This window comes from Natrinema hispanicum (genome assembly GCF_004217335.1).
Taxonomy (GTDB): Archaea; Halobacteriota; Halobacteria; order Halobacteriales; family Natrialbaceae; genus Natrinema; species Natrinema hispanicum.
The window spans coordinates 1-228,586 of the sequence record NZ_SHMP01000007.1 but is presented as its reverse complement, the minus strand read 5'-3'; the positions used below and the strand labels follow the sequence as shown (position 1 = coordinate 228,586).

General features: G+C 54.6%; 220 protein-coding genes and 24 pseudogenes (1 of these 244 cut by a window edge). 97 read left to right on the top strand and 147 right to left on the bottom strand.

What is annotated here, in order from left to right:
- The 8 genes from BDK88_RS17675 to BDK88_RS17640 all read right to left on the bottom strand — a co-directional run.
- A protein-coding gene (locus BDK88_RS17675) for a transposase (protein WP_242611701.1) crosses the window boundary here: on the bottom strand, positions 1-746 show its start. The gene continues 1,027 nt to the left of window position 1, outside the view; the window shows 746 of its 1,773 coding nt (coding positions 1-746); it begins with the start codon at positions 744-746; its stop codon lies off the left edge, out of view.
- A 391-nt stretch (positions 747-1,137) separates the two neighbouring features.
- Positions 1,138-1,773, bottom strand: a complete 636-nt coding sequence (locus tag BDK88_RS17670; RefSeq protein WP_130501513.1) for an IS6 family transposase — start codon at positions 1,771-1,773, stop codon at positions 1,138-1,140.
- Between the two features lie 641 nt (positions 1,774-2,414).
- Complete coding sequence (locus tag BDK88_RS17665) at positions 2,415-2,888, bottom strand: pyridoxamine 5'-phosphate oxidase family protein (protein ID WP_130501512.1); 474 nt, start codon at positions 2,886-2,888, stop codon at positions 2,415-2,417.
- 167 nt (positions 2,889-3,055) lie between these two features.
- Entirely contained in the window at positions 3,056-3,253 is a 198-nt protein-coding gene (locus BDK88_RS17660) for a hypothetical protein (RefSeq protein WP_130501511.1), read from the bottom strand.
- Positions 3,254-3,389: 136 nt separating this feature from the next.
- Positions 3,390-3,590, bottom strand: a complete 201-nt coding sequence (locus BDK88_RS17655) for a hypothetical protein (protein ID WP_008015488.1) — start codon at positions 3,588-3,590, stop codon at positions 3,390-3,392.
- Positions 3,591-3,726: 136 nt separating this feature from the next.
- A complete protein-coding gene (locus tag BDK88_RS17650) occupies positions 3,727-4,050 on the bottom strand; it encodes a hypothetical protein (protein WP_008015489.1) in 324 nt (107 codons plus the stop codon).
- Positions 4,050-5,051, bottom strand: a complete 1,002-nt coding sequence (locus tag BDK88_RS17645; protein WP_130501510.1) for a cytochrome d ubiquinol oxidase subunit II — start codon at positions 5,049-5,051, stop codon at positions 4,050-4,052. The genes BDK88_RS17650 and BDK88_RS17645 overlap by 1 nt, the downstream gene beginning before the upstream one ends.
- A complete protein-coding gene (locus BDK88_RS17640; protein ID WP_130501560.1) occupies positions 5,044-6,468 on the bottom strand; it encodes a cytochrome ubiquinol oxidase subunit I in 1,425 nt (474 codons plus the stop codon). Before BDK88_RS17640 ends, BDK88_RS17645 begins: the two co-directional genes overlap by 8 nt.
- 1,953 nt (positions 6,469-8,421) lie before the next feature.
- Between BDK88_RS17640 and BDK88_RS17635 the strand changes: the two genes are divergently transcribed.
- Positions 8,422-9,195 carry a GIDE domain-containing protein gene (locus BDK88_RS17635; protein WP_130501509.1) on the top strand — a complete coding sequence of 258 codons (774 nt, stop codon included), beginning with the start codon at positions 8,422-8,424 and terminating at the stop codon, positions 9,193-9,195.
- Here BDK88_RS17635 and BDK88_RS22555 read toward each other — a convergent pair.
- The 3 genes from BDK88_RS22555 to BDK88_RS17620 all read right to left on the bottom strand — a co-directional run bounded on the left by BDK88_RS22555 (position 9,143) and on the right by BDK88_RS17620 (position 11,250).
- The gene (locus tag BDK88_RS22555; RefSeq protein ID WP_449406709.1) at positions 9,143-9,286 is read right to left on the bottom strand and encodes a DUF7558 family protein; all 144 of its coding nucleotides are present in this window, start codon (positions 9,284-9,286) and stop codon (positions 9,143-9,145) included. The two genes, BDK88_RS17635 and BDK88_RS22555, sit on opposite strands and share 53 nt — an antisense overlap.
- Before the next feature lie 198 nt (positions 9,287-9,484).
- Positions 9,485-10,519 carry a hypothetical protein gene (locus BDK88_RS17630; RefSeq protein WP_130501559.1) on the bottom strand — a complete coding sequence of 345 codons (1,035 nt, stop codon included), beginning with the start codon at positions 10,517-10,519 and terminating at the stop codon, positions 9,485-9,487.
- Between the two features lie 410 nt (positions 10,520-10,929).
- On the bottom strand, positions 10,930-11,250 hold the full coding sequence (locus tag BDK88_RS17620) for a helix-turn-helix transcriptional regulator (RefSeq protein WP_130501508.1): 321 nt from the start codon (positions 11,248-11,250) through the stop codon (positions 10,930-10,932).
- Positions 11,251-11,493: 243 nt separating this feature from the next.
- On the opposite strand from BDK88_RS17620, the gene BDK88_RS21345 reads away from it, so the two are divergent.
- Positions 11,494-11,670, top strand: coding sequence for a hypothetical protein (locus tag BDK88_RS21345; protein ID WP_165396992.1), 177 nt, complete (start codon positions 11,494-11,496; stop codon positions 11,668-11,670).
- A gap of 23 nt (positions 11,671-11,693) precedes the next feature.
- On the opposite strand, the gene BDK88_RS17615 is transcribed toward BDK88_RS21345, so the two are convergent.
- Positions 11,694-11,891 carry a hypothetical protein gene (locus tag BDK88_RS17615; RefSeq protein ID WP_130501507.1) on the bottom strand — a complete coding sequence of 66 codons (198 nt, stop codon included), beginning with the start codon at positions 11,889-11,891 and terminating at the stop codon, positions 11,694-11,696.
- Here BDK88_RS17615 and BDK88_RS17610 point away from each other — a divergent pair.
- Together BDK88_RS17610 and BDK88_RS22145 are read left to right on the top strand one after the other, a co-directional pair.
- On the top strand, positions 11,890-12,111 hold the full coding sequence (locus BDK88_RS17610; protein ID WP_130501506.1) for a hypothetical protein: 222 nt from the start codon (positions 11,890-11,892) through the stop codon (positions 12,109-12,111). The genes BDK88_RS17615 and BDK88_RS17610 overlap by 2 nt on opposite strands.
- A gap of 520 nt (positions 12,112-12,631) precedes the next feature.
- Entirely contained in the window at positions 12,632-12,817 is a 186-nt protein-coding gene (locus tag BDK88_RS22145; protein ID WP_277613487.1) for a helix-hairpin-helix domain-containing protein, read from the top strand.
- Between the two features lie 53 nt (positions 12,818-12,870).
- Here BDK88_RS22145 and BDK88_RS17600 read toward each other — a convergent pair whose 3' ends face one another.
- Both BDK88_RS17600 and BDK88_RS17595 read right to left on the bottom strand, forming a co-directional pair.
- Positions 12,871-13,221: a type II toxin-antitoxin system PemK/MazF family toxin gene (locus BDK88_RS17600; RefSeq protein WP_130501505.1), complete on the bottom strand. Its 351-nt coding sequence runs from the start codon at positions 13,219-13,221 to the stop codon at positions 12,871-12,873.
- Entirely contained in the window at positions 13,218-13,589 is a 372-nt protein-coding gene (locus BDK88_RS17595; RefSeq protein ID WP_130501504.1) for a MarR family transcriptional regulator, read from the bottom strand. Before BDK88_RS17595 ends, BDK88_RS17600 begins: the two co-directional genes overlap by 4 nt.
- Before the next feature lie 445 nt (positions 13,590-14,034).
- Here BDK88_RS17595 and BDK88_RS17590 point away from each other — a divergent pair, with 445 nt between their 5' ends.
- Together BDK88_RS17590 and BDK88_RS17585 are read left to right on the top strand one after the other, a co-directional pair.
- Positions 14,035-15,225, top strand: coding sequence for an ISH3 family transposase (locus BDK88_RS17590; protein WP_130501460.1), 1,191 nt, complete (start codon positions 14,035-14,037; stop codon positions 15,223-15,225).
- Between the two features lie 216 nt (positions 15,226-15,441).
- Complete coding sequence (locus BDK88_RS17585; RefSeq protein ID WP_130501503.1) at positions 15,442-15,696, top strand: hypothetical protein; 255 nt, start codon at positions 15,442-15,444, stop codon at positions 15,694-15,696.
- A 1,339-nt stretch (positions 15,697-17,035) separates the two neighbouring features.
- On the opposite strand, the gene BDK88_RS17580 is transcribed toward BDK88_RS17585, so the two are convergent.
- A complete protein-coding gene (locus BDK88_RS17580; protein WP_008015449.1) occupies positions 17,036-17,800 on the bottom strand; it encodes a SprT-like domain-containing protein in 765 nt (254 codons plus the stop codon).
- 237 nt (positions 17,801-18,037) lie between these two features.
- Between BDK88_RS17580 and BDK88_RS17575 the strand changes: the two genes are divergently transcribed.
- Positions 18,038-19,189, top strand: coding sequence for a homing endonuclease associated repeat-containing protein (locus tag BDK88_RS17575; RefSeq protein ID WP_130501502.1), 1,152 nt, complete (start codon positions 18,038-18,040; stop codon positions 19,187-19,189).
- 2 nt (positions 19,190-19,191) lie between these two features.
- Here the strand turns inward: BDK88_RS17575 and BDK88_RS17570 are convergent, their stop codons facing one another.
- The 6 genes from BDK88_RS17570 to BDK88_RS17545 all read right to left on the bottom strand — a co-directional run bounded on the left by BDK88_RS17570 (position 19,192) and on the right by BDK88_RS17545 (position 26,177).
- Positions 19,192-20,022 carry a hypothetical protein gene (locus tag BDK88_RS17570; RefSeq protein WP_130501501.1) on the bottom strand — a complete coding sequence of 277 codons (831 nt, stop codon included), beginning with the start codon at positions 20,020-20,022 and terminating at the stop codon, positions 19,192-19,194.
- Positions 20,015-21,829, bottom strand: a complete 1,815-nt coding sequence (locus BDK88_RS17565) for an SWIM zinc finger family protein (protein ID WP_242611699.1) — start codon at positions 21,827-21,829, stop codon at positions 20,015-20,017. Before BDK88_RS17565 ends, BDK88_RS17570 begins: the two co-directional genes overlap by 8 nt.
- Positions 21,830-22,322: 493 nt before the next feature.
- Positions 22,323-23,177, bottom strand: a complete 855-nt coding sequence (locus BDK88_RS17560) for a transcription initiation factor IIB (RefSeq protein WP_130501500.1) — start codon at positions 23,175-23,177, stop codon at positions 22,323-22,325.
- A gap of 102 nt (positions 23,178-23,279) precedes the next feature.
- The gene (locus tag BDK88_RS17555) at positions 23,280-24,104 is read right to left on the bottom strand and encodes a polyprenyl synthetase family protein (RefSeq protein ID WP_130501499.1); all 825 of its coding nucleotides are present in this window, start codon (positions 24,102-24,104) and stop codon (positions 23,280-23,282) included.
- Positions 24,097-25,578: an MATE family efflux transporter gene (locus BDK88_RS17550; protein ID WP_130501498.1), complete on the bottom strand. Its 1,482-nt coding sequence runs from the start codon at positions 25,576-25,578 to the stop codon at positions 24,097-24,099. The genes BDK88_RS17555 and BDK88_RS17550 overlap by 8 nt, the downstream gene beginning before the upstream one ends.
- A complete protein-coding gene (locus BDK88_RS17545; RefSeq protein WP_130501497.1) occupies positions 25,578-26,177 on the bottom strand; it encodes a TetR/AcrR family transcriptional regulator in 600 nt (199 codons plus the stop codon). The genes BDK88_RS17550 and BDK88_RS17545 overlap by 1 nt, the downstream gene beginning before the upstream one ends.
- A gap of 177 nt (positions 26,178-26,354) precedes the next feature.
- On the opposite strand from BDK88_RS17545, the gene BDK88_RS17540 reads away from it, so the two are divergent.
- On the top strand, positions 26,355-26,954 hold the full coding sequence (locus BDK88_RS17540) for a TetR/AcrR family transcriptional regulator (protein WP_092935448.1): 600 nt from the start codon (positions 26,355-26,357) through the stop codon (positions 26,952-26,954).
- A gap of 29 nt (positions 26,955-26,983) precedes the next feature.
- Here BDK88_RS17540 and BDK88_RS17535 read toward each other — a convergent pair whose 3' ends face one another.
- Both BDK88_RS17535 and BDK88_RS17530 read right to left on the bottom strand, forming a co-directional pair.
- Complete coding sequence (locus BDK88_RS17535; RefSeq protein WP_092935446.1) at positions 26,984-27,412, bottom strand: DUF7575 domain-containing protein; 429 nt, start codon at positions 27,410-27,412, stop codon at positions 26,984-26,986.
- Between the two features lie 60 nt (positions 27,413-27,472).
- Positions 27,473-28,660: an MFS transporter gene (locus BDK88_RS17530; RefSeq protein WP_130501496.1), complete on the bottom strand. Its 1,188-nt coding sequence runs from the start codon at positions 28,658-28,660 to the stop codon at positions 27,473-27,475.
- Positions 28,661-28,948: 288 nt separating this feature from the next.
- Here BDK88_RS17530 and BDK88_RS17525 point away from each other — a divergent pair, with 288 nt between their 5' ends.
- The gene (locus tag BDK88_RS17525; RefSeq protein WP_130501396.1) at positions 28,949-29,971 is read left to right on the top strand and encodes an LLM class flavin-dependent oxidoreductase; all 1,023 of its coding nucleotides are present in this window, start codon (positions 28,949-28,951) and stop codon (positions 29,969-29,971) included.
- A 211-nt stretch (positions 29,972-30,182) separates the two neighbouring features.
- Here the strand turns inward: BDK88_RS17525 and BDK88_RS17520 are convergent, their stop codons facing one another.
- Positions 30,183-31,157 (bottom strand): deoxyhypusine synthase, encoded by a 975-nt coding sequence (locus tag BDK88_RS17520; RefSeq protein ID WP_130501495.1) that lies wholly within the window; start codon positions 31,155-31,157, stop codon positions 30,183-30,185.
- A gap of 270 nt (positions 31,158-31,427) precedes the next feature.
- Between BDK88_RS17520 and BDK88_RS17515 the strand changes: the two are divergent.
- From BDK88_RS17515 to BDK88_RS17505, 3 pseudogenes are all read left to right on the top strand, one after another.
- A pseudogene (locus BDK88_RS17515) lies at positions 31,428-31,574 on the top strand (helix-turn-helix transcriptional regulator); the annotation flags it as partial.
- A 575-nt stretch (positions 31,575-32,149) separates the two neighbouring features.
- Positions 32,150-33,629: pseudogene (gene tnpC, locus BDK88_RS17510) on the top strand (IS66 family transposase).
- Positions 33,629-33,850 (top strand): annotated as a pseudogene (locus BDK88_RS17505) (helix-turn-helix transcriptional regulator); the annotation flags it as partial. The pseudogenes tnpC (BDK88_RS17510) and BDK88_RS17505, both read left to right, overlap by 1 nt.
- Positions 33,851-34,229: 379 nt before the next feature.
- On the opposite strand, the gene BDK88_RS17500 reads toward BDK88_RS17505, so the two are convergent.
- Positions 34,230-34,724, bottom strand: a complete 495-nt coding sequence (locus BDK88_RS17500; RefSeq protein ID WP_092935436.1) for a hypothetical protein — start codon at positions 34,722-34,724, stop codon at positions 34,230-34,232.
- Positions 34,721-35,584 carry a ParA family protein gene (locus tag BDK88_RS17495; RefSeq protein ID WP_092935434.1) on the bottom strand — a complete coding sequence of 288 codons (864 nt, stop codon included), beginning with the start codon at positions 35,582-35,584 and terminating at the stop codon, positions 34,721-34,723. The genes BDK88_RS17500 and BDK88_RS17495 overlap by 4 nt, the downstream gene beginning before the upstream one ends.
- A gap of 165 nt (positions 35,585-35,749) precedes the next feature.
- On the opposite strand from BDK88_RS17495, the gene BDK88_RS17490 reads away from it, so the two are divergent.
- The 7 genes from BDK88_RS17490 (at position 35,750) to BDK88_RS17455 (ending at position 46,102) form a co-directional block, all read left to right on the top strand.
- Positions 35,750-36,193, top strand: a complete 444-nt coding sequence (locus tag BDK88_RS17490) for a MaoC family dehydratase (RefSeq protein WP_092935432.1) — start codon at positions 35,750-35,752, stop codon at positions 36,191-36,193.
- Positions 36,194-37,966: 1,773 nt separating this feature from the next.
- Positions 37,967-39,439 carry a Cdc6/Cdc18 family protein gene (locus BDK88_RS17485; RefSeq protein ID WP_130501394.1) on the top strand — a complete coding sequence of 491 codons (1,473 nt, stop codon included), beginning with the start codon at positions 37,967-37,969 and terminating at the stop codon, positions 39,437-39,439.
- 399 nt (positions 39,440-39,838) lie between these two features.
- A complete protein-coding gene (locus BDK88_RS17480; protein ID WP_130501494.1) occupies positions 39,839-41,098 on the top strand; it encodes an RNA-guided endonuclease InsQ/TnpB family protein in 1,260 nt (419 codons plus the stop codon).
- A 370-nt stretch (positions 41,099-41,468) separates the two neighbouring features.
- Entirely contained in the window at positions 41,469-42,740 is a 1,272-nt protein-coding gene (locus BDK88_RS17470) for an RNA-guided endonuclease InsQ/TnpB family protein (protein WP_130501492.1), read from the top strand.
- 111 nt (positions 42,741-42,851) lie between these two features.
- On the top strand, positions 42,852-43,208 hold the full coding sequence (locus BDK88_RS17465; protein ID WP_049912044.1) for a calcium-binding protein: 357 nt from the start codon (positions 42,852-42,854) through the stop codon (positions 43,206-43,208).
- A gap of 163 nt (positions 43,209-43,371) precedes the next feature.
- Positions 43,372-44,784, top strand: a complete 1,413-nt coding sequence (locus tag BDK88_RS17460) for a DEAD/DEAH box helicase family protein (protein WP_130501491.1) — start codon at positions 43,372-43,374, stop codon at positions 44,782-44,784.
- Complete coding sequence (locus BDK88_RS17455; protein ID WP_130501490.1) at positions 44,771-46,102, top strand: DUF790 family protein; 1,332 nt, start codon at positions 44,771-44,773, stop codon at positions 46,100-46,102. Before BDK88_RS17460 ends, BDK88_RS17455 begins: the two co-directional genes overlap by 14 nt.
- Positions 46,103-46,169: 67 nt before the next feature.
- On the opposite strand, the gene BDK88_RS17450 is transcribed toward BDK88_RS17455, so the two are convergent.
- From BDK88_RS17450 to BDK88_RS17440, 4 genes are all read right to left on the bottom strand, one after another.
- Complete coding sequence (locus BDK88_RS17450; protein WP_130501489.1) at positions 46,170-47,411, bottom strand: orc1/cdc6 family replication initiation protein; 1,242 nt, start codon at positions 47,409-47,411, stop codon at positions 46,170-46,172.
- Between the two features lie 1,096 nt (positions 47,412-48,507).
- Positions 48,508-48,708 (bottom strand): hypothetical protein, encoded by a 201-nt coding sequence (locus tag BDK88_RS17445; protein WP_130501488.1) that lies wholly within the window; start codon positions 48,706-48,708, stop codon positions 48,508-48,510.
- A complete protein-coding gene (locus tag BDK88_RS21340; RefSeq protein WP_165396991.1) occupies positions 48,708-48,872 on the bottom strand; it encodes a hypothetical protein in 165 nt (54 codons plus the stop codon). Before BDK88_RS21340 ends, BDK88_RS17445 begins: the two co-directional genes overlap by 1 nt.
- Positions 48,873-49,030: 158 nt before the next feature.
- Complete coding sequence (locus BDK88_RS17440; RefSeq protein ID WP_130501487.1) at positions 49,031-49,591, bottom strand: SWIM zinc finger family protein; 561 nt, start codon at positions 49,589-49,591, stop codon at positions 49,031-49,033.
- A gap of 449 nt (positions 49,592-50,040) precedes the next feature.
- Between BDK88_RS17440 and BDK88_RS17435 the strand changes: the two genes are divergently transcribed.
- Positions 50,041-50,370, top strand: a complete 330-nt coding sequence (locus BDK88_RS17435; RefSeq protein ID WP_130501486.1) for a hypothetical protein — start codon at positions 50,041-50,043, stop codon at positions 50,368-50,370.
- A 422-nt stretch (positions 50,371-50,792) separates the two neighbouring features.
- Positions 50,793-51,818 carry a hypothetical protein gene (locus tag BDK88_RS17430; RefSeq protein ID WP_130501485.1) on the top strand — a complete coding sequence of 342 codons (1,026 nt, stop codon included), beginning with the start codon at positions 50,793-50,795 and terminating at the stop codon, positions 51,816-51,818.
- Between the two features lie 509 nt (positions 51,819-52,327).
- Here BDK88_RS17430 and BDK88_RS17425 read toward each other — a convergent pair.
- The gene (locus BDK88_RS17425; protein WP_130501484.1) at positions 52,328-53,500 is read right to left on the bottom strand and encodes an ISH3 family transposase; all 1,173 of its coding nucleotides are present in this window, start codon (positions 53,498-53,500) and stop codon (positions 52,328-52,330) included.
- Positions 53,501-53,577: 77 nt separating this feature from the next.
- Here BDK88_RS17425 and BDK88_RS22380 point away from each other — a divergent pair, with 77 nt between their 5' ends.
- On the top strand, positions 53,578-53,964 hold the full coding sequence (locus BDK88_RS22380) for an AN1-type zinc finger domain-containing protein (protein ID WP_130501556.1): 387 nt from the start codon (positions 53,578-53,580) through the stop codon (positions 53,962-53,964).
- Between the two features lie 92 nt (positions 53,965-54,056).
- Here BDK88_RS22380 and BDK88_RS17415 read toward each other — a convergent pair whose 3' ends face one another.
- From BDK88_RS17415 to BDK88_RS17405, 3 genes are all read right to left on the bottom strand, one after another.
- On the bottom strand, positions 54,057-54,827 hold the full coding sequence (locus BDK88_RS17415) for a hypothetical protein (RefSeq protein ID WP_130501483.1): 771 nt from the start codon (positions 54,825-54,827) through the stop codon (positions 54,057-54,059).
- A gap of 49 nt (positions 54,828-54,876) precedes the next feature.
- The gene (gene tnpC / locus BDK88_RS17410; protein WP_130501482.1) at positions 54,877-56,334 is read right to left on the bottom strand and encodes an IS66 family transposase; all 1,458 of its coding nucleotides are present in this window, start codon (positions 56,332-56,334) and stop codon (positions 54,877-54,879) included.
- Between the two features lie 568 nt (positions 56,335-56,902).
- Entirely contained in the window at positions 56,903-57,100 is a 198-nt protein-coding gene (locus tag BDK88_RS17405; protein WP_130501481.1) for a hypothetical protein, read from the bottom strand.
- 217 nt (positions 57,101-57,317) lie between these two features.
- Between BDK88_RS17405 and BDK88_RS17400 the strand changes: the two genes are divergently transcribed.
- From BDK88_RS17400 to BDK88_RS17380, 5 genes are all read left to right on the top strand, one after another.
- A complete protein-coding gene (locus BDK88_RS17400) occupies positions 57,318-57,623 on the top strand; it encodes a hypothetical protein (RefSeq protein WP_130501480.1) in 306 nt (101 codons plus the stop codon).
- The gene (locus BDK88_RS17395; RefSeq protein ID WP_130501479.1) at positions 57,620-58,252 is read left to right on the top strand and encodes a hypothetical protein; all 633 of its coding nucleotides are present in this window, start codon (positions 57,620-57,622) and stop codon (positions 58,250-58,252) included. The genes BDK88_RS17400 and BDK88_RS17395 overlap by 4 nt, the downstream gene beginning before the upstream one ends.
- A 258-nt stretch (positions 58,253-58,510) precedes the next feature.
- The gene (locus tag BDK88_RS17390; RefSeq protein WP_130501478.1) at positions 58,511-59,377 is read left to right on the top strand and encodes a hypothetical protein; all 867 of its coding nucleotides are present in this window, start codon (positions 58,511-58,513) and stop codon (positions 59,375-59,377) included.
- Positions 59,378-59,804: 427 nt separating this feature from the next.
- Positions 59,805-60,254 carry an HVO_A0114 family putative DNA-binding protein gene (locus BDK88_RS17385; RefSeq protein ID WP_242611698.1) on the top strand — a complete coding sequence of 150 codons (450 nt, stop codon included), beginning with the start codon at positions 59,805-59,807 and terminating at the stop codon, positions 60,252-60,254.
- Positions 60,255-60,349: 95 nt separating this feature from the next.
- Positions 60,350-61,441 (top strand): tetratricopeptide repeat protein, encoded by a 1,092-nt coding sequence (locus BDK88_RS17380; protein ID WP_130501477.1) that lies wholly within the window; start codon positions 60,350-60,352, stop codon positions 61,439-61,441.
- Positions 61,442-61,628: 187 nt separating this feature from the next.
- Here the strand turns inward: BDK88_RS17380 and BDK88_RS17375 are convergent, their stop codons facing one another.
- A complete protein-coding gene (locus BDK88_RS17375; RefSeq protein ID WP_092935087.1) occupies positions 61,629-62,471 on the bottom strand; it encodes a hypothetical protein in 843 nt (280 codons plus the stop codon).
- 422 nt (positions 62,472-62,893) lie between these two features.
- Between BDK88_RS17375 and BDK88_RS17370 the strand changes: the two genes are divergently transcribed.
- Positions 62,894-63,073 (top strand): hypothetical protein, encoded by a 180-nt coding sequence (locus tag BDK88_RS17370; RefSeq protein ID WP_130501476.1) that lies wholly within the window; start codon positions 62,894-62,896, stop codon positions 63,071-63,073.
- A 125-nt stretch (positions 63,074-63,198) separates the two neighbouring features.
- Here BDK88_RS17370 and BDK88_RS17365 read toward each other — a convergent pair whose 3' ends face one another.
- Positions 63,199-64,293: an IS630 family transposase gene (locus BDK88_RS17365; protein ID WP_130501475.1), complete on the bottom strand. Its 1,095-nt coding sequence runs from the start codon at positions 64,291-64,293 to the stop codon at positions 63,199-63,201.
- Positions 64,294-64,670: 377 nt separating this feature from the next.
- Between BDK88_RS17365 and BDK88_RS17360 the strand changes: the two genes are divergently transcribed.
- A complete protein-coding gene (locus BDK88_RS17360; RefSeq protein WP_130501474.1) occupies positions 64,671-64,943 on the top strand; it encodes a hypothetical protein in 273 nt (90 codons plus the stop codon).
- On the opposite strand, the pseudogene BDK88_RS17355 reads toward BDK88_RS17360, so the two are convergent.
- The 3 genes and pseudogenes from BDK88_RS17355 to BDK88_RS17345 form a co-directional block, all read right to left on the bottom strand.
- Positions 64,944-65,437 (bottom strand): annotated as a pseudogene (locus BDK88_RS17355) (hypothetical protein).
- Between the two features lie 6 nt (positions 65,438-65,443).
- Positions 65,444-65,746: a ribbon-helix-helix protein, CopG family gene (locus BDK88_RS17350; RefSeq protein WP_008015253.1), complete on the bottom strand. Its 303-nt coding sequence runs from the start codon at positions 65,744-65,746 to the stop codon at positions 65,444-65,446.
- Positions 65,747-65,820: 74 nt separating this feature from the next.
- Positions 65,821-67,526 (bottom strand): annotated as a pseudogene (locus BDK88_RS17345) (ATP-binding protein).
- 165 nt (positions 67,527-67,691) lie between these two features.
- Here BDK88_RS17345 and BDK88_RS17340 point away from each other — a divergent pair.
- Positions 67,692-67,919: a MarR family transcriptional regulator gene (locus BDK88_RS17340; protein ID WP_006182396.1), complete on the top strand. Its 228-nt coding sequence runs from the start codon at positions 67,692-67,694 to the stop codon at positions 67,917-67,919.
- 57 nt (positions 67,920-67,976) lie between these two features.
- On the opposite strand, the gene BDK88_RS17335 is transcribed toward BDK88_RS17340, so the two are convergent.
- Both BDK88_RS17335 and BDK88_RS22375 read right to left on the bottom strand, forming a co-directional pair.
- Complete coding sequence (locus BDK88_RS17335) at positions 67,977-68,201, bottom strand: HalOD1 output domain-containing protein (RefSeq protein WP_092936171.1); 225 nt, start codon at positions 68,199-68,201, stop codon at positions 67,977-67,979.
- A pseudogene (locus tag BDK88_RS22375) lies at positions 68,194-68,289 on the bottom strand (DUF955 domain-containing protein); the annotation flags it as partial. The gene BDK88_RS17335 and the pseudogene BDK88_RS22375, both read right to left, overlap by 8 nt.
- 349 nt (positions 68,290-68,638) lie before the next feature.
- Between BDK88_RS22375 and BDK88_RS17330 the strand changes: the two are divergent.
- Complete coding sequence (locus tag BDK88_RS17330) at positions 68,639-70,228, top strand: oleate hydratase (protein ID WP_092936169.1); 1,590 nt, start codon at positions 68,639-68,641, stop codon at positions 70,226-70,228.
- Between the two features lie 203 nt (positions 70,229-70,431).
- Here the strand turns inward: BDK88_RS17330 and BDK88_RS17325 are convergent, their stop codons facing one another.
- Positions 70,432-71,736 (bottom strand): RNA-guided endonuclease TnpB family protein, encoded by a 1,305-nt coding sequence (locus tag BDK88_RS17325; protein ID WP_130501473.1) that lies wholly within the window; start codon positions 71,734-71,736, stop codon positions 70,432-70,434.
- Positions 71,737-71,780: 44 nt separating this feature from the next.
- Here BDK88_RS17325 and tnpA point away from each other — a divergent pair, with 44 nt between their 5' ends.
- Complete coding sequence (tnpA, locus tag BDK88_RS17320; RefSeq protein ID WP_130501472.1) at positions 71,781-72,179, top strand: IS200/IS605 family transposase; 399 nt, start codon at positions 71,781-71,783, stop codon at positions 72,177-72,179.
- Between the two features lie 159 nt (positions 72,180-72,338).
- Here tnpA and BDK88_RS17315 read toward each other — a convergent pair whose 3' ends face one another.
- Both BDK88_RS17315 and BDK88_RS17310 read right to left on the bottom strand, forming a co-directional pair.
- Positions 72,339-73,667, bottom strand: coding sequence for a TIGR00341 family protein (locus tag BDK88_RS17315; protein WP_130501471.1), 1,329 nt, complete (start codon positions 73,665-73,667; stop codon positions 72,339-72,341).
- Between the two features lie 245 nt (positions 73,668-73,912).
- The gene (locus BDK88_RS17310; RefSeq protein ID WP_130501470.1) at positions 73,913-74,923 is read right to left on the bottom strand and encodes an NADP-dependent oxidoreductase; all 1,011 of its coding nucleotides are present in this window, start codon (positions 74,921-74,923) and stop codon (positions 73,913-73,915) included.
- Between the two features lie 463 nt (positions 74,924-75,386).
- Here BDK88_RS17310 and BDK88_RS17305 point away from each other — a divergent pair, with 463 nt between their 5' ends.
- The 4 genes from BDK88_RS17305 (at position 75,387) to BDK88_RS17285 (ending at position 82,026) form a co-directional block, all read left to right on the top strand.
- Positions 75,387-76,091 (top strand): type 1 glutamine amidotransferase domain-containing protein, encoded by a 705-nt coding sequence (locus BDK88_RS17305; RefSeq protein WP_130501469.1) that lies wholly within the window; start codon positions 75,387-75,389, stop codon positions 76,089-76,091.
- Between the two features lie 465 nt (positions 76,092-76,556).
- Positions 76,557-77,633, top strand: coding sequence for a 2,3-butanediol dehydrogenase (locus BDK88_RS17295; protein WP_083857106.1), 1,077 nt, complete (start codon positions 76,557-76,559; stop codon positions 77,631-77,633).
- 389 nt (positions 77,634-78,022) lie between these two features.
- Positions 78,023-78,583: a TATA-box-binding protein gene (locus tag BDK88_RS17290; RefSeq protein WP_006183532.1), complete on the top strand. Its 561-nt coding sequence runs from the start codon at positions 78,023-78,025 to the stop codon at positions 78,581-78,583.
- A gap of 956 nt (positions 78,584-79,539) precedes the next feature.
- The gene (locus BDK88_RS17285) at positions 79,540-82,026 is read left to right on the top strand and encodes an efflux RND transporter permease subunit (protein ID WP_130501468.1); all 2,487 of its coding nucleotides are present in this window, start codon (positions 79,540-79,542) and stop codon (positions 82,024-82,026) included.
- A 60-nt stretch (positions 82,027-82,086) separates the two neighbouring features.
- On the opposite strand, the gene BDK88_RS17280 is transcribed toward BDK88_RS17285, so the two are convergent.
- From BDK88_RS17280 to BDK88_RS17270, 3 genes are read right to left on the bottom strand one after another with little or no spacing between them, the layout of a single operon-like run.
- Complete coding sequence (locus tag BDK88_RS17280) at positions 82,087-82,326, bottom strand: DUF2177 family protein (RefSeq protein WP_130501467.1); 240 nt, start codon at positions 82,324-82,326, stop codon at positions 82,087-82,089.
- A complete protein-coding gene (locus tag BDK88_RS17275) occupies positions 82,323-83,876 on the bottom strand; it encodes a TrkH family potassium uptake protein (protein ID WP_242611695.1) in 1,554 nt (517 codons plus the stop codon). The genes BDK88_RS17280 and BDK88_RS17275 overlap by 4 nt, the downstream gene beginning before the upstream one ends.
- Entirely contained in the window at positions 83,873-84,556 is a 684-nt protein-coding gene (locus BDK88_RS17270) for a potassium channel family protein (RefSeq protein ID WP_092935372.1), read from the bottom strand. Before BDK88_RS17270 ends, BDK88_RS17275 begins: the two co-directional genes overlap by 4 nt.
- 219 nt (positions 84,557-84,775) lie before the next feature.
- Between BDK88_RS17270 and BDK88_RS17265 the strand changes: the two genes are divergently transcribed.
- The 3 genes from BDK88_RS17265 to BDK88_RS17255 are packed head-to-tail and all read left to right on the top strand — an operon-like array spanning position 84,776 to position 88,169.
- Positions 84,776-86,749, top strand: coding sequence for an OPT family oligopeptide transporter (locus BDK88_RS17265; protein WP_092935374.1), 1,974 nt, complete (start codon positions 84,776-84,778; stop codon positions 86,747-86,749).
- Positions 86,746-87,105, top strand: a complete 360-nt coding sequence (locus BDK88_RS17260) for a PqqD family protein (RefSeq protein ID WP_092935376.1) — start codon at positions 86,746-86,748, stop codon at positions 87,103-87,105. The genes BDK88_RS17265 and BDK88_RS17260 overlap by 4 nt, the downstream gene beginning before the upstream one ends.
- A 50-nt stretch (positions 87,106-87,155) precedes the next feature.
- The gene (locus tag BDK88_RS17255; protein WP_092935378.1) at positions 87,156-88,169 is read left to right on the top strand and encodes a glutamate cyclase domain-containing protein; all 1,014 of its coding nucleotides are present in this window, start codon (positions 87,156-87,158) and stop codon (positions 88,167-88,169) included.
- A 251-nt stretch (positions 88,170-88,420) separates the two neighbouring features.
- Here the strand turns inward: BDK88_RS17255 and BDK88_RS17250 are convergent, their stop codons facing one another.
- From BDK88_RS17250 to BDK88_RS17235, 4 genes are all read right to left on the bottom strand, one after another.
- On the bottom strand, positions 88,421-88,645 hold the full coding sequence (locus BDK88_RS17250; protein WP_092935380.1) for a HalOD1 output domain-containing protein: 225 nt from the start codon (positions 88,643-88,645) through the stop codon (positions 88,421-88,423).
- The gene (locus BDK88_RS17245) at positions 88,638-89,573 is read right to left on the bottom strand and encodes an ArdC-like ssDNA-binding domain-containing protein (RefSeq protein WP_092935382.1); all 936 of its coding nucleotides are present in this window, start codon (positions 89,571-89,573) and stop codon (positions 88,638-88,640) included. Before BDK88_RS17245 ends, BDK88_RS17250 begins: the two co-directional genes overlap by 8 nt.
- Before the next feature lie 187 nt (positions 89,574-89,760).
- On the bottom strand, positions 89,761-90,195 hold the full coding sequence (locus tag BDK88_RS17240; protein WP_092935384.1) for a PIN domain-containing protein: 435 nt from the start codon (positions 90,193-90,195) through the stop codon (positions 89,761-89,763).
- Positions 90,196-90,441, bottom strand: coding sequence for an AbrB/MazE/SpoVT family DNA-binding domain-containing protein (locus BDK88_RS17235; protein WP_092935386.1), 246 nt, complete (start codon positions 90,439-90,441; stop codon positions 90,196-90,198).
- Between the two features lie 104 nt (positions 90,442-90,545).
- Between BDK88_RS17235 and BDK88_RS17230 the strand changes: the two genes are divergently transcribed.
- A complete protein-coding gene (locus tag BDK88_RS17230; protein ID WP_130501466.1) occupies positions 90,546-91,370 on the top strand; it encodes an IS5 family transposase in 825 nt (274 codons plus the stop codon).
- Positions 91,371-91,459: 89 nt separating this feature from the next.
- Here BDK88_RS17230 and BDK88_RS21335 read toward each other — a convergent pair whose 3' ends face one another.
- The 3 genes from BDK88_RS21335 to BDK88_RS17220 all read right to left on the bottom strand — a co-directional run bounded on the left by BDK88_RS21335 (position 91,460) and on the right by BDK88_RS17220 (position 92,922).
- Complete coding sequence (locus BDK88_RS21335) at positions 91,460-91,612, bottom strand: hypothetical protein (RefSeq protein ID WP_165396990.1); 153 nt, start codon at positions 91,610-91,612, stop codon at positions 91,460-91,462.
- Between the two features lie 173 nt (positions 91,613-91,785).
- A complete protein-coding gene (locus tag BDK88_RS17225) occupies positions 91,786-92,178 on the bottom strand; it encodes a hypothetical protein (RefSeq protein WP_092935757.1) in 393 nt (130 codons plus the stop codon).
- 117 nt (positions 92,179-92,295) lie between these two features.
- Entirely contained in the window at positions 92,296-92,922 is a 627-nt protein-coding gene (locus BDK88_RS17220; protein WP_130501465.1) for a hypothetical protein, read from the bottom strand.
- Positions 92,923-93,254: 332 nt separating this feature from the next.
- On the opposite strand from BDK88_RS17220, the gene BDK88_RS22140 reads away from it, so the two are divergent.
- On the top strand, positions 93,255-93,383 hold the full coding sequence (locus BDK88_RS22140; protein WP_262488534.1) for a hypothetical protein: 129 nt from the start codon (positions 93,255-93,257) through the stop codon (positions 93,381-93,383).
- Between the two features lie 72 nt (positions 93,384-93,455).
- On the opposite strand, the gene BDK88_RS17215 is transcribed toward BDK88_RS22140, so the two are convergent.
- Together BDK88_RS17215 and BDK88_RS17210 are read right to left on the bottom strand one after the other, a co-directional pair.
- On the bottom strand, positions 93,456-94,850 hold the full coding sequence (locus tag BDK88_RS17215; protein WP_242611694.1) for a DUF6498-containing protein: 1,395 nt from the start codon (positions 94,848-94,850) through the stop codon (positions 93,456-93,458).
- 85 nt (positions 94,851-94,935) lie between these two features.
- Positions 94,936-95,379: a DUF4870 domain-containing protein gene (locus BDK88_RS17210; RefSeq protein WP_092935763.1), complete on the bottom strand. Its 444-nt coding sequence runs from the start codon at positions 95,377-95,379 to the stop codon at positions 94,936-94,938.
- A gap of 276 nt (positions 95,380-95,655) precedes the next feature.
- On the opposite strand from BDK88_RS17210, the gene BDK88_RS17205 reads away from it, so the two are divergent.
- Positions 95,656-96,627, top strand: coding sequence for a hypothetical protein (locus tag BDK88_RS17205; protein WP_092935765.1), 972 nt, complete (start codon positions 95,656-95,658; stop codon positions 96,625-96,627).
- A 91-nt stretch (positions 96,628-96,718) separates the two neighbouring features.
- Here the strand turns inward: BDK88_RS17205 and BDK88_RS17200 are convergent.
- Together BDK88_RS17200 and BDK88_RS17195 are read right to left on the bottom strand one after the other, a co-directional pair.
- A pseudogene (locus tag BDK88_RS17200) lies at positions 96,719-96,936 on the bottom strand (hypothetical protein).
- 73 nt (positions 96,937-97,009) lie between these two features.
- Positions 97,010-97,699 (bottom strand): TVP38/TMEM64 family protein, encoded by a 690-nt coding sequence (locus BDK88_RS17195; protein WP_092935767.1) that lies wholly within the window; start codon positions 97,697-97,699, stop codon positions 97,010-97,012.
- A gap of 706 nt (positions 97,700-98,405) precedes the next feature.
- Between BDK88_RS17195 and BDK88_RS17185 the strand changes: the two genes are divergently transcribed.
- Positions 98,406-99,161, top strand: coding sequence for a glucose 1-dehydrogenase (locus BDK88_RS17185; protein ID WP_130501464.1), 756 nt, complete (start codon positions 98,406-98,408; stop codon positions 99,159-99,161).
- 20 nt (positions 99,162-99,181) lie between these two features.
- Here the strand turns inward: BDK88_RS17185 and BDK88_RS17180 are convergent, their stop codons facing one another.
- The 8 genes and pseudogenes from BDK88_RS17180 to BDK88_RS17145 form a co-directional block, all read right to left on the bottom strand.
- The gene (locus BDK88_RS17180) at positions 99,182-99,931 is read right to left on the bottom strand and encodes an SDR family NAD(P)-dependent oxidoreductase (RefSeq protein ID WP_092935773.1); all 750 of its coding nucleotides are present in this window, start codon (positions 99,929-99,931) and stop codon (positions 99,182-99,184) included.
- A 310-nt stretch (positions 99,932-100,241) separates the two neighbouring features.
- A complete protein-coding gene (locus BDK88_RS17175; RefSeq protein WP_223174768.1) occupies positions 100,242-100,850 on the bottom strand; it encodes a TetR/AcrR family transcriptional regulator in 609 nt (202 codons plus the stop codon).
- A 40-nt stretch (positions 100,851-100,890) separates the two neighbouring features.
- On the bottom strand, positions 100,891-102,012 hold the full coding sequence (locus tag BDK88_RS17170; RefSeq protein ID WP_092935777.1) for an AI-2E family transporter: 1,122 nt from the start codon (positions 102,010-102,012) through the stop codon (positions 100,891-100,893).
- Between the two features lie 182 nt (positions 102,013-102,194).
- Positions 102,195-103,465, bottom strand: a pseudogene (locus tag BDK88_RS17165) (RNA-guided endonuclease InsQ/TnpB family protein).
- 277 nt (positions 103,466-103,742) lie between these two features.
- Positions 103,743-104,717, bottom strand: coding sequence for a hypothetical protein (locus BDK88_RS17160; RefSeq protein WP_165396989.1), 975 nt, complete (start codon positions 104,715-104,717; stop codon positions 103,743-103,745).
- Between the two features lie 71 nt (positions 104,718-104,788).
- Positions 104,789-105,439: an ArsR/SmtB family transcription factor gene (locus BDK88_RS17155; RefSeq protein ID WP_092935779.1), complete on the bottom strand. Its 651-nt coding sequence runs from the start codon at positions 105,437-105,439 to the stop codon at positions 104,789-104,791.
- Positions 105,440-105,801: 362 nt separating this feature from the next.
- Complete coding sequence (locus BDK88_RS17150) at positions 105,802-106,194, bottom strand: DoxX family membrane protein (protein WP_092935781.1); 393 nt, start codon at positions 106,192-106,194, stop codon at positions 105,802-105,804.
- Between the two features lie 166 nt (positions 106,195-106,360).
- Positions 106,361-106,588: a hypothetical protein gene (locus BDK88_RS17145; RefSeq protein WP_092935783.1), complete on the bottom strand. Its 228-nt coding sequence runs from the start codon at positions 106,586-106,588 to the stop codon at positions 106,361-106,363.
- Between the two features lie 135 nt (positions 106,589-106,723).
- Between BDK88_RS17145 and BDK88_RS21330 the strand changes: the two genes are divergently transcribed.
- Together BDK88_RS21330 and BDK88_RS17140 are read left to right on the top strand one after the other, a co-directional pair.
- Complete coding sequence (locus BDK88_RS21330) at positions 106,724-106,879, top strand: hypothetical protein (protein ID WP_165396988.1); 156 nt, start codon at positions 106,724-106,726, stop codon at positions 106,877-106,879.
- Positions 106,880-106,992: 113 nt separating this feature from the next.
- A complete protein-coding gene (locus BDK88_RS17140) occupies positions 106,993-107,283 on the top strand; it encodes a winged helix-turn-helix transcriptional regulator (protein ID WP_130501463.1) in 291 nt (96 codons plus the stop codon).
- Positions 107,284-107,352: 69 nt separating this feature from the next.
- On the opposite strand, the gene BDK88_RS17135 is transcribed toward BDK88_RS17140, so the two are convergent.
- From BDK88_RS17135 to BDK88_RS17100, 8 genes are all read right to left on the bottom strand, one after another.
- On the bottom strand, positions 107,353-107,718 hold the full coding sequence (locus BDK88_RS17135) for a DUF7568 family protein (protein WP_130501462.1): 366 nt from the start codon (positions 107,716-107,718) through the stop codon (positions 107,353-107,355).
- 6 nt (positions 107,719-107,724) lie between these two features.
- A complete protein-coding gene (locus BDK88_RS17130; protein ID WP_130501461.1) occupies positions 107,725-108,225 on the bottom strand; it encodes a hypothetical protein in 501 nt (166 codons plus the stop codon).
- Positions 108,226-108,820: 595 nt separating this feature from the next.
- Positions 108,821-110,011 carry an ISH3 family transposase gene (locus BDK88_RS17125; RefSeq protein ID WP_130501460.1) on the bottom strand — a complete coding sequence of 397 codons (1,191 nt, stop codon included), beginning with the start codon at positions 110,009-110,011 and terminating at the stop codon, positions 108,821-108,823.
- Positions 110,012-110,520: 509 nt separating this feature from the next.
- The gene (locus BDK88_RS21860) at positions 110,521-110,709 is read right to left on the bottom strand and encodes a hypothetical protein (protein WP_092935568.1); all 189 of its coding nucleotides are present in this window, start codon (positions 110,707-110,709) and stop codon (positions 110,521-110,523) included.
- Positions 110,710-110,829: 120 nt separating this feature from the next.
- Complete coding sequence (locus BDK88_RS17115) at positions 110,830-111,267, bottom strand: DUF5518 domain-containing protein (RefSeq protein ID WP_092935566.1); 438 nt, start codon at positions 111,265-111,267, stop codon at positions 110,830-110,832.
- 191 nt (positions 111,268-111,458) lie between these two features.
- Positions 111,459-112,349, bottom strand: a complete 891-nt coding sequence (locus BDK88_RS17110; RefSeq protein ID WP_092935564.1) for a biosurfactant protein 1 — start codon at positions 112,347-112,349, stop codon at positions 111,459-111,461.
- An 85-nt stretch (positions 112,350-112,434) separates the two neighbouring features.
- Positions 112,435-112,572, bottom strand: a complete 138-nt coding sequence (locus BDK88_RS22550) for a DUF7563 family protein (protein ID WP_449406692.1) — start codon at positions 112,570-112,572, stop codon at positions 112,435-112,437.
- 1,162 nt (positions 112,573-113,734) lie between these two features.
- Positions 113,735-114,628, bottom strand: a complete 894-nt coding sequence (locus tag BDK88_RS17100; RefSeq protein WP_130501459.1) for a replication factor A — start codon at positions 114,626-114,628, stop codon at positions 113,735-113,737.
- Between the two features lie 858 nt (positions 114,629-115,486).
- On the opposite strand from BDK88_RS17100, the gene BDK88_RS17090 reads away from it, so the two are divergent.
- Entirely contained in the window at positions 115,487-115,894 is a 408-nt protein-coding gene (locus BDK88_RS17090) for a hypothetical protein (protein WP_130501458.1), read from the top strand.
- Positions 115,895-116,334: 440 nt separating this feature from the next.
- On the opposite strand, the gene BDK88_RS17085 is transcribed toward BDK88_RS17090, so the two are convergent.
- The 4 genes from BDK88_RS17085 to BDK88_RS17070 form a co-directional block, all read right to left on the bottom strand.
- Entirely contained in the window at positions 116,335-116,607 is a 273-nt protein-coding gene (locus tag BDK88_RS17085; RefSeq protein ID WP_130501457.1) for a PadR family transcriptional regulator, read from the bottom strand.
- Between the two features lie 186 nt (positions 116,608-116,793).
- A complete protein-coding gene (locus tag BDK88_RS17080; RefSeq protein WP_130501456.1) occupies positions 116,794-117,087 on the bottom strand; it encodes a PadR family transcriptional regulator in 294 nt (97 codons plus the stop codon).
- A gap of 359 nt (positions 117,088-117,446) precedes the next feature.
- Positions 117,447-118,412 carry a transcription initiation factor IIB gene (locus BDK88_RS17075; RefSeq protein ID WP_130501455.1) on the bottom strand — a complete coding sequence of 322 codons (966 nt, stop codon included), beginning with the start codon at positions 118,410-118,412 and terminating at the stop codon, positions 117,447-117,449.
- Positions 118,413-118,595: 183 nt separating this feature from the next.
- On the bottom strand, positions 118,596-118,847 hold the full coding sequence (locus BDK88_RS17070) for a HalOD1 output domain-containing protein (protein ID WP_130501454.1): 252 nt from the start codon (positions 118,845-118,847) through the stop codon (positions 118,596-118,598).
- A 121-nt stretch (positions 118,848-118,968) separates the two neighbouring features.
- Here BDK88_RS17070 and BDK88_RS17065 point away from each other — a divergent pair, with 121 nt between their 5' ends.
- Positions 118,969-119,229: a hypothetical protein gene (locus BDK88_RS17065; protein ID WP_008015347.1), complete on the top strand. Its 261-nt coding sequence runs from the start codon at positions 118,969-118,971 to the stop codon at positions 119,227-119,229.
- A gap of 87 nt (positions 119,230-119,316) precedes the next feature.
- On the opposite strand, the gene BDK88_RS21325 is transcribed toward BDK88_RS17065, so the two are convergent.
- From BDK88_RS21325 to BDK88_RS16960, 22 genes and pseudogenes are all read right to left on the bottom strand, one after another.
- Entirely contained in the window at positions 119,317-119,457 is a 141-nt protein-coding gene (locus BDK88_RS21325) for a hypothetical protein (RefSeq protein ID WP_165396981.1), read from the bottom strand.
- A gap of 70 nt (positions 119,458-119,527) precedes the next feature.
- Positions 119,528-119,752 (bottom strand): hypothetical protein, encoded by a 225-nt coding sequence (locus BDK88_RS17060; protein WP_130501453.1) that lies wholly within the window; start codon positions 119,750-119,752, stop codon positions 119,528-119,530.
- 194 nt (positions 119,753-119,946) lie between these two features.
- Positions 119,947-120,216, bottom strand: coding sequence for a type VII toxin-antitoxin system HepT family RNase toxin (hepT, locus tag BDK88_RS21855; RefSeq protein ID WP_242611692.1), 270 nt, complete (start codon positions 120,214-120,216; stop codon positions 119,947-119,949).
- Between the two features lie 70 nt (positions 120,217-120,286).
- Positions 120,287-120,775 (bottom strand): type VII toxin-antitoxin system MntA family adenylyltransferase antitoxin, encoded by a 489-nt coding sequence (mntA, locus tag BDK88_RS17050; protein ID WP_130501452.1) that lies wholly within the window; start codon positions 120,773-120,775, stop codon positions 120,287-120,289.
- A gap of 61 nt (positions 120,776-120,836) precedes the next feature.
- Positions 120,837-120,974, bottom strand: a complete 138-nt coding sequence (locus BDK88_RS21320) for a hypothetical protein (RefSeq protein ID WP_165396987.1) — start codon at positions 120,972-120,974, stop codon at positions 120,837-120,839.
- 2 nt (positions 120,975-120,976) lie between these two features.
- Positions 120,977-121,531 (bottom strand): type II toxin-antitoxin system death-on-curing family toxin, encoded by a 555-nt coding sequence (locus BDK88_RS17045; RefSeq protein ID WP_130501551.1) that lies wholly within the window; start codon positions 121,529-121,531, stop codon positions 120,977-120,979.
- A gap of 128 nt (positions 121,532-121,659) precedes the next feature.
- The gene (locus BDK88_RS17040; protein ID WP_130501451.1) at positions 121,660-121,989 is read right to left on the bottom strand and encodes a DUF7558 family protein; all 330 of its coding nucleotides are present in this window, start codon (positions 121,987-121,989) and stop codon (positions 121,660-121,662) included.
- Entirely contained in the window at positions 121,989-122,279 is a 291-nt protein-coding gene (locus BDK88_RS17035; RefSeq protein ID WP_130501450.1) for a hypothetical protein, read from the bottom strand. Before BDK88_RS17035 ends, BDK88_RS17040 begins: the two co-directional genes overlap by 1 nt.
- Positions 122,280-122,436: 157 nt before the next feature.
- On the bottom strand, positions 122,437-122,901 hold the full coding sequence (locus BDK88_RS17030) for a hypothetical protein (protein WP_130501449.1): 465 nt from the start codon (positions 122,899-122,901) through the stop codon (positions 122,437-122,439).
- Between the two features lie 253 nt (positions 122,902-123,154).
- Positions 123,155-123,364 (bottom strand): hypothetical protein, encoded by a 210-nt coding sequence (locus BDK88_RS17025; RefSeq protein ID WP_130501448.1) that lies wholly within the window; start codon positions 123,362-123,364, stop codon positions 123,155-123,157.
- A gap of 273 nt (positions 123,365-123,637) precedes the next feature.
- Positions 123,638-123,916: a DUF3006 domain-containing protein gene (locus BDK88_RS17020; protein ID WP_092935834.1), complete on the bottom strand. Its 279-nt coding sequence runs from the start codon at positions 123,914-123,916 to the stop codon at positions 123,638-123,640.
- Positions 123,917-123,921: 5 nt separating this feature from the next.
- Positions 123,922-125,370 carry an MBL fold metallo-hydrolase gene (locus BDK88_RS22370; RefSeq protein ID WP_130501447.1) on the bottom strand — a complete coding sequence of 483 codons (1,449 nt, stop codon included), beginning with the start codon at positions 125,368-125,370 and terminating at the stop codon, positions 123,922-123,924.
- Between the two features lie 103 nt (positions 125,371-125,473).
- Positions 125,474-125,920: a hypothetical protein gene (locus BDK88_RS22365; RefSeq protein WP_130501446.1), complete on the bottom strand. Its 447-nt coding sequence runs from the start codon at positions 125,918-125,920 to the stop codon at positions 125,474-125,476.
- Positions 125,921-126,448 carry a winged helix-turn-helix domain-containing protein gene (locus BDK88_RS17005; RefSeq protein ID WP_092935828.1) on the bottom strand — a complete coding sequence of 176 codons (528 nt, stop codon included), beginning with the start codon at positions 126,446-126,448 and terminating at the stop codon, positions 125,921-125,923. It abuts the gene before it with no gap.
- A 1,053-nt stretch (positions 126,449-127,501) separates the two neighbouring features.
- Positions 127,502-127,774 carry a PadR family transcriptional regulator gene (locus tag BDK88_RS17000; RefSeq protein WP_092935822.1) on the bottom strand — a complete coding sequence of 91 codons (273 nt, stop codon included), beginning with the start codon at positions 127,772-127,774 and terminating at the stop codon, positions 127,502-127,504.
- Between the two features lie 187 nt (positions 127,775-127,961).
- Complete coding sequence (locus BDK88_RS16995; protein ID WP_092935820.1) at positions 127,962-128,255, bottom strand: PadR family transcriptional regulator; 294 nt, start codon at positions 128,253-128,255, stop codon at positions 127,962-127,964.
- A 177-nt stretch (positions 128,256-128,432) separates the two neighbouring features.
- Positions 128,433-129,209, bottom strand: a pseudogene (locus tag BDK88_RS16985) (RNA-guided endonuclease TnpB family protein); the annotation flags it as partial.
- Positions 129,210-129,247: 38 nt separating this feature from the next.
- Positions 129,248-129,949: a DUF7437 domain-containing protein gene (locus tag BDK88_RS16980; protein ID WP_130501445.1), complete on the bottom strand. Its 702-nt coding sequence runs from the start codon at positions 129,947-129,949 to the stop codon at positions 129,248-129,250.
- A gap of 219 nt (positions 129,950-130,168) precedes the next feature.
- The gene (locus tag BDK88_RS16975; protein ID WP_092935814.1) at positions 130,169-130,615 is read right to left on the bottom strand and encodes a hypothetical protein; all 447 of its coding nucleotides are present in this window, start codon (positions 130,613-130,615) and stop codon (positions 130,169-130,171) included.
- Positions 130,608-131,174 carry a DUF7342 family protein gene (locus BDK88_RS22360; RefSeq protein ID WP_130501444.1) on the bottom strand — a complete coding sequence of 189 codons (567 nt, stop codon included), beginning with the start codon at positions 131,172-131,174 and terminating at the stop codon, positions 130,608-130,610. Before BDK88_RS22360 ends, BDK88_RS16975 begins: the two co-directional genes overlap by 8 nt.
- 167 nt (positions 131,175-131,341) lie before the next feature.
- A complete protein-coding gene (locus BDK88_RS16965; RefSeq protein WP_130501443.1) occupies positions 131,342-131,671 on the bottom strand; it encodes a DUF7558 family protein in 330 nt (109 codons plus the stop codon).
- On the bottom strand, positions 131,671-131,961 hold the full coding sequence (locus tag BDK88_RS16960; RefSeq protein ID WP_130501442.1) for a hypothetical protein: 291 nt from the start codon (positions 131,959-131,961) through the stop codon (positions 131,671-131,673). Before BDK88_RS16960 ends, BDK88_RS16965 begins: the two co-directional genes overlap by 1 nt.
- 271 nt (positions 131,962-132,232) lie before the next feature.
- Between BDK88_RS16960 and BDK88_RS21315 the strand changes: the two genes are divergently transcribed.
- Positions 132,233-132,385: a hypothetical protein gene (locus BDK88_RS21315; protein ID WP_160162916.1), complete on the top strand. Its 153-nt coding sequence runs from the start codon at positions 132,233-132,235 to the stop codon at positions 132,383-132,385.
- 168 nt (positions 132,386-132,553) lie between these two features.
- On the opposite strand, the gene BDK88_RS16950 is transcribed toward BDK88_RS21315, so the two are convergent.
- The 4 genes from BDK88_RS16950 to BDK88_RS16935 form a co-directional block, all read right to left on the bottom strand.
- On the bottom strand, positions 132,554-133,108 hold the full coding sequence (locus BDK88_RS16950; protein WP_008015366.1) for a DUF7342 family protein: 555 nt from the start codon (positions 133,106-133,108) through the stop codon (positions 132,554-132,556).
- 374 nt (positions 133,109-133,482) lie between these two features.
- Positions 133,483-133,887, bottom strand: coding sequence for an HVO_A0114 family putative DNA-binding protein (locus tag BDK88_RS16945; protein ID WP_092933884.1), 405 nt, complete (start codon positions 133,885-133,887; stop codon positions 133,483-133,485).
- A 23-nt stretch (positions 133,888-133,910) separates the two neighbouring features.
- Positions 133,911-134,216, bottom strand: a complete 306-nt coding sequence (locus BDK88_RS16940) for a toxin-antitoxin system TumE family protein (RefSeq protein ID WP_092933780.1) — start codon at positions 134,214-134,216, stop codon at positions 133,911-133,913.
- Between the two features lie 163 nt (positions 134,217-134,379).
- Positions 134,380-134,808, bottom strand: coding sequence for a hypothetical protein (locus tag BDK88_RS16935; RefSeq protein ID WP_092933778.1), 429 nt, complete (start codon positions 134,806-134,808; stop codon positions 134,380-134,382).
- A 173-nt stretch (positions 134,809-134,981) separates the two neighbouring features.
- Here BDK88_RS16935 and BDK88_RS16930 point away from each other — a divergent pair, with 173 nt between their 5' ends.
- Entirely contained in the window at positions 134,982-135,389 is a 408-nt protein-coding gene (locus BDK88_RS16930) for a hypothetical protein (RefSeq protein ID WP_092933776.1), read from the top strand.
- A gap of 91 nt (positions 135,390-135,480) precedes the next feature.
- Here BDK88_RS16930 and BDK88_RS16925 read toward each other — a convergent pair.
- Positions 135,481-136,131 (bottom strand): annotated as a pseudogene (locus tag BDK88_RS16925) (phage NrS-1 polymerase family protein); the annotation flags it as partial.
- Positions 136,132-136,241: 110 nt separating this feature from the next.
- Here BDK88_RS16925 and BDK88_RS16920 point away from each other — a divergent pair.
- Positions 136,242-137,414, top strand: coding sequence for an ISH3 family transposase (locus tag BDK88_RS16920; RefSeq protein WP_130501549.1), 1,173 nt, complete (start codon positions 136,242-136,244; stop codon positions 137,412-137,414).
- Positions 137,415-137,613: 199 nt separating this feature from the next.
- On the opposite strand, the pseudogene BDK88_RS16915 reads toward BDK88_RS16920, so the two are convergent.
- From BDK88_RS16915 to BDK88_RS16895, 5 genes and pseudogenes are all read right to left on the bottom strand, one after another.
- A pseudogene (locus BDK88_RS16915) lies at positions 137,614-138,192 on the bottom strand (hypothetical protein); the annotation flags it as partial.
- A 367-nt stretch (positions 138,193-138,559) separates the two neighbouring features.
- Positions 138,560-141,553, bottom strand: coding sequence for a type IV secretory system conjugative DNA transfer family protein (locus BDK88_RS16910; RefSeq protein ID WP_242611689.1), 2,994 nt, complete (start codon positions 141,551-141,553; stop codon positions 138,560-138,562).
- Positions 141,554-141,627: 74 nt separating this feature from the next.
- Positions 141,628-142,851 carry an IS701 family transposase gene (locus tag BDK88_RS16905; protein WP_130500071.1) on the bottom strand — a complete coding sequence of 408 codons (1,224 nt, stop codon included), beginning with the start codon at positions 142,849-142,851 and terminating at the stop codon, positions 141,628-141,630.
- Positions 142,852-142,872: 21 nt separating this feature from the next.
- Positions 142,873-143,351, bottom strand: a pseudogene (locus BDK88_RS16900) (hypothetical protein); the annotation flags it as partial.
- 334 nt (positions 143,352-143,685) lie between these two features.
- A complete protein-coding gene (locus tag BDK88_RS16895; RefSeq protein ID WP_242611688.1) occupies positions 143,686-144,783 on the bottom strand; it encodes an ATP-binding protein in 1,098 nt (365 codons plus the stop codon).
- Between the two features lie 449 nt (positions 144,784-145,232).
- Here BDK88_RS16895 and BDK88_RS21310 point away from each other — a divergent pair, with 449 nt between their 5' ends.
- Positions 145,233-145,385, top strand: coding sequence for a hypothetical protein (locus BDK88_RS21310; RefSeq protein ID WP_165396986.1), 153 nt, complete (start codon positions 145,233-145,235; stop codon positions 145,383-145,385).
- 605 nt (positions 145,386-145,990) lie between these two features.
- Here the strand turns inward: BDK88_RS21310 and BDK88_RS16890 are convergent.
- A complete protein-coding gene (locus BDK88_RS16890) occupies positions 145,991-147,415 on the bottom strand; it encodes an IS4 family transposase (protein WP_092930581.1) in 1,425 nt (474 codons plus the stop codon).
- Positions 147,416-147,750: 335 nt separating this feature from the next.
- On the opposite strand from BDK88_RS16890, the gene BDK88_RS16885 reads away from it, so the two are divergent.
- The 3 genes from BDK88_RS16885 (at position 147,751) to BDK88_RS16875 (ending at position 149,623) form a co-directional block, all read left to right on the top strand.
- A complete protein-coding gene (locus BDK88_RS16885; protein ID WP_092935808.1) occupies positions 147,751-147,948 on the top strand; it encodes a hypothetical protein in 198 nt (65 codons plus the stop codon).
- Positions 147,949-148,139: 191 nt separating this feature from the next.
- The gene (locus BDK88_RS16880) at positions 148,140-148,964 is read left to right on the top strand and encodes an IS5 family transposase (RefSeq protein ID WP_130501439.1); all 825 of its coding nucleotides are present in this window, start codon (positions 148,140-148,142) and stop codon (positions 148,962-148,964) included.
- 389 nt (positions 148,965-149,353) lie between these two features.
- Positions 149,354-149,623 carry a HalOD1 output domain-containing protein gene (locus BDK88_RS16875; protein WP_165396985.1) on the top strand — a complete coding sequence of 90 codons (270 nt, stop codon included), beginning with the start codon at positions 149,354-149,356 and terminating at the stop codon, positions 149,621-149,623.
- A gap of 556 nt (positions 149,624-150,179) precedes the next feature.
- On the opposite strand, the gene BDK88_RS16870 is transcribed toward BDK88_RS16875, so the two are convergent.
- Positions 150,180-151,079 (bottom strand): coiled-coil domain-containing protein, encoded by a 900-nt coding sequence (locus BDK88_RS16870; protein WP_130501438.1) that lies wholly within the window; start codon positions 151,077-151,079, stop codon positions 150,180-150,182.
- Between the two features lie 509 nt (positions 151,080-151,588).
- Between BDK88_RS16870 and BDK88_RS16865 the strand changes: the two genes are divergently transcribed.
- Positions 151,589-152,143: a hypothetical protein gene (locus BDK88_RS16865; protein ID WP_092935802.1), complete on the top strand. Its 555-nt coding sequence runs from the start codon at positions 151,589-151,591 to the stop codon at positions 152,141-152,143.
- A gap of 54 nt (positions 152,144-152,197) precedes the next feature.
- On the opposite strand, the gene BDK88_RS16860 is transcribed toward BDK88_RS16865, so the two are convergent.
- Positions 152,198-153,169, bottom strand: coding sequence for a transcription initiation factor IIB (locus tag BDK88_RS16860; RefSeq protein WP_130501437.1), 972 nt, complete (start codon positions 153,167-153,169; stop codon positions 152,198-152,200).
- Between the two features lie 368 nt (positions 153,170-153,537).
- Between BDK88_RS16860 and BDK88_RS22355 the strand changes: the two are divergent.
- The 3 genes and pseudogenes from BDK88_RS22355 to BDK88_RS16845 form a co-directional block, all read left to right on the top strand.
- A pseudogene (locus tag BDK88_RS22355) lies at positions 153,538-153,819 on the top strand (hypothetical protein); the annotation flags it as partial.
- A gap of 425 nt (positions 153,820-154,244) precedes the next feature.
- Entirely contained in the window at positions 154,245-154,541 is a 297-nt protein-coding gene (locus BDK88_RS16850) for a toxin-antitoxin system TumE family protein (protein ID WP_130501436.1), read from the top strand.
- Positions 154,542-154,559: 18 nt separating this feature from the next.
- Entirely contained in the window at positions 154,560-154,952 is a 393-nt protein-coding gene (locus BDK88_RS16845; RefSeq protein WP_130501435.1) for an HVO_A0114 family putative DNA-binding protein, read from the top strand.
- A 188-nt stretch (positions 154,953-155,140) separates the two neighbouring features.
- On the opposite strand, the gene BDK88_RS22545 is transcribed toward BDK88_RS16845, so the two are convergent.
- Positions 155,141-155,518: a DUF7351 domain-containing protein gene (locus BDK88_RS22545; protein ID WP_449406708.1), complete on the bottom strand. Its 378-nt coding sequence runs from the start codon at positions 155,516-155,518 to the stop codon at positions 155,141-155,143.
- Positions 155,421-156,029 (bottom strand): DUF7351 domain-containing protein, encoded by a 609-nt coding sequence (locus BDK88_RS16840; RefSeq protein WP_207225311.1) that lies wholly within the window; start codon positions 156,027-156,029, stop codon positions 155,421-155,423. The genes BDK88_RS22545 and BDK88_RS16840 overlap by 98 nt, the downstream gene beginning before the upstream one ends.
- Before the next feature lie 451 nt (positions 156,030-156,480).
- Here BDK88_RS16840 and BDK88_RS16835 point away from each other — a divergent pair, with 451 nt between their 5' ends.
- From BDK88_RS16835 to BDK88_RS16820, 4 genes are all read left to right on the top strand, one after another.
- Positions 156,481-157,290, top strand: a complete 810-nt coding sequence (locus BDK88_RS16835; protein WP_092935794.1) for a DUF7847 domain-containing protein — start codon at positions 156,481-156,483, stop codon at positions 157,288-157,290.
- A 90-nt stretch (positions 157,291-157,380) separates the two neighbouring features.
- Complete coding sequence (locus tag BDK88_RS16830) at positions 157,381-157,833, top strand: ArsR/SmtB family transcription factor (RefSeq protein WP_092935792.1); 453 nt, start codon at positions 157,381-157,383, stop codon at positions 157,831-157,833.
- A 221-nt stretch (positions 157,834-158,054) separates the two neighbouring features.
- Positions 158,055-158,735, top strand: coding sequence for a hypothetical protein (locus tag BDK88_RS16825; protein ID WP_092935810.1), 681 nt, complete (start codon positions 158,055-158,057; stop codon positions 158,733-158,735).
- A gap of 397 nt (positions 158,736-159,132) precedes the next feature.
- On the top strand, positions 159,133-160,437 hold the full coding sequence (locus BDK88_RS16820; protein ID WP_130501434.1) for an IS4 family transposase: 1,305 nt from the start codon (positions 159,133-159,135) through the stop codon (positions 160,435-160,437).
- A gap of 47 nt (positions 160,438-160,484) precedes the next feature.
- Here the strand turns inward: BDK88_RS16820 and BDK88_RS16815 are convergent.
- Positions 160,485-160,838: pseudogene (locus BDK88_RS16815) on the bottom strand (ISH3 family transposase); the annotation flags it as partial.
- Between the two features lie 766 nt (positions 160,839-161,604).
- Between BDK88_RS16815 and BDK88_RS16810 the strand changes: the two are divergent.
- Positions 161,605-161,748 (top strand): annotated as a pseudogene (locus BDK88_RS16810) (IS5/IS1182 family transposase); the annotation flags it as partial.
- Between the two features lie 58 nt (positions 161,749-161,806).
- Complete coding sequence (locus BDK88_RS16805) at positions 161,807-162,799, top strand: transposase (RefSeq protein WP_092934805.1); 993 nt, start codon at positions 161,807-161,809, stop codon at positions 162,797-162,799.
- Between the two features lie 176 nt (positions 162,800-162,975).
- Here BDK88_RS16805 and csg read toward each other — a convergent pair whose 3' ends face one another.
- Positions 162,976-165,399 carry an HVO_2072 family ArtA-dependent S-layer glycoprotein gene (gene csg, locus BDK88_RS16800; RefSeq protein ID WP_130501433.1) on the bottom strand — a complete coding sequence of 808 codons (2,424 nt, stop codon included), beginning with the start codon at positions 165,397-165,399 and terminating at the stop codon, positions 162,976-162,978.
- Between the two features lie 1,105 nt (positions 165,400-166,504).
- On the bottom strand, positions 166,505-166,918 hold the full coding sequence (locus BDK88_RS16795; protein ID WP_130501432.1) for a DUF7344 domain-containing protein: 414 nt from the start codon (positions 166,916-166,918) through the stop codon (positions 166,505-166,507).
- 152 nt (positions 166,919-167,070) lie between these two features.
- Between BDK88_RS16795 and BDK88_RS16790 the strand changes: the two genes are divergently transcribed.
- A complete protein-coding gene (locus BDK88_RS16790) occupies positions 167,071-167,289 on the top strand; it encodes a hypothetical protein (protein ID WP_092935418.1) in 219 nt (72 codons plus the stop codon).
- 168 nt (positions 167,290-167,457) lie between these two features.
- Here the strand turns inward: BDK88_RS16790 and BDK88_RS16785 are convergent, their stop codons facing one another.
- From BDK88_RS16785 to BDK88_RS16750, 8 genes and pseudogenes are all read right to left on the bottom strand, one after another.
- Complete coding sequence (locus BDK88_RS16785; protein ID WP_165396984.1) at positions 167,458-169,461, bottom strand: hypothetical protein; 2,004 nt, start codon at positions 169,459-169,461, stop codon at positions 167,458-167,460.
- Between the two features lie 191 nt (positions 169,462-169,652).
- Positions 169,653-170,114, bottom strand: a complete 462-nt coding sequence (locus BDK88_RS16780; RefSeq protein WP_092935119.1) for an ABC transporter permease subunit — start codon at positions 170,112-170,114, stop codon at positions 169,653-169,655.
- A 115-nt stretch (positions 170,115-170,229) separates the two neighbouring features.
- Positions 170,230-170,361, bottom strand: a pseudogene (locus BDK88_RS22350) (phosphoenolpyruvate hydrolase family protein); the annotation flags it as partial.
- 731 nt (positions 170,362-171,092) lie between these two features.
- Positions 171,093-171,509 (bottom strand): annotated as a pseudogene (locus BDK88_RS16770) (outer membrane protein assembly factor BamB family protein); the annotation flags it as partial.
- 12 nt (positions 171,510-171,521) lie between these two features.
- A complete protein-coding gene (locus BDK88_RS16765; protein WP_130501430.1) occupies positions 171,522-171,728 on the bottom strand; it encodes a hypothetical protein in 207 nt (68 codons plus the stop codon).
- Positions 171,729-172,040: 312 nt separating this feature from the next.
- Entirely contained in the window at positions 172,041-172,346 is a 306-nt protein-coding gene (locus BDK88_RS16760) for a DUF7521 family protein (RefSeq protein ID WP_092935125.1), read from the bottom strand.
- Positions 172,343-172,669, bottom strand: coding sequence for a hypothetical protein (locus BDK88_RS16755; protein WP_092935127.1), 327 nt, complete (start codon positions 172,667-172,669; stop codon positions 172,343-172,345). Before BDK88_RS16755 ends, BDK88_RS16760 begins: the two co-directional genes overlap by 4 nt.
- A 1-nt stretch (position 172,670) precedes the next feature.
- A complete protein-coding gene (locus BDK88_RS16750) occupies positions 172,671-173,012 on the bottom strand; it encodes an ArsR/SmtB family transcription factor (protein ID WP_092935129.1) in 342 nt (113 codons plus the stop codon).
- A 313-nt stretch (positions 173,013-173,325) separates the two neighbouring features.
- On the opposite strand from BDK88_RS16750, the gene BDK88_RS16745 reads away from it, so the two are divergent.
- Both BDK88_RS16745 and BDK88_RS16740 read left to right on the top strand, forming a co-directional pair.
- Positions 173,326-174,075 (top strand): CPBP family intramembrane glutamic endopeptidase, encoded by a 750-nt coding sequence (locus tag BDK88_RS16745; RefSeq protein ID WP_207225310.1) that lies wholly within the window; start codon positions 173,326-173,328, stop codon positions 174,073-174,075.
- Between the two features lie 136 nt (positions 174,076-174,211).
- Positions 174,212-174,400, top strand: a pseudogene (locus tag BDK88_RS16740) (IS5/IS1182 family transposase); the annotation flags it as partial.
- Positions 174,401-174,752: 352 nt separating this feature from the next.
- Here BDK88_RS16740 and BDK88_RS16735 read toward each other — a convergent pair.
- Positions 174,753-176,375, bottom strand: a complete 1,623-nt coding sequence (locus BDK88_RS16735; protein WP_130501428.1) for a transposase — start codon at positions 176,373-176,375, stop codon at positions 174,753-174,755.
- Positions 176,376-176,433: 58 nt separating this feature from the next.
- Here BDK88_RS16735 and BDK88_RS16730 point away from each other — a divergent pair, with 58 nt between their 5' ends.
- From BDK88_RS16730 to gdhB, 10 genes and pseudogenes are all read left to right on the top strand, one after another.
- Positions 176,434-177,258 (top strand): IS5 family transposase, encoded by an 825-nt coding sequence (locus tag BDK88_RS16730; protein WP_130501427.1) that lies wholly within the window; start codon positions 176,434-176,436, stop codon positions 177,256-177,258.
- Positions 177,259-177,565: 307 nt separating this feature from the next.
- A pseudogene (locus tag BDK88_RS16725) lies at positions 177,566-178,378 on the top strand (transposase); the annotation flags it as partial.
- Between the two features lie 62 nt (positions 178,379-178,440).
- On the top strand, positions 178,441-179,547 hold the full coding sequence (locus BDK88_RS16720; protein WP_130501426.1) for an IS630 family transposase: 1,107 nt from the start codon (positions 178,441-178,443) through the stop codon (positions 179,545-179,547).
- 439 nt (positions 179,548-179,986) lie between these two features.
- The gene (locus BDK88_RS16715) at positions 179,987-181,156 is read left to right on the top strand and encodes a CARDB domain-containing protein (RefSeq protein ID WP_130501425.1); all 1,170 of its coding nucleotides are present in this window, start codon (positions 179,987-179,989) and stop codon (positions 181,154-181,156) included.
- 500 nt (positions 181,157-181,656) lie between these two features.
- Positions 181,657-182,235, top strand: a complete 579-nt coding sequence (locus BDK88_RS16710; protein ID WP_130501424.1) for a hypothetical protein — start codon at positions 181,657-181,659, stop codon at positions 182,233-182,235.
- A gap of 125 nt (positions 182,236-182,360) precedes the next feature.
- On the top strand, positions 182,361-183,056 hold the full coding sequence (locus BDK88_RS16705; RefSeq protein ID WP_207225309.1) for an IS630 family transposase: 696 nt from the start codon (positions 182,361-182,363) through the stop codon (positions 183,054-183,056).
- Between the two features lie 294 nt (positions 183,057-183,350).
- Positions 183,351-184,445 carry an IS630 family transposase gene (locus tag BDK88_RS16695; protein WP_130499519.1) on the top strand — a complete coding sequence of 365 codons (1,095 nt, stop codon included), beginning with the start codon at positions 183,351-183,353 and terminating at the stop codon, positions 184,443-184,445.
- Between the two features lie 7 nt (positions 184,446-184,452).
- Positions 184,453-184,806, top strand: a pseudogene (locus BDK88_RS16690) (transposase); the annotation flags it as partial.
- 248 nt (positions 184,807-185,054) lie between these two features.
- Positions 185,055-185,204, top strand: coding sequence for a rubrerythrin-like domain-containing protein (locus tag BDK88_RS16685; RefSeq protein ID WP_130501423.1), 150 nt, complete (start codon positions 185,055-185,057; stop codon positions 185,202-185,204).
- A gap of 24 nt (positions 185,205-185,228) precedes the next feature.
- Entirely contained in the window at positions 185,229-186,533 is a 1,305-nt protein-coding gene (gdhB, locus tag BDK88_RS16680; protein ID WP_130501422.1) for a glutamate dehydrogenase GdhB, read from the top strand.
- Between the two features lie 103 nt (positions 186,534-186,636).
- On the opposite strand, the pseudogene BDK88_RS16675 reads toward gdhB, so the two are convergent.
- Positions 186,637-186,729, bottom strand: a pseudogene (locus BDK88_RS16675) (IS5/IS1182 family transposase); the annotation flags it as partial.
- 446 nt (positions 186,730-187,175) lie between these two features.
- Between BDK88_RS16675 and BDK88_RS16670 the strand changes: the two are divergent.
- The 3 genes from BDK88_RS16670 (at position 187,176) to BDK88_RS16655 (ending at position 191,516) form a co-directional block, all read left to right on the top strand.
- Positions 187,176-188,348: a M20 family metallopeptidase gene (locus BDK88_RS16670; RefSeq protein WP_130501421.1), complete on the top strand. Its 1,173-nt coding sequence runs from the start codon at positions 187,176-187,178 to the stop codon at positions 188,346-188,348.
- Positions 188,349-188,696: 348 nt separating this feature from the next.
- On the top strand, positions 188,697-190,136 hold the full coding sequence (locus BDK88_RS16660) for a sodium:solute symporter family protein (protein ID WP_130501419.1): 1,440 nt from the start codon (positions 188,697-188,699) through the stop codon (positions 190,134-190,136).
- A gap of 141 nt (positions 190,137-190,277) precedes the next feature.
- Complete coding sequence (locus BDK88_RS16655; RefSeq protein ID WP_130501418.1) at positions 190,278-191,516, top strand: Zn-dependent hydrolase; 1,239 nt, start codon at positions 190,278-190,280, stop codon at positions 191,514-191,516.
- Positions 191,517-191,769: 253 nt separating this feature from the next.
- Here the strand turns inward: BDK88_RS16655 and BDK88_RS16650 are convergent, their stop codons facing one another.
- Both BDK88_RS16650 and BDK88_RS16645 read right to left on the bottom strand, forming a co-directional pair.
- Entirely contained in the window at positions 191,770-192,294 is a 525-nt protein-coding gene (locus tag BDK88_RS16650) for an Lrp/AsnC family transcriptional regulator (RefSeq protein ID WP_130501417.1), read from the bottom strand.
- Between the two features lie 104 nt (positions 192,295-192,398).
- Positions 192,399-193,739, bottom strand: coding sequence for an aminotransferase family protein (locus BDK88_RS16645; RefSeq protein WP_130501416.1), 1,341 nt, complete (start codon positions 193,737-193,739; stop codon positions 192,399-192,401).
- 172 nt (positions 193,740-193,911) lie between these two features.
- On the opposite strand from BDK88_RS16645, the gene BDK88_RS16640 reads away from it, so the two are divergent.
- From BDK88_RS16640 to BDK88_RS16630, 4 genes are all read left to right on the top strand, one after another.
- Positions 193,912-195,387, top strand: a complete 1,476-nt coding sequence (locus tag BDK88_RS16640) for a CoA-acylating methylmalonate-semialdehyde dehydrogenase (protein ID WP_130501415.1) — start codon at positions 193,912-193,914, stop codon at positions 195,385-195,387.
- Between the two features lie 290 nt (positions 195,388-195,677).
- A complete protein-coding gene (locus BDK88_RS21305; RefSeq protein WP_165396983.1) occupies positions 195,678-195,824 on the top strand; it encodes a hypothetical protein in 147 nt (48 codons plus the stop codon).
- A complete protein-coding gene (locus BDK88_RS16635; RefSeq protein WP_130501414.1) occupies positions 195,821-197,431 on the top strand; it encodes a sodium/proline symporter in 1,611 nt (536 codons plus the stop codon). The genes BDK88_RS21305 and BDK88_RS16635 overlap by 4 nt, the downstream gene beginning before the upstream one ends.
- A 2-nt stretch (positions 197,432-197,433) precedes the next feature.
- A complete protein-coding gene (locus tag BDK88_RS16630; RefSeq protein ID WP_130501413.1) occupies positions 197,434-197,952 on the top strand; it encodes a hypothetical protein in 519 nt (172 codons plus the stop codon).
- A 180-nt stretch (positions 197,953-198,132) separates the two neighbouring features.
- Here BDK88_RS16630 and BDK88_RS16625 read toward each other — a convergent pair whose 3' ends face one another.
- The gene (locus tag BDK88_RS16625; protein ID WP_130501412.1) at positions 198,133-199,287 is read right to left on the bottom strand and encodes a tyrosine-type recombinase/integrase; all 1,155 of its coding nucleotides are present in this window, start codon (positions 199,285-199,287) and stop codon (positions 198,133-198,135) included.
- A gap of 311 nt (positions 199,288-199,598) precedes the next feature.
- Positions 199,599-199,741, bottom strand: a pseudogene (locus BDK88_RS16620) (IS5/IS1182 family transposase); the annotation flags it as partial.
- Positions 199,742-199,790: 49 nt separating this feature from the next.
- Here BDK88_RS16620 and BDK88_RS16615 point away from each other — a divergent pair.
- Positions 199,791-200,258, top strand: a complete 468-nt coding sequence (locus BDK88_RS16615; RefSeq protein ID WP_130501411.1) for a hypothetical protein — start codon at positions 199,791-199,793, stop codon at positions 200,256-200,258.
- Positions 200,259-200,352: 94 nt separating this feature from the next.
- Positions 200,353-200,733 (top strand): hypothetical protein, encoded by a 381-nt coding sequence (locus tag BDK88_RS16610; protein WP_165396982.1) that lies wholly within the window; start codon positions 200,353-200,355, stop codon positions 200,731-200,733.
- 331 nt (positions 200,734-201,064) lie between these two features.
- On the opposite strand, the gene BDK88_RS16605 is transcribed toward BDK88_RS16610, so the two are convergent.
- On the bottom strand, positions 201,065-201,949 hold the full coding sequence (locus BDK88_RS16605; protein WP_130501409.1) for an IS1096 element passenger TnpR family protein: 885 nt from the start codon (positions 201,947-201,949) through the stop codon (positions 201,065-201,067).
- Between the two features lie 222 nt (positions 201,950-202,171).
- Between BDK88_RS16605 and BDK88_RS16600 the strand changes: the two genes are divergently transcribed.
- Complete coding sequence (locus BDK88_RS16600) at positions 202,172-202,531, top strand: hypothetical protein (protein WP_130501408.1); 360 nt, start codon at positions 202,172-202,174, stop codon at positions 202,529-202,531.
- 136 nt (positions 202,532-202,667) lie between these two features.
- Here the strand turns inward: BDK88_RS16600 and BDK88_RS16595 are convergent, their stop codons facing one another.
- The 5 genes from BDK88_RS16595 to BDK88_RS16575 all read right to left on the bottom strand — a co-directional run bounded on the left by BDK88_RS16595 (position 202,668) and on the right by BDK88_RS16575 (position 205,289).
- Positions 202,668-203,042: a UPF0175 family protein gene (locus BDK88_RS16595; protein WP_130501407.1), complete on the bottom strand. Its 375-nt coding sequence runs from the start codon at positions 203,040-203,042 to the stop codon at positions 202,668-202,670.
- 323 nt (positions 203,043-203,365) lie between these two features.
- Entirely contained in the window at positions 203,366-203,716 is a 351-nt protein-coding gene (locus tag BDK88_RS16590) for a type II toxin-antitoxin system PemK/MazF family toxin (protein ID WP_130501406.1), read from the bottom strand.
- Positions 203,713-204,084 (bottom strand): MarR family transcriptional regulator, encoded by a 372-nt coding sequence (locus BDK88_RS16585; RefSeq protein WP_130501405.1) that lies wholly within the window; start codon positions 204,082-204,084, stop codon positions 203,713-203,715. The genes BDK88_RS16590 and BDK88_RS16585 overlap by 4 nt, the downstream gene beginning before the upstream one ends.
- A gap of 229 nt (positions 204,085-204,313) precedes the next feature.
- Positions 204,314-204,577, bottom strand: a complete 264-nt coding sequence (locus tag BDK88_RS16580; RefSeq protein WP_130501404.1) for a hypothetical protein — start codon at positions 204,575-204,577, stop codon at positions 204,314-204,316.
- A 412-nt stretch (positions 204,578-204,989) separates the two neighbouring features.
- Positions 204,990-205,289 (bottom strand): hypothetical protein, encoded by a 300-nt coding sequence (locus BDK88_RS16575; protein WP_130501403.1) that lies wholly within the window; start codon positions 205,287-205,289, stop codon positions 204,990-204,992.
- A 581-nt stretch (positions 205,290-205,870) separates the two neighbouring features.
- On the opposite strand from BDK88_RS16575, the gene BDK88_RS16570 reads away from it, so the two are divergent.
- Both BDK88_RS16570 and BDK88_RS16565 read left to right on the top strand, forming a co-directional pair.
- Complete coding sequence (locus tag BDK88_RS16570; protein ID WP_242611687.1) at positions 205,871-206,425, top strand: hypothetical protein; 555 nt, start codon at positions 205,871-205,873, stop codon at positions 206,423-206,425.
- Between the two features lie 199 nt (positions 206,426-206,624).
- Positions 206,625-207,047, top strand: a complete 423-nt coding sequence (locus BDK88_RS16565) for a hypothetical protein (protein ID WP_165396980.1) — start codon at positions 206,625-206,627, stop codon at positions 207,045-207,047.
- A 259-nt stretch (positions 207,048-207,306) separates the two neighbouring features.
- Here BDK88_RS16565 and BDK88_RS16560 read toward each other — a convergent pair whose 3' ends face one another.
- Positions 207,307-209,043, bottom strand: coding sequence for a M48 family metallopeptidase (locus tag BDK88_RS16560; protein ID WP_130501400.1), 1,737 nt, complete (start codon positions 209,041-209,043; stop codon positions 207,307-207,309).
- A 655-nt stretch (positions 209,044-209,698) separates the two neighbouring features.
- Positions 209,699-211,510 carry a serine hydrolase domain-containing protein gene (locus BDK88_RS16555; protein ID WP_207225307.1) on the bottom strand — a complete coding sequence of 604 codons (1,812 nt, stop codon included), beginning with the start codon at positions 211,508-211,510 and terminating at the stop codon, positions 209,699-209,701.
- 309 nt (positions 211,511-211,819) lie between these two features.
- On the opposite strand from BDK88_RS16555, the pseudogene BDK88_RS16550 reads away from it, so the two are divergent.
- A pseudogene (locus BDK88_RS16550) lies at positions 211,820-211,936 on the top strand (helix-turn-helix transcriptional regulator); the annotation flags it as partial.
- A 521-nt stretch (positions 211,937-212,457) separates the two neighbouring features.
- On the opposite strand, the gene BDK88_RS16545 reads toward BDK88_RS16550, so the two are convergent.
- Positions 212,458-213,939: an MATE family efflux transporter gene (locus BDK88_RS16545; protein WP_092935452.1), complete on the bottom strand. Its 1,482-nt coding sequence runs from the start codon at positions 213,937-213,939 to the stop codon at positions 212,458-212,460.
- Positions 213,939-214,538 (bottom strand): TetR/AcrR family transcriptional regulator, encoded by a 600-nt coding sequence (locus BDK88_RS16540; RefSeq protein WP_130501399.1) that lies wholly within the window; start codon positions 214,536-214,538, stop codon positions 213,939-213,941. The genes BDK88_RS16545 and BDK88_RS16540 overlap by 1 nt, the downstream gene beginning before the upstream one ends.
- Positions 214,539-214,715: 177 nt before the next feature.
- Between BDK88_RS16540 and BDK88_RS16535 the strand changes: the two genes are divergently transcribed.
- Entirely contained in the window at positions 214,716-215,315 is a 600-nt protein-coding gene (locus tag BDK88_RS16535) for a TetR/AcrR family transcriptional regulator (protein ID WP_092935448.1), read from the top strand.
- A 29-nt stretch (positions 215,316-215,344) separates the two neighbouring features.
- Here BDK88_RS16535 and BDK88_RS16530 read toward each other — a convergent pair whose 3' ends face one another.
- Positions 215,345-215,773, bottom strand: coding sequence for a DUF7575 domain-containing protein (locus tag BDK88_RS16530; protein ID WP_130501398.1), 429 nt, complete (start codon positions 215,771-215,773; stop codon positions 215,345-215,347).
- Positions 215,774-215,833: 60 nt separating this feature from the next.
- Positions 215,834-217,021, bottom strand: a complete 1,188-nt coding sequence (locus BDK88_RS16525) for an MFS transporter (RefSeq protein ID WP_130501397.1) — start codon at positions 217,019-217,021, stop codon at positions 215,834-215,836.
- A 288-nt stretch (positions 217,022-217,309) separates the two neighbouring features.
- Here BDK88_RS16525 and BDK88_RS16520 point away from each other — a divergent pair, with 288 nt between their 5' ends.
- Positions 217,310-218,332, top strand: coding sequence for an LLM class flavin-dependent oxidoreductase (locus BDK88_RS16520; protein WP_130501396.1), 1,023 nt, complete (start codon positions 217,310-217,312; stop codon positions 218,330-218,332).
- Between the two features lie 211 nt (positions 218,333-218,543).
- Here BDK88_RS16520 and BDK88_RS16515 read toward each other — a convergent pair whose 3' ends face one another.
- Positions 218,544-219,518 carry a deoxyhypusine synthase gene (locus BDK88_RS16515; protein WP_130501395.1) on the bottom strand — a complete coding sequence of 325 codons (975 nt, stop codon included), beginning with the start codon at positions 219,516-219,518 and terminating at the stop codon, positions 218,544-218,546.
- A gap of 270 nt (positions 219,519-219,788) precedes the next feature.
- Between BDK88_RS16515 and BDK88_RS16510 the strand changes: the two genes are divergently transcribed.
- Positions 219,789-220,139, top strand: coding sequence for a helix-turn-helix transcriptional regulator (locus BDK88_RS16510; protein WP_092935438.1), 351 nt, complete (start codon positions 219,789-219,791; stop codon positions 220,137-220,139).
- A gap of 379 nt (positions 220,140-220,518) precedes the next feature.
- Here BDK88_RS16510 and BDK88_RS16505 read toward each other — a convergent pair whose 3' ends face one another.
- Both BDK88_RS16505 and BDK88_RS16500 read right to left on the bottom strand, forming a co-directional pair.
- Entirely contained in the window at positions 220,519-221,013 is a 495-nt protein-coding gene (locus BDK88_RS16505) for a hypothetical protein (RefSeq protein ID WP_092935436.1), read from the bottom strand.
- The gene (locus tag BDK88_RS16500; RefSeq protein WP_092935434.1) at positions 221,010-221,873 is read right to left on the bottom strand and encodes a ParA family protein; all 864 of its coding nucleotides are present in this window, start codon (positions 221,871-221,873) and stop codon (positions 221,010-221,012) included. Before BDK88_RS16500 ends, BDK88_RS16505 begins: the two co-directional genes overlap by 4 nt.
- 165 nt (positions 221,874-222,038) lie before the next feature.
- On the opposite strand from BDK88_RS16500, the gene BDK88_RS16495 reads away from it, so the two are divergent.
- From BDK88_RS16495 to BDK88_RS16480, 4 genes and pseudogenes are all read left to right on the top strand, one after another.
- On the top strand, positions 222,039-222,482 hold the full coding sequence (locus tag BDK88_RS16495) for a MaoC family dehydratase (RefSeq protein WP_092935432.1): 444 nt from the start codon (positions 222,039-222,041) through the stop codon (positions 222,480-222,482).
- 1,773 nt (positions 222,483-224,255) lie between these two features.
- Positions 224,256-225,728 carry a Cdc6/Cdc18 family protein gene (locus BDK88_RS16490; protein WP_130501394.1) on the top strand — a complete coding sequence of 491 codons (1,473 nt, stop codon included), beginning with the start codon at positions 224,256-224,258 and terminating at the stop codon, positions 225,726-225,728.
- 399 nt (positions 225,729-226,127) lie between these two features.
- Positions 226,128-227,048: pseudogene (locus BDK88_RS16485) on the top strand (RNA-guided endonuclease InsQ/TnpB family protein); the annotation flags it as partial.
- A gap of 52 nt (positions 227,049-227,100) precedes the next feature.
- Positions 227,101-228,525, top strand: a complete 1,425-nt coding sequence (locus tag BDK88_RS16480) for an IS4 family transposase (protein ID WP_092930581.1) — start codon at positions 227,101-227,103, stop codon at positions 228,523-228,525.
- The last annotated feature ends 61 nt before the right edge of the window (positions 228,526-228,586 follow it).

The following is a 228,586-nucleotide window of genomic DNA, read 5'->3' as shown; positions in this document are numbered from 1 at the left end:
TCGAGATCTGGGTCAGGATTGACGAAATCGCCGTAGGTTTCGGCACCGCCGTTAGCGGCGGTGCCTGTCAGCCCGAGACAGGCCTCCAGCATCAGGAGTTCCTCGTCGTCGTAAACCGGGTCATCAGGCCGGTCAAACTCGAAGGCAGGCAACACGACAGTTTGGAGTTCGTCGAGGAGATCACGTGTTTTCCTCCGAATGAGACGGTTGACTGTGCGCTTCGAGGAGCCTGTTGGCTCCTCCGAAGCGCTGTCTTCGTACGGTGTCCCGATCGGACTACCGCGTTCGGCGGCCAACGCTTGGATCTGACGAGTAGCGGTCTCGATCGTGGATTGGAGGTCCGCAAACCGATTAGTCTGTGCCCGAGAGATCGTGCTTCGTGAAGGTGTGTCGTCGGGATTAAAGCCAAGAGCATCCGCAAGTTGAGGGTCACTGTCGAGCGTCCGATGGAGCCAGCCATCGGACGCGTCTTCGAGTTCCTTCAGGAGAATCGCCCGGAGCATCGGTTCGAACGGTTTAGAGTCGTGCCAATGGGGAATGGGATCAGCACGGCAGTATTGGCTGACGTCGAGGTGAGTGACCAACTCGGCCGCAGAGGTCGTCTTGTCGACGACCTCGGCGGCTTGCTTGGTTAGGGGCAGCCACCCGCCCGAGAGTGGACCGATATCTTGTAGGCGCTCGTCAACTGATCGTTGAGTGCGGCTGTCATCAGCAGCCGCAACACGATCTGACCAGTTGTTTGTCACAGTGGGGGACGAATCGTCCCCCACCGGTCAGTTAATCGATGTTGAGATTCCGTGCACGGATTCTGTCATTCGTAGCTACAGCTGTCAAATCTGAATGGCAGGTTTACATGCCTAATCCACCGAAAACAGCCTCCTCAAGAACGAACAAATCGATTCTCGCTATTCAACCAGCCGACAGGCCACTTCACTCCGCTGCGAGAATACTTTTCTACGTCACGGCTGGTGAACGACCGCCAGTGGGGTGAAAGTAGGAATGGCTGTTAGGTGTGGGTGAAAGTGAAGGCGAAAGTGAAGACGGTCGGTTTGGAAGTCCCAGGTTGGCCGTTTCATCGGCCATACAAGATATCAACGCGCGGATTAATTAGTGTTTGGGAGTACCACACGGTAGTGTTCAGATAAGCTGATTCCATGCGAAGCTGAACGATCTGAGCCACTCGTCGGCGGTTTCTGCTTCGGCGTTGCTAAAACAGTTCGAGAAACAGATAGTTCTGCGTTTTATCTCTCGAAAGACACGCTCGACAGCGTTCCGATTTCCATGTTTCTCGTATCTGAAATCGAGGCCGTGGCGCTGACACGCATCTTGCAACGAGTGCGATCCATCGATGAGAAACACAGCGTCATCGATGTCGTGTTTCTCGGAGAGTTCAGTCAGAAACGAATGAGCGAGAACCTTCGTTGTCGTCGGTTCAAGCTTTGTATGGAGTAATTTGTTCGTCTCAGGGTCGACCGCAGCGTACAGCCAATACTGCTCATCATTAAGTCGGATCACCGTCTCGTCAACCGCGATGTGATCCGGACTTTGCCCCTCTTCGGGCTGTAGATCAGCCTTGTGAACCCAGTTATGAACGGTTGATCGAGCACGTGTGACACCGAATATCTCAAGAATAGATACAGTATTCGAAAGTGAGAGCCCAGCAAGATGGAGCTGAATACTCAGCTTCATCAGCAATCGCGGTGTCGCTTCTCGTTCGACAAAGTCTAAGTTGATCTCGTCTAAACAACCGTTGAGGCGAGCGTTTTCGGGCATAGAGCACTCGGAAAACGCTCCGCCTCACCTTTCAATCCTTATCTGAACACCGCCTACCACACCGAGTGAAACTACGTATCAGTTCTTCTGCATGTGATGGCCTCTGGAATCAACTACCCCAGTACATTGATTTGCTCGCTCGGATGGAAAGCGACCAGATCGACAGACCTCTATCATTTGGTGTCAGATTTATTTAGTTGCAACATCAACTTGTGGATGGGGATGTGGACCATTCGATTACAGCACCACCAACCGGTTAGACATTCCACACCCTCCACACCTTCAGATTAAAGTGTCAGAGGCTACTGTCTCTGAGCCCCACACGTTCTGCAGTGGCCATCATGTTTTTGTAGCTATGATAATCACGTTCCGACGAGGAGGCGTGGCCAAATCATCACCAGCTACTGTTCCGACGGTTCACTCAGTCACTGCCACCTCTTCCTCACACGCCACCAACAGTAGTACCGTGATCCCTACGCCGACTGACTGTCAATAGCCCCCGTTGTTCCGAACGACGGATCCAATTTTGAGAGAAGAAAGGGGAGACGCGATCGCCACTGTGATACCACTGAAACGAAGCGGCAGATTATGATTCCCAGTGACTACGGACTGTTGCTCTCAGCCGCTCCTATGAACGCCTGTCACTCAAGTCGGGACGCGCTCTCGTTGCTGTCGCCGTCTGTATTTGTGCGACCAGTGAGTATCTCAATATCGTATTCGTACCATTCCACCTCGCTATCACTATCTTCTCGGCGAGACACGGTTTCGATATTCGAAGCTTGGGTGAAGAAAATGGCCGCGGCCCAGTTCGCAACAGCATCATTTGACAGTGACTGTAGTGATCCCGTCGCAACGACACTCTGCCACGTACCATCAGAGCCGTACTCGTAGGCAGTCAATGTAACCGTCTCACTGGTCTCGAGGAACTGCTGTTTCTGACTTTCTGACTCGGTTACAAACTGAAGGATGCATCGCTCTGACTCGAGATCGTAGCCATACGAGACCGGGATTCCATAGCCATCGTTGTCTTTTGCGAGAGAAAGAACTCCATGGCCTTGACTAGCAAAGAATTTCTCAGCCATCCTCGAAGAGATCGCATCTCCAATATCGCCCATGTTGATTGTTTGATACTATTGTATTAACATTTCCGATTGACACTTATTGGCTGTCATAGACGGCATTCAGCGGATAGCCGGTCCGACTGATTTGCTCGGATGGGTCACGAAACGTATTGACGAGTTCAACAGCAACCCGATAAAGTCCGGATCCACACCAGAGCCAACTACATCTCATGCCACTTGCGATAGAAACCGATGCTGAACAGCAACAGGAGTACCCCGATTCCCAGATTTCGGAAGAGCGACCCGTAATCCCCGCTGAGATACACTTGTAATATGCCGACGCCGACGAGTATCGCGATGACGAGGATCGATAACACGAGCATCCACGTCGCATCGTCGACCGTATCAGTGCTATTCACGGCTGGATCCACCCCGTCAACGGTGACTGTAGGCGACAGCGGTTGCTCACGATGTCTCTCCTCGAGTCGTCCGCTGAGGTGGTGTGTCTAGTTGACATATGCAGAGTACCGAGGCCGGGGATAAGGAGCGTAGGCGTCAGTGCGTCGTCGCCTCGGGCGAGAGGCCGATTCCCGCCAGCAGGAGGCCGGCAGCGACAATCAACCCGAGGCCGAGTGCCGTGACAATATCGCCGAGTCTGAACATCCAGACGGCTGCAATGATGCTCGCGAGGACCATCGCGACGCCGCTTACGAACAGGGAACTGTTGTACGGCTTGTGTCCATTGTTCTGTGACATGGGTTGGCTCACATGTGGTACAACGGCCCAAACGCGCTAAAGTGGTAACCTGTTGGACAGTATTGTCCGCTCTAGAGGGCACTTCGCGGTTCGAGGTAATAATTGCGAACGGGAGTCTCGAGCCAGACATGGGTTGTTACGGTAGCTCTCCGGTCAGCTGTACCCAGCCCTTGATCAGTTGGTTCACGTTATAGAAGATGACGCCGACGGTGAGAAGCGACGTCGCGAGATAGATGAGAAAGCCAACCGGGCCACCGACCGTGGTCCCGAGGAGGCTGCCGGTAATGCCGACGGCGGTGAGTTCGAACCACGTAACCAGTATTCGCGAGCCGAGTTGCGGGGGTGACTGTTCACGATCGGATCGGCGGCGTTCAACACCGGTACCGGTGCGTTCCTCGTCACGAATCGAGTCGTTCTCGACGGTGCTCGTTCCGTTGCCGTCCGTCTTGTCACGCTTCATCAGTACGATTCCTCCACGTCGATCGGTCCACTGAACGCCGAGTACAGCACGCCGAAGTAGATGAAGATCAGTGGCAAGAGCAGCCCTGCACCGATCGACATGAGATTGAGCGGGACCGTCGAGACGATCGCTGCATCGACGGTCAAGCCAACTGCAGGGTCGATGGTCGGATACATCAGCCCGGCGACGATACTCACGAGACTGAACACGAGCCCGGCAGCAGCGACGAACGCCACGTAGTACCAATCACGGCTCGTCGCCACGGCGTACACGCCGGCGAGAACGAGCGTCAACACGACGAGTGCCACCACGAGCGGCGAGACGAGTGCCGACCGAAGATCCGGGACTCCGACGGCGATGTACGCAAGCGTCAGGACGACTAACACGAGATAGGCACCGAGAGCGCGATAGCCGTCCGCCTGGAGGTCGGCACGGAGCTCGCCCCGCATCTTCAGCCGGAGGAAGGCAACACCGTCAACGACAGTGAGCGCAACGACGGCCAGGCCAACGACGAGACTGGGAAGGGTAATGATGGTCGTCGCGCCGACCAACCAGTTGGCGGTGAACATGCCGAGGAAAAACGGCGCTGCGACGCTGCCGACGATGAACGCGCGGCCCCACCAGCGTTGCCAGTCCTCGTCGTGGCGCTGTTCGTACATCTCTGGGGCGAGTCCGCGGATGATGAGTGCGCCGAGGATCGCGAACATCAGCAGGTAATGACGGCTAAACAGGTTGCCGTAGACGACTGGGAACGACGCAAAGAGCGCACCACCGAAGACGACCAGCCACACCTCGTTGCCGTCCCAGAACGGACCGATCGCGGCCAGTAACTGCTCACGTTCGTGACTGTCTGCACGGGTCGCAAACAGTAATCCGACGCCGAAGTCGAACCCGTCGAGAAACAGGAACATCGCGAAGATGAAAAACACCAGTCCGAACCAGATATCCGCGAGCGGCAAGTCGAACAACGGACCGTTCGCGAGCCAGCCACCGTCAGTCATCAGCGCCCACCTCGTCCGTCGGCGTTTCCGGACGCTCAGTCACCGTGAGGTCAGCCGGTGCTGGCGGGCCGCTACGGACAATTCGGGAGATGACATAGAGATACAACACGAGCAACGCTAGATAGACGACGACGAAGCCGGTCAATGTCGCTGTCGCCTCTGCGCCGGTGAGGTCCGACGAAACGCCGGCGCTTGTCTTCATGACATCTTGAATGATCCACGGCTGGCGGCCGACTTCGGTGACGACCCAGCCGAGATGGACAGCGAGGATGCCAAGCGGTGTCGACGCCATCAGCGCCAGGTGCAGCAGGTCATCCTCGAGGAGTTGGCCACGAATCCAGCGGTAGCCGCCCCAGACGGCCAGGAGGATGAACCAGAACCCGAGGCCAACCATCGCCCGGAACGACCAGAAGACGAGGGCGACGGGTGGCTGTGGGCCTTCGAACTCCTCGAGGCCGCGGATCGTCGCCTGTGGATCGCCGCCGCTGGCGAGCCACGATGCGCCACCTGGGATCCCGATGCCGAAGATGTCCTTCGCCCGGGGATCGAGGAGATTCTCTATACTCGTCGGGAACGCAATGATGTACTCGGGGACGTACGATTCAGTCTCCCAGATGGCTTCCATCGCTGCGAATTTCTGTGGCTGCGTTTCGAACACGTGTCGTGCGTAGAGATCGCCGTGAAGAACCTGCAGCGGCGCGGTGATAATGAGGGCGATGAGCCCGAACTTGAGCGTCGTCTCCCAAAACTCGACGTTCTCGATCGGGTAGCCCCAGATGTGGTGGCGGAACACGAAGTACGCGCCCAGCCCCGCCAGAACGAGCGCCACGGATTCGACGGCGGCGTTTTGCATGTGGACGTACATCCAGAGGAATCGCGGGTTCAGATACGCAGCGAGGGGATCGACGAGCGTAACCACCTGCTGGCCGTTTTCAGAGACCAGTTCGTACCCGCGTGGCGTCTGCATCCAGGAGTTGGCAACCAGGATCCAAACCGCCGAGAGCCAGGTGCCGATACCGACTGCGACCGCCGAGATCATATAGAGGACGTTCCCGACGCGCTGGCGGCCGAAAACGAAGATGCCGAGGAACGTCGCCTCGAGCATGAACGCCATCATCCCCTCGAGGGCAAGCGGCCCGCCAAAGAGGTCGCCCGCGGCCGTCGAAAACACCGCGAAGTTCGTCCCGAACTCGAACTCGAGGACGATGCCCGTAACGGTGCCAACGACGAAACTGATGGCGAAGATCTTCGTCCAGAACCGCCGAAGCTGCTCGTAGATGGGCTTTCCGGTGCGGATATCCTTCCAAGTGAAATAGATGAGGAAGGGCGCGAGCCCCATACTCATCACGGGGAAGATGATGTGGACGATCGTCGTCACCGCAAACTGCAACCGGCTTGCAGCGACGGGCTCAAGCATGGCAGGAACGTGGGAGTAGCGGTTCTGACACGTCTTTTGTGTGGACATACCAGAAAGGGTGTTTTGATTTGTATATTTGTATCATCATTTCTAGGAATGGCGTTAGAACCGAATTTACTTATATGATTTGGCTGTCATACCTAAAACGGCGTTGAACCGAATTACCTGGGCAGAGTAGAGGCACAAACCTCGCACTTCAACACGCTATAGCGCGGAGCCTCCTTCCTCAACAAGCGTCGGAGACGCGAGCAAGGAGGAGAGGAAGCGCGTTCACACCACGGTTAATACACTCGGCAACGTACCCGGTTGATCAAGATATAACGAGATCTTGACTCCACGTCGAAACAATCAGAGGATGCGGCGGGAATTCGGATAACTGCCGCTTCGAGACCGCTCAAAGGCGTATCACAGCACTACACTCATCGATTGAGTTTGGCAGTCGCTAGATTCAGAGTTAGCCAACCCAGTCCGTCGGTCGGACAGCGACTGCACTCTAGGAAAGTGGTTTGTGAACCTTGAAAATACAGATTATGCCCATGATTACCGCAACCGTGAACATCCGAAATTGTTTCTGGTAACGCCAGGCCAGTTCTCTATCCTGTACTTCCCACGGACGTAGAACACATCTCGAGACGAGAGGGTTCCGGAGACAGCTGACGTCTTCAGACACATCTCCAACAGGGTCGCTCGTTTTGAACCGACGACGACCGATCGAGTGACATACAGATAAGTAACCATACCGGGCAAACTGCCGCATTCGTTCGAGATTTCAGTGTGCCATGGAGAGTGGAGCCCTTCTCAGGGGGTGTGAGTCACCTGGGGACACTCGTGTCCGAGGACGTCAGGTGTCCTCGGTGTTCAGTGATTCACCGGGAATGTCGACATCGTCCATAGCAGGATACGGCGTTCCGTGTACTCGAGGCCGTTCTTGGACTCCTAGATGCAGTTTCCCCTCGAGATTGGCATGCTCGCTCAGAAAATCGGCCTTCGCCTACTCAGTCACCGGTGTAAGGGAATGTCAGAACGGGCCAGCGTTTTGGAACCCCACACCGTAACCAGCAGCGCGACGGCCACGCATAGCTTGCGGGTAGTTGCCGAAAGCGGTTACGATGACAGGGCCTCCTCCGTTGCAAGTGATCGCTGGCCGAAGATTGATCCTATAGCACGGTGGCAGTCGATTGTTGCGTCCCACAACGTGACACCTGCCTCTTTGCATCGGCCCACCGCACTCCCCCTCTGTGGTGCCGTGATACTCACCACTTTTCGCGAGAGGGATGTTCCGGGGACCGAGTGCGAACAGCTCGTACAGTCTGGTTGTGCAAAGTGGTTGGAGTACACGCAGACACACCGGATTTCGACTGAATAATACGGCCAAAAAATTAATACTAATAGCGTATAGATATGTGACTGTCGCGTCACTATCGCGCGACGCCCCACCAAATCAAATTGGATGTCTCGGCACCAGCCCCCCATTGGTGCCGTACCTCCGTTTCTCGCAAGACACTCCACACACAGAGTGAAAACCAGTCGCGTAGTCGTCGGTCGGGCACCACTCCTCGTCGCAGCGATCGGCGGAGGTCAACAGACTGCCGCTCGAACACAGCAGGTCGATAAGCTTCCGTTTAGTCGCGTTGTCGATTATGCGCTGCAGTATCTCGTGTTTCTCGATGTCGAGTTCGGCTACCGGCACCCGCTGGAGTGTTCCAAGGGCGTCACAGACGTTTGCCAGCGACCGCTCGCGGATTTCGAGGTCCGACTGTGAGTCGGCATTGGTCTCAGCCAGAGCTTACGACCGCCAGATCGGTGCCGCCTTGGCGCATTCGAGTTGGGATTGCAGCGCGTTGGCTTCCGATTCGGCTTCAACGACAACTCGCTGGTCGATCGACCCACGAACGGCTTTTACTTCTCGAGAGGGCAGAATTTTAAAGTAGATATCAGGACTTATCGTTACTAATGGTCGACAACTTTGTCATTTCGCTCGGTAGTCTCGTGTTCGTGGTGATGGGGTTAATCACATTGAACAAAGGCCGTATGGAGCGGGCCGAAAGCACCCGGATGGAAGAAACCGAGACGACGGCGATCCGCGACCTGAAACCAGGGCCGGTCGAGATCAAGGGGACTGTACACGGGACCGACGACGCGACCCTCCAGCAGTCACCCATCAGCGGGACGGAGGCGGTAGCCACCCATGTCGAGGTCAAGGAGTTGCACTCAGACGGCAATGGTCCGGGCAACTGGCAGACCATCTTCGAGGACCAAACGGCCGAGCCCTTGTTCATCGACGACGGCACCGGCAAGGTACTGGTCGACCTCCCGGAAGACGGCGGGTTGAACCTCGAGCAGGCAGAATGGAAAGTCGAAGCCGGCGACGACCCGCCGGAAGAGATCCGCACGTACGTCGAGAACGAGCCCGAACTCGACCTCCCGGATGGCATCGATATCGGCCCATTGAGCACCGGTGAGCGCCGGCGCTATCTCGAGGGCACACTCGAACCGGGCGAGGACGTCTATCTACTTGGAACCGCTAGGGAGACCGAGGCGGGTTGGGACAATCGCGAGTACGTAATTGACGAACCGACGTCCGACGGTGACTTCATCCTCTCGGACAAGTCGGAGGCCACGCTGATAGAGGAGGGACGGAGTAGTGGTTTTGTCTTCCTAGCCGCTGGCGCGCTCATGATCGCGATTGGACTCGCTTCACTCGTCTCGCCATTCCTGTCGATCTAATTGTGGTTGGGACGCTCCCCCTGCCCCAGGTGTGTGCCTTGCCAGTCTCGGTGCCAGACAGATCGTCACAGAAAATACAGCCAATAAGCATCTGCTGTATTACTTGTCTGCCACGTCAGCGTCGCAGTCCTAAGCGAGCAGCGATTGCTCGAACTGTTCGTAGAGGACACTTGTGTCGTCGCGAGGAACGGAATCAGCTGTGAAAGAGGGCCGAAAGTCCGACCTGTCGGGCAGTCATCCAGTCTGAAAGCCCGTCGCGTTGGTAGGTGTCTCCACGCTGGGGACGAAATCAGTCCTTGGGAACTGGTTGAGCAAACCAGTACCCGTACCCGAACGGTACGATGCCGGTAGTGAAGCCGAGGAACACAGCCAGTATGCCGAAAATAGCCCCGACGACGCCGATTGCGGCGACAAACGCCCCGATCGCCACTAGAGCAGTCCCGATCGAGACGCCAACGAGTTGAAGCCATTGACGCCGAGCTGCAGCAACGCCGGCAACAGTCCCAGCCGCGACGACGAACGCACTCGTCGGACCGGTCACGAATCGGGTGAGTGAGCCGCTCTCAAAGAGGACAGTCCCGATGAGTGCGATCGAAATCGCGAGTGCAGGGATCGTGATCGCTCGTCGAACAGTCAGGGATCGGTCACAAATCGGTCCACGGAATCGGTATGCTAGAAGTCCAATCGCAACCGCGGTGTACCCGCGGCCGACTGGTGTGAGTACAAATCCGGCGAAGATTTTCCCAAGTTGAGCGAGAACTGCACCCTCGCTCTCCGGCGCGACGACGTAGTACTCCCCGTTTTGTTGGTACAGGCCGTATTCAACGGTCAATCCGGTCGCTGTTCCTTCCGCGATTGCTGTCGTGACTTCCGCCGGCGCGTCGTCGACCGGGCGAGCAACGGTTTCGAACACCGTGTCCGGGTCGGTCGGCTGCATTCGAATCGTCGCATTCGTCGTTTCGGATTGCGTCGAGACTGTCCACGTGTAGTAGCTCTCGTTGTACCAGATGTACGGCGACTCGATATCGTCGATGACGATGTCGAGCTCCGGGTCAAGACGACCGGTGTAGGAACCAGTCGCTGCAGCTCTCTGAATCGGTCGCTGGTGTTGTGTCGACGTGCCTGCGATTCGTTCGTCCAGATTGGTCACGTTACTCGCTGCTCGTGTGACTAGTTCGGGGTTCTCCCCGGGTTCGACGGCAGTCGCGGTATACGTAACACTTGCGCCGTCAACGGTGGCGTAAAAGGAGAAACTGAAACCCACACCAACGACGAGGAGCAGTAGTACTGCAACAGTACGGGCTGAGGGGAGGGAGCGGGGCATCTGTTCGATGTTTGTAAAGACCGTTTGACCGTTTGAAACAGTACCGGTGTCGCGCACTTCGATGCGGTCGGCGGCGTCGAACCCGCTGCTTTCTCTGTGTTTCGTCGAGCCGTCGAAGACGCTCACTAGAACAGCCTCGACGGCCGACCGAACCGACGCCAGCCCACCATCCGGAAACGTCTCGGACGTGGTCTGTATGCGCCGCTCGCTCACTCGAGTAACGTGCTCGACGACGACTATTGGCGTTCGACACCAGTGAGCGGATAAAACCCGTCGTGCCGAGTGACTATGCCGACTGGCCGCAAGGGAATCTTAACTCGAGGCAGCGGGCGGGGTCGAGAAGAGGTACTCAGTCAGCACAGTGGTATCCGTCTGTGGATTCAACAGACTGATCAGTTCGGCCATTATGCCTACACCTCCCGATCGACGTCGAACTGGTTGGCTTGCCATTCGAGACGGTCGGTAAGCAACTGTGTACCGCGTGTGGTCAGTTCGTAGCTGTTGGTTCGGCGGTCGATCGATCCTTTCTCGACAAGCCCCATCTCGACTAACGTATTAAGATTTGGGTACAGCCGTCCATGGTTGATTTCTTTGGCGTAGTACTCGGCGATCTCATCTTTGATTCCCAGCCCCTTTTCCGGGCCAACATCGGCGATTATGAACAGCAAATCACGCTGGAATGCAGTCAGTTCCGAGGCGTTCTGTGGCGCACTTCTATCAGTTGTTGCTATATTTCAGATTTTCGTCTATTCAGATATAAACCTCCTCCCAACAGGTGCTTTTCTCGTTTATGAAGACCGAAATACAGATCAACTACTCGTAGATCAGAAAGAAAAGCACCACCGATTATCGCCAATTCTCGAGGCCCAGTATTACGTCGGTCTCGATCGTCACCCACGAAGCGAGTTCGTCGCTATCTGTGTCGTGGGGGACAACTGCTAGTCGTCGGGTCGGTCGTCGTATGCGACCACGACGTGCTCGAGGCGTTCTTCGAGGCAAGCCCGTGGACAGTCGAATCCGACGGCGATTTTGAAGCGATCCCAGACGATAAGTTCGACGAGTACGTAGACCAGCACACGCGGTTCGGCGACTTCGAGGCGATGCAAAAGAAGGCACTCAAAGAGTGGACGGCAAACCAAACCGGATTGTAGAGACAGCAAATAAGCCTGATTTTCTACGCCGAACCCCCAGCGAACGACTCGAGCCCGACCTGATACTCGAGTTCGTCAGCTCGGCGACGCTCGTAGGCGGCCTTCGCTTCGGCTTCCACGTCGATCGCCAGGACATCGGCGTCCGATCCGTACTCGCGTTCGGCGGCGACCGCGACCGGCGCTGCCGGCACACGTCCGCGCTCGCTATGGAGGGATGGCATGACCAGCGCGCTCATGGGTCCCGAAGGTGTGATCGAAGCCGAGTGCGAGTGCGGATGGACCTACGACCGCTCGCTCGAGGCCGACGACGAGCTGACCGTCGACGACAATCGGGAGATCGCCGAACGTGTCGTGCGCTCACATCGCTACAAGTGCAACGCGACCGGCGAGGACTGGGGCGAGACGGAAGACGGCAGGTTGTCGATGCCGAGAAGTGAATAGCGACTAGCGATTTCCGACAGTATTTTCGCTCGAAGTTGCGAATCGACAGCCTGCGGCGTGCTCGAGGCCACGCCGTGTTTCTGCGTTCGGACAGGCGAAGTGATCTATCAGTGCGGCGCTAACCAGCGGTTACTCCGGCCATGGCCCTGATTAGACGGTACACCATCGCTGCCGGGCAAATTGGGCGCTCGAGGACAGTCGGCAGTCAGACCCCCGCCACGCTTATCCCGGGTCCAAGGCGTTCGACAATCGCCATGAAAGCACTCGCCTATGGAATTGTGATTGGGTTCGGCAGCGTAGTGGTGGAAATAGGCGTTCGAGCGCTCCGACAGTGGCTCGAGCGCCGTCGCGGTGGTTAACGGTGGTATGGTGGGTATCGACTGGTAGCGCGACCGGCCAGCAAGCCGGTTTTCTACAGGCTGAGTAGGGCGAGTGCCTCGGGGCTTGTCCCCGAGGTACTTCACCAACCTTCCCCGAGATCACACGTCGACAGAGGCCACTTTCCGAATATGCAGCCGTCTTGGAAGGCGTCAACAACGTCGGGCCGGCCACGTCGAAGGCGATTGCCCGCGAGTACGAGACACTCGAGGGGTTGCGTGCGAGCGACCGGGAGCGACTGGAAGGTGTCTACGGTGTTGGCCTATTGTGTATTAATTCGTCTATTATCGAGAAGTCGAGGCCCCGTTCAATTCTGGTCCATGAGTAGACTTACCTACAGCTGTTTCACCAAATCGCGACTCAAACAAACCATCGGAGAAGCTATTGTAGCTCTTCGACGAGCGCAGTCACTGCTTCGTCAACAAGATCACTGTCAAGGCAGCCCTGCCAGAAGTCGATGTCCTCGTGATCTATCGATTGGACGCCCCACGGGACGATCCGACTCTCATCCGGCATCCCACCACGAAGCCAACGCTCTTCAGGGATGTCGATGAGGCCGTCCATCCAGGATTTCGACGTCAACGTTAACGCGATATACTGGTCGCCGTGGAACGGACGGCCTTCGTGGTTCGAGAGGATCAGCCAGGGCCGAGCGTCTTCCTCGCCTTTGAATGGATCATCACCGTAGACGACGTCGCCCCGCTCGAAAATCGGTGTCTCTTCGTCGGTCACTGTTCGTCCTCGACGCTTGGGTGGGGTTCCTGCGGTGCGTGCTCGCGCCACGCTTCCTTGTCCTCTGGACCGAGTTGGTCGTTGAACAGAGCCGTTGCTCGTTCGTACCCGCTGTATCCGTCGAGACGCTCAGCGTCGTCAGTCACTGCCCAGTACGTCGCCTTGTGTTCGACCAGACCACGGTCTTTCAACCGTGAGAGCGCGGTGCTGACTGCGCCCTCGTCGACGCCGATCTGGGAGGCGATTTCGCGGGCCTTGAACGCCCGATCCTGGTTGGCGGCGAGAAATCCGAGGACTTGATCAGGCACGGAGAGTTCTTCGAGTTCGTCTTCACTCGTGTTCTCGAAGGTGTCTCGGTCGATGGACATCGTTGAATGGGGGTACGTCATCCGCTGTAAAGAGTGTTAGGAGTGAAAGCTACGAAAACAGAGAAGGAGAAATCACTATTGACCACGAAGCGGTTCGAGAAATCTATGCATTGAGACGGCTAGCTGGGGTCTTATAGAACGGGCGTCACACCTACTGTGCGGGCATCCTAATTCGATAAGTACAGGGAACGCACATATCGCGATGGACAGTGACCTTTCAGAAATTAGCCAGAAACGTAGTTCAGGACTTAGAGCGTGAGTTCAGCGATTGGTTTGTAGATCCATCAGACAGCTGCCGAAGCTATCACACAAGAAAGGTTTTGTCCATGCCCAGTACTATCGCTAGTTGTCCACTCTGGCTAAGCGGCCAGCTGGCTAACACGTAGTGATGAAGGAAGCGGGTGAATCAGAAATCTGATTCATCCGCTGTCCGGATCCGCACCTGATGAACCTTCCAAAACTCAAGCAGGTACTTACTGATCCAGACGAGTTCATTTCGAACCGGCAACTCAAGGCTCTTTCTCTGGAGCTCCTCCTGTTGATTCCGATGCCGGGAATCGAGGGCTCGCCCCTCGATCCCGGCGATATCATGGAAGTCGTTCTTCGAGCCGCCGCTGGGACAACCTCTGTCAACGGCGTCACGACCAATACAGAGGAAACGCCCAATAGAGAACCCGTCATGGATTGGCTCCACACGCTCCAAAAAGACCCGATTCTAGACGCCGTCAACGATATTCTCGCTACGCTGGCGATGACGGTTCTCGACCGCCACAGGTCGAGAACCGTCTGTATCGACTTCATGGACAACCCCTTCCACGGAAATCCCAGCAGTGACGGCGAGATCAGACGGATGTCTGCTCGGGACGGGACTACCCAGTGTCATCGCTACTGCACAGCGTTCGTGATTGCGCAGGGAAAGCCGCTGACACTCGCGGTTGAACCGGTTGCTGGCGAAGATAGCAAGGCCGACGCGGTCGAGCGCCTGCTCGCCCGCGTCGAGACGTATCCATTCGAGATCGACCGAATTCTCATGGATCGAGACGCCTACGTCGGGAAGCTGATTGGCGTCCTTCGAGAAAGTGCACCGCCAGTCTTCCCGGTCAAGACCGGGAAGGCGTCGATCCGAAAGAAGCTCTCCGTAACGGCGTCATACATGACCGAAGAGACGATTTGTGAGGGGAAAGAGCACGAACAGACGTTTCCGATGGCAGTGAACGTTACCTACCAGAACGGTGACCGTGGAAAGTCTGGCGTGAAGGCGACCGGATACGCGGCGTACGGTCTGGAAGACCGGACGCCGACGCAGGTTGCGACGATCTACAACAAGCGGTCACAGATCGAAAAGAGCTACGAGAAGTTCCGTGAAGCGCGTGCAGTGACGACAACACCGTCAACGACGATTCGCCTCTTCTACGTGGGTGTCGGGTTCTTGTTAGAGCAGTTGTGGCTGGTATTACAGTGGGCCGTGCTCGCCCGGCCACGCCGTGGCGGGCGAGCACTTCCCGTTGAGTTCACGTTCGGAGATGCGTTTCTCCACGGGGTCGTCCGGGAGTTAGACCGCGATCTGGGATGGAAAGAGAAGCATCGGACGAACGGTACCGGATTGCCACCTGGATGTGATCACGGACTCGGCTAAGCCGCCTCGCTTCTGACGAAGCGAGGTCGGCTACTAGCGTCCGCTATCTTTCTCGTCGTCAGAATCTCTGCCAAAGTGAGCGTAGTGAGACAGATTCTCAACTGTGTGCTGTCTCCTCGTCAGGTTACACACTGATTCTGCCTCACGTCTCGTCTATTTCCTCGGATCTGTCCGTGGCGTGATTGACGCAGTGGACAACTAGCGACTATTGAGAATATGAACCGAGAATTGCTCTATTACGTGTCGATGGGAGCTTTCGGTGTAGTTGTAATTCTTACTAGCCTCGGGAATATTTTGATCGATGGAATGCATCTTGGTTGTGTGCTTGCTGTGATCGGCGGAACCATCGTGGTGGCAGCAACTGCGGCACAATGGAAAAATGGCACTGAAATCAAGCCGGGATGGGCCATCTGGTTTGCTGCATTTGGTGCGGGATTATTCATCTTGGGGACGCTATTCGCCTATTTATGAGATTTATTTACTATCTCTGGTTGATCCTAATGTGATTTTTGAGCCCACTCCGCGGGATATGCACCCTGCATCTTGCATGACTTTCGGAAAGCGTGCGAGAATGGATAGGTATCTCAGTGGTCAGTTCGCACATCTACTGATCAACTGATTCAGCGCAATTTGATTGGAACAAACGAAGTCCATTTGCTGCTAACGGAAACAAATTCTCCCATTGTTCTGACAGAATCGGACTATCCACTTGTGAGCAGGGGTACGCGAGACTACTTATACTGTCGGACAGAACTACGTGAAGATCGGTCGCTCTACTGCGGCCGTCACCGGTGGAGACGGCCGCGAATTCGCGACCGACTTCGTATTGACTTCTGTCCGACAGTATTAGTCCTGCGAGTGATCGCCGTCAGATCTGTGCATTATTTCCTATCTTCGCAACACCACCCGTTCAATTTTTCTAGACATGAATCGCCCGAAAACAAACGTTAAACACGTTCTCACGGTCGAACAGAAAGAAAAATTGAATCGAGTTTCCCCGAGTCGACCTACTCGTCCGTCATCGCGGCCCCGAGTCGCTACTTCGAGATCGGGCTTCCCGTAGGGATCGTTACCGGCATCTATCTAAGCATCCCTCGATACGCCGGGAGGCGGCAACCGGATAGGAAGTCCGCCACGAGCGACTTGCGTCAGGACCTTTCGTCACTCCGACGCGGTCGTTCTTGAGGTTCACGAGTACCACCACGTCGTTAGAGTACCGGACACGCCGTGAGGGAATGCGCCTCAAGTCTGAGCGGCTCGCTGTCGCCGTCCTGATCGGTACGCAAGAGGTGTCGCGTGCGGTTGTGCTCGCGGACACTCCATAGACCGTCTCGAGTCGATCGCACAATCGATCGACAACAGAGAGGCTCTCAGCGAACGGTCCCAGCCCATGGTGGGAACGGTCCGTAAGCGAGGTGTGGGCGTCTGCGAACGCCCAGCCGATGTGAAGAGCGCCCTCTGAGAGCGAATCCTACGAAACCGAGTTGAGGGTCGACAGTGAGAAGCCATGAACCGTTCCGTCTGAGATGATGGTCGAGTTCAAACGCCGCTCTTCACCAAATCCGACGACACGAAATTTCAGCGAGCGGTTGGATCAGGTAGGCAGTGATCACACCATTTACCTGGCATCTCTGGATCCAAATCTGCACACCGATTACGGTTGTTCTCAATGGACAATGTCACGAGACTGCACTCCTCATGATGCCAGACCCCCTCTGAATCGCGGATGAACATACACTACTGTAAGACACGAAGAGTTAGTTAACACCTCTCAACATCCTCAATCGACGTCAACTGATCCGTCAACAGGCTAGAGGTCATTGGGTGTGATGATGTTCCCACTTTCATCACGCGTTTCGATTTCCAACGAGTCACAGTGTTCACAGATAGTGGCACCGTGGACAACCCGGCGGACGGTCTTGCACATCTGTCGGCGGCCGCCAATGAGACCACAGTTCTCGCAGTAGAACCGGTACCGAAGGTCGGCTTCATCGAATGAGGTGTCATCGCGCCATTCAGGAACCTCGTCAAGGACACCGCTGGGGCCTTCGACATGGAGTTGAGCGTCGCAAGTGCCACAAACTTGCGTTCCCTCGATCGCACGGGCCACGGCAGTACTCCAGCGGTGGCGACCGCCGATAAATCCACACCCATCCATGCAGTAGAAGCGATATTTGTAGTCCTCGGGTTGTTTCTCGTAGTGAGTGGTGCACCGCCCAGAGAGAGCTAACGGCTCCACCCATTGCTTGAACGATTCGCCATGACCGGTATCAACACCGGTAGTCTGCTGCTGGTAGGCGTGAACGAGTTCGTGGCGAATCGTCTCCTGTAGGGCTTCGAATCCCGCCCTGTCGTGGGTCTGTGCGGACAGACGAATTGTACAGTTGCCACGTCCGTCCGATGAACAGACCCCGTGCCGTCGCGTCATTCGTGTACTGGTCTCAAAGGTTACACGAGAGAGGTCAATGTGGTCTGGCGTCAATGGCCACTCAGTACCGAAAATAACCTCGTTCGCATACGCCCGTGCCCGCTGAGAAAGGGCGTGCGAATCTCCAAGCTTGCCCGCAGTCACCATACGTTCCATGTTCTGACGTGAGACAAAGAAGTCTCGATCTCTCAGTGGTTCGCAGCCGGTGTAGCACTGATGAGTCAATGTACTCGTCAAGATCGCCGTATTGTGGTGGGATTGGTCCGGGTTCTCGACAACATCAGGATCGCCGACACGCAGGTACTGACAAACTCAGAGATCTACCACACTGCCGAGTATGATAATTGAAACAGGTTTTTGGTATTTTAAACACATGACAGGCACATGGGCCGCACAGAACTCGTCCAGCATCTTCGAGAACTTGCGGAAGAGTTGGGGAGATCACCGACGACAGAAGACATGCACGAACATGGCCGATATTCCGCCCAGGCATATTATCACTATTTCGATGCATGGGACGAAACGCTCGAGGCAGCTGGTCTTGACGCCACAGCGACGACCCGTGCCAACGTAATCGAAGACTTGCAACGAATTCAGGACATCGTCGGAAACCCGTCTTCTTGGGCGGAGGCGATCCGGGAACACGGTCAATATCCACTCTCGCAAGTATACTCAAAGTTCGATGACCTCGAATCCGCGCTCGACGCAGCCGGGATCGAAAGGCAAGAGCCCGATACGATTAGCCAGGCGGACGTAATCAAGGAGATTAGCCGGCTGGCGACAGACGGAACGCCACCGACAGCCGATCAGATGGACGAAGAGGGTGCCTACTCGGCGCGAACCTGTCACGATCTGTTCGGATCGTGGAGCGATGCGCTACGTGCTGCGGGATACAAGCCACCAAGGACGGGTAACGAGTACACCAAGGCAGAACTGCTCGACGAACTCGAACGGCTTGCCAAGGAGTTCGGCCGATCACCGACAACCAGAGAGATGAGAGAGCATGGAAAGTACACAGCTTCGGTGTATTTCCGGCGGTTCGACTCGTGGAACGACGCGATACGTGCCGCGGGATACACGCCCGCTGCATCGAGCCCCGACGCATCCGAACAGCGCATTCCAGCCTCCGAACTGCTGGAGGAAATCGACAGGCTCGCAGATCAGGTCGGCGGACGGCCCACCGCCGAGCAGATGAACGAACACGGCCAGTATTCAGTGCACGCGTACGTCAATCGGTTCGACTCGTGGAACAACGCCATCAAGCGGGCTGGATTCTCCCCGTTTATTGGGACGTCGGAGGACCTCTTCTCCAGAGAAGAACTGATCACCGAACTACGGCGACTCGGTAATGTCGTCGACCGTCCGCCGACGGTCAGACAGATGACCGAACTCGGACGTTATTCACCGTCGCCATACAAACGGCGGTTCGGTTCGTGGGTTGAGGCACTCCGTGCAGCGGGATTCGAACCGACAACCCACCAGCTGCGCCGGTACGATCCCGACAGCGACGAGACGGCAGCAGACATGACACAGTAAGTTCACTGCCAGTTTTCTGGATCAGCAGCGATCGCGGCAAGGTCGGCTGCGTGCCGTTTCGCCTCATCAGGCAACAGCGACCTCGTCTGAACGTGTGTCCCAGCCGGATGGATGTCGGTCCCGACGTGTGATTTGTGATCCTGGTCAGTGTCGGCTTTTTCTTGTTGTTCGGCCTGGAGAGCCTCAATCTCTTCAATCGTTGCTGGGGAGAATCGATGGCCAGTTCCTCCAATATCGCAGATAACGTCGGCGTATTTCTTTTTTATCTTCACTTCGACATATGGACGCCCTTCTTCGGCAGCGCGCTGACGCGCCTGTTCGCGTTCCGATGAGTCGGTTCCGCTCGAAGAGTACGTACACCGGATCGAGTCGACTTCACTGTCCGGTGTTTCCTGCCGGAGATCTGTTTCCGGAGGTGTGCGTACCTCGATGCTGGGGCTGTTGTACTTCCTGGCACAGGCCGGACAGACCTTCTCATCGAGATCGTCATTGTACCACGTGGCACTGCTGGCCTTTCCACACCAAGCACAATCGTCGTTCGAGTCAATTGTCGTCCACGAGACGTTACGATACGGGACTCGTCGCTTCAGGAAGACGATAGCGTCGTACCGTCTGGATCGCATTTCCTCGATCGTGTCCTTGCAGTGGCTACACCACTTCGCGTCTGGATCGCCAGCATCGTTCGGGACACCGACAGTCCCCCACTCCGGATGTGTCAAGGCTAATTCGTCGAATGTTCTCGTTTCGATAATCTCTGTCGAGCCGAGATGATGACAGGCATGTCGGCCGAGCAGATGCCATCGGTCTGTCGGTGTCAACCCCATCTCAGCCATCCGAACTCACCTCGCTAGCGTCCGGAGAGCGAAACTCTTCTAGTAGGTCGTCCAGCATCGGTCGCAGCTTGTACTTCTGGTAGTGTTCATCACGCATTGTCTTAACGTACTCGCGCCACTCTTCGAGTTCGTCGGCTTCCCGGGCTGCTTCGCCCGCGTATCTAAGCCAGCGGACAGCCGTCTCGTAGCTGTCGTGTTTCCCCTGCTCGACGATCGGCTCAGCGTTCGATTTACACGTCCGGATTACCCATTGGGGACGATGCTCCGTGACCTCCTCGACGACAGGTTTGACCACGCGGGATCTGCCGGAGCGATCAGCAAGCTCGACGGCCTCGTCGTACAGGCCTTCCTCAAGGAACACGTCGGCTGCGTCTCCCGGCGCTGGAGTTTGCTCCCGGAGTGACTCCAGAAGTTCACTTCGAACGGACTCCCATTCATCGCCTGCAAGTTCTTCCACGGCCTGATACGTACTCGGCGATGGACTCTCTTCGAAGGCAACGATCGCAGCCCGGAGCGCGAGATCCTCCTCGCCTAGACTCGCGGCCCGGTCCCGGAGCCATTCTGCCAATCTGGCTTTCCGGAAGCCATCGACGGTCAGTCCATGTTCGGCAACGTCCAATGCAGCTATTGGGTTACCAGTCCCACGCAGTGTCTGTGCAATCTCCAGCAGCGACTGCGGCGTCGAGAGGTTCTCAGTCGCGCAGTCGACAGATGCCTGTATCTCCCCCTCTCGTGCCAGCATTTCGGTATAGTTCTGGGTCTTGCCTGCTGCCCTGGCCAGATTGAGATACTCATCAGTACGTCCCTGCCGTTCGAGAGCGAAGAGACGTACCGTGGTCAGACCGGCGACGAACTCCGGTTCGTCGACGTCGAGTTCCCCGTCAGTGAGAGAGCCGTCAAGGGCCCGCTGGAGCAGATCGTCGTCCCACCCTTCCCGTGCTGCGTCGGCGGCGACAGCAAGCGTCGGTCTACCGGTAAAGCGTCGTATCTCCTCGTCCCACTTGGTGAGGCGCTGTTCCCACTGTTCACGCTCACTCTCACTCAACTCGACCACGAGCATCGCTTCTGCGAATGTTTCACCCAATGTTCCCAGTGTCTCGTAGAGTTCGGTGACGTCGTACGGGAGCAGTCCAGACCAACGGTTGGTCGCGAGCACGTCCGAGACCGCCTCGAGAATCTCCACTGCTATCTCTCCATCGCCGGCGTCCAGTGCCTGCTGTGCCTGATCAATCAATTCGTCCAGCTCTGACGCCATCCGCTCCGCCTCTGCATAGGCATCTTTGTGTCCTCGCTGACCCGGCTTTGGCAGTGCGTGCTTCGCCCGCTTGCGGATAGAATCGATATTCACTGATACGGTGGTGTCAGAAGCAGCCGCGTCCGTGGGCGTGAGGCGGAGTTCAATCCACTCGGCAATCCCCGGGCGGTCCTCGGAGAGTTCGACGAGTAACTCCTCGAGACGTTCACGACTCGCCCCCTCAAGCAACTCCGAGACAGGTGAGCTGTCGGTGACACGCTCAGGGTCGCGGAGACATATCAGAAGAACCGCCACACGGTGTTTGCAGATACCGCCATGGTCGTACGGACAGGTACACCCTGTGCGCGCAACGCCAGCATCGTCGAACTCGATCGTGACCGTGTAAGGCTGGTACTGGCTCCCCTCGACATCGGCACGGACTGTCTCCCCACGGCGAACCATCTCACCGACTGCGCTGCGGTCGTAGTAGGCCTGGCCGCGGTCGTAAGAGCTGGACCTGGCAAGGTCTCTGATTGTTGCTTCTGTGATGGGTGGCCATCGCTCGTTACTCATGCTCTTGATGCGTGGATAGTATTTGTTCTTGGAAATGTGTCTTGTCGATCGCACTCGGCGATGGAACAACATCGCGTGACATCGTCACCGATCCCGATCGGGATACTGCAGCGGTGCCTCTCCCTGTTTCTCGATGACGACCGGATCGTCATCGGGCGTGCCCTCCCGGATCTCTTCAATTTTGATGTGGTGCTCCCAACCGTCACCGAGGTCAACAGCAGGACTCTGAACCTGTAGAGGGTCATACGCTCCCTTTGTACACCCTCATGTAGGAATTTACTTATCTGTTCTTCGCACCGCATCTCGCTCTTCACAGCAGATCGTAATCTCGCGTGACATCAAGAAGCGATAGCCCAGAATCCACGTCTCAGCGTTATGTGTGAGCGACCAGAGGATCAACGGGAGTGGCCATGATCGTGTTACGATCTATCGGGATGGGGTGTCTATGAGTATCTCTGCTGATCCCTATCTATACACAACCAATTACTGACATCTAAATTTGACTTCGGTCGGTATTACCTCTGCCAGTAGTGCTGGTATGATTGACCAAGTCCTCATAACGGGCTCGAATTGTTGATACACTTACTCCAGTCATAGACGCAAGCTCTGCTGCGTCAATTTCGATCTGATATTTGTTCGCCGCATACAACCATGCACCAGCCAGAATTCCCATATGCCGCTTGTTTTTTGCCCATTGTGCGGTCTGTGCGTGTTGGAGCAGGTCGTCAACGAATGAGACAGCTTCGGGCGGTGCTGTCGGAAAGTGAAGTTCAAAAAGACGACTCCCAATTGCTTCAAGCAGGTCATCACGCCTGTCTCGGAGTGTAGCTGTTGATACGTCAAACTGTTTGGCAATGTCGGCTTGAGAGAGGTCGGTGTCGGCAGCTGAATTGGCGATGTAGAGCGCTGCTGCCGCGTACGTATACGGAGACACTCCACTAGTAACCCCCTCCTCATCACCTAATTCGGCAACACGTTGCGCGCGAGTTTCGATGTCGGGAGAGAGAGTTAGGTCTCGACATACCTCTTCCAGGATTACCGCCGGATCATCATTCGGTATTCCGAGATCAAGCGCGTCTGCTACCCGCTGCATTTCGTTGAGGATGTCTGCTTTCGTAGCAGGGGAGATGTTGGCTATCTTGGTCACACGAACTGGAATCTCTCGCAAACGACAAGTAAGCAGGTAGCAGGCTGCAGCAGTATTGGCAGGAAAATAGATTTGTATTCCTTGTGACGTCAGTTCTGAAATGAGGAGTTCTCCGTACTGGCGAACGCTCTCATCCAAGTGGAGGCTCTGATCGATTGACGTTAGATACTCGAGGGCAACTTCTTGAGATTCCTTTGTCATATATGGAGTTCAGTAGACAACATAATATTTCTGTATTGTGTTGAGGACCGTTCAAATTCGATTCCTGAGTGTGCTGTTTGAATCAACCAGATGTCCAGTATGCTAATCGAATGTTTCATTATTCCCACCTGGGTTAGCTCTGTTCTCTTTTGACTCAGTGAATGATGTCAAACCTGTCACGTCAGTAGTCTTTGATAGTGCATCAAGAGCTCGGTCAGCGTCATCTTGCCGCCGTTGGGCGTGTATCCGGAGTTGTGACTCGTCCACCATTGGGAGGACAACCATCGCTTCCTTCGGATTTACTTCGAGAACGCGGTCAACCTGTCGGACGGTGCTGAGTCCGTATCCGAACCGCGCGAAGTGCCGGCGATGCAAGTCATCGACGCCAGCAAGCGTTGCTCCCAAAACGGCAGCGCCTTTACCGAGACTCCCTGCCGTCTCATCCAAAAACGTCGCTGGATCGTAACTCGCCGATTCGGCCGATGTGTAGACACGGGTAAATGCTTCTGTGATGGTTCCGAGAACCGTCGTCAGTACTTCGAAACAGTCACTGGACGGAACGTCGGGTATCGAGCGGAGTGAAGTGAATGCGGCCGTATACAGGTAGTCACCAGCGAGCAGCGCCGGTGCCGGTTCTAACGTGAGTGAGTGGATCCCTTTCCCGGAGAGCGTGACGAATAATCGATTCCGAAGGCGGACGTATCCGCGGAGTAATTCGACTCCTGTTGCAGCTGGTAACACGATTTCAGGATCTTGAGTGTCTGTCAGCGAGGCGTATGCGTGTCCCACCAATTGGCCGTACCATCTGTCGCGGGGTTCCTGTAGAACTTCACGAACAAGTGGGAGTCCGGCTTCTTCTGTGTCACTGAGCACTGACTCTAACTGACGGTCGATTTGTGACGAGGAGAGTGGCACTGGATCAGTCATTGCCTGCCACCTCGACACTTGTTTCATCAATATCGACTCTGGATTCGGTTAGATTACTTTCGCGCCACGTGCCACGTCGATACCATGCGTAGGCGATGGTTGCTCCTGCAATGTTCGAGATGGCGAACGACAGCCAGATACCACTTTCACCGAGCGGGCCCGCAGTGAGCCACGCGATCGGAAAGCGAACAACACCAAGCGTCAGCACCGAGATCGCCGCTGCAGTGAGCGTCTTTCCGGCACCACGGAAACTACCCGTGTACGCCCGCATAATGCCCATGAACCCGAACGTCAGCGCGACGTATCGGATGAACTCTGCACCGATATCGACCACCTGAGCGGCGTTCGCTTGGTCAGCACCGACGAACGCCGAGACGATAGGTTCTGGGAACAGGAAGGCGGCGATTCCTGCGACCGTAAGGACCCCAAAGAGTACTTTCGCGGCCAGCTCTGCCGCTTGTTCTGCTCGGTCTGGTTTATCAGCCCCTATATTCTGACCGGTCATCGTTTCCACGCCACGGGCGACGGCGAGAGCAGGGAGAAAGGCAACCGAGAAGACACGCGTCCCGATGCCGTACGCAGCCACGACTGTATCCGGGAACATCGCAACGATGACCAACAGCAGGTTCATCGAGACCGCTCGTCCAGTCCCTTCGATGGATGCCGGCAAGCCGATGCGAACGAGGCGGCGGAGATACGAGAGATCAGGGACCATATCATGGAGGTTAATTTGGACACCGCGGTCCCCGCGGAACATGATTGCTAGACCAACGACCAGTGCGAGTGCACGCGAGAACACGGTGGCGATAGCCGCGCCCTGAATGCCGAGTTCTGGAAAGGAGAGCGTGCCGACGAGCGGGGCGTTCTCGACAATTGTCCATCCAAAGATCAAGAACGGATCGATGATAATGTTGAGCACTACCGATCCGAACATGACGAGCATCGGTGTAATCGTGTCGCCGTATCCCCGCATGAGTGCGATGAATACAGCGAATCCGAACATAAACAACAGGCCGAGCGAGATGACTTCCATGTAGTTGGTCGCCAGCGGCAGCACATCCTGCGAGGCGCCCAGCAGGCCGAGGAAGGTGTCGACGCCGACATAGCCGACGCCGCCGAGGATGACTGCGGCGATAGCGGCGAACGTCACCGTCTGCGAGGCGGCGTACTCAGCTTCGCGTTCTTCGTCTGCACCGGTAAACTGTGCGACGAGGACGCTGCCGGCGACGGAGATTCCCATCCCGAGTGAGATGAGCAGGAAGACCATCGGGAACGCGAAGCTGATCGCTGCCAGGGCATCCGTGCTGTACTGGCCGAGCCAGAAGGTATCCGCGAGGTTGTAAGCGGTCTGGAAGAGGTTCGTCACGACGATCGGCATCGACAAGAAAAAGAGGGGCTTGCCGATGCTACCCGCGGTGAGATCGAACTCCTCAGGTCCCTTGAACAAAGATCGAATGCGACTTCGAACTCCCATTAATGGGTCGCCTCCGATAGCTCGTCTGCGAGAAAGTGTCTCTCAGCGTACTGTGTGATCGCCTCATAGGATCGCTCGGATGGTTGATCGATAGCTACACGCCGCGTATGTGCTCCCGTGATAGCCGTCATAAGGAACTCGGCAGCGACGGCTGGCTCAACCGTTTCATTGAACTCGCCTCTCTCAACACCAGCCGTGATGATCTCCCGCGCCCGTTCGAAGAGCAGATCATCGAAGCTGACGAGTCGCGTCTGGATCGCGTCGTTGTACGGCGCTTGCGCTGTCACTTCGAGTAGCGCGGTTTGGTACTCTTGGGCAGGCGCAGCTTCTTCGTCAGTGAGAGCCGTTTCGAGGAGCGTATAGAGTTGGTCACGCGGCGTGCCACCGTCGACTGCGGGAAGCTGCGCAGTGTATCGTTCGTACAGAAAGTCGAGAAACTCGAGGAAGAGGTTCTCTTTGCTGTCGTAGTAGTAGTGGATGGCTGCTTTACTCCGGTCTGCCTCGTCAGCGATATCTGTGAGAGTGAGATCGGCGTATCCGTGCTTGCAGAGTGCCCGAGACGTCGCCTCGAGAATTTCAGTAGCTGTATCATCGTCCATGTCGGGAAGCACATGTACTTACTAACCGATTAGTCAAAAGGGTTTGGAACACAACGCTCTCAAGAGAGGTCACCGGTTTTCATCCATGTAGACGTCTACATCGACACCCGTACGAAGCGATACTATCTGACGAGTGGGTCAAAACTATTATTTGCGGCCCACATCAGTACTCGTACGATGGCCGATACGCCGACAGAGGCCGACCCCGACCCACACGAAGAGATCATGCGCGCGACGTACCGCGCACTTCGTGAGCACGGATACGCCGATCTCACGATCAAGCGTATCGCCGATGAATACGGGAAGTCAACCGCTGCGATCCACTACCACTACGACACGAAGGACGATCTGCTGACAGCATTTTTGGATTTTATTCTCGATCAGTTCAAGGACACGGTTCACGAGGTCGAGACGACAGATCCCGAGCAGCGACTCGAGTTGCTACTCGACAAACTGCTCGTCGATCCCAGGGACCATCAAGACCTTCTCGTCGCTATACTAGAGATGCGGAGTCAAGTGCCGTACAACGACCAATTCCGCGAGCGGTTTCAGCAAAACGACGAGTACGTTCAGTACCTGCTCCGCACGGTGATCGACCAAGGGATCAAGACAGGCGTGTTCGACGATGTCGACACCGACCACGTGGCCCAGGCACTCATGATAATCGTCGATGGCGCGCGGACACGAGCGGTTGTGTTCGACGAAGAAGATTCGCTCGAGACAGCGAGACAAACCGCAGCAGAGTACGTGACCGCCGCTCTAGTCGCTGACGACTGAGTACCAGTCAGAAGTCCGTAGAATGATTGTTATCGACCGTCTCTTTCCTCAAGTCGCTCCTGATCGACGTCTTCGATCGGCTTCGTACACCACTGGCAGAACTCGAGGTCGGAATCGAGTTCCTTTCCGCAATGAGGACAGGAAGTTGACTCCGCTGCGGCAGGATCGACCGCGCTTGGAACACGCTGAGAGCGCGCCAGCAGGTACGCGTCCAGGGTGCTGAGGCCGATAACGAGGAACAGCGGTGCGACAACCAACGCCTCCTCGAGGCCACTGTTGCCGGTCACAAACGCGTCGAGCGCAGTCGGATCGACGAACAGTGCGGTCACGACGAACGAGGCAGCGAGCCATCCGAGCGCGCGACGCCACCGCCGAAGATAAAGGTGACCGAGCCCGGTAGCGAGCATCGCGAGTAGCATCGCGAGCCACGGTCGTTTCTGCGATGTGGACTGAGCCATGTCCCTAACTAATCGGTTAGTAAGTATAAGCCTTCTCCTGTCGGCATTCGCCAGTCATCTTTAATTGTCACCCACCCCATATGACAGTCTTGTGTCATAACCCGTGATCCGCCGAACGGGCTGAAACGCGAGCGCTGCAATCGCGACCTCTAGTCCACCAGCTACGAGAAATGCCGGTAGGTAGCCGTACAGCTCTGTAACGGTTCCACCGATGAGAAATCCGCTCAACATCCCGAGACTACCGAACACATTGAATCCGCCCATTGCTGCACCACGCTCCGTCGCCGGTACGATATCAGTGACAAGTGCCATTGTCGTTGGTGAGACAAGCGCCCCACAGACACCGACGAATACCATCAGAATTGCTGCGGCCACGTAAGTAGGCGAAAGTACGACGGCGATGATCGTCACTCCATATAGTAGTGATCCGACAACGACTGGCAGGAATCGCCCGATTCGATCCGAGAGCGATCCGACTGGATACTGTAACACTGCAAACGGAACGAAGAACAACGCAAGCGTGAACCCTGCTGTCGCAGCATCGATATCGAATGTGTCTCTGAAGTACGCAACACCGGTTAACGCAAAGAATCCCGCAGTCAAGCGATCAATGTATCCGAATGCGAACGGCACGAGTAAGGTCGGGTACGATCGGACTCGATCGACGACTGTATCGACAGGGAGCCCACCACCGGCACTCCCGTCGGGAATCGTCGCAGCGAGGGCAGCCGAACCACCGAGGAGTATTGCACCCCCGTATAGTGGCGCAAGCGGATCAACCGTGGTGAGTTGCCCACCAACGACCGAGCCGAGTGCCGCACCGAGTCCGATGGCCGTCCCTGCTGCACCCATGTTTCGGCCGTGTCCACCTGAGAGGTCCATTAGCATTGTGATCGACAGCGAGAACGCACCAATGGTAAACGCACCACCGACGACTCGCAATAGCAACACAACACCGAATCCGAGGCTAACATGCGGAGCGAGCGCAACCGCCAGGTAACTTACAGCACCGCCCGTCGCGCCCAGGACGACCAGCGGTGTTCGAGACCCGAGAGAATCACTGGCAACACCCCACAAAACGGCACACAAAACAAATGCGCCGAACTCAGCGACTAGAAACCACGTTCCGGCGAGAATGCTCTCACTGCCACCCAGTGCCGAGACCGTTTCATCAAGCCCCGGATAGAGAAACACCTGCGAGACGAGGACGCTCCAGACGACAAGCGAAAGTCGGGATCGGTCACTCATAGAGACGAGGCTATCTACGTGGACGCGGCCAGAGCATCTGTGTGCCCCATGTTTAATCGAGTATACCTGTTCGCTAGTGGCTCTTCGAACAGGATGAGGAGTGTCGCTGACATACAAGCTAATTACTCAGTTAGTGCAAAAGTCTTCTCATCGAGGTCGCAAGAGCGAGGTATAAGCGACTCATTCGGAAACTTCTGCCTAAAGAATCCCCACACCAGCTTCGATATTATCATCGAGAAAGATAAGCACTAACCAAACCGTTAACTCCTGCAATCCCTGAATCAAGGTATGGATCTCTCTGTTGTCGATTTGTCTCCCGTTCCGAACGACGGGACCGCGAGTGACGCATACGCAAACACCGTTGAGGCCGCTCAACAGGCTGAGAAGCTCGGATACTCTCGGTTCTGGGTAGCCGAACATCATGGCATGGCAGACACTATTGCTGGGACGACGCCCGAAGTGCTGCTCGGACACCTCGCCGCTGAAACAGAATCGATTCGACTCGGATCAGGAGCAGTGCTACTCAACCACTACAGCCCGTTCAAAGTCGCCGAACAGTTCGGCGTACTCAATTCACTCGCACCAGGTCGTATTGACGCGGGCCTTGGCCGGGCTAATGGGTCGCCTGCGGCAGATCAAGCTCTCGGAACAGACCGACACATCCAGAATCCCGATGAAGATCATGCAGAAAAGATTGAAGCCGTCATCAATCATCTCTATGACGACTACCCCGACGGACATCCCTATAGCGACCTGCAGATACCGTACTCGGACGAGGATATCCCCACGCCATGGGTGCTCGGGTCAAGTCCATCAAGCGCTGCGATCGCAGCTGAACTCGGGCTCCCATACTGCTTTGCGGCGTTCATTCGACCACAGTTCGTAACCCACTCGTTCGAGACGTACCGCGAACAGTTCCAGTCTTCGTCACTTGCCGGTAGTATCGACAAGCCACAAGGTATGATCGCTGTGAACGCAGTCTGTGCAGAGACCGATGAGGAGGCCGCACGGCTCCGAGCCGTGGCGGAGGCGTCATATCAGCGTATGCAACGCGGGGTTGTCGGCACGAGACCGTCTATTGAAGAGGCTATCGACGAACTCGGTGGAGTTCCAGAGCCAACGCCCGCAACACTCACTGTTGATGAATGGCCACGAGCGATTTCCGGGAGCCCAGAGACGATTTCATCACTTCTTGAACAACTCACGGAGCGTGTCGGCGTTGACGAGGTGATGATCCAACACATCCATGCAACCCACAACGATGCGCTCCGTTCGCACGAACTGATTGCTGAGGGCATCGGACTCACATAAATCGCCTCGGGGTCAAGCCCGGGGCATTCGCCTCGGCCGCTTGTAAACGACCCCGGATTGGGTGCCCCACGGTTTTCGTAATTCCCTCAGCCTATGCCAATAGCACTCCACGCAAAGAGATTTTTCGGGACGAGGATGGGCGGTTTACTGCACCCACCAACCCAGACAGGCTCACCGTCCGAACACTCGGTTAGGTTTTGCGAATCCGACATTAATTTTGAAACGCGCTAGCGACAAGTAGCGGGAAGACGAGAGTTGCTTCCGCCTCAATCTGTGTGTAATTCGTTCGTTCTTCCTTGATTTTACCCCAAGAGACGGCCTCATTTGGCGGCGCTCCCGATAGTGATCCGTCTCCTTCCATTCCTGTCGAAATATAGACCACATAGTCCGCACCCCCTCGGAAAAGGTTCGTCATTATCGCGTGATGCTTCGGTACGCCTCCACCGACTGCAATGAGCCCCGTTTTGTCGGCCAGTAATCCGTCTTCGATGAGTGAATCATAGTCGTCAAGGATCTCGATTCCGACATCCGAATCGTAACCTTGCCGGTAATAATAGAGGAAATTGCCCACCTCAGCGTCCGTCAGCGCCGGACAGTACACCGGCACATCGTTGTCCGCAGCTTGTTTCAACACTGAGTCTTCGTCGTCGAGCGTCTCGCCCAGTTCCCGTGCAAACTCTGTGGGCGTTCTGATCTTCTCCTCAGCGAAGAAGTCGTCAAAGAAGTCGTACAGATATTCCTCTAACCACACATATCGGTCGGACGGAACAAAGATATTCCCTAGCCGATTGATTCCTCGTTCCCGGAGTGCTTCCTCGTCTGCGTCCCATTCACCCATCTTGAACGGTTTCGCCGTCTTGATAACGTCCTCGGTCAGCGACCCAGACGTGGTAATGAGTACATCGACGTAGCCTTCTCGGACGAGATACGCGACGGTCTCACGTAGCCCCGATGAGATGATGTTTGAGGTGAACGTGAGATAGATCGTTGCGTCTTCGTCCTGCATACGCTCCGCGATATCGATGGCTTCTGCGAGTTGCGTCGCTTGGAAACCCGTCGTCGCGTATGCGTCGAGCATCTCGTGAAAATCGAACTCACCACGGAAGTCGTATCCACGAACGTCCGGCGTGTCGAGTTCCTCGTCACTCCCTGGGAGGACGTGATCGTGAGACTCGTCGTTATCCATATAGGTGATACGACCGCGACCAGTTTGAATAGCTCGAAATGATCGCTTTGTTCTTCAAAGCCAGTTCACCATATGCTTGGGAGGTATCAACAGCCTGAGCAGACTTCTATGACACCCCTTTCATCCAGCAAGACGGCGGCGGACTCGAGGACGACGGCACCGCGGTTGAATCGACAGTCGACGAAAGGCACTTTTTAACGGCTCGCCTTGTCTTGAATGTAGTATGGATGCACTCCTGCTTATAGCAGTACACATGGCGAGGTGGCCATCATGAGCAGTTCCACGGCCGAAGCCGAACTCAACGAGGACGAGCGAGCGGGTCTCAAGCTCATCCGCGAGTCCGGCGGCATCCACCAGAGCGATTTCTGGAAGGAACTGGAATTCTCCTCGCGCAAGGGCAGCCGGATCGTCGAATCTTGTAGTCATCAGAGAGCGAAACCCACCCACAATCAAAAGCCCAGTGATGGATTTTACAGAGACCCCTACGCAAGAGCGAAGGTATATATTAAAGGAACAGTATCATGACATATGAATCCGATAATACAGTTAAAATTACATTGGGCCATTATTGGATTGCTCATCGGAATCGGCGTTGCCTTCGTAACGAATATTCTCGTACTCGGAAACACGTGGCAAGAAGCAATTGTTATTTCTATTGGTCCAGGAATCGGCCTCGCAATCGTATTCTATGCATTACCACCGTTACAGTAACCACAGATGAATATGCATCCGAGCAAAATGAGTTCGATCGAACGAATCTCAGTCGCCGTGGTACGACGGTTATAGCGACAACCCGAACGATACAGAGTCACTGCCAGTGCTGGACGAGTATTGCAGTACCTGGTGTGAAGACGACATCCACGAATGCAGGGTTGCGAACGTTGAATTCGTTAAGTTCGTATAGCGCCCATAGCTCACGGGTATCTGTTTAGCGGAGCGGCCAAGGTGAAATCGTAGCTCTCAGGGAAGAGCAGGACGAACAGCCACTAATCGTGCTTTCCGGGCTTGACGGATCGCCGGGGTCGGAGAACCCGGCGATCCGTTCTGCGGGTCGGACGATTCATCGGCAGTGGAATCTCTCTCTTCTCGCTGAGAACGCGTTTCTGCGCCAGCAAAACGCTGAGCTGAACGAACGAATCGAGGGACTTGAAAAGCGTCTCAAGCGATACGAAAACGCTCACACACCGTCCAGCAAACAGGGCGGAGCCGGACACCAGTCACAGAACGACGAGTCTGAGCAAGATGACGAGGACGACTACGCTGGCGGCGACGCTAACGCCGCCAGCGACTCCTCGTCTGGACCTGGACGCAACCCCGGTCACAACGGAACCACCCAACCACCGCCCGACCCGGACCGGACTGTCCGGGTCGGGGAGGCGTACTGTCTCAATTGCGACCGTGTTCTCACTGATCCCGACGAGTATGTCTCTCGCGTCATCGTCGATATACCGCTGCCTGTCCCAACCGAAGTCACGAAATACGAACTCGGAAAGCAAGAATGCGCCTGTGGCAACGAGGTCGTCGCCGAACACCCTGACTGTCCGGAGACCGGGCGGTTTGGGCCACACCTGCTGGCCCAAACCGCTCTCCTCCGTTATCACGGGCGGCTCCCGCACCGCAAACAGGCCGAACTGTTCGACTGGCAGCTCGACCATCCGGTTTCACCAGCAACGATCTACAACATGACCGAGCGGGTCGCAGCCGGTCTGCGACCCGCGTATGAGGAAGTGAAAGACAGTTCGGGAAAGCGACGTCATCTACTGCGACGAAACCGGCTTTCCGGTCGATGGCGACCAACACTGGGCGTGGACGTTCGTAACTGACGAGGATGTTTTCTACACGATCGACGAGAGCCGCGGGTGTCAGGTGCTGGAAGACGTCCTCGGCGACGAACTCGCCGAGGACTCCACCCTGAGTTGCGATGGATGGACGGCGTATCCGAGCTATCACGGGAAGCTCCAGCGGTGCTGGGCGCACCTTCTCAGAGAAGCGAAGTACGTCGCCGAGCGCCACGAAGAAGCCGAACCGATCTCGGAGATACTGCACGACCTCCACGACGATCTAACCGCGTTCGATGAAGGGAATCCGCCCGCCTCCGCCCGCGAGCGGAGGCGGGCGCAGGCCTCGCTGTGTCTGGAAGAGTTGATCAGAGCGGACTACGAGGCCAAGGAAGTCACGCAGTTAGCCGAGAAGATCAGGAACGGGCTGGGCTGTTGGCTGACGTTCGTGACGGAGCCGGACGTGGACTCGACGAACAATCGCGCAGAGCGCGCTCTGCGCGAGCAGGTAGTGATGCGGAAGATCTTCGGTGGACTCCGGTCGGAAACCGGAGTCCGAATTCACGAGACGCTTTCGACGATGGTGGCGACGTGGGAGCGTCAGGGACTTGATCCGCCCGATCAGTTGAGATCAGTGCTGGGAGGAGAGCGACCGGAATCACGAGCAGAGGCATCTACGACCGAACTACGCTAAACAGATACGTCGAATCGCTCGTTGAAAAGGAACTGGTCGATCGAGAGGAAACCGTTTACAAGGGCCACAACACCTACTTCATCTCGCCGACCGCACGAGACCTCGATTTCAGACTGCTGATGGCCGGCGATATGCTCTCGCCGTTTGTCGGCGAGGAAGAGATTGATCCTAACAGCGACGCCTTCTCGCAATGGATCATGAACCTCGCGTACGAGGAGTAGTAGTCACGATCGCTGCTCGAAATCGAGGCATGTCCGTTTCTCTTTGTCCACGGTATCTTGGTAGACGAACAGTTGATGCACGCCCCATCACGGCCTTCTTTGACAGAGACCCTAACAGTGTTTTGGGTAATACTGATCAGTTTAACTGGCCAGTATTACTTCCCGATGGCGTCAGGTCTTCTTCCTCTCGAGGAATAGTTGCAAGTCCAGTCGATACTGCTGGCGTCCTCACATTCTGCCTTGCTGTAATCGGGATTGCCAACTTCGATACGCCACTTCTGACAAGGGGGATCCTCATCGGTGTTGCGACACGATGACGGTATGCTCAAGTCACATCACAGTCAGCTTTCGGATTGGCCGGTCTAAGGAAAAGAAAGCGTTAGAAGTCCATACCCCACTCGCGGAGAATATCCTCGGCGTCGTCTAAATTTTGCATCCCGGCGAGGTATATCGCTTCTCGAGCATCGAGCTTGTAGAGATCATCGTCAAATCGGTCCTCAAGATCACGGCGTGCCTGTTTCTCTTTATCCTCGGTATCCTGGTAGACGAACAGTTGGTGCACACCCCCATCACGGTCTTCTTTGACTGAGTCTCTAACAACTATTCGTGGTAAGTCTGATCGGTCAAACTGACTGGTATTACTTCCAGACTGCGCCGGGTTTTCTTCCAGATCGACCTGGTCAGTCTGTCCAGTATTACTGACTGTATCTTTTTGCCCACCAGCTTGGTCAGACTGATCAGTATTACCAGTGTTACTGACTACCTTTTCCTGTTCCTCTGACTGGCCAGTAGTACTGACTTCTTCTTCCTGTTCCTCTGGTTGGTCACTCTGCTCAGTCTCGTCAGCAAACGGGTTTTGGCCACCAGATTTCATGCTGTGACCTCTGTCGTCGCAAATTGATCGGCAATGAATTCGGCTAGCTCGTCAAACTTCTCGAGCGTCGGTTCTTCGTAATCGCGAAGATCGCGGTAGTCATCGTTCTCCGCGAGTTCGTAGATCGACACTTGGTTGTCCCACGCATCACCAAGCATCGATCCACGCTCGCCAATCGACACAGGGGCGATCGGTAGCGACTCCTCCTCGAGTGCATTGAGATATTTCTGGTTCACGTTCGTCCCCTTGACCTTGTTCGGGACGGCACCGAGAACACCGACGTCGATATCTCCGAGTTCAGTCTCGAGGCCGCTCACCACATCACGGAGGCCCTGAACACTCCGTTCGCCTTTCGGAGATGGTTCGAAGGGGATGAGAAGGTTCGACGTTGCGTAAACCGCGTTGTACAGGTGTTGTCCCTCAGACGCTGGTGGGTCAATGATGATAACGTCGTATTCCGATGGGACACCAGCGTCGACGAGGACCCGTCGGAGCTGCTTTTCCTTCTCAAACTCCCCCTCGAGACTCGTCTGGTCCTCGAGTTCCTTGGCCGTCGCGAGGAGATCAGCAAGGTTGCCGAGATTATTGTGGCTTGGAACGAGATCGACGCCTTCAGTCGACTGGATGAGGTCATGAAAATCGCCTCGTGGTCGGTCGACCATATGGAGCACGAGATTGTCAGCCTCGCTATCAGCTTTCAGATCATCGAGACCGAAGTGATTGGTTAGGCCGCCATCCTGCGGATCCATATCGATCCCGAGAACTTTCGTTCCTTGATTCGCGTGCGCACGCATGAGGTTAGCCGCAAGCGTCGTCTTTCCGACGCCACCCGCCTCGGACCAGACTGTATACGGAATCATACACGCTAAGCAGATGGTCTCCCCATATAAAAATACTAGCCAGACAAGACAGTATTGCTGGTCAGTAATACTGACCAGTGTTACTAGTCAGACTAATCAGCCGCTTCTGAATGCTGGCACTATTACGGAGAAGTTTTTATTGGGAAAGAGAACTGTACAGCGGAAATGGCAGATCTGTATTTCGAGGACCTGGAGAAAGGTCAACGACGAGAACTCGGTAGTTATACTGTCCCAGAGAATGAGATGATGGAGTTCGCACGACGGTATGATCCGCAGCCGATCCACGTTGACGAGGAGGCTGCTCGGGACTCCATCTTTGGTGGGGTAATCGCGAGCGGTTGGTACACTGCCAGCGTCTGCATGCGGCTCCTCGCAGACGAATTCCTCAATGAAGCTGCGAGTATGGGTGGGCTTGGCCTGGATGAGCTCCGGTGGCAGAACCCGGTTCGGGCGGGCGATACGCTTACTGTTTCGAACGAGATTCTCGAAACGCGTCCATCGGAGAGCCGCGATGATCGTGGCTATGTTCGGAATAAGACGGTCGCACACAATCAGGACGGCGAGGAGGTCCTTGTCTGGGTCGCGACCAATATCTTTGCTTCGAACTGATATCCTCCCACAGCTACTGCCGCTCTGGACTCCTTCTCTGGCCGAATCTGGCAGGGAAAGTGGTCAATCGAGTAAATGGAGAGTATTCGCCTATCCCCTTATCGGTTAAACAAAAGTCCACGCTGAATGCCACGCCCTTCAAGACGTAGCAGCTTACTTCCGTCATTTCCGTAGCCCCACCCTAGGTTTCTGTCGTATATCGTGTTTGCTCGATCAACTAGAACACGCACTCCAATACGTCCAGTGTCTCTAGAAGTGCGAGAACGTCCGAACAGTACACAACAACCATCATTGCGTCCAGTATCCTACGACCATCACGCCCGCTGTCTTGCGCCGATCTTCGAGTTCTCGAGATTGCCGTTACTTGAGCGCGTGGAATCTGACCGAAGTGATTGGTGAGAGTGCCATCTTGCGGATCCATCTCAATCGCAAGAATTCCGCCTTGATTCACGTGTGTAGAATATGTAGCCAGACAAGATAGTAATGCTAGTCAGTAATACTAGACAGTATTACCGAACATACTATCTAGTCAATTATCTTAAACACGTGCTGAAAGTTGGCTTATGACCGGAGAGAGTTCAGCCCTAACGCCACGAGCGTTGTCGGTGTAGTTCTAGCACTCAACTCGCGGTGGCTTTAATTCCGCAAAGAGTGCTTCACCATGTAGCGAGTCATCACGTCCTGGTTTACAAACACTCCCTCCACAGAGATCAACGCGATCGGCGATGTTTGCAGCCGTGTTGATGTCAGCTCGGACTCTGACACCCCGTGGATGTTTAACAAGTCCTCGAGCACGCGCAGTGATATGCGTCAAGTACTCTTACAGCTGGAATCCGCCAACCGGCATGTCACCCGTTCAGAAGATGAAATAGAACTTACAAACCCTCTCCCCCCTTTTTCGAGTTGTAAACTCAATACAGAGGGGGAGAGAAACCTCGAAGAATATCCTATGAAAGAGAGATTCTGCCGTATTCACCGGATAGCATTCCTAAGAGACCAATTTTCTCGTATACTCTTAATAATGCAAAGTTTTATGTGAAATGTTGTTCAACCAAATCCGTACTAGACTTAGATCCTATCTAAATGTATTAATTAGATATTCTAACCTTGGATCGTTTGTGTGTTCTTGAGATTAAGAATACTAGCAACTCAGGCACTCTAATCCTTCTATTTGCTAAATCAGATCCTTTTGCTCTACTTATCCCCTCCTCTCTCGAAACGACTTACAACTCGAAAAAGGGGGGAGTGGGTAGATTGATTGAGACAAATCCGTTGGCCAAGCACCGTTCTATCAATAAGATATCACTAGTATCAATCATGAATATCTCTTGCGTAAGTTGTTCTACCGACTCAATTACGGAGTTTACAACTCGAAAACGGGGGGTGTGATGTGACATCTATAATATAGATATTAGCTCATGTTATTCTGATTGTGTTTTACTCATGACTTCTTGATGAACTAATAGATTCGCCTATTACAACTCGAAAATGGGGTCGGTCAGAAGGCACACCGACCTTCTGACGGGATCTTACAACTCGAAAACGGGGTGGGTTTACGTTCGAAGTTCATGGCCAACTGTTTCGAGAGTACTTGTTTTGCCTTTTGATGAATACACGTCCCTTACAAATCGACAACGGAGGCGATAGATTTCGAAGACGGTCTTTGGCTAACTCTACAAATACGCCCTTATAGTCGGTAGTGGACCTGTTTCCGGCTGGTTACAACTCCACAATGGTCTACTTTTTTATACCCAGAGTCCGAGGGGAGGCATAATGGGACGAGAGAGACGTACAGAAGATTCGAATGATCATGCCGCTGAAAAGGCCCGTGAATCTCTCTCCACTGACCCCGAAAACTCTAGCTCAACGACTCAAACAACCTTCGAGGCCGACTCAGATACTACTGACCCGCCCCTAAGTGAAATGAACGATGAAAGCGGCGGTATCTCAATCCGAGAGCGACTTCAGACTGAGTCGTCCGGTGGTGTCTTCGCGAATAAAGATCTTGTTCGCTCAGACACCATCATTGACGAGGACCGTATTGTCGGTCGTGATGACCAGCTGGCTCGAGTCGTTGACAATCTTAAACCTGTCCTCCAGGACGAAGGCATCCCGGATATGCTTCTGAGTGGTCCCTCGGGAACAGGAAAATCGCTTATTATTCATGCAGTCTGTAAACAGATCGTCGAACTGTGTGAGTCCCAAGGAAAGGTGTTCGGTGTTCTTTCGATCAACTGCGAGGGTCCAAAGACCGCAGATCGTGCTGTATATCGGTTAGTCAAAGCCGCCGCTGATGATCTCGGTGTTGATCCCGGTGTTCCACAGACCGGCGTCTCAACCGATCAAAAACTCGAACGCCTGTACGAACTAATGCGAGAGCATTACGATGGAGTCATATTCATTCTCGATGAGATCGATCTGCTCGAGGGACCGTATCAGGAGGCAGAGTACAATTCTCTCATCTACCAGCTTTCACGGGCCCGAAAGCTCGCCGACTTTGATGGTCCGATCTCACTTACAACCATTACTAACTATGCAGATTTCATGAAGAATCTCAATAGTCGAGCTCAAAGCTCTTACAACCCCGATGATATCTTCTTTGACGACTATGATGCGACGCAACTGCGTAGCATCCTCAAATACCGTCGCGACGCGTTCAAGCCGGAGTCTCTTTCAGATGACGTCATTCCACTTGTTGCTGCGTTCGGTTCCCAAACGCATGGGGACGCACGGAAAGCAATTGACCTTCTCAGATGGGCTGGTGAACTAGCTGAACGGCGGGGGGCGGATACAGTCACTGAATCCGATGTTCGCAAGGCACAGGAGAAATACACTGAGAACCGAAAACTCCGCCACATTAGCGGGATTTCGACACAGAAGAAGCTCTCCACATATGCCGTGGCGGCTACTGCCCACTATACGAAAGAAAACTTGGAGTGGATTCCAGCTGGTCCCGCATTTAAGACGTATCAGTTTATCGCCGACACGATGGATGCAGAGAAATACAGCCGTGAAACCTTCGTGAATCACGTTACTGAACAGAGTACGTACGGTGTGTTAGACTTCGAGCGTCGAGGGAGGGGACGTGGCAGAGGAGTACACATGTACTTCTCTCTTTCCGAAGACCCGGAAACGATCATGGAGACGATCCGTGAAGACTCTCGATTCGCTGATTTAGCTCACGAAGACCCAACTATCAGCTCTGTTGTTCGAGAACGAATGAAGAAGTTTCGTTCCAATAGCTAATCTTGACTCTACAGATAAGCAAGGCAAGTGCCTCGGGGCTTGACCCTGAGGCGGTTCACAGTGATAGGCAACGTGCCTCTGGGTGTGGCCCCGAGGCGACCCGGATTTTACAACTCGAAAACGGGGGGAGAAGACTCATGAGTTTTAATTTTCCATCTGATATAATCTCTTCCCCATCCCCATTTACAACTCGAAAATGGGGCTCCCGGTCTACTTAACCAGTCTCTCTTGTAGAACACGTTATACGCTGAACAGGCGCAATACCGCGTCCTTGAGGGCGTGGATGCGCACCGTCACTTGATGCAACAATCCATCGCCTATTGCATGGCCGGATATTCTCTACTGGAGCGGTACTATCATCTTCTCCGGGACTATAACTGGTTATGAAGCCAGAAATAGATGCGTACCGTCCGAACCTTCGAGGCGTCAATTGCCAACCCACAGCAGGTTAGTGATGACCTCGATCAACTCGGATGGGCCGCATCGAAACTCTGGAACGTCAGTCGCTACTACGCACAAGAACAGTGGGACGACACGGGCGAGATCCCCGATGACGGGGAACTCAAAGCTGAACTCAAAGGCCACGAACGCTATACGGACCTTCATTCTCAATCCAGTCAGCGCGTTCTCGAAGAACTCGCTGAAGCGTTCACTGGTTGGTTCGCAAAGCGTCGGGACGGCGATAGCCGTGCCCGACCGCCCGGCTACCGCAAACGCGGCGATTCGCACCCACGTTCTACTGTGACGTTCAAGGCGGCTGGCTTCAAGCATGATGCACAGTTCACTCGCGTTCGCCTCTCGAAAGGCCGCAACCTCAAAGAACACCGTTCGGACTTCGTGCTGTGCGAGTACGAGCTCCGTCCCGACGTAGACCTCACCGAGTGGGATATCCAGCAGGTCCGGGCCGTCTACACGTACGAAGAATGGCGGCTTCAGTTCATCTGCCGAAAGTCAATCGACTCCGACCCACCGGGCGACGGTGTTGCGGGGGTCGATCTCGGTATCTCAAACATCGCCGCGCTTTCGTTCGGGAGTGAGTCGATCCTCTTCCCCGGTAACGCACTGAAAGAGGACGAATACTACTTTGGGAAGCAGAAAGCGAAGTGTGACGATAGCCGATCGAACGAGCGCCTTCGGTTGGACCGGAAACGTACCGAACGTCGAACCCACTTCCTCCATACCCTCTCGAAACAGATCGTTTCGGAGTGCGTAGAGAGGGGTGTCGGGACCATCGTAGTCGGTGATCTCGAAGGGATCCGTGATAACGAGAACGGCGAGTCTCGCAACTGGGGCTCGCATGGCAACCTCGATCTTCACGGGTGGGCGTTTGACCGCTTCACGTCGATACTCGACTACAAGGCGGAAACGGAGGGGATCGATGTACTGATTGAGTCCGAACGTGATACCTCAAAGACGTGTTCCGCCTGTGGGACGAAAGACGGCAATCAGCGCGTTGAACGTGGGTTGTACGTCTGCGAGGAGTGCGATACCGTCGCGAATGCGGACGTGAACGGTGCAGAGAACATCCGACAAAAAGTAACTCCAAGTCCGTCTCAGGATAGGAGTAACGGCTGGTTGGCACAGCCTTCAGTCCATCTGTTCGATCGGAGTGAGGGCCGTTTCGCCCCGCGAGAACAGGTCGTGGACTGTAAACCCTAATATCCCAACGGCGGTCGGGATTCCACGTCGTTTACGGCGTGGAGGATGTCAAGCGGACATGGTGGGGTCCTTCCTTCCACAACCTTCCGTTTCATCGGTCGAGTACTCCAATATCAGAACCGGTACTGTCTGATCCAGCGACTGCTTCCGCACGCTCGAGCTCACGGATCTCTCGCTGAGCCTGTCGTTCGAGCAGTTCGGCTTGGCAATAGCGTGCACGTTGGTTAACCTTGTCCAGTGACTCAGATCTATACCAAAGAAACGAGGGCGAGTACCCCGCGCCACCGGGCGCGGGGGTGAAGCCCGACACTCGGCCAACCTATCATCCTCCTTCCATACCTTTACAAGACCGCAGTACCACGATTAGAATATGCAGAAGTCGCTGACCAAAACACTCGTCTTTCAACTCCAACCAGACGAGTCCGGTCAGCAACTTCTGGACGACGCCTTCCTCGAAGCCCGCTGCGTGTACAACGAAACCATCCGCCGAGCAAAGAACGGTGATGACTGGGATGAGATTCGGAAAGACTTGGAGTCTGACGCCGACCTCGTGAACAACACCGCCCAACTCGTCGTACAGAAGTCGCTCGAAGCGATGGAAAACTATTACGAGTACGACGACTACAACCAACCCAGCCACACCACAGATAGCGCGTACCCGCTCCGGTCAAACTACGAGGAAGGGTACAACCTGTTCCTCGAAGACAACTGTATCCGTTACCGTCTCAGCGCGAAGCCGTACACCCCGGTGAAAGGCACTCTTTGCGGGTCACCCGACGCCCTCGAACAACTCCGCCACGCCATCCAATCCGATGCGTGGCGTGTCGGAACGGCAGAAGCAATGAGGCGGAACGAGAAGTACGAACTCCACATCAATATCACCCACACGGAGGCCGATATCCAAGACAAAGAGGATTCACGAATGGTGGTGGGTGTGGATATTAACGAGGACTGCGTTGCGCTCGCTGCCCTCCACGAGGACGACATTGTTGATTCGGTGGTCATCGACTTCCCTGAAATCAAGGAGGAACGCCATCGATATTTCACGATGCGAAAGCGGATGCAAAACAACGGGAAGTCGTCGTTCGACCGGGCGTTCGAGCAACAAGAGGAACGGTTCGTCCACGACCAACTCCACAAAGTCTCTCGACAAGTCGTGGAGTGGGTGTCTCAGTTCGAGAAGCCCGTCATCGTCTTTGAAGACCTCAAAGAGATGCGGAACTCGATTGACTATGGCACCCGGATGAACCGTCGCCTTCACTCACTTCCGTTCCGCAAACTTCGAGAGTTCATCACGTACAAAGCCGCGTTCCAAGGGGTTCCGTCCGACAAAATCAACCCGGAATACACGAGTCAGGCGTGTTCACTCACCGAGTGTGAGCAGACAACTCGTGCAAACCGGAACAAGAAGCGATTTAAGTGCGTGGATTGTGGGCGGCAAGACCACGCTGACCGGAACGCGGCTATCAACATCGCCAAGAAGGGATTGGCGAAACTGGATAGGAATGTGCCTGCTCTCAAGACGCTTCCCAACGTGCGGAAGCTGCGACGGCAGGCATCGGGCTGTGTGACCCAGCCGACCGTGACCCACGACACCGCCAGAGGTCACCACGCCGATGGTGTCGCGGGTGTGTCCGACTAATCCACGGGAAGCCACGGGCCACCGCGCCCGTGGCGGTTCACTCTACGGGCGGATCGAGTGTCTCTTGGATTGGTTGGCAAGTGGTTTCTGCCACCCCTACCCGAGCATCATATGACATGGACCGAGAAGGACGAAGAGCGGGAAGAGCGCATCAAGATGCGTATCATCGTCGACACCTACAGTCCAGAAGAGCAGGCGTGGGGATGGTACACCTATCTGGACGATACGATGGACTTCCCGTTTGAAGCGCGTTGTGTCACCGAGCGAGAGGAGTCTCCCCTCAAAGAAGGCGAAACGATACGCGTGATTGGAATGTCCCCGACAGATCCGACTCTCAGCCAGATGTTCGTGACGATAGAGTGGATGGACAGAGAACTTGGCGTGCCGCTAGAGCAACTGGAACCTCTCGAAGCCGGTCGTGACACAGAACAAGCGATTGCAGACTGGCAGTACTGGCTCGGCCGCTAACAACCGTGGCTCCTGACTGGGCTATCCACAACCGTGACCCCTCTCGGAGTCCAGCACCAAGGCACTCGCCCTGTTTGCAGAAGGACAAGACGGACGAACGCCTCACCGGAACCCGAGGAACCCACATATTGAATCCGTTCGAGGATCTCTGTCTGTACACTGAATGCGAGTCGAATTCGACGACGGGACGCTCTTGCTCCGTGATGCCTCCGACGATATCCCCTATGCGGAGTGGGACGACCGCGTCGACGAGTACCGAACGCAAGCATATCGATATCGGTCCCTCCTCGAATGGGTGGGCGCCTGGTCGGACGGAAACGAGCAGGCAACGCTTCAGGACGGGTTTGCTCACGCTCTTGAAGACACCGCGCGGGCCTATCCTGCTCTCGATCTCACGCCAGCGCTCCACATCGAACCGCGTGACTACCAGCAGGCCGCCCTCAACGCCTGGATTGACCATGGCCGCCAGGGGAGTGTCGTTCTTCCGACCGGAAGCGGAAAGACCTTTCTTGGACTGCAGGCCATCGCTGATGCCGGCGTGAGCACACTCATCGTGACACCGACGATTGACCTGATGAATCAGTGGCACGCCACACTCACCAACGCCTTTGGCGATCAACTCAGAGATCCGATCGGCGTTCTCGGCGGCGGCAGCCACGAGGTCACCGCGATCACCGTCACTACCTACGATAGTGCCTACCGCTACATCAACGAATACGGCGACCAGTTCGGCTTACTCGTCGTCGACGAGGAACATCACCTGCCAGCGCCGACCTACCGGCAGATTCCCGAAATGACGATCGCACCGTATCGGCTGGGACTGACCGCTACCTACGAACGGCCTGACGGAAAGCATGAACTCCTCAAGGATCTCATCGGTCCGGTTGTCTATGAAGAGGCTGTCGACGAACTCGCTGGCAAGTACCTCAGCGAGTACGAAACCATCCATATGTCTGTCGAGCTCACGGCCGAGGAACGGGAGACATACGACGAGGAGTACCAGCTCTATCGCGACTACGTCGATAGCCACGAGTTCGATCTCTGGAAAGAGGAGGGTTATCAGGAGTTCCTCAAACGGACGTCCTACGATCCAAAGGGACGGCGGGCACTCATCGCCAAGCAGCGCGCCGAACGCATCGCTCGAACGGCAGAGAAAAAACTCGAGACGCTCGACAACCTGCTCAAACGCCACCACGACGACCGCGCGATTATCTTCACTGCGGACAATGGCTTCGCCTACGAAATCTCTCAGGAATTTATCGTCCCCTGCATCACCCATCAAACGAAGACGGACGAGCGCACCGAGATTCTCGAGCGGTTTCGGACTGGCGAATACTCGATGCTGGCAACGTCTCAAGTGCTCGACGAGGGGATTGACGTTCCCGCTGCGAACGTGGGGATTATCCTGTCGGGAAGCGCTTCGAAACGGCAGTATGCCCAGCGGCTTGGACGCATCCTCCGGCCGACAGATGACCGCCAGCCGGCACGACTCTATGAGATTATCACGGCAGACACGATGGAAACATACGTGTCCCAACAGCGCCGACAAGGGGTGACGACGAATGCTGACGGCTGATCTGGCTCGCTCTCGTACCACCGGCGATGCAATCAAGCCGCTGTTTATTGATCCGACGGATGAGAACTATCGAGAGACGGCACGCGAACTCATTGCGCTGTTCGATGCCCATCTCGGTGAGCCGAAAGGCGATCTCGAAGACGCGATCGACGAACTCACTGTAGCGGATACCAACTACAAGATCGTCCAAGGGCTGGCGAAACTGCTTCTCGACGAGTGTGAGTTCGAAGTCATGTCTCCAGTCGAGTCTCGTGAGATCCGCCAGCGCCTGTTCGAGAAAGCCAACAAGCGATATCCGGTTGTTCGCCAACCCACGCTCGGTGACGACACACAGAAGATCGAGGTGTATAGTGCAGTTGCTGATGAGTTGGGTATCTCACTCGAAGCATGCTACCGCGGGATGTATGCTGACCTCGAGGAGAACAAACGACTTGTCCAGATCGGCACGCGGACCGCTGACCAGTATGCCGATACTGGCGAGCAATCGACCACAACGACGACACTGACTGGCAGTAGTGACGGCGAGTACGAACACACTGATCTGACGGTCGACTGGCTGGTCACTCGCTACAATCTTGCACTCGCCCAGGCGGTCCTCTACGACGCAACTGAAATGCGAATCCGTGTCTGGGATCATTTCGGGACGGTATTCAGCTACGTCAAACTCTTCGGACTGATGCATCGGATCTATCCGATCGATTCTGATGGCAAGCGTGTCGAACGAACTGACCGTGCCGATGGCTACGAGGCCATACTTGACGGGCCAGCGTCGTTGTTCTCTCAATCGCAAAAGTACGGCATCCGGTTGGCGAACTTTCTGCCAGCATTGCCCCTCTGTGACCGCTGGGAGATGACTGCCACAGTACTTGTCGATGAGACAGCGGGTGAGACACGGCAACTCAGACTAGACGGCACTGACGGACTCGATTCACACTACAGTACCGGCAGGCAGTTCGATAGCGATCTTGAGCAGACACTCGCCCAGAAATGGGAGCGAGCGACCACGGACTGGGAGTTACTACGCGAAAACGATGTGTTTGACCTCGGTGATGAGGTGATGATCCCCGATTTCGCGATCGAGCACCCGGATGGCCGGCGAGCGATTCTCGAGATCATCGGATTCTGGACACCCGAGTATCTCGAGTCGAAGCTGAAGAAAATACGCCAGGCAGATGCTGAGAATCTCCTTGTCGCAGTCTCCGAACAGTTAGACTGCTCGAATGATGACTTCGGTGAAACGAGCGAGCGGGTGCTTTGGTTCAAAACTGGGATTCACGTCTATGACCTGGTTGAACTGGCAGAAGAGTATTCGATTTGAGAACGGAACTCCCCAGACGAGTTCACGACCCAACACCACTATGTCCGCAGTAATATCAGAATCAGGCTCAGGTGTACCGTTCGAGCGTCGTGTCTTCAGCAAAGATACCGGCTATTGACTCATGGACACCGACCTCTGTAATAGTCTCGTCAAGTGCACTAAGAATCATATTAATATCCATATCAACAGAATATTCTCGATAAGTTCCGCCACGCCGTCCTTCATTTCGTTCAACAGCGGAGATGATTCCCAACATAGAGAGTTCACCGAGGTGGTCGCGCATCCGACGAGGAACGAGCGGATCAGCCCCAATCTGGTTGGCAAAGTTGGTGTATCTAGGCCGAATATCTCGAGACCGAACTGGTGTCTCCCCCTCTCTGTCAAGTGTGATTAGTGCATAGAGAACAAGATGACCGTGTTGAGTCAATCCAGAGATTCCTTCGCGAATTCGTCCTCGCTCAAGTTCATTTCTAGCATCGCGAACAAGATCTTCTGTAATCGCCTTGGTATCACGGTCTCGTGCAAGATCACCAGTTTTCATCAAAAGATCCAATGACTGGCGGGCGTCACCGGCGTCTTTAGCACCATATGCAGCACAGAGTTCAATAACACCGTCAGTGAGAACACCATCATAGAAGGCTACGTCTGCGCGTTGACGAAGGATCTGGATGAGTTCTTGGGCATCATATGCCGGGAACTGTATCTCTTCCTCACACAGGGAACTCTTGACTTTCGGCGAGAGATTATCACGAAAAGAAAAGTCGTTCGAGATCCCGATAATCCCAATTTTCGCATTGGATAGATTTCCGTTCGCACGGGCTCGAGGAAGTTGGTAGAGAATGCTATCATTATTGATGTGGTCAACCTCATCAAGAACGATAAGGATCGTACCACCACATTTGTCGAGTTCTTCCCATAGCATATCATAGACAGTGGAACGAGGATATCCAGTTGTAGAGATCTGATTTGATTCGTCCCTGAATTTATTGACGAGTCTTGTTGCGATTTGATAGCTGCTTGAGAGACCATCACAATTTAGCATCTTTACGGTGAGCTTGATGTCATCATACTGAGCCGCGTCATCAATTAGATGGTCAAGAAGAAATCGGGTTCCTGCGGTCTTCCCAACACCGGTCTTTCCATAGAGGAAGATGTTGTTCGGTTGTTCCCCGTTGATTACCGGTTGAAGCGCCGTTTTGTATCGTTCCAGCTCCTCATCGCGACCAACGAGAGTATCGGGTTGATAGTCTTCCCTCAGTGCGTCTCGGTTCCGGTAAATATCCAGATCCCGCTCGAACATTCCACCCATCTGTTTTGGAATACATTTAGAGTGGAAGATATTAAAACCACCCCCTGCCGCAGTGTCCGCCGTTTCCGCTGTTCTGGGAGTTTATAAAGATACTCAGCACACACCCACCCCACCGTGTCCGCAGTAACTCACTCAAATAAGGACATACGCTGAGATCAGTATCTAGATGCAGAAAGATTTATTATGTAGACAGTGTTATCGTCCGAATGATATCTAGAAGCACACTAGTGGTTGTTAGGTGGTTGTATGACAATCGGTTTATCAGCACCACCTCCCCCTTAGTTTCAGAAGAACTGCGGACATAGTGGGGTGGGTGTCTCCTTTCAATCTCATATTGTACGCTAAGCCTCCTAAACCTCGTCATAAGTCTTGAGAAGGCCAATTTCAGATGCCGATATTTTCTAACACCACTATGTCCGTCGTTATAGTAACGTGTTCTCCGAAGAACAGCGGACATGGTGGTGTGTCTGTACTCGTATAGACACCACTGTGTCCGTCGTTCCGATAACAGGTCTTCGGAAAGGCCAGATATGATCGTTCATTGCCAGTCAGATCACACCACTATGTCTGCTGTTCTAGTAACATGTTTTTTCGAAGAATAGCGGACATGGTGGGGTGTCTGTCTTTTCTCACACCACAGTGTCCGCAGTAGTCTCAGTGTTTGAGAACCCGGAATTCACGTCTACGACCTGGTTGAACTGGCAGAAGAGTATTCGATTTGAGAACGGAACTCTCAGTGTGTTTTCGACTGGCAGAGTTCGTGTCATGCGCGGTCGCGTCCGTGTAACTGGGAATCGGGAAGAGATTGATAATGAGGACATCGGATATATTACCTGTCGCGTGATCCACTGCGCGCGACACTGCCCGGATTCAATCATCGCCCACCCTCAGTCCCGTCCGGTGTTGATCTTCGTCCTCGATCCACCGGACATACCGCTTTTCGAGACTCGAGACACACCGTGTGCAGAGTGAACTCTGTGTGCGTGCGGTATCAACTATCTATGAAGGGAGAGTTTCCTCACTGCTTACAGCTGATCTCGATTTGAGCTGTTCTTCTCAGGAAATACGGTGTGTCTTTCGTACCGCAAGTCCCGTGTCATCGGTCGAGTTTTCCAATATCAGAATCTGTACTGTCTGGTCCAGCGACTGTCTTCGCACGCTCGAGTTCACCGATCTCTCTTTGAGCCTGTCGTTCGAGCAGTTCAGCTCGCCGACACCGGTCACAAGCGACATCGTCGACACTGTCCTCGTCATCGATCGTGAAACGCTTGCCACGCTGATCGATCTGCTCGAGCATCAGTACCGATCCTCGGCTTCGTCCACTGCAGCGTCTCGAGCGTCCGCTTGGAGGTGCTCGTAGCGGACCTCACAGCTGTCCGAACAGAATCGACCAGTGTATCCTGCACGATCGCGAGCGGGTTCCGAACACGTCGGCATTCGGCACTCGTCGCGGTCAGTCATCTGGCGATCCCTCGGTTCAAGAGCTGAGTCGTTTCAGTGTCTGTCGACGCGATTGCTGTCTCTCTTTGTCTCATGGGTTGCTGCGGTGGGCTCCTTTCGAGCCCCCGCACCCTTTTCGGGGGTTACAAACCGTCTCGCGTGACGAGATCACTTGACAGTCAGCGGCTGAACGTGCCATCCGGCGCCGGGACAAGTCCCGTGCGGATCTCGAGGTCGACACGGCGAAGATGCTTGCAGCCATCGTCTGGCTGGCGCTGCTCGAAATCAGGACAGGTACACGTTGTTGCCTCGATATCGACCTTGTAGGTATTCCCGCTCTCACTCTCGACTTCATAGATCGGGCCCACTGTCGCAAAGCGGACGTCCAACTTCTTGTTCAGTGCACGGCGAGTTCGTGGGTCATCGATCGAGTAACCACCTGCCTTGAGGGCAGTCGGTGGCTGGGGGTTGTCGCAGGGAGTGGTGAACTCGTCGCGATGGTTGCGTTCTTGGCCGCACTTCCTGCAACGCCAGTAGCGTGTCCGGTACTCGTAGCCATCTGTGAGATTGAGTTCGTACGGTGTTGGCTCCGTGCCTGGAAGCCACTCGTCGATCGCGACGAGCTCGTGTCCGTTCAGTCGGGCAACGTCTCCTGGATAACTGCGATCGCGGTCGCTCGTGTACTCGTTTGTCGGTCGATCTCGATGCGAGTCGCTCTGGAGTGGTCGGTCTGTACTCATTCGTGGCCTCGAGACACACGAGTATGCGCCTCATCCTCTCAGGCGCAGAAAAACCGAATTCGATCCGCTATTGGGTTCCGTCGGTAGCCTTGAGAAACCGCTCTACTTCTTTTTTGTTGAGCCAGATTTCATGTCGTCACGGTTCGCGTGCTGTTTGACACTGATGATGTCTGTGATGCCTGCATGTCAGACAAAAGCCGACAGCAATCGAGTTTGTAGTGGTGCTCGAGAGAGAGGTCAGGCCTAGTCTGTCCGAGGCCACCCGAGTTCTCGGACACCGCGCCCGCGGTAACTACAGCCCTAAACTTACCACCGAGTGTTTTCACAATTCTGTTAGAATTGGCTGGCTCCAAACCCCTCAAAGCAAGACGGCAACCGGGTTCCTGTCGCGTCGCCTTGCGTGTTCATCCTTAACAAGTGTTAACTACCCTGCATAGCAACTATGAGCTATGGATTATATCAACGGCGAGGACGTTACGGACAACGAGCATCTAGCAGAGGTGATCGACATGACGCGAGAGGGGAGTGCCCAGCCCGGATCTGCTGGCTACGATGAACCGGACAGTGCGGGCCCGGGAATGACGCTCCGCGATTCATGTTTCCACGTGGCGATCGAGGAACTCCAAAAGATCCAGTCTGCACCACAGGAGAGCCAAGAAGAGATCGACCGCGTGTTGCAGATGCTTCGAGAAGCACAAAACGCGAACAACGAACGGCGCGCCCGTGTTATGGCGAAAGCTCACGAGATTCTACAGGATGTGTGGGTGCCGCCGGAGTAGATAGTATTCTTTCTCAGAGCATCAGTGCGTAGCCTGCGATTGTGAACAGCACAAAGAACAACAGCATCCACGGCGCGGAATGACGCGCCCACGTTGCGAACACTTCCTGAAAGGTGGCATTCGCTGATTGCATACGATCAAGAATTCACCGGGTACTATTAAGCAACTAGGGTGGGGGTGGGTTGTCCGATCGGCCGATCCTACTCTACCTTTCGGAGACAACACTCGCAGTGAGTACAGTACGCGCACCGAGTACTAGCCGATTTGAAAGTAAATACTTGTGTGCTTTTAGCAGTCTGACCTGTAGATTGAAACTGCTTACAATCTGCCGAAAGATATATGTTATCTAATACTCTTTGTTTGATATATTGCAGCCTGAATATACTCGACGACGGATGTTGCTAAAAGGGATCGGCGGGGCGATGGCTACGCAGTTACTCGGGTCTTCAGCAGTAGCGGCAGAGGTGCCTGACGGTCCCTACAAGTTCAATGTGAGCAAGCTCCCGGCATCGGTTGGGTACGTGGAAGACCCGAAAGGGCGCCAGAAAGAAGCGTGGGACGCTGCTCAGGATATTCACAAGTTGGAGCAGTCTGCATCGGATGCACTCAAGAAGTATTCGACAGAAGACATCGCAGCGGTCATGGGGAAAGCCTCAGCTGCACGTTCAGATCTCCGGTCATTCAGTCGGCTTGTCGAAGTGCTTCATGAGCGTAATCTCGCTGGAATAATCGACGAGAGCTTGCTGAATTCAATCGGAAGGCGTGCTGACATCGTAGTGCGTTATGCACCACTCATTGGGAGTGTGAATAACGTCCTCAAAAAAGCGGAAGCGTTCGCGACCGCGATCAGTGGCCCCGCTGAGATCGTTGAAGGCCTATCTAAAGAGCAGCGGACAAAATATGTAGATTTCGTGCTAAGCCTCGCCTGTCTCTGCCTTGAGACCGGCCTCATGTGGGTTGGCGCGCCCTTCAAACTCGCATGGAAGGGTACCCAGAAGATCTTCTTTGCTCGGAGCGGGACTCTGTTCCGTCTTGGGCGCTACGGAGGCGACCGCTTTGTCGCGTTCTTCATGAGCGAACTCCACTGGGAGATTCGCGAGGCGTTGTTCGACGATGTCATCACTACTGAGAAGGCGAAGTGGGTCACAAACAAGGTGAACGATTTCAAAGAAGAGCCGCAATTCACCGAGCTTCGAGAGGATGCCGAGTCCCTCGTCAAGGACCGTTCCAACTTCGACATATCTGATTACGAGGGCTACGACTTCGCCAAGGAGCAGGCCGGTGAAGCTGCGGACGCGGGTTCAGATGTTTTGGGAGAAGTCGTGGAATTGGCCCCGAAAGGCTTCGGAGACAACGGCTCTTCTAAGGAGTCGCTCGTTCTGAAGTCAACGATGGACTGGAAAGAAGACGCAGAGCAAGAAGATGACGGTCTGTTCTCCGGCTTCTAAAACGGAGAGTACTGGCTCTGTTGAAACTCTCGAGAATTGATGGAAATGTATACTGAAGAGAGAGTGAGTTCAGCACGGTGAATTGTTCCTTTTAGCGGTAATGGACCAAACAGTCGGTACGTACGCATCTGTAGTTACTGCTGCTCGAGATCGTCCGACCGACCCTACCGCAATTCTCGGACATTCCCAATGGTGTGTCACGATCAGTTTGTGACTGTGAGTTCGCGTTTCCTCCCCATAGATTCATTATATCTGACTGTTCCTGTATAGATGAATGGGTGAGTGTGATTTCCGGGATTGCTCTGGGGATAGTAGTATCGGTACTTCCCGAACGTCGCTTCGTGAACTGTGCTGAGTCATGGACGAACAGAGCGAATGCCGGTGTGGTAACTGAGTGAACAGGAAATAGAATCCACGGATGAGGAGAAGTGAAGTAAGAAGGCTGAGATACGCTGTTCTAGGCGAATGCTGTTGCTCACCAGGAGCTTGCCCAAGGCCGCGGGCTGGCGTCAGCCCGCGGCCGGCGCGTATGCTTCTGGCACACCTGTTCCGTTCATCTCGATTTCCCAACTCCGCTCTAGCTCTTCCTCTAATGCATGTCTGATCCAGTCAGAGAAGGTCTTGAACGTGAATTCCTCGGGCAGGTCGCGCCCGCCCCGCTGGGGGCGGGCGACGACCGCCCATCGAAGCACAAGCCAGAGGTTCTCCAACAGGAATCCAACCAGGACGAACGCGAAGCGGATGATTGGGTCTTGTGTCGTCGTTACCACTCGTGCTTGGCGAAATACACGGTAGCTCGTTTCGATCGCTGACCGTTTCCGATAGAGCCGTTCGACTTGTTTCGGCGTGCGATCGGCCAGATCGCACGCCACATAGCCTCGAACGACCTCGCCGCTTTTCCCGCGATCTCCGGCGTGATATGATACAGCGACCGCGAGCGGGAATTCCAGTTCCCGCTCGCGGCCTTTGTACATCCGATAGGTTGTCATGTACGAGCAGTGCGTATCCAGCTTCTTCCTCATGCGCTTGCCCTTCTTTTGGACGGGAACGACAGTCGCAGCAATCTCCCGTGAGCGGCGCAGAATACGTTCGTTGTAGAAGCCACGATCAGCCAACAGAAGCTCTATCTCGAAGGGATAGGCCTCGACGCGGTCGAGGACGCGCTCGACCGCGTCGGCCTCTTTCTCATCACTACGGACGTACGTCATCGCCAGCGTCACTGGCTTTCCGTTCGAGACGAGATACGCCGTGCAGTACCGGTGGCACGTCGTTGTTCCGTCTTTCGCGTGCATGCGGCAGAGTTCACCTTCTTCATCGGCGTACGTTCCGTGGTAGGGGTTATCGACGAAGTCAATGGAGACGATCCTCGACCGATCAGGGTCGAGGATCGTCATCGCTACCTCCCTGAGAAGGCGGTTAGCAACCCGCTCAAGCCACTCTCGGTTGAGCGTATGGAGCCAGTCCATGACAGTATCGTCACAGACAGCGTTGTCGTTGTCCTTGCACGTCTCCCAGATGGAGGTCTGATTGACTGCTGCAAGAATGACAACAGCCCAGATATCGCCGGGATCGAGGGGCGAGCCCTCGATCCCTGGCAAGGGGAGTTGGCAGATGACGTCTTCCGCTAAATCTTTCACGTCTGAGTCCGAAAGAACACCGTCTGGCTGAGGGATACTGAACACATTCACTCAACCAGACATCTTCCTCATGAGATCAACGCTTTAGCTCCAGCTCTCACACCAGTCGGGAAGTACCGAGTATAGAGAACTCTTGCTCTTACTGCGGGTTTAGCTACTGCTCCAGCCATCGACTTCCAGAGAATCACAACTGTTCCGCATTATCCGATTTGAATACACTTGGACCAGATTTTAGAGGAGAGATCAATTTCTCGGAATCAGCGTCAAACGAGCCGTCTGCAAGTGAGATAACCGAGAAGGCAGAGTGCAATCGCTGTTCAAACTACACTACGTCTGACCACGAGCTCTGCCTTGAATGCCGACGGAAAGAACAGACGATCTCCTCGAGGAGTCCAGACCTGAGTGCGGACGGGTCGGTTGAATCGAAAGATAATAGTGAAAAAACAGATACAGGCACCAGTAGTTCGGAAAGCATCCTATCTAAGCTCAAATCAATCTTAGGACGCTGAACAGTACATAGACCAAGTCTGTCGACGAAGACTAGCAAGTCCGACACTACCGTCATTCTCGGATATAACGTCGTGGGAACTACGTCTGCGTATTAATCGAGTCCCCCAAATAGGACTGCTGATTGTTCAGGGTACTCTTCGATAAAGTTCTCAAAATCCTCGATTCCCTTGACCTCAAAATCCTCGTCAAACACTGTAATCTGCCCTGTCTGAATTGCATCTTCCCAAACTAGATCAATTTTCAGATGTCCCGAGGTGGCTCCATACTGTTCAGCAAATCTCATAGCCATTCCAAAGGGAGGTATTCGATGATCTGATTCATCAGGGAATTTTATAGGTAATAACAATTTCTTGGAGAATATAGTATCCGCTTCGTAGGGCTTAACGAAAGTCCGAGAAGAATCTCCATTCTCTGTCTTTAAATCCAAGTAATTTGACTTTCCTCTAATATCCCCATCATCAAATTCTAAATCTATCCGCAATAGAACACTTCTAATAACTCCACTCCCAGCATTGGAAATTTTTAGCCGAATATTATCTTCATCAGCGCCAATAAATCGGTTTACAGATATATTGGAACGGTGTTCTTTTGACAGAATCTGCTTCTGTTGATAGTAGAGGTATGCAAGTAGGGTAGAGAGGATAATTGGCCCGACCGTAGAGAGCAGTGTTGTGATCGTAATACGACTTTGGAACACAACACTAATTCCCAGCAACTGTAGAGTTATTTCCACCAAAATAGATAATACTATTCCGAGACCAATTACGTAGGAAATTCTAACAACAGACTGGCGGAAAGTCACAGGAGATAGCCAATTTGGCTTGAATTCCTCGCTTGTAGGAATCCACTCAGATATTCCCATGATATGTAGTTGGATAGCGTGACCAGGATTCACCGGTCAGTGATACCTCTCATCCTGAACTGAGTTCTTTCCCACCGAGGATGGATTGGAGCTGTTCGGGCGGATCTAGTCCTCGCCGTTTCCACGTGGCTAACATGGTCGTGATCGTCTCGTGAATCTGGACCCCTTCGGCTGAGCGGAGGGTCCGGAACATCTTCCGCAGCACAACTTGCTCGCGCAGAGCGCGCTCTGCGCGATTATTCGTCGACTCGACGTCTGGCTCTGTAACGAACGTCAGCCAGTGCCCTAACCCGTTCCTGATCTTCTCGATCAGCTTCTTGACCTCCTGTGCCTCGTAGTCTTCTCTGATCAGCCCTTCCAGATGTAACGACGCCTCCGCCCGCTTTTGCTCGCGGGCGGAGGCGGACGGATCCTCCTCGTCGAACGCCGTTAAATCGTCGTGGAGAGCGTGTAACTCCGCAGACAACCTCTCTGCTTCCTCGTACCGTTCAGCAACGTACTCCGCCTCTCGCAACAGATGTGCCCAGCACCGCTGGAGCTTCGTGTGATAGCTCGGATACGCTGACCAACCGTCACAGCTGAGCGTCGAGTCCTCGGCGAAGTCCTCGCCGAGGACGTCCTCTAACACCTGGCTTCCACGACTCTCATCAACCCAGAACAGCACTTCTTCGTCAGTAACGAACGTCCACGCCCAGTGTTGCTCTCCGTCAACAGGAAATCCCGTTTCATCGCAGTAGACGACGTCACTTTCCTGAATACGGGCTTTGACATCGTCATACGCGGGTCGCAGCCGGTCTGCGACCCGCTTGGTCAGGTTGTAGATCGTCCGATGAGAGATGGGTGTATCGAGTTCCCAGTCAAACAGCTCCGCCTGTTTACGGTTTGGAAGTCGCTGATGGAACCTACCGAGGGCGGTTTGGGCCATGATATTTGGCCCAAACCGCCCGGTTTCCGGGCAGTCAGGATGTTCAGCAACGACTTCGTTTCCACAGGAACAGCGGTGTTTGCCGAGTTCGTACTCGACGACAGTGGTTGGAATAGGGAGAGGTATGTCGATAATCGTCCGTGAGATGTAGCTGTCCGGGTTAGAGAGGATTTGCTCACAGTCTGGGCAATATCCCTGATCGACTCGAATAGTCTCTTCTGGTTCCGGAGGCGGTCGAGTTGTTCCTTCGTGACCTTCGTCACGTCCTGGAGAGGAGTCGCTGGCGGCGTCAGCGTCGCCGCCAGCGTCGTTCCCTTGGTCTTCGTTCTCTTCCTTGTCTCTGTCGTCGCTGCCAGGTGATCCAGCCGCACCACCCTGCTTACTGGGTGGTGTGTTTGGGTTTTCGTACCGCTTGAGGCGAGTCTCAAGTACCTCTATCTGCTGTTGCTGTGCAGCGAGTTGGCGACGGAGAAGACGGTTCTCAAGCTTTTGGACGACGAGTTGCTGGCGGAGATACGTACTGTTCTCGGTGCGGATCGCGGAATCTATCGATTCCGGCGATCCGCCAATCCCCAGCGACACACTTGGTTCACTATTGAGAGACCATTCATGAGACTGCTACGAAATCGGTCTGACGGCAAATCGCTATCCAACTACAGAAGCGGAACAAACTGGTTCATGACTACTCATACATTCAAGGCTTAGAAAATGATATAGAAGAACAACAGAAGCTTCGTTCACTTCTTGATACAATCTGTAGCTGGATAGAAAGTGTGAACCGGTAGTTACTCTACCCATTACGTCTGCCCCCCTCTGGGGTTGCACGTCGACAGAATCCGATTCCCGAATATGCACACGAGCCGTGACTTGCCGTGTGCACGTCGTCAATTTAGGGATTCCAAAGTAAACGACCTGTCTGTGCCTCTATAGGCGATCTGCCTACGTATCGACGTTGATCTCACTTGAAAAAGCTGGGTTCGTGTGTACGAATTGTCTCAGAGCTGCTGCTGAGGGTGACTGATCTCAGTACCGAACAGATCAATGTTCGATCGGCGACTAGGGGAGCGCGATGAGTGCGTCGCGAACCTGGGCAAGCGGCTGTTCGCGAACCTTGTGATCCAACAATGGCTGCTGGTTACTCATCGTGATCTCACTCCTCGCAGGTGACATCGCGAAGCTCCTCAAGCAGCTCCGGGTGGTGTTCCTCGAGGACTTCGATATCTTTCGACAATTCCTCATCGATGCGGCGGCGGACACGAGACGTCGCCTGATAGCGTCGCTGGTCTCCGTGCTCGCCGGCGATCTGCTCTCGTTCAGTCTCCGTGAGGAGCGCCCGGGTCTTCGACATACGACCCCGTTCGGCTGTACTGGTTGTAATATTTGCTCACCTCTGGCCATACATTGCTTAGCATATATCCTAATAGTTATCGAATGCTCTAATGTTAGTGCAAATGCTAACTTTTATTTGGTTAGCAAATGTACTAACTACTGTGAAGCACGGGGTGGCCGTGAGAAACTCTCGGCCCGGTGTTGGAGCACCGGACCTGTGCTTCTGGAGAGAAGCAATGAGTGTTCAACCGCGAACCCACGAAACGGTTTCGGAAGCACAGACCACCGACCCACGCGCCGACTACATCTCCGTCGGCATCGACAACGAGGGCGCACACCACGTCTACCGGACGACCGACGAGTCTGTTCACGTTATCGAGAACGGCGAGCGCACCGTCCGCTACGACCTCGAGGACGTCGAGAAGACGATCGACGACTGGATCGACTACATCGCCGACCGTCGCGGCGGCTTCGAGGCGCAGTACCTGTTCAAGACGATGGCTGACGCGATCGTCGGCGCTGTCGAGGTGGGCGACCAATGATGATCGTCAATGATCACGAAGCTATCGCAAAGCGTGCCGAACAACTCGAGCGCGAAGGCGCTCGCGAGATGCGCCTGCGAGCAGAGGCCCGCGCCGTCGCCGGCTACGAACCGGGCGATATTGAAGCGACCGACGGCTCAGAGATCATTATCGGCGACGACGATACCCGATCCCACACTCTCGAAACCGAGGACGGAATTCTACTCGTCGATGCCGATGACGACCCACGCATCGCAACCGATGGCGGCTGTGACCAGTCCACTGAACCGACCGTCGAATTCGTGTTCGAGTACACGTCGATCAGCGGCCGTCGCCGACGGGTGATGGTTGTCCCCGACACCGGTGGCGAAGCCTGGAGGATCGAACACGAACGCCGCAATAGCACGTGGAGAGAAACTGGTCGCGAACCGATTACCGAAGTCGATCTTCACGTACAGGGATGGCCCAGCGAGCACGACTCCAGTGGACTCGAGCATCAGAGACAGTCTGCCGTGCCCGATGGCGGCCACACGGAACGTGAGACGTTCCTCACGGGCCAGAGACACTACTGTGATATCTGCGAGTGTCCATTCGACTCGCTCATCAAGCTGGCAAGCCATGACTGTCGACTCCAACCCGAGGGTGGCTAGCTGAGCCAGCACACCACCTCGGGATCGCCTTGACTTATCCAGCGCAGTAGACCAGACTTCGCCACTCGAGACGGAGCCACCAACCCCCGGTAGACCGACATCGGTGTTCCTGAACACGAAGACATCTTTCGGGGTAACGGCCACTCCGCTTTCTCGAGGCGACTCTCGAGTCAGTAGGCTACTGCTCTACCAGCGTTCCCGACATCGACCAGCAGCGCGAGTCGAATCGCCCGACAATGCCACCGAATCCAGAACCAAATGAGCGCGAACACAGGCTGTTCCGACCCCAATGCACAGACACTCCAAACACTCGTCGACGAACTCGAGCGCCTTCACGAACGCGTCACAACTCTCGAGGATGAACTCTCTCAAAAGGACGACCGCATAGGTCGCCTCGAGGCCGAACTCGAGGAGGCTCACACGGAAAACAAGGCTCTCGAAGAACGGCTCGAGGACCTGGAACAATCACAGTCACCGATCGAAGCACGACTGGACGCCCACGAGAAGAAACTCAACGCCAACAAAGATCGCGTCGGCGAACTCCAAGCACGCGAACTCGAGAAAGGCGCACACCTCTTGGAGGATCACGTCGACGAAGGCGAGATCGACGTTGTGGATGGCCGCCTCGAGCGCATCCGCAAAGACGACGGTGAGAGCTACTTCCGCCTCCCCGAGAGTGACGACCCACTCGAACGTGGTGGCGATGTCTCCCTCTCGTATGGGGATCTGCTTCCACTCCAGCAGCTCGCGAAGATGGACGAGGATATGCTCTGGGCGACGACATCGGCGCTTCCGTCTCGGCTCGCTGCAAAGCTCTGGAAGGCGCGTACCGATCCGGCGGTTGGAGACAACCCCTGGCGGAAGGGGAGTGCAAGCGTTCGAGAGTACGTCACCGCTGGCGACATGAAACACTGGATCCGACGGCAGGAAAAGGGAATCAGTGACGACTACGCGAAGAAGTTGGTCTCGCGAACGATCGATGCGTTGCTCGATCTCTCAAAGAGCAGGCTGGCAGTCAAAAAGCGGACACAGCGCAAGAACGGCCTCGAGTACACGGAACGCCGTGTCTTATTAATGGACGATGTCGACATCCCTGGTGAAATGGCCTGCCCCAGAGACACCTGACGTCGACGGTTGCGGGTGTCGCCCGACTACCCACAACCCCTGAGAAGGGTATCACTCTATCCGCCCACCTAACATCCAGCACAGGAGCGGTTGTATGCAGTGTACCGTTAGTCTGTAGTACGCCACTTGATCGGTCGTTGTCGGTCTTACTCCAATGACTTCCCTGTGGGTGTCCCTGAAGACGCCAGCTGTCACCGGAATCCTCTCGAGAGCACTGTGGAGATTCTCGGATCGACGTTAATACTGTGCGCTGACTTGACTGGGCCAGTCGGCTGTTGCAAGATAGCGAAGTCACTTATATATCAATCAGCTATTATGCAACAGTATGCTCACTGATGGCGAGTTCCACACCCTCACTGCTCTTCACGGTGAGCAGACGCTCTCCGAGTTCGATGTCAAGTGAGGCCATCACACCACGGTGATACCCATGAACGATACCACGCCGCCGCTGCACCCGATGGAGCGCGAACAGCTTCGGGCCGAATCAACCCTCGTCGTGACCGTCAAGTCGTCCAGTGAGTTCCACGATGATGTCACCGACGGCATCGAGGCGCTTGAGCGAGGCGACGCGGTGGATTCTCCGCCGACGCTCTCGTTCACTAGCTACGACGACCTCATGGAGACGCTGACGCCGCGCGTCCTCGATCTCATCGAAGCCATCCGCCAGGAAGGGCCATCCAGCATTAACGAGATTGCACAGGTTGTTGACCGGGACATCAAGAACGTCCACGAAGAACTCAGTCGACTCGCCCAGTTGGGAATCATCTTCTTCGAGGAAGACGACCAGAGCAAGCGCCCGGTCGTCTGGTTCAACGAACTCGTCATCAGTCTCTCGTTCGATCCAGCGACTGACGACACGGTAGCCGCCGCACCGTGAAGGCGACGTCTCAGGCTACTCACTCCTAGTCGATCTTACACATACGCCCCGTCCACACCTGTTGTTTTTCCTACCCGCATACGTACTCTCGAGTAATGGTCGAGTGTCGCTACTGCGAGCAAACCTTTGAGGAGGAATCTGCGATCCGTGAGCATCTCTATGAGGATCACGAACGTGACGAACTCAGTCGGATTGATCAGAAGCGTGTCGAGCAATACGTCGACGAACACGGATTAGGTGAGAGTGGCAACGAAGAGGTCCAAGAAGCAAGTCAACCCGCTCACCGTGAGCAACGAATAGCCGACACATCAAACGGGACCCACCCTGCTGATGCGTGGGAACTCAGCGACGTCGAAGCCCTCTCGACGGACGAAATTGTCGAAAAACTCGCCGATCACGGCATCGAAACGAGCGAGACGATGTTTCGGAGTCGGATTGAAAATTTTAATTCGGCGACGACACTCTCCGAGCAGTGGGAAGCTGAATACGAGGTTGATGTCACGGGCTATGATCAGGACTTCATCTGGATGGCAGCAGAAGTACTCTGGGAGCGCTGGGCACCCGACACCCCGAACAAAGAACGGATCTACGACTTCGTTCAGGAGGGGCGCGATTTCCGCGAGAAAGGAAACCGCGCTGAGGCTTGCGATCGGTGGCTAACTGCCTGGGAGTACATCGTCGACGTAACACCCGACGAAATCACGTCTATCGATGAGGCAGACCGAGAATTACCGTCGTTTCTCTCGCTCGAGGCTTTCATTCGATCGCTCGACAGTGACCTTGCCACCGTAGCGGAAGATGATCCAGCGTATCACGAGTACCGACTCGAATTCTGTCGGGAGGTCTGCGAGCAGTTCCCGGATGCATCTGACGAGTTCCTACTCGACTTTCGTCACTTCATCGCCGACACACTCACAGAACTGGACAGAACTGCTGACAGTAGGGCGGAATTCGAGTCACTCATCGAGGAGTATCCCGAGGATCCCTGGGGATACAAGAAACTCGCAGATAGCTACTGGCTCGAGGACCCAGACGAACTAGCGAGAGAGGAGATGGAACGCACTGCAGAACTGTACCGAGCGGCACTGGACGCCGATGGTCCTCTCGAGGGAGCGTCGATAGTAGCCGAGCGCTGTGAGGAAGTAGAAAGCCGACTATCTGATACAGAGACGTCCAGCCCAGAGTGAGCGCTTGAGCACGAGAACTTACTTATTCGATGACGCACTATCTGCTTGTAGAGGAGCACACTCCCGTACACCATGGAATTCGAAGAACAACTTCGGTCGCTGGAAGAACGGTATGGCATCTCCGAGAGCGAACGTGCTCGGGAACTCGGACGGACCGTTGCCCAGCTCCGGGACTAACGCGTACGTCTTACTCGCTAGATTCCAGATACTCGAGGAACTCCTGTTTGTCGACCCCATTCTCAAAACGCAGATGCGACGCTCCGGCTCGCGTCACTGACTCAATCATGAACTCGGTACAGAGTTCGGTATGATGAGTCGCATACGTCGACAGGGCTTCTGACTGTGGCAGCTCGAGGTCGTACTCCGAGAGCTCGATTTCAATCCCACCTTTTCGCAACACGATCTCACAGCCCCACTCATCGAGCAACCTGAACGGGGTTGTGTTTCGCCGTACGGTGAGAAGTCGCTTCGAGTCGGCGATATACGTGTCGACCCATTCTTGCCAGTCGTAGCTCTCGGTCGCCAACTCTGGGAGCGAAAACGACGGCTCGACACTCTCGAGGTACCACTCGGCGAATGCGATCGAGGTTCGATGGTTGGCGTTTGGAAGCGGGTGAGCCAAAATGAGTGACGACATCAACTGCCCTGCGACCTTGACTACCGATTTCGACCAATCGACGTGCTCAAGTGCAGCTGGAATTCGACCAACGTCGATCTGCTTGTAAATCTCGAGTTTTTCTCCCTCCTCGAGTTCTGTGGCTTCAAGGACACCTTCGAACGTCTGGAGAATTCGCACTGTCACGAGCCGGTCTGATTCGTCCATTTCGTCCAGTATCGCTTCAAAATCCTCGGTGATGTCGTCGACCGTTCCACTCGCACCGGAGTTGGTGTAGAGGACGTGTACTGTTTCCTCGAGTTGGTAGGTTTCGACTTTCCCATCGTCGGGTTCGATCTCGTCGTGATCGAGCGTAACGTACGCGAGTGAATATTGCTCGTCGTCGGGGTGGTGGTAGTGGACGAGACCGGTCATTAAACTCGGGAACGTACCGGAGCAACATAGTGACTTTCTTCCCACCCTACTCGCTCACGGCTGACGCCGTTCGCTCCTTGAGGTGGGGCTTCCTGTTTCCACGACGCGCTTTGCAGGAACCGAATAGGTGTGTCCCTGAAGACGCCAGCTGTCACCGGAATCTTCTCGTCTCGAGATGCGTTCTACGTCCGTGGGAAGAGCAGGGTGGAGAACTGGCTCGGCGTTACCAGAAACAATTCCGGATGTCAACGATTGCGGCAATCGTGGGTGTGATCTATATTTTCAAGGTTCATAAACCACTTACCCAGAGTGCAGTCGCTGTCCGACCGACGGACTGGGTTGGCTAACTCTGAATCTGGCGACTGCTAACCTCACATCCTTCAGTCTAACGTTTATATCAGAAGCCGCGGCCAACGGCAGTGATGTCACTGACCGATCGCCAAGAAGACATCCTGATCGCCGTCGCACTGACCGAGTTTTCAGTCCACTACGAGCAGGCCGATCCCGAACTCTCGCGAAGAGCGTGGCAGTTGGCTGCCGATCATCTCCTCGAGTACGATGTCGAGCCACGCGAAGCCATTGGCGCATTCGAGATCAAGTAGCTACCGCTCACCGTCCTTGATCAGACCTCAAAAGCCACCCGGATGGGCGTAGAGTGGTGGCCGCCGGGCGGACTGAGACAAATAGGGTCGTGGATGATTTAACTGGCCTGTCGCGCGGGTAATGATCAAGGAAACTTTTGAAAATCAAGGAACTTCTTACACCAGCTCTTTGCGAAACTTACTCGTTGTGTCACTTGATCAAATACGTCCTTGACGAGTTCGTGGAACTCGTCTTCGTTCTCAACGATGATCGGTGCCATCGTCCACTTGAGGTATTTCCAAACCTGTTCGATTGGGTTGAGATGCGGTGATCCTGAGGGAAGGAACACGAGATCGATGCCAAGTTGGTGCGCACGCTTGCGCGTGTATTCACAGATGTGGGAGCCGTGCTTGTCCAAGACGAGCAGAATCCGCTTGCCGGGATTCTGCTCGCGTACCGCCTCTAACACCTCGCAAATCCGCTCTTTCTCCTCGGTTTCTTTCCACTGGACCACACTGTTGCCGTTCACTGCGTAGAACCCAACCGCCGAGTCTTCTGTCTTCACTAACGGCCGCTCAACGTGTGGATCATCGACGTACCAGACACGTCGTGAATTATCATACGGTTGCGGTTGTGATGCATCGAAAAACCCGAGAACAGTGCCGCCATCTGTACAGATATCGTCGTCGACGATCCACCCTTCTTCATCATCTCCTTTACGTTTGTTATGGGGTTGATCATCTTCGTCGAGCGCGTCGTCGACGCGCTCTTCGAGAATCTCCTCTGGATTCTCCGGTCGCCATGGGCGTTTTGGGCGAGGTTTTGCATACGATAAGCCCAACTCACGGAGGAATTTCCCGAGATAGTCCGAGTGATATTCAACGTCGAACTCCTGTTTGAGAAGATGGCGAATCTCCTGTGATTTCCACGGCTGTCCTTCTCGAAGCATCTCAACCAACTGTTCCTGTTCGTCTTCGTCGAGTTTCGGGGGTCGGCCGCCCCCGAAACTCGGCATCAATCCTTCAAGCCCACCTTCGTTCCAAGCATCCGCCCAGCGACCGCCGGTCGCTGCCGACCTGCCCTCACGGTCGGCAGCTTCCGCAATCGAATCGCCATAATAGAGGTTCTTCAGAAAACCCAACCGCTCTTTCCGGCGATCGTCTTTAGCCTCGCGGAGGAGTTCATCAATTTTCTCTTCTGAAAGATGATATTTGATCTCCTTCCGACGATCTTCACCCATCACCTGGTGAGCGAACGTGGCCAACAAAAGTTTTCACGATCATTAGTAACGCGACAGATGGGATATTTGGGAGAGTTACTATCAACCTCGCTTCGATTCTCAGTTGGTCAGAACTGTCTCTATTGACTCTGTGATCACCCACTGTTCCGTTGAGGTGCTTGGAACTGTCCTGTATGGCTTTGTGATCGACCACCTTTGTGCGTGATGTCAAACTCGAAGGAAGCTGCCGACGAATTCGTCATCAACCTCCCGTTCGACCCAGAGGCTGGCGACACGGCAGCCGCCGCATCATAAAATCTCACTCGATTGCGAGCAAAACCCGTATTCAACGGGTACTGTTAAGCGGATGACTGTCGAAACAACCAGACAGAACTGCAATGGCTCGCGTCACAGATCCACGGCCACCACTTCCGGAGTGGATTCTCGAGTGCTACGACCGGCTGTGTACGCAGGCATGTCGGCCAGACCACGAAGAAGACAGTGTTCCGCTGATCGACTACGACGATGCCACCGACATCCTAGTCGCCGATTCAGAGTTAGCACTCGAGCAACGGGACGTCGAGCACGCACTTACGCGGCTCCTTGAACGGGGCTACTTCTACGAAGTCGAGAATGAACTTCGGATCACATCCCCAGAAGAGCAGTGTTAGCTATTCGTCAAGGAGCTGTCTTGCACGACGGTAGATCGGCGCACCAAGCCAGTCTCGGGTCTTGGCAATCTGCTCAAGTCTATTCTGAGCGTTCTTTGGTTCAAGTACGCCCCGCTTGACGAGCGCCCGGAGTACAATTGGCGAGAGTGCGACCTTGGCAGTTGTGAGAGTCTGAATCTCTGGGAGTGCTCGGAGGTCGTCGGTCAGAAGAAATGCAGGTTCAAGCTGCTCTTCCAACCGAATACAACTTGCCTCCCCCTGATCGATCGTTGATGACTCAAATTGTTCTCCGTCAACGGTGTGAACAGAGAATTGCGCCTGCTGCTTCGAGCACATTCTGAGCTGCCTGTCCATGTGGATCGTCGTACTCAGCTGTCTCCTCGAGCTCTTGCTATAATCACACTCGTCGTGTGAACCTCGAACTCAGCGAAGACAAGGTCAACTACCTCGGCTGTGGCTAATGAAATAAGTGCACTCGTATCGGCAACAATCATTGCCAGCTACAGCCCCGCAAGCTCGTCGGCGAGATCCTCACCTTGGTCAAGAACGGCTTTTGAGGTACGAACCGCTTCGGCGTCTTGGCGACCAATAAACGTTTTGAGGACATCAAAACCGATCTCGTCTTCAAGATATAGCTCGACGATCTCTTCATTGAACGCGTCCTCGTCTTCGATTTCGTCTAGATAGGATCGAAGTGCCTCAGTCACAATCTCCGTCCTATTCTTGTGAGTAATCTTCGCTGCGACATCGGCCTTCTCGACTAATTCATCTGGAATACGGAAGTTTACTCGAGTCGTTCCCATAGTTGTTCTCTGTACATACAGTGTACCCACAGCTAAATAAAATTGCCCCTCAAGACGACCTCGGTTGTTGTTGATCACTCGAATCTCAGTGTGGCCTCATATTTCTTGAACATGGACTGAAACCCCTCGTCGACGACCTGCTGGACAAGTTTCGCGAACGAACGTCGATTACCAGGATCCTCCACGAGCGACCGATACGTGCTCTCAAAGTGATGCCCGTGCGAGGGACGATCCTGACTTGAGGTCTCGTGGGCTGCCTCGTGTAATATCACGAGATACAGGTCATGCATCCAGACTGCACGCTGGCGGCTCGTCACGGCGGAGTCGGTGATCACAATGTACGTCCTGCCGTCGGTCCAGGCATCGGCACTTGCCTCGCCGTAGTACACATCTCGTTCAATCCCAAGTCCCGTGCGAGCACTCGCGCGAAGCGGAGATACCGCCGCTGATCAGCGTTCAGTTGCGATTCGTCCTCAACCCGATGATAGCCTGTCCACACACCTTCTGACTCTGCTTGCTCGCCAACATCGAACGTCTCCGGTACCGCTATCGATGTGTCCTCATCAGTGGCGAGGTCGCGAAGCCGCTGGGTCGCCGCATCACTCGTATCGAGGACGACGTAACCACGCTCGACGAGCTTGTCCGCGCCTTTCTGGGCTCCGTTGATCCACCCGATTTTCGGGGCCGCCTGGATCTCCTCGAGGCTGATACGGGACTCGGTCGCCAGCTGGAACAGCTTTCGATCGGCCCACTGCTCGTCCGATAACTCGGAGGCCATCGCTTCAACCATCACCTCCCGACTCTCGGCAGTCAGCCGATCGTCCGAGACCTCAGCATATAGATCGTCACGTGTCTGCTCAAGTGCGTTGTCGATCCGCTGCCAGCGGTCACAGCCCGACTGGATGTCGTTGCGGGCAAAGTTCAGCGTCAAGTTCCCCTTCGAGACGACCACACCACCGACCCCATACTCCCGTTTCGTCGTCACGTACAGACCGTTGCTATAGATGTCGAGTCCCTCGTGAGGTGTGTACTCGAGTGCGAGGATCGCATCCTCCGTTTCGCGTGTGAGCGACGGATGTGGTGAGTCAGCCACTGCCTCGAGTGGATCACCCTTGTCAACCGGTTCGCCGTTGATCACGATCGAGACGCCTGTTCGGGGCTGCACGTACGCAAAGCGCCTGCGAAGATCGCGAACGTAGCGCCGCCAGCGGTAGCTGTCTGGATCTGGCACTTCGTCTTCGTAGTGATCGATCTCGACGAGCATCCCCTCGAGGTGATGGTCAGCGTCCACGAGTTGGCCATCGCGCCCGCTGACGTCTGCCCACGGCCCAGAGTCGCGTCGATCTCGGTAGTCGAAACACAGTGCGGTGTCGTGACTCCAGATACGAACGGCACCCTTCGCGATGATCGCACCCTTGCCGATGCCCCACTCGCCGATTGTCTCGTCATCCGATCGCTGTTTGCTTCCTGCACCCAACACTGAGAGGTTGCGTCGCCCTTCGGTCGACTCGAGGTCAACGCCAGCACCGTCGTCAAGGATGAGCGACCGCTCAGGTGAGATGCTGACCAACACACGGGATGACCCAGGACTGTCGATGCCGTTTTGGACGGCTTCGCGGATTGCGTCTGTGAGATCCGCCATCTGATCTTCGATAAGGTACGTTGCAACCCGCTCGTCAGCCGTCATCGTCACGGTCTCGTCAGTCGATGGCTGACTGGCCGGCCTCGAGTCAGTCGCTTCGCTCGTCACGAACTCCGATAACGTCGGATGATCTGTCATGGTGTCCACCCATCTGGCACCACACAAACCGAACCGTGCGGTCACTTGGGAACAGGAATGAACTCTGGTTCGACTTGACGTAGTCTCTCGGTGCTCTCGAAGAATGAGCCGGGTTGCCGAAGCGAAACGACCTATAGTGTCTACTTCGAAGAAGTACTACAGACAGTGAGCAGCGCAAAAGAACGGCTCGAGGACTTGCCACCGAGTGCGAAGTTGGTCTACAAGACGCTGGAATTCGAGGGAGAGTGCACACAGAAAGAACTGGTCAAAGAAACTCGACTCTCATCTCGGACTGTTCGCTATGCGATCTCTCGGCTTGAGGAAAAGGAGTTAGTTGAGCAACGAGTGTCCTTTCGAGACGCCCGTCAGAAGCTCTATTCGCTTGCGGAGTAGCCTCACATCAACGTGGACTCTTGGAATCCTCTGATGTCCTTGTCTTGGTAGCCTGTTCTACGACACCCTGATCACGGCCACATCGGATGATGTCACCACCACACGGAACTCTCCAACCGAGAATCGAATCTCGAGATCAGTCTCAGTCTGTGGGCCCGTCGAGTCTACAAGCCGCTCGAGGGCTTCGGCGACGATCATCCGCTGTAGTTGGTACTCTCCTCGATCGAGGTCCTGTTCCTCGAGTGCAGTGATGATCTCGAGCAGAAGCGATCGGTCATTCACCATCGGTCACCTCGCTGACGACGTCGATGATCTCCTGGGCGGTCGAACTGATCCGCTCGAGGCGATCGGGGATCGTTTCGGATTTGTCACGTGGCACGTGGCATTCTGAGCAATTCCGGCGCGGCCAACGTCGTCTCGTCGGCCACATGATCAATAGCGTGGTATGATCATTGATTGCCTACTAACGGATTAACTACCTGAACGGGTGGTTATACCAAATAAAGTTAGATAGACTGTATGAATTACGGTATATATTTTGGAATACATTATGTACTTGACCATCCCCAGTTTAAGTGTGATGAAACGTCAGGTGCACCTGTTAGGTCGGCAGCGATCCAGAAGTATATCTATGACTCCACTACCCGCACTTCAGACGAATACAGACGGTATGACGGCCTATGATCGTTCCCGAACGAACGCGTCGCTGGGGGGATTGCATGTTTGGTGAACAGACACCACACGTCGCTGACCGCGAAGCCCACGTCGTTGGCGGTGGCATCGCCGGCCTGGCCGCCGCGGCGTTTCTGATTCGCGATGGAAACATGCCTGGCGAGAACGTTCATTTCTACGAGAAACTTGACGTCGTTGGCGGGGCAATGGACGGTGCAGGCAATCCCGACGAAGGGTACGTTATCCGCGGTGGGCGCATGTTCAACTTCCCCGCCTACGAATGTACCTGGGACCTCTTCCGGACGATCCCTTCGCTCGAGGACCCCAGTATCTCGGTCAAAGAAGAGATGAACGAGTTCAACGAGATCCACGAGTCATATGCGGAGACGCGGCTGGTCGAGGATGGCACCCGTCTCGATGCCTCGCAGTTCGAACTGAAGATGCACCACCGGCTCTCGCTGGTTCGACTTCTGCTTACACCGGAGGAACGACTTGGAGACACCCGGGTCGAAGAGTGGTTCGACGACGACTTCTTCGAGACGAACTTCTGGTACTTGTGGGCGACGATTTTCGCCTTCCAGCCGTGGCACAGCGTCGCTGAGGTCCGCCGGTATATGTACCGTTTCTTGCACGTCTTCCCCGGTCTACACACGTTAGAAGACATCGACCGGACCAAGTACGATCAGTATCATTCGATGATCCTGCCGCTTCGGCGCTGGCTCGAAACTCGTGGCGTCGACTTCCAGCAGGACTGTCGCGTGATCGATATGGACATCGTGACTTCTCGAGTAGGGCGGACTGTCGAGCGGCTCCACTACGAAACCGGAGACGGCACTGAGAGCGTCGAGGTCGATTCCACGGACCTAGTCTTTTTCACCAACGGTTCGATGACCGATGGCTCGGACCTCGGGGCATGGGACGAAGCACCCGAAACGAACGAGACCGGCGCGTCCTGGGAGCTGTGGCGGTCGATCGCCGAGGACAACACCGGATTCGGCGACCCCGAGGTCTTCGCGGGCAATGTTCAGGAGACCAAGTGGGAGTCCTTTACCGTCACGTTGCACAACACTGATCTGTTCGATCATATCGTCGAATTCACTGACGAGGAGCCGGGCAACGGGCTGGTAACATACGTCGACTCGTCCTGGCTTCTGTCCACTGTCGTCGCAGCCCAGCCGCACTTCCCGAACCAGCCTGACGACGTGAAACTCTTCTGGGGATACGCCCTGTTCACAGACCAAGAGGGTGACTACGTCGAAAAGAAGATGTCCGAATGTACAGGACGAGAGATCCTCGAAGAGCTCTGTTATCACCTGCAGTGTGAGGATCGCCTGCCGGAAATCCTGGAGGACGTAGACTGCGTGCCGTGTATGATGCCGTTCATCACGGCTCACTTCCAGCCCCGGACGCCCGGCGACCGGCCGCTCGTCGTCCCCGATAGCTCGAACAATCTCGCATTCCTCGGGCAGTACGCCGAACTCCAACGTGACGTCGTGTTCACCGTCGAGTACTCGGTGCGGACGGCGATGACCGCCGTCTATGACCTGCTTGATCTCGATGAGGAGATTCCACCCGTGAGCAAGCACTACCGCGAACCGGGCGTGCTCGCAGATGCAGTGAGCGCCTCGTTCGATTGACTGGCAACGGCTGTGCTGTTTCCCGTCATGCTATCTTGCACGTTTGATAGGGGCTTTGTGGTCTTACGTCCTCTTCACCAGAGCTGGTGAGAACGAGATTGCATCTTAAATAGGTCGCCGCCGATGTTTTCACTGATGCCGGAATTGACCTTCCACGGAGTAAACAGCCTCGGGCGCGGTGGCCCGAGGCTTTTGTAATTCCCTCAGCCGTGCGCTAGCACTCCCTGCTCGGCAAGCGAGCGGGATGAGGTTGGGCGGCTTACACGCCCCGACCCGGACAGACGCACCAACCGAACCTGTGGTTGGGTTTTGTGAGTCCGGTAATTCGATTCGTTACCGTCGAGTTTCGCCGTCTCGCGCCACGCGATGTTCACCGACGCATTCCGCTCAGCGTGGTCTTGAACCACGTCACACTCGCCGTTCGTACACCGGAACCGCCGCCCCTGCCGATACCCACGCTCACCACAACACGAACACGTCTGTGAGTTGTAGTAAGCGTCCACCGTCTCTGTAGGAATCTCTCGCCACGTCGTCTTGTACGAGACGAACTTCTCGAACTTGTGGAACGGCAGTTTGTGCAACCGGCGGTTCATATACGTCCCGTATTGAATTTCGTCGCGGATACCGCTCATATCCTCGAACACGATGACCGGGTTTGAGAACTGCTCTGCGAACTCTACGACAGCACCGGAGAGACGGTGCATAACCCACTCGGTGAACCGTTCCTCCTTGTCACCGAGCTTCCGGTGGATGCTCGTCTTGCCGTGTTCCTGACACCGAGTGGTGATAGTGTGGTAGCGTTGGCGTTCCTGCTTGACTTGTCCGTAGTCGAGGACGAGCGTGCCTTTCGTCCGCATCGTCTCGCGGTCGAGGGCGGTGAGTGCGACGTTGCGCTCGTTGATGTCTACGCCGACCACAGTATCAGCGGTGTCGGGTTCGGGCACGTCGAACTCGCGTGTGACCGTGACGTGTAGGTAGTACACGCCATCGCGGTACAGGAGTTCGGCCTGCCCCACATCCACCTCATCCGACGCGAGAGCGTCTCGAAGTTCGTCCATCGCGTCCGGCTCGCCGCGCAGGTGGCCTTTCACCTTCTTGTAGGGTTTCGGGCTGATGCGGAATTGGATGCGGCTCGTGTCGTTGTCCACGGTGAGGCGATAGCCTTCCGTGTGCGCCATCACGAGCGGGTACGCGCCTGATTTGTCCGTACTCGGCGGCGTCGGCTTGCCGCCATCGGGGTCGCCTTGGTTTTCCCACCACTCTTTGAGCGAGTGGTAGGAGTCCCACGTTTGGAGGGCTTTGCCGACGACCGCGCACTTGTTGTTCCGCAAGAAGTCGTCGCGGTCAACCTCCTTCTGTATCTCGGTGCGAGTGTACCCGTGTTGTTTGAGGCGGATGGTTTGGTTGAATATCTCGCGTGAGGCGAGGCGGGCGTCGTGAAGCCACGACCGCTCACCAGACGCTATGTGAAGGCGCGTCTGAATGGTTTTCGTGGCTTCTTCACCCATACTTTGACAATCGTTCTATACTATCATAAATGTAGGGATTAGGGATGGAAGAGTACCGCAGTCATGCACATTCGGTTAGTTCCTGCAAGTATCACTTCGTCTGGTGCCTCAAGTACCGCCACCCGGTTCTCAACGTGGTTGAAGAAGATGTGCGGGTGTTGTTTAGTGAGACTGCTGACCACTTCGGGCACGAGATTCTGGCGTTGGAGATTGCAGACGACCACGTACACCTGTTCGTGCAAACAGACCCGAAACACAGTCCGGCGAACATCGCTCGGCAATTCAAGTCGTACTCTGGTAAGCACTTGCTGGAACAGTATCCCGAGATTCGGGAGTCGTATTTCTGGGGCGGCGGATTCTGGAAAGTCGGGTACCACGTGGGGACGACAGGGGCAGTATCGGAGGAAGTGGTTGAACGATATATCGAGGAGACGGAACACTAGGCCGAGTGTCGGGCTTCACCCCCGACCCCGGTGGGTCGGGGAACTCGCCCTCGTAGGTTGTTTAGAATTAAGCGGATTTTCATGGAGTCACGCTCTTTGTGGGTAAGAGACCCTTGTAGGCGAGTGGATGTCACTATCAGTCGGAGAGCGCCGAAATCCCTACGCAGTATCGTACTCAATGAACCGAACGTCGACCCGTACGTCGTCTCCCGTTTCGTCGGTAATTCGTTCGTCCAGTTCCGAGACAAGTTCCGGATGGTCGTCATCGCCCGGCTGCTCGACCGTGATTACAATACGTTCGGGTCCCTCGAATAGGGACCCTTCTTCGATTCGTACTACGGGCTCGAACGGGATTTCTTCCTCAAGAAATAGTTCGACTTCGACGAGGTAGGTGTCCTGATACGCTGACGAGTCGAGGACGGCCTCCGCTTCCGTCGTGACGTCGTTCTCAAGCGATGCGCGTTCGTACGACGCCCACGTGACACCGATCAGGAATATCGACAGTACTAGGATGACGAACGTCAACACGATGAGGCGACGACGGACTAACTGCCGTGCGATCCCTTCCTCACTCTGAATTTGGGGGCGGTATCCCATCGCCCAGAGGGTGAGGAGGCCCGTGATATTGACGCCCAGCAGATTGACGAAGACGAGGACGAGCGAGCCGACTGCGGCGTTCGGTATCCACCATGCGATAGCGATGCCGGCCGCTGCGGCGGGCGGGATCAGTGCAGCAGTAATCATCACGCCAACCAGTGTGACAGAGGTACCCGTCGAAAGGCACAACACGCCGGCAATTCCCGCGCCGAAGGCAACGACCAGCGAGAGGAGGTGAGGTAGGACCCGTTCGCTGACTTCGTTGATTTCGAGGACCTCAATCCCAGGCGGTACGAGAAACAGCGACTTCGAGAGCCAGGCGAACGCCGCGGAACCGGCAATCGCTACGCTGACGCCCAGCACTTGATACATAACCCCGGTCCAGAGCAAGTCGCGTTCGTTGAGAACGGTCCCGGCGCTGGCTGCGAGCGTCGGTCCGATCAAGGGTGCGATCACCATCGACCCGACCACGACGGCGGCCGAATCGAGTAACAGCCCGGCCGTCGCAACGATCGCACTGACCAGCGTCAGCGTCACGTATATCGGAATCGCCAATATGAGTCCTTCCGATTCGGCGTACAGTTCGTAGCGAGCGAGGCGCTGATCGTCCAGCACCTCTCCCGTGAACCGATCTTTGAGAGCTCCGAACTTTTGGGAGATGACCATGTCTGCCGTAACGATCACCGTGTGATCGTCCTCGCCGAGTCCGACCCTCTCTAACTCGTCTAAGATGACTTCGACGGCACTTTTCGGGAGGGTGAATGATACGAGGGATTCGTACTCGCTGCTGTCGTCGGTCGGAACGACTGTGTAGTCAATCCGTTCCGAGTCAAGTACCTCTAAGACTGGTTCGCGCGTCTCCGGTCGGAGCGAAATCTCGACGTGGCGCATGGGATACTGATCACTGGAGACGGACAGACATCAACCATTGCGCGCGTCTCGGCAACTCGGACCCGAAGACGGTCATGGGTAACCGAGGTCTTTCGCTTCAACTCTATCGGTTGAGCGAACTATCTTTCTACAAGGAAAGTACCCTGCCGTTTACGATCTGTTGAGATGTCTCGAGCCAAGGTGCAACCACCGAGCGAAAGTAGGCGAGGTTGGCACCATCTCCGCGCTTTAGAGGGTCGAAGATATCAATCGGATATCTTGACAACCTGTTTTCCGATATTGTCTCCGGAGAACAATCCGAGGAATGCGTCGGGTGCGTTTTCGAGTCCGGAGACGACGGTCTCGCGATGAGCGATGTCGCCGGTCGCAACCCACTCGCCAAGTTGTTCGCTAGCTTCCTCGAATCGAGTGGCATAGTCAGCGACGAGTAGTCCCTGCACTTTTGCTCGCGTTGCGATGAGCTGTGTAAGCTTCCGTGGCCCCGTCGCCACTTCCTCGTCGTTATAGTGGGCAATTTGCCCGCAGACGGCGACGCGGGCGTCAAGGTTCAGTTTTGTAAACACCGCATCCGTGATCGGACCTCCGACGTTGTCGAAGTAGACATCAATGCCACCTGGTGCAGCATCATCCAGTGCTGCCTCGTAATCATCAACCTCTTTGTAGTTGATCGCAGTATCGAAGCCGAGTTCCTCGGTAAGCCACTTGACTTTCGCCTCGGAGCCAGCAAATCCAACAACGCGACAGCCACTCATCTTCGCAATCTGCCCGACAACGGAGCCGACTGCGCCGGCCGCTCCAGAGACGACAACTGTATCTCCTGGATTAGGGTCACCAACTTCAAGCAGCCCAAAGTACGCTGTTCGGCCCGGCATTCCGAGCACGCCGAGGTACGCAGGTAGGTCTGCCACATTGGGGTCAACGGGCATGACGCTATCGGCATCAAGGAGACTGTAGTCCGCCCAGGTTCCGTTTCCTGTCACAAGATCGCCAGCGTCGTAGGCGTCGCTCTTACTTTCGACGACCTCACCAACAACGGCGCCGTGCATTATGTCGCCAACCTCCCACGGCTCCGCGTACGATTCGGTGTCCCGCATCCGTCCTCGCATATACGGATCAACTGAGAGGTAGCGAACGCGGACAAGAAGTTGCCCGAATTTCGGGTCCGGAATGTCGCGCTCGCGGAGTTCGAAACTGTCCATGTCCGGTTCGCCCTCGGGACGTTCAGCGAATATCCACTCGCGGTTTGAATTTCGCACACCTGCCATTCGGTACACAGATAGAGTCAATTTCGATCCCAGCAACACCTACCGGAACGGCAGATTCACCCAGGTGAAGTATGTGAAAACGGTCACGCAGTCGACACTCACCAGTTGAAAGCTAGAAGTTACTACGAACCGGATAGTAGTTGTCGAATCAACTTCTGGCGGCACCTGAGGTGTATTTGACGGTGCTCACGGCGATAGAGCAGTGTCTCGAGGCACTCGAGTCCCAGCCACTAACTTACGACTGGCGATAACCAGGGTAGCCGGATAATATTGCTATGTGTTGTATTTTCTCGAAATGAGTGTGTGTCAGTAGCTCCGTGATAATTAATCGTATAACTCGGGTAAGGGTGCTTGTGAGTGGATTTCAGGAACTGTGTTGGCTACGAGAGTAATGTGGCGGCAATACACAATAGTACCCGGTGGCTTTTCCGTTCCAGACCTCTACACGACATCGATGCCATCTGCTCTGTTTATTATCAGTGAAGAAGGCTATTGGGGCGAAGAATGCGCGAATCCACTTGACGAACTCAGAAACAAGGACTTTGATATTGACATCGCGACTCCATCGGGATCGAAACCGGTCATCGATGAGACCTCACTGAATCCCGACAATGCTTTCGTCACCGAGGAGGCAGCAGAACTCGCTCAAGACCTCCACGAGGGGTACGAAGGAATTCAGAATCCCGAGCCAATCGCCAGCGTCGACTCAACGAACTACGATGTAGTGGTGTTCCCGGGTGGACACGGGACAATGTGGGATATCAACACCGACAGTCACGCTCGCGCGCTCCTGCGCGATGCAGTCGAGGGTGACGACGGCAAGGCATTAGTCGTTTGTCACGCTGCTGGACTAATGGCGTTCACGCGTACCAGTGATGGTGACTATCTAGTCGCAGACCGAGATGTGACCGGATTCCCTAACGCGTGGGAGGAAGACCTCGTTGACGAGAATGACCGCTTGCCAGATGGGCGTAAGCTCCCCTACTGGGTTGAAGATGAGGTGCGGGCTGCTGGTGCCAATTGGGATGCTGATCCTGATGCCGAGGAGAACGTTATCGTTGACGGCGACTTGATTACTGCCCGCGGTCCCCTGTCTTCCAGCGCTGCAGCTGACACGCTTTTGTCGGAACTCGGAGACGGAACATCTATCGATAATTAACATCCTCTCCGCCCTGCGTGCACCCATTCGGGTTCGCTGAGGATGGGGATTCCCGACCGCAGGTGGGTGATTACGGTTCGCGGTTCGTGACCTGTTCTCGTGGGGCTAAATTGCCCTCGCTACGGTTGAACAGGCGAACCGCTGGCTGTGTCGTTCGAAAGGCACAATAGTGATTCAGTAAACTCTGGGTAAACTCAATTGAAGATACACAGCAAGAATACCAGTCTCGAGTAAATACGCTACACCATGTACCCAATTCTTCTGTGAACTACTAAGCGCCTTTCGTGATGACGAGAGATCTTCGGTCTCTCGAACCACCAACCAGCCGTTATCTCTATCCTGTGAAAGATTCGGGAGTATGTCGTACACTCTATACCTATTGCAATATATATGATTACTTAGGATTTCAACAGAGTCCGATGCAACCAAACTATTATCCACAGAGGGCAGTAAGGTAACTCCGTAATGAGAGCAGCAGTTTATTATGGACAGGAAGACGTTCGTGTCGAAGATATTGAAGAGCCAGAAGGACCTGCTGCAAATGAAGTCCGTGTTGCCGTGGAAGCATGTGGGATCTGCGGTTCGGATCTTCACGAGTATACGGCAGGTCCGATTTTCATCCCTGATGAAGGAGAGCCAAACCCGGTAACGGGTGAAGAGCTTCCGATTCCGATGGGTCACGAGTTTGCGGGCGAAGTGACGGAAGTGGGCGAAGAAGTGAGCAATATCTCTGTTGGCGATCACGTAGCAGTGAACCCGATCATTTACTGTGATGAGTGCCAGCACTGTGAAGCAGGGAATTATCACCTCTGCGAGTCGGGTGGATTCATTGGTCTTTCTGGTGGTGGCGGTGGGCTCTCTGAGGAAGTTGTTGTTCCTGAAGAGAAAGCAATCACGCTTCCAGACTCAGTCCCTACAGAATACGGCGCTCTTGTTGAGCCGTTCAGTGTTGGATTTCATGCAGTCCAGACCAGTGATTTCTCTGCTGGTGATTCAGTTGCTGTCTATGGAACAGGTCCAATTGGCCTGACGGTGATTCAGGTACTGCAGGCAGCTGGCGCGGGTACGATCTACGGTGTTGAACCGCAGGATTCACGGCGTCACCTCGCATCTGAAGTTGGAGCAGATAAGACAATTAACCCGATTGAGACTGACGCAGCTGAATACATTACTGAGCAGACTGATGGTGGCGTTGATGTGGCGTTTGAAGCCGCAGGGATTGAGCAGACAGTTCAGGATGCAATCGCGTCGACCGCTCCTAGTGGGAACATCACGATCGTCAGCATCTTCGAAGAGACCGTAGAACTAAATCCGAATGAATTCGTTATGGGTGAGCGGACACTCAGTGGGACGCTCGCTTATGAAGGAGGTCCACAGTCAGACGAGGAATTCGGTGCGGTCATCGGTATGTTCGAATCGGAGGACCTTGATCCAGAAGCACTGATCAGCAGTCGAATTAAACTAGAGAATGTTGTTGAAGATGGGTTTGAGGCGCTTCTTAGTCCGGAGCGAGAAGCAGTGAAGATTCTCGTCGAGCTGTAATCGGTCAGTGTTGTAGCTTCACCGGCCTTGTTGAAACCCTCATTCGGTGATAGGTTTTGGCGACCTTGCCGGATACAGAGCGCAAAGCGCGAATGCGGCACAGGCTGAGAGCCGATCTGGGAAGGGGAGTGATCGGTAAGTATAGGTCAAGAAGATAGCAGAGAGACAATCAAAATATACGATAATTACCATAAACTACGTGCTAAATAACGAACCTATATTCCCATACTTACCTAATGCAATTTAAACACAGGACACAGCCGATACTTTTTCCTTGTATTCGAAGATACAGAGGGTTAAAATAGAAGCTGAATGAATATTTCGTCACGTAGTGGTCCCATAGAGATCAGCACCTATTTCGCATTTAAATGCTTATTCTCCATATAAGCATGATCACTTCGGAACACTCTCCCACGATAGAGAATGTTGTCGCTTCAACTGGAGTGGATCGGGAACTCAACCTCGAGGCGGTCGCCGAAGACCTCGACGGAACGGACTACGACCAAGAGAGGTTCCCCGGGGCAGTTTACCGGACCCAGAACCCGAAATCCGCCGCACTGATCTTCCGGTCGGGCAAGATCGTTTGCACGGGTGCGAAAAGCACCGACGACGTCTACGAAAGTCTCAACATTGTATTCGATGAACTCCGTGGCCTAGGTATCGACGTTCCATCTAATCCAGAAATCACTATCCAAAATATCGTTTCGAGTGGCGACCTCGGATCTGCAGTCAATCTAAACGCCATCGCCATCGGCTTCGGTCTCGAAAACATCGAATACGAACCCGAGCAATTCCCGGGTCTGGTCTATCGCATGGACGACCCCAACGTGGTCACCCTTATCTTCGGTAGCGGCAAAGTCGTCGTCACAGGAGCAAAAGAACCGGCGGATGCTGGCCGCGCACTCGACGTTATCTCGTCACGTCTCGATGAACTTGGCCTGTTAGACTGACTGATCTCGATCCACGTCCGTTCGTCAGTTGCCGCAGTTGTTTAGATAACGACACTTGGATTTGTACGTTGAGGAAGCCATAATTTGAGTAATCAAAAATGGAAAAGAAGTACCGTTAGACAGGTATTCCAGAGCTAGTTAAATATCACTTCACTTCACTTCACTGGAGTACCACCGACAGGAAAACGCAGTTGCTGACCATGATAACTAAGTCTACGGACTGTACTGAGTAATTCATCATAGATCTACCAATATAACCGGAATCTGATAGAAGTATCAGCGTTAGATTCGCACCTGTAGTGAGTGGATAGTTCGCTGGTTCCGGTGTGAAACAAACGAGATCGTACTGCTGCACTCATCCTCTGTATTCAACGCGCTCTTCTTATTACCTGTTGAGGGTTTCAACAGAGCTGTTTCACCACCTTTTCATCTTTTCTAGCAGAGATACAGAATTATATCTCCCATGGCTGGATGTATCGCAGGTCCTTGACTTCCACCCCACGTGAAACGTGGATGAAGACGTCAATGACTCCAGGCCCGCTTGCGATATGATCGAAAGCGTTTTGGTCAAATAATTTTAATAATAGCGCATGCTCGTACGGGTGCCTGCGCCGGATTCTCTGTTCGCTCAGGCGCAAACAGATGGTCGGGAAGGAACCAGGGAAAGGTCCGACCGGTTCCCGCCGCTATAATGCCGGCGACATCGCCGAGTGTTCGCTCTGCCGTCGCCGAACAGTATCTGACCGATGTCGCAGGGTTATTTCCGCATACAGGAGGTCCAACGGCGTTGGAAGCCGTGACCACTTGTCCGGTTTGCCGTGTCGAATCAACATGTCTAGTTGGTTCGGGAAGGTGGAGCCGCCGTATAGGTGTCGACCAGGCCTCCGTTGCAATCAAGACCACTTATATTCCTGAGAATGGCTATCCTGTCGACGGAGTAAAATCATCAATTGTCCATGACTAGCATCGGAAACCGGATTGACGAGACGATTTCACAGCTTACCGAACTCATCGTCTCCCGACCTCGAGCAGTCGTTATCGTGTTTCTCCTCGGGACTGCGCTTTTCGCCGCCGGCATACCGTTGGTTGAGACGGAAACAGACCTGGGCGACAGGTATTCAGAGGGACTCGAAGTCAAAGAAGCACAAGATGCTGTCGACGAGGAGTTCGGAGGACCGTTCACAACCGATAGCGAGACAACACAGTTGATACACGACGGGAGCGATGTCCTCACTCAGGAAGCACTTCTCCACGTGCTCCACCTGCTCGAGCGGATCAACGATCGGCCGGATCTCAGGATGGAGTCCGCACACGGGCCTGCGACGATGGTCGCACAGGCGCTTGATCCTGCCGCCGAAACGCCGGCCGAACAGCGCCGAGCAGTCGACCGAGCAACAGATACGGAGATTCGACAGGCGGTCAAAGAGGTAAGCGCGAGTCGTGAGTTCTCGATGCTGGTGTCAGAGGATTTCAACCGCAACCAGGCATCGGCATCGGCGTCCATAACGGTTATCAAACACGATGTCCCGTCCGGGTTCGATGACGAGGATATGGATGGCATTCTGACGACGATCAACACGCTGGCAGAGGATGAACCGGCAGACCTCCGGGCGTTCGGGAGCGGACTTGTCGACTCCGAACTCGAGGACGTCATCAGCGATTCGTTCGTGATGGTTATGCCCGTCGTCGTGGCGCTGCTTTTAGGATTCCTCGCCATTGCCTACCGAGATCCGTTTGATTTGGCGCTTGGCTTGATCGCGCTATTAATGACGATCGTCTGGACGTTCGGATTCCTCGGCTATGCCGGGATCCCGTTCGGGCAGGAGATGATTATCGTTCCAGTCCTGTTGTTGGCTGTCGGAGTCGACTTCGGGATACACATCATCAACCGCTATCGGGAGGAAAAGGTTTCAGGCTGCGATCCGGTCCCCGCAATGCGTACTTCGATAAACCAACTCTCGATCGCTTTTTCCATCGTCACCGCTACCGCAATGTTTGGCTTTGGCGCGAACCTCTTTTCTGACCTCGAGCCGATGCGGGAGATGGGACTCACAGCAGCTGTCGGGATTGTCTTCGCGTTCGTTATTTTTGCTGGGTTTTTACCTGCGGTGAAGCTTCGGGCCGATCGCCTCCGGACTCGATATGGCGTTCCGGAGTTCAACTCGACACCGATCGCCTCCGAGGAGTCCTCGCTTGGTCGTCTCTTGGCTGTGTCAGCGACTGTCGGAAAGCGTGCTCCGGTGATCTTGGTCATTATTCTCTTGATATTCGGGGCTGGAATGGGTGCATACGGCACCGGCGTCGAAACGACGTTTGAACAGGAGGACTTCCTGCCACCTGAAGACGAGGCGTGGTACGGTGAACACGTGCCGGAACCGTTTGCCCCTGGTGAGTACACCGCTACTGAGACGCTCAACTTACTCGAAGACCGGTTTGTGACTGATCAGGATCAGTCTGTCACAATATATGTCGAAGGGCCGTTCGAAGAGGATCACGCGCTCGAGGCGCTGGCCAGACCAGACAATGATCCGCCGAGTACGTTCGCTGTCGGGTCGGACGAACAGGTGGAATCGCAGAGTATCGTCACGGTCATTCGATCTCATGCCGCACAGGACCCTGAGTTCGCTGCTCTCATCGACCGCAACGACCGGAATGACAATGGAATTCCAGACCGCAATCTCGACTTGATCTACGACGAACTGTTCGCTTCGTCAGCAGGTCCAGAGGCACGACAGTACTTGGCTGACGATCGCCGAGCAGCACAGATCGAGTACACTATCGAAGCAGGGACCACGGTGGACGAAATCGCGGCGGACGGAGCCGATCACGCTGATTCCTTCCGCTATGCTGCAACTGCTACAGGAACGCCCCTGATTTATAATGCGATCACTGACATTCTCTTCGTGTCGTCGATTCAGGGCATGGTACTTGCTCTTATTCTCTCAACAGTATTCCTCGTGATCATTTATGCCGTCCTCGAGCAGAGACCGGGGATTGGGCTGATCAACGTGTTTCCGATAGGGATCGCTATTGCATCCCTGCTTGGCACGATGCGGCTACTCGATATGCCGTTGAATGCCGTAACGGGGCTACTTCTCTCGTTCGCTATCGGACTTGGGATCGATTATTCAGTTCACTTTACCCATCGGTTTGTAGATGAATACAATGATCAACCGGAGACGCTATCGGCGGTTACAACGACGTTGTCGAGGACTGGTGGTGCGCTCACCGGGAGTATGCTCACGACGTCGATTGGAACCGGGGCGCTTACGCTCGCGATTACGCCCGTACTTGGTGACTTCGGAATCTTGATCGCGTTGAGCGTGTTTTATTCATTTGTGGCATCTGTCGTTGCGCTTCCGCCTGCGTTATTCCTGTGGGATCGAGTCGTGGCGTCTGACGCAACCGGAATCGAACGAGTGACAGCACTACTTCATCGATAAACCAATAAATATTCTAACCCGGCGGAACCATGGAACCCCACCGTTTACCATAGCTGGTAGTTACGGATGTTGCACCCAGTCGGGGTGTTCCAGAGTCGTGGACACGTTGTAAATCGTGTAGACAACGAATCCGACGATGTATCCGGCAACAAGAACCGTCGTCATGCTATTCCTTCCGACAAGGACGACGAAAAGAATCAGAAGCGGCCCAAGCATGAGATAGAGATTGTAGACTGGATCATCCGGACCCGAGTTTAGTACCCAGGTAAGGAGTCGACTTCGGTAGTGACGCCGACTCATTCGTAGATGCCACCTCGCCAGAAGAGTGCTCGAAGTGTGACAAGGATCGGGATAATCTCGAGTCGGCCGATCCACATATTCAGGATGAATGCAAGCTTGCCGGCCGTCGGTAACGACTCGGGGCCAGTGATCCCGGCCGAAAGGCCGATGTTCCCTTGTGAACTTGCGATTTCGAAGAGGATCATTTCCAGGGGATAGGTCTCGCTCGGGAGAGTCATCAGGAGAACGAACAGGCTCGTTGCAAGGAACACAAACCAGAGGAGAGCAATGATCGCTGCTTCTCCGAATTCCCGGGGACCTTCTTCTTCGTCGAGGACCCGGTCGTCAATCCAAAGTCGGTGGACAGTACTGTCGGGATAGAAAACATAGGAGACGCGAAATCGGATCCCTTTCACCAGCATTATCAGCCGAATGAGTTTGATTCCGCCGGCGGTGGAACCGGCTGCTGCGCCAACGACCATCGCGAACACCAGCGTGAGCAGGGCACTTGTGGGCCAGACAGCCAGCGAGAGGGGTGCCGGTTCAGTCGCCGTCTGGAATCCTGTGGCAGTCAGTGCTGAAACGAACTGGAAGACGCCGTATCGGAACGCTTCCATGACCGAATCGTACGCCGGCGAAACCAACAGCCAGAGAAACACCGACCCAACCACGAGAACTGCGGCCAACCATCGCGTCTGAAGATCCGTATAAAGTCCTCGTAAGTCCCCCTGAAGTACGAGATAGTGGACTGGAAATGCAATGCCGCCCGCAATCATAATCGGGAGCAAGACAGCCTCGATGACGACGCTATCGTATGCACCGATCGACCCGTCGATAACCGAGAATCCGCCGGTTGAAATAGCGGTCATACCGTGGTTGATTGCCTGCCACGGTGGCAGCCCGGCCAGCCAGAGCAACAGAATCGAGAGTGACGTAAACAGAAGGAAGATCCACCAGATCGTTTGTACCGTCGAGACGATACTGGGATGAATCTTCTGCGACCGCGCCTCGCTTTTGTACAGCGTCAACGACCCGCTTCCGGGACGAGCAAGGATTGCCGTCGTAAGCACGATCACACCAACACCGCCGACCCACTGGATCAGACTCCGCCACCACTGTAGCGTCCGTGGGAGCGTACTCTCGTCTTCGGCCATCGTTAATCCTGTTCCAGTGAATCCACTCATACTCTCGAAGATCGCGTTCAGTGGGTTCGTGAAGACGGTGAGACTCTCCGTCAGGGGTGGCGTTGCAAGTCCGAGTCCACCCGGCGTAAGTGTCGCAATCCAGGCAACCGTGAGAAACGGCAGCGAACCGAACACTGCGATAGCGAACCAGCCCGTAGCGGCGATCATCATTCCATGCAGTTTGTCTGGACTGTCGGCATCAGCGAACGCTGTTGAGAGTCCCCATCCAATCGCTACCGGTACCAGCCCCGAGATCACAAGTCCTGGGATGGCGTAGTATTCCCCCCAGACGAGCGGGACGACGACCGATACCAAAATCAGCCAACCAAGAACCCGAAGCATCCAGCCAAGATCCCGTCCGAGAGGCGCGATCGTGTCACTTCTCATTGATAATCGTCAAAGAACCCGAAGATATCCGTCACTGCTGGATTAGTTCCACGTTCGGAGTAGACGGTTAGCCGGTCACCGGGTTCGATCGCTGTTGTCGGGCGAGCGATCTGTGGCTCGTTGCCGTCCTCGCGGACGATAGCGACAACAAGCACATCGTCAGGAATCACCTCGTCTGATCGAGCTTTCTTGAGAGTCTGCCCCGCGATCGGAGCCTGTTCTGTGACGTCGATTTCGAACACTTCTGCATCGCCTTCAACCGGCATGTAGTCGATAATCGCAGGCTGTCGTGCCGTCCGATACAGTGATTCAGCGGCGAGTTGGTGAGGACTTTTGACCGCATTGACACCCATCTTGCGGAACAGCTCTCGGTGTTCAGGCTGATGTAGCACAGAAACAACAGTTGGAATCCCGAGTTCGGTCGCGAGCAGACAGACAAATAGGTTCGTCGCGTCCAACTCGAGTGTCGAGATGAGGGCGTCAGCTCGGTCAGCGCCTGCTTCCTCGAGTATTTTTTCTTTCGTAGCGTCGTCGTTGAGTACCAGACAATCGTATTTGTTGGCAATCTCGTTCGCTCTCGTCGTGTCGTTCTCGATGACTACCACGTCGTTTCGAGTTCGTGATGCGATATCTACCAATAGAGTGCCGACGCTCCCTGCTCCGACGACAATGAAGTGCATCACTGTAACGTTTCAATCTAAATCTCATAAGTCGCCCTATCCGGCTAGCAATCCGTTTCCGAAGAACGCTCTGTATTTATAGCTGCAACTGACTACACCAATCCTGAACGCGGAACCGCTTTCCCACGAACTCGGTGCATCACCACGGAAATTCCCTCCGTTGTGACACTCAAGTTGTTTTTTGGCACTGGGTGACGAGGACGGCCGCCTGATTCGAACATGTCTCACGGACCATCGGAAGATACAATCGCGTCGAACGACAGTCGCACAGCGAACGAACAGACAGCGAGAGACGGCCCGTCTCCAACCGTCCCCGCTGGGAAAAGCGTCACAGAACTCACGATCAAGGCAGTCCTGATCGGTCTTGCGCTCAACGTGGTGCTGTTGACCGCGAACATGTATCTCGGGATGCGGTCGGGAATGACTATCAGCGCCTCGATCCCAGCTGCGGTTATCAGCATGGGCGTGTTTTACGCACTTCGCAACGCCGGTATCGGCGGGACGATCCTCGAGAACAATATCGTCCAGACGATGACGTCCGCGGGCGAGGCGCTGGCAGCCGGCGTGATCTTTACGATCGCTGGCGTCACGTTCCTTGATCAACCCATCGACATTGCCGGAACCGCAGCGGTCGCAGTTCTGGGCGGACTGCTTGGGATTCTCTTTATGATCCCGATGCGTCGATATCTCATTGTCGACAAACACGAGGAACTCCCCTATCCGGAGGGGACTGCGTGTGCAGACGTTCTCGAAGCTGGCTCACAGGGCGAGGGGGGCGTAAAGCTCATCTCGCTTGGCTTTTTCGTGAGTTTCGTCTATATGTGGCTGGCTAGCGGGATGGCTGCGTTCAAGACGACCATTCAGACGGCCTTTTCGGCGGGTCAGACTCGTGGATTCGCCATCGGTGGCGATTTCACTCCCGCACTGATCGGCGTGGGATACATCATCGGTCCAAAGATTGCTGGCTACGTGTTCGGCGGCGGGTTGATCGCCTGGATGATGTTAATCCCGCTGCTCATTACGGGCGGCTTCGTTCCGGAGGCGGCCGCCGACGCGACGCTTATGACGCAGGCGAACGCAGTCTGGGACGAGTACATCCGCTACGTCGGTGCAGGCGCGATGATCGTCGGCGGGTTCTATGCGATTCTTTCGATGAGCGGGACGATCCGCGATGCGCTCGCAACAGCCATGGCCGATCTTCGCGGCTCCGCGACGACTGCAACGGAGCAACAGCGGCGAACGCAGCGAGATCTCCCGATGAAGCTCGTCGTTATCGGGGCTGCCGTGATCGCGCTCGCGTTGGTCGCAATTCCACAGGTTCAAGTCGGACTGTTGGGCGGGGTCATCGCTGTTGTTGCCGCCTTTCTCTTCGTTGCTGTCTCCGCATATCTGGTTGGGGTTGTGGGGAGTTCGTCGAACCCCGTCTCTGGGATGGCCGTTGCGACGATCCTGATCGCCGCGCTAGCACTGAAGTCGACCGGCGTGACCGATCCTGTCGTGGTACTTGTCACGGCCTCAGTCGTCGCGATCGCTGCGGCAGTCGCAGGCGACACCTCACAAGACCTGAAGACCGGCTATCTTCTTGGTGCGACGCCACGCAATCAGCAGATCGCACAGATGATTGGGATCGCAATCTCTGCCCTCTTTGCGGGCTGGGTACTGTCTTTCTTCCATCAGGCGTACGGCATTGGGAGCGAGACAATTCCCGCACCACAGGCGGGGATGATGGCACTGATCTCTGAAGGAGTTCTCACTGGAACCGCCCAATGGGGGATGATCCTCATTGGCGCCGTCTTTGCGATCGTCTTGATCCTCATGGACGTCCCAGTGTTGCCTTTCGCAGTCGGAATCTACCTTCCGATCACGCTCGCGACGCCGATCTTCTTGGGCGGCCTGCTCCGTGCTGGAATCGACTGGTACGTCGCGCGGAACGACGACGAGGACGGCACCGTCGAGGAACATACAACCTACCGGGGACGGATTATCGCTGCTGGGCTGATCACCGGCGAAGCGATCATGGGGATCGTCATCGGCGCGCTCTACATCCTCGAGATCGGCGCGGCCAGCGGTGCCCCGTTCCCATTAGGGTTCGGCGCCGAAACACAGACGATCCTTGGCGTTGTGGCTCTTGTCGCCCTTGTCGGAATCTTCACTGTCGGTGTCCTCCGCGGGCCCCAAACGGTCGATACATGAGCACGCATGCGCCGAATGCTATCCCGACACGAACCACGGACGACTGGGAAGTAACGATCAGTGATGGCGACCGACGAGTCACGATCACGTGGACGAAATCCCCACGAAATCGACTCGACCAGTTCCTGTTCGATCTCTTCGGGACAAGCCGTGAACGCGAACTCACGCTGGATCCAGTCGGGACGACCGTTTGGCGCCACTGCGACGGCAATCATACCGTCTCTGAGATCGCATCGATCGTCGCCGAAGAACACGACGCCGATCGTGTCGAACCAGTCAACGAAACGCTTGCTCACTTCCTCATGCAACTTGAGGAACGAGAGCTAATCCAGTTCGACGACCAAGCAGACGAGTGACCGCTGACAAGTCTTTATAGAGTACTAAACACCACTCAATCAGGATAATAATGCCAGAAAATACAAAAAACGTGGCTACGATTGTCGATGACCTAACGACGACTGATATCGGGAGTCGCGATACGATTTATCCCATTTCCTCTGCAGTTCGCGAAAAACAAGGGAGCAACCCTTCGATGCAGGCTGCTGAACGTCTCAATAACGCTGTCGATTCCGAGGATACTGTGCTTGTGCTCACTGGCTTTTTGATTCCGCCGTCGATGGTTCAGGAGACAGATGGGCCACTCGGAGCGGTCTCTGTTGCACGTGCTGTCGACAGTGCTCTCGATGCAAACCCGATCATTGCATGTGAACCTGCGGCTGTCGATATTTGTGAGGCAACGGCAACGGCTGGTGAACTCCGTGTTCTTGATCGAGAGGCAGTATCCAATAACAAACGGTCTGTCTCGGTCGAACCATTCCCCGCTGACCGCTCTAAGGCTCAGAAGTATGTCGAGGAAATCTTGTCAGAGATTGACCCCGCTGCGGTCATCGCCGTAGAGAAGGCCGCTCCAAACAAGGAGGGTGTCTACCACAATATGTCTGGATACGACGTGACCGAACAGACAGCCAAAGTGGATGAACTCTACAGTCGACTTCCGGCTGATGTGTTGACGGTCTCTGTCGGCGACGCAGGAAATGAGGTCGGTATGGGTCTTGTTCAAGAAACAGTCGAAGATGAGATCCAGTACGGGGACGAATGTCAGTGTGGCTGTGGAGCAGGGACAGCAGCGGACATTGAAACGGATCTCTTGGTTCCGGCAACGGTTTCGAATTGGGGTGGGCACGCGATCGCAGCCTGTCTCTCACACGTGACGCAGACCCCCGTATTACATGATCCCGAGGTAGAGCGTCGGATGCTTGTTCAGGCATCGATGGCTGGTAGTATCGATGGGATCGTAGGCGGAACAAATGCCTGGTGTGACGGGATGCCGCCGGATGCACATGAATCAGTGCTCCGTCTGATTCGCGAGGTCCTTCGTTCATCTGTTCATACCCGCGGTGGCAGTGAAATCGGACGATAGCTATACTATAGAGGGCGTCATAGAAGTCTTTTCACAGTGTTGATTACAGCCGCTTCTACGATGAGATGGAACTCATGGATTCTCCCCAGACCGTCGTCGTTGATCGCTGGCGTGCTGGTTTCGGGGTGTGGTGCTGCTATCTTCGTCGCAAGTTCACGAGCGACGAGTTCAGCTGAGACGACCGGACAAGCCGCTGACGAACTCTACAGGCAGTGCAAGGCGAGTGCCTCGGGGCTTGACCCCGAGGCGGTTCACGACATCTTCATCACGGCAACATCGGATGGTGTCACTATCACACGGAACTCCCCAATCGAGAACCGAATCTCGAGATCAATATCAGTCTGTGGACCCATCGAGTCTACAAGTCGCTCGAGTGCTTCGACGTCGATCACCCGCTGGAGTTGGTACTCGTCCCGATCGAGGCCCTGTTCCTCGAGTGCAGTGATGATCTCAAGCAGAAGCGGTTGATCACTCATCGTCGATCACTTCGCTGACGATGTCGATGATCTCCTGGGCGGTCGAACTGATTCGCTCAAGCCGATCGAGGATCGTCTCTGGTTCGTCACCGTGCCACGCGGCGAGGTAGAACGCTGACCCACTGGTATCCAACTTGAAGTGCCGTCCAACGATGTAACCGACCGCTTCGGCCTCGAGCTCACGTTTCGATCGTTCAGCCTCGTCGTCGACGCCATTGTGTAACAGCGCATGCGCGTACTCGTGAACGAGCGTGACGGCAAGATCAGCGTCATTCTCGCGATCACGGACAGCGACGCGTGGCTGTTCCGCTGGTCGATACTGGCAGATTCCCTTGGCACTCCCATGCGACCAGTCCTGGGGTGGCACGACCTCTACGTCCACCTCGAGTGAGTCTGCTGCCTCGAGGAGTGCGGGAACTAACTCGTCGGCCTGTCCCTTTGCTTCGGTCTCGAGGTCGGGCAGTGGCTCGCCGTCAGTCTGTGAGATATCGAAGACGGGTGCTGGCCGAAAGCCCACGAGTCCCTTTTCCCAGCTGTCCGGAGGGGTTTCATCGTATTCACAGTCACTGCGCTCGTGGTACGACGGGGAGTTCCCACAGTCAGGGCACTGCTTTGCAATGATGGGTGCCCAGATCCAGATCGCTGTCTCTCCTTCCTTCACATGCCGGTCAAACTCGTTTTGCCATGTTCGATAGCCGGCAACGCGTGTCGCGTGTGGACACTGGAGTTTGATCAACAGCGTGTTTCGGTGCGAGTAGTCGTGGAACCGACTCTGGACGTCCAACCACTCTGTGAACTGGTCGCTCGAGACGGCGTCATCGACTTCGTTGACGAGGTCCTGGATCCATGCCTCGATCGTACTGTGCATCTCGTCGTGCCGGGTGTCCGAATCATCGAACGTTTCCCGGGAGCTGCTGCTCGTAGCCATGTTTGATCACTGCTTCTCGAGTCGTGTCGGATCGAATCGAACTGAACTCGAGAAGACCTCCGCCCATCAGGGGGTCTCACAAAATATGCCGGACTCGAGCAGCTGGAGAGTCGTCAGTCAGTGAGCGCCAGTGTCTTGTTTCTTCTGAAGACAGTGACCGGTAGCAATTCACACCCGTCTGTCGGCGTCAGTTGGGATCGTAGGGGTCCGTAGCTGTGTCGAGTCGATAAACATCCTCTGCTGCATCAAAGTCATTGTCGAACGCATACAGATAACCGAGTCCCTCGGTCTGCATATACGCGATAATGCAACTATCGACGAAGGACAGTGGTTCGTGCTGTCGGAACAGTGCTTTTCCCGTCGCAAGAGCGTCGGCAGTGAGAGAGTCGATATGGAAGCGAGCGTTTTCCTCAATACGATCAAGGAGGTCGACAGCTGCGTCGTGGCCAGCGTGGGTAACAAAGCCGTTGAGCGTTTCTGCGAGGACGTAGTCGAGGACCACTGCCTCTGGAAGGGTCCCATCGTCGATGCCATGGAGTATCGGGAACGCGGCTTCGTGGGAACTGTCTCGTCTGTATGTTGCTGCGAAGAGGACCGTTGTATCGATGAGCGCGCGTGGCATTTACTCTACGCCCCAAGCGTCATGATCGGTCGTGACGTTGGTATCCGTCTCGCCCTCGTAGCCATCGAATTCAGCGAACGTGCCTGTTTGCTGTTGGATGATTTGGATGCGAACGCTCCCATCGTCTTCGATATGCCACCGGAGCTGATCACCGTCGTCGATATCGAGTTCACGCCGAATCCGTGCCGGGATGTTCGCTTGATTTCCTGATACCTTGCTTTCGGCGTCGATCCTCTCACTGCTCATATCTATCACTATGAGACTTGTCCTGAATGCTCTGTTGAACAGCGATCTAATCAGCCGATATCACTGGCTTAGAAGGATGAAGCCGAGGAATTCGATTCTGTCCTATGGAAATCGATATCCTCGACTTCGTTGAGCAGTGTCGTGACCTAGCCAAACAAGCGTTGGGGAAGCACGCGGGCGAGCCCGCCAGCGGCGGGTTCGCCCGCTGGGTCCATGTCGTCCTACACTGTTTTCGGCTCGAAGAAGGTCACAGCTACCGTGAAACGCCGAATCGGTTGAAGTACATGACCGAGATTTGTGACGTACTCGGTCTCGATCGAGAGAACCTCCCCGACTACAGCACGATCTACAAGTCGTTCGACCGGCTGAAAATGTGGGTGTGGCGGGCGTTGCTGCGCGTTTCAGCGCAGCAACACCCGCAGTCTGGCCACGCTGCTCTCGACAGCACGTTCTTTGACCGCCGCCGTTCTTCGTCGTACTTCCGCCAGCGGTCAGGAAATACCGTGCAGACGCTGAAAGTGACGACATTAACTGATATAGAGTCGCTCGCTGTTCTCGATGTCCATATCACAGCACGGTGGAAGCACGATACGAAGACCGGACCGCAGGTCGTCCGCCGAAACGCGGACGACCTGCAGTCCGTGGTTGCCGACAACGCGTTCCAAGACTGGCACACTGAGTACGAAATCTCCGCACTTGACGTTGAGTACCTTGTTCACTACCGCGGCTCATCACCGAATGCAGTCATGAACAACGCGCTCATTCGGGCAAAAGGATACTCTCAGCGCTGGATGGCCGAAGCCTCGTACTCAACAACGAAGCGCTCGCTCGGCGACGCCGTGCGAGCGCTGGGCTGGTATCGCCAGTTCCGTGAAATTGTCCTGATGTTCGCCCTCATCAATATAGAATCGCTGTGTGAGCCTCTGTAACCGTGACTCAGCATCTATTCAACAGAGCAGTCCTGAAAAACCTAGTGTGTCGCCACACTACTCAGAGATATGCCCCATATACAGTAGTTTCAGAGTCGTTCGCGGGCGTCACGGATCTCTTCGACAGCATCGACCTCAATGTCGAGAGCCAACTCCAGTAATGCATCCCCGAGTGGAACCCCTTTGTCATCCTCTGGATCATCAGCCATGAACTCGGCGAAGTCATCAGTGGTGAGGCTCATGGTGCACAGTTACAGGGTTGCTCGCAAAAGCCTGCCGGTGAGCTGAATTAACAGTCGTCCCGCAGACTCAATCGACAACTTCTCGGGAGCGGGTTCTGGAAATGCCAGAACGCTTGCTCGAACCCGATGTCCGTGGACCGCCCTACCGAAGAAACTTGGAGTGGTTGTTCACTTTATGTGCCCTTTTGACCGAGCCTCTCACCACGGGTATACTTTCCATGATAGACGAGCATGTCAATACCCATCGCCGCTAGCGAAAGTCCACCGATGCCGGCCACTAGAACGAAAAAGAGACTGTTTTTGCTTCCCACGAACCCAAGTGGGAGTGACAGTCCGAGACAGATGTTTCCGAGGCCACTCCATTGATACCATGCCCAGCGGGCAGTTAGTTGCGTGTCTGTCGCTGCCACGATATCGAAGATGCCTGCCAGTCCTAGCAACGTCACCTGACTGAGTAGAAGTGGTGTTTTGAGTAGATTCTCAACAAGTAGGACGACACTACCGGTGATGAAAATAAGAAACGTACCAACGATGGCACTTAGTTGACGATTTCGTCGTTCATTCATGGATGGGCTAGTATCTGTACGTGGTATCTATTTGAAAAATTGTGTGACCGAAACGCGTGGTGGATATAGCTTGACCAGTCGCGAGCTTAAATTCCGGGAACGCTGATACTGGTGTTCTCACCGTTGTTGAGGCCCTCGCTGTTGGTAACAGGTTCTGAATCGAGCGTCGTTACACACGGACTTGACTCTCAACTCCTCGAGAGCGGCTTCTAGCGACCCCTGAAACTGCCACGAGGCTTGCTCGAACGCCTCGTCTGTCGGCCCGTCCCACCGCGGAAAGCCGGCGTGGTCGCTCACCTTGACGGTCCACTCTGCCGGTTCGTCGAATGGAGCTTGCGTTGGCAGTTCGACGATGTCGAGATACTCTTCGTCACCGTGAATGCCGGTGGCAGAATCCTCAACGCCGTGGCCGAGCAGGAACAGCGGTTGCTCGAGATGTGCCATGTTCGACGGGTCCAGCAAATCTTCCGGCTGATCAGCGCGAATGCTTCGCTCACATCTCTTGTCCATGTAGAGGCTCATACTCGAGAGCATCTCGAGGAAAATGAACTGCGCGGCGGCGTAGCTGGGACCACGTTCTGTTCGTGTCTCATCAAGCAACTGCTTGAGTCGAGTAAGGTCTTGGAGAACGCTTTCCGGATAACCGTCGGAATGCCGGTAGACCTGTGCGATGCGATTGGTTGAGTCCTGTTCTGCTGCAGACTCGTTTCGGTGGATGAATCGGAGTTGACTACGGGTTGACATCGATCTTTTCTCTCCGGCGCGGGTGCGCCGGCACCCATCACCGGCGCACAAACAACTCCTGCGGACAGGGTAATCTGGCGTCTAAGTACGGCTCCGTCGACTCTCCGTACCAGATGGGATACGTCTACGGGTTCGCCCATGGTGTTGGACTCGCCCTGCTCGAGACGTTCTCTCCGTAGAGTGAGTCATCAAACTGTTCACACAGTCCATATTGAGGTCTCCCGAATCGACAAGTACAGCATCTGCATTGACCACAACCCAGTCAGAATATATCACTTGCTGAGGATTCCAATAGAGTCGGCTCAGCCGATGAGTCCTCGCTCGAGGTCTGCATGGAGGACAACATTTTCTGGACCGACATCCTGACGATCAACCCAGGATTCGAGTTCAAAGTCGCCATCGTCAGCGACGTCCCCTTCTCGAGTCAGGGCTCGTCCGCCCCGGAGCTGTCGGAGTTCTGATCCCGATACATGGGCGGACGCGTCGCGGTGACCGGCTGCGACGCGCCCGCTCCGCCCGCCGTCGACGTCGGCTCAGGCGGCCGGGAGCGCCCACTGCCACGCCGATCTGAGGACGACGACGCCGAACGGGCCGCCGAACCCGGCGGCGGCCGCCCCGACGGAGGGAGCGTAATAGGCGAGGCCCGCCACGGCGGCGACGCCACAGGCTCCGACCATGGCCGCCACCCCGGCCACACGTCGGTCAAGCGGGCCGAACGCCGTCGTCTCGACGGGGAGTTCGAACGCCTCGACGGCCCGGTCATACTCCCGGAGGTGCGCGACGCTGAGGTCGTACTCCCCCACAGAGGGAGTGAGCGAGAACGTCCGAGTATCACAGGCGCGATCGACGAACTCTCCCTCACACAGTTCGGCGTCCCGGAGGTCGTCAACGGGGATCGTCCACTGAACCGCCTCGGTGAGGTCGTCGTACGCGACCACCGTGTCGTCGCGACACTGGTACGCCAGTGTACCGTGAGTGAGGGCGTACTCGACGGTCTTCAGCCCACCGATGCCGGCCGGCAGGAGGCCGAAACAGACCACCGTGGCAGCGACCAGCCCTGTCGATCCGCTGGTGAGCCCAACCCACGCGAAGAGGTACACCGGGCCGCTACCGATTGCGGACTTCGCGCCCCGCCAGAACGCGGCGCCGCGGACGGCGCGCCGGTCCGGACGGACCTCAGCCGTCGGCGACGCATCCGGAGCCGCCACAGGCGGGAGCGTCCCCACCCCCTTGTCGGTGGTGGACGACTGCCCGGCGCGGTAGTCCCCCCACTCCGCGAATAGCTTCACCGTGACGAACGCAACCAGCGCGCCGGTCGGACCACCGGCGGCCGCGAACCAGAGTAGCACCACGGCTACCCCGGCCTCGTTCTTCGCGCTTCTGATCACGTCCCGAGGGGTGCTCGTCTCGTAGCGCCGCTTGCGGAAGTACTCGCGGTTGATGACGCCGACTTGAGAGACAATCAGGGAGACGGCGCTCGCCGCCACCATCGGATCGGCGAGCATCGCCGGCACGTCGATGAAACGGCTCAGTACGGCGAGGTATATCCCAAGGAGCGCCACGCCAGCCCCGAACGCTTGCAAGACGAACGGGAAGTTCCGGGGGTAGATCGGTGGGAGCGAGTCGACGGCCGTGACGCTCCCACGCCGGCGGTTGAGGTCGCTCGGTCCGACGGAGACCCCGCCTAACTCGTCGGACTTGAGCGGGTTATCCTCCTGTGGGCGCTCCAGATCGTCGTAGTTCGGCGGGCGGCGCGCGAATAATGCCTTCAACCCGGCGAACGGGACAGCGACGACCAATTCCATCGCGTAGACGACCGCGAACGTCTGTGCGCTCCACCCGAGGTGGAACACGCCGACCAGCGGGATGACGTTCGCCGCGACTGTCACCAGAAACACGGCAGATGAATCGTTCGATGGTGGCTTCATAGATCCATCATCTGTAGTTTGAGCACGTCCAGTTCAATCTCGGCCATGTTCAACCAGCTTCCCTTCTTGAGATAACATGAATCTCCTACCTATATCGCTCGACGAAAGCGATCGCTCCAGGATACGTCCAAGTCGATCCAGATATCGCTTTTACCGTTGCGACGATGGTGTACACCAATGTAAGAAATATTGCAATCACTAGGACGATTATCAGGAGGAATCCGACGAGCCCAAACACGATATCGAGCGGGGCTGGGAGCAAAGAAACCTCAGTTGTTTCTCCTAGGACAGTGATCTCATCGGCGCCGAGAAAGAACATCACAAGGGCGACAATCATGAGTACGGACACGGTAACGTGCCAATTGATGGTGTGACGGGCGTTCGTCCGTGTGAACTCGTTATCTGAAACAGCGTACAGGATTAGGGGACCGAGAAATCCAGTAAACAGTCCAAGCAGGTGGACAAGGATGCCACCGATAGAGCGTTCATCGGACAGTTCAGGGTCAGATAGAGTTGCTGTGAATGTCATGGATGTGGTAATCTGTGATCTGCAGGTTGTTCTGTGTCTCTTTCATGTAGAATTTATATCATTATGGGTGTAAGTACCTTTGGTCTGGAAAACATGCGCCTTATTCCCTGCAAGATGATATGGATACCATCTACAATTAATAGGTGTCTCAAGGTCAGTTCGCACAGCTACTTACCGGTCAATTCACCGCAACAGTCGGTGGATCAAACCAGTAGGAGAGTTCCCTGACACCCGCCGAGAACAAGATTTAGTCGGGACGGCGCGTAACTTCCGTGTATGCCATTCAGCGTCAGTTGGCACACGCTTCTCGAGCATCTGGATGAGCTGCCGGCAGACGCGACACTGATCACACCATTGTCGCACTCCCACATCCACATCACAGATATCCAGGAACACCGCATTATCGTCCAGTTCGACGAGTCCAGCGAGAAGCGCCCGCTTCAACGCGATCAGTTCGAGTCGCTGTATCATCAGATACAGACTGCGCACGATGGGTTCGATCTCGACCGGCTGCCGCCAGATGCTGACCCGTATCCAGCGGTGTTGAGCGTTCATCCCCGATTCGAGATCGACGAAGACGCGGGTGTGATCGCCGAGACAGACGGGCCGACGACGACCCAACTGGCCGACACAGCACATGAACCTGATGACGACGACCGCACCGAACCAGACGGCCTCGATGTCTACTCGGATGGCCTACTCCTGATCGATGCACTCGAGCGCCACGACGTAACCGACCTGCCTGACTTGGAGACGGCCACCCTCGTAAATCTCTACACGCTGCTGTCGGATGTCCAGCGTGATGCTAACGACTTTCGCCAGGAGGTCGCCGATGTGCTTCTCTCCCGGCTCCATCACGACCGTCCTGTTGCGGGCCAGTACGGCTCGGTCCAGCGTACGAGTCGCCGCAACCGCTCGCTCAAAGACGACGAGGACATCCTCTCGATGCTCGAGGCGGAAGGGATCGACCGCGAGCGGGTCATGAGCGTTGATCGCCAGAAGGTCGACGAAGCACTTGAGGTGACGACACTCACCGAGTCGGATGTCTACGAGATCGATGAGAGCGAGTACGTTCGCAAGGCGGAGGTCGACGACGACGTCAAGGAGTCGCGCCTTCAGGGCTTGAAGGACCGACTTGCCGCCAGCGAGGAGACAGAAGCCGAGGAACTGCGACAGGAGATCGAGGCCCTCGAAGAGCGTATCGATGACCTCACCAGCTTCCGGGCAGGGACGGAGGTACAGGGATGACTGGTGACAGCTTTTGTGGCATCACGTACAGAGCAAGGAATCAGCAGGGTTCCTCCCGGTCGTCCTGCAAGCTGACACTGGCAGTGTCAAGTTAGTCATCGTCGTCCTGCGAGCGGAGTTCGGTAGCCCGCTTCTCGAGTTGGCGGAGGATCGGGACACGTTGTTGGTGTTGGTTTTCGTAGGCGATGCAGGCTCTCAGTGTCTCCATATCGTGGATCATCGCGATGCTGGGTCGATGAGCCGTGTGTTCGGTGCTTCGAGCCGCTGCGCTGGTGAGAGGTCGTTTGTGTGTCCTGGCGTGTCGTTCATTGGGTGTTGCCTCTGCCCCTGTTGGAGAATGAAAAATTGTACTGCTCTGTGGACTTTTACAGGTGAGGAATGATTACATTCGAAATCGTCCGATCACTGTCCGGATCGACTCCTGTTTCACATACCCAATAACAGAAGCGACGATGATGGCACCGAGAAGTATTACTGCTGTAGAGACTTTTCCTGTTGCAAGTTCACCGCCGGCATAGACGGTAACAACATATGCTGGGAGGCGACCGATACTAATCACGGTGAGGAATGTTCGGAGACGCCATTTTGTGAGACCACTCAGGAAACAGATTGCGTCATCTGGAAGGCCGGGAATGATGACGAATGCCAACAGTCCAGGAATCCCAACCCGTTCGACGAACCCATCGAATCGAGTTAATACATTCTCGTGAAGGAGTTGCTCGACGAATGGCCGTCCAAATCGTTTGGCAAGGCAGAACGCGATTGAACTTCCGAGGAGGACGCCAACAAGGCTGTACACTGTTCCTGCAAGTGGCCCGAACACGTATCCCGAAACAAGTGCGACGAACTGCCCCGGAATGGGGGCCACAATAACTTGTACAGCTTGGACGAGAACGAATACGAGCGGTGCGAAGGCGCCAAATTGACCGATCCATGCGCGGAGTTCTTCGACATCGAAAACAAACGGTGCGTACTGTCGAGCACCGGCATATACCGCGAAGAACGTGGCTAGTAGAAGACAAACACCCACGAGACCGCGACGGAAAGCCGCTCTAGAAGAGAAAACCTGCATTCAGCTCCACCAATTGTATTGATACAGCACACTTATCACAATCCAGCAGTCGAACCGGCTATAATCGTCCCCAAGAGAAAAACTGCTAATAGAAGTAAGATCAGCACAATCCCAGATATCTCTAAGATATCCATCCGACTATTGCTATACGCCGGTATAGAGAATAAGCTTTCGAAGGGAGGGTCAGGAAACGCTATCGGTAGCGACTGTGTCGATAAGAGCAGTGACTCAGTTGCATCATAGGTAGAGTTCGTTAGCACGCTTCTCGAGGTGTCGAAGAATGGGGAGGCGTTGCTGATGTTGGCTTTCGTAGACTATGCTGGCTCGTAGCCTGCTCATATCGTTGATAGTCGCGATGCTGGGATCAATGAGTTGTGTATTCAGTTCCTCATGCCACTGTGCTGGCTTTGCTCGCTCGAACGCGTCGTCTGCGGCCCGTTCCACCGAAGAAAGCCAGCGTGGTCGATCGCCTTGACGGTCCACTCGGCTGGTTCGTCAAATGGGTTCCGCGATGGCAGTTCGCCGCTATAGAGATACCCTTCGTCACCGTGGATACCAGTGATAGAATTCTCTCAACGTTATGGCCGAACAGGAATAGCGGTTGCTCGAGGTTTACGATATCTGACGGAACTGCCCAGTCCCAAGAGCCGAGGTTTCTGTGGGTGGCATCAGGCTTTTATATATTGAATTTGTATTCAGTACTTGTATGGATACGCAATTCGAAGACAAGACTGCACTCGTCACCGGTGCAGGCTCAGGAATTGGTCGCGCAACCGCGGAACATTTCGCTCACCACGGTGCAAACGTCGTGGTCGCAGACATCGATACAGAGGGCGGAACTGAAACTGTTGACCAGATCGAAGCTGCTGGCGGGGAAGCAGTCTTTGTCCAAGTTGACGTGACCGATGAATCTGATGTCGAAGCAATGGTCGAAACCGCCTGTGACACCTACGGCGGCCTTGACATCGCACACAACAACGCGGGTATCGAAGGTGACAATGCACCACTCACCGAGCAGAGTATGGATAACTGGCAGCGTGTTCTGGACATCAATTTGACTGGTGTCTGGTTAGCAATGAAATACGAGCTTCCGAAACTCACAGATACTGATGGCGGTGCCATCGTAAACACGTCCTCGATTGCCGGACTCTCAGCAGACGGAAGCGCTCCATATACTGCAAGCAAACACGGGGTTGTTGGACTCACCAAGTCTGCCGCTGTCCGTTATGCCGAGCAAGGTGTCCGTATCAATGCTGTCTGTCCTGGCGTGGTTCGGACACCCATGGTCGAACGAACACTCGAGGAACACTCGGAGGCAGTTGAAGCAATGACCCGCGAACAGCCTCTGGGCAGAATGGCAGAGCCAGAGGAAATAGCCACCACTGTGGCGTGGTTGGCGTCCGACGATGCGTCGTTCGTGAACGGGCATGCGCTCCCGGTTGAGGGGGGAAAACTCGCCTGAGAAGACTGATCGTCCTGTAACTACTGTTGTGTTTCCCCACCGTCGACGGGAATCGCCTGCCCAGTGATGAACGAGGCTTCTTTTGAACAGAGCCACACAATCACGTTTGCTACTTCTTCAGGTGTCGCGGCACGTTCCATCGGGACGTTCTTGATAACCGCTTCGCGTTCTTCTTCGGACATCGATCGGAGAGCTGGTGTATCGACGATCGTTGGACAAACAGCGTTGACTCGGACACCATCTCCAGCAACCTCGAGAGCTGCTGTGCGTGTAAGCCCGACCACCGCATGTTTACTCGCTCCATAGGGTGCTCGACCTGGACTGCCTCGAATGCCGGCTTTCGAAGCGACGTTGACGATAGCGCCACCACCTGATTCGAGGAGTGCAGGGAGTTCGTATTTCATGCCGGCCCACACACCTGTTTGATTGACATCAATAACCTGATTCCAGTCTTCTTCGTCGATATCTGTTATCGGTGATGGTTGGTTGCCGGTCGCTGCGTTGTTGATAGCACAATCAAGTCGACCATGTTCTTCGAGTGTAGCGTCTATGAGTGCGGCTATCGAAGACGGACGGCTGGTGTCAACCTCGACAAAGGTCGCGGATCCATGATTGGTGTTGATCTGTTCGGCAGTTTCTTGACCGGCTTCGGTGTCGATATCTGCCACAATGACGTGTGCACCTTCATTCGCGAATCGTTGAGCAGTGGCATGTCCGATGCCGGAGCCGGCTCCGGTGATGAGCACGACGGAATCTGTATAGTCGAACATCTCTTTTATATATTGAATATTTTGTAAAGAGCCTTCTGGTACGCAGTTGCTTCCATATTTTGACCGAGCAAAACCTATTCCCGACGAGCAAACCCACCTGTGGCGATTGAATAGTGGTTGCTTGTTCATCACTCTGACAGTGAGCCCGACTTTCGGTGACGCTTTGAGGTAAGTATGCTTTCAAGTTGGATCATAAGCGGAGTGCTCAACTCACTGTAACAGAAGGGGAGCTGACACCTGATGCTACAGACCCTGAGTCACTACCTATCTCCTGTTAAAATACAGGCTCGAAACAGGTAACGAATACGAGCTACTCAGAAGAAGCGGTGATACGGTCGATATGAGTTTGAATTGCTTCTTTTAGCGACTCAATTGACTCGTCCGGGTGGTAGACCGTAAGCCGGCGTGCACGGGTCCCAATCAACAGAGAAAGGAACAACTCAGCTTCTACTGCTGGAGTGATGTCTTCGAACACACCAGCTTTGACGCCTCGAGAAAGAATGTCTTGAAGAAGGCTCTTGAGTTCGTTGTCCACGACAAGGTACTGTTCCCGACAGTCTTCGTCGTGTGGCGCATTAACTCGAAGCTCGAACATTGCTAGCATGACATGATACGTCTCTTCCTCGACGGTGGGTGGAAGAAGCGTATCAACGAGCGTTTCGAGTTCTCGCCGTGGTGACTGTGTGCTATCTGGAAGATTGGCAAGGAATTGCTGGAGCACGTAATCAAGGAAGTCGACGAGGAGTTCATCTCTGCCGTCATAGTGATAATAGATCAGTGTCTTGCTGTTTTCGAACTCGTCGGCGATGTGTTGGATTGTCAGATCGCCGTATCCGTGTTCACTGACGGCTTTGTATGTCGCTTCCATAATGTCTCGTTTTACGGGGTCCATCTGGTCGAGATCATTTCCAATGTTCATTGATAGAGTATCCGTGTTCAAGTAGCGTGTTCCTTTCGAGTTAGTGAACGTCCTGCAGTACTCCAGCGGATTGATTCTTGTCTACGTCATTCTCGGATGTGTCCTCGGCAAGCGACTCATCGGTATGTGCTCGAGCGAACGAATCGAGGGTGAGCTTTGCGCCGCCAAGGACGACAGGACCGATAAAGAGACCGATGGCTCCGAAGATGATGAGACCACCGAAGATGCCGACGACAACAATGGCGGAATTGAATGCACTAGTACGGCCAATCAGCGCAGGCCGAAGGTACGAGTCCGAGAACGTGACAATCAGCCCGTAAATGACCATCGCTACGCTGGCAGTTGGTCTACCCATTCCAATCAAATAAGCCGCTGCCGGAATCCAGATCCCGAACGCACCGACCAGCGGAAGTAGTGTCAGAACGAACGTCGCAACAGTGAGGAAAACGATAGCGGGGACACCTGCGATCGCTAGTCCAACTCCAAGCATCACCGCCTGAATAGCTGCAACGGCGACGTTCCCGACGATCGAGGCCCACATGAGCTGATCTAAACTAGTTCGGAGTTCTGCCAATACCTCGTTGTCGATCGGCAATACCCACTGCAGCCATGCGACGAGTTGTTCCCCATCTCGCAATAGTGCAAAGAGGACGAACAGCGTGACGGTCAGGCCGATGAAGATACTGGGGAGATCACCGACGACAGTAATGATCTCTCTTATGATCTCTTGGAGAGTGGACGCAATCCGGTGTTGATTTGCATCATATAGTCCAACAAGATCGGCCTCGTACCCGTTGCTCTCAAGATTGACTTCGATCGTCCCGAGGATCTCTTTGACCGCTTCACCGTTGGGTTGTCCCTGTCTGATCGCACGGACAACCCGGAACGACTGTTCAACTGCAGTCACAACAATATAGATGAGCGGGAGCAGTACGACGAGTACAGTTGCTGTGACCACCACGATCGCTGCAACTGTCGGTCTGATATATTGCTCGAGGTGGTGCTGCACAGGTAACATAATATACGCGAGTACGATTCCGAAGAGGATGTACTGCAGATACGGGAGGAAAACGAACAGTGCGAGCAGACTGCTCACCAGTGCGAGTATAGTTAAGCCGAGCTGTGCGGTGACCCAGTTCGGCAAATTAGTACTATCTGTCACACATGAACATCCATTCAACATATAAATGAATCTGGTGATACGAGGTATTGAACACGGTCTATGTATGGCAATCGCCAGTCTTCGGGGAACTGGTGTAGCCAACGGTCCCGAAAGCCCGGAACGGTGGCATCCTTAGGTTTCGTGAACCGCCACGGGCGCGGTGGCCCGTGGCTTCCCGTGGATTAGTCGGACACACCCGCGACACCATCGGCGTGGTGACCTCTGGCGGTGTCGTGGGTCACGGTCGGCTGGGTCACACAGCCCGATGCCTGCCGTCGCAGCTTCCGCACGTTGGGAAGCGTCTTGAGAGCAGGCACATTCCGATCCAGTGTCGCCAATCCCTTCTTGGCGATGTTGATAGCCGCGTTCCGGTCAGCGTGGTCTTGCCGCCCACAATTCACGCACTTGAATCGCTTCTTGTTCCGGTTTGCACGAGTTGTCTGCTCACACTCGGTGAGTGAACACGCCTGACTCGTGTATTCCGGGTTGATTTCGTCGGACGGAACCCCCTGGAACGCGGCTTTGTACGTGATGAACTCTCGAAGTTTGCGGAACGGAAGTGAGTGAAGGCGACGGTTCATCCGGGTGCCATAGTCAATCGAGTTCCGCATCTCTTTGAGGTCTTCAAAGACGATGACGGGCTTCTCGAACTGAGACACCCACTCCACGACCTGTCGAGAGACTTTGTGGAGTTGGTCGTGGACGAACCGTTCCTCTTGTTGCTCGAACGCCCGGTCGAACGACGACTTCCCGTTGTTTTGCATCCGCTTTCGCATCGTGAAATATCGATGGCGTTCCTCCTTGATTTCAGGGAAGTCGATGACCACCGAATCAACGATGTCGTCCTCGTGGAGGGCAGCGAGCGCAACGCAGTCCTCGTTAATATCCACACCCACCACCATTCGTGAATCCTCTTTGTCTTGGATATTGGCCTCCGTGTGGGTGATATTGATGTGGAGTTCGTACTTCTCGTTCCGCCTCATTGCTTCTGCCGTTCCGACACGCCACGCATCGGATTGGATGGCGTGGCGGAGTTGTTCGAGGGCGTGGGTGAACCGCAAAGAGTGCCTTTCACCGGGGTGTACGGCTTCGCGCTGAGACGGTAACGGATACAGTTGTCTTCGAGGAACAGGTTGTACCCTTCCTCGTAGTTTGACCGGAGCGGGTACGCGCTGTCTGTGGTGTGGCTGGGTTGGTTGTAGTCGTCGTACTCGTAATAGTTTTCCATCGCTTCAAGCGACTTCTGTACGACGAGTTGGGTGGTGTTGTTCACAAGGTCGGCGTCAGACTCCAAGTCTTTCCGAATCTTATCCCAGCCATCACCGTTCTTTGCCCGGCGGATGGTTTCGTTGTACACGCGGCGGGCTTCGAGGAAGGCGTCGTCCAGAAGTTGCTGACCGGACTCGTCTGGTTGGAGTTGAAAAACGAGTGTTTTGGTCAGCGACTTCTGCATATTCTAATCGTGGTACTGCGGTCTTGTAAAGGTATAGAAGGAGGATGATAGGTTGGCCGAGTGTCGGGCTTCACCCCCGCGCCCGGTGGCGCGGGGTACTCGCCCTCGTTTCTTTAGTATAGAATCCCGATAGGTTGTACGAGAGCGTACTCTCGTGAACGTCGAAGCGAGGATTCGGTCAGACGAGCAGACTTACTGCTGGGAGAGGCTGAGTTAATTTCCCAGCCCCGTACCAGCGCGGGGGTTGTTGTCCCTGCTTCGGCTTTCGTTAAGCCTGCTATGATGAAGTGTTGTTTGTCGCGGTACTACTGTCGTCAGGACAAGCCATCAGTGTTGATAGGGTCTTTGCTTCCAGCCCGCCTTCGTTGTTGATGACAACTCGTGTTGAGGATTGATTACAGTCGAAATTTTCCGGGGAAACTTGCTCAGTCTTTGTAGTATCTGTTTCGAGAATACTCATATGTATCTGGTAGGTGTTGCTCTCACTCAGTGTGAGTAGAACTGTCCCATTGGCTTCGATGGTATAGACACCATCCAATTGTGTCGTTGATCCGCTCTTGACGATAATTCTGCCTGTCCACACTTGATCGGTTGGATTACGTAACATAACGTTGTGAGTCCCCTTTCCAGTGTCTTGGAGTACCGATTCATCACCAAGTGTGTACGACGTTGACCCACCGGCGGCGACGTGTTCCGTGATGACGCTTGGACAAGCCATTCGTGTCGAGAGTACTGTGGAGTCGAGTGAGCCGTCAGCTTGCATACCGACTGTTGTTCGGGTTACGTTACAGGAAAATTGGCCGGGACCGATGGTGACTGACTCTGTCGTGTCTGTCTTGGGAACAGTCACTTGGGTATCGTAAGTACCGAGATCCGTAAGGGTAGCAACAACGGTTGCAGCCGATTCGAGTTCGAACTGCTCATTGAGAACGCTACTGTCAGACTGCATGATCACAAACGTAGCTGTCTGTGTTTCGCCTGTCTGATTCGTAAGTACGACGTGGTGTGGCGTCCGGAGACCGCCCTCCGTCAGTGATCCTGTTCCGAGAGTTCGTTCAGCAGTACTACCCTCTCTAATGAGCGTTTTTTCAGCCCCTATCTTGGTCTCTGTCTGCGTGCTGTCTTGTATCTCAGTGGACGGTTGGCTGTTTGTCTTATTTTCCTCTTCGCTGGGACTCGCTTGCGAGATACAACCAGCTACTGCGGTCGTCAAACCGACGCTAACCGTTGTCAGAAACGCTCTACGTTCCATACCTTTCTGTAATAGTGCGGTATATATCGTGCTATCCCAAATTCAAAGACGTCTTTGAGTCCTTCTCGAACTCATGTCAAGTGTTGATTCTTTTGCGCCGGAAGGTAGGCTCGCCAGTACCAAATTCCGAATAGAGAGACGGTTATGAGTAAGCCGATTCCAAGGACAAAGCCACCAGGCCCAGTACTGAATGTGGTAATATTCTCCCAGAGGGTAGGCTCAGGTTGCTGAATAGGGGCCCGAACCGTCCGGACTCGGGGAGAAGGTGTGGCTTTAGTTCCGGCCCACCGCGTATGGACGAGCGCACTGACGAGTCCGATGATACTGACTGCACCGAGTACTCGACGTAATGCGGTTGCGAGTGAAGGAGTTGCTCGCTCAGCCCCTGCAAACAGGACGAGCGTGCTATTGGTCGGCCCGTAGACATCCATTTCGCGGCCCTGCTTAGAGTACCAGGTCCCGATTATTTCGACTAGGTTTGCATCCTCGAGCCGTTCAAGATGATAACTGACATTCTGGACCGAGGAGTCAAGTTTGGTAGCGATTTCAGACGCTGTTGTTGGTTCATCGTAAATAGCACTGAGAATATGTCGTGCTGTCGCTGAAGAAACTGCTGACAAGATCTGATCTGCGGCATCATCTTCGAACTCGACAAGTTTGGGTTCTAGGTCACGATCGGCTGCAGATTCAGTCGATGGCTTAAGTGGCAAAAGCGATGACATAGCGTTGATTTGTCTCTACAGTATTAAACAGATATGGAACACTCAAAGAACGATTTAAGTCCATATTGGACTGACCTCTTTTCTTCTTTAGTCAGAAAATTCACTTCTCTTGTCCTGGTTCCATGACAAGCGTTCTGTTTCTGCAATATGATCAGTCAAGCGTACAAGCCGCCGCGATTGCTCGCTCAAAAGCGACAAGGAATTCTTCTCTATGCTTGAGGTAGAAGAGATCGGCTGCGAGCGCGTCATGAGCGCCGACTAGCAGAAGGGTGACGACGGTCTCGAGCGCTGTAACTGGCCCGGATATGTTCGTGATCGAAACGTGAATATGTTCGTAAGCGGGAGTCGACGACCTCGTTGGGTTAGTTTTGCCGTGCTCGCTTGAAGAAGGCGATTGCAGCGCCGAGGAGCACGAGATTCTGAAGGAACGAGGTGAGTTCTTGATCGTATGATTCTTCGTCGACAGCCCAGAAATCGTGCATGACCGGAGTCACGCCGATAAAGAACGCGGCGATACTGGCTGCAGACAGTTTGGGCAGTTTCCAGAGGCCGATGCCAAGGCCGCCACCGAGGAGGAGACCACTCGAGGCGGGAACGAGTTTGTCTGCGAGGGGGACGCCTTTGGCATCTGCATAGGCGATTCGTCCGTCAAGATTCGTCAGGTTTCGGAGTGCGAGTGCTGCAAGCCCGCTCCCAAAGAGGAGTCGACCGAGCAACGACGGTGGGCTCTCGTGAGCAGAGTCGGAATCAGACATCAACTAGACCAGAGGGCGCTGGCGGGTTAACTACCACTATCTCTGACGCTCCTGCCGCTATCTCGTGTAGAGTACATAGACAGTGGTACACAGCGAATGTGGTGTCTGTCCGAAGATGCTCGCCAGAACGCTATCGGTGAGAGGCTATGTCAGATGACGTGTCGAGTTAGTCATTGTCCTCCTGCGAACGGAGTTCGTTGGCCCGCTTCTCGAGTTGGCGGAGGATCGGAACTCGTTGTTGGTGCTGGTTTTCATAGGCGATGCAGGCTCGCAGCGTCTCCATATCGTTGATCGTTGCGATGCTGGCGTCGATGAGTCGTGTGTTCGGTGCCTCGAGTCGCTGTGCTGGTGAGAGTTTACTCGAGTTTCGAGGTTGCTCTGACGGATCGCTCATTGAGTATCGCTCCCGCCCCTAGTGGGGCACGAAAAACTGTACTGCTCTCTGGCTCTTTCCGCAAGTGAGGGATGACCACTTGCTACGGTACGTACAGACAGTGTATTTATTATATCCAGACATGTATTAATAGGCATGAATCAAATTGAGTCTGTTGGTGTTTTATTCATCGGACTTGGGCTCATCACCGGTTCAACAGCGACAGTACAGGGCTTTTCGAGAGTGGTCGTCCCTTCGGTTTTCCTCATCGGCCTCGGTATCGTTGTGACCATAGTTGGAAAGTATCGCTGACCGACACATATGTGTAGTGACCGTATGTTTCACACTGATTACTGTCTGTGAATCACTATTATTAATATAAAACCACGATAATGATCACCAACAATGGATGGGGAATGGCGACAATGAAACTCCGACGCCCAACAGACTTCCTAATCCTTGAGGAGCTCGATAAGAGGGGACGCAACGTTGCGTCGAATCTCGCGGCACATACGGGGAAGAGCCGTAAGAACATCAATACTCGGCTACCGGTGCTTGCAGATTATGGTCTCGTACGCAAAATAGGACCCAAAGAACGGTCTGGACTGTATGAAATCACACCAAAGGGGCAAGCAGCACTCGCTCACAGAGACGAGTACAGAAGGGCAGAGGATTTCGAACAGCTGATCGAAGACGAAGTAACGACGACTAGTTGAACTGCGCCCACTCTTTGAGACACATGGTTGCTCTGAGCGATTAGCTTGCTCTCTCGCTCTCACCAGCTGTTAGCGTTCTGCGCCATAGACGATTTTCGAGGGAGCTTCGTAGCCACAGTCAGGACAGTCGAACCATCGCTGGACCTTCGCACCAGTGGCAGACTTCTGGCCGACAATGACGTCGTCGTTCGGACACTCAGGACAAGCGAGTTCGGGGGCTGGTCGGTTCCGAAGTTCATCCCGAACGCTGGTCGCTTCTTTCGTCTCGAAGCCACGCGACCACACCGGATAGCCGTCGACGAGGATCGCTGCCCGCCACTTGTACGCGTAGGAGTCCGGGGCACGATGCAGGATGGCTCGCGCTTCAGTCACTGTGTTTCGATATGCTAGCGTGGGTGTTCGACTCTCTCGCGTCCAGTTGGTGATTCGGGGCATGAGTACTCAGAAATGGACATCTGCCGGCACGATCCAGCATGTCTCGTGCTCATCAATCTCCTCGAGGAGGCGATCGAGGTGTCCACGATGGCGGATACCAGTCGCGTGCTGATCATACAGGCAGATTGACGGGCCACGGGAGGCACCGACCTGCTGGAAGGCGTGCCGAGCGAGGCCCTCATCGCGCATGATCTCATCGTCGTTGCGTTCCTCGAGTGCTTTCTTCACCCGGTCCAGATTGCGTTGGAATGTTTCCGTCGTGGTCTCCCAGGCCCGCTCGAGGAGTTCTTCACCTTCGTCGGACGTAACGGGTGCAGCTGTCGGTAGATCGCCCCACCGTGCTTTTCCAGCCACTGTTGTCTCCTCTTCGTCGAAGGTGACGTAGTAGTCGAACACCGCACAGGAATGCGGCTCTGCGCCAACCAGTCGATCGAACACGGTCTTTCCGGTTGACAGTGCCTCTTCTGCTGTCGATGCCTCTACCAGTGCGTAAATTAACATATGCATCTCGGATACCTCACTGCGCCGACGCTCTGATCAGTGTTCGCCTGGTCTTACCCAGTGCGCCGGCACCCATCACCGGCGCACAAAATCACTGCTGGAACGTACCTGTCTCACGGAGTAGAGCGATCCGGATCGATAGTAGCATCGTCAGTGGTCGTCAGGTCGCTTGACTCGTCGATAGCTTCGAAAAGACTACGGGTGCCTTTGGAAACTTGTACCTCTGCCTCGAGTGGGGTTGCTGGTTAGGGAGCCGCTGTCTCTCTTTGTTTGAGTTTGAGCTCAACGTTGCCTGCCAGACCCGCAAGGAGGACTACGCCGACCCAAGAAAGGATATACACACCGAATGGTCCCGGCCCACCAAACGGGCTAGTAAAGTAACCCTGCCACTCACTATCGCTAGTTGTCCACTGCGTCAATCACGCCACGGACAGATCCGAGGAAATAGACGAGACGTGAGGCAGAATCAGTGTGTAACCTGACGAGGAGACAGCACACAGTTGAGAATCTGTCTCACTACGCTCACTTTGGCAGAGATTCTGACGACGAGAAAGATAGCGGACGCTAGTAGCCGACCTCGCTTCGTCAGAAGCGAGGCGGCTTAGCCGAGTCCGTGATCACATCCAGGTGGCAATCCGGTACCGTTCGTCCGATGCTTCTCTTTCCATCCCAGATCGCGGTCTAACTCCCGGACGACCCCGTGGAGAAACGCATCTCCGAACGTGAACTCAACGGGAAGTGCTCGCCCGCCACGGCGTGGCCGGGCGAGCACGGCCCACTGTAATACCAGCCACAACTGCTCTAACAAGAACCCGACACCCACGTAGAAGAGGCGAATCGTCGTTGACGGTGTTGTCGTCACTGCACGCGCTTCACGGAACTTCTCGTAGCTCTTTTCGATCTGTGACCGCTTGTTGTAGATCGTCGCAACCTGCGTCGGCGTCCGGTCTTCCAGACCGTACGCCGCGTATCCGGTCGCCTTCACGCCAGACTTTCCACGGTCACCGTTCTGGTAGGTAACGTTCACTGCCATCGGAAACGTCTGTTCGTGCTCTTTCCCCTCACAAATCGTCTCTTCGGTCATGTATGACGCCGTTACGGAGAGCTTCTTTCGGATCGACGCCTTCCCGGTCTTGACCGGGAAGACTGGCGGTGCACTTTCTCGAAGGACGCCAATCAGCTTCCCGACGTAGGCGTCTCGATCCATGAGAATTCGGTCGATCTCGAATGGATACGTCTCGACGCGGGCGAGCAGGCGCTCGACCGCGTCGGCCTTGCTATCTTCGCCAGCAACCGGTTCAACCGCGAGTGTCAGCGGCTTTCCCTGCGCAATCACGAACGCTGTGCAGTAGCGATGACACTGGGTAGTCCCGTCCCGAGCAGACATCCGTCTGATCTCGCCGTCACTGCTGGGATTTCCGTGGAAGGGGTTGTCCATGAAGTCGATACAGACGGTTCTCGACCTGTGGCGGTCGAGAACCGTCATCGCCAGCGTAGCGAGAATATCGTTGACGGCGTCTAGAATCGGGTCTTTTTGGAGCGTGTGGAGCCAATCCATGACGGGTTCTCTATTGGGCGTTTCCTCTGTATTGGTCGTGACGCCGTTGACAGAGGTTGTCCCAGCGGCGGCTCGAAGAACGACTTCCATGATATCGCCGGGATCGAGGGGCGAGCCCTCGATTCCCGGCATCGGAATCAACAGGAGGAGCTCCAGAGAAAGAGCCTTGAGTTGCCGGTTCGAAATGAACTCGTCTGGATCAGTAAGTACCTGCTTGAGTTTTGGAAGGTTCATCAGGTGCGGATCCGGACAGCGGATGAATCAGATTTCTGATTCACCCGCTTCCTTCATCACTACGTGTTAGCCAGCTGGCCGCTTAGCCAGAGTGGACAACTAGCGACTATAGGCTGATACGGTTAGTAATACACTGACCAGTAGAACGGGCGAAATGGACTTCTGCGTTATGGAATACAGGACTGGAACGAATCCGAGGGAAAACATTCCGATGAGAATATACGCTCCTGAGGGTGGCTTAACCAAGAGGATTTCCCATAGATTATCATATGAGAAGAAGTTCCAGAGAAAGATAGCGACACCTGCATGGAGAAAACCGGCAACCAGACGGTAAATAGCCGGAACCATCGATATGGATGGGGTCTCTGAGTTTTCAGCCATATTCCGCAGCAAGAATTACACTCACTTAGAAATTATGGTGGATTGATACTCTACGGAAAGTACATAGCCTGTACTGACCGTCCGGTACGGAGTCCAATAAGCTGTGACCGATTCTATAACCCGCTCGGTTAGGAATCAATGTGGGTATCAGTAGGTTCACTACGCTCTGGTCGAGTGAGAAGACTCACTTCCTCCAAGAGCGCCGTTGCTGTTTCGATTCGTTCTCTGTCGGCGTCAGTCAACTGATCGCCCTCGAGATCATTGAGTTGACTGAGTGCACGATGCAGTCTGTATCCTGGTGTGTTGCGTGGGTCCATTGAATGCGCCTCAGCCGATCGCGGCGCAGATAAACATGATATGAAGGTATAGTTGATTTTCCTTTACCCCAACATCTCTTGACTGCTGTCAACTGACAGTGTTCTTTGAACTCCGCCGCCTCAACTATTTCCCACAGTAGTCGATTGGTCATGTTGGTTACCGGCCAGCCAACGCCCAACCCGTACTCCCACTTCACCGATGAGCGCTGAAATTCCGAATCCGAGGACTGCAAACACAATCGTGGCACCGATCGCGCTCGCCACAAACCATACTGGGCCGGCCAAGCGGAATGTGGTTGTAAGAAGATCGAAAACAACCCAGAATACTGGAAGTCCGCCAATAATCCCGACCCGAACCCCAACTCCGCTAATTTCACCGTTCACACGCCCGATCAGATAGCCGGCAAGAATACCACCGAAAAACACCGCTCCAAGCGAGAGTTCGGATCCTGTTTGCCAGTAACTGAAGGTGGTGAATGGAAGAGAGCACAACCCACCGATGAGAGCGTACTTCCATTGGGTCATTCCGGGCTGTAGAGGAGGACCAGCTTCAGGCATAGTATTTCAATCAATGATTGGTGTTGCAAGATTATAATAACTTTCCTTATAGAATATGCTATTGTGCCACCCTTTGTCGCGTCTCTCTGCAAACAAGACACACCCTGTACTTACCGCGATTTTCACGCCTCACTCTGAATAAAGAACCAGTGCTACTATCTACTGCTAAGTGATCATGTTCCACATCTCATTCACTCTGGGCTCGGCCCATAGCACGGCGTCCCGCAGACCTGGCATTCCCAGATTGCGTGGCCGGTCCAGGTTTCGTCGGGAACGGATTCATGTTCGCTGAATCGATGATCGGTTGTACATCCGCACTGGTGACACTCGAGGCATTCTTTGGTCGGAATCAGACTGTCCAAATGCTCAGGTTCACGCTTGTCAGGTGTCTGCTGGAGAGCAATTGCGGGGACTAGCCACGCATCATCGCCGGCGTTGTCGAGCAGCGTCGCAAGTCGCTGCTCGTCGCGAATGCTAGTCCCGCCTTCGTCGTAGAGATACGTTGTCGGCTCGTGGTCACTATCTGCGGCTGGGTGGAGTTGGTCACTCCATGTTGTTCGATCGCGGGCGGCCGCGAGAAGTTGCTCACCGTCAGTGGACGTAATCTGTGCTGCAGCAGGAAGCACGGGCCACTGATCGGTCAATTGGGCTGCGGGCTCGTCCTCGAGATCATAGATGGACGTGCAGTCGTCGACGGTCGATTCCGTCGCACTGGTGGCAAGGAGTGTTGCAGCGGCCGCGCCTTTCGCGACGGCACCGTAGAACGTAGACGACTCGACAAGCATGTGAACGACGCCAAGCAGTGTCCACTCTGTTGCTGGTGCGTTTGTCTCAGAAGGGGAGTCCTCGAGATGATTGGTAAGACAGAACAGGCATTTGGTCTGATCAGCTGGGATCGGTGCGCTACAGGAGCGACACTCAGTGTCTGTTTCCGTTGGAGTGTCTGGATATCCAGTCGTCGCCGTTGCAACTCGCTGTCGATTCGGCTCACCCTCAGTACACTCGCTGAGTGTCTCATCTGGGATATGCGACGCTTCGCCGGTCGGACGAAGCTCCTCGAAGTCAGAATCTCGGTCAGTCATTGGTGGGTGGTGGATCGTGTTGTCTCACGTCTCGATGCAGGCTCCAGTTCGATAGAGAAAATCTGGAAATGAAATCACTGGGACGCTATTGGTGACGGAGTCCTGCTTCTCGAGCTTCACGGTTGCTGGCACAGTGGATACATGCTGGCAGATCACCATCAACGGCGAAAACCCGGAAATAGTTCTCGGTGACATGAGAGCCACAGCCATCACATTCTGGCATTATCCAAATCTATGTTGTTACTCCAGTAAATATCTTGTTCCAATACTTGTGTAGTTTTTCTCAATAGCATTCTATCTAAGTGGGATTGACTCTTTTCTGGGTCTGGTATTGTTGCGGTTCGAGAAGGAGTCCACAGCCTTCACAACGAGTTTCGACTGCGTTGATGGTCACCCGTCCGTTGCATTTGGGGCACGGACTGGCGCTCGAGTTGGGCTGGACGTCTTCGTCGAATGTTGTCTCGTAAACCTCTCTGAAAGCCATGGTGTTCACGAGGGGCAATGAGCAACTCCGACTGCCCCTCACCTCACTCGTGGGGCAGAGAAATCTATCGCGAAGTAGACCGTAGCATGGTTTCTTTATTCAGGACACCTTGCGGAACTCGCGGTAAGTACACACATGCAGTTACCGTTCAGTACAGGGTATACAGATACCGAGTTACCGGACTTCTAACAGGCGGAGAATCAGCGAGAGGTTATCACACGATACCGAGATAAATAACTAATAACGACCCGAGGATGCCGAGAATCCCTGCTATAATCCCAAGTTGTTCCTTCTGTTGTTTAGTCATATTTGACCCTTTTCGGTGTGACTGCATAAATGTGCGGTGACTAACACTTTTCAATATGCACACGTAGTTACCAGTTAGTACAGAGTATGTATTTTTTATTCCTACAGTCTAAAATCGAATCCATGGATCGCCTCTCAACCCTCCTGATATACGCGTTCGTTGGTTTCCCTGTTTTGTTCATTCTCTTCCCATTCGGCCCATTAGGGCTGTTCTTGTTCGTGTACCTCGCTCTCCTCGTTATGGTGATTCAGTCGTGGGACGACACCGATGAATCACCGGCTCGGATTAATTGTTCGCAATGTGGTGCTCCGAACGAACTAGATCGGGATCAATGTAAGCACTGTAATTCATCGCTCACCGGTCAGTAAGCAGATGTAGTTGCCGAATTGCTCGACTCAGTTTCAGGCATATTTCTGAATGAAAAAGTCGTGTTACTAACTACTACTAGGTGATGGCAAAGTTGTGGAGCAGATTTATGCTGTGGCGAAAGCCCGGCAGCGCAACGGCCATCGGCCGTGAGCAGCCCGGACCGTGGAGGTGGTGGGAGGTGGCGGTGACTGCGTTCACACCAGCAAAAAAGGGGCTTCGCCCCGGCTATTCCCACCAGCGACCGCGCTCGGCGAAGTGGATCGTCGTCCAGCCGGTCACAGCCAGTGATACACGTCCTTCGTGCCAGTTCCGAGCAGCCTTGTGAATGCGCACCTGCTCGCCTTCCTCGATCCACGGTGCGTCTGATGACTTCCAGATGGTCACACGCGTCTGGCCACTGTCATCCGCGATGAGCCCGACCTGTGCGATGCTTGGATGGGAGGGATCCCACAGGGTTTCGACACGCCCTTCGATGCTCACCTCCTTCCGAGAGACCTCTTCGAGTTTTCCAATGGGGATGACGTGTCCGGGTGCCGTCTGCAGTTCCTCGAACACGTTGACGACCGCACTTGTCAGGTCTTGGCCACCGACGACTTCACTCAACCGCCGGCTAATCGCCGCTCGAGACCAGCCATCCAACTCCTTCGCGAGTCGCATCGACTGCTTGTTCACGGCCGCCAACTGCTCCTGGGTAAGTTCTGTCCGGGGATCCGCTCGCTCCGGGTCCGCCATTGGGTCCACGCTCGCCGCCCGTTTTTGGAATTCCACACGCCGCGCTTTGCTCTGGTCCGCAGCGATCGCTCGTGTCCGCTTTGCACGACCTTCCTGCAGCCCCATCTCGGCCTGGGCACTGATCAGTTCAAGTTCATCCTCTCGTGCTCGAATCCGCTCTTCCTGCTCGAGGGTCGCACCGTGGATCCGGTCGTCGCTCGTATCGACGATGCCGTCTGGGTGGTTCGCATCCACCTTTGCTTGGACCTCTTGCTCGACCGTTGCCTCAAATTCCGGCGTCTCGTTGACGACCGGGAAGCCGTCTTCATCGACTGCCTGCTCATCCGCCTGTTTGAGTGCCTGTTCATCGACCGTAACGACCTTGCTACTCGAGTTGTTACTAGACATTGGAACTCACTAGTTCCGAAGGCGCTCACGCGCCTGCCACCGCGATCCCTTACATCGCGGTTTTCCGACGACACCGACCGACTAGATCCATCTGCGCGCTCGCGCTCGCGCCTTCGCGAGCGCCCATCTGGGCGCGAGCGAGAGCGCGCCTGAATGCGGTGACCCAACCAGCACCGCGCGGCGTCCTGCCGAGCGGAGCGAGGCAGGACTCGAGGCGCGAACGGTGTGAGCGCCTCGGCGATCCGCCCGAAGCGAGCGGCCAGCTTTAAGCCGTTTCTCGTGTCCGGCCCGGACGGCGGGTCCGTGTCCAGCGCAACGGTACCAAGCGCTGGAACGCGAAAGCCCGCGAGGGGCGCAACCGAAAACGCGCTTAATGCTGGCGTCGAGACCAGATTCATTTTAGCCCGGAACGGTGAGCGACGCCAGGAGCGAACCGCAGCCCGGAATGGTCGGTCGCGAGCGACGCGGAGGGCGGCACGCGGCGAGCGGGGCGGGCCGAATCCAAGAGCAGGCAACCAATGCAACAGCAGCCCGATCAGTCCACGTGGGTGGGGCTAAAAGGGGCTGGCGCGCTCGAGGAACCCCGCCGACGCAAGCACCGCAACCTGTGAGGAGCGCAGCGAGGTCTTCGCGAGTGAAACGAGCGAAGGGCGGCGAGACGCACACGTCTCGCCAGGCGCGGGACTCGAGCGTGCCAGGGGCTTTCACCTTATTATCGAAAGCGATGGTTGCAAGCCACTTACCGAGACCTACTCACGGCTGTTTCAGTGACCCATCCGCACACTACAGATGCGAACTTCCCATGGTGAACAAACATTAAGAAAACATATATGGTCTGGATATAAACTCATTCAATAAATGAGTAGTACAGCAGAATTCACATTAATAGCTACGATAGTTATCCAATTTTTGCTTGCTGGAATTGTATATGTTGATATGCGTCAATTCAATCTTGACGAATTTCAACGATATGATCTAGCTATTCTTGTTCCTCTTGGTGGTTTCTTAGTTTTCCCATATTATACATTAAAAAGGGCCAAGTTTACGAAAAGTAAACAGGATTCATCTTCATACATTCGTATTACTAAATCAGAATTAACATCTATTAGAACGAAATTGTTTATCCTTGCTCTCATGACTGGAGTTCCTTTTAAGATGGCTGGATCTCAAACACCCGGATCGGCATCTCAACTTGCCCTTCTCACGATCAGTGGGATCAGTACACTCTTTCTTTTTAGAGTGTTACGACAGTACCAGTCTGAATAGTATCGTAACAGTAGACAGTAGCACGGTTTCTTTATTTAGAAATGCCTCTGAAACTGGAGCGATCGGCTCGATAACTACGTATACGGATGTACCGACTGGATTTATTTCGACCAAAGTCAATTAGACGATATGGAGCCGTCATTTAGACGCGACTCGCTCATTTTTATCATTACATATGTGATAGGTGTCATAGCTGTCAGCGCTCTTGGAGCAGTTTTGCTCGAACGCACTCCCTCCGTGTTTCTTCGTGATTTATTCACTGACCCTATCTGGCTATTCAACTGTGTGCTACTGATAGTCCTCTGGTTTTTGATGTATCCAAAGCTCCGAAGGAGTTACGAGAGACGAACCAGCTAATTCACTGCTGCTCCGGTAACTACTTGACCTGTACTTACCGATTCGGGGAGCAAAGCAAGAATACAGATCGTTTCCGATTTTGATCAGTCGATGTACTGTAATACCCACTCACGGCGATCCTCGATCGCTTGTTCTCCCTCGTCTGTAATCGCGTAATAGTTCGTTCGTCTGTCGAGTTGTCCTTTCTCGACGAGTTCCTTATTCACGACCGTATCGAGATTCGGGTATAGCCGACCATGATTGATCTCTGAACTGTAGTACTGCTCGATCTCGTCTTTGACATCCTGTCCAGATGGCTGGTCAGCGCCTGCGATCACGTACAGCAGGTCTCGTTGGAATCCTGTAAGGTCGTCCATGGCTCAGCCATTCAGGCGAGATGATACTTGCTATTCCACACGTACGTAGATGTAAGCTAATACAACTAGTCGGTTTTTTATACCACTAGCTGACTCTCGTTCCATTCACGTCATCCTGAAACTATGGTTGTAATAGAGTACTCGGGAGATCAGATCGAGCGCGCACGCTCAGTGGTCAGGGCCGTCTCACTCTGTACTCGAGAGTAGCTCACCGACGTACTGATCTTCCCACTCTCGCCGGGCCTCGAGTTCGCGTTGACCACGCGCTGTAATCGTGTAGTAGTTCGTCCGACGATCGACCTTGCCTTTCTCGACGAGCCCTTTGTCGACGACCTCGTCGAGATTCGGGTACAGCCGCCCGTGGTGGATCTCGTTCTCGTAGTACTCCTCGAGTTCGTCTTTGATCGCGAGGCCATGTGGCTCGTCCTGGCCGGCGATCACGTACAAGATGTCACGCTGGAATTTAGTGAGATCGTACATATTGCTATTTCGACTTATAGGTTGAAAAACCACTCGACAAGAGTTACACGAGCACATATAGTATGATGCTTTTTGCTAAGGACAATATTGATTAGACATCACTATTGGTTTTCAACTATTATTTAATCTCCCCTTCTCGTATGCATCGATGACATGACGGGATTGGGTGAGAAGAGTAGAAACCACCTTGAGGAAGCGTTACAGAGCGATAATCCATCAGAAAAAGATTTCCATATTAGACACGTGCTGCAGGCTAGCGCGATTAATGATTCTCCATCTGAGATAGAAACGGAGTAATCATAGAAATCCTCCTGAATCGCCGACAGCTACTCTGATTTTGGATCTTCAGAGAAGATCTATCAGTTCTGGAGTCCCATGGCATTGATCTGTTCTTGGTATCGGTTCCGAATAGTGACTTCTGTCACGTGAGCAACGTCGGCGACGGCTTTCTGTGTTCGTTTCTCATTACACAACAGGGAACTCGCATAGATTGCTGCCCCAGCATAGCCAGTTGGCGATTTTCCTGATAACAGTCCCTTCTCTGCAGTGGTTTCGATGATTTCAGTTGCTTTCGCCTGCACTTCTTCGGAAACCTCGAGTTCAGAGCAGAAGCGAGGGACGTACTTTTTCGGATCAACGGGCTCCATTTCGAGGGAGAGTTCCTGCGCGATATACCGATACGTACGCGCGATTTCCATGCGCTCAACGCGAGAAACTGCCGAAATTTCGTCCAACGATCGTGGGATTCCCTCCATTCGACAGGCCGCGTATAATGTACTTGTGGCAACGCCCTCAATGGAACGCCCGCGGATAAGATCTTCATCAAGTGCACGCCGATAGAGCACACTCGCAACCTCTCGAACAGATCGGGGAACACCCAGCGCGGACGCCATTCGATCAGTTTCGGAGAGAGCAAGCTGGAGATTCCGTTCGCCAGCGTCTTTTGTTCGAATCCGCTCTTGCCATTTCCGCATCCGGCTGAGCTGGAGGCGCTTATCTGAGGACAGTGAGCGACCAGCGGCGTCTTTATTTTTCCATCCAATCGTGGTCGTCAAGCCCTTGTCGTGCATTGTTTGGGTTGTCGGTGCACCCACTCGAGATTTGCTGTCCCGTTCTGCCGCGTTGAACGCCCGCCATTCAGGCCCTCGATCGATAGCTTCCTCTTCGAGAACCAACCCACACTCCGCGCAGCTAATCTCACTCTCGTCCGCACTTCTCGTGAGCGCACTTGACTCACATTCAGGACAGGTCTGTTCTCCCCTTTGTTTGGTTGCTTCTTGCCCTGAGTGAGCTTCGTTCTCTTGCCGTCGGTTTAGCCGCTCCATCGATTAGCTAAGTATCAGTACTCTCAAGAGTTAAACGCTGGGTGTGATTTCTGAATTCAACAATCAGTGAATCGCCACGGGCAGCAATTCACGATAGCTTCAAAATGCGAATTCCCACAGTGAACAGTTACGTCTGGTATCCCACTCATCCTCGAGGTCGAAAAAGCGATTATGATATTAATCTTATATATCGGTTCGATCATCAATTAGGACGTCCACACAGTCTGGCGTCACAGCAATCCGAATGCCTTCAACAGTGAGTCGGACTTCGGTATCATCCGTTGATGAGGCGAGCAGTTGCTCGAGTGCTTCGGGATCCACAGTATCGTAGAGCTGGTAGTCGTCACGATCGAGGCCACACACTTCCAGCGTTTCGATGATTTCAACGACAAGATCAGTTGATGATCCATTCCCCGTTCGCTGTGATCGATCCATTTGAACGCTCGAAGCTTCAGCTTGACGGGTCATAAATGGTTTGGAGTCAACTACAGTTGCGTATCGACTCAATACTTGACTTAGCGCGTGTAGGATAGTGTCGGCGCAAGCAGAGTTGAGTATGCGCTTTGACGCTGACTGGATGTCTCGCGCCGACGATCGAATTTTAGAGCATTTGTCTGACGCTGGACCCGATACGCCCAAAGAGATGGCTGACAGCGGCCGGGTTCGCTTCTCCCGGCAACATATCAATTCCCGCTGCAAGACGCTAGTCACCTACGGCCTTCTTGTCCACTTGGGCAACGGCGTCTACGACATCACTCGTCAGGGAGAGCAGTACCTCGCTGGCGAACTGGATGCTCGCGACCTCGAGGCTGAATGAACCCAGCTGGCGACAACCCTAAATCGAAATTCAGCTAGTCGCGGGTCTTGAACGACTCCGCACACAGATCTCTGGAAGAAGAACTGCTCACTCGTCTTCGAGTGCTGCGTAAATCTCCGCGTGGCGGCGTCCGTCAAGTTTCCCCATCTCGAGGGCGATCTCGCGACATTCGGTGTCGCTCTCGGCCGCCTGATATCGCTCGTACAGTTGGCGGACCTCGTCGTCCACTGATCCGGAAGATGAATCAGATGTCATTGCTGTAGTAGCATCCCCAATCTAAGGGTGGACCTGTATGGGGTTACTGGTCTCGCAGACGATCTCGAGCGGCTGCAAACCGAACAGGATCCGTGTCGCCAGCGGCAGCCATGTCGTTTGTCAACTGGAGCTGGGTGTTGAGGAGCCGATTTTGTTCGCGTGACCAGTCACCATCGTCGTGCGTACGGATGTCCCATCGCTTGATCATTTCACGCCGTTGCTCCATGTTTCGGCGTAGGTCGTCGTCAAATACCTTTGAGTTCAGCATAGTAGTCCTCAACACCGAGTTCTTTGACGTACTCATTGAAGTGCTCCGTGGTAAACCGTGTTTCGAACGCTAAGAGATGTCCTCATCAAGTGCTCCGATCGACTCGAGGTAGTCGCGGACTTCGATGACGAACTGGCGGTAGCGCTCGAGGTCCTGCAAAGCGTTGTAGACCACGTCGTGTTCGATGATGTTCCCTAGGTGTGTGCAAGGACATTCCGGAATCGGGCACCTTGTGCCATTTCCTCAGCTGTCGAAGCAGAGAGTATACCAAGCTCTTCGAGAGCCCGCATTGACTGTGGATTACTCGCTGGAGGCGTTCCACGCTCGTGTTTGACAAGTGCCTCTCCGATATCGATCGCTGCCTCGGTCATCTTCACAAATCGGCGTTCAACGATATCCTGTGTATCCGAGTCAGCATGATATGCTTCGCGACTCAGCGCCTGTTTCCGAGCGAGAACACCCAAACTGGTTTCAATCGTTTCGACAGTGTTGAGTATATTCTATTGAGAGAGTCCGCAGCAGAGATCCCGTCTGTCATCGATCACGATCACGGGTCTCGCGATCAGTCGCTGTCACAGCAGACCCACCAAGATGTCTATCAATTCTGGCAACTGCCGCATCAAACCGTTCGCGCGGTGATTGAGTCTGCTTCTCAGTTGCGGTGAGTTGGCGTCGGATCTCAGCCACATGCTCTCGGTCACCGATGAGAAGGACGCCGTGATCGAAGATCGTCTCCGCCAGTTCCGGTGACGTTGTCTGGAGATCGACAAGATCGACATCATTAGTCTCGAGCGCTTCGCCGAGGTCGACACTCAACCCAAGAAAGACCTTGTTGTAGGCTGGATCACTTGGGCGGACAGTGTCGAAGTCAACTGCGATATCGATGTCGCTTCGAGAGTGAGACTCCCCAGTTGCGTGAGAACCGAAAAGAATTGCCAGCTGTACCGGATGCTCCTGCAATACCTCCTGAAGAGTCTCGAGAAGAAGAGCTTCACCAGTAGTAGTGTTCTCACTGGATCTCATTGCGAACCGCCTCGGGGCTTGACCCCGAGGCACTCGGTCTGCCCCGCCTGTAGATTACGTCTTATTCGGTCGCAAGCTCTTCGTAGATTTCCTCGTGTTCGTCGAGGTCCTGTCGTCCAAGGAATCGGATGAGATACTGTCGCGCCTCCTCAGGAGACATCTCGTCTGGTATCTCGGGCTGGTCACTTCCGGCGGCCATACTCACTTCTCACTATGAGGGTCATCGTCATAATCGTTCGGTTCGTGGGCTGTTCCATCGTCGGTCGTATTTTGCTCGTGATTGCTAGGTAGTTGGTCTGTTCCCTCAATGCGTGACAGCCAGAGGTTGATCGTTGCTTCGTATTCTGGAGCTAGTGGCTCCGTGTGCTCTTGAAGATAGCTGATCACGTTATCGACATCAACACTGGACTCATCTATCGCGAGTTCCTTTAGAATCTCTTTGATCGTCCGATCGTAATCAAATCGGAGACCGTTTAGAGCGTAGAAAATACGGGTCGACATGAGTGCGGTCCGCTTGTTCCCATCAACGAATGGGTGGTTTGCCGCAATGAGCCGAAGCAACTGAAATGATTTCTCGTGGAGCGACTGAGGTACTTGTCCGAAATGCCCCTCTTGGATGTGTTCAACAGCATATTCAATGTCGCCTGGCGAGGAGACGCCAGCAGTTGTATCCGCATTTGACTCCACGATTAACTCGTGAATATCACGGATATCATCAGCTGACAAATAGCTAATTGACTCCGGTTCCTCGTCCATCATCGATACTCTCTGTTACGAAGCTTATCTAAGCACTGCTTTTTCGCAGGTAACTTCCGCTCCTCTGCAGTGTTGCTGCTCATCCTCTACCCGTTTGTTTTGTCTCGGTAGCCCCGTATAGCCGTACTCTACTTAACCGCTACAACGTGCTCCTCAAGGTTGCGCGTCCAGTACGTCGCCGGGCCTCCGGGACTACACCTCGCACACAGCTGTAGCGAGCCCTCGAGATGGCCGAGTTCGACGCGGAACCGTGTGAGTGCCGCGATCGTGTCGACGACGAGCCCACAACCGTCACAGGTGCAGTGATCGCAGTCGCTAGGGTCCGGCTCCGCCTGGATAGCGCAGTCGACACAGATGGGGTGAGAGACTCGCTCATCTTTTCCCCAGGTATGTGCCTCACCGGCCTCGGTGCCAGACAGGGCGTCGCAGAAGGCACAGCCAGCGAGCATCTGCTGCATCACTCACCCTCCTTGTCGGCGTTGCGGGCCGCCGTCCAGCCCTGATGGAAAACAGCAAGCTGAGTGCTCGAGTCAAAGGCGGTCCCACTTGGCTCGTGGACGAACACCCGCTTGTCAGGGACCGGCGTTACCACACTGTTATCGATGAGTTCAGTAACGAGCTGTCGGGCGGTTGTCTCGCCGAGATCTGCGGTCACGACGCGAGTTGCATCCTGATCACGGGCAACGAGTCTGGCCTCGAACCGGCTGTAATCGTCTGCAGTGTCGTCAATCGGGTTTGGGCCTGTCATTGTAAGTCACATGACGACACGCTGCTGAGCGCGCCTCGTGCTTCATGGCGTCAATAAACTCTCTGCTGGAAGCATAGTCAAGTCGAAGACACTGCATGATGTGTATGGAGTCAGTGATCGATATTCAACAGAGGGCTCGAGTACTGATGACTGCTGATTACTTTTCGCTAGTCCGGCGACCTGTTCGCAGTTGCCACGTCGGCTTCACCCTGAACGTATCTGGTTTCTCAACAGGGTGGGGATGACTCTGATTCGTCGCCAGTGACGTGGGCCGTGCGAGTCGGTTGATTAGCTCATCACGTACGTCCTGCCGAGACATCGTCTGCTCGTGCCAGCCAAGCCGTTCGTCGTAATGGCGTTTCTTGAATCGTTCACCAACCGTATCGGCAGCAATGTACTGTGTCAGTTTAACCCCCCAGACGTTCGACGATCGATACTCGGCACCGACGTCTGCATGTGTGAGTTCGACGAGAACACACTCGACGAACGAAATGAGTGACTCCCGACTTCGGTCGTTTGGAACGCGTAACTCAAGGCCAGACCAGGGTTGCTTGGAGGGGTGCCGGTGAGTTGGTGTCCGATCAATTCCACGGTCTCGTGGGTGCTGTCGCTCAGTAGTCATTCGCTATCTCGGGGCAGTTCGATCGCCCCGCACCCATCTCGGGGCGAAAAAATACTCCGGAGGGGTCGTTTTAGAATACGTAGCTCTGTTGAAACCGGGTTCTTTAGCTGTTTATTCCCGTGGAATCACTGCGAACTACAGGTGCTTATTGAACGCTGGACAATCTATCAATACTGAGTGAGTGACACAGAACACTCAATATAAGAAAGTCAGTTTCTACAAAACGGATATATCTGTGAGAGATGTCAGTATTCTAGTTCGCTTCGTCTTTATTGTATATTTCCACGCCAATCCCAACAATTCCAAGCAGTAATGCAAAAGTCATTATCGTTCCACTATCTTGGTATGGAAAACGAGTTATTCGGGGGCCAACCCAGTAACTTATTTCGTAGAAACCACCGTATAGCATCAAAATAATTGCAAAACGCTGTATGGATGCACCAGTGATTATACTTTTCGTCATAGATAATGTTTCTCGGAATAACACATAATAGTTCGGTAGCTGTCTACCGGGGATAGAGCCACCGTGATGCACTCAGCATCTCTATTCGCATACTGTTCCTGACAGTTATCGATGGGATAGATTGTCACTCCGTTACTTGCTTGACCTGTACTGAGCGTTTGACAATCCACGATTCTCCTCTTATCAGACTATCAGACGGAACTTCGAAACAGAACCAAGTGTCCACTACAGACTTTTCCTCGAGAGTCACTCTTCATCACCACCAGCGTCGACTCACTCCTCACGATCGGACAATTTCTCCGATAACCGATCCAGTTTCTCCTGCGCGGACTCACGGCGGTCTCGGGTCGCGTCCGGTCGGTATTCCATCGACGTGATGTCACCATCCTCAAGCATCACCGAAAGCACGCCACCGTCTGTTTGAGCGGGCTCAGGCAATCGACCCACAGGGACATCGACTTGCTCGATCACCTGCCCGTTCTCCTCAAGCAAGATGACAGCAATCTCACCGTCCTCAATTCGATCGACAACGCCAGTGTAAGTCCCATCCATCGTTCTCACCCCATAGCAGGAGCGACAGCTCCATCAATTCCACTGGCGACCAGCGGAGGTGATATCAGGGAATTCGTCTCATCGTCGGAATCAGGTGTATCCGCGAGGATATCCTCTGGGTCCGTCGAGAACAACTCTTCCGTCTCTACCTCGATCGACGTGCCATCGGTGCGAACCACAATATCGCCGTGGACTCCCGTCCAGTACGTTTCGATCTCTCGAGCGGCAAACCGTTCGAGCACCTCGTCACTCGGATGTCCGTACTGTGAGTCGTAGGCACTCGAGATGATAGCCGTCTCCGGATCGATGGCGTCTACGAAGGCGTCACTCGAGGAGGTCGATGACCCGTGATGGCCAGCCTTGTAGACATCGCTCTCGAGATCGTTTTCCCACTCGTCGACCAAGCGCTGCTCAACGCCAGTATCGACATCACCGGGTGCCAAATACTGGAAGTCACCAAACTCGAGCGCCAGTACCACACTGTTATCGTTAACGTCACTCCCAGCGTCCCCAGCAGGCGGGTTCATCACCTGGGCAGAGACATCGCCCTCAAGCGGTAGCTCATCGCCGCTTTCGACGATGAGCAGCTCGACGTCGTACTCGTCGACGGTATCGAGGTAGTTCCCATAGGTCGCAGAATCCGATGGGACACCCGAATCGTATGCGGTTCCAATACCCTCCCCAGTCGTCTCGAAGTGCTCGATCACAGCAGCGTGACCACCGATGTGGTCGGCATCAGCGTGTGTCGCGACGAGATGGTCGATCCGATCGATCCCCTGGGCCTCGAGATAGGCGATGACCTCACTGCCGTCCTCTCGCCAGTCGCCAGTATCGATCAGGATCGTCTCATTGGCTGGCGTGACGATGAGAGTCGAATCGCCTTGTCCAACGTCGATGTGGTGAATCTCGAGTTCTCCCTCGATAGTGCTCCCGTCGAGTCCATCGCTCTCGTCACCGTTATCGCCCTCTACATCGCCGTCCGACTCAGACTCAGCGAGATCGATATCGCCGTAAGCGTGCTCGAGTACGACCTGATCGTTGTCATCGACGAGCCGAACCACGTCGCCGTCGTCCCGCCAGATATTCACGTTGTATCCCCAATACAGCTCGTTGTCCGTCGGATCGCCTTCACCGGTCGTTATCTTCACTGTCTCCCCAGACTCCAAGACGAACTCACTTGGAAACGAAAACGGAGAGAGGCCGCCATCGACCTGTCCACCCTCTCGGTCTCGGAGTTCAAACCCAGACAAATCAACGGATTCATCGGCGGTATTCTCGAGGACTACGTACTCCTCGTCGGGCGACACCTCTTTGACGTTCATGTCAACAACCTCGAGAGCGTTCCCAACGGTCTGGGAATCGTCAATCGCATTCTCGGGGCTCCCAATGTCGCTCGCACATCCCGCAAGAACGACGAGGAGCGCCACAGAAACCACGAGGATCGCTCGGTTCATACACGGGTCATCTCAAGAGAAGCGTTTGAGTGTTCCGTCCAGTGGAAGAACCCCGCTGACATCCTCGCAAATACTATATGTGAGAGGACAGCGAGACGCACCTTCACTGAGACCAAAGAGTCTCAAGACGCTGCTCGATCGCAGTAAGCACCGTCGAGTACACCTCGAGGGGGTGGAGCGACGGGAGTTCAAGATCAGTGATGTCGTTCGCAGCCGGTGGCTGGTGAAAGTGCAACCGGGCATTGTGCGTGTTTGGATGCCGATCCCAACGGCATTCCCACCGGCTCCCATCGTTGTGATCTTCAACATAATGAAATGTGAAATCCTCAGTCGTGAACCACCGAATGTCGAGTCGGGCTGCTGAGACTGATTCTGGATATCGCTCCATATCAAGGAACGCCTTGAGAAGTCGCGGCTCGTAGGAATCTGGATCGAATGCTGTCTCGGCGACGAGTGAATCCGATGTGAGATGTCGCTCGAGCAATCGCAACGTCTGGCGATCCGGTGGCCCTGTCGAGTCAGGGGCCGAATCCGATGGTGGCCGACTCATTCAGGCAGGAATCAGATGCCCATCGTTCTGGGAGAGCTGTCGAGCAAGTTCGTACAGTCGAATCTCTCGAATGATTCCTTGCCACTCACTGATCGCAGTCATCCGTTCATGAACCATCTCGTGGTCGTCATGCTCAACAACCGAGACCGCTGTCGGGTCAGTGGTTCCGAACTGCTCCTCGTACTCTGTGAGCTGTTCTTCGAGTGCTGCCACGCGGTCGATTATCTCGTCGATGGAGAGTTCATCTGCAATTTGGCTAGCCTCCTGCCACTCGAGATACCCATCATTCCGTTCGTACTGCGCAGGGCGACTATCATGGTCTGTTCGAACGATACCCATCTCGGTCAGACGCTCGAGATGCTTTTTGGCGGCGTTCGGAGAGCAATCGGCAAGCTCTGCAATCTCAGTGTACGCGGTGGGCGATGTCACTCCAAGGGCAACATCGTAGACACGACCAAACGTGTCCGTACCCTCTTGCCACCGCCGTTGAGCAGCATCAGATTCAGGTGCCGGATCGAACTCAGACATATCTAACTGTACGCGGCCATGCTCAATATATGTTCGTATTTTTCAGATATGTGTGAGAAGAGACCCGATCTGCATAGGGCTCACACCGAGAGAACAGGCTGCTAATTGTAAAACCACAGTAATCAGAACACGTCATAAAAAGCCCCGCAGACAATTTATTTCAACCCGCTTTGATTGAACCAGCCGGTAAGTAGATGTTCTTATTGAGCGATCACTTTGAGGCACATCAGGTGTACTCTGACCGCTGGCCGACCCAAAACCCGAATAGCATTACAAGTAGTAGACTGGCTACGATACCCCAAAATACGGAACTTGTGAATAGTCTGAGAGAGAGCATTTCAGGGTAGAGAACAGCCATCCAAAGTGGAATCCCAATCAATAGCCCTGTCGTAGCTGCGAGCATGAATTTAGGATAAGAATTCATTCCTGTTTCCAATTTATATTTATTCACCTATATATTTATTCGCTGTACTTATCGCTCGTCGGGTAATCACAGAGTGGGTATGCGAAACGTTCTATGAATCCTCTGACACTCTCAAAAAAAGTTACCCACAGAACTCTTTCCTAATATCATTTGAACGAAGGTATAGACACTACCGATTATGATGGCAAGTGCCCATAGGTACATCAGTATCTCTAAGAGGCCCATATGACAAATATGTCACTGGTCTTTAAAAATCTATGCGTGATTGTTGGCGGCTAGCGAGAAAATTGATAAGTTACCGACAGCTTCTTTGCCTGTACTAACCGGTAACTACGTGTGCGTACTGATCAGGTGAGAAGACGATTTCCAGTTGCTTTATTGATATATGTCTCGTTGATCAGCGCATGGTAGTCAGCTTGGCCGCGTACGTGTACGCATCGATACGGACGCCCGAACACAAATTTCAGGGATGGTTCGCTTTCGTACTGTTCCTCGCTGATGCCTCCGTTGCAGGTGCGATTGCATCATCTTCCCCGCAGGTATAGCTGTCGGTAGCAACGCTCAGTACCGTCACTGTACTTACCGATTCGGGAGGGCAAAGCAAGAATCCAAATCGCTTCCGATTTCGATTAGTCGGTGTACTGGGATTCCCACTCATAACGATCCTCGATCGCTTGCTCTCCCTCGTCTGTAATTGCGTAGTAGTTTGTGCGCCTGTCGAGTTGTCCTTTCTCGACGAGTTCCTTATTCACGACCGTATCGAGATTCGGGTATAGCCGACCATGATTGATCTCTGAACTGTAGTACTGCTCGATCTCGTCTTTGACATCCTGTCCAGATGGCTGGTCAGCGCCCGCGATCACGTACAGCAGGTCTCGTTGGAATCCTGTGAGGTCGTCCATGGCCCAGCCATTCAGGCGAGATGATATTTGTTATTCTATACGTACGTAGATGTAAGCTGATCCAACTAGTCGGTTCTTTATATTACTAGCCGACTCTCTTTCCGTTCACGACATCCTGAGACAGTGATCGGAATGGAACGACATTCGAGGAGCCGACTCAGTATGCACGCTCAGGGTCGTAACCGTCTCACTCCGAACTCGAGAGTAACTCACCGACGTACTGCTCTTCCCACTCTCGCCGGGCCTCGAGTTCGCGTCGGCCACGCGCTGTAATCGTGTAGGAGTTCGTCCGACGATCGACCTTGCCTTTCTCGACGAGCCCTTTGTCGACGACCTCGTCGAGATTCGGATACAGTCGCCCGTGGTGGATCTCGTTCTCATAGTACTCCTCGAGTTCATCTTGGACCGCGAGGCCATGTGGCTCGTCTTGGCCGGCGATCACGTATAAGATGTCACGCTGGAATTTGGTGAGATCGTACATGTTTGAATGTATGTATATGTATTGAGTGATGAAGCTTCCGAGATTAGGAGGTAGTACAGAACGCACGAGACGACTGGATCGACTCAGATTAATCGCATCGAGTCGCCTGGGTCATCGCCAATGATGTCCGCTAATCCGTGAACCGCCTCGGGGTCAAGCCCCGAGGCTTCCCGTGGGTTAGTCGGACACTCCCATCCGACCATCGGCCTGATAGCCTCGAACGGTTGGATGGGTCACGGTCGGGGCGTCCACGGCCCCCGATGCCTGCCGTCGTCGTCCGAAAATCTTCGATTTTCGTGATCACGAAAGACTCCGTCTTTCGAACGACACCTTCCGAACAACGGGAAGGCTGTTGAGAGCAGGCACATTCCAATTGAGTTTCTTCACGCCTTTTACGGCGATATTGACACTTGCACCACGGTCGCTGTGGTCTTGGTGCCCACAGTCCCGACACTTGAACCGCTTTTTATAACGGTTCGCTCGCTCCGTGTGTCCGCATATCGAACACCGCTGACTGGTGTACTTGGGGTTAATCCATGCAGACGGAATCCCCTCGAACGACGCTTTGTACGACGTGTAGTATTGGAGGGCGCGGAACGGGAGGTGGTGCAAGCGTCGGTTCATCCGGGTACCGTAGTCGATACTGTCGCGCATCTCTTTGAGGTCTTCAAAGACGATGCACGTCTTCTCGAACTGACGGCTCCACTCCACAGTATGTCGAGACACTTTGTGGAGCCGGTCGCGAACGAACCGCTCCTCACGCCCTTCCAGCGTGTCGTGGATACTACCTTTCCCCGCGTTCTGTACTCGCTTTCGCATCGTGAAGTAGCGGTGACGCTCGAACTTGATTTCGGGGAAGTCGATGACAAGCGTGTCCTCAACGCCATCCTCAGAGAGCGCGGTCAGAGCCACGTTGTCCTCGTTCACGTCCACACCAACGACTGTTCGTCCTTCTCAGCCGATAGTAGATTTGCATGGCCCATCGAACAGACTCACTCGTGCGGCTCTGACTTCGCTGGGGCACCATCTGCACCGTCGAGATCAGGAAGTTCCATCTGGTCGGCGACATCGGGAAACAGATACTCGAAGAACGGGTCGTGTTCTCTCCCAACAGCGAGTGCAGGCTGGAGCGCATAGATGATCATCATCGCCTCTGTCTCCCGAACATCGATATCGGTGGCGACCATCCGCTGGGTCGTCTTCCCCGCGAAATGGAGCCCTGCACCCCTTAGTGCAGCGATGAGTTTTCCAGTTCCGTAACGGTCCAAGAAGTAGTCGATATCGTCGTCAACCTCCTGGAGTGCAAGCGCATGCAGGACTGTTGGTGTGATCACGATCGGCGCGTACTGCTCGACAATGATGAGGGGCTCAGCAGTCAACTGCTGCGGACGCGTCGATTCATCTCGATCAACGAGCCCAACGTCAACCAGCTGATCGACGTATTCGTACGTCGTCGATTTTGAGAGCTCGAGGGCGTCCATGATCTCTGGCGGTGAAACGGGCCCCCAGTAGCAGACATACACGTAAACACGAGCGAGTGCTGGCTGGTTGAGGAGTTGCATCACTATCTCGAGCTTCGGCGCATTCTGGGCCAGCGCCTTTGGCTCGAGCGTTTCCTCATCCAGAATGTCTGTTGGTGGTGGATCTAATGCATCGATCCCGCCGTCAGGACGAATTCGATCGTCAGCAGTCATAGTCACTTGTTCGAAGTCCCTGGACTTCAGACTTCCGGCGACTATTTGGCAGCACCACAGACTCTTTCAACGAACAGTCATTCCACTCTGTCAGTCACGATCAAAAGGCGGCGTTGGGTCACCCGGTGCTTCCAAACAGTGGTTCGAATCCAACGCCGCTGATAGAAAATATAGATAGTCTCACAAAGATGTACTGATATGAGTGAGATGCGGTCAGATTTACTCCCAAAACGCTTCGATTCGATCGTCTAAGTCGCCAAGTACGTCCGAGAGTATATCTCGCCAGTCTTCCTCATACTCTACATCATCCCCTGGTGTCGCTGCATCTGGAGGCGGATGAAAATGTGAGCGAGTATTGTGATCATTTGGATGGCGGTCCCACCGACACTCCCAGCGGTCTCCGGTGTCGTATTGTTCAGAGTAGTGGATGTTGAAATCGTCTGTCTCGTACCAGCGAACCTGAAGATACGCACGCTCGATAGCAGTTGGAAAGTACCCCATGTCGTATTCAGCGACGACTGAACTTGGTGCGTACTCCGGCTGAAAGACGGTCTCTGAAAAGCGATTGGTTCGTTCAAGATGCTGCCCAATTTGTTCGAGAATGTCGGTATCGATGCCACCGACCTCTGGGACAGTATCGTCGTCAACTGGCCGGCGTTCAGGCATCGACTTTGGCACCGCCACTCGAGGGATGGTCGTTCTGACGTGCTGTATCTAACAGCTCTGCGCGTTGTTTGAGCGTTTTCCACTCACTCAGTGCTTCCCACACTTCTTCGACCGACGCTTCCTCGGTGCGATCCATGAGAGACACGTCTTCCGGACTGTCAGCATCGAACTGGGCACGATGCTCCTCGATTCGTTTCATCGTCTCTTTGAGCTCTTTGACGATCTCTGCCTCAGAATATTCGTCTCGGATTTGCTCAACTCTGCGCCACTGGAGATACGATTCGTTGCGTTCGTATCTCACAGGTCGTCCCGAGATCTCACGCGTCATTCCCATCGAGGTGAACCATTCAAGGTAGTCCCTTGCAGTCTCAGTATCGCAGTCTGCTTGCTCTGCAATTCTGGACACTTTTGTTGGAGTCCGTAACTGTAAAATAACACTGAGCAATCGTTCTCGTGTTGGACCTCCTTTCAAGACCTCTTCAGGAGAGTCCCATTCGGTAAAATCAGGTGGACTCTCAGTTGAATCACGAATGTCGTCGGGAGTATCAGTCAAGTCCATCAGTGTTCACCTACATCCAACTAACGATATGATCAGCCATATATCTACCGCACGCTGAATTATTTCTGCTTCGTTCAGCGAGTTACGTCGCTCTCTGTTCAGAACCATCGACGTATTTTCTTGCTCAACAGGAATCTCCAGCATGTTCTCACATTCGCATCCAGTACTTACGCAGTCTTCACGATGTGCTCCTCGAGATCACGCGTCCAGTAGGTGGCTGGCCCACCCGGACTACACCGCGCACACAGCTGTAGCGTGCCCTCAAGACGGCCGAGTTCAACGCGGAACCGCGTGAGCGCCGCAATCGTGTCGACGATGAGCCCACAACCGTCACAGGTGCAGTGATCGCAGTCGCTAGGGTCCGGCTCCGCCTGGATAGCGCAGTCGACACAGATCAGATGGGAGACTCGCTCGTCTTTTCCCCAGGTATGTGCCTCACCGGACTCGGTTCCGGGCAGGGCTTCGCAGAAGGCACAGCCAGCGAGCGTCTGCTGCATCACTCACCCTCCTTGTCGGCGTTTCGGGCCGCCGTCCAACCTCGATGGAAGACGGCAAGCTGAGTGCTCGAGTCAAAAGCGGTCCCACTTGGCTCGTGGATGAACACCCGCTTGCCAGGGACCGGCGTCACCACACCGGTATCGATGAGTTCCGTAACGAGCTGTCGGGCGGTTGTCTCGCCGAGATCTGCTGTTACAACGCGAGTTGCATCCTGATCACGGGCAACGAGTCTGGCCTCGAACCGGCTGTAATCGTCTGCAGTGTCGTCAATCGGATTTGGATCAGTCATTGGAAATTCCATGACGGCTCACTGTTGAGCGCGCCTCGTGCCTCATGGCGCCAAAAATTCACTGCTGGAAGTACGGTCAGAGGGACCGTATCAGAAGGAGAATACAGAGATCAAGCAACCGTTCAATTAGGAGTAACCGGGTTCACTCTGGAATCGTCTCCTCGAGTTTTGGAGGAAGTCGCTGAAGACAGGTTTCCAGAAAGCTTAGCGGCGCTTCTGCTTCGAGATGTCCTGGTTCGTGGGTTAATTCCTTATCGGTCTCGATCTGGAAATGGGTTGTCCCAAGGTCTTCATGATCATCGTCTTTGTGCCATCCCAAGCTGACTACGTCATCAGCCCACTGAACACGCTGAACATCAATGTCGGCACGTGGCCGCCATGTGACCTCAAAGGTGGCCTGCTGCCGTGGGAATTCTTCGCCTAAGAATATCTCAGTCTCGACGTCAGCAACGACAGATCGAGGCCGGAGTCGAGATGGTCGATACCGAACATCGGAAAACCCCGGTTCTTTTTCGAGTCGTTCTTTGAGGCGACGAAGTCCTTCGCGCCGAGTGAATCCTCGGCCACCAGCAAGAAAGAGTACCATCTTTCCCTAGCCCTCTTGGGGAAGCGTATCTGAACCACGATTTGCGAGACGCGGATCTGCATCAAGTCGCGTTAGTGAACTCTGAAGGCTGATCGCAAGCTGAAGTGCTTCACGTACCTGAATGTTGTATTCCCATTCTTCGATCACTTCGAGGCGCTCGCGTCGATCGTCAGCCGACAGATCCTCACGTCCAATGCTCTGTCGAAGTTTTTCGAGAGATTCAACATTATACGTTGACTTCCACGAGTCGATTTCCTCACCAATCGCACGCAGTTCATTAGTGAGTTCGTCTACTGACTGCTCTTCAGCAAGGGAACGAACTTCACGGAGGAAGTGCGTAATCTCATCGGGCTTGTAGCATGTGCCGTCAGCTGTTTCAATGGCCTCGAGCTCTCCTTGATCAGCCATTCGATCAAGGTATTTAACAGCCGTATCTCTCGAGACATCCGCCTCTTCGGCGATCCAACCAGCATTCCGTGGTGTCGTTCGCGTCAAGGCGACATGCCTGACACGGTCTGCACTGTCCATCTCTTCTGGCCACACCTGTGATCGGTCGCTCATTGCTCTCTTTATGACCTCTTCGAACTAATAGTTTAGTGTCGGTCAGGATTATTTTGTATTCCAATGCTGGAAGTACAGTCAAGTCGAAGACACTGCGTGATGCGTATGGAGTCAGTGATCGATATTCAACAGCGGGCTGGAGTACTGACGGCTGGTGATTACCTCTTGCTGGTCCGGCGACCTGTTCGCAGTTGCCACGTCGGCTTCACCCTGAACGTATCTGGCTCCTCAACAGGATGGGTATGACTCTGATTCGTCGCCAGTGACGCAGGCTGTGCGAGGCGGTTGATCAGTTCATCACGTACGTCCGTCGACCACGTGTAGCGAGAACAGAGAGCGAAGGGTCGTTTCTAGATGGCCAAGAACAGGATCTTTCAGGGTGCTGCTGCACCGACACTCCCATTCGATCCTGCAAACGGGATATCAATTTCAAGACCGTCGTAGGCCAGTTTCGGCTTCTTTGCCTGACCAGGCCCGCCATTTTCAAACTCAATGACGCCGATGTCTTCGAGTTCGGAAAGGTTCCGATGGACCTGTTTGTAGTCTCGCTCCACCAGGTCAGCGGCTTCGCGGATGCTCTCGGGCTGGTGTTTAGAGATTGCTTCCAACAACTCTAGATTCTTTGGGCTAAGAAGGCGACTGAGCTCTGTATACGATCCGAAGTTCAACACCGGCTGGGCATCGTCAAGGTCTTCACCCTCTTGGGCAGCCTTGATGCGGCTACGCGTGCGCTGGTTGAGGCGATCACGTTCACCGACGGTGACTTTGAGCGTGGGCATGGTGTATACCTCCTGGAGACGTCCTACTCCGACCAGTTCCATGAGACAGGCGACATCTCCTCGGTTTCGCGTTGAAAGCGATCGTAGAGCGTCAACATCCCGGGGAATTCGATGATTTCAACATCGTTTCGGGTGTGGCGCTCATGGCCTTTCGTCAGTTCATGGGCGTTGTCGTATCGAAGGATGGTGTCGCCGCCGACTTCCCCGTGGTGTAGGCTGTAGTCCCATCCACACGGGTACTTCTTATCCTCCGTCTGCCGGATGGTCACATCGATGACGTACCCATCTTCGACATCCTGCCAATCTTCGATGGTAGTGTAGGACGCCATCCGTCATCTTATGTGATTACCTCCATAGGCATAAACCTATGGACTTCATAACATAGGTGTGTGGTTTGCTTCTTTGCAAGAGCATGAGCCGCTTGACCAACCAGATTCAGAGACATTGAGAACGAGTTCACCTCTTGCTGGTCCGTCGACCTGTTCGCAGTTGTCACGTTGGCTTCACCTGGAACGTATCTGGTTCTTCAACAGGGTGGGGATGACTCTGATTCGTCGCCAGTGACGTGGGCCGTGCGAGGCGGTTGATCAGTTCATCACGCACGTCCTGCCGAGACATCGTCTGTTCGTGCCAGCCGAGCCGTTCGTCGTAATGACGCTTCCTGAAGAGATGGCCAGTCGTCTCGGCGGCGATGTACTGGGTTCGTTTGACTCCCCAGACGTTCGACGATCGATACTCGGCACCGACGTCTGCATGCGTGAGTTCAACGAGAACACACTCGACGAACGAAATGAGTGACTCTCGACTCCGGTCGTTCGGAACCCGTAACTCGAGGCCGGACCAGGGTGGTTCAGTGGGCTGTCGGTGGGTTGGTGCTCGATCAATACCACGGTCTCGCGGGTGCTGTCGCTCAGAAGTCATACGCTATCTCGGGGCAGTTCGATCGCCCCGCACCCTTCCCAGGGACGAAAAACACGACCTCACAGTCACGAGGGTATCGGTGGGCCGTTGTCTGTTTCTTTATTCTGAACGGCTCACGAAACTCGCGGTCAGTACAAATAACATACTTACTTCGGCCGAATGTAGTCGGATATGTGCAACGCCGCCACGCCCTCCTCTCCGCGACGGCCGTGTTGTCCGGGTTCTCCGGCTGTATCGCCCCGTTCACGTCTAGCGGATCCCTCAGAGAGGTGAGTGTCGAACTCCGGAATGCGGACGATGGAGCGCGGACGTTCCACCTCGCGCTCGAAACCGAAGCTGGCATGCTAGACTGGGGGTCACACCGTGTCGACGCGGGCGTCGACGAGATAGTGACAATGGCTCCGGATGAAGACGTCTCCCCGGTCGCGTTACACGGAGTCGTTGAGGATTTCGCAGGGAGCGTCGATATCTTGGGTGTTGATGATCTCGACGAGAACTACTGTCTCCAATTCCATTTCTGGTACTCGCATCCAAGCGACGAGCAACCGCAGTTGGCTCAGGTCGCCGACATCGAATGCTAACCGTGAACCTATTCTGCCGATAGATTCGCAGACTTACTTACCGAGTTGAGTGCCTTACTCTGAATTGAAGAAACGATCCTCGCAACGACTGTTACTTGGAGCTCTCGCCGAATAATCGTCCCCACAAAGAGGATGTCTCTGAAGCGGTGTCACAGTCAGACGCTGTGTCGACTTGTTCTTCTCGAGTCTGCTTGATCTCTCGGTTACGCTCTGCAAGTTCGGTTTTGAGATCCTCGATCGTTGCCTCGAGGAGATCGATGCGCTCATTTTTCTGTTCGAGCGTGGCCTCGAGTTCGTCGACACGGCCAGTCAACAGTCGGTTCTTCTCAATCAGATACGCACGATTCTGCTTCCGATCCGATTTGTCACGGCTAGCAGTGGTCGACGGCTCGCTCGTTCTGGGAGCAGATTCGGTTGCCGTCTCTCGAGTGTCCGGATCGTAGAACTCAGAGATACTCGCAACCGCTCGTTCGATGGTCTTCTCGCCGTACGTAGAGCCGTCAGCATAGTGGACTTCATCCCACTTGTTTCGGAGCAGTCCCGATTGGCGGAAGAGCCGATCCATCTGCTGGAGGTCACCGCCAGTCCAGAATGCCAGCAAACAACACAGCGCCATGTCCGCCTCTGACTGACTCTCGTAACCGGCAGTCGAGCCACGCCACAACCGCTCGAACTTCTCACCGTTCGATGCGTTCCGTGCTCGCTCGAGCAGGTCCTCGTCCTCGAGATCAACGTCAGTATGGGCTGCACTGCCCGTCGTTTTCGTCACGTCCATACTCGGTACTTCCCAACCGGTATGAGAGCTGAAGCTAAAGCGTTGATCTGATGTGGAAGATGTCTGGTTAAGTGAATGTGTTCAAAACCCCTCAACCAGACGGTGTTCTTTCGGACTCGGACGTAAAACATCTAGCGGAAGACGTCATTTGCCAGCTCCCTTTGCCAGGGATCGAGGGCTCGCCCCTCGATCCCGGCGATATCTGGGCGGTCGTCATTCTTGCAGCAGTCAATCAGACCTCCATCTGGGAGACGTGCAAGGACAACGACAACGCTGCCTGTGATGATACTGTCATGGACTGGCTACATACGCTCAACCAAGAGTGGCTTGAGCGGGTTGCTAACCGCCTTCTCTGGGAGTTAGCGATGACGATCCTCGACCCTGATCAGTCGAGGATCGTCTCCATTGACTTCGTCGATAACCCCTACCACGGAACGTACGCCAATGAAGAAGGTGAACTCTGCCGCATGCACGCGAAAGACGGAACAACGACGTGCCACCGGTACTGCACGGCGTATCTCGTCTCGAACGGAAAGCCAGTGACGTTGGCGATGACGTACGTCCGTAGCGATGAGAAAGAGGCCGACGCGGTCGAGCGCGTCCTCGACCGCGTCGAGGCCTATCCCTTCGAGATAGAGCTTCTGTTGGCTGATCGCGGCTTCTACAACGAACGTATCCTGCGTCGTTCTCAGGAGATTGCTGCGACTGTCGTTCCCGTCCAAAAGAAGGGCGAACGCATGAAGGAAAAGTTGGACACGCACCGTTCGTACATGACAACCTATCGGATGTACAAAGACCGCGAGCGGGAACTAGAATTCCCGCTCGCGGTCGCTGTGTCCTATCACGCTGGAGATCGAGGGAAAAGCGGGGAGGTTGTGCGAGGGTATGTGGCGTGCGATCTGGCTGATCGCACGCCCAAGCAGGTCGAACAGCTGTACCGGAAACGGTCAGCGATTGAAACAAGCTACCGGGTGTTTCGCCAAGCACGAGTGGTAACGACGACACAAGATCCAGTCGTCCGCTTTGCATTCGTCTTGGTCGGGTTCTTGCTGGAGAACCTCTGGCTCGTGCTTCGGTGGGCGGTCGTCGCCCGCCCACGTCGGGGCGGGCGCGACCTTCCCCAGGAATTCACGTTCAAGACCTTCTCTGACTGGATTAGACATGCATTGGAAGAAGAGCTAGAACGGCGCTGGGAGATCAAGATGAACGGCGTCGGTGTGCCAGAAACGTATGTATCGGCCGCGGGCTGACGCCAGCCCGCGGCCTTGGGCAGGCACCTGACGAGCAACAGCATTCGTCTAAAACGGCGTATCTCAGCTTTCTCAGTTCGGTTCTCTCCATCTGTGGACTCTGTTTCTCCTACACTCAGCTACCACACCAGCGTTCACTCCGGTCATCCGAGACTCAGCACAGCTCACGAAGCGACGCTCGGGAAGTACCGATACTGCGACGGTTCCCAGATTCGTGCTCTGGATCTGGGTCAGAGTCTTGGACGTATTCACGATGGATCGCTACCAGCGCGTCCTGCCGGCGTGCAACGCGAGGCGGCGTGTCCTCGAGGTAGTCGCCAGTCACGGTGAAAAACCGAGCAGTGTCATACAGTTCGATGCTACCACGGCGGTTCCGTCCATCCGGGAGCTCTCCCTTGATGAGTACGTGGAACCCAGTACCCGAGGGAGAAATCTCCGTATAGGAATCGAGTCGCTCGATGATGTCCAGCGCTATGTCGTCGACGTCGTCGCTTGCGGGATCTCGACAGTCATCCAGATCCACACCGACGATGGGATCGTCGTCGGTAAAGACGAAGCCGATGCCATCGGCGTTCCCTGTGTCAGCGTACTCGAGGGCTGTCTCGAACGACGCCCATGTTTCGGGATCCGTCGATGACGCGAACGCACCACTCCCTGGCGTCACTGGTATCTTCGTCGGCTTCCCATCCCGAAGTTCTTCTTTCCAGCACACCCACTGGTCACGATCTCGCAAGTCTGCTGGGAGTACTGTTCTATCGAATGATGGTGTAGAACTCATTGGCAATACCCCCGAGGGGCACTTACTGAGTCCCTCGAACAAACTATATCAGAATGTAGATAGAAGTGCCGATTCTGTGTATGGTGTCTAAGCTCCCTGTCCCCGCATCGTTCTGCGGATGGAACCCAGTGTATACTAGTTGGTTTTGGGTGGTGTTTTTGCGTGGACAGCATTCCCGTCATGCGATTCTGCGTGGACATAGGTGTCCATGCAGTTTCCGTGGATAGCCGATCTGCGTGGACAAGTGATGAAAATGCTCTATTTTGGCGGTATAAGCAGCTATGGCGACCAATGTCGAAAATTGAATTCCCTCGGCTAACGAACTCTCCTGAGACGTGATTACAGTACCTCATAGTTCTGATAGTAGTCATTGATCAAGGAGTGAGTACCCGTCTTGAGTCAGAGTCAGGCCGGTGTAGAACTGGATACGTTCCCCGTCCACTCTAGAGCGATCAACGTCAAAGTCAACAACATCCTGTAACTTTCGAGTGAACCAGCCCTTGGTTGTCCCATTAACATCCTGCTGCTCAGTCCAGATATCGTACGCCTGAAACAGATCATCCTGTGATACTCTAGCACCCTCGATCTGTCTGACATACATTGCTGCAAACGCCTCCACACCATCTCCGGTTGGATCGATCTCGATCGACTCGTCCATCGCTGACGAATCAGAACTTGGTAATGCTGACGGCCCGTTCTGATCAGTATCAGCGACCGGGTTGTCAAATTGGGCTGACTCACCAGTCGGTCCAGTAGGCCACAACTCCTCGCGACCAGGGTTTGCGGGGAGCCGATATGTCTCACCAGACTGGAAAACCAGTGGGCCGCCACCGGGTGGTAGAATCAACACGACATAACTGTCACGCGAATAGTCTGCGTCTGGCAGGTCGACAGCAGGAATGAACGGTCGTTTGATCAGCGTCCAGTCCTGCTCAAAGTCGTCTTTGGAGTCGTATACATGGGTCTCTCCAGCCTGATAGACAGTATACTGGCCAGTTTCATGGTCATGGCTGTAATAGGCCGGAACACTGTCCTTCGAGAGTACTCCGTCATCAGGGACGCGAGCAAACTCTGTGTTCCCATCGGAAAGGACGTACTCACCGTTGTCGCGCGTCCAGACAGTCTGATTTGTCTCGGTCGTCCGTGGTCGAACCGCAGTGACGCCGCCGTGAGCCGTCGCACCACCGCCGAAGGTCACAACCTCGTCGCAGTTATAGAACTGTTCAGTGCCGTCCGTTCGCTCTCGGAACGGCGGTGAGAGAATACTCTCGACTCGTGACGCCACTTGTGTCTCAGACTTACCAGGACGGACAACGAAGATCGGAATGCGGTCTTCCTCGTGAGCGCGTTTGAGATTCTGCAGAACCTTCGCCGGTCGGTCTGGCGTCGTTGTCTCAGCCTCGATGTTAAACACCACATCGTGATCTGGGTGCGTCGCAACGGCGTCAGGTTGCTCGCTCCCATCTTGCTCGAGGATCTCGACACTGAACCCGCGTTCAGTGAGCGCTACCTCAGTATCCAGAAGCACTGCGTCGTGGCTGGTTCCACCAGCTGAGCCAACAGTGCCCGTCTTGGGCCGGACCAACTCTTCACCCTCGTCGGTGAGCCGAGCGACGATCTCATCGTTCTGCAGGTCGACCTCGATCAACCGCGAGGCATCGCGCACGTCCGGCAGGTCTTCGTATGCATAGTCAATCTCGGGCTCGGTTTTCTCGAGGCGAGCCACGAGTTCCTCGTCAACAGCCGTGACCTCGACCCAGCCATTTGCCTCTCGTGCACCCTCTCGAATTTGGACTGTGCGGAGAGCTTCTGCCATTGTCTCACCCAGTATCTTCGTCGGGTTGGCGGCTTCATTGGCGTCGCTGTAGATGAGGTTCTGGAGGATCTCTGCGTCCGTTAGCGGGTCAGTTCCGTAGCGCTCTAAACTCTGTTCGATAAGATCGTCGACAGTCTCGGTTGACCGAAGCGGTGGATACGGCGGGAACGAGTTGATGAGGACCGGCTCAGAATAGCGCCCACCCTCGAGCGGAAGTTTCGTCCAGGCCTTGTACTGATCAGTTGAGATCAAATCCTCCGCCGTGTAACCCTGAAACCGCTTCATTAGCAGTTGGGCGTCGTCGACATCGTTGATCGAGAAGGCAAGAAGGTTATCACAGTTGTTCTGCATCGCTTTCAGCGTATCCTCATCGAACTGCGAGGGGTACTGGGAAGCGAGCGTCACCGATAGTCGCATCGAACGAGCACGGGCCAGCATCGACTCGATATCAAGATTGTCGCTAGCAATGTCGTCGAACTCGTCACACAGGACAAAATAGGGGTCTGGATCGGTATCGCGTTCGTACGACCGGTGCTGAATGGCACTCCAGAGGTTGCGCATCACACCGAGCGTGACCATCTTCTTGATATCTGTATTCTCGACGGGCGTTCGAACGATAACGATCCGATCGTTGTCGATGATGTCTCGGAAATCGATCGTACTCTCACGATGGGCAATGATCCGACGAATCACCGAATTCTCGACCCATGACTTGATCCGTTTCAGGAGGGGACGGATCGTCTCCTCCTCCATATTCGCAATCTCGAGGCAGAACTCCCTGATGTAGGGATCCTCAACGTCAAGGGCGAAGTCTTCGCGCCGCTCGGCGTTGAGCAACGTGAAGTACATATCGATGATCGAGAACGGTTTCTCCGATTTCATCATCGCCCGAGCCATTGACTCGGTGATCGCCTCCATGTTGATGCCCCAGTAGTCGGAGGTGTCGAAGACCGCTTTCAGGTTCTCGACTCGGTTTTCGATCTCGTTCTCGAGTTCTTCGGTCGTCTCGCACTCGGGCACCTCAAGGAAGTTCATCCCGATCGTCTTCTCATGGGTGGTCGAACCGGGCTCAATCCAGACCACGTCCTCGAGTCGATGTTCAGGGAGTTTGCGCAGGAGCTCTCGAGAGTCTCGGCCTTTCGGATCGAAGTACGTGAAGCCATAGCCGGAGTAGGCCCACTGGACCATCATATTCAGTAGCGCTGTGGTTTTCCCGTAGCCAGTGGTGCCCGTAATCCAGATATGGCGGAAAAGCGAGTCAAAGCGGAGCGGAACTTCGCGAAAGCCCCGCTGTGGGTCCTTATCGTAGCCGACCCAGAGTGGTGGAGACGGTGTCTCGACACCTGCCTCGAACATCTCGCGGACAAATGGTCCTGCAACAGTGCCCTCCTGAGCGGTTTCGGTGATAGCTTGCTTCCCTCCGATGGAACTGGTCTTCTGTTCATCGATATCGTATGTCTCGCCGAGTTGGGATTGGGGAGCCGGTGGTGAATCGAGCGGAGAGTCACCGTCACCAGTGGCTTGTGTCGCTGGCTCGGTCTCCATATCTTCTGTTACCTCTTCAGAGTTGCTGCGGTCAAAGAATCGATCAAACACCATCGTGTCCTCTGTTAGTAACCTCAGCTTTGCACGTTAGCGTCAGCTGTTGAGTGAACGAAGAGATGGTCGATCTCTTCCATGAGGACATCAACGCCTCGGTCATCGTTGTCCCGAACCCACGAGAGAAGGTTGTACACGGCTTCTTTCAGAGAATGTTCAAGGTTCGCTCGAAGCGATGACGCTTTCGAGCGAACCGTCCCCAAGGCGCTCGAATCGGGATCAAGACGAACGAGACTGTAGGCGGCCATGAGAAGGTGCCAGTGGCGACTGGCACCTTCGTCGGTCTGCATCTCGCAGTCTCCCAAGCCGAGATCCTGCTTCGAGTCCTCGAAGAACGTCTCGATGCGCCACCGCATTCCGTAGGAGCGAATCACGTGTTCGGTCGGTGCGTCGATCTTGTTCGTAGCGAGATACTTGACCGGATTCTCTTCGTCTTCGTCGGTCTCTTTCTCGGCGATAACCAGCTTCACGTCTCCCAGCTGGGAGACGGGAAGCTTCTTTGTCCAGATGTGGTAGGTCTCGTCCTCGATATTGCGCTCAACCGTGTCGATGCGCTCTTCCAGCGCATCGACGCGGATTTCTTCTCCACCGTAGGTCACCTGTCGATTGCTCCGGAGCGGGCCGATCCAGTCCTTGCCGTAGGATTCGATAAGTTCAGGAAGGCCAGAATCGTGGGCAAACCACGAGTCGAAGAGGTAGGTGTCCGCAGGTACACCTACCTCTTCTTCGAGTTCGGTAACGATCTCGCGGGCGAGATCGTACTTGGTGTCATGGTCTTGGTCGTCCTCATCTTGCTTTTCGTAGAGGCGAAAGGTGAGCGGATAGGCGGTTTTGTCGTCAGCGTAGAAAGCGTAGATGAGATCTTGCCCCCAGACAGTGTCACCTTCGGCGTGATCGTAGAAGTGGCCGACGCCGGGGACTTCGTCCCCGGCTTTCTCGGTGATCGTGTCGTCGAGGATGATGTAGCCATCCTTTGACCAGCGTGTTTCACCGTGTTTCTGGAGTTCTTCAAGGCGTTCGTGGTTGAACTGCTGTTCGTCCCAGTCGTACTCGGTGAGGAACTTGTTGAGAGCGCGTTTGCTGTTGGCTGGAAGGACTTCGCGTGCGATGCCCGCCACGGTCTTGTTGCTGGCCGCAACAAGACCTGTGGCGTAGGTTTTGGCGTGATGACGTTGTGCTGGAGACAGCGACTCGAACTCGTCGAACGCACGCGTACACGACAAGAAGTCCGTAATCGGCATCATCCGTCTTTGCCACCGCCTACGTCACGCTCCTACTTCAACGTGCAAAGCTGAGTTAGTAACGTTGTGTTCGGTGGAAGCGCTGCTACCGGTGGACTGTTCGTATTGGCCTAGATCGGCAGGGGCGCGATCACCACGTCGGGTATATCGCCAGTCGATATTCGGCGTCTCAATCTCTGCATTGGGGATGTGTGCGACGCCGGCGAGTTCGTCGACGGTCATAATCATGTGCCGGTCGATCCACTCGCGGTCACACATTCGCTCAACGAACTGTCGAAGCTGCGTGGCATGTTTGCGCTCTCGCCGATGCCAAACAGGGTTGTCGTCAAGGCCCTGTTCAGTGATCGCGTTGTAGTACTTCCTGAACATCCCCGCGACGCCACGAGCACGGGCCTCAGCCTCGTCTTGCTCGCTCGAGGCAGCAAGCACGCGCGAATGTTCACGTGGAAGGCCTGCTGGCCACGTTGCTGTTCGATGGTTTTCGCAGCCTGTTTGTCCTTCTCGCATCACACCTGTCTCTGGTTCGTGCAGTGTGACTCCGGCATTCAGACGGTCAACGATCGACGGGAGAGATGGGTTCTTGTTTTCCATTATCAGATTATGCTTAGCCATAGGTAATTTTCTATAATAATAGTTTACCCAAATATATTTTACAGAGAACGTTACTACGCATACCAATTTATCGTCTAACTTGGTGCAACTCAGAAATAGTCAATTGCCAAATCAGTATCTCTAATCTGGAATATCCCATGCAGTGTCGGTCGAAGATTGAGCTGGACTTGCCAGTAGAGTCACAATCCCAGTTTCAACCAGAGGACGCGTGTCTCGAATTAATTATCATTCCGATATTTCTTCCTGTACATCTGCGCGTGGAAGTTCCACAACGAATGTTGAACCACACGGCTCATTATCTTCAACTCGAATATTACCGCCATACGATTCAACTAGCGTCCATACCAAAGAGAGACCTCCGCCCCTGTCTGTCTCCGTTCCGTTCGTATTGAACAGTGTTTCTTTCTGTTTGTCAGAAATACCTGGCCCGTTGTCGCTGACAGTCATCCTGACAGTATCCACGTCAGCCTTCACCATGACTTCGATCAGAGAATCATCCCGATCGTTGTGTTCGACAGCGTTCTCAAGTAGGTTGTCTACAACCGACCGAAGACTGGCGTTTGCAGTGACGAGTGCTTGGTCTGGAAGATGAGTTGTTACAGCAGCACTGGACGAGGTCTCAACTTGAGAAGCCAGTTCAGCAATAACCGCAGCAAGATTAACTGGCTCAAGATCGGTTTCACCGATTAGTGAGTCAATGATTGCACGAGTAGCTTCAATTCGTGTAAGCGCTTCCCCGGTTTTCTCAGAAATCACCTCGAGATTATCACTTTCTGTCTCAGCAGTTGCAGGGGTTTGCTGATGGCTGATGAGTTCAGTATAGCCTTGGATCACAGTTAGATCATTACGGAGATCGTGACGGATGAGATCATTGACAAACACCAGTGTATCACTAACCTTTTCAGCGCGCCGAGCGTCGGCATGTGCTCGAGCGTTGTAATAGCCGGCGATCATTCCTGCAATCGCTCCTGCCTCAACTGCAATCAGAAGTGGAAAGACAGGTTCGGCGATAGGACGTCCTTCGAACAGTCGTACAAGAACTGTTGTTCCCATTGCGATCAGAAACACGACGCCTCCTATGAGAGACCAACTAACGACGATCCATCGACTTTTGAGTGTGAACTCGATTTGAGAGAGACAGTATCCCGCATAGATGAGTCCAAGTGCAGGCACCCCATCCAACAAAAGCGCAACCAGTGGCCCGATTAGAGTATTCAATACAAGAATTTCATGTGCATAGTGAACACCTGCAATCAGAAACAGTATCGCCCCGAACGCCATGAGGAGAAACGGCGACTGCTCCCTCATCTGGCGTTGATCCATATTCCGGGATAGCTATCGTTTCCTTATACGAATTCTGAATCGCTAGGCCTTGTAGTCCGAGTGTCAAGTTACTGTACCGAAACAAGAATAATGTTTCTATTATGTATTATTATGGAACGCACAAACAGCACGCATATTGATTACACCCTTCTATACAGTTCTTGTACCCTGCAAAAATACTGGACAGAGACCAACATGAGTTTTTCAAAGTTCGGATGGAACTCAAAAGCCAGAGATCGGAGACGAAACCAGTTGTGGATCTTGTGGGACGTGCCGATCTCGGCTGGCGTGGACAAGTGTTCCCCCTGACTTGTGATCGAGGAAGGGGCAACGATACAGGAGTGTAGGTTGACCCACCTTGTCCGCGCCAACCCGTCATATGTCCCATAGAGTTATCAACTTGTTCCCTAACTGTACTAAGACGGTTGACTACATATTCTCCGAGAGATATGAATAGCCGACTTGCCTCCTGCTGTCTTCTGGGCTGTCTTCCCACTCTCAAGGACGTCGACAATCTCGGCGGACTCAACATCATGTGTGAGGTGACGATCGTCGGCCAGTTGCTAAGCGTGTTCGACAACTCGAGATCAGCCTGTTCGTAGGAACTGAGAACTCGGTCAATGCGACTGCGACCAGGGAAACCCCTTGTCAGTCGGTCGGTCGGTCAGTGCTATCATCGCCATTAGCCGTGGCTTCAGATATCAACTTCCGAATCTTGCAGAAACGCCGGCCAGAGGCCGACGTTGGCACACTCATGTCCCAGGTGGTGTGTCAGTGGTAGGTGATCTGAGATCCTGATGGCACCAGACAGTGGTGGAGCAATCCCAGTTGCGGCGAGGAGCCGTGTGTCTCGAATCGACTGCATTCCCTGTCTGGAGATCGATTAGAGCCACACTGTCCCTCCCCACGTGTGCTCTTAGGATATGTCTCGTATGAATCTGTTGGATAAGTGATCGGAATGTAAATAGTTAATAATGATCACCAATAACAACCAATTGCCTCCAACTCCCCCATGTTAACGGCTGTCTCTTACCCATAACTCAGCACCAGCGAGAAAAATCAAGTAGATGCGTCTGAAATCAAAGAATTAGTCGGGATGTTTTCATTATCTGGACTGGCTCACCGTTTCTGAGGAGTGGTCAGTCTGTAAAATTGGAACGAAGTCTGAATTCACGTTGAGGTCCGCTGAATGAGTCGCCGTTGGCGCTCATTCAGCACCGAGTTCGTACCCTTCTGCCCACATGCGTAGCTTCTGGAGGCCTTTCCACATCGTTTCCCATCCTGGAGGAGGATCTGATCCGCGGTCCAGATACCCGCCAAGCTTCGCTACACTCACAGCGTAGGCTTTCCCGTTCTGGTCTTGCAGTTCTGGAAATTTTGTTTCCAGAACTGCGCGCTCTGCTTCGCTCAACAAGACATCAGGTGCAGTCGAGGTCTCTCCCCGAGCAAGCTCTCGTAACTCCAGGACCTTCCAGGCAATCACCGAGTACAGACTTAGCAAGACTTCCATTCGTTCCCAAGTCTGGAGTTGCCGTTCTTCGATGTTACAGCCACTCTTCAGCACTTTGTGCCAGTCTTCGATTCGCCAGCGAAGACCATAATAGTCGATGACAGTCAGCGTCTCGTTAAACTCTTCGACCGATTCAGTGGTGAGTAACACCCACTGAATCGGGTCGTCAGTTTCACCGATCTCATCGACTCGTACGACATTTACTGCCACTGAACCGTCTTGATCAGGATTATTCCGCGGCGCACGCAACTCACAGGTTCCCGTTGCAATCGACAGCTCTGCTGTCCTGGCTTCTCGCCCACTTGCCTGTTGAATCTCGATCGTTTTGCGACCTTGCTCGGCAAGGTCGCTGCTCCAGTCAAAGAGTTTCCCAGATTCATCGTTTTCTGTCCAAATCCGTCGGTTTTGGTTGGCTCGAACGATGAATCCAGCGTTCTCTATCTCTTCGACAACGTCTGTATAGAACGCGAATGCATCTGCTCCTCGATCATGAACAAACAACGGGCGAACATCGTCGGCAAGCCAGTTTCTGGCTTGCCTGTCACCACGAGCCCACTTCTCCTGTTCACTCTCCAACGGAATTGGCTCTGATTTCCCGTTTGTCTCATACTTTTTGTCAGCCTGTTGGTCCTCGATCAGCGCCTGCTGATCGAGGACCCCTGTCATTCGATGTGTTTGTGGATGAATGCCGATCGTTGAGTGGACTTTGACGCCCTCAAGGTCCATCTCAGAGTTACCAATGTCGCCGAGTCCGTCCTTGGATGGATGTCTCGGAAAGACAAGTTCAGTGGTATCGGAGACGATCACGAGTTCGTCTAACTGACTCACTCGTGATCGTTGTGCTTGCTTGTGAGCGGAGAGGATCTCGTTCGGTTCCACATTCTCATTATCGCAAAATCGGTACGTAGCCTTTGTGGAGGCCCAGTCTTCGCAGGCAGTTGGGATGGACTCGGCAGGTGAACTGCCGAGTTCATCCCCAAGTTGCACCAGTCGATCGGTGAGGCGCTTGTCTCCGAGATTAGCTGAGCGAAACTCTGTTCGAATCCAACCTGATACATCCATGTCACACAACTCTCCGTCATCGTCTAAATCAGGCTGCCAACTCCGTGACCCCCGTCCCATTTTCCCGTCTCAATTCGTCAGCTACGGGGTTAGAACTTGTGGGTAAGAGACAGATGTTAACGGAGGCACTACCCCCATCCCCATCGCCGACACTATTTCCCAGTCCAAGTGGGAAAGGACTTGGATTCGCTTCAAATCAAAAGCGAGCTTGATATCCGCCTTCCGGAATTCCATAGCGGCGAATCTGAAAGGCGCATGGGAAATATAATAGAATTGTCATACGGCTATTGAAATTCATAGTGAACGGTAAGTACAGAACGTGCGTGTATCAGTTGGCACTCGTCAGAGCCTTGGTTTACAGAATGGTTATAATTCAGGATACCTAACTAAATAGTATGTCCGCGCTTCCATCTGCCCTTTTCGATTGGAACCTGAATCGAGTGGTGAGGGTTGCTGTGAGCGGTATCGCAGTCTTCCTCGCAATTCGACTCACGGATGGGTTACTGGTCGGACTCGGAGTAGCAGTCGCACTGGCTCTGGTACTTAATGTTCCGTGGTGGATGTACGACCGATACGCGCAGTCAGACAAGTGATGTATTCGCACACGTAGTTGCCGTTCAAGACAGGGGCCACATATATCACCCAATAAACAAAAAGACCGATATAGTGAGAACTCCGGTATCATGTATGAACGATGGACAATATTCTGCTCTGTTGAACAGCGATCTAATCAGCCGGTATCACTGGCTTAGAAGGATGAAGCCGAGGAATTCGATTCTGTCCTATGGAAATCGATATCCTCGACTTCGTTGAGCAGTGTCGTGACCTAGCCAAACAAGCGTTGGGGAAGCACGCGGGCGAGCCCGCCAGCGGCGGGTTCGCCCGCTGGGTCCATGTCGTCCTGCACTGTTTTCGGCTCGAAGAAGGTCACAGCTACCGTGAAACGCCGAATCGGTTGAAGTACATGACCGAGATTCGTGACGTACTCGGTCTCGATCGAGAGAACCTCCCCGACTACAGCACGATCTACAAGTCGTTCGACCGGCTGAAAATGTGGGTGTGGCGGGCGTTGCTGCGCGTTTCAGCGCAGCAACACCCGCAGTCTGGCCACGCTGCTCTCGACAGCACATTCTTTGACCGCCGCCGTTCGTCGTCGTACTTCCGCCAGCGGTCGGGAAATACCGTGCAGACGCTGAAAGTGACGACATTAACTGATATAGAGTCGCTCGCTGTTCTTGATGTCCATATTACAGCACGGTGGAAGCACGATACGAAGACTGGACCGCAGGTCGTCCGCCGAAACGCGGACGACCTGCAGTCCGTGGTTGCCGACAACGCGTTCCAAGATTGGCACACTGAGTACGAAATCTCCGCACTTGACATTGAGTACCTTGTTCACTACCGCGGCTCATCACCGAATGCAGTCGTGAACAACGCGCTCATCCGGGCAAAAGGTTACTCTCAGCGCTGGATGGCCGAAACCTCGTACTCAACAACGAAGCGCTCGCTCGGCGACGCCGTGCGAGCGCTGGGCTGGTATCGCCAGTTCCGTGAAATTGTCCTGATGTTCGCCCTCATCAATATAGAATCGCTGTGTGAGCCTCTGTAACCGTGATTCAGGATCTATTCAACAGAGCACAATATTCGATATTTATGGCACATCTTCGTGCGATTCGTACTGCCATCGTCGGCTTAGCACTCGCAGTTATTACAGTGGGGCTTATTATCGAAGGTGATCCATTGGGTTTCCCATTCTTCACAATAACGATACTCGTTTGCTTGTACGCATTTGTACCACCTCTCATCCGTATGTGGCAAAACCCATAGCGGACAGTTCGCATCTCTATTTACCGGCTGACCCAATCAGAAGGATCTGAAACAAGCTATTCGCGAGTCTTTTTATGATATTCTCATAGTCAGTAATAAGTTCCCTATGAGGGCACAGAAAGTTGTATGTTTGGCGTCATATATTAGTGTCTGGGAGATATACACTTTAGTATGGAAAGGGATCTTGGAGATAAAAGTAATATTTCTTTGCACATAGTTGATTATATTGCTGAAAGGGAACACACGGATCCACTTGAACTTCCCCCATTGTATGATGCAGTCAATCCAGATGCGCTCGACGATCTCGTTGCGTCGGGACGCCAGAACGGGACGACTCAGTCTGGCCGAATCGAGTTCCAATACAATGGCTATACGGTTATTGTGAAATTCGGCACCGATCCAGAAATCACGGTCAAAGAGAAGTCAGAACTCGTTGAGTAACACAATCGACGGGAATCACTTCTCAAGGCAGGGTGCCGCCGAAGTTACCGAACGCCACTCCCCTTCAAGTCGTACTGTTTGTCCCAGACGACTCGTGTGGAGACGAGTATTCGACACGGTCCGTGTGTCTGAGTTGTGCCTCTGACTGAGCGTGAGCGCTATCTCCCCACCGCCCATCTTCACGCCCAAGTCACTGTCTGTATCACAGCTATATCAGTCTTTATGACTTGGCACAATACTACACAATAATTCATTGTGGTCTGTTAAATTGGGTATCATCATACCAGTCCACGAGGTCATTGACATCCACCCCGAGAAGGGACGATCGCGTGCAGACCACAACTGAGCGGTCATGATCACACCCGTTGTGAGTGGGATCATAGCTATCACTGCAGAATGAGCGTTAGAGGGACAAACACTGTCTCTGAAAGGGAGGATCTTTTCCTACACCTGCAGCTAGCGATAGCGGCGACGTCGTCGAACGAAGACGACGACCAAATCCGTTCGTTTGCTCGTCAGAGAGATTCTCCCTCTCGGGATGGATTCAGCCGTTCTCTCACACCCCCGCCATGCTGGTTCGGGTCACAACGGGTGTGACGCCACCAGTGACCTGTCCATCCGAGTCGAGCAATTCGAGATGGTGATAGCGGGCCTCGAGCAGTCCCTCAGCAGTCTCGATGTCCATCGCGATGATCTCCGTCGGCGTCTGTTTCGCAGAAACACGACGCTCGGTGACATCGATGTCCGAACTTCCGAGCGCGACCATCTCGTCCCACACGCGTTTGAGTGTCTGTGCGTGGGGACGCGTTCCGAGGATTGCAGTGAGCGCATCCCGGACATCGTCTCGAGTCCAGAAAATGCCGCTCCCGTTCGTACGCTTGGTTGCGAACTCGTCCCAGCGCTTCATCACAAGGAGTGCCCGGAATCGGTTCTTCCGCGGTGTCCCCTGATCGACAAGGTGTGTTTTGACGCGGTGCTGGCGGCAGTTCGCAAGGAAGTCCAACGGACTGCTTGAGGGCTCGATGCCACCTGGCAGTTCCTCTGGATCTTCGCGGTCGAACGCAGTTTCACCGGTCTCAGCGATCGACTTGGCCTGCTCAGCGTTTGCGTTCGCAGTCTTTGCGATTTCCTTTGCTTGGTCAGCTGTCTCGTCGGTATCGGCAACCGACTCGGTGACCTCGTGGAGTTGACTGGCGATCTCCTTGCGGTTGCGATCGGCGCGGTTTTGTTCCTGCTGGAGTTCGTCGACACGCTCCTCGAGGCGGTCGATCGTCTGTGACTGCTCTTGGATGATGGTCCACATCTCTGCGCGACTCGGGAGGTCATCATCACCGTCGTCGGCCGTCGGATCAGTGCTGGTGTGCGTATCGACGCTGTCGAAGCCAAGAGCTGCGGCAACGTCGTGATCAGTGGGCGTTTCTGCGTCAACTGCGTCCGGATCTTTTCCAATTGTCATGGAGGGTCGTTGTAGTCGTGTACTGCTGGTTGTCGGTCGAGGCGCGATGCTGCTGGGGAGAGAGACAACTCTCGAAGGAGACGAGACGCCGTGCTGGACAGAGCCACAGCTCCTCGAGAGGCAAACTTTTATATCGATCCGGGTTGCAGGATTGAGTAGCCAACTCAGGGGGCGAATTGACGCCCCCGTTCCTGCAACCCAAACCGATGAGCGGCGGGTATATTCTCCTATCTTCTTGCCTCACTGATAGTCATGGATATCACTTAAAACTAGGAGTCCTCACTAGCGGCTCTTCCTCAGTATCGAACTACGGTAATCGCAAGCAGACTCACGCATCATCCCTGATAAAACCCGTGCCAGACCGTCGTCAACATGCATCGAGTGCCCATGACTATGACTGTCTCTGAGAACGATGGACGAGTGCCACTGAGACTGTCCGAGGCGTCTGGGTCCGTCTCCGGGGCGATACTGCTATGTGGCCCGCGTAGTCAGTCTATCGTATACAGAAGATGTCGACAGCTGAACAGGGAGTGGGTCGTGAGGCTAGATATACGCTGCTCACCGTATTCCTCGTCGGACTCCGACGCCGGAATCTAGGCGCAGTTGTCAATGCTGTCGTTGCGGCGATCGGCACATACCTTCCCACGTTCGTCACGCGTGCGTATGGTGTTAAACTCAAGCCGTGGCAGCGAGCCTATGTGAACACTGCAATGGTTACTCATGCTGTCGGCATGCTCGGTCCCTATGACGACGTCTGGTGGTGGGATCACCTTACACACGCACATTCCTCGTCGATTCTTGCCGGGATCGTCTATGTAGCCAGCCGCCGGAAGGATCGTGATCCTGGCCGACGGGTCGTTGCCGCTGTCATCAGTTTCGGGCTTGTCTGGGAAACCATCGAGTATGCTATTCACGCAACGGCGAAACGCTTTGATCTCGAGCCGATACTCGTCACGTACGGCCGAAAAGACACGTTCTTCGACATTGTCTTTGATCTGGTCGGCGCAGTACTCGTGCTTGTGTTCGGTGACCGTGTTCTCGGCGAGTTCGCGGCCAACGAGTAGCCGGTCTGGCAGCAGTCAGTCGTTTCGTAGCAGTGGTGTATTTCTTCCTCAGCCTCAGTGTAAGTTGAGACCCATCGCTTTGATCTGTTCTTGATACCGATTTCGGATGGTCACCTCAGTCACCTGTGCAACCTCAGCGACTTCTTTTTGAGTTTTCTTCTCGTTACAGAGGAGTGATGCCGCATAAATGGCTGCTGCCGCAAATCCCGTTGGCGACTTCCCTGAAAGCAGACCCTGTTCAGCAGACTCATCGATAATTTCGATCGCCTTCATCTTCACTTCTTCACTTACCTCGAGGTCAGAACAAAACCGTGGGACGTACTCTTTGGGGTCGGCTGGTTTCATTTCGAGGGAGAGTTCCTTGGCAATATAGCGATATGTACGCCCGATTTCTTTCTTCCCAACGCGAGAGACCTCAGTCACTTCGTCAAGACTCCGCGGAATCCCCTCTTGGCGACAGCCAGCGTAGAGACAACTCGTGGCGACGCCCTCGATAGACCGCCCACGAATCAAGTCATTGCTGAGCGCTTGTCGGTAGATCACCGATGAGACCTCTCGAACAGAACGGGGGACACCGAGTGACGACGCCATGCGATCAATTTCCGAAAGCGCAAACTGGAGGTTTCGTTCACCTGCATCCTTGGTTCGAATCCGTTCTTGCCACTTGCGCAGTCGATGCAACTGATTACGCTTCTTTGAGGAGATCGATCTTCCGTGTGCGTCCTTGTTTTTCCAGTCGATCTGGGTGGTCAACCCTTTGTCATGCATCGTCTGGGTTGTGGGTGCACCAACCCGGCTTTTGTTCTGCCGTTCGGCGTGATTGAACGCGCGCCATTCTGGACCGTGGTCGATATTTTGCTCTTCGATAACGAGGCCGCACTCCTCACAAATGATTTCGTTACTATCGTTGCTAGCAACGAGAGCGCCTGAATCGCATTCAGGACACGTCTGCTCTTCACTCTCATGTTCGTCGGCTTCCGTTACCGACATCTGGTCGCGTTCGCGCTGCTGCGTTGGCCGCACCATGAATGGACATTCTGACTACTCGTATGGCACTCCAATAATGATTTTGACCCATACTCAGACTCATTCAACTAACCATCCGTCTCAACGTCATCTAGAAATCGTCTCTGTAGGCATCAGTCAACTCACCCTGACATCAAGAGGTGGAACCGAACGAGGAGTCGTAAGATCGGTAGGCGACCCGAAGAAACCCTATTTTTCGAGTGAGAGAGTCACAGTTACTGGATCAACTGATCGACGACGCTCAAAAAGACATCAACAACGACCGATACTCCAAGAGAGGCCCGCTACCGCTACACAGCCGAGGGCTGAGGTTTAGCTAAAGACAGATGAAAACAGGACTGCTTTACTGATCCACCTCAAATACCTATAATCTCCGATTCAAGAAACTCGAAGAGTTGGACGTTGACCTCGTCGAACGGAAAGACGGAATCCAAATCCGACTAACCGAATTCGAGCTGGATATGCACTGGCGAGAGGCCCTCTCGGAGTACGCTAGTCTGCACGAAACACACTGTACGGAATTCGCTCAGGCAGTCCTCAAACGTGCTGAACGGGATTATCTACTCGATCAGCCAGGGCCAACGAAACAAGAGTTTATCACGTATCTGGAGGAAGGACTCGTCGAGCGAGACTTCAGGGAAATGTTCTGATCAGTCGCGAAGCTCTGCGACCGACTGACCGACCTCACGGACGTGTTCACTTCGCTCGAGGTCAAGTTCCTCGGCGAGGTAGTCAACTGTCTCTTTGAGGCACATACTGGAAGGAAGTCTGCCGAGCGGTATAAACCTAGTGCTGGAGCAGTTATTTTGTGCCGTCTCAAAGTGGTCTAGAGTTTCGCGTTGTGGGTGAGTAGACGGTCAGTAGTGCCTACCTCTAACGTTCTCTCAACTACGTGCACTCGGTGCACGCCATTCTAACGCAGTATCACTGTCTGTAGTAGGTGTCGCCGCGACTCTCAGCGCAAACTCGAGACGGCTTTGCAACGCGACCAAATGATCGTGGTCGCATATTCCTCAGGCTATGTTAGGGAGAACCCTAACGCTTATCGTGTTAGGACTCATACTAACAAACAGGGATGAGTGATGACGTCACAGTTGTTCGTGACGAGATTGAAGCCTATTCGGATGGTACTGTCGCCCGTGTCCGCGTACTTTCGGTGCCCGAGTCCGAGAAGTTTCCAGACGGCATCAAGTACGCCTTCCACTACGGCATCGCCGGCGCTGATGATCCAATCATCCGATTCGATAACCACCACGGAATTCACGAACTGCATCTTGACTCGGAGGTCTACGAGACCGACTATCCGGGACTACAGACGCTGTATCGTGCTTGGCGTTCGGCACTTCCGTTCGCCAAACGAACCGGCTGGTAATACACCGATCCCACACCCATGACCCAAACACTTCACGTCCGTATCAACTCATCGTCCGACCGTAGCGATCTCGAAGATACGCTTGCTGCTCTCGATGCTGGCGAGAGTGTCGACCCCAAGCCGTCGACGCTCTCGGTAGAGGACCTCGAGACGTTCGGTCGAATCTTTCGGTCGACGAATCTCAAACTCCTCGAGGCGATCGCTGATCATGAGCCAGACAGTATTCGTGAACTCGCGCGAATTGTCGGCCGTCATCCGCCAGAAGTCACTGAGAACGTGACCGAGCTTGCCGACTACGGACTCGTCGAACTCGAGCAAAACGGTCGCGCAAAGCGTCCGGTTGTGTGGTACGATGAGATCGATATCGACCTTCCCATCGGCCAGCACTCTCCCGATGTTGCACCAGCGTGATATCTTCCTCAGTTTTCGCTAATCACCGCAACCCACACTCACTGGCGTCTCTGGCAGCATCGTCGGATGCACCGATACATCCGGAACAGCAGCGTGCTTTCTGGCGCGGCTCGACATATCCGCGTAGCCGTCTCCACGATGGGAGACCAGAGTGAGGATGTTAGACAAACAGTCGACTTCGAGCGCTATCAACGTCGGTGATCGAGGACACTGCAGGTCTCGTCAAGATCGAAGACCACTTGGTTGTCTCTGAGTTCGACGACGATTCGAGCAGCCGGTGAGTCTCTTTCGGAAAGAGACACGTCACTCACTCGCGCCAGATCGTGTGGCCCGAGTTGAGCGTCCCGTGGTCCGAGCCCACAGTTGGCGTATAGCGTCTCGACGGCAGGGTGACCGAGAATCGTGTGTGCGATCGGGATCGGATACGACAACCAGCAAATGTCACATGCTGCAGTCGCGTACGGTACATCATCGAGGAGGTACGTGTCCGGGACGGAGTCGCGAGGAAACGACAAATTGGCAGTTCCCCAGCAGTGTGGACAGACACCCTCCCGAAGCAGTCGCACGTCGCAAGCGTGTTTCCGTAGCGAGCAGTCGATGACTTCGTCTATCAGTCCGGCTCCGGACCGCCCGTGGAGGCGTGGGATACGCGACCGCAGCACCATGCTCAGGACAGCCGACGTACAGCTGGTGGTTCCGGTAGGTCGCGACGAGCGCTTGATCACAGTGCAGGCACTCACAGTTTATTTCTCGGTGCTCGATGTCGCTCTCCTCGTCGCCAGCTCTAGCTTCGCCGTATGTGCCCGCCCGAATCGCGGCCACGATTTCGAGAGCCGCCACTCGTGGCAGATACCGCCCATCGACTTTGCGGACGAACTCGTCTTGGAGTTCGGTGAGGTGATAACTGAAGCGGCTCGTGTCGTTCACACCGACCTGCGTGCGCAACTCTGAGAAGGTGGGCCACTCAGACGACCATGCCTCGTCGTATCGGTCCGCGAGCGCGAAGAGGATGCGAACGCAGGTCTCGTCAGTCAACACCGCGTAAGCCGCTTCCCGTGTACTGTCCTCGTCCGTCATACTCTGGATACCTGATTTCTGCCCCGTACGTATTCCGGCCAGACCTGTCAGCCTCTCAACTTAATTCCATTGAGATAACACTTACAACCGATCCAGTACAGTCACCATTCGTCTTTAGCTAAGACTGATAGTAATATTCAAAGTTTAGACTATAACTAAAGGTATTGGGGAGGACAATTCCAGCCGGTGAGACGCTGTTAATCGTGAAACCAGGCGATAAGAAACGCTAAGATTGGTGTCTTCGGCGTTTTGTCGAGGTGTCCGAGCGAAATTCGACCACAGATCACGGCTAAATAGAAGTACTGTGAGTATTAGCTAAAGACAGATGGAACCAATGACTTAAATCAAAGTGGTTTCCACTAAAGTAGCGGATCCAGACAGTTCAAACGGTTAAATCTGATTTTGATACTACGTTCGACCTAATACGCGATGGGAGTAAATCGTGGATACGATGGTACTAGTCTCTGCATTCAAAGATGGATTCGCTGCCCTTCGAACGAATCCGATCCTGCTCGTCGCCGGCCTCCTCGTCGGGGCCGGAAGCCAACTACAGTACGTTGAGCACCTGAACGAATCACCGTTGCTTTCCGTAGGTGCACCGCTCGCGTGGTTGATTGTCTTCCCGTTCGTTCTCGGTGGCTTCATCGAAACCGCCCGAGCTGCGATCGAAGGAACAAACACGTCAGCCACACAATTTGTTACTGCAGCGAGGACACATTACTTCCGACTTCTACTCGGAACTGTGTTGTTCGTGCTTATTGTCCTCGGAACTGCCATCGGACTCGGACTCATCGGATTCGTTCTCGGTATCGGATTAATACCACTCGCTGCGATACACGAGATGGCCGCCTTCGCTGCAGGCGTCGGTTCTCTGCTCGTCTGGCTGTTGTCCGTCCTCGTCGTCATTATGTTCGTACAGTTTTATGATGCCGCAATTGTCATTGAAGACCAGAGCGTTACTGATTCCTTCCGGAGAAGTATCGCTCTCGTTCGCTCGAACCTCAAAAGCGTCACCGGATTCTCGCTTGTGTGGGTCATCCTGTTGAACGCCTTCTCTATCCCCGAGTACCTGCTCCAGTTGACATTGACGGAAACCGGGCCTGCTGACGTATTACCGATCGATCTCGGTGTTCCAATAGCTGTCCTACTCCCGATCGGAATTGTCCTGTCGGCAGTTGGCTTCGCGTACATCTATACAGTGTACACAGCGTACTACCTACGATTGATCGCTGATTCACCTATCTCCACGGTATCAGAATAACCATTTATCAGTAACTACATACGATGATTTCGAACGGCCACAGATCAGAATAGATCTCAACGACTCACCCCACAACACTCAACAGCAACTATGTCACGACTCCTTCCGACACAAACAGACGCCGCCGTTGAACGAAGTGATAATCCCGCCGTCCTGAGTCTCGACGACGACGCGATGCGAAACGTGATCGAAGCGTTGTCTTCCGAGACCGCCTACGAAATCTTCCAGTTGCTTAATGAGACGCCAGCGACGCCAGCACGGATCGCGGAACAACTCGACCAGAGCGTGCAAAACGTACATTATCACCTGACAAACCTCGAATCGGCCGGAGTGATCAAAGTCACCGATACCTGCTATTCCGAAAAAGGCCGTGAGATGAGCGTGTTCGTTGTCTCTGAAGACCCAACGCTGCTCTTCCTCGGCACCGAGGATGACCGGCCGAGTCTCAAACGCGCGTTCAAGTCTTTCGCCTCGCTACTCGGCCCCCCATCGATTTTGCTTGCAGTCGGCGAATCTATCTCTCAATTCGTCACTGGCGAATGAGCAAACACACCGATTCAGCGATCCAAAGCACTTCTACCGTCAACGGCATAATCACGTGAGACATGCCACCGGCAATCAAATCTCGAAACGATATGGATGAGTGTGGCTGTCTCGAATGTCGAAACATTAAGACGAAGACCACTAATCGGACCGTCCTCGACGCGCTCGTCTGGTCCGTTCGCTTGTTTCGATCTTATCCGTCGATCGTTGCCTTCGCAAGCGTGATCATCCTCGTCAACCGACTTCTCGAGACGGACAGCATCAACGTGCTCCCGCTACCCGTAATCGGCGTGCTTGAGACTCTAACGGCGTTCGCGTTCGTCTTCTTGATTCGAGCCTACGTGGGAACGATTGTCGCCGGAGAACTGACTGGCAACCCTGTCACGATACGTGAGGGGCTGCATCGATGTATTGCTCGGATTCCAGCGTTAGTTGGCGTTATCCTTCTACTCATATTTTTTATCATGACGATCCCATTCCTCTTATCTCTTCCACTACTCGTTCTTGTCGGTGTTATCCTAAGCAATCCAGTAGAGATGGTCGGCTTTCCCGTCGCAGCGGCGACCGTTGGGATCGTCTTTGCCGTGCCGTTTCTTCTCCTTTTGTTCAAGCTCTGGTTCGCACCGGAAGCCTGCGTTATCGGCCAGTACGGGCCTATCGAATCACTACGGGTTAGCTGGCGCCTCACGACGAACTACCGACGAAAATTCTTGCTCATCGTCGTAATCACCATTGGTAGTGCACTCAGCATTTATATACCAACAGTTCTCCCTGAGCTAGGTACGGGATTGGCTCTGGTGCCTCCTGTTTTGGATGCGATCTCATCGAGTGTCGGTGAACTGCTCTCTATCGTGTGGGCAGGCGCATACGCGCACATCTACGTCCAGGGGATCGTTTCGTGAACCGGGACTCGTGCCGGAAATTCAAAATTGGACAGGCCGTCCTCGAAGCCTACGCCCTCAAATATTAGCCAGTGGAAATGTGTAATTATAGTAACTATATTGTGACGAGGGAGTTGCCGTTTGACACACCTCCACTCGGCAGACAGCCCACACTCCCTCTTATCGAAGTGTCGGAGACCGATACGAGAAGTCAACCTAGGTGAGGCAGACTCTCTTTTATCGTTCGGCAGGAGTTCAAGCTAACAGAACCGGGCTCCTCGAGTGGCTACGTCTCACGGACGGGAGATACTATTGAATAGTCATCATTCGTGTCATGCGTCTTTAGCTAAGCGAGAAACCACGTGACAGCAGCGGCTTATCGAGACATCTTTTCGAGAGGATTGAGGAGGGTGCAAGTATGCACCAAGCTCCCTCCTCAAGTCAGATTGAACGTCGACTCACTACCCTCTTTCCCTCTGGTGCTCTGGAAGATCACGCCGAGGCAGTCGGCGTGATCGAACGGGAGGGAAAGTTCCAGATTCCGCCGCTCGTCTGGTCGTTTGCGTTCGGCTTCGCCACCGGCGAGAGCCGAACGCTCGCAGCGTTCCGTCGGAGCTATAACTCCACAGCCGATGAATCGTTGTCCCCTGGAGGCTACTACCAGCGATTAACGCCGTTGTTGGCCGAGTATCTCCGCGACCTCGTCGAGTATGGGCTCGACGAGGTCGCTGTCCCGCACACTATGACCGATAAGTTCGACCGGTTCAGAGACGTGATGATTGCTGATGGGACGGTATTGCGACTGCACCAGTTCCTCTCTGATGAGTTCGAAGGGCGCAAAGAGGAGCAGGCTGGAGCACGGCTCCACCTGCTCCATAACCCGTGCGATCAGACACTAGAACGGTTCAGCATTACCGATGAGAAAGCGCACGACAGCACCGAGTTCAACACCGGATCATGGCTAGAACAGCGGTTGGTACTGTTCGACCAGGCGTACTTCAAGTACCGGCGGTTCGCGTTGATCGATGAGAACGATGGCTACTTTGTGAGTCGGTTGAAACCCGACGCAAATCCGGTTATAACGGACGAATTACGGGAATGGTGTGGCCACACCATTCCCTTGGAAGGGAAGCAGATCCATGATGTCGTTGACGATCTCCACCGGAAGTACATCGATGTCGAGGTCGAAGTCGAGTTCAAGCGAGGGAAGTACAACGGAACGCGTTCACAGGACACCAAGCAGTTCCGTGTCGTCGGTGTCCGTAATGAGGACACCGACGACTACCATCTTTACATCACAAATCTCACGCGAAAAGAGTTCTTTCCGAAGGATTTGGCGACAATCTATCGGTGTCGATGGACTGTTGAACGGTTATTTCGGGAGCTCAAGACGCAGTATAAACTAGATGAGTTCGATACTACGAAAGAGCATATCGTGAAGATTCTGGTGTATGCGGCGCTGTTATCGCTGTTAGTGAGTCGTGAGTTGCTGGCGCTGGTTACAGAGTGCGCCGAAGACGAAGCTGTCTTTCCACCGGGGCGCTGGGCGGCGACCTTCCGGTCGCACGCCCAGCTCATTCTCAACAAACTGACCGAGTACCTCGGTTATTCACCGCCACCACTGCTGGAGCGGCTGATTGAAGATGCACAAAAGATCCACCAACAACGACCAGTACTGCAAGAGACACTCGCTACCGCCACACAACCGAGGATGGAGGCTTAGCTAAAGACGCATGTCATTCGTGTTCGCTCGTTAACCGAACACGGATGGTGGTAGGGGTTATCGGCGAAGTCAATGGAGATGATCCTCGACCGATCAGGTTCGAAATCGTCATCGCTACCTGCCTGAGAAGGCGGTTAGCAACCCGCTCAAGCCACTCTCGGTTGAGCGTATGTTGTACAGGCCATGACAGTATCGTCACAGACAGCGTTGTCGTTGTCCTTGCACGTCTCCTAGATGGACGTCTGATTGACTGCTGCAAGAATGACAACAGCCCAGATATCGCCGGGATCGAGGGGCGAGCCCTCGATCCCTGGCAAAGGGAGTTGGCAGATGACGTCTTCCGCTAAATCTTTCACGTCCGAGTCCGAAAGAACACCGTCTGGCTGAGGGATATTGAACACGTTCTCTCAACTAGATATTTTCCTCATGAAATCAACGCTTTAGCTCCAGCTCACACCAGTCGGGAAGTACCGATGTTACCGTTGACTGGCAGTTCACAGCGGAGGATGCTCGAACGAAGCTTTACCCTCTATCCGACTATTGAGGAGGCTGAGAACTAGTTACTCGACGTTTGGGACGGTACTTAGCGGTGGGGTGAGGAATGCAGTGTTACCGACCGCTCAAGAGCAAGATTTCAAGCGGTTCTATAATTTCGAGTGAACGGAGAACCCCCTGGAGAGGAGTGGGTGATGTCTCAGCCAGGGAGAGAGGAGGCGGTGACTGGTGAACCGCCCTGAAAGGGCAATTCGGACGCCTCCCGTTGAATGTGGATATTGTGGTTACAAAAACACCGCGATGGCCATCCGGCACTTCGATATGGGGGAGGTGGACCGTCTGATTGGGTGGTTAGTGGTGTGTCAAGCGGCGACCTCCCCAGTATAAACTGGGGGATTGTACTCAGAAAAATCTAGCGTGGTATTTTCTCCATTCGATAAACCTGTTTTGTTGGCTTTGACTGAGGGAGACTCTATGAGAATCCCGCTGAAATACCTGGAGCGTGAAGTAAGTGTAGCCTCAAGCGTGAACGGCCTATCTTACCGTAAAGAGACTCGATTAGTTGTTCATGCTTCCAGAAGATTACACAACAATCGGCTGCGTTGAATCACTAGACGGCGTCGGGGAAGGTCAGTAAATCGAAGGAGTTGAAGCGGGAAAATTTGGTTGTCCATGACGCAAATCTCCCGCTTCACCGAGCGTTGCGTCTCGATTGCACAAAGAGTTACGGGTGAACGAGGCGAATCCGCCGCCCCGACTGGTGGCGGCGGATTCGCCGACTATGCCCTCATTTCGCTGCATTGTCTCCGGATTTACCACAGAGGGTGTCATAGAACGAGTGGCGCACCAAAGAGCAGGGTGAACGCTGTGGTGGATGAGCCCAGCGACCCTGCAAGAGCATTCTTCGGTAGAGACGTTCTTCAATGTCGTGGAGACAGAGACGCTCGCGTTGTTTGAGCACCTCTCATTCGAGTTTCTCGAAGAGTTCGACGTGTTCGCCCCGGCGGAGACGGGGCGAACACGAGATCACGAGCCACCAGAGCTGATGTGTGGCTTCCTCCATTGCTACTACAAAGACATCTACGGCATTCGTCCCGTTGAACGAGAGCTTCAGAATACAGTTGTCTGGCTCAGTTGTGGCTTCGATCGACCGCCGTCGAGAGACGCGGTCGATCGCTTTCTCACCGATCTCGAACACGTCGTTGACGAAATCTTTGACCACCTCGTCGAGCAGGCCGCCCGCCGCGGCCTGCTTGACTTGACCTACTGCATCGATTCGACTGACGTGAGAACAATGCCAGCCGATCAAGATGCGTCGAAATGCTACGATCCAACCGCCGAAGAATACTACTCCGGCTACGGCTGTACGATCGTCTCGACCGGACAAAAGATCCCTATCGCCGCGGAATTCACCGAGAGCAAACAAGCACCAGAAGAGACGGCGATGCGCGTCACGCGTGACGCGCTCGCCGTCGAACAGCCGATCTGGATGGTCGGTGATAGTGCCTACGACACGCTTGACTGGCACGACCACCTGCTGACCGCAGGGGTCGTGCCAGTCGCTCCGTACAACGCACGAAACACTGACGACCCGAAAGACATCGAGTACAGGGTCGAAGACCGCATCACCGAGCACAGTAAGGATGTTCAGCTGAAGCAGTCGACGTTAGACGAGACGTACAACCGCCGTACAGGAGTCGAACGAACCAACAATGCAGTCAAGGACTGCGGCCTCGGGCACGTTCGAACCCGAGGCCGCGTCCATGCACGAGCGCAGGTGTTTCTTGCTCTATGTCTCCGTCTCGTCGTTGCGATCACCAATTATGAACGTGGAGACAATCCAGGAAGTACCGTGATCTCGGTGTGAGAAGACTTCTATGACACCCTCGTCAAGCCCACTATAGGCAAGGAATTCGTTGGAGCGGTGTATCCCCTTCCTCAGCGAGCGAAGCGGGCAGAAAGGGAGCTTACCGATCTCAATTACAGTTGAAAGAAAACGGAATTCTGCAAGGTCTGGGCGGAGTACCCAGTAGTTAGTTAGTCTTAATTGTCGCGGCGGAGCGCGAACAGTGCAGCGCCGAGGAGCGCGACGAGGGCGACGCCGACACCGAAGCCGGGCGTGCCGTCGTCGGAGCTACCGGTGTCATCGGAGCTACCGGTGTCATCGGAGCTACCGGTGTCATCGGAGCTACCGGTGTCGTCGGAGCTACCGGTGTCGTCGGAGCTACCGGTGTCGTCGGAGCTACCGGTGTCGTCGGAGCTACCGGTGTCGTCGGAACCATCGGAGCCGTCAGAGCCGTCGGAACCATCGGAGCCGTCGGAGCCATCGTCATCGTCGACTTCTTCGACGATTTCGAGATCAGCTCGGTCGGTGGTTTCGCCGTCGTCGGACTCGATCGTGTAGTTCCCGACGTCGAGATCCTCGGTGCTGACTTCAAGGGTCCACTGACCGTCAGTGCCCCACTCGTCAGTGCTGGTGATCGTCTGCGAGTTATCTGCGTCGTTCAGGACCTCAACCGTGATGGTGTTGTCCTCAGGCTGGAGGTTGGTCTCACCTTCGACAACGACCGTACCGTCGGACGGGACGGGATTGATTCCGTCGGCTTCCTCGCCTTCGGGGTAGATCGATTCAATCGTGGTCGAAGCGTCGGTGTAGCGGAAGTTCTCCATGACCATGCGGTCGTCGCTGGCGGTTTCGTCGACAGTCTCACTAGCGATGCTTTCACGAAGTTGTTCGCCAGTCAGACCATCAAGGTTGTTGACCCAGGTTTCGAAGTCATCGTCGCCGGAGAAGGTACCGTCGCCGTACATATCGTCACGGCCATTCGAGATGACGTGTGCAGAGACCTTACCCTGCGAGAGGGCAGCGAGACTCACATCTTCTTCTTCGAAGGTACCGTCATCCTCAACGGAGACTTCCTGGACCATCGTGTTGCCACGTTCGTCAACGAAGACGAGGACAACGTGGTCCTGACCACTTGCCGTACCGCTCACGTCGATGTTACTGTCGACGTCTTGGGAAATCTCCCCGTTGATGGTTTCGAAGTCAGCAGTCAGGTCGCCTGCGACCACAGAAATCGACTCGGTGGCGCTGGTACCCTGGTTGAACTCCGTAGTCGTGAGAGTCTCGCTCGTCGCATCGGACTGAGCGATGATACCAAGACGGTACGTACCGGGCAGACTCAGAATGTCCGAGCCACCCGTGTCACGGTTGGAGAGAACGACGTCTTCCTCTTCGAAGGTGTCGTCGGACTCAACATCGATTCCGTCCATGACGCGTTCCCAGTCGCCGTTATCGCGAGCGTAGACCGCAACCTTGTCGGTACCCGCTGCGCTCCCGTTGATGTCGACTTCTTCACCGACAACGTAGGTTCCTTCTGGGCTGTCGATCGTGACGTCGCCTTCCTCAACGTCGAGGGTGGTGTCGTCTTCCGAGTCTTCACTGTCGATGTCTGCAACGGACACACCGTTTTTGTAGACCTCAACGTCGACTGAGGAATCATCGAGGTACTGGCTTTCGATCGAGCCGACAGCAGTCGTACCGTCCATCTCGACGATAGCGTACGCAACACCGCTGTCGCTGTCGAAGCCGACCTCTTCCGTGTCGTCAACGTTTCGGAAGATGGTCTCTTTCTCGTCGTCTGTGATACCGTCACGGAAGTCGGAGCTGTCGATTGTCACAACGTGGGTCTGGCCGTCAGTCCCACCGGTGACGGTGTACTGGATGTCGTCACCGCGGACAGCGGAGTCGTTGGCCAGTTCGATGCCGAGATCCTCGTCGTTAGTCAGGGTGACCGTCGTGGTCTCGGAAGCGCTACCGAAGTCAAGGTTCTCCGTCCCTTCTGCCGTAATCGTGTAGTCACCGGTGTCCGAGCTGGAGAGGTCAATCATGATGCCATTACCGCTTGTGTCGATCAGTGCATCCTCGCTTTCGAGGACCTCGGCGGTGACATCCGAACCGCTCTCGTCCGTAATCTCGATTTCGACAGGCTCAGCCTGCTCGAAATTGTACTTGACGTTGATTCTCATGTGCTCCGCATCTTCAGTCGAAATGCTGGAGCCGTCAACATCATCCGAGATAACGTTACCATCGGAGTCCAGGTTATAGACGGTGATATCCGCGACTCGTGGCTGTGTAACCGTCACGGATTTGTCGTTGCTGCCCGTGTAGATACCAGTTTCCTGATCTTCCGGAATCCGGAGGTTGGTGTCGAGGGTCTGGCCCTCAGCGCCACCACTCTCGGCACCGGTCAGCGTCGTCGAGAAGCCGTCAGCGAAGGTAAGGTCATCCTCGCCCTGGTAGATTGTGTCTCCATCTTCTACAACAATACCATCTTCATATCGATTGTTCTCTGCCGCCGCTGCGCCGCCCACAAACGCTGCGGACATCGCAACGACAGAGAGGACCATCATCGCGGCCAGGAACACTGCACGTCCCTTCTCACGATAGGTGGTTTCGTTTGTCATTTATTTTATGTGTTTGGTTGGGTTGGTTTGCGCACGATCATGGAGGTGGCTGCATTCGGCCGACAACACAGTTCGATATTGCTACTGCATTTCACCGAGCAGCCTCCCGGGATAGGGGTACCCGGAACTACATTCTGGCTGGGCCATAAGTCTTGTGTATTTACATAATTTCGAATTGAGGTATCTATTTCTAGCGTGTGCGCACTTCTAGACCTCTAAAACCAGATCTAGCAAACCCATGTATGCTAGAAGTAATTTCAGTATCAAAAGACTAATTAGAATTCTGCAACTTTATCGCCTGTGGGGAAACCCACACCACACTGTGCGTCCCAATTAGGGATGCCTGTCATGGACCGCTCGAGGGACGGGTGATCTCTTGGGTAGGGACTAGAGTTTTTCCGTCCCCGTGCGGTTTTCAACTGAAGCGGTAGCGCGGAGTCTCCATTCCCAAGGAATGAGGGAAGTCGTTCGAAAGACAGGAAATCTTTCGTGATAACGAAAATCGAAGATTGTCGAACCACGAATAAGTAGGGAGGGGAGATGCGTGTTCGTTTAAATACGGAGATGCAAGCCAACAGAAGCAGGCTGATCGAGTATCGATTGGGGTGGTAGTGGACGGAAGTAGGGGAGTCACATCTCCCATGTTATAGGGCTACCAATTAGTGTCTGAGCCGATGGGAGCCCACCACCCCATTCTGATAGGGGTCAGTGAAGTACCGCGGGGGCAAGCCCCGCGGCTTCACCGTTTTGACCGCACGTCCCGAAACGGGCCGTGCGGTCGCAGGCGAGTTTAATTCCCCTCGGACTTCCCATGACGAGTCGTCTGGAATTAATACCCGAACGCTCGGTGCGTCCGTGAGGGTCGGCCGCTCCACCACGGCCCGACAACTCCCGTCTCACCACGCCAAAGACGCGGGTTTTGAGAGGAGTCGCATTCCTCGCAACTGCCGGCAGTTGCTTCGGATTAAGGTCTTTAATCCATGTCGCAACTGTACTCTCCAATACGGTGGTATCCATCATATAGATTACGCGATTCACCCTCGGGGTCAAGCCCCGAGGCACTCTCGCTGTATCTCTGTAGATTAGTTCATAGGAAACCGAGTAGCTATTCTCGCAGGATTTGAACCACTCGCTTAAGACGGGTTAGAAGTGACTCTTTCTCATCGTTCTGACGCACTTTCAACGCCGTCTGGTAGTGTCGGTAGGCTCTCTCGAAGCGCTCGCCTTTGATGATCGTGTTGCCCTCGCGTCGAATCACGTTGGTGTCCTCGAGCACGTCGAGGTGGGTCTGCTGGAGCGCGACATAGACATTGTGCCGGTCCGTCGAGCGGTCTAAGCCGTCGATCAGTGCCCCGTGTTCTAATTCCGTTACTCGAGTCACCAACTCGCCTTTGTCAATCTGACCGTGATCGGCGAGCACATCGAGGACGTACCGGCGGCGGGCGTTTTTCAGCGCCGTGAAAATCTCGCCGTCTGTCTCGTCGAACGCTTGCGCGGGGCTCGGAGTGGTTGGCGACATAACATAATCATGCATGGGATATTCAAAAAAAACTAGCGGATCAGTGGGTGCCCCTTCGCATGTCAGTAGTTCATGTAGACTGTCTACCCCAATCCTACTCAAAACCGCCTGTCCTCGATAGATTAAACACCGACGTAACGGAATACTACTACGTGGCTGACCTTGAACTCGACTTCGACGACGACATGATCGCTGTCGACGACCACGACCGTCAACAGCGGCTCATGGCAGCCCACGACGGCGACGAGTGGACTATCTTCGAGGGGCCGATCGACGGGCCACACGCCCTCTCGAAACGGGGCAGCGTCGAGACAGCGAATCAGGTCCTCGTTGCTGCATTACAGTGGGTCGCTGAGAACGACGACATGTGAGAGTAGCACTTTTTTATCAAAAAGGTAGATAGCTATTTAATAAATATAAGCCAGACGTGTTTCCTATAGTTGACATCAAAAAGCAAAAGAGAGACTTGAAAGAGGCTGGTTTCGAGATCATCGCTGTCAAAGACGGCGGCGAACGAATCCACGTCAAATGAGATCGGCCTATACTCGCCGTCGGAGCACGAGCGCCGTCAGTAGTCCTGCAATCGATGCGAGTCCAGCCCCGATCCCGAAGCCGGGTGTGCCATCCGTGTTCTCGTCGTCTTTAGCAGCGTCTTCGGTCTCAGTCTCGAGGAATTCACTCATCGCGTCAGTATCGGGTCGTGGGAAGTCGTCCTCCCACTCACCGGCCTGGTGGACTGTCGTCTCGGGCCCGACCACGCTCAACTGCTCGAGATCTGCCTTTGTTGCCGAGGCGGTGTCAATCCCGTCCATGTCGTCGACGTAGACGTACATCGATGTCGTCTCGTTGTGCTGTTCGGTCGCAACGCCACTGACGGACAGACTCTCACTGACTGTGTCGGTAATCTCGCTCATGTTTTCGAACTGTGCGCCAGCTTCGACGCGCACCGTGCCATCCTTGAGCCCGGCGTCGATGCGAGCGACCTTGAGTTCGGATTCGTTCAGCGCCGACACGAACTCTTCTGTTTTCGGGGACATCGTCGTCGACGACTGACTGTTTTGGATCGACTGTGCCCAACTCTTGATCGTCTGTCCAGCCAGATCTTTTGACTCGAGTTTGAATTCGCCGTCCATCGAGAGTTCGTCACCGTCGGTTTCGGCCGTGAGATCGAACGTGACATCGTTCGGCGGCTCGACGTCGCGGGACTCGAGTTCGTCGATGTAGGCGTTCCAGTTTTTGGTATCGCCCGTCATCGTCGCATTGAACGACAGATCACCGGACGATGCTTGTTCGACCGACCCGTCCCAGGTAAATGTCGACTCGAGGTTCGCCGCCTGCTGAGCCTCGATGGATTTTCGCGCATTCTCGAGTTGCTCTTGAGGAAGCTGACCAGTCGTATCGGTTGCTTCCATCAGATCGAACATCGAGAGGGTCAGTTCGTCGTAGTTCGCGATCGCAATATCCCAGTCGGCGTCAACCGTGCCCTCGTTCACGTCCACCATGAACGAGATCGTCTCAAGATGAACCTCAGTGACACTGGTCGCGATTTCTCGTGCTTCCGAGCGGGTCAGATCGGCCGACTCATCGGACACCAGTTGGTCGGTTAGCTGCTCTTCGATACCGCTGTCGACGCCGGTGTACGTAACGGTGTACGCGATCTCGAGCTGGGAGTGGCCGCTCGATTGGTTCTGGAAGTCGTAGTTCGTGATCTCGATCTTGCTAGTTCCGTTGAGACTCGTAGCGAGCATCCCATACTGGCCCTGAAGCGTTTGTTTGGCTTGGTCTCGTGTCTCCCACTGACTCACCGTCCACTGGGACAGGTTCCGTTCTTGGGTAACGTCGACCGTGTAGCCGCTCTTCGTCTCCGTCACGGCCGCATCGACGTACATGTTCGACCCGCTACCCATGGTGTCTGTCTCTGCGAACACCTCACCGTTCGTCTCGAACCGATCCGCAGTCGCGGCGATTTCGCCGCTCGTACTGACTGTCCCAGCACTCGTATTCTCGCCGTTGAACGACCCAGACATCTCCGCGTTGAACTCGTTGGCGTCTTCGGAGACCTCTCCAGAGACGTCAACAGTGAGATCTTTGAGATCGTCCGGCTGCTGCATGACCATCGATCCGTTTCCGGAGAGGCCCTGCTGGTTGAGGATCGTCGAGAAACTCGCTGATTCTACATCCTCGTTTGGGTTCTCGACGTCATCAACGACAAGCATGTGAACCAAACCTTCACTGACGTCCATACCCACGTCGATCTTATCGAGGTCCTCGGAGTCGTTCTCATAGTGGAGGACGGCGCTTCCGTTGTCGCCGAGATAGATATCATCGGCCGGCTCAGACTGTGAGTCGACCTGTGTGATCGAGTCGTGCGATTCGAACTCCGGGGAGGGCTCAGTCGCTTGTGCAGTCGTCGTCGCACCGCCGAAGACGACCGGGAGTCCGATCGTTGCAACGCCAACGACTGCGACCATGCACACGGCCAGAAACGCCCTGAAGCCGTCCGTCGATCGCAGTTTCGCTAGCGATTTCAATACTGATGACATATGAATAGACGTTCAACCGCGTGGTTATAAAAGTTAAGATACAGTGACATTCACACCTCCTGAAAGGCGCGACTTCCCATACACAGCGGCTTGCTGTGGTGGGCGAGTTACGGGTTCCCATTTCGTTCCACGAGAGACTGCTGGCAGTGCCACGCTACCGGTGCCCTTCTCCACAGTCGAGAAACGGAGAGTCAGATGTCGACACGATCGAACCGATAGAGTCCGATTCCGAGCGGCACGACGATCCAAAACAGCAGAATCATGAAGGAGAACCAATCATTGAGGTAGATTGGTAGCTCGCCGCCGAACATCTGTGCACTGGTGGTCGATCCCTGCTCGAGCAGATCAACGTCGATGAGGAATGTTAAACCTCTGTTGTATGCCTGGCCAGGATCGAGATTCGTGATGAAGTACGTCCAGTCTTGCCGCCGCTCTGCCATCATTTCTTGCCCCTGAAACTCCTGCGTATACGTTACGGTATCGAAAAAGAGGAACTTTCGCTCACCAAGCAGCCTAAATATAACGCCGGGACTGTTCCATACAACGTAAAAGAGCAGGAAAACACGGAACATCGCAGTTCCAGCAATGGTCGTCGAGCGCGTCAGGGACGAAAGCGAGACGGCGATGCTCGTGTAGATCATCCCACAAGTCATCGACACGACTAATACTGTCGAACAGAACTATCTGAAGATCGGTCGCTCAGACTCGGCCGTCACCGCCGGAGACGGGCCGGTTTTCGCGAGCGACATCTCGCTGACTCCTGTCTAGTAGTGTCAGGAGGTCGACACCGCCGCGCTCGGCGAACTTCGCCGACATACCCGTTCCTGCACCAGCACCGATGATTGGATCTCCACTCGATACGGTCTCGTGTAGCCGCTTCAGTGACTTCTCGTGTGTAATTGTTCTGTAATAACGAATGCTAATTTCCCCCACTATTCAACCTTTGCATATTTATACGCAGCGAATAGTGTTTAATTATAAATTATATAATATTCAATGTTATCTACACTCGCATGACTTGCCACGCTTCACGAAAATAAACTCAGTCTGATTGCCGAGTGGATCGATCGTCGTTTCGACTCAAATATCGGAAAGCCTTGACGCACGCAACTGTACGAGCGTCTGGTTCACTCCTCGTTCGGCGGAAGATCGCCGAGGGCAGTGATCCCAGAGTTCGTATTGCTCATCGCAAAGACTTCCCCATCGGCGATGCGGGGGGAGCACTGATTGTCGGGTCGAACGTGTCGGCAACGGCGTAATACCATTGAGTAGTTCCATCCATTCGGTTGAAAGTTCCGATACACGGTCAAGAGTCTCGAGGTCGAATGCATCGCCGGAGATCGGCGCAACGACAGTGTCCTGTCGACTGCGAGGCTGTCCGCCTGTGGGTCCCCATCGGTGAACCACCGCTCTGAGCCATCTGAAGCGGAAACCGAAGCGGGTCCGTCAACGCCCAGAACGAACACCGTTACATCGGCGACGGCAATCGCGCGGTTCGTTCGGTCCGCGACGGCGACCGAAGTGCGATGTTCGCCCGTTTTTGGGTCATAAACGAGAACGGCGCCGTCGTCACCGATGAAGACGCCATCGTAGTGGCCACCGGTGGGGTTGTTGGAGCGTCAAGAGTGCGTTCATATCAGGGCTCCGTCTTCGGCTGCGAAGGAGCGGAGGATCGGCGTTTCGTCCTCTGTGTATCCGCTGGCGTAAACGCAATCGTCGAACACCGCCGGTAGCGTCGTGCGAACGGAGGCCCGGTGCGGGGCTGTCCACTCCGTCTCACCCGAGGCGACGGAAAACGCCACGAGTTCGAGAACGGGGTCGTCCCGTTGGGGGCGTTCGAAGGGAACAACACCGATCGACAGATCGGGAGCGACTGTCATCGGTCCGATTGGAACCCCATCGATCGTCCGCGTCCATTGCTTGCTGCCGTCGGTCGGATCGAACGACATCAACCGGCCCGTGGACCCGAGCAAAATGTGCTCACCGGTGACGGCCGATTGTGTCAGCGGTGCGCCCGAGGAATCGACTTCGAGGTTGGTCCGCCACTGCTGTTCGCCGGTCTAGCCGTCCAGCGCTACCAGTGCGTCGCCGACGGAATACACCGTCTCCTCGTGGACCTGCGGTGGGATCGTTTCGGCACTTCCCCCATTCCATGCCAGCGTTCCACGTTCTGGAGGAGTGAAATTCGAGGCGCCCGTGTTACCGGCATCGTGGGCCGACTGTAGCCACGTCCCCGTTGGAGATTCGGGGGAGAGGGCGATTTTCATTGCCGTTAAGGATATTGAGACAGCCCGACAAAGCGCCTGCACTTATCCCGACCGCGCCCGCAAGCGTTTGTCGCCGATTCCATGCCATATGGACTTATCAATAGAAGAATTTCTTAATTACCATTACATATAGTATAGGAAATCATGCCTGACGAGTGAGAGTTGGTTCGCCGCTCCATCATCCGACACTATCTGTTGATTCTCGTCTTCGACGGCATCTGCGTCGCTCACGAGCGAGGACTCAACCGCTTCAAGAACGAGTCGAGACCCCTTCCAGGGTTGTCCGCCTGGGGAGGGAACCATTTTGCCCCCTTACTGGTACACAAGGGCATACAAAACGAAGCCGAGTCCTACGACGGTCACAAGCCCGCGTGTGAGTAGCACCGGTCCAATCCCAGCGTCCAGCCTGCTGACGACGGCAACTATAATGAAGACACCGGTAGTCAAGAGAAAGATGCCGATTGCAAGCGAGCGCATTTTTGGTGCATCGTTGCGCCAGTACCCACGGTAGGCGAGGGCAGCGACCAAGAAGCCGACGAGCGCGGTCAGTGCCCGCGACCCCCACGCAATTTCGCTGGGTGTCACCACCGTCAGAACCGACAACTCGGCGGGCGTCATGAATCTCCTCCGAAGATGGTCCGCAGGATGATTCCCAGACCAGACAGTTCACAACCACTCACGAGGATCGAACGACCAACAACCCCAACGCTCGTCATAGTGGGCAAAGCGATCCGGAGGAGTTCTGGAACGCTCGCCAGCAAGAGCAGCCCAACTGCGAGTTTCAACTGCCCCATATGACCCGGTTCACGACGATAGTCACGCAGGAGAACCACGGCGATGGCAACCGACATGATGATCGTGAGCACCGAGATAGCAACCACTATCACTGCGATTAGGGAACTCGTTCCAGTCGCCCGCAATTGTAAGACCACGTCCAGCATGTCAGGACAACCCCTCGAACAGATCGGTGAACCGGTCGGACGGATCTGTCGACGAGCGTGTGATAGTCACGTCGTACGCTCCATCAGCGAACGAGACGGTCACATCCTTGATCGTCGTGGCGTACCGTTTGAAGTGGTTGCCATCCGAGTCAACCACCTGTTGGTCGGTCACGAGATCAGCCGCCTCGAGTCGCTCGAGACGACGATATGCTGTCGGATCTGACATGTCACACGACGCACAAAGTTCGGAAGCAGACATAGGTTCAGTCGTGAGTTCGGCGAGGATGGCCCGCGCGTACTTGTCTTCAAGCAACGCGAGAACTTCGTCCTCATCCTCGTCCATATACCGACTCGTGCTCGGGCAGTAGTAAAAAGGCAACCGTAGCTTCCGGGACAGAAGCCGTCCCTCCGGTAATAATATCCTCACTCTTCTCGATTCGGGTATGTCACCACAGTCATCAGTAAAACAGGCAGCCCCAACTGGACTTCGACAACTGTGGCGATGTGTTATATGGCCAGTCTGGAATCATGATCACCACCGCCTACGCGCACCTTTCCGTGCGATTATTCCAGTCATCACTACATTTCTCGCCATCGCTATCGTTCAGTCGATCGTCAGATCACAGTTCAAGCATCCGGTCAGAGAGTCAGCCGAAATGATTGGGATAGCAGGTGTCCTCATCGGTGCGGTTCTCGTCAGTAGTCGACTGATTGACCGTCGCCCAGCCACAGAGTACGGTCTGTCATTTGATCGTCAGTGGTTGCAGATGTTCGCCGTTGGCGGGTTAGCTGCGACACTTATTAACGCCGGTGCGGTTGCAGTGGGACTTGGTGCCGACTGGGTAACTGTCGCTGGTATCGCACAGACACCGGGTGTCATTTCGTTTCTCCCAGCGATGGTCATTGTCTTCGGCTATATTATGGTTGCGGGACTGTGGGAAGAGTTCATCTTCCGAGGAGTGCTGTTGAAGAACATCGCTGAAGGGGTCAACGGATACGTACGGAATGAAATCGCGATCGGTATTGCGCTTGCTATCAACTGCATCGTTTTCGCGTTCTTGCATGGCGGGAAAGTCACACATCTCAGCCATTACGGATACTACCTATTGGCAGGGCTAGTGCTCGGTGGCGTCTATGTGTTGACCGGTGAACTTGCACTGTCTATGGGATTCCATATATTCTACAACTACACCCAGAGCGCAGTGTTTGGACTTGGTGTTTCACAGCAGACGCCGGAACTACTCGTCTTAAATCTTGTCGGACCGACCCAATATATTGGTGAAGAGGGGTTCGTCCACGTCGGTGCAACAGCTGTTGGTGGCCTCCTTTTGCTGGGATATGTATACTGGATGGATGGCGAACTTCGCATCCACGATCGCCTGACACGATGGACAAGTACCGTATAGTTCGTCGCTTGATGAGGCTACACGTGCCCAAGATAGTAGCATCATATGTCGTTTCGTTAGTGCTTTTGGCAAAATTCACTATCCATAGAGCGTGTCATAGAAAGCGTCACGTGCGAAGCAGCAGGGTGCGCGAAGTGTGTCCAACACAACAACCCTGCAAGACGTAGCTTCGGTAGACGACTTCTTGAATGTCGCGGCTACCGAGACAGTACCGCTATTCGAGCATCTTGAGTTCGAGTTTCTACTGGAATACGACGTGTTCGCCCCCTCGAAGCGGGGGCGAACACGAGTTCACCAGCCACCAGACCTCTTTCGCTTTCTGCACTGACTCGATGGAAACGCTGCTATGCCATGAGAACGTGAAGCAAGCATGGGACGCAAGAGACCGACTGTAGTAGTGTGCCCCGAGCACGTTGCACTGACTGGTCCGTGTGCGAAAGAAGCCGAGTCATGGGCGTTACAGCTCGACTGCCGCTGTAATCAGGTGTTCGGAATGTGCATCAGCGAGCGATGAGCGTCAATTTGCTACACTGATGGGTGAAGTGAAAAATTAGAGCTGCCTGTGCAAGTTAGCGCTCGAAGATCGGCATCGTTCATTCCTGGTGTGATTCGCTCGAAAATAGAATGGCTAAGCAGAGATATCTCTCATGAGTCGGCGTTCCGCCGCCGCGGAACGCCTACGTCACAGGAACCTCCTTGCGGACGATATTCAGGAATGTCCGCGCAGGCACGCGTGGTTTCAGTCGCTGGTCAATGTCGAGGCTGACCTGCACCAGCAGGTCAACGAGCAACCACATATCGTAGAGAATAACCGCAAAGCCGAAGTAGAACACTCGAACGGCGGTGTTTCGAGAAGTCGTCCACGCGAGGAAGTCTTTGATCGACTTGTAGCTGTTCTCTATTCCCCATCGGCGGGCGTACCGCCGCATCACGCGGCGGGTACGCCCCCGCGCCTTCTTTGTCGCATCACTTACCGAGAGGTTCGTCACGAACGTCACCGTTGCACCTTCCTTCCGATCTGAGGGAACCCCGACCAGCGTCGGGGTGACCGTTACACTGCCACCCACGATGGTTCCTTCCATCTCGTGATTCTGTTTGACGCCGACGTCGTGATCCATGTCCTGTACAAACCGCTTGACCGGGTCATCCGAGGATTTTCGGATGAGATAGAAGAGGCCCGCCTCTTCGACCGCGTGGATCACGCCGACGCCGTCGAATTCGGCGTCGGCGTAGACCGTCCCGATCGAAACATGGTCACTCGCGATTTCGAGCAGTTGCTCAACGAGAACTCGCCGAGGGATGTAGCCGCGTAGCGGCCGCATCCCGAGCGTGAACTTCACTTCTTTCCCAACGATCGAGACGGTCGCCATTTTGTAGCACCACGAGTACGATTTGCTCGGTGGTGCACCTGTACTCATCTGGAACTCGTCACGATCACCGTAGTAGGCGATATAGGTGATATCGATCGCCACATCGACGTGGCGATCGATCGAGTAGTATTGCTCAGCAGCCCACATCATCGTTCCAATCGCTCCGTTGACCATCGAGGCGATCTCCATCGCCTCGAGTTGCTTGATGTAGTGGAGATGCGTATCACCGTCAGGACCGCCGTTTTCGCGAGTTGTTTCCTCGTCGAAGATCCGGCTTCCTTGGTTGGCAGCAGTCCCGGTTAATCCGAGGTAGCTCTGGAGATCGAGGAACGCGGTATCGTCATACCGCGTTCCGTCGTCCGGTCGATCGAGGTCAATCGCCGGAAACACGATCTGACAGAGGGCCTCCGTGACGTCTTTTGCTTTGCCTGTGACGTAGCGCTGTTCTGAGCGGTTGGAAAGGTCGCTCTTGTCCTCAGGGTGAAGCGCGCGCAGTCCGAGCGGGTTGCCCATCTCGTGGGCAACCGCGAGGATACATTCAGCAGATATTCGGATGAAGGCTTGAAGCCGGTTCGGGAACCGGTCGCGCCAGGCGCGACCGAGTGTGGTCCGACCCGGTGCGGTTTTGTCCCCAGCGAACTGGTCGGGATCAAAGCCGAGCGTGCTAGCACGCTCGGCAGTCGCGAGGTAGTCGTGGAGTTCTGTCGTCGTGAAGCCGGAGAGCTCCTTGCAATAGAACGCCCGTACCATCGGCTCGTAGCCGTAGCGAGCGTTCCATTCGGTTTTCCCAGCTTCGTAGACTGCAGTCTCACTGAAGTCAAACCCACGGACCACGGTCAGGAGGTCCGTGTCTTTGTGAATCAATTCCTCGGCCTGTTGTTCGAGTCTGCTGATCGCAGACTCGAACTCGGTGCTCTGTTGAACAGCGATCTAATCAGCCGATATCACTGGTTTAGAAGGATGAAGCCGAGGAATTCGATTCTGTCCTATGGAAATCGATATCCTCGACTTCGTTGAGCAGTGTCGTGACATAGCCAAACAAGCGTTGGGGAAGCACGCGGGCGAGCCCGCCAGCGGCGGGTTCGCCCGCTGGGTCCATGTCGTCCTACACTGTTTTCGGCTCGAAGAAGGTCACAGCTACCGTGAAACGCCGAATCGGTTGAAGTACATGACCGAGATTTGTGACGTACTCGGTCTCGATCGAGAGAACCTCCCCGACTACAGCACGATCTACAAGTCGTTCGACCGGCTGAAAATGTGGGTGTGGCGGGCGTTGCTGCGCGTTTCAGCGCAGCAACACCCGCAGTCTGGCCACGCTGCTCTCGACAGCACGTTCTTTGACCGCCGCCGTTCGTCGTCGTACTTCCGCCAGCGGTCAGGAAATACCGTGCAGACGCTGAAAGTGACGACATTAACTGATATAGAGTCGCTCGCTGTTCTCGATGTCCATATCACAGCACGGTGGAAGCACGATACGAAGACCGGACCGCAGGTCGTCCGCCGAAACGCGGACGACCTGCAGTCCGTGGTTGCCGACAACGCGTTCCAAGACTGGCACACTGAGTACGAAATCTCCGCACTTGACATTGAGTACCTTGTTCACTACCGCGGCTCATCACCGAATGCAGTCATGAACAACGCGCTCATTCGGGCAAAAGGATACTCTCAGCGCTGGATGGCCGAAACCTCGTACTCAACAACGAAGCGCTCGCTCGGCGACGCCGTGCGAGCGCTGGGCTGGTATCGCCAGTTCCGTGAAATTGTCCTGATGTTCGCCCTCATCAATATAGAATCGCTGTGTGAGCCTCTGTAACCGTGACTCAGCATCTATTCAACAGAGCAGAACTCGGATGTCGTTTGAGACATCCCTTTACAGTCGGTAAGCAATCGGAGTCAGTCACCCGTCTCGTGCACAGAATCTGTCGTTCGGGACTCCTGATTACGGGCGGCCCTCAGAGGCCGGCCGAGGCCATCAGTGAGCGACTGCTATCTCCAATAGCAACTGCACCGCACCGACCGCACAGCAAAAGATATCGACCGCCTGCCGACTGTGAAGGACGGCAGACATCAGCACACCCAATCATTTTATCGTCAGCGGTGGTTTGGCCGGTCAGCAGCGTTTCCATAGGTGCTACTACAAGGACATCTACGGCACACGTCCAGTTACACGAGAACTCCAGCACGGCCTCGTCTGGTACTACTGCGGACTCGACAAACCACCATCCAGAGACACGATTGACCGGTTTCTTACCGACCTCGAACACGTCGTCGACGATATCTTCGAGATACTCGTCGAGCAGGCCGCCGCCCGCGGCCTGCTCGACTCGACGTACTCCATCGATTCGACGCACATCGAGGCGATCCAGTACAACGACGCTGCCTCATGGAACTACGATCCAACCGCCGAAGAGTACTACTACGGCTTCGGCTGTACGATCGTCTCAACCGGCGCAAAGATCCCGATAGCAGCAGAGTTCACACAGGCCAAACAAGCAGACCAAGAAACGGCGATGCGCGTCACACGTGACGCGCTCGCCGTCGACACACCGATCTGGATGCTTGGGGACAGCGCCTACGACATCCTCGATTGGCACGACTCCTGCGGCCAGCAGGTAGTCGTGCCAATCGCTCCATACAATCCGCGAAACACTGACGACCCGAAAGACATCGAGTACAGAGTCGAAGACCGAATCGAGAAACACAGCGAGGACGTTCAGCTGAAACAATCCATCTTGGACGAGACGTACAACAACCGGACAGGAGTCGAACGAACCAACGACGCAGTCAAGGACTGCGGCCTCGGGCACGTCCGCGCCCGAGGCCGCGTCCACGCACGAACAGAAGTGTTTGTTGCGCTGTGTCTTCGGATCGTCATTGCAATCACCAACTACGAGCGAGGACACGATCCAGGACGTGAGAAACTCAAGCTATGAGTTGGATTCTATGACACGCTCGATTCACAGAAGGTTTGGGTGTACTCTGAGTCGGTGACGTCATGGCTGGTCAAGAAAAAGAGATCGTCCGTCACCTGAGTGAGGACGATCTCGACCGCTTGCTCACGCAGACAGATAATGAGAAGATGAGCAAGCGCCTCACCTTCATCAAGCGGCTGTACAAGGGTGCGACGCTCGAAGATGCAGCCGATGATGTCGGAATGTCCCAGTCAACCGGAAGTCGCTGGGCAGATCTTTGGAATGAAGGTAGCCTTGGTCAGTTGATGCCGAACTTCGGGGGCGGCAGGCCCCCGAAGCTCGGCGATGGCCAACGAGAGCGCCTCGTCAAACTCCTTCGAGAAGGCGAACCGTGGAAAAAACAGGAGATACAGCACTTCCTGAACACTGAATTCGACATTGAGTATCATCCGAATTATCTTCCACGAATGCTGGCCGACCTCGGGCTCTCGTACGCAATTCCGCGGACAGAGCGGCCAGATCGACCAGACAACGCTGACAAGATCCTCGACGAACGCGTTGCAGACGCGTTCGACGAGGAGGGCCCTGAGAAGCCCCATAACAAACGCTCTAACGCCGACAGTAGCGAAAACTGGGAGATTGATGCCGATATTTGTACAGATGGAGGCACAGCAATCGGCTTCTTTGACATCTCTCACCCGCAACCATGGGACAATTCTCAGCGGCTCTATACCGTCAGCGAGCCGACGATCACCCGGCCGCTGGTGAAAATCGATACACCAGCGGCCGGGTTCTATGCGCTTACTGGCGAGAGTGTTCTCCAGTTCCCCGTGGATCAGACAAAAGAGCAGATCTGTGAGTGTTTTCGACGGATCCGCGAGCAGAATCCCGGCAAGCGGATTCTGCTCGTCTTGGATAATTTCCCCTCACACACATGTGAATACACGCGGAAACGCGCTCACGAACTTGGAATAGATCTCATCTTTCTTCCGGTCGGTTCTCCACACCTCAATCCGATCGAATCCGTCTGGAAGAGTCTCAAATGGGAGTCGTCACCACTCATCGTGGAGGGCGCGGATGAGTACCGCGCCCTCCTCGATGAGTTCTTCACGAAACTGACCGAACGGTTGAGCTTTGCGAGCTCGTGGATCGAGAATCATCTCGGCGAGTATATCCAAAAGTTGCGTTAATCACTATCCTCGGCGTGCTCTTCGAGGAACTCAGATCGAAAAAGCGTAGTGAGCCGACGCATAATTCGCGGTGAGGAGGTAGGGTTGTGCACAGACTTCTCCTCCTCATTCCTCTCGAAAAATAGCCCCGATAAGCCGTCGCTGTCATGCGGTTCGTCTCTTAGCTAAAGACGGATGGTCGACACCTTCATCGAGAACCTGTGGGGTATCGAGTACTCGCCAGTCCGGAACCGGTCGAGAAGGTCTGTATGTTCCTCGGTGACCGTCTGGTGAGTTGCACACGGGACATCCAAATTCGTAAGACGCCCCAAATCGGGTGTTCAAGGTCGGCTTGAACAGTCTCTGGGTAGTCAATACAAAGTAGATGAAATACAATGTTAGTAATGTTCATTGGCGCAGGTAAGAGCCTCAGTCAATCTCAGTGTTGAGTGTATTTCGAATGTCATCTACCAAAATCCCACTTACCGCCGCTGCGATCTGTTTTCTCTTGGCACTCGCAGTCCCGACTGCGGCGATCACAATTGGTGAGAGTCCGGGAAGCGATGACGTCACTCTCGAACCGGTCGACGCCGAGTACGCGACCCTCAAGGATGGCGAACTTGTCCTCGAATTCGAGGCGCTAAATGACTGCGCGGAGACAACCTTTTCGGAAGTGTTCACGATCGAGGTGGGTGATAATGCAGACGATGTAGAGGCCATGGGGATCGACCATGATCTCGAGGGAGTGGCCTTCTATGCCGACGGCTCAGCGATCACGAACGACTCGCGGCTCGAGCTCGCCGCCGGAGACACCAAGACCGTCGGTGTAACTGTTGACACTCGGTCTGTCCAAGAGACGACAGAGAACTTCACGATCACGGTACAATACACCGACAACGAAACCGGATCGGAACAGTCCGCAGGAGGTGCAAGCGGCACGAGTTTGTCGGGTTCGCCAGCGATCGAACGCACGAACCTCACTGTCTCGCCAACGACGGCCAACGCCGGCGAGGCGGTCACGGTGACTGCGACCTACCGCAACGACGGTGACGCGTCGGGCCAGACGACAGCACAGTTGACCGTCGACGGCATCGTTGTCGACCAGCGGACGATCGTCCTCGAACCGGGCGAGGAACGAACGGTCACGTTCGAGCGCACGATGGAGTGGCCTGGCACACACGAGATCAGCGTTTCGGGAGCAGGTAGTCAGTCGGTGACCGTCGGGGGGCCGCCGATCGACGTCGTCAACGCCAGCGTCGACAGCACAACGGTCACCACGGGCGATTCGACCACCGTTCGAGCAACCGTCACGAATCCGACCGACAGGGGGGTCGATCGGACGCTCGAGGTGGCGGTCGACGGCATCGTCGTCGACAGTCGGGCCGTCTCGATCCCCGCAAACAGCGAGCGGACGGTGACATTCGAACGAGAGTTCGAATCAGCGGGCACCTACGAAATCGCAGTCAGCGGCGTCACTGCAGGCGAAGTAACCGTTCAGGACCCAGCGGGATTAACACTGCAAAACCGTGAGCTCTCTCCTGCGACGACAGCGGCACTTGCGCCCCCGGCAACGGCGGGGTTGTTGTTCCTAGCAGTCGCAGCCAACCGTCGATGGGCGATCATTAACTAGTGCCGCCGTCGATCGAACCTTTTTCGCTGCTTTTCTCCACACTCAAGGCGGAGAGACCGGTATGTTCTCGATTTTCACTTCTGCGTTCTCCCGTCATATTTTTGTGACTATAGTAACACATCTTCTGCTATGGAAGACTTCACCAAGACATTGCCCACCACGCATATTGTGCGAATCCCCTCGCCTCCCCTTTTCGCCCACTTACCGAGACATCGAATCTTGGGGTCTTTCACTATGCGTTACATCAGCACAGCGTTTCTTTCACTCAAGACTAGGGGTATATTCGGAGGGAATGTTACCGGGCACCATGATATTTCATCGCACATTTGAGGCTCAATTGATCCTCGATACGCTTTCAAGACACTCTTGAATAGGGTATTGCTTATGCTTCAGAGCTTCTGGTCAATCAATACAAAGTGGGTGGCATTCCTACTATGGAGTAGGAACTGCGTTCTGGCACCTATCGAAATCGTGCTGGCACGCGGGAGGTAACTGTAACAATGAAAATGAATCGACGTAATGTATTAGTCGGACTGGGGGGAATCGTTGCAACTGGTGGAGCTGCACTATCGACAGGCGCGTTCAGCCAAGTGCAGGCAGACCGGTCGGTGAATGTGAGTACGAGTGGCGATGGAAGTGCCTATGTTCAATTCACCCAAACAGATAGCACGTACGTGACTACAAGTGCAGGCCCCAACAGTAATCAGTTCAAACTACAACTTGGTAGCCTGAACGAAGATGCGGTGAGTACGTTCAATTCACTGTTTGATATCGAAGTGAGCGCACCCGATCCCGATTCTTCAGACACAGTCACCGCACCATACTACGTGTATATACAATCACAGGACAATGTGGGCTCGGGAAAGCTTCTGGATATTCAAGACAGCAGTAGTGGAACTATCGTTGGTTCTAGCAACGCCAAAGAGATAGACTATAGTTCCAGTAGCTGGGGTAATATCCAAGATATTGGTGTGGTGGTCGATAACGACAGCAATGATCCCAGCACCGAAGGTGTGAGCTACCCGTCCAGCATCACTGTCGTCGTTCAAAACTCAAAACCCGAAGGATACACCGCATAGCGGCCATTCCTAATTTCAAGTGAAGAATATTTGGCCGCATTGGGCACTGCTAGATTGAGGTTGAACTGAGTGTAGCTTCAACAGTGAACGTCTAACGTATCTTCTCTGAGCGCGTCTCTTACCGAATGGGAGCGAAAAAGTACATTGTTGAACTCAGCGACGAAGATCGCAAGACGCTCGAATGGTTCACCCCCACCGGTGAACGGAGGGCGCAAGCCAACACACGCGCACGTATCCTGCTGAAAGCTGACGACGGGCTCACTGATGCGGCAATCAGTGAGCACGTCGGCTGTCATCCCCAAACCGTCCACAACACGCGCAAAGACTACACTGAACGAGGGCTCGCGGCGATTTATCGCCGCAAGCCCGACCGTGAGTACGAACGAAAGCTTGACGGCAATGCTGAAGCCCACCTCATCAAACTCGCCTGCAGCGAACCACCAGAGGGCCATTCACGCTGGACACTACACCTCCTTGCTGACGAACTCGTCACTCTCGACGAGATCGACTTCGAGTCGATCTCTCACGAGGCCGTTCGACAGCGTCTAAAAAATGCCCTGAAACCTCATCTCTCCAGCTACTGGGAGATACCACCAGAACAGAACGCTGACTTCGTCTACTACATGGAAGATGTTCTCAGCCTCTACCACGAACCGTACGACGAGAATCGTCCAGTCATCTGCTTTGACGAATCTAGCAAGGCTCTACGAGGACACGAACGCGACCCGCTCCCGGCCCGACCGGGAGCGGTCGCCCGTTCCGACCACCGCTACAAACGCAACGCAGCGTGTCATAGAATACGACTTACACCCTCTACCTGACGATTATACAGCTCTCAATTCGTGTATGATCCTGTAGTTTCGCCAGTCATTGACTTTGTTTAATACATATGGCGTGAATAATATCTGTTGAGAACCATTGCATGACACGCTCCAACGGGAAACAGCGAATACACCTCTCGACAGAACCGCTGACTGGCTGGGTGAACGTTGAAATTACCGAGAAGAGGCGAACAACAGAATGGATCGACCAAATGGTCGAGCTCGCAGATGTTCACTACCCGGATGCAGTAATGATCGTGAAAACTTTTGTTGGCCACGTTCGCTCACCAGGTGATGGGTGAAGATCGTCGGAAGGAGATCAAATATCATCTTTCAGAAGAGGAAATTGATGAACTCCTCCGCGAGGCTAAAGACGATCGCCGGAAAGAGCGGTTGGGTTTTCTGAAGAACCTCTATTATGGCGATTCGATTGCGGAAGCTGCCGACCGTGAGGGCAGGTCGGCAGCGACCGGCGGTCGCTGGGCGGATGCTTGGAACGAAGGTGGGCTCGAAGGATTGATGCCGAGTTTCGGGGGCGGTCGACCCCCGAAACTCGACGAAGACGAACAGGAACAGTTGGTTGAGATGCTTCGAGAAGGACAGCCGTGGAAATCACAGGAGATTCGCCATCTTCTCAAACAGGAGTTCGACGTTGAATATCACCCGGACTATCTCGGGAAATTCCTCCGTGAATTGGGCTTATCGTATGCAAAACCCCGCCCAAAACGTCCATGGCGACCGGAGAATCCAGAGGAGATTCTCGAAGAGCGCGTCGACGACGCGCTCGACGAAGATGATCAACCCCACAACAAACGTGAAGGAGATGATGAAGAAGGGTGGATCGTCAACGACGATATCTGTACAGATGGTGGCACTGTTCTCGGGTTTTTCGATGCATCACAACCACAACCGTATGATAATTCACGACGTGTCTGGTACGTCGATGATCCACACGTTGAGCGGCCGTTAGTGAAGACAGAAGACTCGGCGGTTGGGTTCTACGCAGTGAACGGCACCAGTGTGGTCCAGTGGAAAGAAACCGAAGAGAAAGAGCAGATCTGCAAGGTGTTAGAGGCGGTACGCGAGCAGAATCCCGGCAAGCGGATTCTGCTCGTCTTGGACAAGCACGGCTCCCACATCTGTGAATACACGCGCAAGCGGGCGCACCAACTTGGCATCGATCTCGTGTTCCTTCCTTCAGGATCACCACATCTCAACCCAATCGAACAGGTTTGGAAATACCTCAAGTGGACGATGGCACCGATCATCGTTGAGAACGAAGACGAGTTCCACGAACTCGTCAAGGACGTATTTGATCAAGTGACACAACGAGTCAGTTTCGCAAAGAGCTGGTGTGAGAAGTTCCTTGATTTTCAAAAGTTTCCTTGATCATTACCGCATCCGGGTAGTGATGGATCAGCTCAATACACACAAGCCCGCTGCCTTCTACCAGTTCTTTCCGCCAGATTATGCCCAAGCGTATCTTGATCGCTTCGAGTTTCACTACACTCCCAAGAGAGGAAGCTGGCTGAATATGGCCAAAATCGAGATAGGCGTTCTCAAACGGCAGTGCCTTGATTGCCGGATCTACCACGCAGCGACCCTCCGAGCGGAGGTCGCTGCGTGGCAAAGGCGTCGAAACACGACCAATCGTCCCATTGATTGGCAGTTTACTACTGACGACGCCCGGGTCAAGCTACGCCAGCTCTACCCAATTGAGATTGAAGAAGATCTACAGGTTCAGGCTTGAAGCTACACTGAGCAGGTTGGCGAGTTGCATAGACACTTCTTGCCACCACCTGCTCGTTCCTCAAACACTCATCTAGACAGTGCCGCTGTCTTGCGTTCAACACGGTACAAGAAGTTGTTCAACCGTAACCACATCATCCAGGGCATTGAATACCAGCCGGCCGATATCCTCTCCTAGTATGATTATACGTGTTTATATTACATTAATTCCTAATATTTATGCACCCACCAAATGGCCAGTAGCATGTAATGTACGACATAAGGAGTAGTTCTGATACCACATCGACATACGAGTGTCTGAGCTGTGGTGAGATTGTTTCCACCGATATCCGGACCGAGAAATGTGATCGTTGTGGGCGAACTAATACCTTCCAAAATCGGGCTCTGTCGCTCGAATAAGTGCGATCTCCGATACCACAAGAGATGTCCTCTAATACACCTCCAACGACAGTCGAAAGTACAGTGTCGCAGCCCGGCGACGAAGAGGAAGTCACGTCAGCAGTTGCAACAGCGCGACGCCAACTTGAACACGCTGCAGCTCACCTCGATATTGATTCCAACATCATTGAACGCCTCAAATATCCAGCAGCGGTACATGAGGTAACGGTACCAGTTGAACGCGATGATGGAACGGTTGACGTTTTCACTGGCTATCGTGCTCATCACGACAGCGTTCGCGGTCCATACAAGGGCGGATTACGATATCACCCAGGGGTCACTCGCGAGGAGTGTATTGGTCTCTCGATGTGGATGACATGGAAATGTGCTGTGATGGACCTGCCGTTCGGTGGCGCAAAAGGCGGTATCGTCGTTGATCCGAAAGAGCTGAGCACGTCAGAAAAAGAACGCCTTACTAGACGATTCACAGACGAAATTCGAGACACCATCGGGCCAAACAAAGACATTCCTGCACCCGACATGGGGACCGATTCTCAGACGATGTCGTGGATCATGGATGCCTACAGCATGCAAGAGGCAGAGACGCTCCCGGGTGTTGTGACTGGTAAACCGCCTGTCATCGGAGGTAGTTATGGCCGAGAAGAAGCGCCAGGACGGAGCGTCGCACTTATTGCTCGCGAAGCTTGCAACTACTACGACTATTCTCCCACGGAGACAACTGTCGCCGTCCAGGGGTTCGGAAGTGTCGGGGCAAACGCAGCCCGCCTGCTCGATGAGTGGGGCGCAATCGTCGTCGCGGTCAGTAACGTCAACGGAGCAGCCTACGATCCAGCAGGGCTCGATCCACATAAGATCCCGTCACACGACGAGGAACCCGAGGCTGTTACCGACTACGCTGACGAGATAATCGGAAACGATGAACTGCTCACGTTGGACGTCGATCTTCTCATTCCGGCAGCGATCGGTGACGTGATTACCGAAGCCAATGCCGACAGTATTCAAGCCCATCTCATTGTCGAAGGTGCAAACGGACCGACGACGTTCGCGGCGGATGAGATCCTGGCCGAACGCGATATTCCGGTCGTCCCGGACATCCTCGCCAATGCCGGCGGAGTCACAGTCTCCTACTTCGAGTGGCTCCAGGATATCAACCGACGATCGTGGTCGCTCGAGGAAGTACAGGACGAACTAGACCAAGAAATGATGTCTGCGTGGAATGACGTTCGGGCAGAGGTTGAAAAGAGAGATGTGACGTGGCGAGATGCAGCATACATTGTTGCACTCTCGCGGTTGGTTGACGCCCATGCTAACCGCGGTCTCTGGCCGTGATCACAGCGGTTCGAGGAGACGCCTGATCCAGTAGGGTCAGGATGAATCCGACACTCCGCTATACTGCTTTGTTGTGCCTTGTTTAATAGCTGCTAAATGGTGGTTAGAGAGCTTCACAGTGGCTTTCTATGTTAATGATGGAGAACATGAGGAAAATTTCACGGAACTGGCGATACCAGACCAGCGCTCGCACGGCATGAGTGATCGGAGTTTGGTTTGAATACTCGCTTCAGAAGCGTTCGCTCAAATCGCCGGATTCGAATAGCGTACCGATGTAGCCACGATTCAGAAGTGACGCAGACTACTCTCGCCGAGCGAGCGCTTCGTGCAGCATCTTGTGAAACTGATGTTTTGATACTGCACAAGTCGGCTGAAATCGAATCGTCGGGTCTCAAAATCTACCGATAGAGAGTAGCTGCCGATGGAAAAGTGAAGGTCAAAGTTTCTGTGACGGCACTGTCTTGCGTTCAACACTGCATCTGGATATAATATTGAACGCATTTGCTTCTTGAAGCAACTATAATGGAATCTGTTCTCTTGTATCTGATTGTGTCTGGATTCTATACTATATTCAACCAGCAATTCCGCACTATATATTACTTTGTGAAAACAGTTTTCACTGATAATTGTATATGACAGTGTATGTCACTCACAGAATCTGCGGAGGAGCTCACCGAACTAATTGGTAATCTCGTACAGATCGAGACGGAGAATCCACCTGGAAACGAAGAAGCCTGTTCGGAATTCATCGTCGAATGGTTCGGCGAGCGTGGTATCGACGCCGAACTGGTGTCGGAGCCATACCCAGATCGACCACAGGTTGGCGTTCGCGTTGGAGAGAGTGAGCCCACACTTGTGTTGAACGGACACATCGACGTGGTACCTGCGGGAGACACCGACGAGTGGACCCACGACCCCTATGGCAACCACGTTGAAGACGAGAAACTGTACGGGCGCGGGAGCGTCGACATGAAGACCGGAATCGCGATCGGGATGTTGGTGACCTCAGAACTCGCCGAAGAGATCAAGTCGGGCGAACTCCAGGGATCAGTGGTGTTCCACGCTGCCATCGGCGAGGAAACTGCCGAACCCGGTACAAAATCTCTCCTGCAACAGGGGTACGACGGCGACTACGGTGTCGTTCTCGAACCGACTGAGATGCGGACTGCGACCAGCGAGAAGGGGCTGGCATGGTACGAAATCACCGTCTCAGGCGATCCCTCTCACGCGAGTCGTCCCCACCAAGGCGAAAACGCCATCCAGTACGCTCAGCCGGTTCTAGACGCGCTCGCTAACTACGACCAGAAGGTCCGGACGCGCAAGGACGAACTTGTCGGATGTGCGTATGCGACCGTGACGATGTTTAATGCAGGGACGAAAGAGAACGTCGTCCCCGGGCAGGCGACTATCACGGTTGACCGTCGGTTCCTCCCTGGAGAGAGCATCGAAGATATTGACACCGAAATAAATGAGGTGCTCGCGGAGGTCGCCAAAAACCATGATATCGAAGTGTCGTGGGAACGCACCCGGACGTATGAATCGGCGGCGATCGATGTCGATAGTTCGCTCGCGGAGGTATTCCGGCGTCACTCGGCGAAGGTTGCAGACGTAGCGCCCGATCCATGGGGTATCACTGCGTCGACTGACGTCCGGAACTTCGTTAACGGCGCCGGTATCGAGGCTATCACTTGGGGGCCAGGAAATATTGCTCAGGCGCACACCTACGACGAGCACGTCGATTTGTCGAGTGCCCGCCACGGTTTCGATGCGTTACTCGGCGCGGCGAGAGAAGTGCTCTCCGGCGAACTGGAGTAGACACTTGGCGGAGGAATTTAGCTATACAACCAGTATTTACAATAATATCCTAATATACACAATATCGGCTATACAATTTCCACTCTAAATAATATTTCAGTGTACATAGTCCTGTATATACCGTTATCTTTAAAATGTGTTGCGTGGAATGTGGCAGATAGAAACACATGACAGTAATTGGCATGCCAGTATCGATGTTTATTGTGTTCGTCGCGACACTTGTTGCAGGAAGCCTCGGAGCTATACATTACGTAGTCGTGCACGTGCTCTTAGGCAGACCGGTGAATGACGTCACGACTGACCAAACCATTGACGGCAGCGAGGCCGTAGCCGACCGGGGGCGTACCGATGGCTGAGATCAATCCATTCTACCTCGGGACGTTCATCGTCTACCTCGCGATCGTGCTCGCGATCGGCATCTGGGGGTACACCAAAACCTCGGACGTCATGGATTTCTGGGCGTTCGGACAGGAGATGGGTCCGTGGCTTGCGACGTGGTCGTTCGTCGCGAACTTCGTGAGCGCGGTGAGCGTCATCGGTTTCATCGGCGCAGTATACGGCGAGGGTTACACGCTGATGACACACACTATCTTCGGCCTGATGCTCGGGATCAGCGCGCTCTACTTCGTCGTCGACCGCATCCGGAATTTGAACTTGCTCACTCTCCCGGAAATCATCGCCAGCGTCACAGGGTACCAGGTAGCTCGGCCGATCGCGGGAACAGTACTGCTCGGCAACGCGTGGCTGTATCTGATCATGCAACTCGTCGGTGCGAGCCTCCTTGTCACCACCATCACCGGAGTCCCGTACAGGTACATGGTGTGGGTCATCGGCATTGTATTCATCGCTTATACCGTACTCGGCGGACTAGTCAGCGTCGCGTGGACTGACCTCCTACAAGGGACATTGATGGTCGGCGCAGTGCTGTTCTCGCTCGCGTACATGGCGTTCGATCTCGGTGGGTTTACCACCATCAACCAGCAACTCGCCTCGGTCGATCCCTCGTACGTCCTCCCCACAGGCGGGGGAGCGTATACTGTCATCGGCATCGTCGCGACGATCGTCGCGTTTTTCGGGACGATATTCACCGAGCAGAACTACATCGTACGCATCGCCGCGACCAAGGATGTCAGGGCAGCAAAGATCCACCTCGCGGCGGCCGGCTTCATCCTGACTGTGTTCTTCTCAGCGCTCGTGGTGCTGGGCGGCGCCACAACGGTCGCGCTCGAGACGAACGAGATGGCCATCCAGACGCAGGACGCCGCCTTCCCCACGCTCATCACCGATTACGTCCCCTCAGGAATAGGGGTCGTCATCATCCTCGCGGTGATGAGCGCCATCCTCTCGACGACGGACACGCGACTGCACTCGACTGGCATCACCACGGCGCGTGATATCTACAGCTACTTCCGCCCTGACTCCAGTGACGAGGCACAGCTAAAGGTGTCCCGGGTTGCGACCATCGTCTTTGGCATCACCGCGACCGCGGCTGCGGTCAATCCGCCGGGTACGATCATCGAACTCTACAACTTCCGGGCGGTCCTGCTGACGAGCGCGTTCCTCATTCCCGTCTACATGGGACTCTACTGGGGGGGGCTAAGTGGCCGAGCCATCCTGGCATCGGTTGTCACCGGCGCTCTACTCGGAGTCGGAACGGAGTTTGCGGGCGGCCTGTTCGGCGTCCCATCGACGTTCGTCGGCGTCGGATCGGCACTCCTCGTGCTCCTCATTGGCCATCTTCTCCTCTCAGGCAACGAACCGAAGGGCCGGTCGATGGCTGGCGATTGATAGAAACCAATTCACCTGACTTACGTTCACAATGACTTCAAGTCCATACGTCGTTCTTTCGAGAACGCAATACGAAACCGAGATTACTCGCGATGAGATTGACTCTGAAACGCACACGTTGAGTTTCATGGAGGGTGCAGCGTGACGCTCCGCCTTGACCGTGAACGTCTCGTCGCGACGATGGAGGAGCAAGCGGAGTACGGCGCTACCGAGGACGGCGGCCTCCACCGACTCGCACTCACCAAAGCTGACCGAGAGATTCGGGACTGGTTCGTCGATCAACTCAAGGAGGCGGGCCTCTCGGTGCGCGTCGACGAGTTCGGTAACATCTTCGGTCGGCGAGAGGGAATTAACCCCGACGCTGCGCCCATCTTGTTGGGGTCGCATCTCGACTCCCAGCCGAACGGCGGTATCTACGACGGGGCGCTCGGCGTGGTCGCAGCCTTAGAATTCATCCGCACTCTGAACGACAAGGGTATCGAAACAACACGGCCTGTCGAAGTCGTCAACTGGACCAATGAGGAAGGATCGCGGTTCCAGCCGGCCATGCAAGGTAGTGGTGTTTGGGCCGGCGTCCACGACATAGATACTGAACGTGCGAAGACCGACGACGACGGCGTCGCCCTCGGTGAGGCTCTCCACGAGATTGGCTACAGTGGAGACGTTCCGGCAAAACCCATGACAGATTACGAGGAGTATCTTGAGCTCCACGTCGAACAGGGGCCGCTGCTCGCCGAAGCCGGCGCAGATGTCGGAGTCGTCACCGGTATCGTCGGATTCACGTGGGGGGCGGCTACTTTCCACGGTGAGGCCGACCACTCTGGCCCGACGCCGATGCACCACCGCAGCGATGCCCTTGTTGCCGCCGCCGACCTCATTGCTGCAGTGCGGCGCATCCCCGGAACGCTCGGTGAGCGGACCGTCGGAACCGTCGGCTATGTCGATGCTTCTCCGAACTCGATCAACGTCATTCCCGGAGAAGTGACGGTAACTTGGGGATTCCGCGACCCCAGTGACGCGGTCGTCGAGCGGGCGTACCGGCGTGTGCTCGCTGAGGCCGAACATGCCGCCGAACGAGAAGGAGTGGATGTCGAGATCGAAGAACGAATGCGCGCGCCAGCTGTCTTGTTCCCAGACCGAACCGTCGACGCAATCCGTCGGGCGGCCAAGGCCTGCGACTGTCAGCACCTCGAACTGTTGAGCGGTGCGGGCCATGATGCGACCCACGTTGCGTCAGTATGCAACACTGGCATGGTGTTCGCGGTGAGTGAGGGTGGCAAGAGCCACTCTCCGGAGGAATTTACCAGCTGGGACGACTGTTATGAGGCGGCGACCGTGCTGGCCAACACGGCGCTGGAAATCGCGGACGGCACGCAATGACGCAAACTCTGATTTAAGTAGTTTCTAATTTTACTGTAGACTTATGATGGAATTATAGAAGTCTTCTCGCACCGAGATCACGGTACTTCCTCCGGATTGTCTCCATAGTCATAATTGGTAATCGCAACGACGAGACAGAGATTCAACGCGAGAAATTCCTTTGATTTACCGGCACCCCGACGTCGTTTAGCAATTCAACAGAGCCCTAAGGAAATATTAAATGTATCTGACATTTTAATTCGACTGTCGTCACCTACTTGTCGGTCCAATCAAGCACTGCTTCCCGCGCCTCGTCGGTGAGATTCCCGGCCACACCACCGTTTGCCTCGAACTCCTGCATCACGAACTTCGAAGACGTCTCGTTGACACCATCGATGGCAACAATGCGATCGATAAGTTCGTTCAACTGATCACGCGACTGAACTCGACTGATAACAACGAAGTCGACGTCGCCCATCGTGTAGTAAACCTGGTCGACGCCGTCAAGTTCGATCAGTTGTTCGCCGATATCCTCTGAGTATCCGCTCTCGTGCGTGACCATAACGTCAGTAACTGCGGCCATCTCCAGGCCAAGCGCGAGCGGATCGACGTCCGCAGTGACGCCCTGAATCACACCATTGTCTTTGAGCTTGTTCAGGCGGTAGTGTACAGCGGACTTTGAGAGGTCGAGTTGGTCCGCAAGTGTTTCAAGACTGACGTCGAAATCGTCTTCGACGCGCTCGAGGATCGCAAGATCCGTCTCATCCAGATTAAGAGCCATGCGGAATGTGTCACTCATATCCTATCGTTGGACAGACCGGGCCAAGAAACCTCGTTTCCTGTTCTGAGTATAGGATGTACAAATACATAGAGAGTATGTTTGACTACTATGTCGTGCAGTGGTCAGTGATCCATCGCTGCATCCGCTACGTTGAGGCCCGCGTCGATCGCAGCGATCGCCTCGTCGATTTCGGCTTCAGAGATTGTCAACGGCGGTGCGATAATCAACGTGTTAATCATGTTCGCAACGTAGGTGCCGTGCTCGGCAGCAGTCGCAGATACCTCGTCAACGACGGTATTCCCGGTGCTGATCTTGTCCTCGCGCTTACCGAACGGGACGCGTTTATCGGGGTGCTTCGTTAGTTCAATCCCACGGAACAGTCCGACCCCACGAGTATCGCCGACACTCGGATGCTTCTCGGCAAGGTCGTCGATACGATTGCCGAGATACTCGCCAATCTCACTCGCGCGCTCAATGAGGTTCTCTTCTTGGTAGGTCTCGAGTGTCGCAAGTCCCGCGGCGACGGCGGCGGGGTGGCCCGCATAGGTGTGGCCGTGACAGAGCATGTTCTCCGCGAAGTGATCGGCAATCTCGGAGGAGACAATTGTTGCGCCAAGAGGCATGTACGCGCCGGTTAGCCCCTTTGCCATCGTCATGATATCAGGAGCAACATCGAAGACGTCACAGCCGAACCACTCGCCGGTCCGACCAAAGCCGGCCATCACCTCGTCGCAGATGAGCAGTGCACCGTGGTCGTGGGCAATCTCCTTGAGCCGCGGGAGGTACTCTTCGGGTGGCACCAGGATGCCGTTCGAGCCGACGATTGGTTCGACTAGAATTGCTGCAACCGTATCTCCCTCAAGCTCGAGCATCTCGTCGATGTATTCGACGCTCTCCATCGGATCGAGGGTTGATCCGTAGGCGTACGGGTCGGGCGCCTTGATCGTCCCGGGAATGCCAGGCTCGGATTTGAGCCGGCGGGGGTCGCCGGTCACGCTAATCGAGCCGTAGGTGGCGCCGTGGTACGAGCGGTACCGTGAAATGATTTTTTGCTTACCTGTGTAGAACCGTGCAATCTTGATCGCAGCCTCAACGGCTTCTGTTCCACTAGTCGAGAAGAACGTCTTTGAGAGATCACCAGGGGTGACCTCAGCAAGTTTCTTTCCCAGCTTTGCACGGTTTTCCGTCGTGTAACTGGGAGAGACGTACGCCGCCTCGCGGACTTGCTCATCAATTGCGTCGGCGACCCTATCGGCGGAGTGGCCAAGGTTCGAGCACATCAGCTGGCTCGAGAAGTCGATGTACTCGTCTCCGTCAGCCGTGGTAAACGAGACGCCATCCGCGTCAACGACTTGCGTCGGCTCGACTTCCTTCTGGTACGACCACGTTCCGAAGACGTACTCCTTGTCGGTTCGTTCGATCTCGTTCAGCTCGGCGTCAATTGCAGGCTCCTGTTCTGCCATCTGTGTATGTCACATATTCCCTTATCATTGATTAATCTTTGGCTATATCGGATTTCTCTAGAACAGATTTTTATCAATAGCTATTTTAGCCAAACAGTATCTTGAGTTCGGCGTGAGATGAGGATATTGTAGGAAAGATTTATTGCCAGTCGGGGTGAGTTTCAGATGTCGAATGTCACTAGATACCACCCCACCGTGGGATGACGTACAGAACTATATCGACGGGAACTGGCGTGTGCCATCAGATGATGGTCAGGACGTTATCAACCCTGCAACAGGTGAGGCGGTCTCCTATGTCGGCTTCAGTTCGGAGACCGATGTCGACGACGCCGTGCGCGCCGGGCAGATGGCGTTCGAGGACTGGAGCACAACTCCCGTCGAAGATCGAATTCAGCCGCTCTTCGAACTCAAGCGATTGCTCGAGGAGCACCAGGACGAACTTGCAGAGGTGCTCGTCCAGGAACACGGGAAGACGCTCGCTGAGGCGAACGGCGAACTTCGCCGCGGTATCGAGAACGTCGAAGTCGCCTGCGGGATCCCGTCAATGATGCAGGCGGGCCATTTGCCGAACGCCGCCCCCGAGATCGACGAGACAGCGGTCCGCAAACCGCTGGGAGTGTTCACTGCAATTACGGCGTTCAATTTCCCGGGAATGATCCCACTTTGGTTCCTGCCGTACGCCGTCGCGACCGGAAACGCGTTCATTCTCAAACCTAGTGAACAGGATCCAGTCGTCGCACAGCGCCTATTTGAACTGATCGATGAGGCAGGTTTCCCGGACGGCATCGTCCAACTCGTCAACGGCGGTGTCGACACGGTGAACGCGTTGCTTGACCACGATGGAATTGAGGGAGCGTCGTTTGTCGGGTCGACGCCGGTCGCGAAGACGATCTATGAGCGTGCAGCCGCGAACGGCAAGCGTGTCCAAGCGCAGGGCGGAGCAAAGAACCATATCATAGTCACTGAGACGGCCGACCTAGACTTCGCTGCAGAGAAGACAGTGGCGTCGGCGTACGCTTGTGGTGGGGAGCGGTGTCTCGCTAACGATGTCGTGGTTGTCGAGGAGAGTGTCTACGACGAGTTCGTCGACCGCGTTGTCACGGTGGCCGACGACCAAACAGTTGGATACGGGCTCGATGATGGGGCGGATATCGGCGCGCTCATCACGCCCGAGCATGAGGATCGTGTGCGCGAGATGATTGCAACTGGGATCGACGAGGGTGCTGATCTGCTGCTCGACGGGCGCGATATTACGGTCGAGGGATATGAAGGCGGCAACTTCCTCGGTCCAACCGTGTGCAGTGATATCGACCCTGATATGACGATCGCCCGTGAAGAGATATTCGGCCCGGTGCTCGGACTTATGTCTGTCGCCGACATTGACGAGGCGATCGACGTACTCAACCGCAGTGACTTCGGGAACGCTGCGAGTCTGTTCACTGGAAGTGGAGCCGACGCACGTAAGGTTCGCCTCGAAGCCGACGTTGGCAATCTGGGAGTGAATGCGGGAACGGCCGCCCCGATGGCCTTCTTCCACTTCGGCGGCCGGAAAGACTCGTTCTTTGGTGATCTACACGCTCAGGGAGAGGACATGATCCACTTCTACACGGACAAAACGGTCTATATCGAGCGCTGGCCAGACGCCTGATAGGGATCAGTAGACTAGTTCATAGCTTCTCTCGTCGTGCGGTTTCCCCAGTACACTGTTTTCCTCGTGAGAACCTCCGAATATCTCCGCTGATCACTATGAATCTCGGTTGCCATGCAGCCCCACTCCTGGACCGCCCCTGGAAGTGTGAATTTGTATTCATAAGATTTATCCACTGTGGTATAGATGAGCATGGTAGAGTACAATATGCAATCTAATCCCAAAATTGGCGAACAGTGTGTGGAGAAAACCAATAGTAGTGGGAAATTAGTCGAAAGAGGTGGTCGCTGATGAACGCCGGACTCGATCTCACCACCGCGCTCATCATCTTTGGATGGATTCCATTCTGGTGGGTAGTTGCTCTCATTACTCTATATCGAATGCGAAAGAATGACGAGCGCGCTGCCGAACGGACGCAGGAGGGGGAGATGGCATGACGAACTGGACACTCGTCCTCCCATTCATTGGGTACCTGCTGTGTCTCCTCGGCTTCGGCTATGTCGCTAGCACGAAACTCGATGATCTGAGTGACTATCTGCTTGGCGGCCGGACGATCGGCAGTGGTGTCACTGCGCTCACGCTGCAAGCCACATCGATGAGTGGTTTTATGTTCATGGGGGGACCTGCCCTCGCATTTAACCAGGGCCTCTGGGCGCTCTGGTACGCAGCAGGTGACTTTGGCGGCGGACTCGTGAACCTCGCCGTCCTCGGCCGGAACTTGCGCCGAGTCACTGAAGCGCTCGGCTCGCTCACACCGATTGAATGGCTGGAAGATCGATATATGCACGTGAGCGTCCGCATCGCTGGCGCTACAATCGCGATTGTCTTCCTCGCCGCCTACGTATTCGCACAGTTCATCGCAGCTGGTAAGGCGATCGAATCGGTCAGTGGTCTTCCATTTCTCTACGGCCTCACCATCGGTGCTGGGATCATCGTCTTGTATACGTTCGTTGGCGGCTATCTTGCGGTCGCCTGGACCGACGCATTTCAGGCAATCGTAATGGCTATCGGAATTAATATAATCCTGATCGCCGGAATACTGGAAGTCGGTGGGCCTGGTGCGCTCATCAACGAGCTTGCCGCAAAAGACCCCACGTACCTCTCGATCTGGGGAAAGGGGCTCGTCCACGCTGGCGAGTGGGGCGTAGTCGCAGGCGCAGTCCTGATTTACTCCATTGGATACATGGGCCTGCCCCACTCGGTCGTCCGACACCTGAGCATGAAAGATCCAGACACAGCGAAGGGTGCAGCGATCTGGAACGTGTTCTATAACACGTTCTTTGTCTATCAACCCTACATTCTCGGTCTGGTGGCGATCGTTGTTCTGCCCAATCTTTCGGATCCTGAGATGGCAATACCACGCCTCGCCACGTCGCTGCTACCTGGCATTCTGGCGGCCGTCATCCTTGCCGCGCTGATGGCAGCTGTCATGAGCACCGCTGACTCGCTGCTTATTATGGCAGGATCGATTCTCGCTCGTGATGTCATCCAGCGGTTCGCTGCCGACGATCTCTCCGACAACCAGATGTTTGTCTGGTCGCGGCTACTCGTACTCACGATCGGTGTTGTCGGAGTAGTCGTCGCCGCCGTACAACCACCAGGGATATTCGATCTAGTTGTGTTCGCGTTCGGCGGCCTCGGGACGGCGTTTCTAGTCCCGAATGTTGCTGGTGTCTACTGGGATCGCGCCAACTGGCAGGGCGCGCTCGCGGCAATGATCGGAGGGGCCGGGACCAACATAATCTGGACAGTGCAAGACCTTCAGAACGTATCCGCGGTTCATCCGTTCTTTGCGGGGCTCATTGCGTCAACTCTGCTAATGGTGGTGGTGACCCTGATCACGGAACCGCCGACTGGTCAGGCTATCTCGATTGTCCGGCGTGCCCGGCGAGCTGACACAGCACCCCGAGGTACCGTCCAGCAGTCAGCTCGATCGCTCGCACCGGAGGCACGCGCGATTGGCACTTACCTTGCCGTCGACGATGGCGCATCGCCGACGGCCACTGGGAACCCGGAAGTCAATGCACAGCCGGCGGACGATTAACCATGGCCACTACCTCCCCGCATACGACGATCACGATATTCGAGACAGACGTCTCGTCGGCAGCTGCGGAGAAGATCTTGGTCGATACAGACACGGAGATGGCCGACGCGACGGCCGACAGGCTGGTGTATTACCCTTATCGCGTGTTCGGATTCGACCTCCACGCGGAGGCGCTCCTTGACGAGTTTGGTGACCGCGTCTACTGTGGGGTCGATCTCTGTAACGATAAGGAGATGTTCATCGAAGAGGCGCCTAAGACCACCGAAACTGTCGTTGATGAAGATACGCTTGTCCCACCAGCCGACGATCTCACTGACCCAGAGCGGACGGCACGCCGCTATCTGGTGGATCTGGCCCGGAAAGAACTCCGCGTGGGCTCGCCGCCGGACCTGACCGTCGTGGCAGATCGTCGTGTCTATCGTCCATTTCACGTCGTGACGTGTGCAACCACTGCGGCGCAGCGATTGACGTACATTGTTGACGCTGTCACTGGGGAGTTCCACAGGGTCTATCTCGACTGAGAAGCGAACAGTCGAGGTGACCAATATTTTGGTCGCGTTGTAAAATCGTCTAAAGTTGTCTATGCTCGCATCTGATAAGCCAGCAAACATCAGCAGTACGAGGGCTGTTTTGGCTGACCGTTTGAGTAGTTCGTCCACAAACACCACGGAGCATTCCAGAATCGAAGAGTAGGGGATAGCTCAAGTTTGTTCCCACCCACGTACGTCGTCGATGCTATCGGAGACATCCTTCATCTTGACGTCAGCATATGCCTCATGGGTAGTCTCGATTGAGTTGTGTCGTAACGCTTCCTGAGCCTTTTCGGACATCCCGCTGGTATAGAGGTCACGCCCGAGTGCCCGCCGAGCGCCATGCAGCGTCAGATAGTCGTACTCGCCGTCCGGATCGATCCCGGCTTCGTCGGTGAGCCGTTTCAGCAGTCGGCGAACGCCCTCTTTCGAGATCGACGGCGGCGGAACCTCGTGCTCGCGGTGTAGACAGTCAAGCACCTCGGTCTTCCCGGCGTCACCCCTTCCCTCGAGCGCCCGAGAGACTTTTTTCTCGCCGAGTGCATCCTCGAGTGTGCGCTTTTTCGAGCCGTAGTGACCGGTCGGGAAGACGGGCCACGCTTCGGTCATCGGCTCTTGCACCCGGTACCATCGCTTGAGGACGTCGTGGACACTCGCAGGAAACGGAGCCTGTTCGTACTCACGGGACTTGCCGTAGACTTCGATCAGCCGTTCGTCGAAATCGACATCCTTCCACTGGAGGCCGTTGCGCTTGTCGTCTTTTGGATCGGCGAACAACTCAGCACCACGCGCCCCCGTGCCATCGAGCATGACGACGATCGCCCGGTCACGGAAGGCCACCTCTACATCGGTCCTGATGGTTTCTTCCAGGGCCATGTCTACGCGCTTGGTGGCATACTCGAGCAACGTCTCGCGGTCCTCGGCGCTCCAGTACTGGCGCTTACGTTTCCCGTCGTCCTCTGGCAGCGGGTCCATCGCGGTGTTCGTATTTGCCGGGTTCGACTCGAGGTGTTGTTCTCGCACCGACCAGGAGAGAAAAGCTCGGACGTAGGCGAAGTAGTTGTGAGCCGTTGAAGCCGCCAGGTTCTCGTCGATTACGACGCGGTCGTAGAGGTGCTCGCTGTAACTGCGGACATCGTGGGGTGTGAGGTCGTCGACGAACTCGAGGTCACGCTCGTCTCGACAGTGGTCAGCGAACTCACGCAGTGGTGAGCGCATGGTCGTCTTCGAACCGTCGGCGTTGATCTTATAGCGCAGGTAGCTCTCGATGGCCTCGTGGACGGTTGTGCCCCCGCGTGTATCCCGTTGATCCGTTGATCCAGACATTCGTATGTGGGGTACAGTGTCGACCCTCGTAAAGTCCCTTGGTTAAACTGGTATTTAACCAAGTGAAAGTGAAAACGGCTCTCGCGGTTGGTTTCGGTAGTCTCCGGTACTCGAGCGTGCAAAATCACATTTCATAAACCAAATACAGCTGTATAGATTTTTTCGGCGGCGACCACAATCTCGGGATCTTAAATTCCACTAAACCACTAGAATCACGCGAGCGTGCTACTTGTGTTCTTACGCGCACGCGCGCGAGTACGCTGACGTAGAAGCAGAGTCGTCGGCGCTGTTGAAATCCCTTCTTTAGCTGCGTTGCGGTTGATGAGTGACGGTGCGATCTGCGTATCGTGTTTTGGGCCGTTGTGATGTGGAGATCGAGGATCGCGTTTGCTCTCGTGTCGACTAAGAGCGAGACTTTCAGCTGCTGAATCGTCAGCTTCGCCCGTTTTGTGTGTTAACTTAAAAGTTAATTTATAGATGGTTCCATTATTTTTTGACACTGTATGAGGAAACAGACCCTTGCTATAGGAACTGGCAGCCTCGGGGCTATTGGAATTTTAGCGGGTCTACTCGTCTTCGGACTGGTGCTGTCGTCGTCCGGCGGTGATGGATTCGCGGCCGGTCTGGGTATCGTGTTCGCGTTCATCTACGTGCTCGTCGGTGTGATCGCGATGGCCGAGGCGGGCGCCCTCTACGTCTTCACACGGAATCGGGAACCTGGGCAATGGTCAGTCCGACTGCTGGGTCTGGGTGCGGCGACCGGTGCCATCGCAACGATTCTGCTCGTCGGGTCGATGCTCCCGTCGCTGGCGAGCGCCGTCGTCGGCGAACCGGTTTCGGTCGGTTCGTCCGCGACCGAGTACGCCTTCGGCGTGGGCGTCTGGCTCACACCGGTCGGCATCGCGTCTTCGGGTCTCGGCGTCGGCTGCTCTGTCGTCTCCGAACTCCGTAGAAGCGGTGATTCAGCGTGAACACTGAACAGAACCAACCCACCGACGGGGGTGACTGAACGTGGGGCGTCGGTCATCCGACTCGTCGTGGCGACCCGTTCTCCTGGTCGTCATCGTGAGCACCGCGTTGCTGTTCGCCGGGTGCGTCGGGAGTGGAGACTATACGACGACTATCGGCGACCCGACGACCGGTGAGGTCATCGACAACGTTTCCATCAACGAAGTTACTCCGATCACGGGAGCTCGCCTGACGGTTCACCACACAGCCGATCGCGTCAACATCAGCTCGTACTCACTGGGCGTGTACGTCCGAGAGAACGGTACGTTCGAGCCATTAACGTACTACAGCTTCGACCAACATGCAGACTCCACGGGAGTGACCCTCGACATACCGGGCAGGGACGAAACCGTCGTGGAACAGCAGATCAGAGTGGAACATCGCGAGAACCGTACGGTCGTCGACGCCGTCAACGTCACCGTGAGACGGGTGGAGTGACCGTCGACCGTCGGTTCCGGTCGCCGCTTCGATGCCCGTCTCGCCTCGCTCGGGCAGCAGCCGCGAACCCGATCCACAGGGAAAGGATTACCTACCGAACGCGCCGTTGCGGGTACGGCAGACCTGCTGTTTCGCTTCGAGGAGGAGCAACTCCCGTCGGCGGTCGTCATCTCAACGCTGGTGCTGGCCGCCATCTTCCACCACTTCGAGATCTCAAATTCTACAAACCACTAGAGTCACACGAGTACTTCGTGTTTCGCGCGCACGAGCGAGCGAGTACGAGCTCTGAGGAGAATCAGATTCCGTACCTAATTCTCACACGAAATGAGTTTTAAAGATGTCCATACCCCTTGCGTTCGAGTTCTGCTTCCAGTTCGACATGCATCGCTTCGACAGTCTCCTCGTCGAAATGCTGTCCCGTCACTGCACCAGAGATCTCCGTGATTTCAGCGTGCCACTCACGCACTGCATCCGCAAGGGCTGCTAGAAGTTCTTCCTCAGTCTTGTCTACTCCATCAACTTCCTCAACGATCTGCCATCCCGGCTGAAAATTTTCGATGACGTACCCTGTGTCCTCAAACTGAATTGCGAACCGCTCGCAGACTGCCCCAAACCCAGTTTCGAGACTGAGTAGTGGAATAACGTGGACGACACGATCGCGCTCTTCCAGCTCACGAAGATCCGCAACAGGGACAGCGGTTTCGGGGAGAACTGAATAGAGTGGTTCAGGAAGGGGAGGATCGCTCTCACCGGTTTCCGGTGGATTGTACTGGTCATTGATCGGATCGCCTTTCTCTTTCACGATGGCCGGCTCTTTGTCACTCGGCTCGTCGCTGAGGACCTCTTTCAAAATGGCGTAGAACCGCCATTCATCGCCGTAGTCATACAGATAGCAGATGCGATCGTACTGTTCAAGCCCGAGTTGGCGGGTCATCTCGCCGATCGTCACGTCTCCAGCGTTCTCGATCCGCTCGGTACGCAACAGTGGGTCGCCACTGAGTGACTCCTCGTATTCCTGCGGACACTGGTATTTGACAGCACTGTCCCAGTAGTCCTCATCCTCTCCAACGAACCAGAGATGGCCCTGATCAAGTCCGACTGCGGGGTTGATCGCCGACTGCAACTCGGTGATCGTTCTGTCTGCGCCGACGACGATATCCCGCCACAGCGATGTCGGATCCGGATCGAATTTGATGCGAAAGCGGTAGGCAGTCATCCTTGGAACTCTGTTCCTGTGTGGAAACTGGTGAGATCATCGATACGCTGTTCTAAGTCTGCGATTTCATCAGAGAGCGTGTGCCAACTGATAGTAAAAGACATATGACGTAGTTGTACAGCATCTGGACTAAACCTTGCTAACGGAGCCATCGGTACAGATACTATTGGGTAGTGATTTATGAATAGGCATTCTGATAGACGGCCTCTGTCAACTATAGATATGGCTGAAACATATACACTCTGTATTCAGATTGAGTCACACGAGTACTATGGCGAGTTCTATCTCGTAGGCGAGGGATATGGAACCCCAGCAGAGGTGCTGGACAACATTGCTGCCGATCATCTCTTGCGAATCTCGAACGCGTCGCGTATCGAAGAGTACCTACTTGATGTGCTGAAGCAAGGAGAGAACGCAAGTGAGGGCGAGTATGACTCGACAGACGCTGACATCGAATGCTGGATTCACGTCGACGTCTCCTACCAGAAATACGCCTTCGGAGTAGGCGATAGAGTTGTCGAGTTTACCGGCGAACCGACCAAAAGCGAAATCGCCTCGACTGTCACGCAACTCCAGTCATAGATCGATCACGATTACTCATGGATCGAAATGGTAGATGAAAGATAGTCAGCCTTCCCAGCGGGCATCAGGCGTTTCAAACTCCGAGCAATCCCGTCATCGATATTCCGAGATCGTACGATACGGGACATTGATATCGTCACCTGTCATTCGCACGTGACTCCTCGTCGTCCGAGTCCTCACCACCGAATTCGAGTTCGCTCGCTGCCTCTACCTCATAGGCCGCATCTTCCTCATCAGCTGGCCCAAGCCGGAGTGCGACGCCGTGCTCGCGGAGGATATCACGCATTGTCCAGCGGTCGACATCAGCGAGTCTCGCAGCATCACCGAGCGTGATCCGCTCTCGTTCGTAGAGAGCGACCGCAGCTGCAATACGCTCGTTTTCATGGTCCTCGAAATATTCACGCACGAACTCTCGCAGCGCATCGCTCTTGCCACCAAATACACCAGCCTCGACAGCACCCTCAATGAGGAGGTCGAGGTCGTCCGGATACGACCCGGTTATTCGTGGCATCGTTCTATTCCATACTACGCCTTCATACTATTTATGAACTGCGCCAGAATGCTGTATGCATTGAGAGGGACGGTCTCAACTTCTGGTCGGCTGGAGCGTCACAACTTCGGGATCTCAAATTCTACAAACCACCATACAGCTGATACCCGTTACGATATTTCTCAACGACCCCGTTGAGTATCGCGGCGCTCATTATCTGTTGGCCTATTGTGTATTAGTTCGTCTATTATCGAGAAGGCGAGGTCCCGTTCAATTCTGGTCCATAAGTAGACTTACCTACAGCTGTTTCACCAAGTCGCGACTCGAACAAACCATCGGAGAAGCTATTGTAGCTCTTCGACGAGCGCAGTCACCGCCTCGTCAACAAGATCACTGTCAAGGCGGCCCTGCCAGAAGTCGATGTCCTCGTGATCTATCGATTGGACGCCCCACGGAACGATCCGACTTTCATCCGGCATCCCACCACGAAGCCAACGCTCTTCAGGGATGTCGATGAGGCCGTCCATCCAGGATTTCGACGTCAACGTTAGCGCGATATACTGGTCGCCGTGGAACGGACGGCCTTCGTGGTTCGAGAGGATCAGCCAGGGCCGAGCGTCTTCCTCGCCTTTGAATGGATCATCACCGTAGACGACGTCGCCCCGCTCGAAAATCGGTGTCTCTTCGTCGGTCACTGTTCGTCCTCGACGCTCGGGTGGGGTTCCTGCGGTGCGTGCTCGCGCCACGCTTCCTTGTCCTCTGTACCGAGTTGGTCGTTGAACAGAGCCGTTGCTCGTTCGTACCCGCTGTATCCGTCGAGGCGCTCAGCGTCGTCAGTCACCGCCCAGTACGTCGCCTTGTGTTCGACCAGACCACGGTCCTTCAACCGTGAGAGCGCGGTGCTGACTGCGCCCTCGTCGACGCCGATCTGGGAGGCGATTTCGCGGGCCTTGAACGCCCGGTCTTGGTTGGTAGCGAGAAATCCGAGGACTTGATCAGGCACGGAGAGTTCTTCGAGCTCATCTTCGCTCGTGTTCTCGAAGGTGTCTCGATCGATGGACATCGTTGAATGGGGTACGTCATCCGCTGTAAAGAGTGTTAGGAGTGAAAGCTACGAAAACACCGAAGAAGAAATCACTATTGGCCACGAACCGGTTCGAGAACCGTATGCATTGAGACGGCTAGCTGGGGTGTCATAGAACGGCCCTCACACCTACTATGCGGGCATCCTAATTCGATAAGTACAGATTGTCTACGGCACGGGATGGGGAAGGTATACTTCAATTAGAAGTCTACTGGAAGAATGTGAGTATCATTCCAAGGACACTGAAAATTGCTGCAACGACTGCAATCCAAACGAAATTTCCCGGTTCAAACTCAGACGAACCTTGCCCTGACAGAGCGAATAGACTTGAAAGAAGTATACCACCGCCACCGAGAACCACTAACCCCGCACCGAGGGTGGTTCCTTCAATAAGAATCGTTCTGGCCCCAACTAATCCAAGAGATAGACCTGCTGTCCCCATTGAGAGATGATAGAGAGTTGGACGTTGCATACATAAATAGTTCAACCAAGCAACTATACCTGTTTTGGTGGTCAAATCGCAGGCGCTACTGAGTAGCTGATTCTTCCTTACCGATGCTGCAAATAAGTCACGCATCAGAATCATCCTCCGAGGTTGTGTGCCACAACTTCGGGATCTCAAATTCTACAACCACTAGAGTCACACGAGCGCGCTTATACTTGTGTTTTGCGCGCACGTTCGCGAGTGCGTAACAGTTCGTCAAATTCGCCCAACGGCATGGGTTCGGAGAGTCGCCTCCAATTAGAGCGACAACAGAGTCTACGAGGACGAACAGATCCTCAATTTATTCGCCTCAGCATATCTCACGCAGGGAAGTACCAACATTCGGTAAGAGACGCGCTCAGAGAAGACGATCTATCGAGATAAGCGAAAGTCTTGACGGTCATCCAATGATGGCCTCAGGAGTGAAGATAACAGCAGCAATGAGATACAGTAATACGAGGATTGCTGCTAGACGTAATTCGCCGGCTGTCTGTCGCCGGTTCTCTGGAAGGGACTCGGCAATACCAGCCAACGTCGACCCGACCACCATAATAAGCAACCAGTTGCTTGAATCAGCGTTGCCCTTAATCCAAGAGTATACGTAAAGCCCCAGGAAGATCAGCGATCCAGCGAACTGAACTAACGCCGTAGGGCGGCCAGACGGCTTACTAAACACGACTTCGTTGATACTGGAGGGCATCAAGAGGGAATTCTCACCCGAAATTAAAATAGTATGTGTGTTAACACGTTCTCGAGCGGTACTACCGTTCGTGCGATCGATGAGATCGGCCTATGCTCGCCGTCGGTGCACGAGCGCCGTCAGTAGTCCCGCAATCGACGCGAGTCCAGCCCCGATCCCGAAGCCGGGAGCACCATCGGATGTATCGTCCTCGGTGGTATCGTCTTCCGACCTCTCGTCCTTCTTGAGTCTCGAGAAACTCACTCATCGCGTCAGTATCGGGTCGTGGGAAGTCGTCTTCCCACTCGCCGGACTGGTAGACGGTCGTCTCGGGCCCGACCACGCTCAACTGCTCGAGATCTGCCTTTGTTGTCAAGGCGGTGTCAATCCGTCCATGTCGTCGACGTACATCGACGTCGTCTCGTCGTGCTGTTCGGTCGCGACGCCACTGACGGACAGACTCTCACTGACTGTGTCGGTAATCTCGCTCATGTGGATAATTCTATATTTCCACCACAAACGACATTGAACGCTCACAGGAAGCAGTCACGGTTGCAAACCGATACCTCGACCGTGAACGCCCTCTGAGTGCTCTTGTTGTCGTGATCGCAGTGTCGCTGTTCCTTGGAACATACTTGATAACATCACTGCTGCCAGCGGTCATCGTCGCAGCTGGGTTACTCGTCGTTGCCCGCGCTCCGATTCTGCAGTCTCGTGGGACAGTTCAACTCCGAGCTGATGCTGATCTCGAGACCGTCGCCGAGGCGTTTACTAGCCCGACACCGCCGGTGCTCGCGTTCCAGTGGGGAATTGCAGACGAAGTGTTAACCGACGGTGACACGATACGATATCGCACCTCGTACCTGTTCGGCCTCCGATCTGCTGTGGTGACTGTCCAGACACAGACGGAAGATACACCAAGTGGAATTCACCGAGCCGAGTTGGAGATCATGGCGAACAATCAGCCATGGGCGACGTACACAGCAACGCTTAGTCGCCCAAACGGTGAGACAATCGTCGATGTCGAGTATACATCGGATCGGCGCTTCGGATTACGGCGTATCCCACAGCAGTACTTCGCAGAACAGTACCGCGATGATGCACTCACAGCGCAAGGATACACAGTCGTTGAGCGTGAGTTACATTTCGGTATCTGAATAGCATTATATCCCCATAGGATGCAGAGAATCTTCATATCTCACTTCTTATTTGTCTTTAATTAAGCCTCAGACCTCGGTCGTGTAGCGGTAGCGAACCTCCTTGGAGTATCGGCAGTTACTGGTGTATCTTCTGAGCATCGTCGATTAACCGTTCCAGCAACGGTGATGGAGAATAGCAGGGGCATTCACTGAGTTCGTGGAGATTCTGTTCAAAAGGGGCGACACCCCAGAACCGGTTGGATATCGAACAGAGTATACACCACCTTTAATATTTAAGGAGATGGGTTGTGAAAATGAGTGTGCAGTGACAGACGCGACCCATACCGGCGAGCAGCCAACAGCGGGTTTCAATCGCCCCACGATACTATTCGTCATCTGGGTGGGGATCGCGCTAGTAATTACGGCGCTGGCAACGTTGGATATCGTGCAGGAAGGGTTCGAGGACGCCTGGATATTTCTTTTGAGTGGGGTGATGCTTCTCTGGTTCATCGTCCGCGACTGGTTCCGCCACGAAGGCGGTGCGTTCGTACGACGAGACGATGACCTTCCGTTTCTTGGTGTGACGGTCTTCGTGCTGGCAGTAACGCTTTGGGTCCTTATCGAACAGTTCGTCATCTGACGGTCTCTACGGATACCAGCGAACGCTTCCCGTCTCTCCTGCCTAACCCCTCTCTCACAACCGTCCAACCAGGCCGTGTTTGTTCGTCAAGTGACAGTGAAACCGTGGGAAATCCGGCACTGCAACAGAACAGTGGACTGTCACACTATGCTGCCCGTTCAACCCCCGCCTGTTCGCTCTTCGGTTCCAACAGGGTGTCGGAACACTCGTCACTCACGGGAAGACGGGGGTATGCGCTCGCATCTCTATCAAGTGCTGGTCACACTCGAGCGCGAAGCCGGTCGATGCGCTTCTCGGTTGGCGGATGCGTACCGAAGACCCGACGCGCAATAAATCGTCGCGTCCGATCGAAGAATGGATGTTTCTCCCACGGTGGCGGGACAATAGCGAACGCAGTAGCCGTATCCCGCTCGCGGAGATCCGTCGATGGGCGACGCTCGAGGTCAGCGTCAAGCGACTCAAGCGCGCTTGCGAGTGCAGTTGGGTCGCCAGTAATCGCGACCGCGCCGTCGTCGGCAGCGTACTCTCGGCCACGGGAGACGAGAGCGACGTACCACCGGCTGATGGTTCCAACCAACATTGCTAGTGGTTCGACGACAGGGTTGTAGCCGTATCGACTACGAGCGAGCCGTGCAACAGCACTGGGTGCCGATAGCGCAGTGAGCACCGCGGCGTCTCGGTTGGCAGCGTGGGCGAGTTCGTGAGCGATAGCAGCCTCGAGTTCGTGGTACTCAAGCGTCTCGATCAACCCCCTAGAGAGAACAAGCGTCGAGACAGCGGGACGATAGCCCACTGTCAGCGCGACGGGTGTTCCGTGCTCGAGTACTCGAATCTCGGGCGGCGGCAGGTCGACCTGACCAGCGAGTCGAGTGACAATCGACTCGAGGGATGCATTCACATCGACTTTCCGGTCAGAGTCAGAGGTAGATCCCGCTGTACCAGCAATCTGATCGACCGACTCGATGTCCGTGACCGTGAGCGCCTCGAGATCGAATCGGTCCTCGAGATCTCGAAGAACAGCGTTGTTGCCTGTAAACTCTGTGCGGATTGTAGCGCCGACCTGGATACCAACGAACGCGACAGCACTCACGGCGGCCACTGAGACGACAACAGTTTCGACTGATACGAGAGTTGCTGCCCAGTAACTAGCTCCGACTATAACGATTCCTGTGACGGTCACTAGAATGGTCGGTCGCAGATCTGTAGTTTGCTCAAGTCTGGTACGCACCCATTTGACCTCGTCTGTGATGCCGTAGGCGGCTGCTGGGTCGACAGGTTCCTCCTCGGTGATTTCGGCGGCGCGGCGCTCGATGGCGTTTCGCACCCCATCGACATGATTGGGAACGATAATCGATCCGAAAACAAGCCAAACAAGTGCAGCGACAACGAGCAGTGCGAACCCAACCCAATAGGCCATACTGAGGTAGCCGACGATAAAAATCCCGATGACGAGCCAATTACCGCCGGTCGTGCGCTCATCGTTCACCTCGTCTTTCGAACGGATCCATTCGTGGGCAGCCCAGAGGTACCCAGCCATCAGCAAGTAAAAGAAGCCAAGCAGGACCAAGAGCCCGAACAGCGGAACAGGCAGTACTGAACGAAGGAACGGCAGAGTACTTAGTACAATCAGTAACGACGAAAGTAACAGCACGTACGAGGCGAGTTCGACAATTCCCTGGGCAAGTGCACCAGCCGGTGCGGAGCGCTCGCGAGCGGTACGGACGGTCCGCAGCGACAATTCGACGGCCGCCAAACAAGGCATCGCGACCGCAACCACGAACGCTACAGCGAGCGGCTCGGCGGCGAGACGGAAATCAGAACCAGAGAGGATCGCTAGTGAGGAAACCACCTCAACACCGTAGTGAGCCCCAGCGTAGATCGGGACGCCAATCAACAAAAGGACAGCGACGACGACACCACTCGAGAGGAACAGACAGCTAACAACGGCGATGACTGTCCGGACAAAAAGGCCGGCACGAGTTGGGAGCAACACCATGACAGGTTTCACCTCGAATAATTGAGAACCGGACGGACTAGAGGGGAACCAAGATAATGCATGTCGTCTCAGGAATTAATCTCGAGTGGTAAATAGGTACCCGACCGATTACAAATTGTAGCCCTGTTGAACTCTTCTTCTTTATATACCTATAATAGCGAAACTACTGGTTACTACACGTGCGAACTTAACGCTCATCGAATTGATATACACGATAAATTTCGCGGACGCTAAGAACAATTATGCTGCTGCCGAGCGAGAATCCTAAGATAACCAATAGAATGTTCGTCCTATTGAAAGACGACGCGGCTACCAGAAGTCCGAGAACAGAGAGAACGATATAAAATAAAACAGTTATAGCTATCCTGAAACACTCTTTCAACACATCCGTACTCACCTTACGAATGTCATCTGTGTCCTGGTTGTCATTCTCCATACTATGATGTAATATTGGTTATGTAAAAAGATAGTGGATTTACACTAAGCGATATGGGGCTTGCCCTGTACTTACCATTCCCTACGAGTCAATAGGCGTGTGACTGGTTCTATGACATGCTACGAGGGCTATGCAATCAGTTATGAATAGTTTCAGTTGCCACTATAGTATGAATCGCCCCGGACATGAGAACGCGTGTTGAGCGAGCGGCGGACGACGTTAGCCCGTCCGGATCCATAGCAGGTTCCAGTACTGCAGGAGCCAGTAGAGGACGATCGCTCCGACAACGACCGCCGAGTAGTGGACCCGTGTAGCGAGCGTCCAGTCGTGACGAAGCCACGCTCGGCCGGCGTATCCGACTGCACCGACGGTAGCGAGGGCTCCCAGCGTCGGCACGACGAATACGACCTCAAACCACGTGGGCGGGCGGTTGAACAGCGTCGGCCCGTCCATCGACGCCATGGCAATTGCGACGCCGCCGAGAACGAGGACGAACAGTGGAAGCCCGGCGACGCCCACGCCAGCGACCCACCGAGCGCGCGTTGCAGACGGTGGCGGCGACTCGCCGCCGCGATACCGACGCCACCCGGCGGCCGCCGGCCAGCCCAGGAGCCCAGTGAGCGCGGTCACCGCAGCGATGACCGCTAGCCACCCCTGTACTGATAACTGCTCGAGGTAGCCGATCCGCTCGTAGGCACCGAGTCCGTCCAGCAAGTGCGTCACCTCGCCGTTCTCCTCGTGGAACAGCAGCATCGCGTCCTTCTCAACGTGCTCGAAGACGAGCGGTTCGACTTCAACCCACTCGTCTGTGCTCTCTCCCTGCTCGGTTATCAGCCGGCCGTCGGCAGCGACTCGGACGTCGATCGGCTGGCCCGTGAAGAGACCATAGATGGGCTTCTCGGCGGTGGCATTGTCGGTCGTGTTCACCGACCGATACCGGCCGCCGAGTTCGTCCGCGCGCTGGGGCGTGCCGTCGGGTGTGCGTCGTGCCCCGCTCGAATCGACGGGAGCGAATCGTTCGAGTAGCGCGTCCACGACCTCCTGCTTGGCGTCAGACGCCTCGTCGCCGTGGGCAACGACAAATAGGCCGACACTGTCTTCGGGAAGCAGTGCGAACTCGCAGGCGAACTGCGGGACGCCACCGCCGTGACGAACCAGTCGGGCGTCGCCACGAGACTCCTCGAAGAGTCCGAACGCCATCCCATCCATCCGCTCGTGTGGCGTGTACCACTGTCGATGCATCTCGTCGACCGCGCGCTCGGAGAGAATTCGCTCGCCGTCGACGACGCCGCCATTCAGGTGCACCTGGAGCAGTCGTGCCATGTCCGCGCCCGTCGTGTGGAGACCGGACGCCGGTGCAACGTCGGAATAAAAGTTCACGACGTCTTCAACAGCAGTCCCCTCAGCCGGAACGAGTTCTGGAGGGGCTGGTTGGAACGTACTGTTCGACATACCCAGCGGCTCGAAAACGTTCTCTGCAACAAATGACCCGAATCGCTGTCCCGTGATATCTGCGACCAACTGACCGGTCAACGCGGCGGCGTAGTTGGTGTACTGGGGGAGTTCACCCGGTGGGCGGACACGCGTTGGCACATCTGTAGACACCGACTCGGCCAGCGGGCGGACGTACTCGGGGTTTCGAACCGAGTCGCCACGCCCTCGGACCTCGAGCCCCGACGTGTGAGTGGCAAGGTGTTCGAGCGCGATGGGGTCGTCGAACGTCTCCGGGAGGTCCACGGCTTCGAGGTGATCGTCGACGGGCGCGTCCGGCTCGACGCGATCACGGTCGACGATTTGCATCGCGGCCGTCCACGTGACGACCTTCGACACGGAACCAACGCGAAAAAGCGTCTCGTTCGCATGAACCGGAACGTCTTCGCTCCGAAACGCGTGGCCGTAGCCGCTCGTGAGAACGTCGTCACCGTCGACGACAGCGATCGTCAGGCCGCCGGCGTCGTACTCCGTCAACGCGCGGTCGGCCGCATCATCGACGAACGTTTCCAAACTGGTCTCCTGAGTCGTCGCTGCCACACTGTCGACGAAACCGCTGGCCGCAACAGCGGTTCCGGCACTGGCGGCCGCGGAGTGCGACAGGAACTGGCGTCGTGGGAGTCGGGAGGGCATCGATCGGTAGTGTTTGCGTCGGATGTCTCACGCCTCGAGGGCGGATGTTGGATCGGCTGTTTGGGCGGGACCTGAGCACCTCCACAGTCACTGGACGAGACGTATGGACGGTGATTTTTGGATATCCACACCCGAATAATGTCATCGGTATCCCATAAATACACCCATTGTATCGGAGTGACTGGGGTGTGAATCACCCCGTCTTCGACAGTGGACGATCTCAGACTGCTAATGGCCGGAGATATGCTCTCGCCATTTGTCGGCGAGGAAGAGGTCGATCCCAACAGCGACGCCTTCTCGCAGTGGATCATGAACCTCGCGTACGAGGAGTAGTAGTCACGATCTCCGCTCGAGATCGGGACCCCATTTTGGCCCCGTTGAGTCACTCTGACCGGCCGTCCGAAGCCGAGCTGTCCCGCTTTTCTCACGCCCGAACCTGTGCAACAGGGGTAAGCGTCACTGATCTGAGTCCCCGGTGAATTTCTCTGCGGTAGCGACAACCGTCTCGAACAGTTCGCTATAGTACATTTATGTTCGGAACAATTGGAGAGTTGTGAGAGTTTGGAACGACAAACGTTCTAAATACACTGTATCATCAATTGTAACTATATTTACAATCGATTCCGAAGGCGGACGTATCCGCGGAGTAATTCGACTCCTGTTGCAGCTGGTAACACGATTTCAGGATCTTGAGTGTCGTCAGCGAGGCGTATGCGTGTCCCACCAATTGGCCGTACCATCTGTCGCGGGGTTCCTGTAGAACTTCACGAACAAGTGGGAGTCCGGCTTCTTCTGTGTCACTGAGCACTGACTCTAACTGACGGTCGATTTGTGACGAGGAGAGTGGCACTGGATCAGTCATTGCCTGCCACCTCGACACTTGTTTCATCAATATCGACTCTGGATTCGGTTAGATTACTTTCGCGCCACGTGCCACGTCGATACCATGCGTAGGCGATGGTTGCTCCTGCAATGTTCGAGATGGCGAACGACAGCCAGATACCACTTTCACCGAGCGGGCCCGCAGTGAGCCACGCGATCGGAAAGCGAACAACACCAAGCGTCAGCACCGAGATCGCCGCTGCAGTGAGCGTCTTTCCGGCACCACGGAAACTACCCGTGTACGCCCGCATAATGCCCATGAACCCGAACGTCAGCGCGACGTATCGGATGAACTCTGCACCGATATCGACCACCTGAGCGGCGTTCGCTTGGTCAGCACCGACGAACGCCGAGACGATAGGTTCTGGGAACAGGAAGGCGGCGATTCCTGCGACCGTAAGGACCCCAAAGAGTACTTTCGCGGCCAGCCCTGCCGCTTGTTCTGCTCGGTCTGGTTTATCAGCCCCTATATTCTGACCGGTCATCGTTTCCACGCCACGGGCGACGGCGAGAGCAGGGAGAAAGGCAACCGAGAAGACACGCGTCCCGATGCCGTACGCAGCCACGACTGTATCCGGGAACATCGCAACGATGACCAACAGCAGGTTCATCGAGACCGCTCGTCCAGTCCCTTCGATGGATGCCGGCAAGCCGATGCGAACGAGGCGGCGGAGATACGAGAGATCAGGGACCATATCATGGAGGTTAATTTGGACACCGCGGTCCCCGCGGAACATGATTGCTAGACCAACGACCAGTGCGAGTGCACGCGAGAACACGGTGGCGATAGCCGCGCCCTGAATGCCGAGTTCTGGAAAGGAGAGCGTGCCGACGAGCGGGGCGTTCTCGACAATTGTCCATCCAAAGATCAAGAACGGATCGATGATAATGTTGAGCACTACCGATCCGAACATGACGAGCATCGGTGTAATCGTGTCGCCGTATCCCCGCATGAGTGCGATGAATACAGCGAATCCGAACATAAACAACAGGCCGAGCGAGATGACTTCCATGTAGTTGGTCGCCAGCGGCAGCACATCCTGCGAGGCGCCCAGCAGGCCGAGGAAGGTGTCGACGCCGACATAGCCGACGCCGCCGAGGATGACTGCGGCGATAGCGGCGAACGTCACCGTCTGCGAGGCGGCGTACTCAGCTTCGCGTTCTTCGTCTGCACCGGTAAACTGTGCGACGAGGACGCTGCCGGCGACGGAGATTCCCATCCCGAGTGAGATGAGCAGGAAGACCATCGGGAACGCGAAGCTGATCGCTGCCAGGGCATCCGTGCTGTACTGGCCGAGCCAGAATGTGTCCGCGAGGTTGTACGCGGTCTGGAAGAGGTTCGTCACGACGATCGGCATCGACAAGAAAAAGAGGGGCTTGCCGATGCTACCCGCGGTGAGATCGAACTCCTCAGGTCCCTTGAACAAAGATCGAATGCGACTTCGAACTCCCATTAATGGGTCGCCTCCGATAGCTCGTCTGCGAGAAAGTGTCTCTCAGCGTACTGTGTGATCGCCTCATAGGATCGCTCGGATGGTTGATCGATAGCTACACGCCGCGTATGTGCTCCCGTGATAGCCGTCATAAGGAACTCGGCAGCGACGGCTGGCTCAACCGTTTCATTGAACTCGCCTATCTCAACACCAGCCGTGATGATCTCCCGCGCCCGTTCGAAGAGCAGATCATCGAAGCTGACGAGTCGCGTCTGGATCGCGTCGTTGTACGGCGCTTGCGCTGTCACTTCGAGTAGCGCGGTTTGGTACTCTTGGGCAGGCGCAGCTTCTTCGTCAGTGAGAGCCGTTTCGAGGAGCGTATAGAGTTGGTCACGCGGCGTGCCACCGTCGACTGCGGGAAGCTGCGCAGTGTATCGTTCGTACAGAAAGTCGAGAAACTCGAGGAAGAGGTTCTCTTTGCTGTCGTAGTAGTAGTGGATGGCTGCTTTACTCCGGTCTGCCTCGTCAGCGATATCTGTGAGAGTGAGATCGGCGTATCCGTGCTTGCAGAGTGCCCGAGACGTCGCCTCGAGAATTTCAGTAGCTGTATCATCGTCCATGTCGGGAAGCACATGTACTTACTAACCGATTAGTCAAAAGGGTTTGGAACACAACGCTCTCAAGAGAGGTCACCGGTTTTCATCCATGTAGACGTCTACATCGACACCCGTACGAAGCGATACTATCTGACGAGTGGGTCAAAACTATTATTTGCGGCCCACATCAGTACTCGTACGATGGCCGATACGCCGACAGAGGCCGACCCCGACCCACACGAAGAGATCATGCGCGCGACGTACCGCGCACTTCGTGAGCACGGATACGCCGATCTCACGATCAAGCGTATCGCCGATGAATACGGGAAGTCAACCGCTGCGATCCACTACCACTACGACACGAAGGACGATCTGCTGACAGCATTTTTGGATTTTATTCTCGATCAGTTCAAGGACACGGTTCACGAGGTCGAGACGACAGATCCCGAGCAGCGACTCGAGTTGCTACTCGACAAACTGCTCGTCGATCCCAGGGACCATCAAGACCTTCTCGTCGCTATACTAGAGATGCGGAGTCAAGTGCCGTACAACGACCAATTCCGCGAGCGGTTTCAGCAAAACGACGAGTACGTTCAGTACCTGCTCCGCACGGTGATCGACCAAGGGATCAAGACAGGCGTGTTCGACGATGTCGACACCGACCACGTGGCCCAGGCACTCATGATAATCGTCGATGGCGCGCGGACACGAGCGGTTGTGTTCGACGAAGAAGATTCGCTCGAGACAGCGAGACAAACCGCAGCAGAGTACGTGACCGCCGCTCTAGTCGCTGACGACTGAGTACCAGTCAGAAGTCCGTAGAATGATTGTTATCGACCGTCTCTTTCCTCAAGTCGCTCCTGATCGACGTCTTCGATCGGCTTCGTACACCACTGGCAGAACTCGAGGGCGGAATCGAGTTCCTTTCCGCAATGAGGACAGGAAGTTGACTCCGCTGCGGCAGGATCGACCGCGCTTGGAACACGCTGAGAGCGCGCGAGCAGGTACGCGTCCAGGGTGCTGAGGCCGATAACGAGGAACAGCGGTGCGACAACCAACGCCTCCTCGAGGCCACTGTTGCCGGTCACAAACGCGTCGAGCGCAGTCGGATCGACGAACAGTGCGGTCACGACGAACGAGGCAGCGAGCCATCCGAGCGCGCGACGCCACCGCCGAAGGTAAAGGTGACCGAGCCCGGTAGCGAGCATCGCGAGTAGCATCGCGAGCCACGGTCGTTTCTGCGATGTGGACTGAGCCATGTCTCTAACTAATCGGTTAGTAAGTATAAGCCTTCTCTTGTCGGCATTCGCCAGTCATCTTCAATTGTCACCCAGCCCATGTGACAGTCTTGTGTCAGAACCCGTGATCCGCCGAACGGGCTGAAACGCGAGCGCTGCAATCGCGACCTCTAGTCCACCAGCTACGAGAAATGCCGGTAGGTAGCCGTACAGCTCTGTAACGGTTCCACCGATGAGAAATCCGCTCAACATCCCGAGACTACCGAACACATTGAATCCGCCCATTGCTGCACCACGCTCCGTCGCCGGTACGATATCAGTGACAAGTGCCATTGTCGTTGGTGAGACAAGCGCCCCACAGACACCGACGAATACCATCAGAATTGCTGCGGCCACGTAAGTAGGCGAAAGTACGACGGCGATGATCGTCACTCCATATAGTAGTGATCCGACAACGACTGGCAGGAATCGCCCGATTCGATCCGAGAGCGATCCGACTGGATACTGTAACACTGCAAACGGAACGAAGAACAACGCAAGCGTGAACCCTGCTGTCGCAGCATCGATATCGAATGTGTCTCTGAAGTACGCAACACCGGTTAACGCAAAGAATCCCGCAGTCAAGCGATCAATGTATCCGAATGCGAACGGCACGAGTAAGGTCGGGTACGATCGGACTCGATCGACGACTGTATCGACAGGGAGCCCACCACCGGCACTCCCGTCGGGAATCGTCGCAGCGAGGGCAGCCGAACCACCGAGGAGTATTGCACCCCCGTATAGTGGCGCAAGCGGATCAACCGTGGTGAGTTGCCCACCAACGACCGAGCCGAGTGCCGCACCGAGTCCGATGGCCGTCCCTGCTGCACCCATGTTTCGGCCGTGTCCACCTGAGAGGTCCATTAGCATTGTGATCGACAGCGAGAACGCACCAATGGTAAACGCACCACCGACGACTCGCAATAGCAACACAACACCGAATCCGAGGCTAACATGCGGAGCGAGCGCAACCGCCAGGTAACTTACAGCACCGCCCGTCGCGCCCAGGACGACCAGCGGTGTTCGAGACCCGAGAGAATCACTGGCAACACCCCACAAAACGGCACACAAAACAAATGCGCCGAACTCAGCGACTAGAAACCACGTTCCGGCGAGAATGCTCTCACTGCCACCCAGTGCCGAGACCGTTTCATCAAGCCCCGGATAGAGAAACACCTGCGAGACGAGGACGCTCCAGACGACAAGCGAAAGTCGGGATCGGTCACTCATAGAGACGAGGCTATCTACGTGGACGCGGCCAGAGCATCTGTGTGCCCCATGTTTAATCGAGTATACCTGTTCGCTAGTGGCTCTTCAAACAGGATGAGGAGTGTCGCTGACATACAAGCTAATTACTCAGTTAGTGCAAAAGTCTTCTCATCGAGGTCGCAAGAGCGAGGTATAAGCGACTCATTCGGAAACTTCTGCCTAAAGAATCCCCACACCAGCTTCGATATTATCATCGAGAAAGATAAGCACTAACCAAACCGTTAACTCCTGCAATCCCTGAATCAAGGTATGGATCTCTCTGTTGTCGATTTGTCTCCCGTTCCGAACGACGGGACCGCGAGTGACGCATACGCAAACACCGTTGAGGCCGCTCAACAGGCTGAGAAGCTCGGATACTCTCGGTTCTGGGTAGCCGAACATCATGGCATGGCAGACACTATTGCTGGGACGACGCCCGAAGTGCTGCTCGGACACCTCGCCGCTGAAACAGAATCGATTCGACTCGGATCAGGAGCAGTGCTACTCAACCACTACAGCCCGTTCAAAGTCGCCGAACAGTTCGGCGTACTCAATTCACTCGCACCAGGTCGTATTGACGCGGGCCTTGGCCGGGCTAATGGGTCGCCTGCGGCAGATCAAGCTCTCGGAACAGACCGACACATCCAGAATCCCGATGAAGATCATGCAGAGAAGATTGAAGCCGTCATCAATCATCTCTATGACGACTACCCCGACGGACATCCCTATAGCGACCTGCAGATACCGTACTCGGACGAGGATATCCCCACGCCATGGGTGCTCGGGTCAAGTCCATCAAGCGCTGCGATCGCAGCTGAACTCGGGCTCCCATACTGCTTTGCGGCGTTCATTCGACCACAGTTCGTAACCCACTCGTTCGAGACGTACCGCGAACAGTTCCAGTCTTCGTCACTTGCCGGTAGTATCGACAAGCCACAAGGTATGATCGCTGTGAACGCAGTCTGTGCAGAGACCGATGAGGAGGCCGCACGGCTCCGAGCCGTGGCGGAGGCGTCATATCAGCGTATGCAACGCGGGGTTGTCGGCACGAGACCGTCTATTGAAGAGGCTATCGACGAACTCGGTGGAGTTCCAGAGCCAACGCCCGCAACACTCACTGTTGATGAATGGCCACGAGCGATTTCCGGGAGCCCAGAGACGATTTCATCACTTCTTGAACAACTCACGGAACGTGTCGGCGTTGACGAGGTGATGATCCAACACATCCATGCAACCCACAACGATGCGCTCCGTTCGCACGAACTGATTGCTGAGGGCATCGGACTCACATAAATCGCCTCGGGGTCAAGCCCGGGGCATTCGCCTCGGCCGCCTGTAAACGACCCCGGATCGGGTGCCCCACGGTTTTCGTAATTCCCTCAGCCTATGCCAATAGCACTCCACGCAAAGAGATTTTTCGGGACGAGGATGGGCGGTTTACTGCACCCACCAACCCAGACAGGCTCACCGTCCGAACACTCGGTTAGGTTTTGCGAATCCGATATTAATTTTGAAACGCGCTAGCGACAAGTAGCGGGAAGACGAGAGTTGCTTCCGCCTCAATCTGTGTGTAATTCGTTCGTTCTTCCTTGATTTTACCCCAAGAGACGGCCTCATTTGGCGGCGCTCCCGATAGTGATCCGTCTCCTTCCATTCCTGTCGAAATATAGACCACATAGTCCGCACCCCCTCGGAAGAGGTTCGTCATTATCGCGTGATGCTTCGGTACGCCTCCACCGACTGCAATGAGTCCCGTTTTGTCGGCCAGTAATCCGTCTTCGATGAGTGAATCATAGTCGTCAAGGATCTCAATTCCGACGTCCGAATCATAACCCTGACGGTAGTAGTAGAGGAAATTGCCCACCTCAGCGTCCGTCAGCGCCGGACAGTACACCGGCACATCGTTGTCCGCAGCTTGTTTCAACACTGAGTCTTCGTCGTCGAGCGTCTCGCCCAGTTCCCGTGCAAACTCTGTGGGCGTTCTGATCTTCTCCTCAGCGAAGAAGTCGTCGAAGAAGTCGTACAGGTATTCCTCTAACCAGACATATCGGTCGGACGGAACAAAGATATTCCCTAGCCGATTAATTCCTCGTTCCCGGAGCGCTTCCTCGTCTGCGTCCCATTCACCCATCTTGAACGGTTTCGCCGTCTTGATAACGTCCTCGGTCAGCGACCCAGACGTGGTAATGAGTACATCGACGTAGCCTTCTCGGACGAGATACGCGACGGTCTCACGTAGCCCCGATGAGATGATATTCGAGGTGAACGTGAGATAGATCGTCGCGTCTTCGTCCTGCATACGCTCCGCGATATCGATGGCTTCTGCGAGTTGCGTCGCTTGGAAACCCGTCGTCGCGTATGCGTCGAGCATCTCGTAAAAATCGAACTCACCACGGAAGTCGTAGCCACGAACGTCCGGCGTGTCGAGTTCCTCATCACTTCCTGGAAGGACGTGATCGTGAGACTCGTCGTTATCCATATAGGAGATACGACCGCGACCAGTTTGAATAGCTCGAAATGATCGCTCTATTCTTCAAAACCAGTTCACCATATGCTTGGGAGGAATCAACAGCCTGAGCAGACTTCTATGACACCCCTTTCATCCAGCAAGACGGCGGCGGACTCGAGGACGACGGCACCGTGGTCGAATCGACAGTCGACGAAAGGCACTTTTTAACGGGCCACCTTGTCTTGAATGTAGTATGGATACGCTCCTGCTTATAACAGTACACACGGCGAGGTGGCCATCATGAGCAGTTCCACGGCCGAAGCCGAACTCAACGAGGACGAGCGAGCGGGTCTCGAGCTCATCCGCGAGTCCGGCGGCATCCACCAGAGCGATTTCTGGAAGGAACTGGAATTCTCCTCGCGCAAGGGCAGCCGGATCGTCGAATCGCTCGTTGAAAAGGAACTGGTCGATCGAGAGGAAACCGTTTACAAGGGCCACAACACCTACTTCATCTCGCCGACCGCACGAGACCTCGATTTCAGACTGCTGATGGCCGGCGATATGCTCTCGCCGTTTGTCGGCGAGGAAGAGATTGATCCTAACAGCGACGCCTTCTCGCAATGGATCATGAACCTCGCGTACGAGGAGTAGTAGTCACGATCGCTGCTCGAAATCGAGGCATGTCCGTTTCTCTTTGTCCACGGTATCTTGGTAGACGAACAGTTGATGCACGCCCCATCACGGCCTTCTTTGACAGAGACCCTAACAGTGTTTTGGGTAATACTGATCAGTTTAACTGGCCAGTATTACTTCCCGATGGCGTCAGGTCTTCTTCCTCTCGAGGAATAGTTGCAAGTCCAGTCGATACTGCTGGCGTCCTCACATTCTGCCTTGCTGTAATCGGGATTGCCAACTTCGATACGCCACTTCTGACAAGGGGGATCCTCATCGGTGTTGCGACACGATGACGGTATGCTCAAGTCACATCACAGTCAGCTTTCGGATTGGCCGGTCTAAGGAAAAGAAAGCGTTAGAAGTCCATACCCCACTCGCGGAGAATATCCTCGGCGTCGTCTAAATTTTGCATCCCGGCGAGGTATATCGCTTCTCGAGCATCGAGCTTGTAGAGATCATCGTCAAATCGGTCCTCAAGATCACGGCGTGCCTGTTTCTCTTTATCCTCGGTATCCTGGTAGACGAACAGTTGGTGCACACCCCCATCACGGTCTTCTTTGACTGAGTCTCTAACAACTATTCGTGGTAAGTCTGATCGGTCAAACTGACTGGTATTACTTCCAGACTGCGCCGGGTTTTCTTCCAGATCGACCTGGTCAGTCTGTCCAGTATTACTGACTGTATCTTTTTGCCCACCAGCTTGGTCAGACTGATCAGTATTACCAGTGTTACTGACTACCTTTTCCTGTTCCTCTGACTGGCCAGTAGTACTGACTTCTTCTTCCTGTTCCTCTGGTTGGTCACTCTGCTCAGTCTCGTCAGCAAACGGGTTTTGGCCACCAGATTTCATGCTGTGACCTCTGTCGTCGCAAATTGATCGGCAATGAATTCGGCTAGCTCGTCAAACTTCTCGAGCGTCGGTTCTTCGTAATCGCGAAGATCGCGGTAGTCATCGTTCTCCGCGAGTTCGTAGATCGACACTTGGTTGTCCCACGCATCACCAAGCATCGATCCACGCTCGCCAATCGACACAGGGGCGATCGGTAGCGACTCCTCCTCGAGTGCATTGAGATATTTCTGGTTCACGTTCGTCCCCTTGACCTTGTTCGGGACGGCACCGAGAACACCGACGTCGATATCTCCGAGTTCAGTCTCGAGGCCGCTCACCACATCACGGAGGCCCTGAACACTCCGTTCGCCTTTCGGAGATGGTTCGAAGGGGATGAGAAGGTTCGACGTTGCGTAAACCGCGTTGTACAGGTGTTGTCCCTCAGACGCTGGTGGGTCAATGATGATAACGTCGTATTCCGATGGGACACCAGCGTCGACGAGGACCCGTCGGAGCTGCTTTTCCTTCTCAAACTCCCCCTCGAGACTCGTCTGGTCCTCGAGTTCCTTGGCCGTCGCGAGGAGATCAGCAAGGTTGCCGAGATTATTGTGGCTTGGAACGAGATCGACGCCTTCAGTCGACTGGATGAGGTCATGAAAATCGCCTCGTGGTCGGTCGACCATATGGAGCACGAGATTGTCAGCCTCGCTATCAGCTTTCAGATCATCGAGACCGAAGTGATTGGTTAGGCCGCCATCCTGCGGATCCATATCGATCCCGAGAACTTTCGTTCCTTGATTCGCGTGCGCACGCATGAGGTTAGCCGCAAGCGTCGTCTTTCCGACGCCACCCGCCTCGGACCAGACTGTATACGGAATCATACACGCTAAGCAGATGGTCTCCCCATATAAAAATACTAGCCAGACAAGACAGTATTGCTGGTCAGTAATACTGACCAGTGTTACTAGTCAGACTAATCAGCCGCTTCTGAATGCTGGCACTATTACGGAGAAGTTTTTATTGGGAAAGAGAACTGTACAGCGGAAATGGCAGATCTGTATTTCGAGGACCTGGAGAAAGGTCAACGACGAGAACTCGGTAGTTATACTGTCCCAGAGAATGAGATGATGGAGTTCGCACGACGGTATGATCCGCAGCCGATCCACGTTGACGAGGAGGCTGCTCGGGACTCCATCTTTGGTGGGGTAATCGCGAGCGGTTGGTACACTGCCAGCGTCTGCATGCGGCTCCTCGCAGACGAATTCCTCAATGAAGCTGCGAGTATGGGTGGGCTTGGCCTGGATGAGCTCCGGTGGCAGAACCCGGTTCGGGCGGGCGATACGCTTACTGTTTCGAACGAGATTCTCGAAACGCGTCCATCGGAGAGCCGCGATGATCGTGGCTATGTTCGGAATAAGACGGTCGCACACAATCAGGACGGCGAGGAGGTCCTTGTCTGGGTCGCGACCAATATCTTTGCTTCGAACTGATATCCTCCCACAGCTACTGCCGCTCTGGACTCCTTCTCTGGCCGAATCTGGCAGGGAAAGTGGTCAATCGAGTAAATGGAGAGTATTCGCCTATCCCCTTATCGGTTAAACAAAAGTCCACGCTGAATGCCACGCCCTTCAAGACGTAGCAGCTTACTTCCGTCATTTCCGTAGCCCCACCCTAGGTTTCTGTCGTATATCGTGTTTGCTCGATCAACTAGAACACGCACTCCAATACGTCCAGTGTCTCTAGAAGTGCGAGAACGTCCGAACAGTACACAACAACCATCATTGCGTCCAGTATCCTACGACCATCACGCCCGCTGTCTTGCGCCGATCTTCGAGTTCTCGAGATTGCCGTTACTTGAGCGCGTGGAATCTGACCGAAGTGATTGGTGAGAGTGCCATCTTGCGGATCCATCTCAATCGCAAGAATTCCGCCTTGATTCACGTGTGTAGAATATGTAGCCAGACAAGATAGTAATGCTAGTCAGTAATACTAGACAGTATTACCGAACATACTATCTAGTCAATTATCTTAAACACGTGCTGAAAGTTGGCTTATGACCGGAGAGAGTTCAGCCCTAACGCCACGAGCGTTGTCGGTGTAGTTCTAGCACTCAACTCGCGGTGGCTTTAATTCCGCAAAGAGTGCTTCACCATGTAGCGAGTCATCACGTCCTGGTTTACAAACACTCCCTCCACAGAGATCAACGCGATCGGCGATGTTTGCAGCCGTGTTGATGTCAGCTCGGACTCTGACACCCCGTGGATGTTTAACAAGTCCTCGAGCACGCGCAGTGATATGCGTCAAGTACTCTTACAGCTGGAATCCGCCAACCGGCATGTCACCCGTTCAGAAGATGAAATAGAACTTACAAACCCTCTCCCCCCTTTTTCGAGTTGTAAACTCAATACAGAGGGGGAGAGAAACCTCGAAGAATATCCTATGAAAGAGAGATTCTGCCGTATTCACCGGATAGCATTCCTAAGAGACCAATTTTCTCGTATACTCTTAATAATGCAAAGTTTTATGTGAAATGTTGTTCAACCAAATCCGTACTAGACTTAGATCCTATCTAAATGTATTAATTAGATATTCTAACCTTGGATCGTTTGTGTGTTCTTGAGATTAAGAATACTAGCAACTCAGGCACTCTAATCCTTCTATTTGCTAAATCAGATCCTTTTGCTCTACTTATCCCCTCCTCTCTCGAAACGACTTACAACTCGAAAAAGGGGGGAGTGGGTAGATTGATTGAGACAAATCCGTTGGCCAAGCACCGTTCTATCAATAAGATATCACTAGTATCAATCATGAATATCTCTTGCGTAAGTTGTTCTACCGACTCAATTACGGAGTTTACAACTCGAAAACGGGGGGTGTGATGTGACATCTATAATATAGATATTAGCTCATGTTATTCTGATTGTGTTTTACTCATGACTTCTTGATGAACTAATAGATTCGCCTATTACAACTCGAAAATGGGGTCGGTCAGAAGGCACACCGACCTTCTGACGGGATCTTACAACTCGAAAACGGGGTGGGTTTACGTTCGAAGTTCATGGCCAACTGTTTCGAGAGTACTTGTTTTGCCTTTTGATGAATACACGTCCCTTACAAATCGACAACGGAGGCGATAGATTTCGAAGACGGTCTTTGGCTAACTCTACAAATACGCCCTTATAGTCGGTAGTGGACCTGTTTCCGGCTGGTTACAACTCCACAATGGTCTACTTTTTTATACCCAGAGTCCGAGGGGAGGCATAATGGGACGAGAGAGACGTACAGAAGATTCGAATGATCATGCCGCTGAAAAGGCCCGTGAATCTCTCTCCACTGACCCCGAAAACTCTAGCTCAACGACTCAAACAACCTTCGAGGCCGACTCAGATACTACTGACCCGCCCCTAAGTGAAATGAACGATGAAAGCGGCGGTATCTCAATCCGAGAGCGACTTCAGACTGAGTCGTCCGGTGGTGTCTTCGCGAATAAAGATCTTGTTCGCTCAGACACCATCATTGACGAGGACCGTATTGTCGGTCGTGATGACCAGCTGGCTCGAGTCGTTGACAATCTTAAACCTGTCCTCCAGGACGAAGGCATCCCGGATATGCTTCTGAGTGGTCCCTCGGGAACAGGAAAATCGCTTATTATTCATGCAGTCTGTAAACAGATCGTCGAACTGTGTGAGTCCCAAGGAAAGGTGTTCGGTGTTCTTTCGATCAACTGCGAGGGTCCAAAGACCGCAGATCGTGCTGTATATCGGTTAGTCAAAGCCGCCGCTGATGATCTCGGTGTTGATCCCGGTGTTCCACAGACCGGCGTCTCAACCGATCAAAAACTCGAACGCCTGTACGAACTAATGCGAGAGCATTACGATGGAGTCATATTCATTCTCGATGAGATCGATCTGCTCGAGGGACCGTATCAGGAGGCAGAGTACAATTCTCTCATCTACCAGCTTTCACGGGCCCGAAAGCTCGCCGACTTTGATGGTCCGATCTCACTTACAACCATTACTAACTATGCAGATTTCATGAAGAATCTCAATAGTCGAGCTCAAAGCTCTTACAACCCCGATGATATCTTCTTTGACGACTATGATGCGACGCAACTGCGTAGCATCCTCAAATACCGTCGCGACGCGTTCAAGCCGGAGTCTCTTTCAGATGACGTCATTCCACTTGTTGCTGCGTTCGGTTCCCAAACGCATGGGGACGCACGGAAAGCAATTGACCTTCTCAGATGGGCTGGTGAACTAGCTGAACGGCGGGGGGCGGATACAGTCACTGAATCCGATGTTCGCAAGGCACAGGAGAAATACACTGAGAACCGAAAACTCCGCCACATTAGCGGGATTTCGACACAGAAGAAGCTCTCCACATATGCCGTGGCGGCTACTGCCCACTATACGAAAGAAAACTTGGAGTGGATTCCAGCTGGTCCCGCATTTAAGACGTATCAGTTTATCGCCGACACGATGGATGCAGAGAAATACAGCCGTGAAACCTTCGTGAATCACGTTACTGAACAGAGTACGTACGGTGTGTTAGACTTCGAGCGTCGAGGGAGGGGACGTGGCAGAGGAGTACACATGTACTTCTCTCTTTCCGAAGACCCGGAAACGATCATGGAGACGATCCGTGAAGACTCTCGATTCGCTGATTTAGCTCACGAAGACCCAACTATCAGCTCTGTTGTTCGAGAACGAATGAAGAAGTTTCGTTCCAATAGCTAATCTTGACTCTACAGATAAGCAAGGCAAGTGCCTCGGGGCTTGACCCTGAGGCGGTTCACAGTGATAGGCAACGTGCCTCTGGGTGTGGCCCCGAGGCGACCCGGATTTTACAACTCGAAAACGGGGGGAGAAGACTCATGAGTTTTAATTTTCCATCTGATATAATCTCTTCCCCATCCCCATTTACAACTCGAAAATGGGGCTCCCGGTCTACTTAACCAGTCTCTCTTGTAGAACACGTTATACGCTGAACAGGCGCAATACCGCGTCCTTGAGGGCGTGGATGCGCACCGTCACTTGATGCAACAATCCATCGCCTATTGCATGGCCGGATATTCTCTACTGGAGCGGTACTATCATCTTCTCCGGGACTATAACTGGTTATGAAGCCAGAAATAGATGCGTACCGTCCGAACCTTCGAGGCGTCAATTGCCAACCCACAGCAGGTTGGTGATGACCTCGATCAACTCGGATGGGCCGCATCGAAACTCTGGAACGTCAGTCGCTACTACGCACAAGAACAGTGGGACGACACGGGCGAGATCCCCGATGACGGGGAACTCAAAGCTGAACTCAAAGGCCACGAACGCTATACGGACCTTCATTCTCAATCCAGTCAGCGCGTTCTCGAAGAACTCGCTGAAGCGTTCACTGGTTGGTTCGCAAAGCGTCGGGACGGCGATAGCCGTGCCCGACCGCCCGGCTACCGCAAACGCGGCGATTCGCACCCACGTTCTACTGTGACGTTCAAGGCGGCTGGCTTCAAGCATGATGCACAGTTCACTCGCGTTCGCCTCTCGAAAGGCCGCAACCTGAAGGAACACCGTTCGGACTTCGTGCTGTGCGAGTACGAGCTCCGTCCCGACGTAGACCTCACCGAGTGGGATATCCAGCAGGTCCGGGCCGTCTACACGTACGAAGAATGGCGGCTTCAGTTCATCTGCCGAAAGTCAATCGACCCCGACCCACCGGGCGACGGTGTTGCGGGGGTCGATCTCGGTATCTCAAACATCGCCGCGCTTTCGTTCGGGAGTGAGTCGATCCTCTTCCCCGGTAACGCACTGAAAGAGGACGAATACTACTTTGGGAAGCAGAAAGCGAAGTGTGACGATAGCCGATCGAACGAGCGCCTTCGGTTGGACCGGAAACGTACCGAACGTCGAACCCACTTCCTCCATACCCTCTCGAAACAGATCGTTTCGGAGTGCGTAGAGAGGGGTGTCGGGACCATCGTAGTCGGTGATCTCGAAGGGATCCGTGATAACGAGAACGGCGAGTCTCGCAACTGGGGCTCGCATGGCAACCTCGATCTTCACGGCTGTCTCTTACCCACAAGTTCTAACCCCGTAGCTGACGAATTGAGACGGGAAAATGGGACGGGGGTCACGGAGTTGGCAGCCTGATTTAGACGATGACGGAGAGTTGTGTGACATGGATGTATCAGGTTGGATTCGAACAGAGTTTCGCTCAGCTAATCTCGGAGACAAGCGCCTCACCGATCGACTGGTGCAACTTGGGGATGAACTCGGCAGTTCACCTGCCGAGTCCATCCCAACTGCCTGCGAAGACTGGGCCTCCACAAAGGCTACGTACCGATTTTGCGATAATGAGAATGTGGAACCGAACGAGATCCTCTCCGCTCACAAGCAAGCACAACGATCACGAGTGAGTCAGTTAGACGAACTCGTGATCGTCTCCGATACCACTGAACTTGTCTTTCCGAGACATCCATCCAAGGACGGACTCGGCGACATTGGTAACTCTGAGATGGACCTTGAGGGCGTCAAAGTCCACTCAACGATCGGCATTCATCCACAAACACATCGAATGACAGGGGTCCTCGATCAGCAGGCGCTGATCGAGGACCAACAGGCTGACAAAAAGTATGAGACAAACGGGAAATCAGAGCCAATTCCGTTGGAGAGTGAACAGGAGAAGTGGGCTCGTGGTGACAGGCAAGCCAGAAACTGGCTTGCCGACGATGTTCGCCCGTTGTTTGTTCATGATCGAGGAGCAGATGCATTCGCGTTCTATACAGACGTTGTCGAAGAGATAGAGAACGCTGGATTCATCGTTCGAGCCAACCAAAACCGACGGATTTGGACAGAAAACGATGAATCTGGGAAACTCTTTGACTGGAGCAGCGACCTTGCCGAGCAAGGTCGCAAAACGATCGAGATTCAACAGGCAAGTGGGCGAGAAGCCAGGACAGCAGAGCTGTCGATTGCAACGGGAACCTGTGAGTTGCGTGCGCCGCGGAATAATCCTGATCAAGACGGTTCAGTGGCAGTAAATGTCGTACGAGTCGATGAGATCGGTGAAACTGACGACCCGATTCAGTGGGTGTTACTCACCACTGAATCGGTCGAAGAGTTTAACGAGACGCTGACTGTCATCGACTATTATGGTCTTCGCTGGCGAATCGAAGACTGGCACAAAGTGCTGAAGAGTGGCTGTAACATCGAAGAACGGCAACTCCAGACTTGGGAACGAATGGAAGTCTTGCTAAGTCTGTACTCGGTGATTGCCTGGAAGGTCCTGGAGTTACGAGAGCTTGCTCGGGGAGAGACCTCGACTGCACCTGATGTCTTGTTGAGCGAAGCAGAGCGCGCAGTTCTGGAAACAAAATTTCCAGAACTGCAAGACCAGAACGGGAAAGCCTACGCTGTGAGTGTAGCGAAGCTTGGCGGGTATCTGGACCGCGGATCAGATCCTCCTCCAGGATGGGAAACGATGTGGAAAGGCCTCCAGAAGCTACGCATGTGGGCAGAAGGGTACGAACTCGGTGCTGAATGAGCGCCAACGGCGACTCATTCAGCGGACCTCAACGTGAATTCAGACTTCGTTCCAATTTTAC

Bases quoted from the DNA above. Each gene is read 5' to 3' on its own strand.
- BDK88_RS17670 (WP_130501513.1), bottom strand. From the start codon at position 1,773: ATGCCCGAAAACGCTCGCCTCAACGGTTGTTTAGACGAGATCAACTTA.
- BDK88_RS17665 (WP_130501512.1), bottom strand. From the start codon at position 2,888: ATGGGCGATATTGGAGATGCGATCTCTTCGAGGATGGCTGAGAAATTC.
- BDK88_RS17655 (WP_008015488.1), bottom strand. From the start codon at position 3,590: ATGTCACAGAACAATGGACACAAGCCGTACAACAGTTCCCTGTTCGTA.
- BDK88_RS17650 (WP_008015489.1), bottom strand. From the start codon at position 4,050: ATGAAGCGTGACAAGACGGACGGCAACGGAACGAGCACCGTCGAGAAC.
- BDK88_RS17645 (WP_130501510.1), bottom strand. From the start codon at position 5,051: ATGACTGACGGTGGCTGGCTCGCGAACGGTCCGTTGTTCGACTTGCCG.
- BDK88_RS17640 (WP_130501560.1), bottom strand. From the start codon at position 6,468: ATGCTTGAGCCCGTCGCTGCAAGCCGGTTGCAGTTTGCGGTGACGACG.
- BDK88_RS17635 (WP_130501509.1), top strand. From the start codon at position 8,422: ATGGTCGACAACTTTGTCATTTCGCTCGGTAGTCTCGTGTTCGTGGTG.
- BDK88_RS22555 (WP_449406709.1), bottom strand. From the start codon at position 9,286: ATGCTTATTGGCTGTATTTTCTGTGACGATCTGTCTGGCACCGAGACT.
- BDK88_RS17630 (WP_130501559.1), bottom strand. From the start codon at position 10,519: ATGCCCCGCTCCCTCCCCTCAGCCCGTACTGTTGCAGTACTACTGCTC.
- BDK88_RS17610 (WP_130501506.1), top strand. From the start codon at position 11,890: ATGACCAGCGCGCTCATGGGTCCCGAAGGTGTGATCGAAGCCGAGTGC.
- BDK88_RS17615 (WP_130501507.1), bottom strand. From the start codon at position 11,891: ATGCCATCCCTCCATAGCGAGCGCGGACGTGTGCCGGCAGCGCCGGTC.
- BDK88_RS17595 (WP_130501504.1), bottom strand. From the start codon at position 13,589: ATGTCCATCGACCGAGACACCTTCGAGAACACGAGTGAAGACGAACTC.
- BDK88_RS17590 (WP_130501460.1), top strand. From the start codon at position 14,035: ATGAACCTTCCAAAACTCAAGCAGGTACTTACTGATCCAGACGAGTTC.
- BDK88_RS17585 (WP_130501503.1), top strand. From the start codon at position 15,442: ATGAACCGAGAATTGCTCTATTACGTGTCGATGGGAGCTTTCGGTGTA.
- BDK88_RS17580 (WP_008015449.1), bottom strand. From the start codon at position 17,800: ATGGTGACTGCGGGCAAGCTTGGAGATTCGCACGCCCTTTCTCAGCGG.
- BDK88_RS17575 (WP_130501502.1), top strand. From the start codon at position 18,038: ATGGGCCGCACAGAACTCGTCCAGCATCTTCGAGAACTTGCGGAAGAG.
- BDK88_RS17570 (WP_130501501.1), bottom strand. From the start codon at position 20,022: ATGGCTGAGATGGGGTTGACACCGACAGACCGATGGCATCTGCTCGGC.
- BDK88_RS17565 (WP_242611699.1), bottom strand. From the start codon at position 21,829: ATGAGTAACGAGCGATGGCCACCCATCACAGAAGCAACAATCAGAGAC.
- BDK88_RS17560 (WP_130501500.1), bottom strand. From the start codon at position 23,177: ATGACAAAGGAATCTCAAGAAGTTGCCCTCGAGTATCTAACGTCAATC.
- BDK88_RS17555 (WP_130501499.1), bottom strand. From the start codon at position 24,104: ATGACTGATCCAGTGCCACTCTCCTCGTCACAAATCGACCGTCAGTTA.
- BDK88_RS17550 (WP_130501498.1), bottom strand. From the start codon at position 25,578: ATGGGAGTTCGAAGTCGCATTCGATCTTTGTTCAAGGGACCTGAGGAG.
- BDK88_RS17545 (WP_130501497.1), bottom strand. From the start codon at position 26,177: ATGGACGATGATACAGCTACTGAAATTCTCGAGGCGACGTCTCGGGCA.
- BDK88_RS17540 (WP_092935448.1), top strand. From the start codon at position 26,355: ATGGCCGATACGCCGACAGAGGCCGACCCCGACCCACACGAAGAGATC.
- BDK88_RS17535 (WP_092935446.1), bottom strand. From the start codon at position 27,412: ATGGCTCAGTCCACATCGCAGAAACGACCGTGGCTCGCGATGCTACTC.
- BDK88_RS17530 (WP_130501496.1), bottom strand. From the start codon at position 28,660: ATGAGTGACCGATCCCGACTTTCGCTTGTCGTCTGGAGCGTCCTCGTC.
- BDK88_RS17525 (WP_130501396.1), top strand. From the start codon at position 28,949: ATGGATCTCTCTGTTGTCGATTTGTCTCCCGTTCCGAACGACGGGACC.
- BDK88_RS17520 (WP_130501495.1), bottom strand. From the start codon at position 31,157: ATGGATAACGACGAGTCTCACGATCACGTCCTCCCAGGGAGTGACGAG.
- BDK88_RS17500 (WP_092935436.1), bottom strand. From the start codon at position 34,724: ATGAAATCTGGTGGCCAAAACCCGTTTGCTGACGAGACTGAGCAGAGT.
- BDK88_RS17495 (WP_092935434.1), bottom strand. From the start codon at position 35,584: ATGATTCCGTATACAGTCTGGTCCGAGGCGGGTGGCGTCGGAAAGACG.
- BDK88_RS17490 (WP_092935432.1), top strand. From the start codon at position 35,750: ATGGCAGATCTGTATTTCGAGGACCTGGAGAAAGGTCAACGACGAGAA.
- BDK88_RS17485 (WP_130501394.1), top strand. From the start codon at position 37,967: ATGGGACGAGAGAGACGTACAGAAGATTCGAATGATCATGCCGCTGAA.
- BDK88_RS17480 (WP_130501494.1), top strand. From the start codon at position 39,839: ATGCGTACCGTCCGAACCTTCGAGGCGTCAATTGCCAACCCACAGCAG.
- BDK88_RS17470 (WP_130501492.1), top strand. From the start codon at position 41,469: ATGCAGAAGTCGCTGACCAAAACACTCGTCTTTCAACTCCAACCAGAC.
- BDK88_RS17465 (WP_049912044.1), top strand. From the start codon at position 42,852: ATGACATGGACCGAGAAGGACGAAGAGCGGGAAGAGCGCATCAAGATG.
- BDK88_RS17460 (WP_130501491.1), top strand. From the start codon at position 43,372: ATGCGAGTCGAATTCGACGACGGGACGCTCTTGCTCCGTGATGCCTCC.
- BDK88_RS17455 (WP_130501490.1), top strand. From the start codon at position 44,771: ATGCTGACGGCTGATCTGGCTCGCTCTCGTACCACCGGCGATGCAATC.
- BDK88_RS17450 (WP_130501489.1), bottom strand. From the start codon at position 47,411: ATGGGTGGAATGTTCGAGCGGGATCTGGATATTTACCGGAACCGAGAC.
- BDK88_RS17445 (WP_130501488.1), bottom strand. From the start codon at position 48,708: ATGCTCGAGCAGATCGATCAGCGTGGCAAGCGTTTCACGATCGATGAC.
- BDK88_RS21340 (WP_165396991.1), bottom strand. From the start codon at position 48,872: ATGACTGACCGCGACGAGTGCCGAATGCCGACGTGTTCGGAACCCGCT.
- BDK88_RS17440 (WP_130501487.1), bottom strand. From the start codon at position 49,591: ATGAGTACAGACCGACCACTCCAGAGCGACTCGCATCGAGATCGACCG.
- BDK88_RS17435 (WP_130501486.1), top strand. From the start codon at position 50,041: ATGGATTATATCAACGGCGAGGACGTTACGGACAACGAGCATCTAGCA.
- BDK88_RS17430 (WP_130501485.1), top strand. From the start codon at position 50,793: ATGGCTACGCAGTTACTCGGGTCTTCAGCAGTAGCGGCAGAGGTGCCT.
- BDK88_RS17415 (WP_130501483.1), bottom strand. From the start codon at position 54,827: ATGGGAATATCTGAGTGGATTCCTACAAGCGAGGAATTCAAGCCAAAT.
- BDK88_RS17405 (WP_130501481.1), bottom strand. From the start codon at position 57,100: ATGTCGAAGACCCGGGCGCTCCTCACGGAGACTGAACGAGAGCAGATC.
- BDK88_RS17400 (WP_130501480.1), top strand. From the start codon at position 57,318: ATGAGTGTTCAACCGCGAACCCACGAAACGGTTTCGGAAGCACAGACC.
- BDK88_RS17395 (WP_130501479.1), top strand. From the start codon at position 57,620: ATGATGATCGTCAATGATCACGAAGCTATCGCAAAGCGTGCCGAACAA.
- BDK88_RS17390 (WP_130501478.1), top strand. From the start codon at position 58,511: ATGAGCGCGAACACAGGCTGTTCCGACCCCAATGCACAGACACTCCAA.
- BDK88_RS17385 (WP_242611698.1), top strand. From the start codon at position 59,805: ATGAACGATACCACGCCGCCGCTGCACCCGATGGAGCGCGAACAGCTT.
- BDK88_RS17380 (WP_130501477.1), top strand. From the start codon at position 60,350: ATGGTCGAGTGTCGCTACTGCGAGCAAACCTTTGAGGAGGAATCTGCG.
- BDK88_RS17375 (WP_092935087.1), bottom strand. From the start codon at position 62,471: ATGACCGGTCTCGTCCACTACCACCACCCCGACGACGAGCAATATTCA.
- BDK88_RS17370 (WP_130501476.1), top strand. From the start codon at position 62,894: ATGTCACTGACCGATCGCCAAGAAGACATCCTGATCGCCGTCGCACTG.
- BDK88_RS17365 (WP_130501475.1), bottom strand. From the start codon at position 64,293: ATGGGTGAAGATCGTCGGAAGGAGATCAAATATCATCTTTCAGAAGAG.
- BDK88_RS17360 (WP_130501474.1), top strand. From the start codon at position 64,671: ATGGCTCGCGTCACAGATCCACGGCCACCACTTCCGGAGTGGATTCTC.
- BDK88_RS17350 (WP_008015253.1), bottom strand. From the start codon at position 65,746: ATGGGAACGACTCGAGTAAACTTCCGTATTCCAGATGAATTAGTCGAG.
- BDK88_RS17330 (WP_092936169.1), top strand. From the start codon at position 68,639: ATGTTTGGTGAACAGACACCACACGTCGCTGACCGCGAAGCCCACGTC.
- BDK88_RS17325 (WP_130501473.1), bottom strand. From the start codon at position 71,736: ATGGGTGAAGAAGCCACGAAAACCATTCAGACGCGCCTTCACATAGCG.
- tnpA (WP_130501472.1), top strand. From the start codon at position 71,781: ATGGAAGAGTACCGCAGTCATGCACATTCGGTTAGTTCCTGCAAGTAT.
- BDK88_RS17315 (WP_130501471.1), bottom strand. From the start codon at position 73,667: ATGCGCCACGTCGAGATTTCGCTCCGACCGGAGACGCGCGAACCAGTC.
- BDK88_RS17305 (WP_130501469.1), top strand. From the start codon at position 75,387: ATGCCATCTGCTCTGTTTATTATCAGTGAAGAAGGCTATTGGGGCGAA.
- BDK88_RS17295 (WP_083857106.1), top strand. From the start codon at position 76,557: ATGAGAGCAGCAGTTTATTATGGACAGGAAGACGTTCGTGTCGAAGAT.
- BDK88_RS17290 (WP_006183532.1), top strand. From the start codon at position 78,023: ATGATCACTTCGGAACACTCTCCCACGATAGAGAATGTTGTCGCTTCA.
- BDK88_RS17285 (WP_130501468.1), top strand. From the start codon at position 79,540: ATGACTAGCATCGGAAACCGGATTGACGAGACGATTTCACAGCTTACC.
- BDK88_RS17280 (WP_130501467.1), bottom strand. From the start codon at position 82,326: ATGAGTCGGCGTCACTACCGAAGTCGACTCCTTACCTGGGTACTAAAC.
- BDK88_RS17275 (WP_242611695.1), bottom strand. From the start codon at position 83,876: ATGAGAAGTGACACGATCGCGCCTCTCGGACGGGATCTTGGCTGGATG.
- BDK88_RS17270 (WP_092935372.1), bottom strand. From the start codon at position 84,556: ATGCACTTCATTGTCGTCGGAGCAGGGAGCGTCGGCACTCTATTGGTA.
- BDK88_RS17265 (WP_092935374.1), top strand. From the start codon at position 84,776: ATGTCTCACGGACCATCGGAAGATACAATCGCGTCGAACGACAGTCGC.
- BDK88_RS17260 (WP_092935376.1), top strand. From the start codon at position 86,746: ATGAGCACGCATGCGCCGAATGCTATCCCGACACGAACCACGGACGAC.
- BDK88_RS17255 (WP_092935378.1), top strand. From the start codon at position 87,156: ATGCCAGAAAATACAAAAAACGTGGCTACGATTGTCGATGACCTAACG.
- BDK88_RS17250 (WP_092935380.1), bottom strand. From the start codon at position 88,645: ATGAGTGATCAACCGCTTCTGCTTGAGATCATCACTGCACTCGAGGAA.
- BDK88_RS17245 (WP_092935382.1), bottom strand. From the start codon at position 89,573: ATGGCTACGAGCAGCAGCTCCCGGGAAACGTTCGATGATTCGGACACC.
- BDK88_RS17240 (WP_092935384.1), bottom strand. From the start codon at position 90,195: ATGCCACGCGCGCTCATCGATACAACGGTCCTCTTCGCAGCAACATAC.
- BDK88_RS17235 (WP_092935386.1), bottom strand. From the start codon at position 90,441: ATGAGCAGTGAGAGGATCGACGCCGAAAGCAAGGTATCAGGAAATCAA.
- BDK88_RS17230 (WP_130501466.1), top strand. From the start codon at position 90,546: ATGGAAATCGATATCCTCGACTTCGTTGAGCAGTGTCGTGACCTAGCC.
- BDK88_RS21335 (WP_165396990.1), bottom strand. From the start codon at position 91,612: ATGAGCCTCACCACTGATGACTTCGCCGAGTTCATGGCTGATGATCCA.
- BDK88_RS17225 (WP_092935757.1), bottom strand. From the start codon at position 92,178: ATGAATGAACGACGAAATCGTCAACTAAGTGCCATCGTTGGTACGTTT.
- BDK88_RS17220 (WP_130501465.1), bottom strand. From the start codon at position 92,922: ATGTCAACCCGTAGTCAACTCCGATTCATCCACCGAAACGAGTCTGCA.
- BDK88_RS22140 (WP_262488534.1), top strand. From the start codon at position 93,255: ATGGAGGACAACATTTTCTGGACCGACATCCTGACGATCAACCCAGGA.
- BDK88_RS17215 (WP_242611694.1), bottom strand. From the start codon at position 94,850: ATGAAGCCACCATCGAACGATTCATCTGCCGTGTTTCTGGTGACAGTC.
- BDK88_RS17210 (WP_092935763.1), bottom strand. From the start codon at position 95,379: ATGACATTCACAGCAACTCTATCTGACCCTGAACTGTCCGATGAACGC.
- BDK88_RS17205 (WP_092935765.1), top strand. From the start codon at position 95,656: ATGCCATTCAGCGTCAGTTGGCACACGCTTCTCGAGCATCTGGATGAG.
- BDK88_RS17195 (WP_092935767.1), bottom strand. From the start codon at position 97,699: ATGCAGGTTTTCTCTTCTAGAGCGGCTTTCCGTCGCGGTCTCGTGGGT.
- BDK88_RS17185 (WP_130501464.1), top strand. From the start codon at position 98,406: ATGGATACGCAATTCGAAGACAAGACTGCACTCGTCACCGGTGCAGGC.
- BDK88_RS17180 (WP_092935773.1), bottom strand. From the start codon at position 99,931: ATGTTCGACTATACAGATTCCGTCGTGCTCATCACCGGAGCCGGCTCC.
- BDK88_RS17175 (WP_223174768.1), bottom strand. From the start codon at position 100,850: ATGAACATTGGAAATGATCTCGACCAGATGGACCCCGTAAAACGAGAC.
- BDK88_RS17160 (WP_165396989.1), bottom strand. From the start codon at position 104,717: ATGGAACGTAGAGCGTTTCTGACAACGGTTAGCGTCGGTTTGACGACC.
- BDK88_RS17155 (WP_092935779.1), bottom strand. From the start codon at position 105,439: ATGTCATCGCTTTTGCCACTTAAGCCATCGACTGAATCTGCAGCCGAT.
- BDK88_RS17150 (WP_092935781.1), bottom strand. From the start codon at position 106,194: ATGTCTGATTCCGACTCTGCTCACGAGAGCCCACCGTCGTTGCTCGGT.
- BDK88_RS17145 (WP_092935783.1), bottom strand. From the start codon at position 106,588: ATGAGCGATCCGTCAGAGCAACCTCGAAACTCGAGTAAACTCTCACCA.
- BDK88_RS21330 (WP_165396988.1), top strand. From the start codon at position 106,724: ATGAATCAAATTGAGTCTGTTGGTGTTTTATTCATCGGACTTGGGCTC.
- BDK88_RS17140 (WP_130501463.1), top strand. From the start codon at position 106,993: ATGAAACTCCGACGCCCAACAGACTTCCTAATCCTTGAGGAGCTCGAT.
- BDK88_RS17135 (WP_130501462.1), bottom strand. From the start codon at position 107,718: ATGCCCCGAATCACCAACTGGACGCGAGAGAGTCGAACACCCACGCTA.
- BDK88_RS17130 (WP_130501461.1), bottom strand. From the start codon at position 108,225: ATGCATATGTTAATTTACGCACTGGTAGAGGCATCGACAGCAGAAGAG.
- BDK88_RS17125 (WP_130501460.1), bottom strand. From the start codon at position 110,011: ATGAACCTTCCAAAACTCAAGCAGGTACTTACTGATCCAGACGAGTTC.
- BDK88_RS21860 (WP_092935568.1), bottom strand. From the start codon at position 110,709: ATGGACCCACGCAACACACCAGGATACAGACTGCATCGTGCACTCAGT.
- BDK88_RS17115 (WP_092935566.1), bottom strand. From the start codon at position 111,267: ATGCCTGAAGCTGGTCCTCCTCTACAGCCCGGAATGACCCAATGGAAG.
- BDK88_RS17110 (WP_092935564.1), bottom strand. From the start codon at position 112,349: ATGACTGACCGAGATTCTGACTTCGAGGAGCTTCGTCCGACCGGCGAA.
- BDK88_RS22550 (WP_449406692.1), bottom strand. From the start codon at position 112,572: ATGCCAGAATGTGATGGCTGTGGCTCTCATGTCACCGAGAACTATTTC.
- BDK88_RS17100 (WP_130501459.1), bottom strand. From the start codon at position 114,628: ATGTCTAGTAACAACTCGAGTAGCAAGGTCGTTACGGTCGATGAACAG.
- BDK88_RS17090 (WP_130501458.1), top strand. From the start codon at position 115,487: ATGAGTAGTACAGCAGAATTCACATTAATAGCTACGATAGTTATCCAA.
- BDK88_RS17085 (WP_130501457.1), bottom strand. From the start codon at position 116,607: ATGGACGACCTTACAGGATTCCAACGAGACCTGCTGTACGTGATCGCA.
- BDK88_RS17080 (WP_130501456.1), bottom strand. From the start codon at position 117,087: ATGTACGATCTCACTAAATTCCAGCGTGACATCTTGTACGTGATCGCC.
- BDK88_RS17075 (WP_130501455.1), bottom strand. From the start codon at position 118,412: ATGGAGCGGCTAAACCGACGGCAAGAGAACGAAGCTCACTCAGGGCAA.
- BDK88_RS17070 (WP_130501454.1), bottom strand. From the start codon at position 118,847: ATGGATCGATCACAGCGAACGGGGAATGGATCATCAACTGATCTTGTC.
- BDK88_RS17065 (WP_008015347.1), top strand. From the start codon at position 118,969: ATGCGCTTTGACGCTGACTGGATGTCTCGCGCCGACGATCGAATTTTA.
- BDK88_RS17060 (WP_130501453.1), bottom strand. From the start codon at position 119,752: ATGCTGAACTCAAAGGTATTTGACGACGACCTACGCCGAAACATGGAG.
- mntA (WP_130501452.1), bottom strand. From the start codon at position 120,775: ATGAGATCCAGTGAGAACACTACTACTGGTGAAGCTCTTCTTCTCGAG.
- BDK88_RS21320 (WP_165396987.1), bottom strand. From the start codon at position 120,974: ATGGCCGCCGGAAGTGACCAGCCCGAGATACCAGACGAGATGTCTCCT.
- BDK88_RS17045 (WP_130501551.1), bottom strand. From the start codon at position 121,531: ATGGACGAGGAACCGGAGTCAATTAGCTATTTGTCAGCTGATGATATC.
- BDK88_RS17040 (WP_130501451.1), bottom strand. From the start codon at position 121,989: ATGCAGCAGATGCTCGCTGGCTGTGCCTTCTGCGACGCCCTGTCTGGC.
- BDK88_RS17035 (WP_130501450.1), bottom strand. From the start codon at position 122,279: ATGACAGGCCCAAACCCGATTGACGACACTGCAGACGATTACAGCCGG.
- BDK88_RS17030 (WP_130501449.1), bottom strand. From the start codon at position 122,901: ATGACTACTGAGCGACAGCACCCACGAGACCGTGGAATTGATCGGACA.
- BDK88_RS17025 (WP_130501448.1), bottom strand. From the start codon at position 123,364: ATGACGAAAAGTATAATCACTGGTGCATCCATACAGCGTTTTGCAATT.
- BDK88_RS17020 (WP_092935834.1), bottom strand. From the start codon at position 123,916: ATGGATGGGACTTACACTGGCGTTGTCGATCGAATTGAGGACGGTGAG.
- BDK88_RS22370 (WP_130501447.1), bottom strand. From the start codon at position 125,370: ATGAACCGAGCGATCCTCGTGGTTTCTGTGGCGCTCCTCGTCGTTCTT.
- BDK88_RS22365 (WP_130501446.1), bottom strand. From the start codon at position 125,920: ATGAGTCGGCCACCATCGGATTCGGCCCCTGACTCGACAGGGCCACCG.
- BDK88_RS17005 (WP_092935828.1), bottom strand. From the start codon at position 126,448: ATGTCTGAGTTCGATCCGGCACCTGAATCTGATGCTGCTCAACGGCGG.
- BDK88_RS17000 (WP_092935822.1), bottom strand. From the start codon at position 127,774: ATGGACGACCTCACAGGATTCCAACGAGACCTGCTGTACGTGATCGCG.
- BDK88_RS16995 (WP_092935820.1), bottom strand. From the start codon at position 128,255: ATGTACGATCTCACCAAATTCCAGCGTGACATCTTATACGTGATCGCC.
- BDK88_RS16980 (WP_130501445.1), bottom strand. From the start codon at position 129,949: ATGACTGCTGACGATCGAATTCGTCCTGACGGCGGGATCGATGCATTA.
- BDK88_RS16975 (WP_092935814.1), bottom strand. From the start codon at position 130,615: ATGCCTGAACGCCGGCCAGTTGACGACGATACTGTCCCAGAGGTCGGT.
- BDK88_RS22360 (WP_130501444.1), bottom strand. From the start codon at position 131,174: ATGGACTTGACTGATACTCCCGACGACATTCGTGATTCAACTGAGAGT.
- BDK88_RS16965 (WP_130501443.1), bottom strand. From the start codon at position 131,671: ATGCAGCAGACGCTCGCTGGCTGTGCCTTCTGCGAAGCCCTGCCCGGA.
- BDK88_RS16960 (WP_130501442.1), bottom strand. From the start codon at position 131,961: ATGACTGATCCAAATCCGATTGACGACACTGCAGACGATTACAGCCGG.
- BDK88_RS21315 (WP_160162916.1), top strand. From the start codon at position 132,233: ATGGGTTGTCCCAAGGTCTTCATGATCATCGTCTTTGTGCCATCCCAA.
- BDK88_RS16950 (WP_008015366.1), bottom strand. From the start codon at position 133,108: ATGAGCGACCGATCACAGGTGTGGCCAGAAGAGATGGACAGTGCAGAC.
- BDK88_RS16945 (WP_092933884.1), bottom strand. From the start codon at position 133,887: ATGCCCACGCTCAAAGTCACCGTCGGTGAACGTGATCGCCTCAACCAG.
- BDK88_RS16940 (WP_092933780.1), bottom strand. From the start codon at position 134,216: ATGGCGTCCTACACTACCATCGAAGATTGGCAGGATGTCGAAGATGGG.
- BDK88_RS16935 (WP_092933778.1), bottom strand. From the start codon at position 134,808: ATGACTTCTGAGCGACAGCACCCGCGAGACCGTGGTATTGATCGAGCA.
- BDK88_RS16910 (WP_242611689.1), bottom strand. From the start codon at position 141,553: ATGGAGACCGAGCCAGCGACACAAGCCACTGGTGACGGTGACTCTCCG.
- BDK88_RS16905 (WP_130500071.1), bottom strand. From the start codon at position 142,851: ATGATGCCGATTACGGACTTCTTGTCGTGTACGCGTGCGTTCGACGAG.
- BDK88_RS16895 (WP_242611688.1), bottom strand. From the start codon at position 144,783: ATGGATCAACGCCAGATGAGGGAGCAGTCGCCGTTTCTCCTCATGGCG.
- BDK88_RS21310 (WP_165396986.1), top strand. From the start codon at position 145,233: ATGAATAGCCGACTTGCCTCCTGCTGTCTTCTGGGCTGTCTTCCCACT.
- BDK88_RS16890 (WP_092930581.1), bottom strand. From the start codon at position 147,415: ATGGGACGGGGGTCACGGAGTTGGCAGCCTGATTTAGACGATGACGGA.
- BDK88_RS16885 (WP_092935808.1), top strand. From the start codon at position 147,751: ATGTCCGCGCTTCCATCTGCCCTTTTCGATTGGAACCTGAATCGAGTG.
- BDK88_RS16880 (WP_130501439.1), top strand. From the start codon at position 148,140: ATGGAAATCGATATCCTCGACTTCGTTGAGCAGTGTCGTGACCTAGCC.
- BDK88_RS16875 (WP_165396985.1), top strand. From the start codon at position 149,354: ATGGAAAGGGATCTTGGAGATAAAAGTAATATTTCTTTGCACATAGTT.
- BDK88_RS16870 (WP_130501438.1), bottom strand. From the start codon at position 151,079: ATGACAATTGGAAAAGATCCGGACGCAGTTGACGCAGAAACGCCCACT.
- BDK88_RS16865 (WP_092935802.1), top strand. From the start codon at position 151,589: ATGTCGACAGCTGAACAGGGAGTGGGTCGTGAGGCTAGATATACGCTG.
- BDK88_RS16860 (WP_130501437.1), bottom strand. From the start codon at position 153,169: ATGGTGCGGCCAACGCAGCAGCGCGAACGCGACCAGATGTCGGTAACG.
- BDK88_RS16850 (WP_130501436.1), top strand. From the start codon at position 154,245: ATGAGTGATGACGTCACAGTTGTTCGTGACGAGATTGAAGCCTATTCG.
- BDK88_RS16845 (WP_130501435.1), top strand. From the start codon at position 154,560: ATGACCCAAACACTTCACGTCCGTATCAACTCATCGTCCGACCGTAGC.
- BDK88_RS16840 (WP_207225311.1), bottom strand. From the start codon at position 156,029: ATGACGGACGAGGACAGTACACGGGAAGCGGCTTACGCGGTGTTGACT.
- BDK88_RS16835 (WP_092935794.1), top strand. From the start codon at position 156,481: ATGGTACTAGTCTCTGCATTCAAAGATGGATTCGCTGCCCTTCGAACG.
- BDK88_RS16830 (WP_092935792.1), top strand. From the start codon at position 157,381: ATGTCACGACTCCTTCCGACACAAACAGACGCCGCCGTTGAACGAAGT.
- BDK88_RS16820 (WP_130501434.1), top strand. From the start codon at position 159,133: ATGCACCAAGCTCCCTCCTCAAGTCAGATTGAACGTCGACTCACTACC.
- BDK88_RS16805 (WP_092934805.1), top strand. From the start codon at position 161,807: ATGAGCCCAGCGACCCTGCAAGAGCATTCTTCGGTAGAGACGTTCTTC.
- csg (WP_130501433.1), bottom strand. From the start codon at position 165,399: ATGACAAACGAAACCACCTATCGTGAGAAGGGACGTGCAGTGTTCCTG.
- BDK88_RS16795 (WP_130501432.1), bottom strand. From the start codon at position 166,918: ATGTCGCCAACCACTCCGAGCCCCGCGCAAGCGTTCGACGAGACAGAC.
- BDK88_RS16785 (WP_165396984.1), bottom strand. From the start codon at position 169,461: ATGTCATCAGTATTGAAATCGCTAGCGAAACTGCGATCGACGGACGGC.
- BDK88_RS16780 (WP_092935119.1), bottom strand. From the start codon at position 170,114: ATGACTTGTGGGATGATCTACACGAGCATCGCCGTCTCGCTTTCGTCC.
- BDK88_RS16765 (WP_130501430.1), bottom strand. From the start codon at position 171,728: ATGAAAATCGCCCTCTCCCCCGAATCTCCAACGGGGACGTGGCTACAG.
- BDK88_RS16760 (WP_092935125.1), bottom strand. From the start codon at position 172,346: ATGACGCCCGCCGAGTTGTCGGTTCTGACGGTGGTGACACCCAGCGAA.
- BDK88_RS16755 (WP_092935127.1), bottom strand. From the start codon at position 172,669: ATGCTGGACGTGGTCTTACAATTGCGGGCGACTGGAACGAGTTCCCTA.
- BDK88_RS16750 (WP_092935129.1), bottom strand. From the start codon at position 173,012: ATGGACGAGGATGAGGACGAAGTTCTCGCGTTGCTTGAAGACAAGTAC.
- BDK88_RS16745 (WP_207225310.1), top strand. From the start codon at position 173,326: ATGATTGGGATAGCAGGTGTCCTCATCGGTGCGGTTCTCGTCAGTAGT.
- BDK88_RS16730 (WP_130501427.1), top strand. From the start codon at position 176,434: ATGGAAATCGATATCCTCGACTTCGTTGAGCAGTGTCGTGACATAGCC.
- BDK88_RS16720 (WP_130501426.1), top strand. From the start codon at position 178,441: ATGGCTGGTCAAGAAAAAGAGATCGTCCGTCACCTGAGTGAGGACGAT.
- BDK88_RS16715 (WP_130501425.1), top strand. From the start codon at position 179,987: ATGTCATCTACCAAAATCCCACTTACCGCCGCTGCGATCTGTTTTCTC.
- BDK88_RS16710 (WP_130501424.1), top strand. From the start codon at position 181,657: ATGAAAATGAATCGACGTAATGTATTAGTCGGACTGGGGGGAATCGTT.
- BDK88_RS16705 (WP_207225309.1), top strand. From the start codon at position 182,361: ATGGGAGCGAAAAAGTACATTGTTGAACTCAGCGACGAAGATCGCAAG.
- BDK88_RS16695 (WP_130499519.1), top strand. From the start codon at position 183,351: ATGGGTGAAGATCGTCGGAAGGAGATCAAATATCATCTTTCAGAAGAG.
- BDK88_RS16685 (WP_130501423.1), top strand. From the start codon at position 185,055: ATGTACGACATAAGGAGTAGTTCTGATACCACATCGACATACGAGTGT.
- gdhB (WP_130501422.1), top strand. From the start codon at position 185,229: ATGTCCTCTAATACACCTCCAACGACAGTCGAAAGTACAGTGTCGCAG.
- BDK88_RS16670 (WP_130501421.1), top strand. From the start codon at position 187,176: ATGTCACTCACAGAATCTGCGGAGGAGCTCACCGAACTAATTGGTAAT.
- BDK88_RS16660 (WP_130501419.1), top strand. From the start codon at position 188,697: ATGGCTGAGATCAATCCATTCTACCTCGGGACGTTCATCGTCTACCTC.
- BDK88_RS16650 (WP_130501417.1), bottom strand. From the start codon at position 192,294: ATGAGTGACACATTCCGCATGGCTCTTAATCTGGATGAGACGGATCTT.
- BDK88_RS16645 (WP_130501416.1), bottom strand. From the start codon at position 193,739: ATGGCAGAACAGGAGCCTGCAATTGACGCCGAGCTGAACGAGATCGAA.
- BDK88_RS16640 (WP_130501415.1), top strand. From the start codon at position 193,912: ATGTCACTAGATACCACCCCACCGTGGGATGACGTACAGAACTATATC.
- BDK88_RS21305 (WP_165396983.1), top strand. From the start codon at position 195,678: ATGAACGCCGGACTCGATCTCACCACCGCGCTCATCATCTTTGGATGG.
- BDK88_RS16635 (WP_130501414.1), top strand. From the start codon at position 195,821: ATGACGAACTGGACACTCGTCCTCCCATTCATTGGGTACCTGCTGTGT.
- BDK88_RS16630 (WP_130501413.1), top strand. From the start codon at position 197,434: ATGGCCACTACCTCCCCGCATACGACGATCACGATATTCGAGACAGAC.
- BDK88_RS16625 (WP_130501412.1), bottom strand. From the start codon at position 199,287: ATGTCTGGATCAACGGATCAACGGGATACACGCGGGGGCACAACCGTC.
- BDK88_RS16615 (WP_130501411.1), top strand. From the start codon at position 199,791: ATGAGGAAACAGACCCTTGCTATAGGAACTGGCAGCCTCGGGGCTATT.
- BDK88_RS16605 (WP_130501409.1), bottom strand. From the start codon at position 201,949: ATGACTGCCTACCGCTTTCGCATCAAATTCGATCCGGATCCGACATCG.
- BDK88_RS16600 (WP_130501408.1), top strand. From the start codon at position 202,172: ATGGCTGAAACATATACACTCTGTATTCAGATTGAGTCACACGAGTAC.
- BDK88_RS16595 (WP_130501407.1), bottom strand. From the start codon at position 203,042: ATGCCACGAATAACCGGGTCGTATCCGGACGACCTCGACCTCCTCATT.
- BDK88_RS16585 (WP_130501405.1), bottom strand. From the start codon at position 204,084: ATGTCCATCGATCGAGACACCTTCGAGAACACGAGCGAAGATGAGCTC.
- BDK88_RS16580 (WP_130501404.1), bottom strand. From the start codon at position 204,577: ATGCAACGTCCAACTCTCTATCATCTCTCAATGGGGACAGCAGGTCTA.
- BDK88_RS16575 (WP_130501403.1), bottom strand. From the start codon at position 205,289: ATGCCCTCCAGTATCAACGAAGTCGTGTTTAGTAAGCCGTCTGGCCGC.
- BDK88_RS16560 (WP_130501400.1), bottom strand. From the start codon at position 209,043: ATGGTGTTGCTCCCAACTCGTGCCGGCCTTTTTGTCCGGACAGTCATC.
- BDK88_RS16545 (WP_092935452.1), bottom strand. From the start codon at position 213,939: ATGGGAGTTCGAAGTCGCATTCGATCTTTGTTCAAGGGACCTGAGGAG.
- BDK88_RS16540 (WP_130501399.1), bottom strand. From the start codon at position 214,538: ATGGACGATGATACAGCTACTGAAATTCTCGAGGCGACGTCTCGGGCA.
- BDK88_RS16535 (WP_092935448.1), top strand. From the start codon at position 214,716: ATGGCCGATACGCCGACAGAGGCCGACCCCGACCCACACGAAGAGATC.
- BDK88_RS16530 (WP_130501398.1), bottom strand. From the start codon at position 215,773: ATGGCTCAGTCCACATCGCAGAAACGACCGTGGCTCGCGATGCTACTC.
- BDK88_RS16525 (WP_130501397.1), bottom strand. From the start codon at position 217,021: ATGAGTGACCGATCCCGACTTTCGCTTGTCGTCTGGAGCGTCCTCGTC.
- BDK88_RS16520 (WP_130501396.1), top strand. From the start codon at position 217,310: ATGGATCTCTCTGTTGTCGATTTGTCTCCCGTTCCGAACGACGGGACC.
- BDK88_RS16515 (WP_130501395.1), bottom strand. From the start codon at position 219,518: ATGGATAACGACGAGTCTCACGATCACGTCCTTCCAGGAAGTGATGAG.
- BDK88_RS16510 (WP_092935438.1), top strand. From the start codon at position 219,789: ATGAGCAGTTCCACGGCCGAAGCCGAACTCAACGAGGACGAGCGAGCG.
- BDK88_RS16505 (WP_092935436.1), bottom strand. From the start codon at position 221,013: ATGAAATCTGGTGGCCAAAACCCGTTTGCTGACGAGACTGAGCAGAGT.
- BDK88_RS16500 (WP_092935434.1), bottom strand. From the start codon at position 221,873: ATGATTCCGTATACAGTCTGGTCCGAGGCGGGTGGCGTCGGAAAGACG.
- BDK88_RS16495 (WP_092935432.1), top strand. From the start codon at position 222,039: ATGGCAGATCTGTATTTCGAGGACCTGGAGAAAGGTCAACGACGAGAA.
- BDK88_RS16490 (WP_130501394.1), top strand. From the start codon at position 224,256: ATGGGACGAGAGAGACGTACAGAAGATTCGAATGATCATGCCGCTGAA.
- BDK88_RS16480 (WP_092930581.1), top strand. From the start codon at position 227,101: ATGGGACGGGGGTCACGGAGTTGGCAGCCTGATTTAGACGATGACGGA.